Here is a 226789-nt window from a genome sequence, read left to right on the forward strand (position 1 = left end):
TCCCAGGCCAAGGCGCCTTTGCAGGCTGATCGGCGACTTCATACGGTCATCAACCGATAGCCCATGCCGCGCACGGTTTCCACCAGCTCACGCCCCAGTTTTTTACGCAGGCGGCTGATGTAGACCTCGATGGTGTTGCTCTCGATTTCGGCGCCAAAGGCATACAAGCGCTCTTCGAGCTGCGACTTCGACAGCAACGCCGTAGGGCGCTGCACAAACGCCTCGAACAGCGCCCACTCGCGTGCCGTGAGGTCAATGGTGACGCCGGCGCGCTGCACGGTGCGCGCGTTCATGTCGACCTGTAATTCACCGAGCCTGATCAGCGGGTTCGGGTTGCCGCTGTAGCGGCGGGCCACCGCGGCCACACGGGCCGAGAGTTCAAACAGGTCGAACGGTTTGACCAAGTAGTCGTCGGCGCCGGCATTCAGGCCGGCGATGCGGTCGGAAATCTGGTCCTGGGCGGTGAGGATGATCACCGGGGTCACGTTGCCAGCCGAACGCTGCTGGCGCAAAAAGTCCAGCCCGCGACCGTCAGGCAACATCAGGTCCAACAGAATCAGGTCATACGGCGTGGTGCGCACACTGGCGCTCGCATGCTCCAGTCGCTGCACCCAATCGACGGCGTGGCCGTCATCGGCAATCTGTTCGCGCACCGCCTCGCCCAGCCCAGGTGCGTCCTCGACCAATAAAACGCGCATCTGGCACCTCCTCTGATGGTTGTCGTGCAGCACCCTAGCGGCCTTACCTGACGTGAATCTGAAGATTCAGCCGGTTGTCAGGAATGCCCCCTAGGGTATGCCGCACAGGCCCATCGAATCGGAGATAGATCATGAAACCCGCTTTTATTGCCAGCACCGCCCTGCTGAGCGTCCTGCTCGGCGGGTACGCCCTGGCCGATGATGACTGCCGCGAGCCGGTCAACGACTGGCAACCGCGCGAAACCTTGCGCCAGCAGGTCGAGCAGCAATACGGCTGGAGCGTGCAGCGCATCAAGGTCGACGACGGTTGCTACACGCTCAAGGCCACCGACCGCAAGGGCAATGCGATCGAAGCCAGCTACGCACCCGCCTCGCTTCGCCTGCGCAAACTGGAAATCCATTTCGGCGACAACGGCGACGCACGGGATTACCTCGACCGCCCTGGCGCTCAATGAGCCTGACGCGTTCCAAGGCTTTCAGGTTGCTGTCAGCCAGCAGGTCCAGGCTTTCGCCACAACGCTCAACCAGGACATCCCCATGAAAACACTCTTCGCTGCAACCTGCCTCGCCGGCGCCCTTGCTCTCCCGAGCCTGGCCCAGGCCCGAGAAGTCACCCTGACCACCCAGCTCAAGCCCTACAGCGGCAACGGTGCGTACCTGGCGATCTATGTCACTGACGCCAACGGCCAGTACCAGAAAACCCTTTGGGTGGCCGGCAAGAAAGCCAAGTACTACCGCCACCTGAGCGACTGGGCCCGTGGCAGCGGCATGAACCCAAGCGAGTTTGACGGGCTCAGCGGCGCCAGCGTCGGCAGCGGCGACACCCTCACCGTCAGCGTTGAACTGGCCGACACCTTGATCGATGCCGGGTATCAGATCCGTATCGACAGCGCCGTGGAAGACAAACGCGACAGCCGCGCCGACGTCAGCGTTGCCCTGACATCGAGCGGGTCGAGCAAGCCGGTCAGCGGCAACACTTACGTCGAGTCGTTTACCTACGCCCTGTAGTACTCGCCACTTCTGGAGGCTGAACATGCTTCGCCAGTTCCACTCACTGCCCGGACTGATCGCCGCCCTGCTGGTCATGATCATGGCCATCAGCGGCGCAGTGTTGTCCGTCAACCCAGCGCTGGAACGCCTGCACAGCACGTCAATCGAGGCCGGGCAGCTCAATGTCGGCCAGTTGGCCGGGCGCATCGCCCAGCATTTTCCGGGGGTGGAGCAGATTCAGCGCACCGCGTCCGGGACGTTGATCATCTACTACACCCAGGACGGCCAGGCCGCTGCGCAAACGGTCGATCCACTGACGGGCGAGGGCCTTGGCCCCTACGAACCGTCGGCCGTTTCGCGCTGGGTCAAAGACCTGCATCGCTCGCTGTTCATGGGCATCGCAGGGCATGGGGTCGCGGGTATCGGCGCGTTTTTCATGCTGATTCTTTGCGTGTCTGGCGCGCTGTTGCTGGCGCGCCGCCTGGGCGGCCTGCGCAACCTGTTGCGACCGCTGCGGGGCACGTTCAGCCAACGCTGGCATGCCGAAGTCGGGCGCCTGGCCGTGCTTGGCCTGTTGCTCTCGGCCCTGACGGGGCTCTACCTGTGCGCCACCACCTTTGGCCTGATCGCCGACGGCAGCCAGAGCGAGCCGGCCTTCCCGACCGCCATCAGCGCCGGCGTGGCGCAACCGGTGGCCAACCTGCAAGCCTTGCAGGCCACCGACCTGAATGACCTGCGCGAACTGGTGTACCCGAGCCCCGGTCACCCGCAGGACGTGTTTTCCCTGCGTACCGCTCAGGGCGATGGCTACGTGGACCCGGTCAGCGGCGCGTTGGTGTCTTATCAGGCCCATGATTCGCTGCATGACCTTTACCAATTGATCTATCAATTGCACACCGGTGAAGGCCTCTGGTGGCTGGGCTTGTTCCTTGGCCTCTGCGCCCTCAGCGTGCCCCTGATGAGCGTGACCGGCATGCTGCTCTGGTGGCGCCGCCGCAAGGCCGGCCCGCGTATTCGTCATAACAGCCCTGCCCACGCCGCCGACAGCGTGATTCTGGTGGGCAGTGAAAACAACACCACCTGGGGCTTTGCCAGCACCTTGCATGACGCGCTGCACCAGGCCGGCCATCGGGTGCATAGCGCAGCGATGAATGAATGGACAGGGGATTACCGCAGCGCGCAGCGGGTATTGATCCTGACGGCCACTCATGGCGACGGCGACGCGCCCGCCTCGGCCACACAGTTCCTCAAACGGCTGGAGCAATGCGCGATCAAACCCGGCCTGCCTTTTGCCGTACTGGGTTTTGGCGATCGACAGTTTGCGCAGTTCTGCCAATACGCCCACGTCGTGCAGGCCGCCATGGAGCAGGCCGGCGGCGTGGCGTTATTGCCACTGGAGAGCATCAACCGCCAGTCCTCCCAGGAGTTCATGCGCTGGGGCCTGGACCTGGGTGAAGTCCTCGGGCAGGCGTTGAAACTGGTCCACAACCCCGAGCGACCACGTACCCATCAACTGGTACTGGCCGAATGCACTGTCTATGGCGAGCAAGTACAGGCACCGACCCACGTCCTGCGGTTCAAGGCACCCGGCGGGCTGCCGCGTTTCCAGGCCGGCGATCTGGTCGGCATCTACCCGCCGGGCAGCCCGTTGCCACGTTTTTATTCGCTGGCCAGCAGCCGTGACGATGGCGTACTGGAGATTTGCGTGCGCAAACACGAAGGTGGGCTGTGCTCAGGTTTCCTGCATGGCCTGGCAATCGGCGCGTCGATCGAAGCCTTTATCCAACCCAACCCGCAATTTCGCCCGGCGTCGGGTGCACACCCGGTGATCCTGATTGGCGCGGGTACCGGCATTGGCCCCCTGGCCGGTTTTATTCGCAACAACAAGGCCAGGCACCCGATGCACCTGTATTGGGGCGGGCGTAACCCGGCGTCGGATTTCCTCTATGAACCGGAGCTCAACCGTTACCTGGCCGACCACCGCCTGACCACGTTACGCGCCGCGTTTTCCCAAGTGCAGGACCGCAGCTATGTGCAAGACCGGTTGATCAACGATGCCCTGGCGTTGCGGCGGCTGATTGAAAAAGGCGCCCAGGTGCTGGTGTGTGGCAGTCGCGAGATGGCCAAAGGCGTGATGCAGGCCCTGGATGAAGTACTGGTGCCACTCAACTTGAGTGTGCAAGCCCTCAAGGCACAAGGACGCTACCGTGAAGATGTCTACTGATAGCCAACGCTACAGCCTCAATGGCGAGACCATGGGCACGCGCTACAGCGCCGTGTTCTATGCCGAGGCGGGCCTCGACATCGAGGCGATCAGCCGCAGCCTGGCCCAGGCCGTGGAGCGGGTGGACCAGCAAATGTCCCTCTGGAAAGCCGATTCCGACCTCAATCGCCTCAACGCCGCCCCCGAGCAGACCTGGCTGCCGGTGCCCAAGGAACTGGCCAGCGTGTTGGCGACAGCACTGCGGGTCAGCCAGCAATCCGCCGGCGCCTTCGACATCGCGGTCGGTGACCGGGTCGAGGCCTGGGGCTTTGGCCCTGGCGCCCCCACGATCACCGCACACAACGTCGACACCCTGGCGCCACGCCCCCGCCTGAGCGCCCACGCGGGGTTGACGGTGGACCTGCAACGACATCAAGTGCGCAAACACGCGCCGCTGCACCTGAACCTCAACGCGATCGCCAAAGGCTTTGGCGTCGATGAACTGGCACGCTGCCTGGACGGTTTCGGGCTGACCCGCTACCTGGTCGGTATCGACGGCGAAATGCGGGCCCGAGGCGTCAAGCCGGATGCCCAACCTTGGGTCGTGGCCATTGAAAAGCCGTGCCGGGGCCGGCGGGAAGTCATGGGCGTGATGGAGCTCTGCGATGCGGCCATCGCCACCTCTGGCGACTACCGGCACTGGGTTGACCTCGAGGGGCGACAGTGTGCCCACACCCTTGACCCGGCCACTGGCGCGCCCTTGTGCAATACGATCGCCGCCGTCACGGTGGTAGCCGCCTCGTGCATGCTTGCCGATGCCTGGGCCACGGCGTTGATGGTGCTCGGCGAGATCGAAGGCCCACGCCTGGCGCAGGCGCGCGGCATGGACGCGCTGTTCGTGCTGCGCGAGGGTGACCAACTCAAGGAAATATCGATTGTCGACGGCATTCTGCAGGCGCAGATTGAGAACCGTCCGATCCAAACACCGCCCACGAACACGAGTCCCGCTCAACCATGAAATTCATGCACCGGCACACCGAGTCCCATCGCAGTGATCGTATCGGCTGGCTGCGCGCCGCAGTCCTGGGGGCCAACGACGGTATCGTCTCCACCGCCAGCCTGCTGATCGGCGTCGCTGCCGCCAACGCTACCCACGCTTCGCTGCTCGTCACCGGCATGGCCGGGTTGGTGGCGGGCGCAATGTCCATGGCGGCCGGCGAATACGTTTCCGTGCATTCCCAAGCCGATACCGAGCGGGCCGACCTGTCACGGGAACGGGCGGAGCTGGCGAGCAACCCGAAGGCCGAACATAGCGAGCTTGCCCACATCTACATGCACCGCGGGGTGTCACCCGAACTGGCCCACCAGGTCGCCGATCAGTTAATGGCACACGACGCCCTGGGCGCACATGCCCGTGACGAGTTGGGCATCAGCGAGGCACTCACGGCCAAACCGCTGCAAGCGGCACTCGCCTCGGCCGCCAGTTTTGTGGTCGGTGCCGCATTGCCACTCGCGGTAACGGTGATCGCGCCGCCCCACAGCGTGGTGCCGTGGATATCCGGCATGTCCCTGCTGTTTCTGGCCAGCCTGGGCGGCGTCGCGGCCAAGGCCGGCGGAGCAAGCATCATCACCGGCGCTTGGCGAGTGACCCTGTGGGGGGCACTCGCCATGGGCGTTACGGCGACCGTAGGAGCGCTGTTTGGCGCGGTGGTGTAGGTGGCGCTTACTTTTTCTCAGCCAACACCTTGAGCGCCTGCGCCGCTGCCTGCTCCTGCCCGGCCTGGGCAGTGGCGTTGGCGGCTTCACGCCAGCGTTGTGCGTCCACGTTGGCCGGCAACTGGCTCGGGCGCTGGGTCAGGATGGCCCAGTGTCCGGCGCTCTTCCACGCCGATTCAAAATCACTGAAGCCCATCAACAGTCGCCGGTCCATGCCTGAACGCAACAACACGGTGCTCTTCTGCTGGTTAAAGCCGACGACCACCACGTAGCGAGGTTCAGACCAGAACCGGCCACTGATGCGCGCCATCACCGGGTAGCCCGCCGCCACCTGCGCCAGCACCGCGGTCAGCTTGGCATCCAGCGGGTACACCATCAGCCCGTACTCACGCGCCAGCACCTGCATGTTGCGCTCCAGATCAGCCTGCGCAGCGGGCAAGCGCAGCGGTTTATCAAGCAAGCCCGGTGTCATCACAATGCCTTGTTGCGACAGCATGCTGGCTAATGCCGTAGGACCGCTCTGATAGGCATCGCTGCGAAACGTCGGGACGCCATTGAGTTCAACGCGCTCCGGCAAGCCCGCAAGCTTCGACGGATGACCGGAACAGGCCGCCAGCCCGAGGGCACAGGCCAGCAACCAGGATGTTTTAACGTTCGACCGTAACCGCAATTTTTTACTCTCTTGATCAACTGTCGGTGAGGGGCCTGATCATAGCCCAATCGCGCCGACAGTAAACCGCGGGCAATGGCGTTCTCTATAGCCGAGAACCCCAGTAAACACGCGGTGATAGAGCAAACAAGTTGGATGGACACGACCATTGGTCAATAGCAGGCAACCGCCGGGTAGCTAGACTGTCCATTGAGAAGACTGTGTGTGCCCCCTACGGGGCGAAGGAGGCCCGAATGAGCCTTGCAACAACGATTGTCCTGTTGATCTGCGGTTGGCTGGCGGTAGCCGGCGCCATGTTGTGGGGGGTGTTGCGCATTACCCGCCGGCACCATCACCCCCACGCCAGACCCACTGCGCCCGCCAAGCCGCATAAGCGCGCGGTGCACCACGCCTAGCCAGGCATGCAATTGAAGTCCTGCGTCGCGGCGACTTCCTTACCGTGACCATCCATCAGGGATGCGCGCACAGTGGTGCCCAGGCTGGATTCCACCAGGGTGTAGTGTTCACCCGCCTTGAAGTGCTTGTACTCCACGCGGCCCTGGCAATCCTGCTGGTTATCGTCGCCCGGTTCCTCCTCATAGAGCGTCACATCCAGGCGGTGGTCCCCCGGTGGCACTTCAAAAAAGCGCCCGTCATCCACGCGTTTGCCATCCACGCGCTCGGCCATCAAGTCATTCGGGGCTTCTTCCTTCAAGCCGATCCAGGCTTCGCTCGGGTCAGCCTTGGGAATCGGGCCGGCACAGGCCGACAACAACAAGACCGCGCCCAGGGCGGGAATCAGCAGGAGTGGTTTAAGTGACAGGTTTTTCAAGTTCATGGCAGGGCTCCAAAGGACATCGATCAAGGCGCTGGACGCAGAAAAGTGACTCGCGTCCGATGGGGTACAAGCTTGAGGAGCTCGCCTTTGTAGAACAAATGAATACACATGAAACGATCTTCAGCGCATAACTAAAACTTCCTTCACCTGGCTGAAAGGTGCGTGTTAGGTGGGTCGGTCAAGACTGCCGGGGTTTGCAATCCTGCTCCCTCCGGAGGTTCACGCATGCTCGGGCTGGTAAAGACCGCACTGCAAAAGCCATACACGTTTATCGTGCTGGCCATATTTATCTGCATCGTCGGGCCCATGGCGGCCCTGCGCACCCCCACCGATGTTTTTCCCGATATTGGCATCCCCGTCGTCGCCGTGGTGTGGCAATACAACGGCCTGTCGCCGGACGCCATGGCCGGTCGGGTGATCTACACCTATGAACGCTCCTTGAGCACCACCGTCAACGACATCGAACATATCGAATCGCAATCGCTGCCCGGCATGGGCATCGTCAAGATCTTCTTCCAACCCGGCGTGGATATCCGCACCGCCAATGCCCAAGTCACGGCGGTGTCACAAACCGTACTCAAGCAAATGCCGCCGGGCATCACGCCGCCGCTGATCCTCAACTACAGCGCCTCGACGGTGCCGATCCTGCAAATGGCGTTCTCCAGCCCGACGCTGTCTGAAGCCAGGATCCGCGACCTGGTGCAGAACAATATCCGCCTGCCCTTGAGCGCCCTGCCCGGCCTGGCCATGCCCACGCCGATGGGCGGCAAACAGCGCCAGATCACCCTCGACCTCGACCCGCAGGCGCTGGCCGCCAAGGGCTTGTCGGCACAGGACGTGGGCAACGCCCTGGCGCTGCAAAACCAGATCATCCCGGTGGGCACCGCCAAGCTCGGCCCCAACGAATACACGATCCTGCTCAACAACAGCCCGAAGGCCATCGATGAGCTCAACGACCTGCCGATCAAAACGGTTGATGGCGCACTGATCACCATCGGCCAGGTGGCCCACGTGCGCGACGGCTCGCCGCCGCAGACCAATATCGTGCGCGTCGACGGCCATCGCGCGGTGCTGATGCCGGCCTTGAAAAACGGCAGCATCTCGACCCTGTCGATCATCGACGGCATCCGCCAGATGCTGCCGCGCATCAACGAAACCCTGCCGCCGTCGCTGAAGACTTCGCTGCTGGGCGACGCCTCGGTATTCGTCAAGCAATCGGTGGGCAGCGTGGCCCAGGAAGGCATCATCGCCGCGCTGCTGACCAGCGCAATGATCCTGTTGTTCCTCGGCAGCTGGCGCTCCACGCTGATCATCGCCGCATCGATTCCCCTGGCCGTGCTGTCGGCCATCGCGTTGCTGGCGGTCAGCGGGCAAACCCTTAACGTGATGACCCTCGGCGGGCTGGCGCTGGCGGTGGGGATCCTGGTGGACGACGCCACGGTGACCATCGAAAACATCAACTGGCACCTGGAACAAGGCAAGGCGGTGAAGACCGCGATCCTCGACGGCGCCGCGCAGATCGTCGGCCCGGCATTCGTCTCCCTGCTGTGCATCTGCATCGTGTTTGTGCCGATGTTTTTGCTGCAAGGCATCGCCGGTTACCTGTTCCGGCCGATGGCCCTGGCGGTGATCTTCGCCATGGCCAGTTCGTTCATCCTTTCGCGCACCCTGGTGCCCACGCTGGCAATGTTCCTGCTCAAGCCGCACACGCCGGAGCCCGGTGCGGGGCATCATCCGGAAGATGACTTCATCAACCACCACGAAGGCGAGCAGCACCGCCAACCGCGCAATGCCCTGCTGCAATCGGTGCTGAATTTCCAGCAGGGGTTCGAGCGTCACTTCTCGAATATCCGCGACACCTACCATGGCCTGCTGACCCTCGCGCTGGGCACCCGCAAGGGCTTTATCGTCGGCTTCCTGGCTTGTGTGCTGGCGTCGTTCCTGCTGCTGCCGAGCCTCGGCCAGGACTTCTTTCCCGCCACCGATGCCGGCGCATTGGCGCTGCATGTGCGCCTGCCGCTGGGCACGCGTATCGAAGAAAGCGCGGCGGCCTTCGACCGGATTGAAGCGCGGATTCGCGAAGTGATCCCCGCCGAAGAGCTGGACACCATCGTCGACAATATCGGCATTCCGCTGAGCGGCATCGACATGGCCTACAGCAGCAGCGGCACCATCGGTCCGCAGGACGGTGATATCCAGGTCAGCCTGAAAAAGGGCCACGCGCCCACCGCCGACTACGTGAAAAAACTGCGTGAGGCGCTGCCCCAGAGTTTCCCCGGCAGCCACTTCGCCTTCCTGCCGGCGGACATCAGCAGCCAGATCCTCAACTTCGGCGCGCCGGCTCCGCTGGACGTGAAAATCTCCGGGCGCAGCGATGAAGAAAACCGTGCCTATGCCGTGGAGCTTGAGCGTCGACTGCAACACGTACCCGGCATCGCCGACCTGCGTATCCAGCAGTCCACCGGCTACCCGTCGCTGCAAGTGAATGTCGACCGTATGCGCGCCAACGGCCTGGGCATTACCGAACGGGACGTGACCAACAGCATGGTCGCCTCCCTCGCCGGCAGCTCGCAAACCGCACCGACCTTCTGGCTTAACCCGGCCAATGGCGTGTCCTATTCCATCGTCGCCGCCACCCCGCAATATCGTCTCGACAGCCTGCCATCGCTGGAAGCGCTGCCGGTGACCGGTGCCGACGGCCAGTCGCAGATCCTCGGCGGCGTGGCGACCATCTCCCGCGTGCAAAGCCCGGCAGTGGTCACGCACTACAACATCGAACCGACCCTGGACCTGTACGCCAACGTGCAAGGCCGTGACCTCGGCGGCGTGGCCCGCGACGTGCAAAAAGTGCTGGACGACACCGCATCGATGCGTCCCAAGGGCGCGGTGATCAGCCTGCATGGCCAGATCGATGCGCTGCACGAAGCCTTCAGCGGCTTGAGCTTTGGCCTGCTCGGCGCAGTGGTGCTGATCTACCTGCTGATCGTGGTCAACTTCCAGTCGTGGGTCGATCCGTTCGTGATCATCACCGCATTGCCGGCGGCGCTCGCAGGGATCGTGTGGATGCTGTTCCTCACCGGGACGTCGTTGTCGGTGCCGGCATTGACCGGCGCGATCCTGTGCATGGGCGTGGCCACCGCCAACTCGATCCTGGTGGTGAGCTTCTGCCGCGAACGCCTGGCCGAGCATGGCGATGCTCTGAAGGCCGCGCTGGAAGCCGGCTATACGCGCTTTCGCCCGGTGTGCATGACGGCCCTGGCGATGATCATCGGCATGTTGCCCCTGGCCCTTTCCGAAGAACAGAACGCGCCCCTTGGCCGAGCGGTGATCGGCGGCTTGATCTGCGCCACCGTCGCCACCCTGTTATTTGTTCCCGTGGTCTTCAGCCTGGTCCACGGTCGTCACTCTACTCGCGCAGTTGCTGGAGAAAACCCACATGTCGTCTGATCACAACCCCTCGCGCAAGCGTCTGATGCTCATGGGTGTCGGCGGCCTGACCCTGGCCGCCCTGTTGGTCGCCAACGGCCTGCATGCCCGCACGATGCACGAACAATCGGTCACCGCCTGGACCGAAACCGCCGCCATCCCCCAAGTCATGGTGTTCCAGCCACAACAGAACGTGGCCGGCGACACCCTGCGCCTGCCCGCGCACCTCGAGGCCTGGAGCAAGGCGCCGATCCATGCGCGGGTCAGCGGTTACCTGAAGGACTGGAAAGTTGATATCGGCAGCCAGGTCAAGGCCGGGCAAATCCTCGCCGAGATCGACAGCCCCGACCTCGACCAGCAACTGGCACAAACCCACGCGCGCCTGGTGCAGCAACAGGCCAATGCACGCTTGGCCGAAACCACCGCCACACGCTGGCAAAACCTGCTGGGCAGCCACTCGGTGTCGCGCCAGGAAGCCGATGAAAAAACCTCCAACGCCGCGGCCGCAAAGGCCAACGCCGAGGCGGCCGCGGCCGACTATGCACGGCTATCGGCGCTGGAAAGCTACAAGACCATCCGGGCCCCCTTCGCCGGCACCATCACCGCGCGCAACACCGATATCGGCCAGTTGATCAAGGCCGATACCGACAGCGATCCGGAACTGTTCAACATCGCCGACACCCACCAATTGCGCCTCTATGTGCCGGTACCGCAGAACTATGCGGCGGTGATTCACCCAGGGCTGGAAGCCGAACTGACGGTGCCCGAGCATCCCGGCAAACACTTCAAGGCGCGCCTGATCGGCGACTCCACCGCCATCGACCGTCGCTCCGGCACCCTGCTCGCGCAGTTCGTCGCCGACAACCCCCACGGCGAACTGCTGCCCGGTGATTACGCCGAAGCCACCCTGCCGATTCCGGCGGATACCCATGGCGTCAGCATCCCGGCCAGTGCGCTGATCTTCCGTGCCCAAGGCACTCAGGTCGCGGTGCTCGATGCGCGGAACCATGTGCACCTGCAAGACATCCATATCGGCCTCGACCTCGGCGAACGCCTGGTCATCGACCAGGGCCTGAAACCCGCTGACCGCATCGTCGACAACCCGCCCGACGCCCTGCGCGAAGGCGACCCGGTGCAACTGGCCGACGCCTCCGGAGGTGCGCATGCGCCCAAGGCTTAAGCCCCTCGCGGCGTTGATGCTGCTGGCATTGCAAGGCTGCTCGATGGCGCCGACCTACCACGTGCCGTCGATCGACCTGCCGGCGAACTACCGCGAACAGACCAGCGACGGTCCATGGCACAGCGCGCAGCCGTCCGACCAACTGGCGCCGCAGTGGTGGACGCTCTACCACGAGCCGCGCCTGAATCAGCTGCAACAGCAACTGATCGAGGCCAACCCGGACCTGGCGGCAGCGCTGGCGCACTTCGATGCGTCCCAGGCGTATGCCAGCCAATTGCATGCCGGGCTGTTCCCGCAAATCACCGCCAGCGCGCAGCCGTTGCGCCAGCGCCAATCGGATTCACGGCCGCTGCGCGGGGATACGCAGCCATCGGTATACAACAGCAACACCGCCGGCTTTTCCCTGAGCTACGACCTGGACCTGTGGGGCAAAATCCGCAACCAGGTCGCGGCCGGTGATGCCCAGGCGCAAGCGTCCGGCGATGACTTGGCCGTGGCGCGCCTGAGCCTGCAACGTCAGCTGGCGACGCTGTATGTGCAGCTCAATGGGCTGGATGCACAGCGTCGGATTCTCAACCGTTCGCTGGAGGATTACAGCCAGGCCCTGCAACTGACGCGCAGCCGTTATGAAGGCCAGATCGCCTCCGAACTGGACCTGACTCGCGCGCAAAATCAACTGGCCGAAGCCAAGGCACAACTGGATGAAGTCACCGGCCAGCGCAACCTCACCGAACATGCGATCGGTGAACTGGTGGGCGTGGCGGCCAGTGACTTTACGCTGCCGCAGAGCCAACACCTGATGACCCTGCCCGGGATTCCCTCGCAGTTGCCAAGCCACCTGCTGCAACGCCGCCCGGATATTGCCGCGGCGGAACGCCGGGTGTTTGCCGCCAATGCGAATATCGGCGTGGCCAAGGCGGCGTGGTATCCGGATTTCAGTTTGACCGGGTTGATCGGGGGGCAGACGCAAGGGGTGGGCAACCTGCTGTCTGCGGGGAATCGATATTGGGCGCTGGGGCCGTTGGTGAATTTGCCGATCTTTGATGGCGGGCGCTTGAGCGCCAATGAACGCCAGGCCAAGGCCGAGTTTGAAGAGGCGTCGGCGCAGTATCGCAGCCGGGTGCTGAAGGCCGTGCGTGAGGTGGAAGATAACCTGGCGCAGCTCAGGGATTTGCAGCAGGAGGCACAGGATGAGCAAGCGGCGGCAGATGCGGCGCAGCACACCCAGTCCCTGGCGATGAACAGCTATCAGGCGGGCGCGGTGAGTTACCTGGATGTGGTGACGGCGCAGACGGCGGCATTGCAAGCCCAGCGGACATTGCAGGCGGTGCAGACGCGGCAGTTGCAGGCGAGTATCGGCTTGGTCACAGCCCTGGGCGGCGGTTGGCAGCCTGAGGCCTGACAACGCCCTCAGGCACCGTTCAGGCTAAATGCAGGAGGACAGCCAGTTCATCCGTAGCTGACCCACCGCTATCGGGGGCAAGCCCCCTCCCACACTGATGCTGTGTCAGACACATAATGTATAAACGCCGCTGAGCCCCTGTGGGAGGGGGCTTGCCCCCGATAGCGCCCTTCCAGACACATCCTGCCAAAAGCCTGCCCATCAGCCTCTTGCCCTCCGATCTAGCCTCTCCAGGCACATCTTGAGAGGGCCAGGGAATGGCAGATTTACCCGCTTCACACCGCCTGCGCATCGGCCGCGTCAGCGAACCCAACCGCATCTACCTCATCACCACCAACACCCACGAACGCATACCGATATTCAACAATTTCCATCTCGGTCGCTTGGTGGTCTGGCAATTTCGGTTAGCCCAGTATCAAGGGCTGGCGAACTCCCTGGCTTGGGTGGTCATGCCGGACCACTTTCATTGGATTATCGAGCTACAGAAAGGCTCGCTGGCGGATTTGATGCGGCAGGTGAAATCCAAGAGCACGCGATCCGTCAATGGCGTAAGTGGTCGCAAGGGGCGGCTCTGGCAAGAGAGCTTCCATGACCGGGCACTGCGCAAGGAAGATGACCTGGTAAAAATGGCCAGGTATGTGGTGGCGAATCCATTGCGGGCGGGGTTGGTGGAACGGATTGGCGACTACCCATTGTGGGATGCCATCTGGGTCTAACGTCAAACGCAGTTCAAAATGTGGGAGGGGGCTTGCCCCCGATAGCAGGGTGTCAGTCAACGCATGCAGTGACTGACCCACAGCTATCGGGGGCAAGCCCCCTCCCACATTTTTTTGTGCCTTTCAGGCGGCGAGTTTGCCGCTGGCGATGGCGGCTGAAGCGGCCACCATCGCGCGCAACAGCACTGCACAGCCTGCCGCCAGGTCATCCGGTGCCGCATTCTCGATTTCGTTATGGCTGATGCCGCCTTCGCACGGCACGAAGATCATCCCCGCCGGGCCCAGTTCGGCGACGAAAATCGCGTCGTGCCCTGCCCCGCTGACGATGTCCATGTTCGACAGGCCCAGGCCATTCGCCGCATCGCGCACAGCGTCCACGCAACCTTTATCGAAGTACAGCGGCGGGAAGTCGGCGGTGGGTTCCATCTCAAAGCTCAGGCCGTGTTTGGCGCTGGTGTCCTCAATCACCTTGCGCACCTGGGCAATCATCGAATCCAACCGCGCCGGTTCCAGATGACGGAAATCCAGGGTCATGCGCACTTCACCGGGAATCACGTTGCGTGAGCCAGGATAGGCCTGCAGGCAACCGACGGTCCCGCAAGCATGCGGCTGATGCCCCAGCGCCGCCGCATTGACCGCAGCCACCACCGCCGCCGCGCCTACCAGGGCGTCCTTGCGCAGGTGCATCGGCGTCGGCCCCGCATGCGCTTCAACGCCGCGCAGTTTCAGGTCGAACCACTTCTGCCCGAGGGCGCCGAGCACCACGCCGATGGTTTTTTTCTCATCCTCAAGAATCGGCCCCCTGTTCGATATGGGCTTCGAAATACGCACCGACCTTGTGCCCGCTGACGGGACGCGTACCTGCGTAGCCAATCGCATTCAGCGCATCGCCCACGCTGACGCCGTCCACATCGACCTTGGCCAAGGTATCGGCCAGGGTGAATTTTTCGGCAAACACCCCAGACCCCATCATGCACGGCGGGAAGCGCGAGCCTTCCTCGTTGGTCCACACCACCACTTCCAAGGGCGCTTCGGTTTCGAGCTTGAGGTCATTGAGCGTGCGCAGCACCTCCACCCCCGCCAGCACGCCAAAGCAGCCATCGAACTTGCCGCCTGTAGGCTGGGTGTCGATATGGCTGCCGGTCATCACCGGCGGCAAGTTGGGATTGCGCCCAGGGCGGCGCGCGAAAATATTGCCGATGCCATCAATGGTCACGGTACAGCCGGCGTCTTCGCACCATTGCACGAACAGATCGCGGGCCTTGCGATCGAGGTCGGTGAGGGCCAGGCGGCACACGCCGCCCTTGGGCGTGGCGCCGAGTTTGGCCAGGTCCATCAGCGACTGCCACAAACGGTCGCGGTTGATGTGCTGATGGGTCGATTGCAGAACGTCGAGGGCAGCGTTCATGGGGATCTCCTCAGGCTGTATTTCTTATGAATTGACTTTGACGACTACCTGGCTGATTCCGCGCTTGGCATTCAAGCCGTAATACAACAACCCGCCCAACGCCGAACCGGTAAACCAGCCGTAGCTGTAGAACCAGCTGAACGCATCGCTGCCCAACGACAGCAAGGTCAACACCACCGGCACGCCAAAGGCGACAAAGCCGCTCCAGTTCCACGCCGGGTACACGTCGTCGCGGTACAAACCGGCCAGGTCCAGTTGCTGTTTGCGAGTGATGAAGTAGTCCACCACCATGATCCCGGCGATTGGCCCCAGCAAGCTCGAATAGCCCAGCAACCAGTTGGAATACACCGTCTCCAGGCTCACATCCGAGACGATCAGCCCGAGCTTTTTCAGCAGCTCATGGGCCATCAACGCCAGCCCGACCAGGCCGGTGAGGATCACCGCCGTGGTGCGGTTGATCAGCTTGGGCGCGATGTTCTGGAAGTCGTTGGTGGGCGAGACGATGTTCGCCGCCGTGTTGGTGGACAAGGTGGCGACGATGATCAACGCCATGGCCACGGCGACCCACACCGGGCTCTGGATATGGCCGATCAAGGTGACGGGGTCGGACACGCTGACGCCCACTAATTTCACCGAGGCGGCGGTCATGATCACGCCCAGGGCCGCGAACAGGAACATGGTCAGCGGCAGGCCGAAAATCTGCCCGAGGATCTGGTCCTTCTGGCTTTTGGCATAACGACTGAAGTCAGGAATGTTCAACGACAAAGTGGCCCAGAAGCCCACCATCGCGGTAAGGCCGGCCATGAAGTAACCGGTGAGGCTGGCACCTTCGGGGCGTTTCGGTGGAATGGCCATGAGCTCGCTAAGGGAGACATTGGGCATCGCCCACACCAGCAAACCAATGCCCACCGCCACCAGCAGCGGCGCCGACAGGGTTTCCAGGCGCTTGATCGACTCGGCGCCGCGCAGCACCACCCACAAATTCAGGGTCCAGAAAATCATGAAGCCGATCACTTCACCGGTGCCGCCGAGGGACTTCCAACCGTCGAAAATCGAGCCCAGGAACAGGTGAATCGCCAACCCGCCGAACATCGTCTGGATACCGAACCAGCCACAGGCTACCAGCGCGCGTATCAGACACGGCACGTTGGAGCCGAGGATGCCGAACGACGAGCGCAGCAACACCGGGAACGGAATCCCGTACTTCGTGCCGGGGAAGGCGTTGAGGGTCAGCGGAATCAGCACCACGATATTGGCCAGCAGGATCGCCATCAGCGCCTCGCCCACCGACAAACCGAAGTACGCCGTGAGTACCCCGCCCAGGGTGTACGTGGGCACACAGATCGACATACCGACCCACAGCGCGGTGATGTGCCACTTGTTCCAAGTGCGTTCATGCACCTTGGTCGGTGCCATGTCGTGGTTGTAGCGAGGGCTGTCGAGGACGTCGGGGCCGGCGTCGAGTTCGTACAGGCCGTTGCGTTCTATGACTTGCGATCTGTTCTGTTGCATGGCCGCTCCACGGTTTTTTCGAATTATTGTTGCTCATCCCACGCTTTACGCAGGATGGCCGGAGTACCTCGTTGACAACACGACATCACGGGCCCGGCCAGCCGCCACTGCACTCAATAATCGTGCCGACCACTGACCTTCAACCCGCACCGCTTATATAACGTGCTGATGTTAATCAGCTTTCCAATTGAGCCTGCGGTACTTGCCGCGCTACTCAGGCTAAATAACGCGAAAGTTGTCCGAACCCTCAGGGCTCAATCTGGTGCACCACAATTATTTTTATTTACCGCGCCCGTCAAGCGGCATATCTCAAGCGTCTGATTTGCAATAAGAAATGTTGCTCATATTGAGAACCTGTCAAGTGCGTCAAAATGGTGATCGCTCGCTACATTTTGGTGATTTTCAATTTTTACCCATATAAATCAACAAGTTAATATCGATATAAGCTTATAAAAAATATTCTTGCTCATTCTAAAAACTCGGGCTAGTTTCTATTCCTGTCACCGATGACAGGTTTATGCACCCCACGGTGAACAGCATGACAACACTTAGAACTGGCACAAGCCGGTCAAGCCTTGTGAGGAACTCGACATGTCGCTGTTGATCCGTGGCGCCACCGTTATTACCCATGATGAAAGTTACCGCGCCGATGTTTTATGCGCAGGCGGTCTAATTCGCGCCATTGGCACGGACCTGGATATTCCCGCCGGCACTGAGATACTCGACGGCAGCGGCCAATACCTGATGCCCGGCGGCATTGACCCGCATACCCACATGCAATTGCCCTTCATGGGCACCGTGGCCAGTGAAGACTTTTTCAGTGGCACCGCAGCAGGCCTGGCGGGGGGCACCACCTCGATCATCGACTTTGTGATCCCCAACCCGCAGCAGTCCTTGCTGGAAGCCTTCCACCAGTGGCGCGGCTGGGCAGAAAAATCCGCATCCGACTACGGCTTTCACGTGGCGATCACCTGGTGGAGCGAGCAGGTGCGCGAAGAAATGGCCGAGCTGGTCAGCCACCACGGCATCAATAGTTTCAAGCACTTCATGGCCTACAAGAACGCGATCATGGCCGCCGATGACACCCTGGTCGCCAGCTTCGAACGCTGCCTGGAACTCGGCGCGGTGCCCACCGTGCATGCGGAGAACGGCGAGCTGGTGTATCACCTGCAACGCAAGCTGATGGCCCAGGGCATCACCGGGCCGGAGGCCCATCCACTGTCGCGTCCCTCCCAGGTGGAAGGCGAAGCGGCCAGCCGCGCGATTCGTATCGCCGAGACCCTCGGCACGCCGTTGTACCTGGTGCACGTTTCAACCCGGGAAGCCCTGGACGAAATCACTTACGCCCGGGGCAAGGGCCAGGCGGTGTACGGCGAAGTGCTCGCCGGCCACCTGTTACTGGATGACAGCGTCTACCAGCATCCCGACTGGCACACCGCGGCCGGCTATGTGATGAGCCCGCCGTTCCGCCCACGCGGGCACCAGGAAGCGCTGTGGCATGGCCTGCAATCGGGCAACCTGCATACCACCGCCACCGACCATTGCTGCTTCTGCGCCGAACAGAAAGCCGCCGGCCGCGACGACTTCAGCAAGATCCCCAACGGCACCGCGGGGATCGAAGACCGCATGGCGCTGCTTTGGCACGAAGGGGTCAACACCGGGCGCCTGTCGATGCAGGAGTACGTCGCGCTGACCTCCACCAACACCGCGAAGATCTTCAACCTCTACCCACGCAAAGGCGCGATCCGCGTCGGCGCCGATGCCGACCTGGTGCTGTGGGACCCCGAGGGCACCCGCACCCTTTCAGCCAAGACCCACCACCAGCAAGTGGACTTCAACATCTTCGAAGGCAAGACCGTGCGCGGCGTGCCGAGCCACACCATCAGCCAGGGCAAGCTGGTCTGGGCCGATGGCGACCTGCGCGCCGAGCGCGGTGCCGGGCGCTATGTGGAACGGCCGGCGTATCCGTCGGTGTTTGAGCAGTTGAGCAAGCGGGCGGAGCATTCCAGGCCGGTGGCTGTGAAACGCTGAGCCCCCCATGTAGGAGCGAGCTTGCTCGCGAAAAACGTTAACGAAAACGCGGGAAGCCTGATACTCAACGGCGCTCTCAGGTTTTTCGCGAGCAAGCTCGCTCCTACACATTGCGTCAGCAAATGCCCGTCAGAGGCAAAATAACCGTGAGGCCAACACCGTGATCCAGACCCTGAGCCACCTCCCCCATCCCCCTGAAGACGGGGCCACCCTCGCCAGCCATTTCACCGACCTGGCACCGCCCCTCACCGCCCGGCAAGCGCAACTGGAAGCCTCGCGCTGCCTGTATTGCTACGACGCGCCGTGCGTGAATGCGTGCCCCAGCGAGATCGATATCCCCTCGTTCATCCGCAATATCCACACCGACAACGTCCAAGGCGCAGCGCAGAAAATCCTCTCGGCCAACATCCTTGGCGGCAGTTGCGCACGCGTCTGCCCCACCGAGATCCTGTGCCAGCAAGCCTGCGTGCGTAACAACGCCGAAGAGTGCGCGCCGGTGCTGATCGGCCTGTTGCAGCGCTACGCCATCGACAACGCGCACTTCAGCGAACACCCGTTCCAGCGCGCCGCGCCCACCGGCAAGCGCATCGCCGTGGTCGGCGCAGGTCCCGCAGGGCTGGCCTGCGCCCATCGCGCCGCCCTGCACGGGCATGACGTGGTGATTTTCGAAGCGCGGGAAAAGGCCGGCGGCCTGAATGAATACGGGATCGCCAAGTACAAGTTGGTGGATGACTTCGCCCAGAAGGAACTGGAGTTCCTCCTGCAAATCGGCGGCATCGAGATTCGCCACGGCCAGCGCCTGGGCGACAACCTCTCCTTGAGCGAACTGCACCAGCAATTCGATGCGGTGTTCCTTGGCCTGGGCCTGGCCGCCAGCAAACACCTCGGCCTGCCCCACGAAGACGCCCCCGGCCTGCTCGCTGCCACCGACTACATCCGCGAGTTGCGCCAGGCTGACGACTTGACCCAACTGCCCCTGGCCGACCGTTGCATCGTGCTCGGCGCCGGCAATACCGCCATCGACATGGCCGTGCAAATGGCCCGCCTCGGCGCGCGCGACGTCAACCTGGTCTACCGCCGAGGCCTGGCGGACATGGGCGCGACCCAGCATGAGCAGGACATCGCCAAGGCCAATCAGGTGCGCCTGCTGACCTGGGCCCAACCCGAAAAAGTGCTGCTGGATGACCAGGGCCACGTCCGCGGCATGCGCTTCGCCCGCACCCGTCTGGAAAACGGCTGCCTGCAACCCACCGGAGAGACCTTCGAATTGGCCGCCGATGCGATCTTCAAGGCCATTGGCCAGGGCTTCGATAACGAGGCGCTGCACGACCCCCTGGCCCAACAACTGCAGCGCGTCGGCGCGCGTATCTTCGTCGATGAACAGCTGCGCACCAGCATCCCCGGCGTATATGCCGGTGGCGACTGCGTCAGCCTCGGCCAGGACCTCACCGTGCAAGCGGTACAACACGGCAAGCTGGCCGCCGAAGCCATGCACGCCCAACTCATGCTTAACGTGGAGGCTGCGTAATGGCCGATCTCTCGATTGTATTCGCCGGAATCAAGGCCCCCAACCCGTTCTGGCTGGCCTCCGCGCCGCCCACCGACAAAGCCTATAACGTGGTCCGCGCGTTTGAAGCGGGCTGGGGTGGCGTGGTCTGGAAAACCCTGGGTGAAGACCCGGCGGCGGTCAACGTGTCGTCGCGTTACTCGGCGCACTACGGCGCCAACCGCGAAGTGCTGGGCATCAACAATATCGAGCTGATCACCGACCGCTCCCTGGAGATCAACCTCAGGGAAATCACCCAGGTGAAAAAGGATTGGCCGGACCGCGCGCTGATCGTGTCGCTGATGGTGCCGTGCGTTGAAGCATCCTGGAAAAACATCCTGCCCCTGGTAGAAGCCACCGGCTGCGACGGCATCGAGCTGAACTTCGGTTGCCCCCACGGCATGCCCGAGCGCGGCATGGGCGCGGCGGTGGGCCAGGTGCCAGAGTATGTGGAACAGGTGACGCGCTGGTGCAAGACCTATTGCTCACTGCCGGTGATCGTCAAGCTCACGCCGAATATCACCGACATCCGTGTGGCGGCGCGGGCGGCCTATCGCGGCGGTGCGGACGCGGTGTCGCTGATCAACACCATCAACTCCATCACCAGCGTGGACCTGGAACGCATGGTCGCCCTGCCGATGGTCGGCACCCAGAGCACCCACGGCGGTTACTGCGGCTCGGCGGTCAAGCCGATTGCCCTGAACATGGTCGCCGAAATCGCCCGCGACCCGCAGACCCAAGGCCTGCCGATCTGCGGCATTGGTGGCATCGGCAACTGGCGCGACGCGGCGGAATTCGTCGCCCTCGGCTGCGGCGCGGTGCAGGTGTGCACGGCGGCGATGCTGCATGGGTTTCGCATTGTGGAAGAGATGAAGGATGGATTGTCACGCTGGATGGACAGTCAGGGTTACACCAGCCTGCAAGAATTTTCCGGGCGGGCGGTGGGCAACACCACGGATTGGAAGTACCTGGACATCAACTATCAGGTCATTGCCAAGATCGATCAGGAGACGTGCATTGGCTGCGGGCGTTGCCATATTGCCTGTGAAGATACGTCGCACCAGGCCATCGCCAGTTTGAAACAGGCGGACGGCACCCATCAGTACGAGGTGATCGACGACGAGTGCGTGGGTTGCAACCTGTGCCAGATCACCTGCCCGGTGGCGGATTGCATCGAGATGGTACCGGTGGACACCGGTAAGCCGTTCTTGAATTGGACGCAGGATCCGCGTAATCCCTACCGGGAGGCGGTGTAGTCCTGTAGACCGCTATCGGGGGCAAGCCCCCTCCCACATTGAGCGCATTATGTCTGAAAGAATGCGATCCACTGCGGGAGGGGGCTTGCCCCCGATGAGGCCCTCAGCCTCACCACAAGACTCAAGGCTCCAACCCAATCCCGCGCAAAATCACACTGGTCACCGTCTGGATCGCCTTCTCGAACTGCATATCCGACAACGGCTGGTGATCATTCAAAATCTTCACCTGGTGATCAAAGTCGGCATAGTGCTGGGTCGATGCCCAGATCATATACAGCAGGCTCGACGGCTCCACCGGCAGGATGCGTTTGTCTTCCACCCACTGGCGAATCTTCGCCTCCTTCATCTTGGCCCAGTCGTACAGGCTTTCATCCAGCGCCTCACCGAGGGTCGGCGCGCCGTGGATGATCTCGTTGGCCCAGACTTTCGAGCCATAGGGCCGCGTGCGCGAGCGCTGCATCTTGGCGCGGATGTAGCTGCTGAGCACCACCCTCGGGTCATCGAAGGTCTCGAAGCTCAAGGCGTCCTGCTTCCACACCTCCAGCAGATCGAACAGCACGGCGCTGTACAGCTCGCTCTTGGTGGTGAAGTAATAATGCAGGTTGGAACGTGGCAGCTGCACTTCTTCAGCGATATCGGCCATGGCGGTGCTGCCATAGCCCTTTTCGGCGAAGACCTTCTCCGCCGCCAGCAGGATTTTTTCGACGTTGACCCGGCGAATTCCGATCTTGTGATTGCCCATAAGGGCTCCCTGACAACAACATGGGCTAAAGACTACCATCGGCTCTAGACCGCGGCGACAGGCCGCAATGAAAGTTCTTACCTTCACCTTCCCCACGGATATTGGATTGGTTAGGATCGCGGTCCCTATCCAGGATCATTCCCATGCCTATTCGACCTCGCGTACCCGCCGACGACCCGTTGCTGGGCGCCCTGTGGGAGCGCTCGGTACGCGCCACCCATGACTTCCTCCCCGAGGACGATATCCAGCGTTTACTGCCCCTGGTACGCGACACTTACCTGCCGATGCCTGCCCTTGACGTCTGGGTGTATGAAGATGAACAGGGTATTGCCGGTTACATCGCCACCGGCAGGAACAATGTGGAAATGCTGTTTATCGACCCCACGCGCCGGGGCCAGGGGATCGGCCGCCAGTTGCTGGACCACGCCCGTGCGCGCCACGACACCTTGACCGTCGACGTCAACGAGCAGAACCCCCAGGCTGTGGGTTTCTACCTGCACTACGGTTTTGTCCAGGTCGCGCGCTCGCCGCTGGATGGCGAAGGCAAACCGTTTCCCTTGCTGCACATGGCTTTACCGACTCCTCCCACTGAAGGTACGGAACAATGCTGATCAAGAAAACCCTAACCGCCGTCGCCCTGCTCGCCTCCCTGCTCGGCGCCTCGGCGGCGTTTGCCCACGCCCACCTCAAAAGCTCGGAGCCGGCCGCCGACAGCACCGTCGCCGCACCGAAGGACTTGCGCCTGACCTTCAGCGAAGGCGTCGAAGCCACCTTCACCAAGGTGTCCCTGAGCAAGGACGGCACCGAAGTGGCAATCAAGGGCCTGGCAACGCCAGACGCCGACAAGAAAACCCTGGTGGTGACGCCCGCCGCCCCGCTGGCGGACGGTCACTACAAAGTGGTGTGGAACGCAGTCTCGGTCGATACCCACAAGAGCAATGGCGAATACAGCTTCCAGGTCGGCCAATAACCCATGGCAACCCTGCTGGTGCTGTGCCGCTTTGTGCATTTCATCGTCGTGCTGCTGATGTTCGGGGCCTGTGTATTCAGGCCCTGGCTCCTGGGCGCTGAACCGCAGGCGGTGCTGGACCGACAAGTGTTGCGCATCACCCGTGGGCTGGCCTGGACGGCCCTCGCGTCGGGGGTGATCTGGTTACTGTTGATTACCGCCAGCATGGCCGGTTCATGGCCGGCGGCGCTGGAACTGTCGACCGTGCAGTTGGTGCTGGGCAAGACCTTTTTTGGCCAGGTGTGGACCTGGCACCTGCTGTTGAATGGGCTGCTGGTCATCGCCCTGATGACCGCGTGGAAGGCCCCGCGCCTGCCGTTGATCACGCTGCTGCTGATGACCCTGGCCCCGGTCGGCCACGGCGCCATGCTCGATGGGCTGAGCGGGCAGCTGTTGATCCTCAACCAGGTGGTGCACCTGATGTGCGTCGGCGCATGGTTGGGGGGGTTATTGCTGCTGGTATTGATCCTCAGGCAGCCACACGGTGTTGAGCTGGCGCCGGTCCTGCGTCGTTTCAGCGGCGTCGGTTATGGCCTGGTCGCGGGCTTGCTGGTGACCGGCCTGATCAATGTGCGCGTCCTCACCGGGCAGCTGTGGCCCACGCCGTTGTTCAGTGGTTTTGCGTTGATTCTATTGATCAAGGTGATGCTGGTGCTGGGCATGTTGGCGCTGGCGCTGCTGAACCGGCTGCGCCTTGATCGCTGCGAACAGCGGCTGGGCAGCTTGAAGGCCAGCGTGATGCTGGAATGGCTGCTCGGTGTTTGCGCCGTCGCCGCCGTTTCACTCCTTGGCACCCTGCCTCCCATGGTCCTGGCGGGCTGAATGTGGGAGGGGCGGTGCGACGATTCGACTTGCCCCCCCCCACATTGACACTGCCCGCTCTGGATCAACCCACACGCAGTCATCGTATAACTTCTGCTTGACACCCCGCAAAAACCCCGCAAATATCCGCCCCAATGTTGTACGACGACGTATAACAAATAATAAAAACAACAAATGAAAGGGAGCATCACTGTGAGTCAATTCGCCCGCTATTCTTCCGCGCGTCTCAGTGTTATCGGTCTCGGCAGCCTGGCCTTCACCCTGCCCCTCATCGCCCACGCCGAAGGTTTTGTCGACGACGCCAAGGCCACGCTCAACCTGCGTAACGCCTACTTCAACCGCAATTTCACCAACCCGAGCAACCCTCAGGGCAAGGCCGAAGAGTGGACGCAGAGCTTTATCCTCGACGCCAAGTCCGGCTTCACCCAAGGCACTGTCGGCTTCGGGATCGATGTGCTGGGCCTGTACTCACAAAAGCTCGACGGCGGCAAAGGTACCGGCGGCACCCAGTTGCTGCCGATCCACGATGACGGCCGCCCCGCCGACAACTTCGGGCGCCTGGGCGTGGCGTTGAAGACCAAGCTGTCGAAGACCGAATTGAAGGTGGGCGAATGGATGCCGGTGCTGCCGATCCTGCGTTCCGACGACGGCCGTTCGCTGCCACAGACCTTCCGCGGCGGTCAGGTGACGTCCAGCGAAATCGCCGGCCTGACCCTCTACGGCGGGCAGTTTCGCGGCAATAGCCCGCGCAACGACGCGAGCATGGAAGACATGTTCATGAACGGCAAAGCCGCATTCACCTCCGACCGCTTCAACTTCGGTGGCGGTGAATACAGCTTCAATGACAAGCGCACCCAGATCGGCCTGTGGTACGCCGAACTGAGCGATATCTACCAGCAGCAATACCTCAACCTGACCCACAGCCAACCGCTGGGCGACTGGACCCTGGGCGCCAACCTCGGCTTCTTCAACGGCAAGGAAGACGGCAGCGCCCTGGCCGGCGACCTGGACAACAAGACCGTGTTCGCCCTGCTTTCGGCCAAGTACCAGGGCAACACCTTCTATGTCGGCCTGCAAAAGCTCACCGGCGACAGCGTGTGGATGCGGGTCAACGGCACCAGCGGCGGCACCCTGGCCAACGACAGCTACAACTCCAGCTACGACAACGCCAAGGAAAAATCCTGGCAGGTGCGCCATGACTTCAATTTCGTGGTGCTTGGCATTCCCGGGCTGACCATGATGAACCGCTATATCAGCGGCAGTAACGTACACACCGGGGCGATCACCGACGGCAAGGAATGGGGGCGTGAATCGGAACTGGCCTACACCGTGCAGAGCGGTGCGCTGAAGGATTTGAACGTCAAATGGCGTAACTCGACCCTGCGTCGGGATTTCAGCAATAACGAGTTCGATGAGAACCGGATCTTTATCAGCTATCCGATCTCGTTGCTGTAACCCCTGTGGCAAGCGGGCTTGCCCTAATGCCGTTCAGTTAAGGCTTTTTTGTAGGAGCGAGCTTGCTCGCGAAGAACTTACAGGCGCCGCGTTCATTCAGGAAACACGCGTTATCGTTGACGTTTTTCGCGAGCAAGAGGCTTGTCCCGCGTTGGGCTGCGTAGCAGCCCCAAGCCATTCACCGCGTTTTTACAGACACGACGCGGCGTTTTTATTGGGGCTGCTGCGCAGCCCAACGCGGGGCAAGCCCGCTCGCCACAGAGAATGCTTCATGGTGGTGCGTTTTTTGTGTCGTTTACCCCCGGCTCAAAGCGCAAATTGCGCTGTTAAAACAAGCAATGCAGCGGAATCGGCTGTAGCACCCTATGAATCGGCTTTTCAGTCCTGGAAATCCGGCCTGCCCTGGGCGCAAAGCGGCAGGCCAGAGCGGTCTCAGGCGCGCTTTTTGTGCTGTGCACGAGGTTGTTGGGCCAGGCGCGCGAACAGGTCTTTCGGGTCGGCCAGGTCGGGTACCAGTTCCAGCTCGCTGCCGACATCCAGCGCCTTGGCGACGTCGAGCACGTAGCGCAGGGCGGAGTAGTCTTCGATGGCAAACCCCACCGAGTCGAACAGGGTGACCTGGCGCGCATTTTCGCGGCCGGGCTGCTGGCCGTTGATCACCTGCCACAACTCGGTCACCGGCGAGTCTTCCGGCATGTGCTGGATTTCACCTTCGATGCGGCTTTGCGGTTCGTATTCGACGATCACCCGGGCGCGCTCGACGATGCGTCGGTCCAGCTCAGTCTTGCCTGGGCAGTCGCCGCCCACGGCATTAAGGTGCATGCCGGGTTCGATCATCTCGTCGGTGAGGATGGTGGCGTAGGCTTTGTCGGCGGTGACGGTGGTGACGATATCCGCACCTTTGACGGCCTCGGCCACGCTGCCGGCCAGGATCACCTTGATTGCCGGGAATGCCTTGAGGTTGGTGGCCAGCTTGGCGGTGGCCCTGGCGTCGATGTCGAACAGGCGGATCTCGTTGATGCCGAGCATCGCGTGGAAGGCCAGTGCCTGGAATTCGCTCTGGGAGCCGTTGCCGATCAACGCCATGCTGCGGCTGTTGTCGCGGGCCAGGTAGCGGGCCACCAGGGCTGAGGTGGCGGCGGTACGAATCGCGGTGGTCAGGGTCATCTCCGCCAGCAGCACCGGTTTACCGGTGTCCACGTCGCCCAGGGCTCCAAAGGCCATCACGGTAAGCATGCCGGCCAGGGTGTTTTTCGGGTGGCCGTTGACGTATTTGAAGGCGTACAGCGAGGCGTCGGACACCGGCATCAACTCGATCACGCCATCCGGCGAGTGGTTGGCCAGGCGTGCGCATTTCTCGAAGTCCTGCCAGCGCAGGTAGTCGGCGCGGATGTACTCGGCCATCTCGGTGATGCAGGTTTGCAGGCCTTTTTGCGAAACCAGGTAGCTGAGGTCGTTGACGTCGATATAACGGGTCATGGCAAGACTCCTTATTGAAATGAGGGACGGGCGGGCAGATGCACTTCTGCCAGCATGCAGCGGGCACTGCCGCCGCCGATGCGTTCGATGTTGTCGATGTTCACCACCACCGGCCGTGTGTGGCGCTCCACATGCTGGCGCTGGGCCGGTTGCAGCGCGCTCCAGGCACTGGCAGACATCACCAGCAGCGGCTGGCCGTCGCGGTCGTGGACTTCGAGCATGTTGCCGGCGAAGGCTTCGAGCTGGTCGAAGTCGAGGCCGAGGATGTCTTTGCCGGTGTCGCGCAGCGAGCGCTCCAGGGCCTGGCGTTCGTTGGCATCGGGCAGCGCTTGCAGGCACACCACCGCGAGGTCGCGGCCGACACTCATCATCACGTTGCTGTGGTAGATCGGCGCATGGTGCCGGTCGACGGCGTGGAACACGCAGAGTTGGTAGTCGAGACGTTCGGCGAACTGGCGCAGGGCGGCGTGGTGGGTGCGCCCGGAATGGCAGGCGTAGCTGATACGGTGCTGACGGTCGAGCACCATGCTGCCGGTGCCTTCGAGGAAGATGTTTTGTTGTTCGAGGTGGCTGAGGTCGATGGTGTCCTTGATCGCAAAGCGCTGCTCCAGCACTTGCAGCACACCCTTGTTGCGCTCCAGTCGGCGGTTCTGGCCTTCCATCGGGTACAGCACCAGGCTGCCATCGGCGTGGCTGCTCCACCAGTTATTGGGAAAGATCGAGTCGGGGGTGTGGGGCGCCGGGGTGTCCTGCACCACCAGTACTTCCACGCCGTGCTGGCGCAGGGTGTCGACGTAGCCGTCGAACTCTTCCAGCGCTTTCTGCTGTGCACCGAGCGGGTCGAGGGGCGCACGTTGGAAGCGGTTGTTGATCGCGGTGTCCGGGTTGAAGGCAAAGCGCGCCGGGCGAATCATCAGGACGGTGTTGGTGGTTTGCATGGGTGCACGAATCCATGGGGTGAGCTGTGGGGCTATTTTGTGGCTTGTGCGGTATGAATCCCGGCTGAAACAACGGGGCGGCTCAGCCGGGAAAGCTGAAAAGGGGGGTAGGGCAGCCGAATCGGCTGCCGGGGGGTGGAATGCGGTCAAAATGTGGGAGTGGGCGGTGCGACGATTCGACTGGCCCCCGATAGCAATCTTTCGGTTACAGGTTATCTGACTGGCACACCGCTATCAGGGGCAAGGCCCCTCCCACATTGGTACAGTGGCGACTGTTATAGCGCCGTCAGCCAGGAGGAACCATGTCTACCGTCGTTCGTCTCGCCCAATCCGCCGATGCCGAAGGGATCAGCCAGGTCATCCTCGCGGCTTTGCACAGCAGCAATGCGCGGGATTATCCGGCGGAGGTGATTGCGCGGGTGGCCAGCAACTTCACGCCGGACGCGGTGCTGGACCTGCTCAAGCGCCGTGTGGTGCTGGTGGCGATGCAGGACTCGGTGATCGTCGCCACGGCGGCCTTGGATGGAAATGTGGTGCGCTCGGTGTTCGTCAACCCGGCGCTGCACGGGCAGGGCATTGGTCGGCTGCTGATGATTGAAATCGAACTGCGCGCGCGGGACGCGGGGGTGACGACCCTGAGTGTGCCATCCTCGCTGACCGCCGAGCCGTTCTACACCAAGCTGGGCTTTCACACGGTACGCGATGTCTACCACGGCAATGAGCGCACGTTGGTGATGGAAAAGGCGCTGTTGTCGCGCCATCCCATCGGGCCGTATCGCGACCGCCAGCATCGGGCGCAGGTGGTGGCGTTATGGCAGGAGGCGTTTGGTTATGACACGGCGCATAACCTGCCGACCTTGGCGATCGATAAGAAACAGGCGGTCAATGACGGGCTGTTTTTCGTGGCGACGGACAAAAAAACCGTGATCGGGACGATTCTTGCCGGCTACGACGGCCATCGCGGCTGGCTGTACTCGGTGGCCGTGCACGCCGACTATCGGCGTCATGGCCTGGGCTCCTCGCTGGTGCGGCATGCGGAACAGGCACTGACGGCCCTGGGCTGCATGAAGATCAACCTGCAGATCACCAGTGGCAATGATGCGGTGGCGGGGTTTTACGAGGCGCTGGGGTATGGGGTGGAGCCGAGGATCAGCATGGGCAAGAAGATTGTCGAGAATATCCCGAAGGATTCTTGAATACACTGGAGAGCAAATGTGGGAGGGGGCTTGCCCCCGATGGCGGAGTATCAGTCAACAGATTCATTGACTGACCCACTGCCATCGGGGGCAAGTCGAATCGTCGCACCGCCCCTCCCACAAGGTTTTGCAGTGTTGCTGGCTTAGACTTTTACGATCCAACCCTCTGGCGCTTCGACGTCACCGGTCTGCACACCGGTCAGCTCTTTGTAGAGCTTCTGGGTGATCGGGCCGACTTCGGTCTCGCTGTAGAACACGTGCAGCTTGCCGTTGTACTGGATACCGCCGATCGGCGAGATCACGGCGGCAGTCCCGCAGGCGCCGGCTTCCTTGAAGTCCGACAGTTTGTCGATGAACACTTCGCCCTCGATCACTTCCAGGCCCAGGCGGGTCTTGGCCAGTTCGATCAGCGACAGGCGGGTGATGCCTGGCAGCACCGAAGGCGACTTCGGTGTGATGAACTTGTTGTCGTGGGTGATCCCGAAGAAGTTGGCCGAGCCGACTTCCTCGATTTTCGAGTGGGTCATCGGGTCCAGGTAGATCGCGTCGGCAAAACCGGATTTCTTCGCTTCCGAGCCCGGCATCAGGCTGGCGGCGTAGTTGCCACCGACCTTGGCGGCGCCGGTGCCCTGTGGCGCGGCGCGGTCGAAGGTGGAGATCTGGAAGTTGTGCGGCACCAGGCCGCCCTTGAAGTAGGCACCGACCGGGATGCAGAACACCGAGAAGATGAACTCCGGCGCGGTACGCACGCCGATGTTGTCACCGGTACCGATCACGAACGGGCGCAGGTACAGCGCGCCGCCGCTGCCGTACGGCGGGATGAACCGCTCGTTGGCCTTGACCACTTGTTTGCACGCGTCGATGAACGCGTCGGTCGGGACGTGCGGCATCAGCAGGCGCGCGCAACTGCGCTGCATGCGTGCGGCGTTCTGGTCCGGACGGAACAGGTTGATCGAGCCGTCCTTGCAGCGGTAGGCCTTGAGGCCTTCGAAGCACTGCTGACCGTAGTGCAGGGCAGTGGAGCCCTCGCTGATGTGCAGCACGTTGTCGTCGGTCAGGGTGCCGGCTTGCCATTCGCCGTTTTTCCAGACCTGGAGAAACCGCTTGTCGGTCTTGATGTAGTCAAAACCCAGCTTGTCCCAATTGATGCTTTCGTTACCCATGACACCCTCTATCTTTGGTCAAGTCGGTTTTTTTCTGAATGGGCGCAACAATACTGCATTCGCAGGTCCGTTCGCATCCCCCGCGTCCCTTGTAGGAGCGAGCTTGCTCGCGAAAAACTCAAGGGCGCCGCGTTCATTCTGGTTTCACGCGTTATCGTTGACGATTTTCGCGAGCAAGCTCGCTCCTACAGACGGCGTTGTGAGCCCGGTTAAAGGTGCAAGGCATGCCCGAGCGCACGCAGTGCCGCTTCCTGCACCGCCTCACCGAGCGTCGGATGGGCATGGATAGTGCCCGCCACGTCTTCCAGGCGCGCGCCCATTTCCAGGCTCAGGCCGAACGCGGTAGACAGCTCGGACACGCCGGCACCGACGGCTTGCCAGCCGACAATCAGATGATTGTCCCGTCGTGCCACCACCCGTACGAAACCGGTTTTCGACTCCAGGGTCATCGCGCGGCCGTTGGCGGCAAACGGGAAACTCGACACGATGCAGTCCAGGCCGGCGGCCTTGGCTTCATCGGGCGTCTTGCCGACCACCACCAGTTCCGGGTCGGTAAAGCACACCGCCGGGATCGCCGCCGGGTTGAATTCGCGGTGTTGACCGCTGATCAGTTCCGCGACCATCTCGCCCTGGGCCATGGCCCGGTGCGCCAGCATCGGCTCGCCGCTCAGGTCGCCGATCGCCCACACATTGTGCATGCTGGTCTGGCAACGGTTGTTGATCCTGATTGCAGCGCCATTCATCTCCAGGTCCAGCGCCTCGAGGTTCCAACCCTGGGTATTGGGTTTGCGACCGACGGCCACCAATACCTGGTCGGTCACCAGTGACAAGGTGTCGCCATTCGGGTCGCGCACTTGCAGGTGGTTGTGTTCGAAGCCGGTGACGCTGTGCTTGAGGTAAAGCTTCACTCCCAGTTGCTTGAGGGACTCAGCCACCGGTTGGGTCAGTTCGGCGTCATAGGCGGGCAGGATGCGCTCCTGCGCCTCCACCACGCTGACTTCGGCGCCGAGCTTGCGGTAGGCAATGCCCAGCTCCAGGCCGATATAGCCACCGCCCACCACAATCAGGCGCTTGGGCACGCGGGTCGGCGCCAGGGCTTCGGTGGAGGAGATGATCGGCCCGCCAATCGGCAGCATCGGCAGGTTGACGCTTTTCGAGCCGGTGGCCAGCAACAGGTGTTCGCACTGGATGCGCTGGTCGCCGACGTCGACGGTCTTGCCGTCCACCACGTTGGCCCAGCCGTGGATCACCTGCACCTTGTGTTTCTTCAGCAGCGCGGCAACGCCAGTGGTCAGGCGATCGACAATGCCGTCTTTCCATTCCACGCTTTTGCGGATGTCCAGGGTCGGCACATCCACTTCGATGCCCAGCTGGGAACCCTGGCTGTGGTGGATGGTTTGCTGGAACTGTTCGGCCACATGGATCAGGGCCTTGGACGGAATGCAGCCGATATTCAGGCAGGTACCGCCCAATGCCTGGCCTTCGACCAGAATGGTCGGGATGCCCAACTGGCCGGCGCGAATGGCGGCCACATAACCGCCGGGGCCGCCGCCGATAATCAGTAGGGTGGTATGCAGTGTTTGAGTCATGCCCTTACTCCAGGAACAGGCTGGCGGGTTGTTCGAGCAAGCCGCGAATGGCCTGGATGAATTGTGCCGCGTCCATGCCATCGACCACTCGGTGATCGAAGGAACTGGAGAGGTTCATCATCTTGCGGATCACGATCTGGCCCTTGATCACCATCGGCCGTTCGACGATGCGGTTGACGCCGACGATGGCCACTTCCGGCAGGTTCAGCACCGGGGTGCTGACGATACCGCCCAAGGCACCCAGGCTGGTCAGGGTAATGGTCGACCCCGACAGTTCGTCGCGGCTGGCCTTGCCATTGCGCGCGGCGGTGGCCAGGCGCGCGATTTCCTCGGCATTGCCCCACAGGCTGCGCGCCTCGGCGTGACGCACCACCGGCACCATCAGCCCCACATCGCTCTGCGTCGCGACGCCCACGTGGACGGCGCCAAGGCGGGTGATGACCTGGGCTTCGTCGTCGTACCGCGCATTGATCTGCGGGAACTCCCGCAACGCCACGACCATGGCGCGCACGATGAATGGCAGCAGGGTCAGCTTGCCGCGTGTGGCACCGTGCTTTTCATTGAGGTGCACACGCAATTCGTCCAGGGCGGTGACGTCGATCTCCTCCACATAGCTGAAATGCGCGGCGCGGCGGGTGGCGTCCTGCATGCGCTGGGCGATCTTGCGGCGCATGCCGATCACCGGGATCTGTTCTTCGTCGTTGCGTTCGGCGTAGGGGTTGGCGGCAGCGGACGTTTTCAGCGAACCCTGCAGCAAGTAGGCGTCCAGGTCTTCGTGCAGGATCCGGCCGGCAGGGCCCGTGCCCTGGACCAGGCGCAGTTGGATACCCGCATCCAACGCATGCTTGCGCACCGCGGGGGAGGCCAGTGGACGTTCATTGGCATCGCGAGCCACGGGGGCGTGTGGCGCCACGGCCGGCTTGGCTGCCGGCTTGCTTTCCACCACCGGGGCCGCCTTGGCTTCAACCACCGGCGCGGCTTTCACCGGTGCCGCGGTGACCGGCGCATCCTTGGTATTGCCTGCGCCTTCCACTTCAATGCTGATCAAGACACTGCCCACGGCCATGACTTCACCCGGCTCGCCGCCGAGGGCAATCACCCTGCCATGGACCGGCGAGGGAATATCCACCATCGCCTTGTCGGTCATCACATCCGCCAGCACCTGGTCTTCGACCACCATATCGCCGACCTTCACATGCCAGGCCGACAGTTCAACTTCCGCAATGCCTTCGCCAATGTCCGGCATCTTGATAACGTGCGTGCCCATTCAGACCTCCATGACCCGTTTCAACGCCGCGCCCACTCGGGACGGACCTGGGAAATACGCCCATTCCTGCGCGTGTGGGTAGGGGGTGTCCCAACCGGTGACGCGTTCGATTGGCGCTTCCAGGTGGTGGAAGCAATGTTCCTGCACCAGCGCCACCAGTTCGGCGCCGAAGCCGCAGGTACGGGTGGCTTCATGCACCACCACGCAACGGCCGGTCTTTTTCACCGACTTGACGATGGTTTCCAGGTCCAGCGGCCACAGGCTGCGCAGGTCGATGACCTCGGCGTCGATGCCGGTCTCCTCGGCGGCGACTTGCGACACATACACGGTGGTGCCGTAGGTCAGCACGGTCACGGCCGAGCCTGGGCGCACGATGGCGGCCACATCCAGTGGCACGGTGTAGTAACCGTCCGGCACTTGTGCCTGCGGGTGTTTCGACCACGGCGTGACCGGGCGGTCGTGGTGGCCATCGAACGGGCCGTTGTACAGGCGCTTGGGCTCCAGGAAGATCACCGGGTCATCGTTTTCGATCGAGGCAATCAGCAGGCCCTTGGCGTCATACGGGTTGGACGGCATCACCGTGCGCAGGCCGCAGACCTGGGTGAACACCGCTTCGATGCTCTGGCTGTGGGTCTGGCCGCCGTAGATGCCGCCGCCGCAGGGCATGCGCATGGTCAGCGGTGCGGTGAACTGGCCGGCCGAGCGATAACGCAGGCGCGCGGCTTCCGAGATGATCTGGTCGGTGGCGGGGTAGACGTAGTCGGCGAACTGGATTTCTGCCACCGGGCGCAGGCCGTAGGCACCCATGCCCACCGCCACGCCGATAATGCCGCTTTCCGAGATCGGTGCGTCGAACACCCGCGAACTGCCGTATTTGCTCTGCAAGCCTTCGGTGCAACGGAACACGCCGCCGAAATAACCGACGTCCTGGCCGAATACCACCACGTTATCGTCACGCTCAAGCATCACATCCATGGCCGAGCGCAGGGCCTGGATCATGGTCATGGTGGTGGTGGTCATGGCGGTTTCCAATTCGATGCTGTTGTTGTGATCGTTCATGTCAGACCCCCAACTCTTGACGCTGGCGCTTCAAGTGCTCCGGCATCTCTTTATAGACGTCTTCGAACATGGTCGCGGCGCTCGGAATCTGGCCACCGGCCAGGGTGCCGTACTGTTCGGCTTCTTTCTGCGCGGCGATCACCTCGGCTTCAAGTTCGGCACTGACCGCCGCGTGTTCCTCTTCGGACCACTGGCCAATCTTGATCAGGTGCTGCTTGAGGCGGGCAATCGGGTCACCCAGGGGGAAGTGGCTCCAGTCGTCGGCAGGGCGGTACTTGGACGGATCATCCGACGTGGAATGCGGGCCGGCGCGATAGGTGACCCATTCGATCAGGGTTGGCCCGAGGTTGCGGCGCGCACGCTCGGCAGCCCAGGCGGAGGCGGCATACACCGCGATAAAGTCGTTGCCATCCACGCGCAGGGAGGCGATGCCGCAACCGACGCCGCGTCCGGCGAAGGTGGTGGCCTCACCGCCGGCAATCGCCTGGAAGGTGGAGATCGCCCACTGGTTGTTGACCACGTTGAGAATCACCGGCGCGCGGTACACGTGGGCGAAGGTGAGCGCGGTGTGGAAGTCCGATTCGGCGGTGGCGCCGTCGCCGATCCAGGCGGAGGCGATCTTGGTATCGCCCTTGATTGCCGAGGCCATGCCCCAGCCCACGCCTTGTACGAATTGGGTGGCGAGGTTACCGGAAATAGTGAAGAAACCTGCGTCCTTGACCGAGTACATGATCGGCAGTTGGCGACCCTTGAGCGGATCGCGCTCGTTGGACAGCAGTTGGCAGATCAGGTCCACCAGCGGTACGTCGCGGGCCATCAGGATGCTTTGCTGGCGGTAGGTGGGGAAGCACATGTCGTCGATGTTCAAGGCCAGGGCCTGGGCGCTGCCGATGGCTTCTTCGCCGAGGCTCTGCATGTAGAACGACATTTTCTTCTGACGCTGGGCGACCACCATGCGGTTGTCGAAGATCCGCGTCTTGAGCATGGCGCGCATGCCGCGCCGAAGGACCTCGACAGGCACCCCTTCGGCCCATGGGCCCAGGGCCTGGCCCTGGTCGTCGAGCACGCGGATCAGGCCCTTGGCCAGATCGGCGGTGTCGGCGGGTTCTACGTCGATGGCGGGTTTGCGCACCAGGCCGGCGTCGGTCAGGCGCAGGTAGGTAAAGTCGGTCTTGCAGCCTGGGCGGCCCGAGGGTTCGGGAACGTGCAGGCGCAGTGGTGCATACGGCTGGTTCATGGCTTTCTACGCTCGATCTTGTGAATTTCTTGTAGTGGGCGCGCTAGCTGACAGTCAGTCTTCGGGTAGAAGAAATCTTGTCCTACAACAATCATAGGCTCGGCGTAGAAGAATATTTATCTCTGTTTCGTTGCGCTCCGGCTCATTTGCGGATAAAAAAACTGCATAAACATAATAAACAGGTGATTTTGTCTCATGCGCAAACTGGACCGTACCGATATCGGCATTCTCAACGCCCTGCAGGAGAATGCGCGCATCACCAACGCCGACCTCGCCCGTTCGGTCAACCTCTCCCCCACGCCGTGCTTCAACCGGGTCAAGGCGATGGAGGAACTGGGCCTGATCCGTGACCAGGTCACCCTGCTGGATGCCGATTTGCTGGGGCTGCACGTGAACGTGTTTATCCACGTCAGCCTGGAAAAACAGAACGAACTGGCCTTGCAGCAATTCGAAGGCGCGATTTCCGACCGGCCCGAGGTGATGGAGTGCTATTTGATGGCCGGCGACCCCGACTATTTGATCCGCGTACTGGTGCCAACGATCCAGTCACTGGAGCGCTTCATGATGGACTTCCTGACCAAAGTGCCGGGGGTGGCGAATATTCGCTCAAGCTTTGCGCTCAAACAGGTGCGTTACAAGACCGCGTTGCCACTGCCACCGGATGGCTTGATGGTCTGATACCAACAGGTGATAAGACTCACCACTTTGATAGTTAGCTAGATAACTAAAGTAGTTGTTTTATTATTTCCACCTATAAATAAAAAATTGCTTAATCAGTCACGTATTTTTCACATCCGTTTCAACACATTAACACCCATAAGGCCGTGAAGTTCGCGGCCCAGGAAAGGGGTGAGCCGCGATGTCCATGAGAGCCTTGAAGTTGAACTTTCGTACCACGCTATGTTTTGGCGTGGTGTGCCTTCTACTGTTGATACAAGGGGCCATGACGCTGATAAAAGTCGACAAAGTTTATTCGTCGACTGTCGATATAGAAACTAACTGGCTGCCCAGTATTCGCCTGGGCGGTGAGATAGATGCGGCGTTTTACAAGCTGCGTCTTGATCTGCGTCGTTTTGCCATGGAAAGCGACCACCAGGACCCCGCGTCCCTTGAGAAACTCAAAAGCATTCGTGCTGCCGCGCTTGAAGTTGCCGAGCGCTATGCACCGTTAGTGTCGAGCCCCGAGGAACAGGCCAAGTACAACCAGGCAATGAGCGGGATCAAGAACTACGTCCAGAAAACCGATGAGTTTCTTGCGCAAGTCTCCACCCTGTCCCCTGAGCAGATGTCGACTTACTTGCGTGACGTCAACGGGCCTATTGCGCTTGAAGTGCAACGCTCCATCAGCGAACTGATCGAGTTGAATGCCCGCGGCTCCAGCCAGGCGGTGCAAGTTGCCTCCGGTGAGTATCAAGCCGCGCGTCTGTTTACCTGGCTACTGATGATCGGTTCAGTGCTGGTCACCCTCGTGGTTGCGCGTTTGTTTACCCGCAGCATTATCAAGCCGGTACGTGAATTGTTGGTGTCGACCGGCAAAATTGCCGACGGCGATTTGCGTGTCGCCATCGCCGTCAACGGCAATGACGAGTTGACCGAATTACAACGGTCGACCGCGTCCATGCAAATGAACCTGAAAAGCACCTTGCAGCATATTTCTGAGGCGTCCGGGCAGTTGGCCTCGGCTGCGGAAGAGATGAGCGCCATTACCCGCGAGTCCAGTGCAGGGATTGAACGCCAAAGCATGGAGACGGATCAGGCGGCCACGGCGGTTAACGAGATGACGGCGGCGGTGGAAGAAGTGGCGCGCAATGCGGTTTCGGCTTCCCAGTCGACGCAAGACTCCCAGCGCTCGGCCAAAGTTGGCCATGAGCGGGTGACGCAAACCATCGCCTCGATCGAGAAACTCAGCGCCACGGTGCAGCAGACCGGTATCGAAGTCGAAGGGTTGGCCAAGCAGGCACAGGACATCGCCCGGGTGGTTGAAGTCATTCGCTCGATTGCCGAGCAAACCAACCTGCTGGCCTTGAACGCGGCCATTGAAGCCGCCAGGGCAGGGGAGCAGGGGCGGGGCTTTGCGGTGGTGGCCGACGAAGTGCGGGCACTGGCCCATAGAACGCAAACCTCGACCCAGGAAATCGAGCAGATGATTGCGAAAATCCAGACGTGCTCCAGTGACGCGGTGTCTTCCATGGCCCTCAACCGCAACGAAGCGCTGGACTCGTTGAAGATCGCCCATGAAGCGGGCCTGGCCATTACTCAGATCACCGAGGCCATCACGGATATCAATGACCGTAACCTGTTGATTGCGACCGCCTCCGAGGAGCAGGCCCACGTGGCCCGGTCCGTGGACCAGAACCTGATCAGTATTCGCGATCTTTCCATCCAGAGTTCGTCGGCGGCCGGTCAGACCTCGATCGCCAGCCAAGAGCTGTCGAGGCTGGCGGTGGACCTCAAGCAGATCGTGTCGAAATTTGCCGTAGCCTGATCACACCTGCGAAATACCCCCGGAGCATGCAACGGCATGGACGCCACGCAGGATGGCTTTAGAGCTGATTCAACGGAATCTTCAGGTACACCACCCCATTCCCCTCCGCGGGCGGCATATTGCCCGCTCGCACATTCACCTGGATCGCCGGCAACAACAGCGTGGGCATCCCAAGGCCCGCATCGCGCTGGGTACGCATCGCCACAAACGCCGCTTCGTCCACCCCGTCATGCACATGAATATTCCCCGCGCGCTGCTCGGCCACGGTGGTCAGGCATTGGGCCGCGCGGCCCTCGGGTGGGTAGTCATGGCACACGTACAGCCGGGTCTGGGGTGGGAAGGCCAGGAGTTTGCGCATCGACGCATACAACTGGCGCGCATCGCCGCCGGGGAAGTCACAGCGGGCGGTGCCGACATCCGGCATGAACAGGGTGTCGCCCACCAGGATCAACTGGTCGTCGATCAGGTAGGCCATGTCCGCTGGCGTATGCCCGGGGACGTGCAGGGCCTGGGCCTTCAGAGAGCCGATGTGGAACACCTCATCCGGTGCAAACAGGTGATCGAACTGCGAACCGTCGACGCGAAATTCCGGCTCCAGATTGAACAGGTTCTTGAACACGTCCTGCACCTTGCTGATGCACTGGCCAATGGCGATCTTGCCGCCCAGTATCCGCCGCAAGTACGGCGCGGCAGACAGATGGTCCGCATGGGCGTGGGTCTCCAGCAGCCACTGCACCTGCAGGTGATGTTCGCGCACAAAAGCAATCACCTTATCGGCCTGGGCGGTGTCGGTGCGTCCGGACGCCGGGTCGTAGTTGAGCACCGAGTCGACGATGGCGCAGGCGCTGCCATCGGTTTCATAGACGACGTAGGTGTAGGTCGACGATGCCTCGTCCAGAAAGGCTTGAATCAACGCTGGCATGGCGGCTGTCCCCGGTGAGGAAAAAAGTGATTACAATCAGTTTACATTTACACATAATGTTTTGAGCTTAAGTGAGAGAAAGGACCCGCGGCAAATGGAATCTACTCTGAGTGAAGGCGAAGTCGCCCAGTTGCGCGCGTCGGCGTCCAAGGCGTGTTCCTTGCTCAAGGCCCTGGCCAACGAGGATCGCTTGTTGATCCTGTGCCAGTTGACCCAGGGGGAGCGCAATGTCGGCGAGCTGGAAACCATGACCGGTGTGCGCCAGCCCACGCTGTCACAACAGTTGGGCATCCTGCGCGACGAAGGGCTGGTGTCGACCCGCCGCGAAGGTAAATACATCTTCTACGGCCTGGCCAGCCACGAAGTGATCCAAGTGATGAAGACCTTGTCCGGTCTTTACTGCGGCGCGGTCATGAAAAGCTGGGCGTGAGGCCATACGGCAGCGACCCTTGTGTGCATGACGATAAGAAAGGCGATCGACCATGAATGACCAACACTGGGGACCGACCATCAGTGGCGATATCGTTGTCACCGGCGGTTCGGCAGGCATTGGCCTGCTCAAGGGCCGTGAGTGGCAGACCCGTCTGACCAAGGTGGATTGAATGCTGCTGGCCAGTCTTTTGGGGATGTTGATGGGCCTGGTCATGGGCCTGACCGGTGCCGGTGGTGGCATCCTCGGGGTGCCGGCGTTGGTACTGGGCCTGGGGTTGAGCATGACCCAGGCCGCGCCGGTGTCGTTGCTTGCCGTGGGCGCGGCGGCGGCGGTCGGGGCGATCGATGGGTTGCGCCACGGCCTGGTCCGTTATCGCGCCGCGTTGTTGATCGCCTTGCTCGGTGCGCTGTTTTCACCCTTGGGCGTATTTCTCGCCCACCAAATGCCCGAGCCACTGCTGATGGGCCTGTTCAGTGCGCTGATGGTGCTGGTGGCCTGGCGCATGCTGCAGCGCGAAAAGGTCGAGACCGGGCCGAGTGACCATGGCGCCGCGTCCTGGGGCCAGAAAAACTGCATGCTCGACCAGCAGACCGGGCGCCTGGCCTGGACCGCCAAATGCAGCGCGACCTTGGCCGCGTTGGGCGCGGTGACCGGTGCCGTGTCGGGCCTGCTTGGGGTCGGCGGTGGCTTTCTGATCGTGCCGGCGTTCAAGCAACTGACCGATGTGCAGATGCGTGGCATCGTCGCCACCTCGTTGATGGTGATCAGCCTGATCTCGTTGATCGGTGTGGCGGGCGCCATGCAGGCCGGTGTGAGCATCGAAGCGGTGGGCTGGGTGTTTATCGGCGCGAGCATCGTCGGCATGCTCATCGGCCGGCGCCTGTGTGCGCATAGCCCTGCGCGCACCTTGCAAGTGGGGTTCGCCAGCCTGTGTGTCCTGGTGGCCCTCGGCATGTTGGTCAAGGCCGGTCTTACGTCCTAAGTGCCGGGCCTGTCTCCGGGCCCGTCTTACGCCCCATTTGCCGGGCTCCCCCGGCCCGCCCAAAGCACCCTCAAATCACGGCCAAGGCAGCGTAGGCCGGGGCCTGGCATCTTTCGATAATCGCCTCCGACATCACGTCCCTGTTGCGGAGCGCACCATGCATAACAATAAGAACCTCCCCCTGCGTCTGTTACCTGCTTTTATTCTCAGCCTCGGGCTCAGCCCGTTCGCCGATGCGGAAATCATGCTGTATGACAAAGACGACACGACCTTTTCCACCGATGGCTACATCAACGCCTTCTACGTCAACAGCAAGGTGGACCGCGCCGGAGACCAATACGATCGGCGCCAGGCGCGGGTGAAGATGGGCTTCTTGCCCAACTACCTGGGCTTCAACATGAGCAAGCAGGCTGACGACCTCAAGCTCGGCGCCCGCGCATCGTTCTGGGTGACCATCAACGACAGCGAAACCAATGGCACCGACACCGCCATCGACGTGCGCCAGTTCTACGGCACCGTGGCCAACCCGGAGTGGGGCGAGGTGCTGATCGGCAAGGATTTCGGCCTGTTCGCGCGCTCCAATATCCTGCTCGATGAGCTGCTCGCGGGCTACGGTCAGGTCAGCGACAGCCTCGGCCTGGTGGATGGCGGCGGGGTGTCGTTCGGCAATATCGGCAGCGGTTACCCGTACCCGTTCCCCACCTCGCAGATCACCTACCGCACCCCGGTGATGGATGGCCTACGCATTGCCGTGGGCATCCTCGACCCGGTGGATACCAACGACAGCAGCCCCCAAGGCAAGGCCTACCAGAAGAACCCGCGCACCGAGAGCGAGGTCACCTACCAGTTCGACCTCGGCGGGGCGAAAATCTACAGCTGGCTCAACGGCAGCTACCAGACCTCCGACAACACCGACTCGACCGTGGCGTCCGTCACCTCCAAGGGCCTGGGCTATGGCGTGCAGGCGAAAATGGGCGGCCTGTCCTTGACCGGCTCGGGCTTCCAGGCCAAGGGCATCAACCCGTTCTTCACCAACAATGCCGGCGAGGCGACCCTGCGTAATGTCGACAGCAACGGCTACCTGCTCCAGGGCTCGTACAAGCTGGGCAAGAACCGCCTGGCGTTGTCCTATGGCAAGACCCAGGACGACGGCAACGGCGTGGTGGGCAGCGGCGCGGATTATGAGACCCGGGGCATTGCACTGTTCCACGACGTGAATGCCAACCTGAAGCTGGTGGCCGAGTACAACCAGTTCCAGATCAAGGGGCATGACACCCGCGCGCAGAATGAAGACACCGATACCTTCGCCGTCGGAGCCGTGCTCACCTGGTAACCCCTGCACTGCAATCCAACTGGAGGGGCGGTGCGATACCGTGAAACTTCATCCCATCGCATCCCCCCACCCAGTACCCAAGTAGCATAGGTCCCGCCCCCCGCCCTTCGTACACTCATGCCTCAGAGGGGGAACCAACGATGCACAACAGTGAAGGCGTAGTCAGTGCCATGTCCCAGGCGATCGATGCCAGGCAGGCCGCCGAGGAATTGGCCGAGCAACTGCTGCATCCATACCTGGGCTTCGTGCTGTTTTTCTGCTCAGCCTCCTACGATCTACAGGCCCTGGGCCAGGCCCTGCAACAGTGCTTCGGCAGCGTACGGGTGGTGGGCTGTACCAGTGCCGGCGAGATCACGCCTGAAGGCTATGGCCGTAATTGCGTCACGGCAATGGGCTTTAACCACGCGCACTTTTCCATCGCCACCGAATTGATCGACCAGGTGGAACACTTCAGCCTGATCGACGCCCAGCAGATGGTCGAACGTCTCGTGGGCGGCTGTCGCAGCAACACCCTGGCGCCGATCAAGGGCAATACCTTCGCCCTGACCTTGCTCGATGGTTTGTCCAGTCGTGAAGAAATGGTGCTCGCCGCCCTCAGTGCCGCGCTTGGCGACATTCCGCACTTCGGCGGTTCGGCCGGTGACGACAACTTCCTCACCCACACTCACGTGTACTTCAACGGCGCCTTCCACAGCGGTGCGGCGGTGGTGGTGCTGGTCAATACCTGGTTGGATTTCGAGGTCTTCACCACTCACCACATTCTGCCGCGCAGCGAAAAGCTGGTGGTGACCGGCGCCGACAGCCCGTCGCGCCGGGTCTTTGAACTCAACGCCGAACCCGCCGCCGAAGAATACGCGCGGCATATCGGCGTGGCCGTGGCTGACCTTGACCACCGTATCTTCGCCGCCCACCCGCTGGCGGTGCGTATCCATGACCAGTACTACGTGCGGGCGATCCAGCAGGTGCATGACGACCTGAGCCTGAGTTTCTACTGTGCGGTGGAAAACGGCATCGTGCTCACCGTGATGAAGCCGGGGCCGATCCTGCCGAACCTGGAAAACCTGTTCGACGGCCTGCAATCGCGTCTTGGCGACTTGCTGCTGACCATTGGTTGCGACTGCTTCCTGCGGCGCCTGGAGCTGGAAGACAGCGACAACCTCGAACAAATCGGCTGCTTTCTGCGTGACCATCGGGTGATGGGGTTCAACACCTACGGAGAACAGTTCAATGGCATGCATATCAACCAAACCTTCACCGGCGTCGCCATTGCCCGAGGTCGAGCTCCTGGATCGCACTGAACTGTTGGCCGAGGTGGCGCGACTGCGCCAGGACAACCACAAGCTGGCGCGGATCAATGCGGCGTTGATCGAGCGTATCGAGTCCGGCGTGACCCAGGGCAATGACCCGTACACCACCTTCCAGCATTCGGTGGTGCTGGCCGAACAAGTGCGCGAGCGCACCGACGCACTCAACCAGGCGATGGCCGAACTGCGCGCCAGCAACCATTTGTTGATCAACGCCCGGCTGCGCGCCGAAACGCTGCGGCGGGAACAGGCCGCCGCGCAAAAAGCCCAGGAAAGCGAGCGCTGGATTCGCCTGATCACCGACCATGTGCCGGCCCTGATCGGCTACCTGAATGCCGACCTGGTGTATGAGTTCACCAACAAAGTCTACGAAGAATGGTACTGCTGGCCACGGGGCATGATGCTCGGGCAGAGCCTGCGCGAAGTGCACAGTGAACAGCACTGCCAGCGCCTGGATGCGTATGTCGCTCGCGCGCTGGCGGGGGAGAGCGTGACCTTCGAATTCGCCGAAACCAATATCAAGAACCAGGAGCGCTACATGCTGCGCTCCTACGTGCCCAACCGCCTGGCCAATGGCGAAGTGGTGGGGATTTTCGTGCTGATCCGCGACATCACCGAACGCCGCCGCACCGCCGAAGCCTTGCATCAGGCTTACCTGCATCTGGAGCAGCGCGTCGCCCAGCGCACCTCGGAGCTGACCTCGCTCAACGACCAACTGCTGCGCGAGATCGACGAGCGCCGCCGGGTGGAGTCACGCCTGCGTGAAGCCAAGCTGGAGGCGGAACAGGCCAACCTGTCGAAAACCAAATTCCTCGCCGCCGTCAGCCACGACCTGCTGCAACCGCTGAACGCCGCGCGGCTGTTCACCGGTGCCTTGCTCGAACGCCGCGAGCCCCAGGCCAATGAAACCCTGGTGCGCAACGTGAGCAATTCCCTGGAAGACGTGGAAAACCTGCTGGGTACCCTGGTGGATATCTCCAAGCTGGACGCCGGGGTGATCAAGGCCGATATCGCCCCCTTTGCCTTGAGCGAGTTGCTCGACAACCTGGCTGTGGAATACACCGAACTGGCCCGCAGCGAAGGTTTGGCGTTGCACTTTATCGGCTGTTCGGCGCTGGTGCGCAGCGATATCCAGCTGCTTGCGCGTATCCTGCGCAACCTGTTGAGCAATGCGATTCGCTACACCTATCAGGGGCGCATCGTGCTCGGTTGCCGGCGTCAGCACCAGCGTTTGTCGATCCAGGTGTGGGACAGCGGCATGGGCATTGCCGAGGAGCGCCTGGAGGAGATTTTCCAGGAGTTCAAGCGCGGTGATGTGCAGCGGCGCGATCAGGACCGCGGGTTGGGCCTGGGGCTGGCGATCGTGGAGAAGATCGCCGGGATACTCGGCCATCGCATCACCGTCAAATCATGGCCGGGCAAGGGCTCGATGTTCTCGGTGGAGGTGCCGTTAAGCGCCACTGCTCCGCGTTCATTGCCCATGCCGGCGATGACCGAGCCGATGCTCGAACGCCTGCAAGGCGCGCGGGTGTGGGTGCTGGATAACGACGCAGCCATTTGCGCGGGCATGCGCACCTTGCTCGAAGGCTGGGGGTGCAGCGTGATCACCGCACTGTCGGAGCAGGACCTGGCGCGCCAGGTGGACAACTACCATGCCGAGGCGGACCTGTTGATCGCCGACTACCACCTGGACGATGAGCAGAACGGTGTCGACGCCGTGGCACGCATCAACGCCCGGCGCGCCAGCCCGATCCCGGCGATGATGATCACCGCCAACTACAACAACGAGCTGAAGCTACAGATCCGCGAACTGGGGCACACCTTGATGCATAAGCCAGTGCGGCCGATGAAGCTCAAGACTGCCATGAGCCACCTGCTCGGCAAGTGAACCCCGAAACCCCATCAAATGCAGATCAACCTGTGGGAGGGGGCTTGCCCCCGATAGCGGTGTGTCAGTCAACTTTTATGTCACTGACCCACTGCCATCGGGGGCAAGCCCCCTCCCACCTTTGATTGGTGTTGTGTCAGGAAACTCAGCGGCGCAGGTACGAGCCGAAATCTATATCTCCGGCACTGAGTATCGCCTGCACCCGGTTGTGCACATTCAATTTACGCAGGATCGCCGACACGTGGGCCTTCACGGTGGTCTCGGCAATTTCCAGGGTGTAGGCAATCTGTTTGTTCGACTCACCCTTGGTCATGCGTTCCAGGACCAGCAACTGCTTGCGGGTCAATGCCTGCAGTAGTTCGGGGGCGAAGCCGGGGTTTTCGTTGAGGCGGCGGTGGGTACCGGTTTTCTGGGTGCGGATGATGTCCGGCGGCAGGTACACGTTGCCGTTGAGAATCTGCTGGATCGCCTCGGTCATCTGCTGGCGTGGCGAGGACTTGGTGATAAAACCAACGGCACCGTAGGTGATGGCTTGCAGCACGATCTGCTTGTCCTGCTCGGCCGACACGATCACCACCGGAATGGTCGGCGACTCGTTGCGCAGGTTGATCAGGCCATTGAGGCCGTGCATGCCGGGCATGTTCAGGTCGAGCAGGATCAGGTCCAGGTCGTCGTGTTCCTGGGTCAGCGCCAGGGCACTGTCCAGGTCGGCGGTCTCCATCACTTCGCTGCCGGGGAAACCGTCGCTGATGACGTTATGGATCGCTTCGCGAAACAGCGGGTGATCATCGGCAATCAGGATTTTGTACATGGCCGTTCACCTTTCTTATTGTGGTTATTCAAATGGCTCGGGTTGCGCAACCGACACCGGCAGCTTCGCCGCTTCCCAGGCATCCAGGCCATCGCGATACCAGTACACAGAGGTATAGCCCAGGTTGGCGGCACGTTTTACCGCGTTCCAACTCAACCAGCAATCGGAGCGGCAATAGAAGACCAGCGGTCGTGTCGGGTCGCCGCCGCTGTAGGTGTACAGGTGGCGCACGAAGTAGCTTTGCCATTCCGGCGTGAGGTCGCCATCGCCGGTATTGGCCAGCCAGTGGCTGCCGGGCAGGTTGGCGTGAGGCTGGTCTTCGATGAAGCGACCTTGCAGCCATTGACGGCGATACACGTCGATCAGAACCGGTGCCGGGGTCTGCGCCAGCAGGGCTTGCAGGGCCGGGGTGTCGATGATCGTGGCGCCCGGCAAGTGATCGGGCGTGGGGCTGCGGTACAGGCTGATGCGGTAGCCGTCGGCGGAAAACAGTGGGGTGTCGGCATGCGCGTAAGCGATGAACAGACACAGCAGTGCCAACAGAGGCAGTCGGGCAGGCAGCATGGCGGGGCAATCCTTATCGTTATGCGGCCATTACACGTGAGTCCCGAGCCCTTGGGAATGCGACGATAGACAGGAAAACCAGTACTAAAGTAGTAGTTTTTGCCAGCCTCAGCCCTTTTTGCGCAACGCCGCATGCTGAGGGTTGAAGGTCAGTACCGCCAACACCGCGAACAGCACGGTCAAGCCCAGGCACACCGCCAGGGCCAGGCCGGCGAAGCGTTCATACAGGGCAAAGCGCACCAGCTCCACGGCGTGGGTAAACGGGTTGATCGCGCACAACCAGTACAGCCATTCACTGGAGTCGCGCATCTTCCACAGCGGGTACAGCGCCGATGACAGGAAAAACAGCGGGAAGATCACGAAATTCATCACCCCGGCAAAGTTTTCCAACTGACGAATGGCATTCGACAGCAGCAGGCCCAGGGCACTCAGCATCAAGGCCACCAGCAGCAAGGCGGGCAGGGCGATCAGCAGCCCCATGGCCGGCGGTTGCACACCGTATACCCAGGCAATCGCCAGGAACCCGTACACCTGCAACAGCGAAATCAACGCAGTGGCGAGCAGCTTGCTGCACAGCAAAAATGTGCGCGGCAGCGGGCTGGTCAGCAGCACGCGCATGCTGCCCATCTCGCGGTCGTAGACCATCGACAACGAACCCTGCATGCCGTTGAACAGCAGGATCATGCAGGCCAGCCCCGGGATGATGTAGACCTCGTAGGGGATGTAAGTGTCGTAGGGTTCGATCACCGAAATGCCCAGCGCAGCGCGGAACCCGGCGGCAAACACCAGCAGCCACAACAGCGGGCGCACCAGGGCGCTGAGAAACCGGGTGCGCTGCAACACAAAGCGCAGCCACTCGCGCAGCACGATGCCGCGCAAGCATTGCCAGTAAGCGTTCATGCCACGGCTCCTGTGGGGGCGGGGCGGGTCAGGCGCGCGAACACGCTGCCCAGGTCGCCGCCCTGGGCCTGGATCAACGCATCGACTTGCCCGCTGGCCACCAAGCGGCCCTGGTGCAGAATCATCAGCGCATCGTCGGGCTGCACTTCATCGAGCAGGTGGGTGGTCCACAGCACGCTGATGCCTTGCTCCAGGCACAGCCTGCGCACGTGCTGGTTCAGGGCCAGGCGGCTGGCGGGGTCGAGGCCGACACTGGCTTCATCCAACAGCAGCAAGCGGGGTTCGTGCAGCAACGCCCGGGCGATTTCGACGCGGCGCCGGTGACCGCCGTTGAGTTCGCGGACTTTTTCGCGGCGCCGTTCCGTCAGGGCCTGGCGCGCCAGCTCGGCGGCAACGCGCAGGTCGGTCTGGCGCCGCGATAAGCCGTGCAGCGCGGCGTGGTAGCGCAGGTTCTGCTCCACGCTCAAATCCAGGTCCAAGGTGCTTTGCTGGAACACCACCCCCAGTTGCGTGAGTGCTGCGCGTGGCGCATCGCGCAGGGAGTGGCCGCCCACGCGGATATCGCCGCTTTGCAAGTCGTACAACCGCGTGAGCAGCGCGATTAGGGTGGATTTGCCCGCGCCATTGGGCCCCAGCAACGCGGCAAACCCTCCGGGCGCCAGGCTGAAACTCACCTCGTGCAGGGCCTGGCGTGCGCCATAGGCGAAGCTCAGGTCGCGCACCTCCAGGGCGTTCATGGCGTCACCACCACGCCCCACGGATAACGTCCGACCTTGACCGATTTGATCACCTTGAGGCTGTCCACATCGATCACCGATACATCGCCGCTCACGCCATTGGTGGCCAGCAACTGTTTTTCATCCGGGGTGAATGCCATCTGCCAGACGCGGCGGCCCACCAGCAGGTAGTCGAGGATTTCGAAGGTCTTGGCATCGATCACCGCCACATGGTTGGCCGGGCCGAGGGCGACAAAGCCGTACTTGCCGTCGGCGCTGAGCTTGATCCCGACCGGCTGCACCTTGTCCGGGTGCACGCCCTTGATCTTGAAGGTCAGGGTCTTGAGGATCGTGCGGCTGGCCACGTCGAGGATGGTCACGGTGCCGCCGATTTCCGCCGAAGCCCACAACTGCGAGCCATCGTGGTTGAACTCGACGAAGCGCGGGCGCTGGTCCACCAGGGTGCTGTCGGCCAGGGTCTGGGTACTGGTGTCGATCCAATGCAGCATGTTCGTGGTTTCGCTGGTGTTCACCGCCCACTTGCCGTCCGGGCTCACGGCCATGCCTTCAGGTTCCACGCCGACGTTGATCTGGCCGAGCACCTTGGAGGTCTCGGTGTCGATCACCGTCACCAGCGCATCGTCTTCGTTGGACACGTACAACCAGCGGTTATTGGGGTGCAAGGCGAACTGCTCGGGGTCTTTGCCGGAGGGCAGTTCCTTGATGATCTTGCGCGTCGCCACGTCCATCACCTGTACCCGGTCCGAGTCGCTGGCGCAGATGTACAGCAACGTGTTGTCGTGGGACAGCAACAAGCCCCTTGGGCGCTGGCCGACCTTGAGGGTGTCGGTGACTTGCAGGGTCTGCATGTCGATCAGGCTCAGGCTGTTGTCTTTCTCGTTGGAGACCCAGGCGGTGCTGGCCATGGCGTGCCCGGCGGCAAGCAGCAGGGCGCATGAGAGCAGGGTGCGGCGCATGGCGGATTCCTTATTATTGTGAGTAGGGGAGCGATCAGGGGAAGCGGCAGGTCACCTCGGGCTTGTCGTAGCCCAGGCTGTCCATTTCGTTGAAGGGGTGCAGGAAACCGTCCTGGGGCGAGGTGCTGACCAGGGCGCGGGGCTGCACGATCGGGATCGGTTGGCGCAACTCGCCGTTCCACGGGCGGTAGCTGAGCTTGCGGCCCTTGAAACCGTCCAGTGGCAATTGTTCGCTGATCTCCAGTTGGCGGATGGCCATGGGCTCGACCTGGCGCAACTTGTTGACCGCACTGGCGACGCTGCGCACGGCCATCCAGGCGGCGAAGTCGCGGTCGTTCATCCAGCGCCCGGCCAGGGCCTCGAAGCGTTTTTGCAATTGCGCGGCGCCGTAGGTCTCGACGGTTTTGTGCCAGCCGGTGGGCGTCAGGCCCTGAGTGCCGGCGACGGGGCGCGGGTACCAGGTCTGGTAGGGCACGTACTCGCCGAAGTCGCCGCGCTCATCGGCCACCAGTACCACGTCGTATTCGGCGGTCTGGGTGAACAGCGGCATATCCGCCTGGGCACTGCGGCGTTGGTCGTTATCGAAACGCCAGGCTTTTTCCGCCACCAGCTGCACGCCGAAACGCTTGGCAGCGCGGCGCAGGGCGGCGGCGTAGGCTTGGTCATCCTCGGTGGGGCCGACGATCAGCAGCGCCTTTTGCCATTTGCGCACCACCATGTACTGCGCCAGGGCATCGGCGAGCATGGCCCGGCTCGGCAGGGTGTGCAGCACGTTACCCAGGCAGTCGGTGCTGCGCAGGCTGTCATCCGGGCTGCCTGCGTTGAATAGCAGGCTGTCGGGCAGTGCCGCGCTGAGTTGGCGCAGGCTGGCGGCGGGGGCGTTGACCACGAACAGGCGCAGGCCCTGGGCGTGCTGGGCCTGGGCGGCGGCGAGCAGGGCCTCGGGGGTGTCCACCGTAGCGCTGGTCAGGCTGTAGCGCTGGTTGAGAAAGGCGCCGGTGCTGTTGCTGTCGATGATCGCCAGCTCGGCGCCGCGTTGCCCGGCATCGCTCGGCTCGGGGATCACATTCGACAGCAGCGGCCCCGGATCCGGCCGGTAGCCCAGGTAGCCGATCTGTACCGCCAGCGGCGCCTCGGCGGCCTGGCTGGCGCTGGCCACCCCGGCGGCGCAAGCGATCGCCAGCAGGTACAGCACGGCGTAGGGGGCGAGCTGGCGCATAAGGCACTCCATGACAGGTAGCGCCAGCATAGGAATCCTTGGGGGCGCTGCAAATATGCAGAAAGTACCGCTGGGGCAGTACCAAGGTAGTAGCCCCGCGCGCGTGGCGCGGTCTTAGCATGGGGCATCCGCGTCGCGCTCACTCGGGAGATGAACGCTCATGCACATCCTCAAGGTCCTGCTCCTACCGTTCCTGCTGATCGTCAGCCTGATCGGCGTCGACAAGCTGCACGCACCACGCCCGGCGTCGAGCGTGCCCGCCAGCGTGGCGCGCTAGGCATGTCGGCGCTGTGGCGCATCAACCTGTGGGTGTGCGGCTTTTTCGCCCTGGTCACCTGCGCCTGCACTGGCCTGTTGATGCACCAGGCCTTGGCGGATGTGGAGCGCGAGCTGCAATCGGCCGAAGCGGTGGTGCACTACCTCAGCGAAACCGCCGAGCGCGACCCCGCCAGCCTGCAGCCACACCTCACCGCCAGCCTGCGTCATGTGCGCGTGCATTGGCTGGGGCCTGGCGAAACCTTGCAGGCACCGGCGGCAGACGGCCTGGATGCCTGGCTCGGCCGCCTGCTGTTTGCCCAGGCGCGGCGCAGTCCCCAGGTACTGGACTTGCCGGACGGCCGGCGCGTGTCGATCGCGGTCGACCCACGGGATGAAATCGACGAAGTCTGGGACTCTCTGCAACAACTGTTGGGCCTGTGCGCGTTGGCGCTGGCCTTGAGCCTGTTGACCATCCGTTGGGCGGTGCGCCGTGGCATGGGCGTGCTCGATGAGTTGCTGCGGGCCCTGCAGCAGGTGTGCGCCGGCCAGCTCAATGTCCGTCTGCACAGCGCGGGGTCGCCGGAAGCGCGGCAACTGGCGCTGCATTTCAACCGCATGACCCACGCCCTGGAGCAGGCGCGCACCGACAACACCCAACTGACCCAGACCCTGATGGCGGTGCAGGAGCAGGAGCGCAATCACCTGGCCCAGACCCTGCACGATGACCTGGGCCAATACCTGGCCGGCATTCGCGCCCAGGCCTGCCTGTTACGCCTGGTCACCGACCAGCCACCATTGCTGGCGCGCACGGTGGCGCAACTGGAAGATCACTGCGACCACTTGCAGCAAGGTTTCCGCGCGCTGGTCCACGACCTGTACCCGGTGGCCCTGCAACACCTGCCGATGGCCGAGGCTTTTTCGATGCTGGTCACGCAGTGGCAGGCCAGCCATGGCATCGATTGCCGGCTACGGGTCAGCACCGATTTGCCGGCATTGTCCGGAGCGAGCAAGACCCACCTCTACCGCCTGCTCCAGGAGGCCCTGACCAATGTCGTGCGGCATGCCGACGCCAGCCATGTCTGCGTGCGCCTGCACCATCGCGGTTCGCGCCTGCGCCTGTGGGTGCGCGACAACGGGCGCGGTGCATACACGCCGCAGCGCCCGGGTGTCGGCCTGTATTCGATGGCCGAACGCGCGCGCTGCCTGGGCGGCGAACTGAAAATCCTCAGCCATCCCGGCGCCGGTTGGGCGCTGGCGTTGAACATGCCATTGGAGGCTTCATGAATATTCTGTTGGTGGATGACCACGCGGTGGTGCGCCAGGGCTATGCCAGCCTGTTGCGGGCGCTGCTGCCGGCCATTGAGGTGCGCGAGGCGGCCAGTGGTGAAGAAGCCCTCAGCCGCGTGCAGGAAGCGGTGCCGAACCTGGTGATCATGGATTTCGGCCTGCCCGGTATCAGTGGTCTGGAAACCACGCGCCGCCTGCGCCAGCGCCTGCCGCAGTTGCGCGTGCTGTTCTTCAGCATGCACGACGAATTACCACTGGTGCGCCAGGCCCTGGAGGCGGGTGCCTCAGGCTACCTGACCAAAAGCTCGGCGCCCGAGGTGTTGATCGAAGCGGTGCGGCGCATCCTCGACGGCCACGCCTATATCGAACAGGCCCTGGCCACCGAGCTGGCCTACACCCCCAGCGATCAACGCCTGCAGGGCATGACCCCGCGCGAGCTGGAGATTTTCCTGATGCTGGCCAAGGGCACGCCTACCCGGGCGATTGCCGACCAGCTGAATATCAGCAGCAAGACCGTGTCCAACCACCTGACCTTGCTCAAGAGCAAGTTGCAGGTCAGTTCCCATGCCGAACTGGTGCATCTGGGGATCGACATGGGCGTGGTGCGCGTAGCGGGCTGACAGTTTTCTCTCTGTTTTACACCCTTCAAATGTGGGAGGGGGCTTGCCCCCGATATCGGTGCTTCAGTCACTCAGGCATTGACTGATCCACCGCCATCGGGGGCAAGCCCCCTCCCACATTTTGAATCGTGGTGGTCTAGCGATTCCAGGTGGTAGGACAGTCTTTGCAGCCTTCCATATTGGCATCCTGAAAGTTCGCATAGTGCTGGCGACTGCCGGTGAGCGTGGCCTGTTCCAGGTTGCTTTCGCCGAACTTGGCTTCCTGTAGATTCGCATCGCTCAGGTCCGCTCCTTGCAGGTCGGCCTTGCTCAGCCAGGTCATTTCCAGGTCGGCGGCACGCAGGTTGGCCTTGTGCATTTTTGCCCCCGACAGCCGTGCGAATTGCAGGTAGGCCGCGCTGAGGTTGGCGTTTTCGAACTGTGCGCCCTGGGCAAACAGACCCCAACCCTGGATCGCCATCAGCGTCGCGCCGGTGAAGTCGGCCAGGCGCAGGTTGCTTTGCTGCAAGCTGGCGCGGGTCAGGTTGGCGCCCTGCAACCGGGCTTTTTCCAGGTTGGCCAGGTCGAGGTTGGCATGGCGCAAATCGGCGTCGCGCAGGTCGGCACCGGCCAGGTTCATTCTGCTCAGGTCCTGGTTGCTGAGGTTGGCGCCCTTGAGGTTGGCGCCGGGGCATTGGCTGTGTTCGGCGATCGTACAGCCGTTGACGACCAGTGGGGCGTCGTCGCCGTCGTCGGCGTGCGCCAGGGGCAGGGAGAGCAGGAGTAACAAGGGCAGGTAGTTCATCGTGCAACCTCTAGGGATCCTGTGGGGAGCGGGTTTACTGTGGCAAGCGGGCTTACTGTGGCGAGCGGGCTTGCCCCGCGTTCGGCTGCGCAGCAGTCGTAGAGCCTGAGCGCACGGTGCTGCTGGAGAAATGCCGGGGCCGCTTCGCAGCCCAACGCGGGGCAAGCCCGCTCGCCACAGGAGCCTGCTTACTGCAAAAGGCGGCCCGGCATTCTCGCAGGGGTTATTTTTGCGCGGTTTTCTGATCCCAGCTCGGGATCTTGAACACCCAGAACGACCCGCCTTGCGCCACCGGCTTGGTCAGCTCGGCCATGTCGCCGCCCCACAACGGCACCGCGCCGCCATAACCGACGGTGACGCCAATGTACTGCTCACCATCCTGTTCCCAGGTGATCGGCGGCGAGACGATGCCGCTGCCGGTCTGGAACTTCCACAGCTCCTTGCCGGTTTTCGCGTCGAAGGCCTTGAAGAAACCATCGCCGGTCCCGGTGAACACCAGGTTGCCCTTGGTCGCCAGCACGCCGGCCCACAACGGCAGGTGTTCCTTGTGTTCCCACACCACCTTGCCGGTAGTGGGGTTCATCGCGCGCAGGGTGCCGACGTGGTCCTCATACATGCGCTTGATACGAAAGCCCATGCCCAGGTAGGCCGAGCCCTTCTTGTAGTTAACCTCTTCGGTCCAGTATTCCTCTTTCCACTGGTTGCCCGGGATGTAGAACAGGCCGGTGTCCTGGCTGTAGGCCATGGGGTTCCAGTTCTTGCCGCCCAGGAACGGCGGAGAGACCTCCACGGGTTTGCCCTTGGTTTCACCCGGCAATGGCTTGGCCGGGCGCTGGCCTGGGTTTTCCACGGGGCGGCCGGTCTTCAGGTCGATATGGCTGGCCCAGGTAATGTTGTCGACAAACGGGAAGGCGTTCTGCAGCTTGCCGTTGTTGCGGTCGACCACGTAGAAGAAGCCGTTGCGGTCGGCGTGGCCGGTAGCCTTGACCACTTTGCCGTCCTTGTCCTTGTAGTCGAACAGCACCAGTTCGTTGTTGCCGGAGAAGTCCCAGGCATCGTTCGGCGTGTGCTGGTAGAACCATTTCACTTCACCGGTGCTCGGGTCGACGCCGACCTGGCCGGAGGTGTAGAGGCTGTCGAAATCGTGGGGGTTGCCGTCCTTGGAGGTGCGCGCCCAGGTGTTCCACGGGCCGGGGTTGCCGGCGCCGACGATGATGGTGTTGGTCTCGGCATCGAAGCTCGCGCTCTGCCAAGGTGCGCCGCCGCCGTGGCTCCAGGCCTCGACCTTGCCGGTTTCGGTGGTCGGGTCATCCGGCCACGACGGGGCTTTCACGTCGCCGGTCGGCGTGCTGTCCTTGCCGTTGAGGCGGCCCATATGGCCCTCCACGAACGGACGCATCCAGACCTCTTCGCCGGTGTCCGGGTCACGCGCAAACAGCTGGCCGACCACGCCGAACTCGTCGCCGGAGCTGCCGTGGATCAGCAGCACCTTGCCGCTGACCTTATCCTTGATCAGCACCGGGGCGCCGGTCATGGTGTAGCCAGCGGCGTGGTCGCCGAACTTCTTGTTCCACACCACTTTGCCGGTGTTCTTGTCGAGGGCGATCAGGCGCGCGTCGAGGGTACCGAAGTAGATCTTGTCGCCGAAGATCGCCGCTCCCCGGTTGACCACGTCACAGCAGGGGCGAATGTTGTCGGGCAGGCGGTGATTGTAGGTCCACAGGCGCTTGCCGGTCTTGGCGTCGAGGGCGAATACGCGGGAGTAGGAACCGGTCACGTAGACCACGCCGTCGCTGACGATGGCCTGGGATTCCTGGCCGCGTTGTTTCTCATCGCCGAACGAGTAGGACCAGGCCGGGGTGAGCTTGAACACGTTCTTGTCGTTGACCTGGGCCAACGGGCTCCAGCGCTGGGCGTTGGTGCCCATGCCGTATTGCAGCACGTCCTGGGTGGTCAGGTGGTCGTTGGCGATGTCTTCCCAGGTGACGTTGCGGGTTTGCTTGGCCGCAGGCTCGGCGGCGGCATAGCCCGCGGCACTGAGGGACAGGCTGCCCACCAGCACGAAGGCTTGCACGGCAAGGCTTAAAGGTGAGAGGGCGGGTAGCGATCTTATTGTCATGGTTGCAGTTCCCAGTGGAGGTTTTGGCCTGCACAGGGTGGCGCGTCAGGGGGCCGGACGGATACGGAAAAACGCCCGCCGTGGCCGGGAAGACTTCCCGTGGCGCCGCTGTTTTAGGCGTGCCCCACAAGCCCTACTACCAAGGGAGGATAAGCCGGCCACCAAAGCAGCATACGGCCCATGCCCCGGGGTTTCTAAGATGGTTGCCATAGCCTCTGCAATGAGGTTTTGCGTGCAATCCTGAGGGCAAAAATAATGACAACAAAACACAACGCCTTGCTTGTCGCCGGGCTGTTGGCCAGTGTGATCGCTGCGGGCTCCGCCTGGGCCCATGGCAACGTGGTCCCGCAAGCCGTGGAAACCAAGGGCCTGACCTCGATCAAGGACGCCGGCGTGCCGGTCAACGAAGACGGCTGGGCGGCGGTCAATCCGTACCGCACCTCCCCTGAACACGACCGGGCCGTGGAAATCGGCTCGTCCGCCTATAACCAGAACTGCGCCGCCTGCCACGGCCTGGAAGCCAAGTCCGGCGGCATCGCCCCCGACCTGCGCATGCTCGACGTGGGCGAAGCCGGTGATGAGTGGTTCGTCGAGCGCGTGCGTCATGGCGCGGTACGCGACGGCCGGGTGTATATGCCGAAGATGGCCGACTACCTGAGCCAGGAAGCCTTGTGGGCCGTGCGCACCTACCTGGACACCGTGCACGTCGAGGAGTAAGCCATGCGCCTGTTCGCTTATGTGCTTGGCCTGGCCCTGCTGTGTTGCCAGACGGCACAGGCACAGGTGCGCAGCTATGACCAGATGATCGCCGACGGCGAACTGAAAGTGGCGGTGTACAAGGACTTTGCCCCCTACAGCTTTGAAGACGGCGCCACCCCGCGTGGGGTCGACGTGGAGCTGGCCCAGGCCCTGGCCAAGGCGCTGGGGGTGCAACTCACGTTGATCTGGGCGCCGGCCGGCGAGAAGCTTGACGACGACCTGCGCGACTACATCTGGCGCGGCAGCCCGTTGCACAACCAGCAATTGGCCGACCTGATGATGCGCGCGCCCTACGACCGCGATTACGCGCAAAAGCGCAATGACCAGGGCGAGCTGGAAAACGGCCATGTGGTGATGTTCGGGCCTTACCAGAACGAACAATGGCAGGTGGCCTACGATCGCCGGCGCCTGGACAAGGTCGCCAGCGTGGCGGTGTTCGAGCAGCACCCGGTCGGCGTCGAAGTCGACAGCGTGCCGTCGTTCTACCTGACCTCGGTGTTCAACGGCATGCTTGCCGGCAAGACCCATCACTACCCCGGCGTGCCCCAGGCCTTTGCGGCGATGAAGGCCGGCGAGGTCGATGCGGTGATGGCCATGCGTGGCGAAATCGACTGGCAGGTGCATGAGGCCCACGACCCGCAACTGGCCCTGGCCGAGAACGCCTACCCGAACATGGGCAGGCAACGCTGGGAAATCGGCATGGCGGTGCATGAAAGCAATCGCCAGTTGGCCTACGCGGTGGAAGAGGCCCTTGAAGGCCTGATCCGCGACGGTTCGCTGCAAGCCATCTACAGCCATTACGGCCTGCAATACGAAGTGCCCGAGATGTACCAATAGGAGCAGGCGATGATCTGGCGACTGAACGTGCGACTGAGCTGCCTGCTGGCCTGCTGGTTACCGCTGGCGGCCCACGCCGTGGACGTCGAGCCAGGCAAGGACCCGGTGCCGTCGGTGATGTGGGCGTTCTACCACAAGCAGTTCCTGGCCGAAGCGCCGTTTGTGTTCGACGAACGGGTCAAGCTGCTGGCGCCGCCGTTTGCCGAAGATGCGCGCCAGGTGCCGCTGGAGATCGACGCCCGGGCGTTCAAGGGCCATGTGCTGAAAATCCTCGCCTGGGCCGAGCTCAACCCATTGCCGAAGATCGTCGACTTCCAGCCCAAGGCCGGGGTGCTGCCGTGGCTATCGCTGCGGATTCGTATCGAACAGGCCACGCCGTTGCGCGCGGCAGTGCTCACCGACGACGGGCTGTGGCACGTCGGCTCGACCCTGATCGATGCGGCCGGCGGCGGCTGCACCGCGCCCAGCGTGGTACGCACCCAGCCCGGCTGGGAAGAACACATCGGTGAAGTGCTCGGCGGGCGTTACCCGCGTGGCGAGTTCAGCCGGGTGCGCGTGCAGGTGGCGCATCCGATGGACAACGGCATGGTCAGCGGCATCCCCGAGTTCTACCTCAACCATGCGCAACTGCGGGGTCAGGACGGTCAGGTGCTGGCCGAGCTGGAGCTGTTCCCGGCGGTCAGCGAAAACCCCAACCTGGCCTTTGATATCGACGCGCCAGGGCCGACCCGCCTGGTGTTGCGCGACAACAGTGGCAATGAATTCGACGCCGCCATTCCCTGACCAGAAGGAGCGCGGCATGCGCTGGATTCTATTGCTGTGCCTGAGTTTGAGCCTGCCCGCGCTGGCGGACCTGGACTACGCCCTCAAGCCACGGTTGATCGCCGATGACACCTGGCTGCTCGAAGGCAGTACCGACAACTTCGCCAAGGCCAATGGCGGCAATATCGTCAACACCGCTTTTATCGTCACCGAGGCGGGCGTGGTGGTGATCGACACCGGCCCGTCGCGGCGCTACGGCGAAGCCATGCGCGAGGCCATCGCCCGCGTCACCCCCAAGCCGGTGATCCAGGTGCTGATTACCCATCATCACCCCGACCATGCGCTGGGCAACCAGGCGTTCAAGGACGTGCCCATCGGCGCCCTGGCCGACACCACGCGCCTGCTGCATGAGCAAGGCGACGGCATGGCGGAAAACCTCTACCGCATGGTCGGCGACTGGATGCGCGGCACCGAGGTGGTGTTGCCCACCCAGGTGTTGGAACCCGGTGTGCTGAGCGTTGGCCGCCACGACTTGCGCCTGCTCGCATTGACCGGCCACACCGGCGCCGACCTGGCCATTCTCGACCAGAGCACTGGCGTACTGTTTACCGGCGACCTGGTGTTCTACCAACGCGCGCTTACCACGCCCAACAGCCCTGGGTTGACGGCGTGGCTGGCCGACCTCGACACCCTGCAAGCTTTGCCCTGGACGTTGATCGTGCCCGGCCACGGCCCGGTCGCCAGTGACGCGCAGCCCTTCGCCCAGATGCGCGACTACCTCACCTGGCTCGACCAACTGCTGCGCGGCGGTGCCGCCCAGGGCAGCGACATGGCCGAGATGATCCGCAGCCCCATTCCCGAGCGTTTCGCCGCCATCAGCCTGAGCCGCTACGAACTGATCCGCAGCGTCAGCCACTTGTATCCGCGTTATGAGCGCGAGCAGATGCAACGCGTCGACTCGGCGCGCTGAGCGGCCAGACCCGCTACTAAGGAACTAGCAATCTCGATACTGCGGTCAATTGTGACAACTGCCCCTGCGCCCAAGAATCGCTACCAGACCGGGAAAATTTCCCGGGTATAACAAAAAACCGCAGAGGTAGCCGTCATGACCCAACCCGCACGCCGCCAACCCTTCGCCTTGAGTGTGTTGCTCGGTGCCATTCTGTTATCCGGCCAAGCCATGGCCGCCGTGACCGACCAGGACATCCTCCAGGACCCGAAAAACCCTGGGCAGATCGTCACCAACGGCCTGGGCGTGCAGGGCCAGCGCTACAGCCCGCTCGACACCCTCAATGTGGACAACGTCAAGGACCTGCGCCCGGTCTGGGCCTTCTCCTTTGGCGGCGAGAAACAGCGCGGCCAGCAGGCGCAGCCGATGATCAAGGACGGGGTGATGTACCTCACCGGTTCCTACTCCCGGGTGTTCGCGGTGGATGCGCGCACCGGCAAGAAACTCTGGCAGTACGATGCGCGCCTGCCCGATGACATCCGCCCCTGCTGCGACGTGATCAACCGTGGTGTGGCGCTGTACGGCGACCTGGTGTTCTTCGGCACCCTCGATGCCAAGCTGGTAGCGCTGAATAAAGACACCGGCAAAGTGGTGTGGAGCAAGCAGGTTGCCGACCACAAGGAAGGTTATTCGATCAGCGCCGCGCCCCTGGTGGTCAACGGCAAGCTGATTACCGGCGTGGCCGGTGGCGAATTCGGCGTGGTGGGCAAGATCCAGGCCTACGACCCGAAAAACGGCGACCTGCTGTGGATGCGTCCAACCGTCGAAGGCCATATGGGCTATGTCTACAAGGACGGCAAGGCCGTGGAGAACGGCATTTCCGGCGGCGAGGCGGGCAAGACCTGGCCTGGCGACCTGTGGAAGACCGGCGGCGCGGCGCCATGGCTGGGCGGCTATTACGACCCGGAAACCAACCTGCTGCTGTTCGGCACCGGCAACCCGGCGCCGTGGAACTCGCACCTGCGCCCCGGCGACAACCTCTATTCATCCTCGCGCCTGGCGCTGAACCCGGATGACGGCACCATCAAGTGGCACTTCCAGAGCACGCCCCACGACGGCTGGGACTATGACGGCGTGAACGAGCTGGTCTCCTTCAACTACACCGAAGGCGGCAAGGAAATCAAAGCGGCGGCCACCGCCGACCGTAACGGCTTCTTCTACGTGCTCGATCGCACCAACGGCAAGTTCATCCGTGGCTTCCCGTTTGTCGACAAGATCACCTGGGCCAGCGGCCTGGATAAGGACGGCCGGCCGATCTACAACGAAGCCAGTCGCCCAGGCGCACCGGGCGGTGAAACCAAAGGCACCTCGGTGTTCGTCGCGCCGGCGTTCCTCGGCGCGAAAAACTGGATGCCGATGGCCTACAACCGTGACACCGGGCTGTTCTATGTGCCGTCCAACGAATGGGGCATGGACATCTGGAACGAAGACATCGCCTACAAAAAAGGCGCGGCGTTCCTCGGGGCGGGCTTCACCATCAAGCCGTTGAACGAAGACTACATCGGCGTACTGCGTGCCATCGACCCGAAGACCGGCAAGGAAGTCTGGCGCCACAAGAACTTCGCGCCGCTGTGGGGCGGGGTGCTGACCACCAAGGGCAACCTGGTGTTCACCGGCACGCCGGAAGGTTTCCTGCAGGCGTTCAACGCCAAGACCGGCGAGAAGGTCTGGGAATTCCAGACCGGTTCCGGCGTACTCGGCTCGCCTGTGACCTGGGAAATGGACGGCGAACAGTACGTCTCGGTGCTCTCCGGCTGGGGCGGCGCGGTGCCGTTGTGGGGCGGTGAAGTGGCCAAGCGCATCAAGGACTTCAACCAGGGCGGCATGCTCTGGACCTTCAAGCTGCCCAAAGAACTGGTCGCCAAACACTGAATCTACGACCAAATGACAAGAGCCCCCCTGCCAACGGCGCATTCGCCCGGCAGCGGGGGCTCTCTACTATCGGGTCATCGCCTGTTGACCGACAGGCCCGGACCCAGACAGAGGCCTTAACATGATCTACGCACAACCTGGCACCCCTGGCGCCATCGTCAGCTTCAAGTCGCGCTACGGTAACTACATCGGCGGCGAATTCGTCGCGCCGCAGAGCGGCCAGTACTTCACCAACACCTCGCCGGTGACCGGTGAGCAGATCGCCGAATTCCCGCGCTCCAACGCCGCCGACATCGACAAGGCCCTCGACGCCGCCCACGCCGCCGCCGACGCCTGGGGCAAGACCTCGGCCCAGGATCGCGCCCTGGTGCTGCTGAAAATCGCCGACCGCATCGAACAGAACCTCGAAGTGCTGGCCGTGACCGAAAGCTGGGACAACGGCAAGGCCGTGCGAGAGACGCTCAACGCCGACGTGCCCCTGGCCGCTGACCACTTCCGCTATTTCGCCGGGTGCATCCGTGCCCAGGAAGGCGGCGCCGCCGAGATCAACGAACACACCGCTGCCTATCACTTCCATGAGCCATTGGGTGTGGTCGGGCAGATCATTCCGTGGAACTTCCCGCTGCTGATGGCGGCCTGGAAACTCGCCCCGGCCCTGGCCGCCGGTAACTGCATCGTGCTCAAGCCGGCCGAGCAGACGCCGCTGTCGATCATGGTGTTTGCCGAGTTGATCAATGACCTGCTGCCACCGGGCGTGCTGAATATCGTCCAGGGCTTTGGCCGCGAAGCCGGCGAAGCGCTGGCCACCAGCAAGCGCATCGCCAAGATCGCCTTTACCGGCTCGACGCCCATCGGCGCGCACATCATGCATGCGGCCGCCGAGAACATCATCCCGTCGACCGTGGAACTGGGCGGCAAGTCGCCGAACATCTTCTTCGAAGACATCATGAACGCCGAGCCACAGTTCATCGAAAAGGCCGCCGAAGGCCTGGTGCTGGCGTTCTTCAACCAAGGTGAAGTGTGCACCTGCCCGTCGCGGGCGCTGGTGCAGGAGTCGATCTACGACGACTTCATGAAAGTGGTGATGAAGAAGATCGTCAAGATCAAGCGCGGCAACCCGCTGGACACCGAAACCATGGTCGGCGCCCAGGCGTCCGAGCAGCAATACGACAAGATCCTGTCCTACCTGAAAATCGCCCAGGAAGAGGGCGCCGAGTTGCTCACCGGCGGCGCGGCCGAGCGCCTGGAGGGGGACCTGTCCAGCGGTTACTACATCCAGCCGACCCTGCTCAAGGGCCACAACAAGATGCGCGTGTTCCAGGAAGAAATCTTCGGCCCGGTGGTGGGCATCACCACCTTCAAGGACGAAGCCGAAGCCCTGGCGATCGCCAACGACAGCGAATTCGGCCTGGGTGCCGGGCTGTGGACCCGTGATATCAACCGTGCCTACCGCATGGGCCGGGCGATCAAGGCCGGCCGCGTGTGGACCAACTGCTACCACCTGTACCCGGCGCATGCCGCGTTTGGCGGCTACAAGAAGTCCGGCGTGGGGCGTGAGAACCACAAGATGATGTTGGATCACTACCAGCAGACCAAGAACCTGCTGGTGAGCTACGACATCAATCCGTTGGGGTTCTTCTAACCCTCCGATGCAACGCGGTCCCCTGTGGGAGGGGGCTTGCCCCCGATAGCGGTGTGTCAGTCACAGCTGTTTCAGCTGACACGCCCTCATCGGGGGCAAGCCCCCTCCCACATGTTGCTCCCCGTACGTTCGCGACCAATGCAGTGCCCGCACTCGTTCGAAAGCAGCATTCGTACCCCGCCCCTCCCACATGTTGCTCCCTGTACGTTCGCGACTAATGCAGTGCCCTCACTCGTTCGAAAGTAGCATTCGCACCCCCATCCCCCCATGCATTAATGCCTTCACCGGAATCTTCCGGCACAACAAGAGGATCGCCCCATGTGGACTAAACCCGCGTTTACCGACCTGCGTATCGGCTTTGAAGTGACCATGTACTTCGCCAGCCGCTGATCCACCCCCGGCCAGCCACGCGCTGGCCGGGCTCGTTTTGGGAATGACCCTTTGGTCTGATTGCATTCGTCCGCGAATGGGTTAGTGTGAAGTGCATCTCCCAAAAATAATAACAACAGGCTTTCCAATGAGCCCAAATCTGAGCCTCCTGCGTAAATTCGTCTCGCCTGAAATCATCTTTGGTGCCGGCTGCCGGCACAACGTCGGTAATTACGCCAAGACCTTTGGTGCGCGCAAGGTCCTGGTGGTCAGCGACCCTGGTGTGATCGCCGCGGGTTGGGTGGCCGATGTGGAAGCCAGCCTGCAAGCCATCGGCATCGACTATTGCCTGTACAGCGACGTATCACCCAACCCGCGCGTCGAAGAAGTGATGCTGGGCGCCGAGGTGTACCGCGACAACCATTGCGACGTGATCGTTGCCATCGGTGGCGGCAGCCCCATGGACTGCGGCAAGGCCATCGGCATTGTGGTCGCCCATGGGCGCAACATCCTCGAATTCGAAGGGGTGGACACCCTTCGCGTGCCCAGCCCGCCGTTGATCCTGATCCCCACCACCGCCGGCACGTCGGCGGATGTCTCGCAGTTCGTGATCATTTCCAACCAACAGGAACGCATGAAGTTCTCCATCGTCAGCAAGGCGGTGGTGCCGGATGTGTCGCTGATCGACCCGGAAACCACGGCCAGCATGGACCCGTTCCTGTCCGCCTGTACCGGTATCGACGCGCTGGTGCATGCCATCGAAGCGTTCGTGTCCACCGGCCACGGCCCGCTCACCGATCCCCATGCGTTGGAAGCCATGCGCTTGATCAACGGCAATCTGGTGCAGATGATCGCCAACCCCGGTGACATTGCCCTGCGCGAGAAGATCATGCTCGGCAGCATGCAGGCCGGCTTGGCGTTCTCCAATGCGATCCTCGGCGCGGTGCATGCCATGTCCCACAGCCTCGGCGGGTTTCTCGACCTGCCCCATGGCTTGTGCAACGCGGTGCTGGTGGAACACGTGGTGGCGTTCAACTACAACTCGGCGCCGGAGCGTTTCAAGGTGATTGCCGAGACGTTCGGCATCGACTGCCGGGGCCTCAACCATCGGCAGATTCGTGGGCGGTTGGTGGAGCATCTGATTGCCCTGAAACACGCGATCGGCTTTCACGAAACCCTCGGTTTGCACGGGGTGCGCGTGGCGGATATTCCGTTCCTGTCCCAGCATGCCATGCACGACCCGTGCATCCTCACCAACCCCCGTGAGTCGAGCCAGCGTGACGTCGAGGTCGTCTATGGCGAAGCTCTCTGACGACCAGCAGCGCGCCCTGGCCGGGTTGCTGGGGCTGGGCGACCAGTCGGCGCGCAAGAGCCATTACCCGGAACTGACCGCGCGGCTCGATGAGCTGGAGGCCGAGCGCAAGCGCTACATCCGCCTTAACGATGAGCTGGAGCAACGGGTGGCGGCGCGCACCGATGAGTTGCTGGAAGCCAACCGCAACCTGCAACAGCAGATCGCCCAGCGCGAACAGGTCGAACAGGAACTGCGCGATGCCCGCGATGCCGCCGAGGCCGCCAACCGCAGCAAGGACAAATACCTCGCCGCCGCCAGCCATGACCTGTTGCAACCGCTCAACGCCGCGCGCCTGTTGATCGCCACCCTGCGCGAACGCAACTTGCCCAGCGTCGAGCAGGTGCTGGTCGAGCGCACCCACCAGGCCCTGGAAGGCGCCGAGGATTTGCTCACCGACCTGCTGGATATCTCGCGGCTCGACCAGGCCGCGGTCAAGCCGGATGTGGCGGTGTATCGCCTGGATGAACTGTTTGCGCCGCTGGTCTCGGAATTCCAGTCAGTGGCCTTGGCCGCCGGGCTCAATCTGCGCGCGCATACCGGCCACTACGCGATTTGCACCGACTTGCGCCTGGTCACGCGCATCCTGCGCAATTTCCTCAGCAACGCCTGCCGTTACACCGACGACGGCTGCATCCTGCTCGGCGCGCGCCGCCGTGGCGACCGCCTGCGCCTGGAAGTGTGGGACACCGGGCGCGGCATCCCGGCCGATCGGCTCGACGCGATCTTCCTCGAATTCAACCAGCTGGACGTCGGCCGTGCCTCGGACCGCAAGGGCGTGGGCCTGGGCTTGGCGATTGTCGAGCGCATCGCCGAGATCCTCGGCTACCCGGTGGCGGTGCGCTCGTGGCCGGGGCGCGGGTCGATGTTCAGCATCGAAGTGCCCATCAGCGAGGACATGCCGTTGGCCATCAGCCAGTTGCCGGTGCAAGCGACGACGGGCAACCCCTTGCCGGGGCGGCGTTTGCTGGTGCTGGATAACGAACTCAGCATCCTGGAAAGCATGAGCGCGCTGCTCGGCCAGTGGGGCTGCGAGGTGGTTACCGCCACCGACCAGGCCGGCGCCTTGCTGGCGTTGCAGGGCAGGGCGCCGGAGTTGATCCTGGCGGACTACCATCTCGACCACGGCGTGGTGGGTTGCGAGGTGGTCAAGTACCTGCGCGAGCACTTCGACCAGCCGATTCCCGCGGTGATCATCACGGCTGACCGCACCGACCAATGCCGGCGCATGCTGCGGCGGCTGGACGCGCCATTGTTGAACAAACCGGTCAAGCCCGGGAAGTTGCGGGCGGTATTGAGCCAGTTATTGGCCTAGGGTCTTGATACCTGTCAACACCGCCTGCGGCATTTTGCGCCATGCTCCCTGCCTGATTTGACGGCCGACGGAGAACCCCATGAGCGCCCCCGTAACAACCGCTGCATCCTTCAAGTTGCCCCTGGGCCTGGTCGTCGCCGTGCTGGTGATGGTCGGGGTGCTGCTGTTGCCGATGCCCGCCGACTTGCCGGTGGCGGGGCATCGCATGCTGGCGATCCTCGCGTTTGCCGTGGTGGTGTGGATCACCGAGGCGGTGTCGTATGAAGCCAGCGCGATCATGATCACTTCGCTGATGGCGTTCCTGCTCGGCACCGCGCCGTCGCTGCAGGACCCCACGCACCTGATCGGTTCCAGCCCGGCCATCAGCATGGCGCTTACCGGCTTTTCCAACCCCGCGCTCGCGCTGGTGGCGGGCGCGTTGTTCATCGCCGCCGCCATGACTCACACCGGTCTGGACCGGCGTATCGCCCTGGTCACCCTGACGCGGGTGGGCACCAGCACGCGCGGCATTCTGCTGGGGGCGATCGCGGTGACTATCCTGCTCAGCCTTGTCGTCCCCAGCGCCACCGCGCGCAGTGCCTGTGTGGTGCCGATCATGATGGGCGTGGTCGCTGCGTTTGGCGTCGACAAACGCTCCAACATCGCTGCGGGCTTGATGATCGTGGTGGCCCAGGGCACCAGCATCTGGAACGTCGGCATCCAGACCGCCGCCGCACAAAACCTGCTGACCGTGGGCTTTATGGACAAGATGCTCGGCCAGCGCGTGTCGTGGATCGACTGGCTTATCGCAGGTGCGCCATGGGCGCTGATCATGTCGGCGGTGCTGTTGTTCCTGGTGATCAAGCTGCTGCCGCCGGAAAGCGACAGCATCCCTGGCGGCAAAGAGGCGGTGGCGCAGTCGCTGGTGGATATCGGCCCGATGACCGGGCCGCAGAAGCGCCTGCTGGCTGTGTCGGTGCTGCTTCTGCTGGCCTGGGCCACGGAAGGGCGCCTGCACAACTTCGACACCACCTCGACGACCTATGCCGGCCTGGTGTTCCTGTTGTTGCCGGGCATTGGCGTGATGACCTGGAAGGACGTGCAATCGCGTATCCCGTGGGGCACGGTGATCGTGTTTGGCGTGGGCATCAGCCTGGGCACGGCGCTGCTGACCACCCAGGCCGGGCAGTGGCTGGGTTCCCAGGTGGTGGCGCACACCGGCTTGGACCACGTGGGGCCGCTGGGGGTGTTTGCGATTCTTGGGGCATTCTTGATCGTGATCCACTTGGGGTTTGCCAGCCCCACGGCATTGACCTCGGCGTTGCTGCCGATCCTGATTGCGGTGTTGCAGACCCTGCCGGGGGAATTCAACCGGTTGGGGGTGACGATGCTGTTGGGGTTTGTCGTCAGCTACGGGTTTATCCTGCCGATCAACGCGCCGCAGAACATGGTGTGTTTGGGGACTGGGACGTTTACGGCACGGCAGTTTGCCAAGGTGGGGATTTTGGTCACGTTGATCGGCTACCTGCTGATGCTGGTGTTTGCGGCGACTTACTGGAGCTGGCTCGGCTGGATCTGATAGGGCGTGTGGTCTCCAATACAAAGGAGATCCAATGTGGGAGGGGGCAAGCCCCTCCCACATTTTGATCTCCATGGACCAGATAGACCTTGCTCTGTACCCAACCCAGAAAGCTGGTCAGCCCAGACGCCGCCATCACCGCCAACCCCCATACTTGACCTTGCCCACGCCAGGCATCAATTGCCCCTTCAACATGGCAAGATGAACTCCTCTCAGGTTTACTACTCCCTGAGTAATGGAGTCACCGACCTTGCGTGTCGGCTCATCAAGGTCACCGAATGGACAAATACACCCCCCGCACCTGGCAGCCTCACGAGCGCCCGAGCCTGCCGGGCTCGCCGTCGACGCCGTTGCACCCCACCCACAAGCGCTGGCTGTATGCCTTGGTCGGCGTACTCGTAGCCATCACCGGCGGCCTGGGCAACTCGCTGGTGATCGCCAACCTGCAATACCTGCAAGGCGCCTTGGGCGCGACCACCGCGGAAATGGCCTGGTTGCCCGCCGCCTATGTGATGACCAACGTGTGCATGAACCTGCTGCTGGTGAAGTTTCGCCAGCAATTCGGCCTGCGTGCGTTTACCGAGGTGTTCCTGGTGCTCTATGCACTGGTGACCTTCGGCCACTTGTTCGTCAACGACCTCAACTCGGCCATCGCCGTGCGGGCAGCCCACGGGATGGTGGGGGCGGCGCTCAGTTCCCTGGGTTTGTACTACATGATCCAGGCGTTCCCCGCCAAATGGCGCTTGAAGGCGCTGGTGCTGGGGTTGGGGACCGCGCAGCTGGCCTTGCCCCTGGCGCGGTTGTTCTCCGAAGACCTGCTGCAAATCGCCGAATGGCGCGGCTTGTACCTGTTCGAACTGGGCATGGCGCTGATCTGCCTGGGCTGCGTGTTCCTGCTCAAGTTGCCGCCCGGCGACCGTTTCAAGACCTTTGAAAAACTCGACTTCCTCACCTTCGCCATTCTCGCCAGCGGTGTGGCGCTGCTCTGCGCGGTGCTGTCCTTGGGGCGCATCGACTGGTGGCTGGAAGCGCCGTGGATCGGCGTGGCCTCGGCCTGTTCCCTGGTGTTGATCATGACTGGCCTGGCCATTGAGCATAATCGTGCCAACCCGCTGCTGATGACCCGTTGGCTGGGCAGCGGCACCATGATTCGCCTGGCGCTGGCGGTGATCCTGATTCGCATGGTGTTGTCCGAGCAGTCCACCGGCGCGGTGGGGTTCATGCAGATGTTGAACATGAGCTACGAGCAGATGCACACGCTGTACGTGGTGATGCTGGCCGGGGCGATCAGCGGGCTGGTGGTCAGTGCGCTGACGATCAACCCGGCGCACTTGCTGATGCCGCTGGTGATTGCCCTGGCGCTGATGGCCACCGGCTCGGTGATGGACAGTTTCTCCAGTAACCTGACCCGCCCGCAGAACCTGTATATCAGCCAGTTCCTGCTAGGCTTTGGCGGCACCTTCTTTTTGGGGCCGACCATGGTGCTGGGGACTAAAAACGTGCTGACCAACCCACGCAACCTGGTGAGTTTCTCGGTGATGTTCGGGATCTGCCAAAACCTCGGCGGCCTGATCGGCGCGGCGTTGCTCGGCACGTTCCAGGTGGTGCGCGAGAAGTTTCACTCCAGCATGATCGTCGAACACCTGACCTTGCTCGACCCTCGCGTGGCCGCCCGCGTGCAGGGCGGCGGCTCGGCCTATGGCGGCATCGTCGCTGACCCGGAGTTGCGCAACCTCATGGGGATTCGCAGCCTGGCCACCGCGGCAACCCGTGAGGCCAATGTCATGGCCTACAACGATGTGTTCATGCTGATCGCGATCATCGCGATCCTGACCATGATCTGGATCTTTATCCGCAGTCTGTGGCTGATGAGCACCACTAAAGCAGCCACTCCCGTTCAACCCAGCGGCGCCTCTTCATGACCGAACCGACCACGACCACTACCAATGCCATCGCCGCCACCCCGGAAGGCACCACACCACCGGGGGCCACCGTCACCGAACCGCGCTCCCTGTGGGTACGCATCCTTTCGTCCCTGGGCTTTGCCGCGATTGCCCTGGTGGGCGTGCTGGTCGTGCTGTACGCCTGGCAGCTGCCGCCGTTCAGCAGCGCGGTGGAAACCACCGAGAACGCCCTGGTGCGCGGCCAGGTGACCATTATCGGCCCGCAGCTCAGCGGCTATGTGTTCGAGGTGCCGGTGCAGGACTTCCAGTACGTCAAGGCCGGCGACTTGCTGGTGCGCCTGGATGACCGCATCTACCAGCAGCGCCTCGACCAGGCCCTGGCCCAACTGGCGGTGCAGAAGGCTTCACTGGCCAATGTGGTGCAGCAACGCAACAGTGCCGAAGCAACGATCAAACTGCGCCAGGCCGCATTGGTGGACAGCCAGGCGCAGGCGCGCAAAAGCACCGCCGACTTGCGGCGCAATGAAGCGTTGATCAGCGACGGTTCGGTGTCCAAGCGCGAGCTGGACGTAACCCGCGCCGCCCATGCACAGACTATTGCGGCGGTCGCGCAAGCCCAGGCCAGCCTGGAAATCGCGCGGCAGGATTTGCAGACGGTCATCGTCAATCGCGGTTCCCTGGAAGCGGCCGTGGCCAGTGCCGAAGCGGCGTTGGAGTTGGCGCGTATCGACCTGTCCAACACCCGCATTACTGCACCCCGTGACGGTCAACTGGGGCAGATTGGCGTGAGGCTGGGTGCCTACGTCAACTCTGGCGCGCAGTTGATGGCGCTGGTGCCGAAGCACCTGTGGGTGATCGCGAATATGAAGGAAACCCAGATGAACAACGTGCAGGTGGGCCAACCGGTGACCTTCACCGTGGATGCGCTGAACCACCGCAAGTTTCGCGGCACAGTGCAGCATATATCCCCAGCCACCGGCTCGGAGTTCAGCCTGTTGCAGGCGGATAACGCCACGGGCAACTTTGTGAAGATTGCCCAGCGCGTGCCGGTAAGGATTACCGTGGACCCGGATCAGGCTGAGAGTGAACGGCTGCGGCCGGGGTTGTCGGTGGTGGTGAGTATCGACACGGCTGGGCGCCTGAAAAACTCCCCACCTTGAGCATGGCGTTGATCCCTGTAGGAGCGAGCTAGCTCGCGAAGATCGTCAACGATAACGCGGGGGGCCTGATGCCCCGCGTTGCCCTGAGGTTTTTCGCGAGCAAGCTCGCTCCTACAGGGGGGTGTATTTCAGGTTGAAATTGAGTTGGACCGACTGGTTGTGTTCCAGCAGTGTCAGGCCCGGCCGCCCTGGCAGGTGATGAGCATTCACCGGATGGCTCACCGGCTCGATGCAAAAGAACCCCAACCCCGGCGGGCAGTACAGCAGGAAGTAATCGGCCCCGCTGGCCTGGCATTCCAGCGCATAGCCCAGTTCCGGCTGTTCGATCCGGCAATACCCGTCCCACTGGCAAAAGCCGTTGTCCACCGCGCCTTCGGGCAGGTTTTTCAATGCCTGGAAATCCCACTCTCCCGGCACCGCTGCCAACCCGGTCGGCAGCTTGGACGCATCACTCATCCACACCTGTGCGGCCTTGGCCTGCAACCGGGTGCCCGGTCGGCGTGGAAAATACGGATGCAGGCCCACGCCATGCCACGCCGCTGTTGCAGCCAGGTGCGTCACCCGCAGTTCGATACCTAGAACCCCGTCGCTCAAGCGAATACGCTGCTCGGCGCGGTAGGCAAACGGCGTGGCGCATTCGAGCGCCAGCACCACCTCATCCGCCGCCTGGCTGACCACTTGCCACCCGTGCTGCCAGGCAGAGCCATGAATCGGCAGCGGATCGGTCAGGCTGTTGGGCGTGAGTGCCAGCCAACAGTCGGGGTTGTCGAAACCGCCATGGGCAATGCGGTTGGACCAGGGTACCAACGGATAGCACCCCAGCTTGCCCGGCAAACCGGTATGGATCGCCTGCTCATCGTTGTGTCGCAGCAACGGCTGCCCAGTGGCACGCACTGTCCAGTTGACGATGCTGCCGCCCACGGCCGGGTTCAAGGTCAGGTGGGTGAGGTTATCTTCAAGTTCAATCATCATCACAGCACCACACTGGGCAGCCACAACGACAGCGCCGGAACGTAGGTCACCGCCATCAACACCAGGAACAGCACCGCATAGAACGGCAGCAACGCCTTCACGGTCCGCTCGATACTGACCTTGCCCACGGCCGCCCCCACAAACAGCACCGCGCCCACCGGCGGCGTAATCAAACCGATGCCCAGGTTCACCAGCATGATCATGCCGAAGTGCACCGGGTCGACGCCGATGCCGAGCACCACGGGCAGCAAAATCGGGGTAAGGATCAGGATCAGCGGCGCCATGTCCATCACCGTGCCGAGCAACAGCAGCATGGCGTTGATGCACATCAGGATCACGTAGCGGTTGTCCGACAGGGTCAGGAACAGCGTGGTGATCTTCGCCGGGATCTGCATCAGGGTCATGATGTAGCCGAAGCTGGCGGCGAAGGCGATCAGGATCATCACGATGGAAATGGTGCGTACCGTGCGGTGCATCAGCTTGGGCAGTTCGCTCCATTTGTAGTCGCGGTAGATGAACATGGTCACGAAGAACGCCCACAGCACCGCGATCGCGGCGGATTCGGTGGCGGTAAAGATGCCGGAGAGGATGCCGCCGAGGATGATCACCATGGCCATCAGGCCCCACAGCGCGTCGGCGCAGATTTTCAGCGCTTGCTTCAAGGGAATGACTTCGCCCTTGGGGTAATTGCGCTTTTTGGCGAAGATCAGGCACAGCACCATCAGGCACGCGCTCATCAACAGGCCGGGGACCACACCGGCCATGAACAACGAGGCGATCGACACCGTGCCGCCCGCTGCCAGGGAGTAGAGCACCGAGTTATGGCTGGGTGGCGTCAACAGTGCCTGCACCGAACCGCTGATGGTCACCGCGGTGGCGAATTCTCGGGGATAGCCACGGCGTTCCATCTCCGGGATCAGCACCGAGCCGACCGAGGCCGTGTCGGCCACCGACGAACCGGAGATCGCGCCGAAAAACGTCGAGGCCATGATGTTGACCAAGGACAGGCCGCCGCGCACAAAGCCCACCAGCACGCCGGCAAACGCCACCAGGCGGCGCGACATGCCGCCCTCGGCCATGATCGCCCCGGCCAGCACGAAGAACGGAATCGCCATCAGCGAAAATTTATTTACCCCGCCGGCCACCTGGATCATCAGGGCCTGGAACGGGATGTCGATCCACCACGCGCCAATCAATGCCGACAAACCCAGGGCGTAGGCCACCGGCATGCCGATCAGGATCAAGGCAATAAAGCTGCCCAACAGAATCAATGCGTCCATATCAGGCGGCCCCTTCGCTTTCTTCCACCAGGTCGAGGCGCACCACGCGCCGGTTGCTCTGGTCACCGAGCAGGAGTTTTTCCACCACAAAGACCAGGGTCAGCAGCCCGCCAATCGGGATCGGCATATAGGTGATGCCCACGCGCAGGGTCGGGATGGCGCTCATGAACTGGTTCCAGGTGGACAGGCACAGCTTGGTGCCCCAAATGGCCATGAACAGGCAGATGGTGCCCATCAGCAGCTGCGAGACGATGCCGATGACCCGGCGTTGGCGGGGCGGCAGGCGGTCGGTGATCATCGCCACCGACATGTGTGCGCCAGCGCGATAGCTGGCGGCGGCGCCGATAAAGGTGAACACCAGCATCAGCAGGATGGCGGTAGGCTCCGGCCAGCTGGAGCCGGTGCCGAGGATGTAGCGGGCGAAGATGCCCCAGGGAATGATCAGTGCCACCCCGAGAACCGAGAGGCCGGCGACCCAGACGCAGGTCATGTAGAGGCGGTCGTTGATGCGCAGCAGTAGATTCTTCATGGCGTTCACCGTAACCGGGCGCGTCGATGCCGACCGCGCCGGGCCTTTTGCGAGAGGCAGGGAAGGTTATTGAACGGCGTCGATGCGCGCGATGATGTCGGCGTAGGGCGCGCCGTACTTGGCGCGAACCGCTGCGGTGGCGTCGTAGAAGGGTTTTTTGTCGACGCTGATGAACTCGACACCGGCGGCCTTGAGCTTGGTTTCGCTGCTGGCGGACTTGGCATCCCACAGCGCGCGCTCATCGGCCTGGGCGGCCTTGGCGGCGTTTTTCACCATGACTTGCTGCGCCGGGGTGAGCTTGTTCCAGGTGATCTTCGACATCACGATGGGCTCGGGCAGGATCAAGTGTTCGGTGAGGGTGTAGTACTTGGCGTTCTGGAAGTGGTTGTGTTCCAGCAGGGTGGGCGGGTTGTTTTCCGCGCCGTCGATCACCCCGGTCTGCAAGGCACTGAAGATCTCGCCGGTGTCCATGGCGATGCCGTTGGCGCCCATGGCATTAAAGGCGTCGATGAACAGCGGGTTGCCTTGCACGCGGATCTTCATGCCCTTGAGGTCTTCGATCTTGCGCACCGGTTTCTTGGTGTAGAGGTTGCGCGTGCCGCCGTCCATCCAGGCCAGGGCCACCAGGCCGAACTCGGAGTCGGTGATCTTGGCCAGGATCTCATCGCCGATCTCGCCGTCGATGACCTTGCGCATATGCGCCTGGTCACGAAACACGAACGGCAGGTTGAATACGTTCACGTCCGGCACCACGGGCCCGACGATGCCAAGGCTGACGCGGGTCATCTGCACCGCGCCGACCTGGGCCTGCTCGACCACTTCTTTCTCGGAGCCCAAGACCCCGCCGGGGAAGTACTTGAAGGTCAGTTCGCCGTTGCTTTGTTTGGTCAGGGCCTTGCCCATGTTCTCTTCGGCTACGACAGTGGGATAGCCGGCGGGGTGAACGTCGGCGAATTTTATTTCCAGCGCGTGGGCGGCGCCGGTGAACAGGACACTCAGGGGAAGTGCAGCGGCCAGCAAGGTGCGTTTGAAGTCCATGGGAGGTCACTCCTGTGTTGTTATTGTTGTATTCAAGGCACAGCGATGCAGCTAGAGGGTAAACGTTGGCTCAGGCAGTCCTTGGACGCCGGGGTTGAGGGCGAACACGCCGCCGGACAGTGACTGCTCGCTCTGGTCGTCTCGTATCGAGGTGACGAACAGCGTGTCCAGGCGACTGCCGCCAAAGGCGCACATCGTGGGTTTTTTCACCGGTACGCTCAGGGAGCGGTCCAGGCGGCCATCGGGGGTAAAGCGGTGGATCAGGCCGGCGTCGTTGGCGCAGATCCAGTAGCCGCCATCGGCGTCCACGGCGGCGCCGTCGGGACGACCTGGGTACTGGTGCATGTCGACGAACACGCGACGGTTGGACGGCGTGCCGGTCTCGGTGTCGTAGTCGAAGGCCCAGATCTGCTGGACCAGCGGGTGTGAATCCGAGGCGTACATCGTGCGGCCATCGGGGCTGAAGGCCAGGCCGTTGAGGGTGATAAAACCGTCCAGCTGGGCATGGGGCGCTGAACCCGATGCATAGCGATAGAGGATGCCTTCGGCCGCATTCGCGCCCATGTTCAGCACCATGCTGCCGGCCCAGAAACGGCCCTGGCGATCACAGCGGCCGTCGTTCAGACGCATGTCCGGGCGAGGGTGCTCGACGCTGGCCAATGGCGTGGTGTCGAGGCTGCCGTCGTTATGCGGCGTGAGTTGGAAGAAGCCGGTTTGCATCCCCGCAACCCAGTTGCCGGCGTCGGTGCGAGCGATGCAGGCCAGCATCTGCGGGGCTTTCCACGCAGCGAGATGGCCGGTGGCGGCGCTCCAGCGTTGCAGGCCACCGTTGGGGATGTCCACCCAGTACAGGGCGTTTTCCTCGGGCACCCATACCGGGCACTCGCCCACGGCATTGCGGGCGTCGACAATCAATTCTGCAGTCATGGCCACTCATTCCCTTGGGTTGGTCTGGCGTCAGTCACCGAACGGTCCAGCGGCGCAGAATGCCCCGCCTTGATACACCTTGGCCGGGTCATCGGCCGCTACGGGGGGCTGGGTTTCGACCTGGGCGCGGAAGACTTCGGAGCTGTCTTTCGGGGCATAGCCCAGGTGCGCGGCGTAGCGGTTGTCCCACCAGGTGTCGAGGTTAGCCGACATGCCGTAGACCACGGTGTGGCCGACGTTCGGCGTATACAGCGCGCGTTCGAGCAGTTGGGTCAGGTCATCGAAGCTCAGCCAGGTGTGCATCATCCGGCGGTTCTGCGGTTCCGGGAACGAGGAGCCGATACGGATACTGACGGTCTCGATGCCGTAGCGGTCGAAGTAGAAACTGGCCATGTCTTCGCCATAGGACTTGGACAAGCCGTAGTAGCTGTCTGGGCGGCGTGGGGAGTGGGCGTCGAGCTTCTCGCCCTGCTTGTAGAAGCCGATCACATGATTGGAGCTGGCGAAGACCACGCGCTTGACGCCATGGCGGCGCGCGGCTTCGTAGATGTGGAAGATGCCGCTGATATTGGCGCCTAGCACTTCTTCGAAGGAGCGTTCGACCGAGACACCGCCAAAATGCAGGATGGCGTCGACGCCTTCCACCAGGTGGTGCACGGCTTGTTTGTCGGCGAGGTCGCAGGGTTGCACTTCTTCGCTGGCGTCGGCCGCCGGGGCCATGTTGGCAATGTCCGACAGGCGCAGTACTTGGGCGTAAGGGCGCAGGCGTTCGCGCAGGACTTTACCGAGGCCGCCGGCGGCACCGGTGAGCAGCAGGCGGTTGAAGGGAGTGGGGGTAGTCGTGGTCATGGAGATTCCAAATTTTTGTTGTAGGTTGTCGTATGACTATGCCGAAGTATTGTTAGGGATCCCCTGGGTTGTCAACGCGCCATTGGACAAAAGGTGTAACGAGGCTGTGGCGAGCGGGCTTGCCCTAATGTCGTTCAGTTAAGCGTACATCGCCTTCTGTAGGAGCGAGGGGGACGCCTAGTTCTTGCTCGCGAAAAACGTCAACGATAACGCGTGTTTCCTGAATCGTTTTTCGCGAGCAAGAACTAGGCGTCCCCCTCGCTCCTACAGAAGGCGATGTACGCTTAACTGAACGGCATTAGGGCAAGCCTGCTCGCCACATACAACTGGGCTTGATCCTTATGCCAGTTCAGTGGCGGTGTTCTTGACGATTGCGAGTTCGGGATGTGCCACGAGTTTGTCGATGTGCAACTCATCATTGTTCAACCAGGTCTCGGTCAGCACCCGGTAATGCTCCATATCCCGGCAGCGCATGCGCAGGCTGTAGTCGAACGGCCCGCTGATCAGCTGGCATTCGAACACCTGCGGGCAGGCCTTGACGCAGGCTTCGAAAGCCTTTTGCGCCGAGCGCCCGCTCTGGTTGGACAAGGCCACGAGCACCAGCAGAGACAGCCCTGGCGAGACCATCTGCACATCGATGATCGCCCCATACCCGCGGATCACCCCACGTCGCTCCAGCTTGCGCACCCGCTCCAGGCAGGGCCGGGGAGTGAGGTGGACCAGTGACGAGAGCTTTTCGTAGGTGATACGCCCCTGATGCCGCAGCACGTCGATGATTGCCTCATCGATGCGATCCAGCGCAGGGGAAGAATGGGGTCCGTTGGCCTTGGTATCCATGGGTTTCACTTCAAACGATTGGAAAGAAATTGCTGCAAGCGTTCGCTGTTGGGGTGGTCGAGGATCTCGGCGCCGCCTTGTTCTTCGACCCGGCCCTGATGCAAGAACAGCACTTGGCTGGACACCTGGCGGGCAAAGCCCATTTCGTGGGTGACCATCAACATGGTACGACCTTCCTCAGCCAACGTCTGTATGACTTTGAGGACCTCTCCTACAAGTTCAGGGTCGAGGGCCGAGGTCGGTTCATCGAACAGGATGATTTCCGGCTCCATCGCCAGGGCCCGGGCGATGGCCACGCGCTGCTGTTGACCGCCAGACAGGAACGCCGGGTATTGATCCGCCACCCGGCCAGGCAGGCCGACCTTGTCCAGGTACAGGCGCGCGCGTTTTTCCGCCTCGGCGGCGCTCACGCCCAGCACCCGGCGCGGGGCCATGGTGATGTTCTCCAGCACGGTCATGTGGCTCCACAGGTTGAAATGCTGGAACACCATGGCCAGGCGCGTGCGCAGGTTCTGCAATTGCTCCTGGTGCGGTGCGCGGGTACCGGCGCGGCCCTGGCGCATTTCGATGCTGATGCCGTCCAGGGTGATGACCCCGGCGTCCGGTTGTTCGAGGAAATTGATGCAACGCAGCATGGTGCTTTTGCCCGAGCCGCTGGCGCCGATCAGGCTGATCACATCGCCGTTGCGTGCGTTGAGGGACACGCCCTTGAGCACTTCGTGTTCGCCGTAGCGTTTATGGATGCCTTCGACCTGCAGCTTGACGGCAGCCGTGGCCGTTCGTGTAGCGGGGACATCGACAGGATAAGTGGCCAGGGCCTGCGCGGACTGATTCATGGGTTAGCCTCGGGTAGGAACAAGAAAACGCATCCAGCGACGTTCGGCCAGTCGAAACAGGCCCACCAGTGCAAAGGACAGCAGCATGTAGAGCAGGGCAGCGATACCGAAGGCCTGGAACGTCAGGAACGTTTCGGCATTCGCATCGCGGGCCACCTTGAGGATATCGGCGACGGTGGCGGTAAACGCCAGCGATGTGGCGTGCAGCATCAGGATCATTTCATTGCTGTAGGCCGGCAACGCCCGGCGCAACGCGGCCGGTACCACCACAAACAGGTTCAGGCGCCAGCCATGCAGGCCATAGGCGCGTGCCGCTTCGAGTTCGCCGTGGGGAATATTACGGATCGCCCCGGCGAAGATTTCCACGGTGTAGGCGCAGGTGTTGAGCACGAAGGCCAGCAGGGTGCAGTTCAAGGCATTGCGGAAAAACTGGTTGAGCAGGGCGTTGTCCTGCACCACCTCCAGGCTGTACAGCCCGGTGTAGCAAATCAACAGTTGGATATACAGCGGCGTGCCCCGGAACAGGTAGGTGTACACCTCCACTGGCCAGCGCAGCCAGACGTGTTCCGAGACGCGGGCCAGTGCCAGGGGGATCGACAGGACAAAGCCGAACACCACCGAGATAATGAACAGCCACAGGGTCATGGCGACGCCGGACAAACCCGCGCCATCGCTGAACAGGTAGGCCAGGCCGTATTGCTGGAACAGTTCGATCATCGCGCCATCCCCTTGATGCCGAGGTTGTAGCGCCGCTCGAGGCGCTTGAAGATGCGGTTGGAGAGGGTGGTGATCACCAGGTAGACCAGGCCGGCGAGGATCAGGAAGTACAACGGCTCATTGGTGGTCTTGCCGGCGTTTTTCGCGGCCTTGACCAGGTCCGACAGGCCGATGATCGACACCAGCGCCGTGGACTTGAGCAGCACCAGCCAGTTATTGCCCAGGCCCGGCAGGGCGAAGCGCATCAACTGCGGGAACAGCACCAGGCGAAACCGCTGCCAGCGGCTCAGGCCATAGGCGGTCGCGGCTTCCAGTTGGCCGACCGGCACGCTGAGGATCGCGCCACGGAAGTTTTCGGTGAAATACGCGCCATAAGTAAACCCCAGGGTGATCACCCCAGCGGTGAACGGGTCGATTTCGAAGTAGTTCCAGCCGAATACTTCGCTCAGGTCGTTGAGCCACAGTTGCAAGCTGTAGAAGATCAGCAGGATCAGCACCAGGTCCGGCACGCTGCGGATCAGCGTGGTGTAGAGCGTCGCCGGCACGCGCAGCCAGTTGGCGCTGGAGAGCTTGGCACCGGCGGCGACCAGGCCCAGGGTGAGGCTCAGGGCCAGCGCCAGGAGCGCCAGCTTGAGCGTCATCCAGGCACCCTGGGCCAGCATCGGGCCGTAGCCTTGCAAGTTGAGGAGTTCGTTCATGGGGGATCTCTAAAGGAACGACGCCCTTTTGTAGGAGCGAGCTTGCTCGCGAAGAACTCAAGGGCACCGCGTTAAACCGGATTCGCTGCGTTACCGTTTACGACCTTCGCGAGCAAGCTCGCTCCTACAAGGGCTTTGGCCGGTGGGGCTTACTCGTTGTAGATGTCTTGATCACCGAAGTATTTCTTCTGGATCTGCGCGTAGGTGCCGTCTGCCTGTACAGCGGCGATGCCCTTGTTGATCAGCGCACGCAAGTCCTGGTCGTTCTTGCGCAGGCCCATGGCGATGTCCAGGGGCAGGGTCGGGTCCTTGAAGGCCGGGCCGGTCTTGAAGTCGGCGCCTTCAGGCTTGGACAGGAAGTTGAGCTGGGCTTCGAGCTTGTCGGTCAGGGTGGCGTCGAGGCGGCCGTTCTGCAGGTCGGCGTAGTTCTGTTCCTGGGACTGGTATGCCTTGATCTGCGCGCCGAGCTTGGCCAGTTGGGCACGGGCATAGGCTTCTTGCAGCGAGCCTTGCAGCACACCGACTTGCTTGCCTTTCAACGATTCCGGCGTATCGCCGAACTCGGCGCTTTTACGGGTGATGACCGAGGTCGGGCTGAGGAACAGGCGGTCGGTGAAGTCGATGACTTTCTCGCGCGCCGAGGTCACCGCCATGGACGACATGATCGCGTCGAACTTGCGCGCACGCAGGGCCGGGATCATGCCGTCGAATTCGTTGTGCACCCAGGTGCATTTGACTTCGAGCTTGGCGCAGATGGCGTTGCCCAACTCGATATCGAAACCTTGCAGGCTGCCATCGGCGGCCACGGATTCAAACGGGGGATACTCGGGGAATACGCCAAAGCGGATTTCTTTCCAATCCTGGGCGTGGGCGGTGGTGGCGCACAGTGGCAACAGCAACGCAGCGAAGAGTGATCGCAGTGGAGTCATGTGTAAGTCCCTATATTTTGTAATTGATGTCAGGGCAGTCAAAAGGTGAATCGAGTCTTTATTGTTTAGTGCAGCTTTGTGGTCGTTCGGCTTCTTGTGGGGAGCCCACTTGTTGTGGCGAGCGGGCTTGTCCCGCGTTGGGCTGCGTAGCAGCTGTCTCTTACGAGCAAGCTCGCTCCTACAAAAAAGCCTTAACTGAACGGCATTAGGGCAAGCCCGCTCGCCACAACAAGCCCGCTCATTACCACAGGCAAGCCCGCTCGCCACAAAAATAGCCCGCCTGCCACAAAAATGCGGTCATCCAGCTGGAGTTTTAATCCTTAACAATCAATAAGTTATTTTGTTTTTTATATGAGGGGCTTGCCCCCTCCCACAGCGGATCTTCATTGTTTTTGGGAATTTCATTCATGCAAGCCACCTTCGACTTCACCCACCAGCGCATCCTCGTCACCGGCGCCAGCAGCGGTATCGGCCGCGAAATCGCCCTGCAACTCATCAACAGCGGCGCCGAAGTGATTGCCCTTGGCCGCGACGCCCAAGCCCTGTCTCAACTCGGCTGCCAAACCCTGTGCCTGGACATCGCCGACAGCGCCGCCCTGGATACCGCGCTGCAAGACCTGCCGCCCCTGCACGGCCTGGTCAACTGTGCCGGTATTTCACGCCTGGAACCCGCCGCGGCTATCAGCGCCGACGCCTTCGACCAGGTGATGCAGGTCAACGCCCGTGCCGCGGCCCAGGTCGCCAGCCGCGTGGCGGCGAAGATGATCGCGGCGAAGATCGCCGGCAGTATCGTCAATGTGTCCAGCCAGGCGTCGCTGGTGGCGCTGGACGACCACCTCGGCTACTGCGCCTCCAAGGCCGCACTGGATGCGATCACCCGCGTGCAGTGCGCCGAATGGGGCCGCTTCGGTATTCGCGTCAACAGCGTCAACCCCACGGTGACGCTCACGCCAATGGCGACCATGGCCTGGTCCGAGCCGGCCAAGCGCGACCCGGCGCTGGCGGCGATCCCCTTGGGGCGGTTTGCGCAAACCGTGGAAGTGGCGTTGCCGGTGCTGTTCCTGTTGAGCCGCGCGGCCAGCATGATCAGCGGTGTCAGCCTGCCGATCGACGGTGGCTACACCAGCCGCTAGCCGTTCTCCAGCCGGCCGGCGATAACCACCTTGTCCCGTGGCTTGTATGGGTCTTCCAGGCGGTCGAGCAGCAGGCGTACCGCGCTGCTGCCGGCCAGGGAGGCGTCGTGGGCGACGCAGGCGATCGGCACGCCGAAGATATCGGCGAAGGGCAGCCGGTCGATGCCGCAGATGGTCAGGCTGTCATGGGGGATGTTGTGCATGCGCAGCGCGCGCAGGGCACCGAGGGTGATCAATTGGTTGAAGCCCATGATCGCGTCCGGCGCCGAATGTTCGGCAAGGTAGTCAAGGGTGTGCAGGTAGGAGGGCATCAGCGTGTAGTCGCCGGCCTGCACCTCGACCTGCACCTGCGGGTGTTCGGCCAGCACTTCGCGCAGGCCCTTGAGGCGCTCGACGGTGATGCGTGAATGCTCGGGGCCGGTCAGCACCAGCAGGCGCTTGAGGTCAGGGGTCTGGCGCAACAGGTAATGCGCGGCCTGGATGCCGCTGTGGTAGTTGTCGAGCACCACACGGCTGAACGGGCTGTCATGGATCGTGCGATCGAGCAGCACCACCGGGGTCTTGCCGTTGCCCAGGCGCTCCAGGTAGTCGGGTTGGTAGCTCGGCTCATCGGACACCGGCGACAGGATAATCCCCGCCACGCGGTAGCCGAGCAGGGTGTCCACCGCCTTGCTTTCCAGCTCTGCCAGCTCATCGGTGTCCACCAGCATGATCGTATAGCCGTGCTGTTTGGCCTCGCGGGAAATCGCCTTGATCATCTCGCTGTAGAACGGGTTGTCGACCGACGCCGTGATCACGCCGATGATCAGGCTTTCACTGCGCTTGAGCCCGCGGGCGAAGGCGTTGGGCACGTAGTCCAGCTCCCGCGCCACTTCGAGAATGCGCGCCAGGGTCGCGGGCTTGACCTGGTCGGGTTTGTTCAGCGCCCGAGACACCGTGATGGTCGTCATGTTGACCCGTTTGGCGATGTCGCTGATGGTGACGGACTTTTTCTTGTTCATCGGTAAGGCTGCAAAAGGAAACACCCGCAGGCTAGCATGCACGGCGGTGGTTGGTGACTCAAATCAACGGGTCCCAGCGTTGCGACCAGTCGCTTTCGGCCTTGACCACCTCACGCAGCAACCCCAGCGCCTGCTGCAATACGGCCGAATCCCGCGCTCGCGAGTACACCAGGAATGTCGGGAAGCTGAACTCCGGCGCCTTCGGCACGCGTTGCATCACGCCGCTGTCGAGGTAGCTCTGCACCACCCGCGTGCGGAAGTACCCCGCGCCGCCGTGCTCCAGGATGTACTGCAACGCCAGCGGCCCCAAGTTGAAACTCAAGGCGGCGCGGGCCTTGTCGGGCAGGGCGGCGTCATGCTGCTGGCGAAAACCCGGGCCCCAGTCGATATACACATACGGGTCCGGCTGACTCACCCGTTGCACCAGGATCAGTTTTTCCTCCAGCACCTGCTCCACCTGCAACCCCGGCCAGTATTGCGGCTGGAACACCAGCGCGGCGTCGAGTACGCCCAGCTCCAGCTGGCGCAACAGGTACTCGCCTTCGCGGATTTCGGTGCGCAGGGCATACCCGGGGATGTGTTCGCGCAGGGCCTGGGCCCAGCCGAGCATCAATGGGTTGCACAGGCTGACTTCGCCACCGATATGCAACACATTGCGGTAGCCATCCGGCAACGGCAGATCGCGCCGCGCGGCTTCCCAGGTTTGCAGCAACTGGTTGGCATACACCACAAACGCCTCGCCATCGGCGGTCAGGCGCGCGCCGGCGCGGTTGCGTACAAACAGCGTACTGCCCAGCTGGCTTTCCAGGTTTTTCACGCGGGCGGTGATGGCGGTCTGGGTGACGTGCAGTTTCTCGGCGGCGGCGGCGAGGCTGCCGCAGCGGGAGATTTCGAGGAAGGTGCGTGCCAGTTCGATGTCCATGAAGCCCCCAGGGATGAATGGGGGCCTATTGTAGTGGAATGCGATCAAGAACTGTGGGAGGGGGCTTGCTCCCGATTGCAGTGTGTCAGTTGACCGATCGGCTTCTGGCACACCCTCATCGGGAGCAAGCCTCCTCCCACAGTTGGATCTACGCTACTCCGGTGATCGGGGCTGGCAGATGATCGGTAGGGAATGCCTTGGCATATGCCTGGCAAACCCGCAACACCGTCTCATCGGCAAACCGCGCCGCCACCACGTGCAACCCCACCGGCAGGCCATTCGCCGCCAGCCCGCACGGCACCGACGCGGTTGGTTGCTGCGTCAGGTTGAAGGGGTAGGTGAAGGGCGTCCACTGCGTCCATGCCTGCATCCCGGAGCCTGGCGGTACGTCGTGCCCGGCCTCGAACGCGGTGATCGGCATCATCGGCGACACCAGCACATCGTAGTGCTCGTGGAACGCTGCCATCCTTGCCACCAGCGCCGCCCGGGCTTCGAGCGCGGCGTTGAAGTCCTCCAGGCTCAACTGCGCGCCGCGTTGCGCGATACGCAGCAGGCCGGGGTCCAGCAGCTGTTTTTGCGCATCGCTCATCGAGCCGGTCAGGCGGGCGGCGCCAGCCGCCCATAAAGTGCTGAACACCTCCAGCGGGTCACTGAAGCCTGGATCGATCTGCTCGACATGGGCGCCCAATTGCTCCAGGCCTCGAACCGCCTGGGCCACCACGCTGGCCACCTGGGGATCGACGTTCACATAGCCGAACGTGGGGCTGTAGGCCACGCGCAGGCCCTTCAAGTCCATCGCCCCCGCCAACCATGGCGTGGTCCTCGGCGCGCCGATCAGGCCATCCCGCGCATCCGGCTGCGCCACGGTTTGCAGCATCAGTACGCTGTCTTCCACGGTGCGGGTCATCGGCCCCAGGTGGGACAAGATCGTCATGGAACTGGCCGGCCACTGCGGCACGTAGCCGAAGGTCGGCTTGATCCCGAACGTCCCGGTAAATGCACAGGGAATGCGGATCGAACCGCCCGCATCGCTGCCCTGGTGCAGCACGCCCAGGTTCAACGCCGCCGCCGCGCCCGCGCCGCCGGAAGACCCGCCCGCCGTGGTGCGCGTGTCCCACGGGTTGCGTGTGATGCCGTACAGCGGGTTGTCGGTGACGCCTTTCCAGCCGAATTCCGGGGTGGTGGTCTTGCCCAGCAGCACCGCGCCGGCCTTGCGCATAAAGGCCGGGAAGGGCGCGTCGACGTCCCACGGTCCCTCGGCGCTAGACGTACGCGAGCCCTTGCGGGTGGGCATGCCGATCGTCAGCGTGAGGTCCTTGATCGACGCCGGTACGCCGTCCAGCGCGCCGCAGGGTTCGCCCTTGAACCAACGTTCTTCCGAAGCCCGCGCTGCATGCAGCGCGCCCTCGGGGTCGACATGGCAGTAGGCGTTCACCACCGGGTTGTAGCGCTCGATGCGCAGCAGCGCGTCTTCGGTCACTTCAACCGGTGACAGGCTCTTATCGCGAAAATGCGCCAGCAGTTGCACCGCCGTCAGTTGGCCCATCTCACTCATGGCTGATCCCCTTGTGCCGCATTGACCATGGCGCGTAGCAACACCGCGCAGCCCGCTGCCAGGTCATCCGGCGCGGCGTTTTCGATTTCGTTGTGGCTGATGCCGCCTTCGCACGGCACGAAAATCATCCCGGCCGGGCCGAGTTCGGCGACAAAGATCGCGTCATGCCCGGCACCGCTGACGATGTCCATATGGCTCAGGCCCAAGGCGCTGGCGGCGTCGCGCACGGCGTTGACGCAGGCCGGGTGGAAGTCCAGGGGTGGGAAGTCGGCGGTGGGGGTCAACTCGTAGCTCAGGCCGTGTGTGGCGGCGGTGGTTTCGATCACGCCACGCACTTCATCGACCATGGCTTGCAGCTTGTCGGCATGCAGGTGGCGCAGGTCGATGGTCATCTGCACCTGGCCGGGAATCACATTACGCGAACCGGGGTGCAGGCTCAGGCAACCGACCGTGCCGCAGGCGTGGGGTTGTTGTTGATGGGCGATGCGGTTGACTGCGCTGACGACCTCGGCGGCGCCCACCAGGGCGTCCTTGCGCAGGTGCATGGGCGTCGGGCCCGCGTGGGCTTCGACGCCGGTGAGGGTCAGGTCGAACCACTTCTGGCCCAGGCAACCCATCACCACGCCAAGGGTAATGGCCTGGTCTTCCAGCACCGGGCCCTGTTCGATATGCGCTTCGAAATACGCACCGACCGGGTGACCCGACACCGCGCGGGCACCGGCATAGCCGATGCGCTGCAACTCGGCGCCCACCGACAGGCCTTGCTCGTCCTGCTTGTCGAGGGTGTCCTGCAAGTCGAACTTACCGGCAAATACCCCGGAGCCCATCATGCACGGCGGAAAGCGCGAGCCTTCTTCGTTGGTCCACACCACCACTTCAATCGGCGCTTGGGTCTCGATCTTCAGGTCATTCAGGGTGCGGATCACTTCAAGGCCCGCCATCACCCCGTAGCAACCATCAAACTTGCCACCGGTGGGCTGGGTGTCGATATGGCTGCCGGTCATCACTGGCGGCAGGGCGGGATTGCGGCCAGGGCGACGCGCGAAAATATTGCCGATGGCGTCGACACTGACGCTGCACCCGGCCGCCTCGCACCATTGCACGAACAGGTCACGGGCCTGGCGATCCAGGTCGGTGAGGGCCAGGCGGCAGACGCCGCCCTTGACGGTGGCGCCGAGCTGGGCCAGGTCCATCAGCGATTGCCACAGGCGGTCGCGGTTGATCAGCGGGGCATTGCTCTGGAGCGGTTGGGCAAAGCTATTCATCTTCGTACTCCGGTCAGGCGCTCAGGGCCAGGTAGCGATTCTTGATTGTCGGGTCGGCGCGGAAGTCTGCAGCGCTGCCTTCGTACACCACGCGGCCTTGTTCGAGCACGTAATGGCGGTCGGCGAGCTTGTCGCAGACCATCAGGTTCTGTTCCACCAGCAGCACCGGCAGGCCGTCGTCCTTGACCTTGCGCAGGATCTTCACCAGCTCGTCGACGATCACCGGGGCCAGGCCTTCGGTGGGCTCGTCGAGGATCAGCAGCTTGGGGTCGTTAAGCAGGGCGCGGGCGATGGCGAGCATTTGTTGCTCGCCGCCGGACAAGGCGTGGCCGGCGTTTTTGCGCCGTTCCTTGAGGCGCGGGAACATGCCGTACACATCTTCCAGCTGCCAGCGGCTGGTCTTGCGCGCGGCGATGCGCAGGTTTTCCTCAACGCTGAGCAGGCGAAAGATCCCGCGGTCTTCCGGCACCAGCGCCAAGCCCTGGCGCGCGATTTCAAAGATCTTCTGCCCCACCAGCGCCTGGCCATTGAAGTGGATCTGGCCCTGTCGCGGGCAAATGATGCCGAGGATGCTGCGCAAGGTGGTGGTCTTGCCGGCGCCGTTGCGGCCCAGCAGGGTCACCAGTTCGCCGGGGTTGACCCTCAGCGACACGCCTTCGAGCACGTGGCTTTTGTCGTAGTAGGAATGGATATTCTCGACGATCAGCATCAGGCAGCCTCCCCAAGGTAAGCGGTGCGTACACGTTCATCGGCGCGCACGAACTCCGGCGTGCCTTCCACCAGGATCTGGCCGTGGCTCATCACGGTGATGCGTTGGCTGATGGACATGACGATGCTCATGTTGTGTTCGATCAACAGCACCGTATGGTCGCGGCCCAGGTCGCTGATCAGTTGGGTCATGATCGGGATATCGTCGATGCCCATGCCCGAAGTGGGTTCGTCGAGCATCAACAGTTTGGGTTTGGAGCAGATCGACATGCCCACTTCCAGCACCCGTTGCTGGCCGTGGGACAACTCGCCGGCCAAGGTCTCGGCGCGCGCGGTGAGTTGCAGGCGTTCGAGCACCTGGTCGGCCATCTCCCGGTGTTCGCGCTGGTTGTCGACGTGGCGCCAGAAGTTCAAGGCGCGCGCACCGTCGCGGCCTTGGGCGGCCAGGCGCAGGTTTTCGCGCACGCTGAGGTTCTGGAACAGGCTGGTGAGCTGGAACGAGCGCGCCATGCCCAGGCCGACACGGGCGTGGGCCGGTTTGCGCATCAGGGGGTGGCCGTCGAAGTGGATGGCCCCGGCGGTGGCCTGGCGTTCGCCGGTCAGGCAGTGGAACAGGCTGGTCTTGCCCGCGCCATTGGGGCCGATGATGGTATGGATGGTGCCGGCTTCGACCTTGAGGTTGACGCCGTTGACCGCATGGAACGCGCCGTAGGCCAGCTCCAGGTCCTTGGTTTCCAACAGGATGCTCATAGCCCTTGCTCCTTGGCGACGATGGCCGCTTTGCGACGGCCGCGCACTTTCTCGAACAGCGACGCCAGGCCGCCCCACAACCCCCCGCGCATGAAGATCACCACCAGGATCAGGATCACCCCCAGCAGCATCAGCCAGCGCGGCCACAGGTCGGAAAGGAAGTCCCCCAGCAGCACGATGGAGCCGGCACCCAGCAATGAACCGAACAGCGAGCCGGTACCGCCGACGATGGTCATGATCAGGATGTTCTCGGACATCGCCAGGTCGATGTTCGACAGCGGCACAAAGTGCAGCAACATGGCGTACAGCGCCCCGGCAATCCCGGTGACCGCGCCGGACAGCACGAACACCAGGATCTTGAAGTGGCGGGTGTCGTAGCCGATGGCCGAGGCACGGGTTTCGTTTTCGCGGATCGCCATCAGCGTGCTGCCGAACGGTGAGGCGATCACTCGGCGCGCGCCGATAAAGATCAGCAGGAACAGCACCGCGACGAAGGCGTAGAACGCTCGCGCGTCAGCCAATGACAGCAGCACGGTGTCACCGATACGGATCTCCGGGCGCGGCACGCTGAGCAGGCCGTTGTCGCCGCCGGTCCAGTCGCTCAAGGTGTAGGCAACGAAGTAGGCCATCTGGCTGAAGGCCAACGTCAGCATCACGAAGTAGATCCCGGTGCGCCGGATCGCCAGGGCGCCCACCAGCAACGCGAGGAAACCACCGGCGATGGCAGCCCCCAGCAGGGCGACGAACAGGCCCAGGTGCAAGTGGATCATCAGCAGCGCCGCGCAATAGGCGCCGGCCCCGAAGAAGATGCCTTGGCCAAACGACAACAGGCCGGTGTAGCCGAGCAACAGGTTGCAGGCCAGGGCTGCCATGGCAAAGATCAGGATCTCGGTGGCCAGGGTCGCCGAAGGTAGGATCAGCGGCAGGCCGATCAACACCGCCAGCACCCACAGCAGCATGGCGCGTGACTGGGTCTTGGCAAACGGCAGGGGGTTTTTCTCGCTCATGTCAGGCTCTCCCGAACAGGCCGTAGGGGCGCACCAGAATCACCGCGGCCATGGCGCCGTAGATCATCAGGCTCGCACCCTGGGGCCAGAGTGTGGTCATCAGGCTTTGCACCACGCCCACCAGCAAACCGCCCACCAGCGCACCGCTGAAGGAACCCATGCCGCCGATGACCACCACCACAAAGGCGATCCCGAGAATTTCCGGCCCGACAAAGGGTTGGGCACCGCGCAACGGTGCGAACAGGACGCCCGCCATGCCCGCCAGGCCTACGCCGAGGGCAAAGGTCATGGAGAACAGCCGGAAGATATTGGTGCCCAGCAGCGACACGGTTTCGGTGCTCTCGCTGCCGGCGCGCACCAGGGCGCCAAAGCGCGTGCGTTCCAGCAGCAGCCACAGGCCCAGGCCGACCAGCCCGGAAAACAGGATGAGGAACAGGCGGTAGTAGGGGTAGACGAAATCACCCACCACCAGCACCCCGCGCAGCAGTTCCGGCACGGCCACGCTCTTGCCCACCGGGCCCCAGATCATCACGCTGGCCTCCTGGATGATCAGCGCAATCCCTAGGGTCACCAGGATCTGGAACATGTGCGGCAGGTGATAAATCCGCTGGATCAATAATCGCTCGATCACCCACGCCAGCGCGGCCACCACCAGCGGCGCGAGCAGCAGCGCCAGCCAGAAGTTGCCGGTGAGGCTCACGGCGGTGTAGCAGATGTACGCGCCCAGCAGGAAGAACGCGCCGTGGGCGAAGTTGACGAAGTTGAGCAAGCCGAAAATGATCGTCAGCCCGACCGCGATCAGGAAGTAGATCATCCCCAGGCCAAGGCCATTGAGTATCTGGAACAGGTAAAGATTAAGCATGCACAAACCCTCGAACAGGTGGCCGCGCGAGCGGCCCTGCCGTGTACAACCGGTGATGTTTTAGCGGATCAGGCGAGCGTGCAGCCCGTGGCGTCCACCGGCGGGAACGACTGGCCGGCGCTGAGTACCTTGGCCAGGTCATCCTTGTCGGCCATCTCGCCAGCGGCCTTGCCAACCAGCAGGTAGTAATCCTTGATCACCTGGTGGTCGCCGGCGCGGATCGACTCCTTGCCGGTCGGGCCTTCGAAGCTCAGGCCCTGCATGGCCTTGGCCACGGTCGGCCCGTCGAAGCTGCCGGTGGAAACAATGGTGTCGAGCATGACCTTGGTGCTGATGTAGTCGGCGGCCAGCGGGTAGGTGGGGTTGATGCCGTACTTGGCCTGGGTCAGCTTGACCAGTTCGCGGTTGAGCGGGGTATCGACCTGGTGCCAGTACTGCGCGCCGAGGTACACGCCTTCCAGCACGTCGCTGCCCAGCTCCTGGAACTGGTCGAGGCCGGCGGACCACACCAGCAGGATTTTCATGCGTTCCTTGATGCCGAAGTTCACCGCCTGGCGCAGGGTGTTGGACGACTGGCTGCCGAAGTTGAGCAGCACCAGCACGTCGGGCTTGGTCGAGATGGCGTTGGTCAGGTAGCCGGAGAATTCCTGCTCCTGCAACGAGTGATAGCTGTTGCCGACATGTTCCAGGCCGTGCTCCTTGAGCACGTTTTTGGCGCCTTCGAGCAACGCTTCACCGAACACGTACTGTGGGGTGATGGTGTACCAGCGCTTGGCGTCCGGCAGCAACTTGATCAACGGCACCAGGGTTTCGCGGATCGCGCCGTAGGTGGGCGCCGACCAGCGGAACGTGGCGGCGTTGCAGTCCTTGCCGGTGACCTCATCGGCGCCCACCGGTGTCATGAACACGCCGCCGGCCTTGTCGACTTCCTTGGCCACCGCCAGGGCCGACGATGACAGCGTACAGCCCTGGAAGAACCGCGCGCCGTCCTGCTGGATGGCTTCCTGGACCTTGCGCACGGCCTTGCCGGCGTTGCCTTCGGTATCGATGACTTTGTAGTTCAGCGGGCGGCCGAGGATTTCGCGATGTTGTTCCACCGCCAGGCGCGAACCCATGTCGGCAAATTTGCCATAGCTGGCAAAGGCGCCAGACATGGACTTGAGGCCGTAAAAGGTAAAGGGCTCGGCGGCAAATGCCGAACGCACACTCAGCGGGAGGCTGAGGGCGGCGGCTGCGGTGAGGCTGGCTTTCAATAACGTACGACGCTGCATGGGGTGACTCCCTGGTTTAGTTATTGGCAGGAGTAGCAATGGCGATACGGTGGAGCAGGGCCTGTGGGCAGGCCTGTTATTGGGGCGACGCGGTAGCTGGGTTGGAACAGGGTCAAACGCTGGGAGGAGGGTCTTAAGAGTGATCGAACTCCAGTAGAAAATGCGGGCTGACCTGGCCTTCGAGGGCGGTCATATGGTGTTCGGCGTCGCACATGTGTTCATGCATCAGGCTGCGTACCGCGCCTTCGTCGCCGGCACGAAAGGCGCTCAGCAGCTGCTTGTGATAGTCGAGGTTGGCCGCGTCGAACTGTTTGCGCTTGGGCTTGTAGGCTTTTTTCAGCACCACCAGGTCGCGCAGCAGGTCGTTGAGAAACTGCGCCATGAAGCTCAGCAACGGGTTAGGGCAGGCCTTGGCCAGCAGGTTATGGAACTCCAGTTCCGCCAGGCGCTGTTCGCGCTGGCCGGCTTCGCTGTCTTCCGGAGCGCTGCAAAAATCCACGTTGTCCTGCAGGGCCTGGTAATCGGCTTCACTCAGGCGCCCGAGTACCGACACTGCCAGTTCCACCTCGATCACCTTGCGCAGTTGATACACCTGCTCGCCGTCCAGGTGCTGGAAGTGCAGGTAATTGCGCAAGGCGCGGCTGGCCGGTTCAGTGCCGGCCTGGTTCAGATACGCCCCGCCACTGGGGCCGGTGCGCGTACTCACCAGGCCCTCGACCTCCAGCGCCTTGAGCGCCTCACGGGCCGAGCCCTTGGAGCATTGGAAGCTTTCCATCAGCTCGCGCTCGGTGGGCAGGCGGTCGCCGGGCTTCAGCGCATCGGTGACGATGGAGCGCTTGACCGACTCGACAATCACATCGGACAGCTTCTGGCGTTTGCGGCGTAGCGGGCGAGTCAGCATGGGTTCGATTTATCGTATTAATGCGGATAAATAGCACTTAATAACGATTGGGCCGGGGCGTCAACGCGAGGTGTCGTTTCTGGTGCGAAGGGGTCGCAAACGGGTGCGGGGAAGCTCACTGCAAGGTGGCATCGGTGCACACCGTCGAACGGGGTGGCTTGGTGCCGTGCATCAGGTAGTCCCCGACCCAGCGGTTCACGCAGGCACTCACGCCGCTGAACGAAACCCCGTGGACATAGGCGTCCTTGAGCTGCACGCGACTGGCCGGGAAGGTGCGTTCAAAGGCCCAGGCGGCACCAGTGGACGGGGCATGGTCGTCGAATTCGGCTTGCACCATCAGCAGGCTGTCGAGCTGTGCCAGTGCCTTGTGCGGCAGCGGGGCGGCGGTTTTGCGTGGCCAGGTCGTGCATTGGCGAGCTTCGAGGGCACTGCCGGCGACGGGGTGCTTGGCGAGGGATTCGGACTCTTTCTGCTGCCACTGTTCTTCGCTGGAGTAGACCGAGTCATTGCACAGGATGGCGGTTTTTACCGAGTCGGCAGCCGACATGCGCAGCGGCCCCGGCTTCGGCACATTGGCCTGCAGCGGTTCGCGCACGCGCTGCAGCAGCAGGCTGAACATTGCCTTGGCCCGCTGTTCGATCTCGGCGTCGGGGCTGAATAGATACGCGCGTGCCCGAGCCTCCAGCGTCAGGTCATCGCTGTCGGGGGCTTCCCGCAGCCAGCGGCTGAGCACGTGGGCCCCCATCAAACCGGCGGGGTCGCTGTAGTAGCGGTTGTTGGAGCGCAGGGCCGTGCGCACACTGGGCAGCAGTTCCATGAAGACCCTGCGCACCGCCACCGGTGAATCGCCCAATTGGTAGAGCCCTGGGTAAAGGGCGGCGGGGGTGGCGACGAAGCGATCGAAGATTTTTTCCTTTTCGCTGGCCACGATAAAACTGGCGTGCTCGAAGGTGGACGTCCAGTTCAGGTTCGAGTCGAGCACCATGCGCCCGACATGGGCCGGGAACAGGCCGCCGTACCAGGCGCCGAGCCAGGTGCCGTAGGCGTTACCCAGGTAGTTGAAGCGCAGTTCGCCCAGTTGCTTGCGTACAAACTCCAGGTCGCGGGCCGTCTGCTCGGTGGTGATGTAGGGCGTCAGCGGATGGCTGGCGCAGGCTTGGGCGATCAACCGCGCGTTGTGGCGCACAGCGGCCAGGTTGGCCTCGCTGCGGTCTTCGCTGATGTCCCCTTGCGGCACGATCTTGCGCTCGGACTGACACTCCAGGCGCGACCCTGGCAGGCTGCCCAGGCCCCGAGGGGTGACTTCGACCACATCATAGGTGTCGGCCAGCTCGCGGTAGGTATCGCCCCAGTCGGGTTGCCGGGCGTAATGCTTCCACACCGTCGCCAGGTGCACGGCGAAGGCGCCGCCCGCATCGAGCCCCGGCCCGCCAGGGTTGGCAAACAGCGCGCCCTGGCGAGACAGCGGTTGCTTGGCGCCGACGCGCGTGATGTCAAAACTGATGCTGCCGCGCTCAGGGGCGGCGTGGTCGAGGGGCGCGGTGACGATGCCGCATTGGGTGCGTTCGATGACCTCCGGGTCCAGGCGCTCAAGCGCGGGCTGCGGGCAGTCGAGAAACCATTCGATACCGAAGGCGGAGGGCTGCGCCTGGGTGTGGCCGACGGAGGGTATGAGGGTGGCCATCAGGACCAGGCAACGGAAGGTGATGGCGCTGGCAGTGGTCAGGGATTTCATCTGCGGTCCTGGTCAGTCGGGAGAGTGACTTTTTTACCAAGGACCGCACGCTTAAAAATGTAGGAGGAAAAAACAGCGCGTGTATGAAATGCGAATTTTGTTTATCGGATGTCGGAGTGCCAGCCGCCCCCCAACGCTTTGTACAGCGCAATACTGGCCTGCAGGCGTGACAGCCGCAGTTGTACGTCCAGGTCCTGGGCCGTGTACAGGGTGCGCTGGGTTTCCAGCACCGTGAGCAGGTCTTCGGCGCCCGCCTGGTAACGGCTTTCGGCGATCTGGAAGGCGGTCTGCGCCTGTTGCAGCTCTTCGCGTTGCCATTGGCGTTGCTGGTCCAGGCGCGTGATGCTGCTGAGGGTTTTTTCCACATCGGCAAAGCCGTTGATGATTGCGCCGCGATAGGTTTGCAGCAGTTCATCCTGGCGCGCGCGGGCCTTGTCGCGTTCAGCCCTTAAACGGCCGTGGTTGAAAATCGGCCCGACCAGCCCGGCGGTCAGCGTGTAGTACGGGCTGCGCAGCATATCCGCGGCCTTGTAGGCGTCTGAGCCGAGCGTAGCGCCAAGGGTCACCTTGGGCAGCAAGGCCGCGCGGGCGATGGCCACATTGGCTTGCGCGGCGGCCAATTCGGCCTCGGCCTTGGCCAGGTCGGGGCGACGGCTCAGCAATTGGCTGGGCACACCCGCACCGATACTCGGCCAGGTCAGCGTCGCGAAAGACTCTGTGCCCAGGTCCAGGGCTTGCACGGGTTGGCCAAGCAGGGTCGCGAGGGTGATGCGCGACTCTTCGGCGACTTGCTGGATCAGCGGCAGTTGCCGTTGCTGGCTGGCGACCAGGCTTTTCTGTTGCGCCAGCTCCAGGGCGGTGGCAGAGCCGGCGTCGTAGCGAGTCTGCACCAGGGCCAGCACGTTGCGCGCATTGGCCAGGTTCAGCTCGGCGATCTGCTCGCGTTGGCGGGCGGCGAGGGTCTGGGCATAACGGTCGGCGACGTTGCCGAGCAGGGTCAATTCCACTGTGGCCTGGTCCGACTCGCTCGCGCGCAGGCTGTACAGCGCGCTGTCCCGGGCGGCGGCGCGGCCTCCCCAGAAGTCCACTTCATAACTGGCGGTGAAATTGGCGCCGAAGTTCTCCACGGTATCGTCGCTTTGCGAGGCATCCAGGTCCGGCCCACCCTGGCCGCGCAACAATTTCTGGCGGCTGGTGGTGAGGTTCAGATTCACCTCGGGCAGCAGCGGCGCACCGGCAATCACCGCCGTCGCCTGGGCCTGGCGCACCCGTGCCATGGCGGCGGCGACGTCGAAACTGTCACGCCGGGCCTGGTCGATCAGGCGGTTGAGTTGCGGGCTGCCAAACTGGGTCCACCAGCGTTGGTCGATGGCCTGGGCGGCGTTTCGCTCGGCGTATTGCCAGGCAGCCGGTGCTGCGATACCGCTGTCCACGGCGGGGGCAGGGCCGGTGCAGGCGTTGAGCAACAGGCACAGGCTGATGACTGACACGTGCGGCAGGGGGGAGGGTTTATTCACTGGTCAATGCCTTAACCGGATCGAGCCGGGCAGCTTTACGGGCCGGCATAAAGCCGAAGACGACGCCGGTGACCAGCGCACAGCCAAATGCGCCGAGCACCGCCACCAGGGAAAACTGCACCGCGACCTGGGCCAGCAGCAACAGGCCGCCCACCAGCAGTGCCAGGGCGATACCACATAAGCCGCCGACCACCGAGAGCATCACCGCTTCGGTGAGGAACTGACGCAGGATGTCGCGCTGGCGTGCGCCGGTGGCCATGCGGATGCCGATTTCGCGGGTGCGCTCGCGCACCGTCATCAACATGATGTTCATCACGCCGATGCCGCCCACCAACAGGGAAATCGCCGCAATCGAACCGAGCATCAGCGACAGGGTGTTCTGGGTGTGGGCTTCGGCCTGGATCATCGCGGCGTTGTTGGTCAGTTCATAGTCGCGCTTGCCGTTGTGCAGTTTCTGCATCAATTGGTCGATGGCCACTTCGGCGTCATGCACCTTGCGCGCATCGGCGGCGGCAATCACCACGTATTCGGGGTTGTAGCTGCCGAACAGGCGCACGCTGGCGGCGCTATAGGGAATCGCGATGCGGTCGTCACTGTCCTTGTTTCCGGAGGTGGCGCCTTTTTCCGCCAGCACGCCGACCACCTGGAATGGCACGTTTTCGATCAGGATGTACTGCCCGATCGGATTGACCTGGCCCTTGAACAGCTTTTCGCGGATGCGATGGCCGATCACCGCCACGGTGGCGGCGGCCTGTTCGTCGGCGGCGGTGAAGTAGCTGCCCTCGACCACGGGCCAGTTGAAGATCTCCGGGAAATTGGTGTCGTTGCCGCCCACATAAGCCATGTAGTCGACGTTGCCGTAACGCACCCCAGCCTCGGTGCCGTTGACCGGCATGATGCGCTTGACCTGGGGCAGGCTGGCCAGGGCCGCGACGTCGTTGAGGGTCACGATCCCCAGCGGTGTGCGTGGGTTGGGTGACGAGCCGCTCAGATACAGAATGTTGGAACCGAACGCGCCCATCTGCGCCATGACCTGGCGCTTGCTGCCTTCGCCGACCGCCAGCATCACCACCACCGAGGCCACGCCGATGATGATGCCGAGCAACGTCAGCGCGGTGCGGAAGCGGTTGATCCACATCACCCGCCATGCGGCTTGCACCGCGTCCAACAGTTCGGCCTTCCACGCGCCGTTGTGTTCGGCACCGTCGATCAAGCGTTGGCGCAGGTCCACGGCTTGCAATGCGTCGCGGCTGGCGGTGGCCGCGACGTAATGTTCATCGGCGGCAGAGTCGCTGATGATCAGGCCGTCGCGAATCTCGATGATGCGGTTGGCGCGCGCGGCCACTTCGCGATCGTGGGTGATCAGGATCACCACGTGGCCCTGGCTCGCCAGTTCGTCGAGCAAGGCCATGACCTCGGCGCCGCTGTGGCTGTCGAGGGCGCCGGTGGGTTCGTCGGCGAGGATGATATGCCCGCCGTTCATCAGTGCGCGGGCAATCGAGACGCGCTGTTGCTGGCCGCCGGACAGCTGGTGCGGACGGTTGCCGGTGCGCTCGGCCAGGCCCAGGCGCGTGAGCAGGGCGTTGGCGCGGGCGTGGCGTTCGGCGGCGCTGAGGCCGGCATAGATCGCCGGCATCTCGACGTTTTCCTGGGCCGTGCCCGACGGGATCAGGTGGTAGCCCTGGAACACAAAGCCGAACGCCTCGCGACGCAGCCAGGCCAGTTCGTCGCTGCCCAGGTGCGCGACGTTTTCCCCGGCGAACAGGTAGTCGCCTGTGCTGGGGCGGTCGAGGCAGCCGAGGATATTCATCAGCGTGGACTTGCCGGAACCGGAGGCGCCGACGATGGCGACGAACTCCCCGGCATGGATCGACAGGTCGATCCCGCGCAGCACGTCGACCTGCGGGCTATCGCCGCCGCCGTAGGATTTGCGGATGTGCTTGAGTTCGATCAGGGGCGTGGTCACGTCAACCCCCACTGCCGTCGAGCGGGCCGATCAGCAGGTGATCGCCTTCGTTGAGGCCGTCGAGCACCTCGACCCGCAAGCGATCGCTGAGGCCCAGGCGCACTTCGCGCTCCTCGATACGCCCCTTTTTCGTGACCACGCGCGCGATCTGCCTGTCGGCGCGCGACGTTCCCTGCAATGCCGCGACGGGCACGGTCAGCGCATCCCGTGCCTGGCCGGCGACAAAGAACACCTGGGTGGTCATTTCAGCCATCAGCGCGTTGTCGGGGTTATCCACATCCAGCAGCACCGTGTACAGCACAACGCGGCCGGTCCCGTTTTTGCTGGAGCTGGTCGGGCTGCCACTGCCATGGGTCTCATTCAGCGGTTTGGGTGGAATCGGCAGGATTTGCCGCACGGTGCTGGTCCAGCGGCGGTTGCCGCCGCTCAGGGTGGTGAAATAGGCCGTCATGCCGGGTTTGACATGGCCGATATCGGCTTCCGAGACTTCAGCCCACACCGTCATCGGCGACAACTTGGCGATGCGCAGGATCAACGGCGTCTGCTGCTGCGCGTTGAGGGTCTGGCCGACGCGCGCATCCACGGCGACCACGGTGCCGGTCATCGGCGCATAGATGCGCGTATAACCCAACTCGGCTTCGTCACTGCGCAGGCTGGCCTGGGCCTGGAGAATCTGCGCCTGGAACATCGCGACCCGGGCCTGGGTGGCGCTCAGTTCGGCCTTGGCGGTTTGCACGTCTTCTTCGCGGGTGGCATTGCCGGCGGCCAGGCGCTGCTGGCGCTGGTACTTCTGCTGCGCCAGTGCGTGCTGGGCCTTCTGCTCCTGCAATTGGGCCTTGAGGTTTTCGATGGCGTAGCGGCTGGCGTCGAGCTTGGCCTTTTGCGTCGAAGGGTCGATCTCCACCAGCAACTGGCCTTCCTGGACCTGGTCGCCGGCCTCGACATGGATCTTGCGGATCTGCCCGGACGCCTGGGCGCCCACATCCACGTAGCGCCGCGGTTGCAGGGTGCCCAGGGCGGTGACGCTGTTTTCGATATTGCCGCGCGTGACGGTGACGGTCGTCAGATTGTCGGCGCCCTGGGGCAGCACCTGCCAGGCGGCCACGGCGATGATGGGAAGCAGGCACGCGGCAGCGAGCAGGGCGCGTCGGGCGGGGCGAGGGCGTTTCATGCTTTGGTTCCAGCCAGGGAAGTTCGGGCCGCGATTGCGGGGAGCTGACAGTTAAACGAGGGAATTGCCCGAAGATTTAGGCGGTTACACACGCAAATAGCGCTGTGGCGAGTAAAAAAATCGCCGATGGGTGCAAGACTTCTTTAAAAGTAGATGAGAATTACTATAAATTGCACGCAGCCAAACTGCCATTACTGAATGGCCTGTATTTGTGTAGGAGCGAGCGTGCTCGCGAAGAGCTCAAGGACGCCGCGTTCACTCTGGTTTCCCGCGTTATCGTTGACGTACTTCGCGAGCGCGCTCGCTCCTACAGCACCTAATGCCGCCGCCCGTAGGCCGGGAGTCATGTTGGAAAACTACTATCGTGAGCTGGTGTGTTTCCTCAACGCCAAGCTGGGCAACCGCCAGGTGGCCGAAGATGTGGTGCATGACGCTTATGTGCGGGTGTTGGAGCGCACCAGCGAGACGCCCATCGACCAGCCTCGAGCCTTCCTGTACCGCACGGCGTTGAACCTGGTCATCGACGGGCACCGGCGCAATGCGCTGCGCCAGGTCGAGCCGCTGGACGTGCTGGACCATGAAGAACGGTTTTCCAGCTACGCGCCCCACACCAGCCATGATCAGGCCCAGCGCCTGGAGTTGCTCGAACGGGCGCTGGCCGAATTACCCGCGCCGTGCCGCCACAGCTTCCTGCTGCGCAAACTCGAGGGTTTGTCCCATTCGCAAATCGCCGAACGCCTGGGTATTTCACGCAGCCTGGTGGAAAAACACATCGTCAATGCCATGAAGCACTGCCGGGTCCGGATGCGCGAGTGGGACGCGCACTGATCGGCGATCGGTTAAATTTTATTTCATTGTCCTCGTTTCCTATCAACACATGACCTGTTGTGCAGGTCTTGAAGGTATTCCCGCCCCACCGCCACGGGGCTTATCCAGAGGACACTGGAATGACACAGGCAATTGCTTCGCCCGCGGTTCACGACCTGATCGGTATCGGTTTCGGCCCTTCGAACCTGGCGCTGGCCATCGCCCTGCAGGAGCGTGAAAAGACGCAGGGCAAACTGGACGTGCTGTTTCTCGACAAACAGGCTGATTACCGCTGGCACGGCAATACCCTGGTGACCCAGAGCGAACTGCAGATTTCGTTCCTCAAGGACCTGGTGACCCTGCGCAACCCCACCAGCCCGTACTCCTTCGTCAACTACCTCAAGGCCCATGACCGCCTGGTGGACTTCATCAACCTGGGCACCTTCTACCCGTGCCGCATGGAGTTCAACGACTACCTGCGCTGGGTCGCCGGGCAGTTCCAGGCCGTGGGCCGCTACGGAGAGGAAGTGCTGGCCATCGAGCCGATCCTGCATCAACAACAGGTCGAGGCGCTGCGGGTGATTTCCCGCGATGCCCAGGGTGAGCAGCATGTGCGTACCACCCGTGCGGTCGTGGTCAGCGCCGGTGGCACGCCGCGGGTGCCGGAGGTGTTCAAGGCCCTGAAGGATGATGGCCGGGTGTTCCACCATTCCCAGTATTTGTCGCGCTTGGCCCAGCAGCCCTGTGTCGACGGCAAGGCGATGCGGATCGCGGTGATCGGCGGCGGCCAGAGTGCGGCCGAAGCCTTCATCGACTTGAATGACAGCTTCCCGTCGGTGCAGGTCGACATGATCCTGCGCGGCTCGGCACTCAAGCCGGCCGATGACAGCCCGTTCGTCAACGAAGTGTTCTCGCCGGCCTTCACCGACCTGGTGTTCCAGCAGGCCGGCACCGAGCGTGAACGCCTGCTCGCCGAGTACCAGAACACCAACTATTCGGTGGTGGACCTGGACCTGATCGAACGCATCTACGGCATCTTCTACCGCCAGAAAGTCTCCGGCATTGCGCGCCATGCGTTCCGCACCATGACCGTGGTCGAGAAGGCCACCCCCGGTCCGTTGGGCATCGAACTGGCCCTGCGCAACAACGCCACTGGCGAAACCAGCGTCAGCCACTACGACGCGGTGATCCTGGCCACCGGCTACGAGCGCCAGATGCATCGCGAATTGCTGGCGCCGCTGGAGGAGTATCTGGGTGACTTTGAAGTGGCGCGCGACTACCGCCTCGTCACCGATGAGCGCTGCAAGGCCGGCATCTACATCCAGGGCTTCAGCCAGGCCAGCCATGGCTTGAGCGATACGTTGCTGTCGGTGCTGCCGATTCGTGCGGATGAGATTGCGGCGTCGCTGTTCGAGCATGATCGTCATCGTGGCCAGGGCCGCTCGGTGCAGGACCGGCTGCTCGCCGCCGCCAGCTGACCCCCTTGCAGGAGCGAGCTTGCCGCGAAAACCGTCGACGATAACGCGGGCATTCTGGGTTGACGCGGTGGTCTTGCGTTCTTCGCGAGCAAGCTCGCTCCTACAGGTGGTACTGGCAACACTGTGGGGCGACTGATACTGTATAAAAAACCAGTATCGGTAGCCCTCCATGCAATTGATCGAAAAACTCAGCATCCTCGCCGACGCCGCCAAGTACGATGCCTCGTGCGCCAGCAGTGGCGCGCCCAAGCGTAGCTCGGAGGGCAAGGCGGGGCTGGGTTCCACCGATGGCATGGGCATCTGCCACAGCTACACGCCGGACGGGCGCTGTGTGTCGCTGCTCAAGGTGTTGCTCACCAACTTCTGCCTCTACGACTGCCAATACTGCGTCAATCGCCGCTCCAGCGACGTGCCGCGGGCACGCTTCAGCCCGGAGGAGGTGGTCACGCTCACGTTGGATTTCTATCGGCGCAATTGCGTCAGCGGGCTGTTCCTCAGCTCGGGCATCATCCGCTCGGCGGACTACACCATGGAGCAGCTCGTGCGGGTGGCCAAGCTGCTGCGCGAAGAACATGACTTTCGCGGCTATATCCACCTCAAGACCATCCCCGAAGCCGACCCGGCGTTGATCGCCGAGGCCGGGCGGTATGCTGATCGCCTCAGTGTGAATATCGAACTGCCCACGGATGCCAGCCTGCAAACCCTGGCGCCGGAGAAGCAGATCGTCTCGATCAAGCAGGCCATGCAGACCATCTACACTGGCGAACAGACCGTGCTCAACGAACCCCGTGCCCCGCGTTTCGCGCCGGCCGGGCAGAGCACGCAGATGATCGTCGGCGCCGACGACACCGACGACAGCACCATCCTCCACGGGGCCGAGGCGTTGTATGGCAATTTCAAGCTGCGCCGCGTGTATTACTCGGCGTTCAGCCCCATCCCCAACAGCCCGAAAAGCGTGCCCCTGGCCGCGCCGCCATTGATGCGCGAGCACCGTTTGTACCAGGCGGATTTCCTGCTGCGCAGCTACGGCTTCAGCGCCAATGAACTGTTCGAAGGCCCTGGCCACCTGGCCCTGGATATCGACCCCAAGCTGGCCTGGGCCCTGGAACACCGCGACGTCTTCCCCCTGGACCTGAACCGTGCCGAAGCGACCCTGATCGCCCGTATCCCCGGTATCGGCCTGCGCACCACCCAGCGCCTGGTGGACCTGCGCCGTGAACGCAAGATCCGTTTCGAAGACCTGGCCCGCATGCGCTGCGTGCTGGCCAAGGCCAAGCCATTTTTCATCACCAGCGACTACCACCCGCAACAGGCTGAAAGCACCAGCGTGCTGCTGCGTGAACAACTGCGTGACCGTCCGCAGCCGCAACAAATGGGGTTGTGGGGATGATCAGCCTGGAATGCGACAACCTGTTCAGTACCTGGCGCGAACAGGCGCGTTGGCTGCTCAGCCATCAGGTCGATCCCAGCCAGGTGAGTTGGGGCGAGGCTGAAGTGGCGGACCTGTTCGCCACCGACGAACCGATCCCCGAGGGGCTGGGGTCGTTCCAGGCGCGGATTCCCAAGGCGTTGCTCGAACTGCTGGAAGCCGCCGCCTGTTACCACGGCGAGCAGCGCTGGAGCCTGTTGTATGAGGTGCTGTGGCGGGTCAGCCATGGCGACCGCACGGCAATGCTCGCGGGGGACAAACTGGGCAGCGAACTGCAACGGCGAATCAAGCAGGTCAGCCGCGAGGCTCATCACCTGCATGCGTTCGTGCGGTTTATCGCGGTACCCCAGGAGGCCGGGCCCGAGCTGCCGGAGTACGTGGCCTGGCATGAGCCGGCCCATGACATTCTCCGCAGCGCCAGCCAGCACTTTATCGGGCGCATGGGCCGCCATCGCTGGATGATCGCGACACCGTTGGATGGGGTTTACTACGATGGCGAGCAACTGATCCATCAACGCCAGTGCCCAGAGGCGTGGCAGCAGTTGGCGCAGAATGTCGAGGACCCCCACAGTGCCATGTGGTTGACCTATTACAGCCACATCTTCAACCCGGCGCGGTTGAACCCCAAGGTGATGGAAGGGCATTTGCCAAGCCGGTTCTGGAAGAACTTGCCGGAGGGCAAGTTGATCCCGGGGTTGATCAGCGAGGCGCGGACGGGGAAGCAGAAGGATGGGCAGGCGAGCCTGATTGGGGCAAAGCCGGGTAAGCGCATCTCCAGCGGGCACGCTTAAAAAATGTGGCAGGGAGCTTGTTGTGGCGAGCAGGCTTGCCCTGCGTTGGGCTGCGCAGCAGCCCCATTAAAAACACCGCGTAGTTTCATCGTTTCAGATAAAACTTCCTGGGGCTGCTGCGCAGCCCAACGCAGGGCAAGCCTTAATGCCGTTCAGTTAAGGCTTTTTTGTAGGAGCGAGGGGGACGCCTAGTTCTTGCTCGCGAAAAACTCACAGGCGCCGCGTTCATTCAGGAAACACGCGTTATCGTTGACGTTTTTCGCGAGCAAGAACTAGGCGTCCCCCTCGCTCCTAGTTAGCCGTCCTGGGCCAGGGATGGCCCATGACGGCGGCCCACGGATTCAAGCCGGAGTGAGGGCACACCGAGCCTAGGCGAGGTGCCGAGTGGTGGGGCAAGAGCCCTTTGGTTACGTTGGGGCTCTTTTCCAAAAGTGACCCGCCGTAAGGGCGGAACCGCCAGTGGCCGTTACCGCAGAAACGGATATGTACACGAAACCCCGGGACTGTCAGATATTTTGTGTGCGGGCCGGTAACGGCCTGCCGTCAGGCAGGCCATGCTTTACCAGGTTGGCCTGATAAATCGATCTCCGTACAGAATCGCAAATTGATTCATCGCACTTTTCCAGTCATGGGCCGCGGAGCCCCAGTTTGCGGTGATATTGCGCAGTCCAAGCCAGATCAGTTTTGTCGCCGCATCGTCGGTCGGGAAGTGACCTCGGGTCTTGATGATCTTGCGCAACTGAGCGTTGATGCTCTCAATGGCGTTGGTCGTGTAGATCACTTTTCGAATCGCCGGCGGGAACACGAAAAATGGGATCACACGATCCCAAGCGCGGCGCCAGGCAGCCACTACCGTCGGATACTGCTTGCCCCATGGCCCGCTTTCAAACGCATCCAGCGCCTGCTCGGCCGCTTCGGCGGTCACCGCCTGATAGATCGGTTTGAGCGCCTTGGCCAGTTCGCGACGCTTGTCCCAGGCCGCGTAATCAAGACTGTTGCGGATCAGATGAACAATGCATGTTTGCAGTGTCGTGTCTGGAAATACGGCGTTGAGAGCCTCTGGCATGCCTTTCAGTCCATCGGTCACAGCAATCAACACGTCTTCGACGCCGCGTGTCTTGAGGTCGTTGAAAACTTTCATCCAGAACTTGGCGCCCTCGGTATTTTCTACCCAGATGCCGAGAATATCGCGTGTTCCGTCAGGCAAAACGCCCAGGGCCAAGTAAATCGCCTTGTTGCGAACCAGCCCCTCTTCGCGAATTTTGACCCGTAGAGCATCGAAGAAAATAACCGGATACATCGGCTCCAAAGGCCGCTGTTGCCATGCACCGATCTCTGCCATGACCTCGTCGGTTACAGAGCTGATGAAGTCGGGAGAAACGTCAGTACCGTACTGCTCGGAAAGAAACGCTCGGATCTCTCTGACCGTCATTCCACGGGCATACATGGCGATGATCTTGTCGTCGAAACCGGTGTAGCGGCGTTCGTGCTTGGGGATCAAAATGGGCGAAAAACTGCCGTCCCGGTCGCGGGGAATATCCAGTCGGAGCGGACCGTCGCCGGTTAGAACCGTCTTGCCGCTTTTGCCATTGCGCTGGTTGGTTTCATCCTCTGGGCGCTGCGCGCCCGGCGGATAGCCCAAGTGGTGACCTAGCTCTGCACTCAGCGCTCGCTCGATCAAAGCCTTCTTGAACGCCGCAGACGCGTCCTCGATAGCTTCAGCGGTCATCGGTCCATCGGTGAATTGCTCGAGCAGCTCTTTCGGGATTTTCGGCAGCTCTCGCAACGCGGGTTTCTTTTTGGTTGGCATACATGCACCTCTTACTCATGTTATGCCCGAACACAAAATTTCTGACACCCCCAGGACGGCTAACCCGGCGTCCTGCCGGGTTACCCACGGATTCAAGCCTGCGTTCGGCCAGCGTGGTTTAACGGGGCGTCTAAGATCAAGATCAAAAGCCAGAGCAAAGCCAGAGCAAAGCCAGAGCAAAGCCAGAGCAAAAGCAAAGCCAGAGCAAAACCAAAGCCAGAGCAAAACCAAAGCAAAGGAAAGGCAGAGCCAGAGCAACCGCAACAATACGATCAGCTGTAGAACCCCATGCCCAAGTAACCGCATGCGGCGTCATGCCACGGGTGAATGTTGATCGTGGTCAAGGGATAAATGCGCGGTAGTTCTCACACTGTGGCGAACTTTCTGGAGGACTGCGCCATGCCTTTGTCTCTTGCGCAATTGCGCCGCAACTACACCCTTTATGGCTTGCGTGATGACTTGGCGCAGGACGATCCCTTGGTGCTGTTTGGCCAGTGGTTGGATCAGGCGCGTAAAACCGAAGTGCCTCCGGTCGAGGCCAATAGTATGGCGTTGGCCACCGTGGACAGTCAGGGCCATGCCCATTGCCGCATTCTGTTGCTCAAGGGTTTCAGCGCTGAGGGTTTTTTCTTTTTCGGCCATTACCAGAGTGCCAAGGGTGAGGAGTTGGCGAGTAATCCCCATGCGGCCATGACGTTTTTCTGGCCGGGGCTGGAGCGGCAGGTGCGTATCGAAGGCCCGGTGGTGCGGGCGGATGCGCAGCTGTCGGACGATTATTTTGACGCGCGTCCGGCCGCCAGTCAGTTGGGGGCCTGGGCTTCGCCGCAAAGCCAGCCCCTTAGCCATCGCAGCGAGCTGGAAAGCCGCTTGCGTGACGTCACCGAGCGTTTCGCCGGGCAGCAACCGCCGCGCCCTGAGCATTGGGGCGGCTACCGCCTGCAACCGCAGCGCATCGAGTTCTGGCAAGGCCGCCCTGACCGCCTGCACGACCGCCTCGATTACCGCTTGCACGCCGGGACGTGGCAGCGCACGCGCCTGGCCCCCTGAACGAGATACCTCCTTGGAGGAATAGGCCCTGCGCCCATTGCGGCGCAGGCTGACAGCCACTTTCTTTACGCCTGGAGCCTTGATCATGGCCCATTTGAAACAACGTCATTTCATCCCCCTGAACATCGCCGTGCTGACCATCAGCGACACCCGCACCCTCGACACCGACACCTCCGGGCAGACCCTGGTGGACCGCCTGCAAGGTGCCGGGCATGTGCTGGTCGACCGTGGCCTGGTGATCGACGATATCTACCAGATTCGTGCGCAGGTCTCCCTGTGGATCGCCGACCCTGATGTGCAAGTGGTGCTGATGACCGGCGGCACCGGCTTCACCGCCCGTGACAACACGCCCCAAGCGGTGCTGCCGCTGCTGGACAAACACGTGGAGGGCTTCGGCGAATTGTTCCGCCAGGTGTCCCTGGTCGAAATCGGCACCTCCACCTTGCAATCCCGTGCGTTGGCCGGCATCAGCAACGGCGTGCTGGTGTGCTGCATGCCGGGTTCGCCGGGCGCGTGCCGTACCGCCTGGGATCAGATCCTCGCGGGCCAGTTGGACAGCCGTACCGGCCCGTGCAACTTCGTGCCGCACCTCAAGCCCCAGCCCGAGCAGATCCTGCAAGCCTGCGAGTCGCGTTCGTGAGCGTCTCGGTGTGCGACAGCGGCCACCTGATGCCGGTGGACGAGGCCATCGCCACGCTGCTGGCCCAGGCACCGCCGCCGCCGGGCACGCAGGTAATCGACCTGGAGCACGCGCTGGGGCGGGTGGTCGCCGAGGAACTGTTCTCGCCCCTGGACCTGCCGGGGTTCGACAACAGCGCCATGGATGGCTACGCCCTGCGCGCCGAGGACGTACCGGCAGAGGGGGGCTACCTGATGCTCGCCGGGCGCATTGCCGCTGGCCAGCACAGCACGGCGAAGGTGCAGGCCGGGCAGGCGGTGCGCATCTTTACCGGTGCGCCGGTACCGGCCGGTGCCGACACGGTGGTGCCCCAGGAACGCTGCCGCCTTTACGGCCAGCGTATTTGGTGCCCACCGGTGCGCCTGGGTGAGCATGTGCGCAAGCAGGGCGAAGAGTTGCGACGCGGCCAGACCCTGGTCGCCGTGGGCAAGCGCCTGCGTGCCCAGGACATCGGCTTGCTCGCATCGGCCGGCATCCCGCGCCTGAAAGTCTACCGCCCGCTGCGGGTGTGCCTGCTCAGCAGCGGCAATGAACTGCGCGAGCCGGGTGAGGCACTGGTGCCTGGGCAGATCTACAACAGCAACCGATATGCCCTGGCCGCGTTGCTGCGCGGCTGGGGCGTGGACGTGCTCGACTATGGCGTGATGGCCGACGAACTGGCCGCCAGCCGCGATGCACTGGCCCTGGCGTCCTCCGAATGCGACGTGCTGTTGACGTCTGCCGGTGTGTCGGTGGGGGAGGAGGACCACCTCAAGCAGGCCATCGAAGAACTCGGCCGCGTGGACTTCTGGCGCCTGGCGATCCAGCCCGGCAAGCCCCTGGCGTTTGGCGAGGTGGCGGGCAAGCCATGGCTGGGTTTGCCCGGCAACCCGTCGGCGGCGTTGATCACCGCGTTGGTGGTGGTGCGTCCGTTCCTGTTGCGCGCCCAAGGTGTGGCGCGGGTGCTGCCGGTACCGATCCAGGTGCCGGCCGATTTTGAATGGCTCCAGCCCAACAAGCGCCGCCAATACCTGCGCGCGCGCCTGAGCCCCGGCGAGGATGGGCAATTGCGCGCGGTGCTGCACCCCCAGCAAAGCTCGGCGATGCTCACCGCCGCCTGTTGGGCCGATGGCCTGGTGATCATCGAGCGCGAGCATCAGGTGCCCAGGGATGCACCGGTGCCATTTCTGTCTTTCGCTGAATTTTTGTGAGGAACCCCCATGCAACTGGTCTGCCCCGCAGGCAACCTGCCTGCGCTCAAAGCCGCGGTGCGCCAAGGCGCCGATGCGGTGTATGTCGGTTTTCGCGATGACACCAATGCCCGGCACTTCGCCGGGCTGAACATGGACGACAAACAATTCGACGGTGCCGTCGCCTTTATTCGCCAGCACCAGCGCAAGCTGTACGTGGCGGTCAATACGTACCCACAACCGAAGATCTGGGCGCGTTGGCAGCGCGCTGTCGACCGCGCGGCAGACCACGGCGTGGATGCGCTGATCGCCGCCGACCCCGGGGTACTCGACTACGCCAGCCGGCACCATCCGCAGATGGCCTTGCACCTGTCGGTACAGGGCTCGGCCACCCATGCGGCGGCGCTGAAATTCTATGCCGAACGCTACGGCATTCGTCGCGCGGTGTTGCCCCGCGTGCTGTCCCTGGCCCAGGTCAAGCAAGTGGCCGCGAGCAGCCCGGTGCCGATCGAAGTGTTCGGTTTCGGCAGCCTGTGCATCATGGCCGAGGGGCGTTGCCACCTGTCTTCCTACATCACCGGCGAGTCGCCCAACCTCTGCGGCGTGTGTTCGCCGGCCAAGGCCGTGCGCTGGAGCGAGGACGCCGACGGCTTGAGTGCGCGCCTGAGCGAAGTGCTGATCGACCGCTACACCCGGGACGAACCCGCCGGCTACCCGACCCTGTGCAAGGGCCGCTTCCTGGTGGGCGGCAAGCGCTTCCATGCCCTCGAAGAACCCACCAGCCTCGACACCCTAGACCTGGTACCGGAGCTCACCGCCATCGGCGTCGAAGCGGTCAAGATCGAAGGCCGGCAACGCAGCCCGGCCTATGTGGAACAAGTCACCCGGGTCTGGCGCGCCGCGCTGGACGCCCACCGCAATGCGCCTGCCAGTTTTGTGGTCAAGGACCAGTGGCGCCAGGTGCTGGCCGGGTTATCCGAAGGCAGCCAGACCACGCTCGGCGCCTACCATCGTGCGTGGCAGTGAGGAGACACAGATGAAACTCAGCCTGGGACCGGTGCTGTTTTATTGGGATAAGGAACACCTGGGGCGCTTCTATTCAGACATGGCCGGCTTGCCCCTGGACGTGATTTACCTGGGCGAAACCGTGTGCGCCAAACGCCGCGCGTTCTCCCTGGACCATTGGTTGGGCCTGGGCCGGGAACTGCAAACGTACAGCTCGGCGCAGATCGTGTTATCGAGCCTGACCTTGATCGAAGCCGCCTCCGAACTGTCGAGCCTGCGCCGCCTGTGCGACAACGGCGAACTGTTGGTGGAAGCCAACGACATGGGGGCGGTGCAGATGTTGATCGAGCGCAAATTGCCCTTTGTCGGCGGCCCGGCGCTCAACCTCTACAACGGCCACGCCCTGGTGCAACTGCTCGATGCGGGCATGCAACGCTGGGTGCCGCCGGTGGAATGCTCCCAGGGCTTGATCGCCGATGTGCTGGAGCAGGTACGCGAATTGGGCCGGCCGTTGCCCGAAGTGGAAATCTTCGCCTACGGCCACTTGCCCCTGGCGTATTCGGCGCGCTGCTTCACCGCCCGTGCCGAAAACCGGCCCAAGGATGACTGCCAGTTCTGCTGCATCAACTACCCCGACGGCATGGCGCTGACCAGCCAGGAAGGGCAGGCGCTGTTCACCTTGAACGGTATCCAGACCATGTCGGCCGACGTGACCAACCTGCTGGCCGATTACCCCGGCCTGGTGTCCAGTGGTGCCGATCTGTTGCGCCTGAGCCCGCGAGCCGAGGGCATGGTCGAGGTGGTGCGAGCCTTCGACCAGGTGCGCCAGGGCGCTACGCCGCCGCTGTATGTCGATGGTTGCAACGGCTACTGGCACGGCCAGGCGGGCATGTTGCGGGTTGAGGAGGTGGGGCTGTGCTGAGTCGTAAACAATGGCTGCTCAAAGGCGCCGACCAATTGTTTCCATTGATCCGTCGCGTACCGTTTGGCGTGCAGCGCCTGGTCTTGCAGCAAGCCCTTAACCGCTGCCTGGCCGAGCCTTTGCGCGACGGTGGGTTTGACCTGCTGCGCGGACGCTGGATGTGTCTGCGTATACCTGACCTGGGGTTGTGCTGGTACCTGACCTTGGGGCGCGATGGATTGCGTATTGCGCAAAAGGCCGAGGCGCAGGTGAGCATCAGCGGTAACTGGCGCGAGTTCTTGTTGCTCGCCAGCCGGCAGGAAGATCCGGATACGTTGTTTTTTCGGCGCAGGTTGGTGATTGAGGGGGATACGGAGTTGGGGTTGGGGTTGAAGAATTTGATCGACAGCCTGGATCCGGATGTGTTGCCGCCTTGGTTGTGGCGGAATCTTGAGCGGGCGGGGCGGGGGGTTGTGGTTTGAGGGGGGTGGGGTTTGGGGACATATCCGTTGCTGCGGTAACGGCTACTTGCGGTTCCGCTCTTACAGCGGGTCACTTTTGGCAAACGCCCGGGATGCCGGCCCAGCCAAAAGTAACCAAAAGGTCTGTGCCCCACCACTCGGCACCTCGCCTAGGCTCGGTGTGCCCGGGGGTGTCAGAAATTTTGTGTTCGGGCATAACATGAGTAAGAGGTGCATGTATGCCAACCAAAAAGAAACCCGCGTTGCGAGAGCTGCCGAAAATCCCGAAAGAGCTGCTCGAGCAATTCACCGATGGACCGATGACCGCTGAAGCTATCGAGGACGCGTCTGCGGCGTTCAAGAAGGCTTTGATCGAGCGAGCGCTGAGTGCAGAGCTAGGTCACCACTTGGGCTATCCGCCGGGCGCGCAGCGCCCAGAGGATGAAACCAACCAGCGCAATGGCAAAAGCGGCAAGACGGTTCTAACCGGCGACGGTCCGCTCCGACTGGATATTCCCCGCGACCGGGACGGCAGTTTTTCGCCCATTTTGATCCCCAAGCACGAACGCCGCTACACCGGTTTCGACGACAAGATCATCGCCATGTATGCCCGTGGAATGACGGTCAGAGAGATCCGAGCGTTTCTTTCCGAGCAGTACGGTACTGACGTTTCTCCCGACTTCATCAGCTCTGTAACCGACGAGGTCATGGCAGAGATCGGTGCATGGCAACAGCGGCCTTTGGAGCCGATGTATCCGGTTATTTTCTTCGATGCTCTACGGGTCAAAATTCGCGAAGAGGGGCTGGTTCGCAACAAGGCGATTTACTTGGCCCTGGGCGTTTTGCCTGACGGAACACGCGATATTCTCGGCATCTGGGTAGAAAATACCGAGGGCGCCAAGTTCTGGATGAAAGTTTTCAACGACCTCAAGACACGCGGCGTCGAAGACGTGTTGATTGCTGTGACCGATGGACTGAAAGGCATGCCAGAGGCTCTCAACGCCGTATTTCCAGACACGACACTGCAAACATGCATTGTTCATCTGATCCGCAACAGTCTTGATTACGCGGCCTGGGACAAGCGTCGCGAACTGGCCAAGGCGCTCAAACCGATCTATCAGGCGGTGACCGCCGAAGCGGCCGAGCAGGCGCTGGATGCGTTTGAAAGCGGGCCATGGGGCAAGCAGTATCCGACGGTAGTGGCTGCCTGGCGCCGCGCTTGGGATCGTGTGATCCCATTTTTCGTGTTCCCGCCGGCGATTCGAAAAGTGATCTACACGACCAACGCCATTGAGAGCATCAACGCTCAGTTGCGCAAGATCATCAAGACCCGAGGTCACTTCCCGACCGACGATGCGGCGACAAAACTGATCTGGCTTGGACTGCGCAATATCACCGCAAACTGGGGCTCCGCGGCCCATGACTGGAAAAGTGCGATGAATCAATTTGCGATTCTGTACGGAGATCGATTTATCAGGCCAACCTGGTAAAGCATGGCCTGCCTGACGGCAGGCCGTTACCGGCCCGCACACAAAATATCTGACAGTCCCGGCGACTGGCGGTTCCGCTCTTACAGCGGGTCACTTTTGGCAAACGCCCGGGATGCCGGCCCAGCCAAAAGTAACCAAAAGGTCTGTGCCCCACCACTCGGCACCTCGCCTAGGCTCGGTGTGCCCCCCTGCCGGTTTACCCCCCAAATCACTATCGAATTGCGGCCAGCGTGGTTTAACGGGGCGCCTGAGATCAAGATCAAGATCTAAAGCAAGATCAAGGGCGGCTCGCTTCGCATCGTGGTTACCGTTGGCTAATACAACGTTGTGTAGATACCCATGCTCATCGGGGGCAAGTCGAATCGTCGCACCGCCCCTCCCACAGAGGTCAGTTACCGGTGGCACTGCCCTGGCTGCTGTCATCGCTCATGTCATAGCCATCACCGTCGCTGGTGCCGCTATCACCTTCATTTTGATGCAGCACACCGCCGGTCTTCACCGTCGATTCACGCAGCGTCGAGTTGAGCGCCGAGCGCGGCAGTGGGTTGCTGGTGGTGGTCGACAGGTCCTGGCGGAACGGGTTGACCAGCTTGGCGTTCAGGCGAATGTCCTGGGACGACGCGCCCACCGACAGGTTGAAGCTGTCGGCATCCACGACCCATTGCTTGCTCGCCACGTCGTAGTAGGCCAGCGAGCGATCGTTGAGCTCGATGGTCACGCGCTTGCTCTCGCCCGGCTTCAAGAACACTTTCTTGTAGCCCTTGAGTTCCTTGATCGCGCGTTCGACTTTCGGGTTGTTCTGGCCCACGTACAACTCGGCCACTTCGGCGCCCGCGACCTTGCCGGTGTTGGCCAGGTCGAACGACACCTTGATCGGCGCACCGGCCACCGCCACCCCAGGGGTCACGCTGATGTTGCTGTAGCCGAAGGTGGTGTACGACAAGCCGTAGCCGAACGGGTAGAGCGGCTTGATGCCCTTTTTCTCGTAGCCGCGATAGCCCAGGAACAGGTCGTCCTTGTAGCTCATCTCGGCCAGGGTTTCCTGGTTGTCGAACTTGGGGAAGGTCGCGTAGATCGGGTTGTCTTCGATGTTGCGCTCGATGCTGATCGGCAGCTTGGCCGACGGGTTGACCTTGCCCAGCAGGATCTCCGCCAACGCCTGGCCGCCGTTCTGCCCAGGGTAGAACGCATGCAGCGCGGCCGGTACCTGGTCGATCCAGTCGCTCATCTTCAAGCCGGTACCGCCGTGCAGGGTGACCACGGTATTCGGGTTGACCTTGGCGATGCTCTGGATCAGCAGGTTCTGGTACTCGGGCAGGTCGAAACTGTGGTCGAAGCCTTCGCCTTCGTATTCATTGCTGTTACCGGCCGCGACCAATACCGCGTCGTACTGGGCCAGGTCCTGCGGTGCCACCAGCGAGGCCCAGCTCATCTGCACGCCCACCAGGCCGCCCATGGTCGACAGGTAGCCGTTGCGGCGTGAATATTCCAGCTTGATGTCGACCGGTTTGCCGGCTTCCAGGTTGACCTTGGCAAACACCGGAATGGTCGGCGGAATACTGTTGTTCGGCAGCGGTTTGCCGTCGCCGTTGTCGAGGACTTTCTGGCCGTTGACGTAGAGGCGCACGGCGCCGTCGGCACGCACCTTGAACACCTGCTCGCCGCTGACCGTCGGGGTGATCTGGCCGCTGTAGCGAATCGAGGTGGCGGCGGTATCGCCGTTCACTGGGAGGCTGTCGGTGGACCAGTCCAGGTCGACATGGGCGTCGGTGCGGCTGGCGGCCGGGTCGCCGGACCAGTTGGTGTTGCTGAAGAACTCGGTCTTCAAGCCTTTGACGCGGTTGCCATGGCTGTCGGTATGGGTCCAGGTCGAGGTGGCGGGGTCCAGGGACAGCCCGTCGATGAACTCGACCTTGGCGCCCGGCGCCAGTTGCTGCAAGCCGCTCAGCTCACTGATGTAGTTGGCGGCCATGACGTTGGCGCTGCCAAAACCGGTAGGTGGCGCGTACTTGGCCAGGGTGCCGACCACGGCGATGCGCTTGACCTTTTTGGCGTCCAGCGGCAGCAGGCTGTGCTGGTTTTTCAGCAGCACGATGCCTTCGCGGGCAGCGTTCAGGGCCACGCGGTTGCTGGTGGCGCTGTTCATGTTGTGGCTGGTCAGCGGCGCCTTGCTGTCGAACTTGTACAGGTAGATCTGCTTGAGGATGCGGCGCACCTTGTCATCGATGGTCGCGCTGCTCAGCTCGCCGCTGTCCAGGTACGGCTTGAGGATGGTGCTGTTCATCTGGTAGCCCATCATGTCCAGGTCGGTACCCGCCTGTGCCGCCGGCAAGCCCTTGACCACTGCGTTGTAGTCGCTCTGCACGAACCCCGGGTAGCCCCATTCGGTCTTGAGGATGTCACGCATCAGGTGCTTGTTCTGGCAGGCGAACTCGCCGTTCACCTGCTGGAAGGCGCACATCATCATCGCGACCTTGCTGTTCTTCGAGGCGGACTCGAACGGCGGCAGGGTCATCTCGCGCAGCACGCGCTCGCTGATGATTTCATTGAGGTGGAAGCGGTTGCTTTCCTGGTCGTTGGCGGCGAAATGCTTGGCGTTGGCCCACACACCACGCGACTGAATGCCGTTGATCACCGCCGGCCCCAGGCTGGCGCCCAGGAACGGATCTTCACCGGACAAGTACTCGAACGCCCGGCCGCTGTACGGCATGCGGTAGAGGTTCACGCCTGGGCCGGTGACGAACTGATAGCCGCCACTGGCGGTGTCATAGCCCAGGGCACGGCCCAGGTCGATGGCGCGACGTGGGTTCCAGCTGGCGGCCAGGTTCGGCCCCGACGGGTAGACCACGCCCTGCGCGTTGCCTTCGCTGGTGTAGCGCACGCCCACGCCGCCATCGGCGCCGTGAATCTGCGGGATGCCGTACTGGGTCAGTGGCTTGACGTCCCAGCCTCCGGTGCCGCCGATGTAGGCGAGTTTTTCTTCCATCGTCATCTTCGCCAGGGTCTTGTCCGCGGCTTTTTCCGCGCGGCTTACCCGGCCTTCATCCAGGGCGGGGCTGGTGGCTGCATGCACCTGGGACACGGCCAGTGCCAGCAGGGCGAATGCCGACTGTGCACCGATCATTTTGCGTTTATTCATGGGACTCTCCGACAACAGTTCAGTAAACATGGCGCGCCGAGAAGTGCGTATTGCACTGCACCTCGTCACTTTTTTCTGGGCAAAAGTTGCCCGTGATCGCAATTTTTAACCGATGGCTAATTGCAACTATTTGGCGAAATTCGCAGTTTTATAAGTTTAATAATTGTATTGGTTATTGTTGTGGGTAGTGTCTAAGCGATATCACGGGATGGCATTTTGAACCGCGAAAACGGCATAATTAAGGCAATTCTTGCGCTTGTAAGTCAAACGAAAGCTAATTTTTGCGTGAAATAAGAAATAATTTCTTACGTTCTGGAACTAAGACTAAACCTACCAGTCGATTGGTTTAACAAAAAACATCCTGGCATGGCTAACTAGTGGCATTGCTCGATGGTTCTAAAGTGCCATGTTTACACAAGCTGTCATACACAACGCTTTGGTGTAGGGTCTTGATCGAGTTCAAGGCGCCACTTGGGCTATTTGCTGTTTTTGATCTGGAGAAAGTTGATGAAGATTTCCCTGTTGGGTGCCGGTGTTGTATTGGGCGTTGCGCTAAGTGGTGCGGTGATGGCGGCTGATGCCACCGACGCGGATGCCAAGTCAGGCGCCGCCGATTCCACCGTGCTGACCCAGAGCCACGATGCCAAGGCGGCCAAGAAGCAGAAGACCGAAACCACCAAAGGCGGGCGGCCGCTGAACAGCAGCCAGGCCGCGCCGAAGACCTCGAACTAATCGGGGAAACGCGGTCCCCTGTGGGAGGGGGCTTGCCCCCGATAACGGTGTATCAGCCGGCGCATACGGCAGCTGGCCCACCGCTATCGGGGGCAAGCCCCCTCCCACAAGGGTTTCCCAACGCCCTTTAGAACATCGCCCTTCAGATAGTCACCCATGCCCAGTTCCTCAACGCCCATCGATGCCTGCCAACTGCACATCCCGCACACCGAACAGGTCTGCGCGTGGCTGATGCAACACGCTGGGTTGAAAACCGTTGACCTGGAGCGCGCCCGGCGCCTGTCCCAGGAGGGCGGCGATGCCGAGTTGCTCGGCCTGCTCACACGTTTAGGGCTGGTCTCGGAAGTGGAACTGGCCCGTGCCTGGGCGGACCTGCTCGGCGCACCGCTGCTGCTGGCCGATGCGGCGCCGCCGCTGCTTGATCCGTTGCCGGTATTGACCGAACGCTTCATGCACCACTACCAGGTGGTGCCCGTGGGCTGGAGCCAGGGCGGCCTGCGGGTACTGGCGGCCAACCCGTCGCTGGTCTACCCGTTCCAGGCCATCGCCTATGCCTGCGGCGTACCCGTGTGGCTGGCCGTGGGCCCGCGCAACGAAGTCGAAACCCTGATCGAGCGCTACTACGGCCAGGGCCGTTCGGCCATGGGCACCCTGATCGAAAACCTCGACGAGCAGGGCAGTGCCCTGGAAGACATCGAACACCTCAAGGACATGGCCTCCGAAGCGCCGGTGATTCGCCTGGTCAACCTGATCCTGCAGCGCGCGGTGGAACATCGTGCCTCGGATATTCATATCGAACCCTTCGAAAACCAGCTCAAGGTGCGCTACCGCATCGACGGCGTGCTGCACGAAGCCGAAGCCCCGCCGTCCAGTTCTTCGGCGGCGGTGATTTCGCGGGTGAAGATCATGGCGCGCCTGGACATCGCCGAGCGGCGCCTGCCCCAGGACGGGCGCATCATGCTGCGCATCCAGGGCAAGGAGCTGGACTTGCGGGTGTCCACGGTGCCCACCAGTTTTGGCGAATCGGTGGTCATGCGTTTGCTCGACCGCCAGACCGTGCAATTCGATTTCCAGAGCCTGGGCTTTGATGGCCAGCGCCTGGAAACCTTCCTCGAAGTGCTCGAGCGGCCCCACGGCATCCTGCTGGTCACCGGGCCCACCGGCTCGGGCAAGACCACCACCCTGTACACCGCGCTGTCGCGGCTCAATACCGCCGAGCGCAAGATCATCACCGTCGAAGACCCGGTGGAATACCAGCTTGAAGGCATCAACCAGATCCAGGTCAAGCCGGCCATCGGCCTGGACTTCGCCGGTGCGCTGCGCTCCATCGTGCGCCAGGACCCGGACGTGATCATGATCGGCGAAATCCGCGACCTGGAAACCTGCCGCATCGCCATCCAGTCGTCCCTCACCGGCCACCTGGTGCTATCGACCCTGCACACCAACAGCGCGGCCGCGAGTATCACGCGCTTGCTCGACATGGGCGTCGAAAGCTACCTGATTGCCTCGACCGTCAACGGCATCCTCGCCCAGCGCCTGGTGCGACGCCTGGACCCGGCCACCCGCGAAGCCTTCGAAGCCCCTGCGGAATTGATCGCCGAGCACGGCCTGGATCGGTTTACCGAGCAGCGCCCGATCCTGCTCTATCGCCCCCGCGCCGATGCGCCGGGCGGTGGCTACCACGGCCGCAGTGCGATCACCGAACTGCTGGTGATGAACGACGAACTGCGCAGCCTGCTGATGCGCCAGGCCGACGCCGCCACCCTCGAACAGGCCGCCCGCCGTGGCGGCCTGCGCACCTTGCATGAAGAAGGCCTGCGCCAGGCCGTGGCGGGTGTCACCTCCCTTGAAGAAGTGCTGCGCGTCACCCGTGGAGAGGGCGCATGAGCCTGTTCAAATACCGTGCCCTCGACGGCCAGGGCCAGGCGCAAAACGGCACCCTCGAAGCCAAGGACCAGGACGCCGCCGTCGCCGCGCTGCACAAGCGTGGCTTGTTGCTGTTGCAGATCGAGGTGGCGGGCGCCCAGGGCCTGCGCAAGGCCTTCGGCCGGGGTCAGTTGAACGGCGCGGCGCTGGTCAGTTTCACGCAACAGTTGGCCACCCTATTGGGCGCCGGTCAGCCGCTGGAGCGTTCCCTGGGCATCCTGCTCAAGCAGCCCGGCCAGCCGCAGACCCGCGCGTTGATCGAGCGCATCCGCGAACAGGTCAAGGCCGGCCAGCCGTTATCCAAGGCGCTGGAGGCGGAGGGCAGTCAATTCTCGCCGCTGTACTTGAGTATGGTCCGTGCCGGTGAGGCGGGCGGCGCCCTCGAAGACACCCTGCGCCAGCTCAGCGATTACCTGGAACGCAGCCAGTTACTCAGGGGCGAAGTGATCAACGCGTTGATCTACCCGGCCTTTCTGGTGGTCGGCGTGCTCGGTTCGCTGGCCTTGCTGCTGGCCTACGTGGTGCCACAGTTCGTGCCGATCTTCAAGGACCTGGGCGTGCCGATTCCGCTGATCACCGAGGTGATCCTGGGCCTTGGCCAATTCCTCGGGGCCTACGGCCTGGTGGTGCTGGCCGGGTTGATTGTCGGCGCATGGGCGCTGGCCGCACGTCTACGCGACCCCCAGCGCCGCGAACGCTATGACCGCCGCGTGCTGGGCATCCGCATCATCGGCCCGCTGCTGCAACGGGTCGAAGCCGCCCGCTTGGCCCGCACCCTCGGCACGCTGCTCAGCAACGGTGTGGCGCTGCTGCAAGCGCTGGTGATTGCCCGCCAGGTCTGCACCAACCGCGCCCTGCAAGCCCAGGTCGCCCAGGCCGCCGAGTCGGTCAAAGGCGGCGGCACCCTGGCCAGCGCTTTCGGCAGCGAGCCGCTGTTGCCCGATCTGGCGTTGCAAATGATTGAAGTCGGCGAACAGGCCGGCGAACTCGACAGCATGCTGCTCAAGGTCGCCGAGGTGTTCGACGTCGAAGCCAAACGCGGCATCGACCGCCTGCTCGCCGCGCTGGTGCCGTCCCTGACCGTGGTCATGGCGGTGCTGGTGGCGGTGATCATGCTGGCGATCATGCTGCCGCTGATGAGCCTGACCAGCAATATATGAACCCTTAAGGAAACACGCTGATGCGCCATACCCGATTCAAGTCCGCCCGCCGCCAGGGCGGTTTTACCTTGCTGGAAATGCTCGCGGTGATCGTGCTGCTGGGCATCGTCGCGACCATCGTGGTCCGCCAGGTCGGCGGCAACGTGGACAAGGGCAAGTACGGCGCGGGCAAGGCCCAACTGGCCAGCTTGAGCATGAAGATCGAAAGCTACGGCCTGGACGTTGGCTCGCCACCCAAGACCCTGCAGCAACTGGTCGACAAGCCGGGCAACAGCGCCGGTTGGGCCGGGCCGTACGCCAAGCCGTCAGACCTCAAGGACCCGTTCGGTCATGCCTTCGGCTACCGCTTCCCGGGTGAGCACGGTGCGTTCGACCTGATTTTCTACGGCCAGGACGGCCAGCCCGGCGGCGAAGGCTACAGCGCCGACCTGGGCAACTGGGAATAACCCACGACCATGGCCAACGCCCAACGCGGCTTTACCCTGCTGGAAATGCTGGTGGTGATCGTCTTGATCAGCATCGCGGCCGGTTTGGTCGGGTTTGGCCTGCAACAAGGCCTGCGCGCCGCCAAAGAACGCCAGGCCGTCGGGCAGGTGGTCGAGGCATTGCGCAGCACGCGGGCGCGGGCGATTGTCAGCGGCACCACCGAAAGCACCGTGTTCGATTTGCGCAACCTCAGCGTGCAGGCGCCGGGCCGTCCGAAAAAGTATTGGCCGGCCGGGCTGCAAGTGACCCTGCACACCGCCGAGCAAGCCGGCGCGGCAGTGGATTTCTATCCCGATGGCAGTTCCACGGGGGGCCATGTGTTGCTGGCCAACGGCAGTCGGCGTTGGCGCATCGACATCGGCTGGCTGACCGGCAGCGTGCAGTCCAAGGCGCTGCCATGAAGCGCCAGGCGGGTTTTACCTTGCTGGAAATGCTCGCCGCGCTGACGCTGATGGCGATCTGTAGCACGGTGCTGCTGGTCGCCTTCGGCCAGAGCGCGCGCTCGTTGTTGCAGGTGTCCCACAGCGACCGCCTGACTCATGCGGCCTTGAGTGTGATGGATCAGGAAGGCACCGGGCCTTTGGCCAGCGGCATACGCCAGGGCGAGTTGGACGGTATCGCCTGGCAACTGCGCATCGCCCAACAGCCCAGCCGCGTTGGCCAGGCGCATCTGTTTCGCCTGGATCTCACCGTCAGCGAAGGCCCGCGCCGTGCCAGTTTCAGCACCTTGAAACTGCGCGCTGCCGGCCTCGGTGCTGGCTTGTGAAGGCGCGTCAGCAGGGCTTCACCTTGCTTGAGATCATGATCGTTCTCAGCCTGCTCGGGGTGTTGCTGACCCTGGTCGGCGGCGCCTTGCTGGGCGCCAATCGCGCCGTGCTCAAGGCCCAGCGCTACACGGTCAGCCTGGATGAAATGCGCGCCGCGCAACAGTTTTTACGCACCGCCATCAGCGAGGCGTTGCCGTTGGATGTGACCGAGGACGACAGCCAGACCGATGGCTTTTTTGCCGGTGGCCCCCAGCGCATGCAATTTGTCGCGACCTTGCCGGGTGTGCTCGGTGGCGGGATTCAGCGCTTCACCTTGCAGTTGGTGGGGCCTGAATCGCAGCGCGACTTGCAGGTGGCGTTCGCACGGTTTGAGTCCGCGGCGCAAGTCAGCGTCCCGGCCTCGCGCAGTGAGCCGCAAGTGTTGTTGAAGGATGTCGAGGATCTGCAATTCAGCTATCGCGGCGTGTCGCCCAAGGGCCAGGCCACCGGCTGGATCAGTACGTGGCCGTGGACCAAGCGCCTGCCTTACGCGGTGCGGATTGACGCGCGGGTGAATGGGCCGGTGCCATGGGTGACCCAGGTGGTTGCCTTGCGCCTGAACCTGTCCGGCGGGGCGCCCGAATGATCAAGCATCAACGCGGTGTGGCCCTGCTGCTGGTGCTGTGGTTGCTGGCCTTGCTCAGCCTGTTGTTGGGCGGCCTGGCCGGCTGGGTGCAATTGGAAACGCGCCAGGCCGCCTGGCACCGTCAACACACCCAGGCGGTGCTGGCCGCCGAGGCCGGGGTGGCGCTGGCGATGCAGGCCGTCGCGGACCCGTTGCAGCGCAAGCAGTGGATTGCCGACGGGCGTGAAATCGCGCTGGTGTTCGACGATGCGCAGCTGCGCGTCAGCCTGCACAGCGAGCGCGGCAAGTTGTATTTGAACAGCGCCGAAGTGGGCGATTTCGCCCGCCTGGCCCTGGCCTGCGGTGCGACCCAGGCCCAGGCCAAGCAGCTTGCCAGGGCCTTGGAAGTACGCCGCAACCAGGGCCTGGCGCCGTTTCGGGTGGTGGAAGAAGTGCGCCAGCTGCCGGGCATGACCCAGGCGCTGTACAGCGAACTGGTGCCCGAGATCAGCCTGTGGAGTGGCCTGGACCGGCCTGATCCGGCATTCGCCAGTGCCGTGATGCGCCGCGCGCTGAACCTGCCGCACCCGAGTGCGGTGGGTGCCGATCCCGGCGACGTGCTGGTGGTCAGCAGTCGCGCACAACGCCCCGGCGGTTACCACGCCCAGGTGCAAGCCACCGTGTTATTGAGCCCCGCGCAAGGCAGCGCACAACCTTATCGAGTCCTACGTTGGCAAGAATGAACGAACAGCTAACCGCGCGGCTTCAGGCGCTGGCACAGCCCATCACCCAGCGCTGGCGCGGCAGCCTGCTGCAACTGGGCTGGCGCCTGTGGCTCAAGGAGCTGCGTGGCTGCCTGCCGGCGTGGTTGTCGTTCGCCGATATCCCCGAGCGTGTCTACGCCTGGCCGTTGACCGCGGCGGTCGAAAAGCGCCCTGGCGAAGCGCGTCAGGTGCTGGTGCTGCCGCCGGAAACAGTGCTGGTGCAAACCCTGCAATTGCCTCCGGCGGCGGCGCGCAACCTGTCGACGGTGGTCGGCTATGAACTGGACCGCTTCACGCCGTTCGACGCCGCCCAGTTGTACTTTGTCGCGCGCCAGGAACGCCGCACCCCCAGCCACCTGCATGTCACGCTGGTAGCGATCCTGCGTGAGCGCCTCGACCAGATCCTTATCGACTGCAGCGCCCTCGGCTTGCAGCCCCATGCCGTGGATGTCGCCGATAGCGCAGGCAACCCCATGGGCATCGACTTGCTGCCGGCGCCATTGCGCCCGCGCCAGCGCCCCCAGGGCAAGGGCCTGCAACGCAGCCTGCCGTGGTTGTGCGGCGCCTTGGTGATTGCGGCGATGCTGCTGTGGCTCAACGACCGCCAGCGCGTGCTCGATGCCATGCAGCACAGTGTGCGCGAGAAGAGAGCCCAGGTCGCCGAGATCCAGGCCCTGCGCCAGCAACTGCTCAATACCCGTGGCGCCGCCCAGTACCTGATTCGCCGCAAGGCCGCTCAACCGCCGTTGGCGGCGCTGCTCAACGAGTTGACCGCGTGCCTGCCGTCGGACACCTGGCTCGACCAGTTGGAAGTCAACGACGGCGCCGATGTGTCCTTCTCCGGGCAAAGCGCCAAGGCCAGTGCGCTGATCACCCGGATCAAGGCCTGCCACAGCCTGGAAAACGCCCAGTTCGAAGGGGTGATTCAACCCGATGCGCAAACCGGCAAGGATCAGTTTTCCTTGCGCGCCCACCTGCACCAGGAGGCCGCCGATGCGCCGACCACTGACACCCCGTGAACGCCGTGGCGCGGCCCTGATCGCCCTGGCCCTGGTGCTCGGCGCCGGTTACTGGCTGTTGATCGACAGCTGGTTCGCCGGCCCCCTGCGCAGCATGGGCGAGCAGGCCGAGCAGTTGCGTGAACAGCAGCAACGCTACGCCGGTGTGTTGCGCCAGGGCGACAGCCTGCGCCAACAGCTGGAGCAAGCGCGGCAGGACCCGGCCAGCAGCACCAGCCTGTTGCCCGGCGACGACCCCAGTGCGGTGGCGGCGGACCTGATGCAGCGCATCGCCGACCTGATCAACAGCCGCGCCGGCCTCGGTGGCGGTTGCAGCCTGACCCAGCGCATGCCCATCACCCCGGAGCAGGACGACGCCGAGCCCTATCGCCAGGTCAAGGTCAGCCTGACCCTCAACTGCGCCATCGAGCCGTTGACCGCGATCCTGCATGAACTGGAGTACCAGCGGCCATTTCTGTTTGTCGACGAGATGAGCATCCGCCGCCCGCCGAACGCGCCGGCCAGCGGCGGCGCCGGACAATTGGTGGTGCACCTGTTGGTGCGCGGTTACCTGCAACCGGCCGCCGCCCGGCAGGTGCAGCGATGATCAATGCATTGCGTCCCCTGGAATGGCTGTTGCTCGGCGTGGCCGGGCTGCTGGGCCTGCTGATGGTCGGCATCCTCAGCAGCATCGGCGATGCGCCGCAGTGGTTGCCGGCGCCGGCCCCCGACGCGCGCGCCAATACCGCCGCCAAGGTACTGGTGGCACCGAGCGCGACCCTCGAAAGCCTGGCCGGCACCTGGCAAGCACCGCTGTTCAGCCCCGACCGCAGCCCTGACCGTGCGGTGGGCCAGGCGGCCGTCTCCAGCCTGTCGAGCCTGGTGCTGACCGGTATCGTCCTCGACGGCGACCTGCGCGTGGCGCTGCTCAAGCGTGTCGATGGCCCACCGCTCAAGGTCCACCAGGGCCAGACCCTGCCCAATGGCTGGCGCCTGGAACACCTCACGCCCCGCGATGCGCGCTTTGTACTCGACGGTCGCACGCAAACCCTGAGCCTGCGTGCCCTGCGTTTGCCGCCGCCGTCCACCACCGCCCCGATTACCCTTCCTCACGAGTCCACCCCTTGATCGATACCTTCCCTGGCGCCTTGCGCACCACCGTGTTCTGCCTGGCCACCGCCGTTTCCCTCGGTGGCTGCGGCACATTCCCTGAGCATCTCGACCCGGACGAGGCCCTGTTGCATGAGGCGATGCAGGGCACCGGTTCGCAGCGCCCGCCCGTGGACCCGGCCAGCGAACAGGCCCCGGTCGACAGCGGCCAACCCCAGGCGAAAACCCCGCCCCAGCGCCAGTTGATACGTGGCAACCAGCAGTTCGTGCGCCAACCGGCCGCGGTCTCGGTCGCCAAGGAGGAGGGCAGCGGCGACATCGTCTTCAACTTCGCTGACCAGCCGATCGAAGCCGTGATCAACAGCGTGATGGGCGACCTGCTGCACGAGAACTACAGCATCGCCCAGGGTGTGAAGGGCAATGTCAGCTTTTCCACCTCCAAGCCGGTGAACAAGCAGCAGGCCTTGTCGATTCTGGAGACCCTGCTGTCGTGGACCGACAACGCGATGATCAAGCAGGGCAACCGCTATGTGATCCTGCCGGCCAACCAGGCGGTAGCGGGCAAGCTGGTGCCGGAGATGCGCGTGTCACAACCCTCCAGCGGCCTGTCGGCGCGCCTGTTTCCGCTGCGCTATATCTCGGCCACCGAGATGCAGAAACTGCTCAAGCCGTTCGCTCGCGAGAACGCCTTCCTGCTGGTGGACCCGGCGCGCAATGTGCTGAGCCTGGCCGGCACTCCCGAGGAACTGGCCAACTACCAGGACACCATCGACACCTTCGACGTGGATTGGCTCAAGGGCATGTCGGTGGGCGTGTTCGGCCTGCAACGCGCGTCGGTGGCCGAGCTGATGCCCGAGCTGCAAAAAATGTTCGGCCCCGACAGCGGCATGCCCCTGGCGGGCATGGTGCGCTTTTTGCCCATCGAGCGGACCAACTCGGTGGTGGCGATCTCATCGCAGCCGCAGTACCTCAGCGAAGTCGGCGACTGGATTCACACCATCGACGAGGGCGGCGGCAACGAGCCGCAGATGTATGTCTACGACGTGCGCAACATGAAGGCCACCGACCTGGCCAAGTACCTGCGGCAGATCTACGGCACGGGCGCGATCAAGGACGACACGCCGGCCAAGGTCGCCCCTGGTTTGCGCACCGCGACCTTGTCCTCGGCGGGCACCAACAGCACCTCCGGCAGCACGCCGGGTGGCCTGAGCAACAACCTCAATAGCAACCAGCCGCCTGCGGAGGATGACGAGCAGGCACCCGAAGCCGAGCAGGACAACGCCGAGCAGGGCGCGAGCGAAGACGCCCCGGCCAAAAGCCTCGACGCCGGCACCCGCATCACCGCGCAAAAAAGCAGTAACCAACTGCTGGTGCGCACGCGCCCGGTGCAGTGGAAAGAGATCGAATCGGCGATCAAGCGCCTCGACAACCCTCCGCTGCAAGTGCAGATCGAAACGCGCATCCTCGAGGTCAAGCTCACGGGTGAACTGGACCTTGGCGTGCAGTGGTACCTCGGTCGCCTGGCGGGCAATTCCACCAGCACCACCGTGGGCAACGCCGCCGGCAGCCAAGGCGCCTTGGGCGGCGGCGGGGCAGGGTTGGGGGCGACGGATTCGTTGTTCTATTCCTTCGTCAGCTCCAACCTGCAAGTGGCCCTGCACGCCCTCGAAACCAACGGCCGCACCCAGGTGCTGTCGGCGCCGTCGCTGGTGGTGATGAACAACCAGCCGGCGCAGATCCAGGTGGGCGACAACATCCCGATCAGCCAGACCACGGTCAACACCGGCACCTCCGACACCACGTTGAGCAGTGTTGAATATGTGCAGACTGGGGTGATCCTCGACGTCGTGCCACGGATTAATCCGGGTGGTTTGGTGTACATGGATATTCAGCAGCAGGTCAGCGATGCCCAGGACCAGCAGGCGTCCAGCAACGACACCCAGGCCAACCCGCGTATCTCCACACGCTCGGTATCGACCCAGGTCGCGGTGCAGAGTGGGCAAACGGTGTTGCTGGGCGGTTTGATCAAGCAGGACAACGCGGAGAGCGTCAGTGCGGTGCCTTACCTTGGGAAGATTCCGGGGTTGCGCTGGTTGTTTGGCAATACCAGCAAGTCCAAGGACCGCACGGAGTTGATTGTGCTGATTACGCCCAGGGTGATTACCAGCAGCAGCCAGGCGCGGCAGGTGACGGATGATTATCGCCAGCAGATGCAGTTGTTAAAGCCGGCTAACTGAAATGTGGGAGGGGGCTTGCCGTAATGCCAGTCAGTTAAGGCTTTTTGTAGGAGCGAGCTTGCTCGCGAAAAACTCACAGGCGCCACGTTCATTCAGGAGGCACGCGTTATCGTTGACGTTTTTCGCGAGCAAGCTCGCTCCTACAGGAGGCGATGTACGCGAGCCCCCTCCCACAGTTTGATATCCCGATATCAGATAGATCTGGGCCTGAGATAAAGACCAACCTCAAAAAGACATTATTTATATGAATAAAAAAACTAAAAAATAATAAAATTAGAGAATATTAGCTTATACCAAAACAGCATTATATTTTCAAAACCCATTCCGTTATGTTTGATCGCAACAGCCTACCCCTGACCTCGGATGGTACCCAGCGTGATTCAGATTCTGCGCGCCATAACCGGGTGATAGCCCCGCGGCAGAATCGTTGGAAGGGAGCTCAACGTATGTTGCCGATTCAAACCCCTCGACTGCCCCACACCTAGTCCCCAATCGCCGCAACACCCCTGAAAAAATCGAGCACCGCGCCCGCCCGCGTGACTGCCCGACTTCGCGATTTGGAATGTCTGGAGTGGCTATGAAGCAAGTCTTACAACCGACCGTCTTACTGGCGCTGGCCGTGCTGGCCGCAGCGGCACAGGCCCAGGACGACAGCACCCTGTCCACCGTGGTGGTCACCGGTAACCGTGGCGCCGAGCAGCGCACGGTCACCAGCAGCCCGGTGCCGATCGATGTGGTCAGCGCCAAGCAATTGCAGAACACCGGCAAGCCCGGCTTGATGGAAGCGCTGAGCGCGGTGATCCCGTCGCTGACCCTGCCGGAAAAAACCGGCTGGGACGCCAGCGGTATGGCCCGTGCCCCGAACCTGCGTGGCCTGAGCGCCGCCGAGGTGCTGGTGCTGGTCAACGGCAAGCGCCGCCACACCAGCGCGACCCTGAACATCAACGGGATCAACACCGGCGCCGCGCCGGCAGACCTGGACCTGATCCCCATCAGCGCCATCGACCATGTGGAAGTGCTGCGCGATGGCGCCGCCGCCCAGTACGGCTCCGATGCAATCGCCGGGGTGATCAACGTGATCCTCAAGGCTGATACCAGCGGCACCTCGGTGACCAACGCCGGCCTGGGTTACGACGGCAAGAAACAGACCGTGCAGCAAAGCCTCAACAAGGGGTTTGAAATCGGCAACGGCGGCATCGTGCAACTGGCCCTGGACGCGCGCAGCCAGAATGATGACAACAAGGCCAGCGCCAACGGCTACACCTATGAGCAAGCCTATGGCCTGGCCGGCAAGTCGACCTACGGCGGCTACGGCACGCCCAAGACCAACCTGCTGACCCTGGGCTACAACGCCGAGCTGCCGATCGATGACCGCTTGAGCCTGTACTCCTTCACTACCTACTCGCGGCGCAAGGCCGAGCAGGGCCAGAACTTCCGCCTGCCGACCATCACCAACACCATCACCACCGGACCCAATGGCTACCCGTCCGGCTACACGCCGACCTGGTACATCGACGAGGACGACTTCCAGGCCGCATTCGGCGGCAAAGGTAGCGTGGGCGCGTGGGACTGGGATTTGTCCACCACCTATGGGCGCAACGAGGCGGAGCAGGGCACCACCCATAACCAGAACCCCTCCTTAGGCGAGGCCACGCCGAACAGCTTCACCTCCGGCACGTGGATTTCCACCGAGCTGACCACCAACCTCGACTTCAAGCGCGGCTTCGATATCGGCCTGCAAAAGCCGCTGGACCTGTCCTATGGCTTTGAGCATCGACGTGACACCTATGAGGTGCAGGCCGGAGACTACGCGTCCTACGCCAATGGCGGCTACTGTGTGGCGCCGGGCAACTGCGCCTCGTCCGGGGCCCAGGTCACCAACGGCATTTCACCAGACGAAGAAAGCAGCGCCTCGCGCAACAGCCTGGCCAGTTACGTTGACGTGGGCTTCAACCCGCTGCCCGACTGGTATATCGGCACCGCCTTTCGCTACGAGCATTACAACGAAGGCGTGGGCGCCACCCGCAGCGGCAAGTTGACCACGCGTTATGACTTCACCCCACAATTTGCCGTGCGCGCCACGGTCAGCAATGGCTTTCGCGCACCGTCCCTGGCCAACAGCTTGTTCAGTGCGCGCTCGACCACCTATGGCGTGGTCGACGGCGTGTACCAGTCGATCAACTACGGTGTCCTGCCAGTCGGTTCGGCCGCCGCCAAGGCCCTGGGCGCAGAGGACTTGAAGCCCGAGCGCTCCACCAACTTCAGCCTCGGCTTTACCCTGACCCCCACCGATCGCCTGAGCTTCACCGCCGACGCCTACGTGATCAACCTGCGCGATCGCATCACCCTCACCGGCACCTTGCTGGGCCCGGAAGTCACCCAGGTATTGCAGAACAACGGCATCAACTCCACCTCCGGCGGCCAGTACTTCATCAACGGCGCCGATACCCGCACCAAGGGCCTGGACCTGGTCAGCAGCTACAACCAGGACCTTGGCCCATACGGCTCGCTGAAGTGGACGGCGGCGTTCAACTGGAACCAGACCAAGATCCTCAACTACAAGGAGTCCACCAACATCCTGGGCACCTCCTATGACTTGATGGATCGCCAGGCGCGCAACCTGATCACCGGAGTGCAGCCCAACACCAAGTTGATCCTCGGCGGCGACTGGAGCATCGATCGCTTCAACCTCAACCTGGCCCTGACCCGCTACGGCACCTACAAGGAAGTCAATTCATCGGCCAACCGCGACCTGGACCGCGTCTACAGCGCCAAGTGGATCACTGACCTGGACCTTGGCTACCACCTCACCAAGGACCTGAACATCGCCGTCGGCGCCAAGAACCTGTTCGACCTCTATCCCAAGAAACAAGGCGTGCCCAGCAGCACCATGCTTGCCAGCTACGGCACCTATTCGCCCTACGGTTTTACCGGCGGGTATTACTACACCCGCTTGACCTATGCCTTCTAAGGCCGAGGAGTCACACATGCCCATCGTCGCCAAATCCTATGACCTGATTGACTCGCCCAGCACGGTGCGCCAGGCCCGTGTGTCCACACCGATCAAAGCCCTGCAGGTGGTGCCCGCGCGCCATCCCTGGCGCTGGGCCGGGTCGATCTTTGCCGCGCTGGTGCTGATCGCCATCGTGCATTCCCTGGCCACCAACCCGCGCTGGGAGTGGGGCGTGTTCGGCCAGTGGTTCTTCTCGCCGTCGGTGTTGCGCGGCCTTGGCCAGACGTTGTTGCTGACGCTGCTGAGCACGCTGTTCAGCGTCATCCTCGGCACCGCGCTGGCGTTGGCGCGGCTGTCGGGCTCGCCACTGCTGGCGGCCCTGGCCTGGGGCTATATCTGGTTTTTTCGCTCGATGCCGGCGCTGCTGGTGTTGATCATCCTCTACAACTTCGCCTACCTGTACGACCACATCGTGCTCGGCGTACCGTTCACCGGCGTGGTGTTCGCCGAGTGGTCGACAGTCGACGTGCTCAGCCAATTCACCGTGGCCGTGCTGGGCTTGAGCCTGATGCAGGCGGCGTACGCGGCGGAGATCATCCGCGGTGGCCTGATCGGTGTAGATGCCGGCCAGCATGAAGCGGCAGCGGCCCTCGGTTTGCCTGCGTCGCGGCGTATCTTCCGGATCATCCTGCCCCAGGCGCTGCGTTCGATCCTGCCGTCGGGGTTCAACGAAATCATCGGCCTGGTCAAAGGCACCTCCATCGTCTACGTGCTGGCTTTGCCGGAGCTGTTCTACACCGTGCAGGTCATCTACAACCGCACCCAGGCGGTGATCCCGCTGCTGATCGTCGCCACCGTCTGGTACCTGATCATCACCACCGTGCTCACCAGCGCGCAGTACTACGTCGAGCGGTATTTCGCCCGTGGCACTGCGCGTGTACTGCCGCCGACCCCGCTGCAGCGCATCCGTCGCTGGCTCAAGGAGAAATCCCATGAGTGACGCCCGCGCCGGCCGTATCCAGATCCAGGGCGTGGGCAAGCGCTTTGGCAATCAACAGGTGTTGAAAGACATCGACCTGACCATCGATCCAGGCAAGGTCACGGTGATTCTCGGGCCATCCGGCTCGGGCAAGTCCACCTTGCTGCGCACCATCAACCACCTGGAAAAGATCGACAGCGGGCACATCACCATCGACGGTGAATACGTCGGCTATCGACGCAAGGGCGACCTGCTTTACGAACTCAAGGAGCGCGAGATTCTCAAGCGCCGCATCGACGTGGGTTTCGTGTTCCAGAACTTCAACCTGTTCCCGCACTTGACCGCCTGGGAGAACGTCGCCGAGGCGCCGCTGGCGCACAAGCGCTGGAGCAAGGCCGACGCCCAGGCCAAGGCCACGGCGCTGCTGGCCAAGGTCGGCCTGGCGGACAAGGTCGATGCCTACCCCCGCCAGCTTTCCGGCGGCCAGCAACAGCGCGTGGCGATTGCCCGTGCGCTGGCGCTGGACCCCAAGGTGCTGCTGTTCGATGAGCCCACTTCAGCCCTCGACCCGGAACTGGTGGGCGAAGTACTCGACGTGATCAAGGGCCTCACCCGATTGGGCGTGACCCTGGTGATCGTCACCCACGAAATGGGCTTTGCCCGCGAAGTGGCCGACCACGTGGTGTTCCTCTGCGACGGCGAGTTGATCGAAGAGGGCCCGCCCGAACAGATTTTCCGTCAACCCCGACATCCCCGCACCGCGGCCTTTCTCGGCAAGGTGCTTTAGTTCACGGAGTGACTGCCCATGTTTATCAATACTGCCCGCGTGGCCCTGCTGGCGCTGGCCGTCAGCACCGCGCAACACGCATTTGCCGTGCAACAGGTCGACCTCAGCCCCGACCGCCCGCGCATCCATGCGCCGCGCAATGAAGCGGCCATCGCGCAGATCCCGCCGGGCTTCAAGTTCGCCCAGCCGGGCAAGTTCACCGTGGCCGTGTCCGGCGTGGCCGGGCCGCCCCTGGCGCTGTTGGCCAGCGATGACAAGACCACCATCGGCAGCGAAGCCGACACCGCGCAACTGGTGGCCGACAGCCTCGGCCTGCAACTCAATGTGGTGCAGACCAGTTGGGAAGACTGGCCCCTGGGCGTCAGCTCGGGCAAGTACGACGCGGTGATCAGCAACGTCACCGTGACCGAGGCGCGCAAGAAGCGCTTTGACTTCGCCACGTATCGCCAGGATGTGCTCGGGTTTTATGTGAAGAGCACCAGCAAGATCAGCGAGATCAAACAGGCGGCCGATATCGCCGGGCTGAAGATCATCGTGGGTTCCGGCACCAACCAGGAAAAGGTCCTGCTGGCCTGGAACGAGGCCAATGAAAAGGCTGGCCTCAAGCCCGCGCTGTTGCAGTACTTCGACGACCAGGCCGCCGCGCAACTGGCGGTGCAATCCGGGCGCAGCGATGCGTTGTTCGGGCCTAACTCGGTGTACGCCTATTCGGCGGCGATCACCGGCGGCATCAAGCGCGTCGGCACGGTGAACGGTGGCTGGCCGTTGCAGGCGGACATTGCCGTGACCACCCGCAAGGACAACGGCCTGGTCAAGCCAATCCACACGGCCCTGGAAGGCGCGATTGCCGGCGGCCAATACGAACAGGTGCTGCAACGCTGGGGCCTGGACGTGGAGCGGGTCGACAAGTCGCTGATCAACCCACCGGGCTTGCCGGATTAAGGAGTATCGACCATGGGACTGACACGACGTGAAGCCTTATCCAGCATCGCTGCGGTAGGCGGCGAAAAGGCCGTGAAGGATGCACTGGCGGTATTGGGCCTGGGGCCGTCGTCGCACCGCCGGCCGCAACCGCTGAAACTCAAGGACGGCCTGGGGCAGGGCACCCGCGTGCTGGTGCTCGGTGCTGGGATTGCCGGGCTGGTCACCGCCTTGGAACTGACCCGCGCCGGCTTCGCCGTGCAGGTGCTGGAAGCCCGCGACCGCGTAGGCGGGCGCACTTGGACCCTGCGCCATGGCGACCGTGTGGACTACAAGGATGGCCGTACACAGACCGCAGCGTTTGACCCGGGGCATTACTTCAATGCCGGGCCTGCGCGTATTCCCAGCCAGCACCGCACGATCCTCGACTATTGCAGTGAACTGGGCGTGCCGCTGGAAGTGCTGGTCAACAGCAGCCATGGCGCCCAGGTACGGCCGGATGTGAAGCAGCCGGCGTTTACGGTTGGCCAGGCGATCAACGATGCTCGCGGGCACTTGTCCGGGTTGCTGGCCAAAGCGGTGCAGCGCGATGCGCTTGACGATGTGCTGAGCGCCGAGGAACGCACGCGCTTGCTGGCATTCCTGCAGGTGTATGGCGACCTGTCCCAGGAGCTGGCCTTTGAGGGCACGATCCGTTCGGGGCACCTGGAATCCCCCGCCCACCCTGGCGCCTTGCCTGCCAGCCGCCGCCCGTTGGCGCTGGACCAACTGCTGCATCCCGAGCTGTGGGGCGCCTTGCTGCACACCGAGTTTCCGGAGTTCTCGGCGACCATGTTCCAGCCGGTGGGCGGCATGGACCGCATCACCGATGCCTTCTACCAGCGCGTCAGCGATCACGTGCAGTTGGGCGCCCAGGTCCGCCAGATCCGCCAGTTGGACGACGGTGTCGCGGTGACCTATCACGACCAGCGCAGCGGCCGCGAACAGGTGGTGCGCGCCGATTACCTGGTCTCGACGCTACCGCTGCCGCTGGTGGCCAGGCTCGACACCGACTTCAGCGAGCCGATCAAAGCCGCGCTGCTCAGCACCCGCAGCGACCAGGCGACGAAAGTGGCGTGGCAATCGCCGCGCTTCTGGGAAACCGACTACCGCACCTACGGCGGCCTGTCCTGGATCGAACACCCGGCGCGCCTGCTCTGGTACCCCAGCAACGACCTCAACACCCGGGAGGGCTTGTTGGTGGCCGGCTATGTGACCGGGGAGGGCGCCGATGTGTTTGGCGCGCAACCGTTCGACCAGCAGTACGCCACCTCCAAGGAGGCGGTGGAGTTGTTGCATCCTGGGTATTCCAGGTACCTGCGCCACCCACTGGCGGTGTCCTGGGAACAGATCCCTTTCAGCGAAGGCCCGTGGCTGCAGCGTGAGCACTTCCCGGCCGCTGCCAGCGCCTTGCTCGAAGCAGGCCACGGCCGCGTGTACTTCGCTGGCGACGGCCTGGTGCAAAGCGGCGTGGGCATCTGGCAGGAATCGGCGGCCAACTCGGCGCGGCATGTGGTGGCGCAACTGGCTGAGCGCGTTACCCGACAAACCCACCTTGCGGCAGTGGCCGCCTCCTGAGGAACCCCACCATGAGCGACAGCATTCAACGCACCAGCGTCGGCGATTTCCCGATCTCGCAAACCGTCACCGTACCCGCGTCCGCCAGCCTGGTTTTCGTCAGCGGGACCTTGCCGGACCTGGCTGATCCGAACGCCCCGGCCGGCACGCCGGCGGCCTATGGCAGTACCGAAGTACAGACCGTGTCGGTGTTCGACAAACTACGCAAGATCCTGCGCCAGCAAGACCTGGACCTGGGCGATATCGTGCAACTGCGCGTGTTCCTGGTGGGCGCCGAAGAAACCGGCGGCAAGCTGGATTTTGCCGGATTGCAGCGCGGTTATACGCAGTTCTTCGGCACCCCTGAACAGCCGAATAAACCTGCACGCACCGCGCTGCAAGTCGTCGCGCTGCCCTTGCCCGGAGCGCTGGTTGAAGTCGAAGCCATCGCCGCCAGAACAGCCTGATTCGAGCGGGAAAGACGGTGGGAGGGGGCTTGCTCCCACCTTTTATCCGGTTCAGCCAGATGATCCTTATGTCCACCTTGGAGAATCCCTATGTCTACAGCACCCCGGCAACTCAAATTCGGCGCCATCCTCACTGGGGTCGGCACCGCGCAAAACGAATGGCTGCACCCGCAAATCCCGGGCAATGCCAGTGTCGATATCGACTGGTACCGTGCCCAGGCACAGCAGGCGGAAGCGGCCAAGTTCGACCTGGTGTTCATCGTCGACAGCCCCTACATCACCCCCGATTCGGCACCGCACTTCCTCAACCGCCTGGAGCCGCTGACCCTGCTCTCGGCCATTGCCGGCGCGACGTCGAAGATCGGCCTGGTCGCCACCTTGACCACGTCCTATACCGAACCTTTCAACGTCGCCCGCCAGTTCGCCTCCCTGGACCTGATCAGTGGCGGCCGCGCCGGCTGGAATGTGGTCACCACCGGCCTGGAAGGCGCGGCCGGTAACTTCGGCCGTGAGCAGCATATCGACCATACCGAGCGCTATCGTCGGGCAGCCGAGCACCTGGAGGTAGTGCAAGGCCTTTGGGATTCCTACGAGGACGACGCCTTTGTGCGCGACAAGGCGAGCAAGGTGTTCCTCGACCCGCAGCGCCAGCACCGCCTCGACCATCACGGCGAGTTCTTCTCGGTGACCGGGCCGCTGAATATCGCGCGCTCAGTCCAAGGCCAACCGGTGATTTTCCAGGCGGGCATTTCCGAATCCGGGCGCAGCTTGGCGGCCAACTATGCCGAGGGCATTTTTGCTGGGGTGGGTAATTTCGAGGACGCCCAGGCCTATTACAGCGATATCAAACAACGTACCGCCGCTGCCGGGCGCAACCCCGATCACGTGACCATCCTGCCGGGTATTTCGCCGATCATTGCCGACACCGATGAGCAGGCCCAGGCCATCGACCGCGAACGCAATGGCGAGCTGGATTTGAACAAGGCACTGGTGCAGTTGGGGCGGCCGTTCAACTACCACGACTTCAGCCAGTACCCGTTGGACGAACCCTTCCCCGACCTGGGCGACCTGGGCAGCAATGGCTATCGCGGGCATGCCGAAAACATCAAGCAAGTCGCCCGCGAACAGGGCCTGACTCTGCGTGAGGCGGCGTTGCGCTTTGCCAAGCCGTTCTCCAGCTTCGTCGGCTCGCCCAAGACCGTGGCAGATGAGATCGAGCGTTGGTTTGTGGACGGGGCGGTGGATGGCTTCAACATCCATGTAGGGGCGCCGGATGACTTTGCGCGGTTTACCGACCAGGTGCTGCCGCTGCTGCGTGAGCGTGGGTTGTTTCGTCGTGAGTACAGCCACAGCACGCTGCGTGGGCACCTGGGGTTGCCGGTGCCGGTGAATCGGCATACGGCGGCAAGGAGCTAGGCGGCCTGAGGGTCATCACCACTTCCAGCCGCCCTGTTGTTTCAGGGGCGCGATAACGCCGTTGCGTTTATGCCTGATTTCCAACATCTCTCGGCGCATTTGTCGTTGGCGTTTGCTGTTCAGGCATAGAAGCCCGATCAGCGGGCTTAGTAAGGCAAGGGTAAATAGGAGGTAATGGGCCTGGGGGTTGTCGCAGACAGGGTCGATGCATTCGGGCACCGGAGGTGGCGCGGGCAAGGTCAATATCGCCAACCTGAACCTGAAGAAGCCGCTGGATAAATCCAGCCCCAACCTGATGATGGCCTGCGCCAGTGGCAAGCATTACCCCGAAGCCAGACTCGTGGTGCGCAAGGCGGGCGGTTCAAGCCCGGTGGAGTACCTGGTGATCACCTTGAAGGAGGTGATGGTGGTGTCGTATGGCACCGGTGCGCAAAGTCAGGATGATGTGCTCTACGACAACATCGCCTTGAACTTCGCCACCGTCGAGGTCAGTTACCAGCCGCAGAAAGCCGATGGTGCCAAGGACGGTGGGGCGGTGAAGTTTGGCTGGAATATTCGGCAGAACGTGAAAGCCTGAGCCACGGCCAATCAATCACTATTACCGCAACAACAAGGCTCGTTGCTTGACTTGCCGCTTTTGTTCAAACGGCAACTCCCCATCATCCCCATACGGCGCGCTGTACCGGTTGCAGGCGCCGGCGCTGGGGGCTACTGGTATCCCATCAAGGCGGTCGACAGCAGGCAGGTGACAATCAGGTCACTCTCAGGTGAGTCAAGGCCGCCATACGGGCGACAGATGTTTATCAAGGGTCCAATGGCATTGGCCGGGCTTCAGGCTCACACCGCCGACCCACCGTTCATGGCTGGCGTGGTCCAGCCAGTAAGCGTCGCCGTTCAGTACTTGATGCCCCAGTGCCGTCAGCGCCAGCACCCGCCGAGGCCATTCGAGGTGGGGCTCGGTTTCTGTCAGCAACGGCTGCTCACCATCGATCAACGGCCGCAACAGCGCGTGAAACATCATGTCTCCCAGGAACGGCAGCGGTTCGCGCTTGGCCGTCAATTCGGCAAACACGCGCCCGAACGTCACCGGGCCGGCTTCGGCGAGGTACGCCAGGGACAGGCGTTCGGTCAGCGATAACCCATCCCTCGCGCCTGGCAATTCCTGCAGTTGTCGAAGCAAGGCGGGTGCCAGCAAGGGCAGGGCGGGATGCGGGTGCTGGGCCAGGGCGGCCAACTTGAGTGGAGCGCTGTCGCAGTAGGCTGCCCAAGCCTCACGGGCCAGTTGCAGCGCAGCCTCATCGATCAACCGCCGTTGCGGCCAGAGCCAGGCGAGGACATCGGGGGCCAGTTGGCCTATGCCGATAAAGCGTTCGACGCCGGGGATGCGGTCGACCTCGATCAGCTCCAGCTTACGGGGTACACGTTCAAGGCTGGCCAAGGCGCGGATCAGGAACAACTGGTCATAGGCATCCGCCTCGCACCAGAGCACGCTGTGCTCGGCGTCGGCCAGGGTTTCAAGCTGGTTGTACTCACCATTGACGCGACGCGTGACATCGGCCAGGTCCAAGGTGAATGCCTGGCTGATAAACGCACTGCGCATCGCGCGGAATGCGTCGCGGGGCAGGTCGCGAACCGGGCCCATGCACAACGGGTCGGTGAGCATCTGGAACTGGCCCTTGAACCCGGCCAGCTGCAGGCTGTGGGCAATGTCACTACCGCAGCGCCAATGGGTGGTGCGGGCTTCATCGCTGGCGTCGAAGTCGGGATGGCGGGCGGCGAAATCGAGGGCGTCGACGTGGGCCTTGAGCTTGGGCCAACTGCTGAAACCCAGTTGTCTGGCGACCTGCCATTGGGCCTGGGACAACGTGGCGCCGGGGTTTTCGGCTTTCAGGCGCGGTAGCAGTTCCTTGGCGCGCTTGCGCTGTTGCTCAAGGTTGATACGGCCATCGGTGGTGGAGGTCAGGGGGCGTTGTGACATACGAGCTCCTTGCACAAACCTTTTCCGCTTTAAGGTTGGGAGTCGTAGAAATGAGGGGGTGCTTCACTGTCTTGGGCGCAGCCCTTTCCGCGGAAGGTGGCGTAGAGAGCGCCAGGCGGCGAATATAGGCAGGGCAGGTGTCGATTGCAAGGCACCGCTATGGGACGGGGCGCCATCGTTTGATTTTTTGCTATGAAAAGCCTGCTCGTCTGCTTCACCATTGTGTCCGACCGACAGACGAGGAACACCGCGTTCATGAGCGCACTGATCGAAACCCGCGCCCTGACGCGCATGGACGAGCGCCGCCAGGTGCCCTTGCTCCAACCGACGGATTTCTCCTTGAAACGCGCCGACCGCGTGTCGATCACCGGCACGTCCGGTTCCGGTAAAAGCGTGTTCCTGCGGGCCTTGGCGCTGCTCGATGCCCCCTCTTCGGGGCAGGTCCTGTGGAACGGCCAGCCGATCAGCAACGCCCAGATTCCCCACTACCGCAGCCATATCAGCTACCTGTCCCAACGCCCGGCGCTGATCGACGGTACGGTGGAAGACAACCTGCGGTTTCCCTTCAGCCTCAAGACCCTGCGTCAACGCCATTTCGAGCCGGCGGCTGTCATCGCGCTGCTGGGCCACGCCGGCAAGTCGCCCGACTTCCTGGCGAAGAATGCCGGTGACCTATCGGGCGGGGAGGCCCAGGTGATGTCGTTGATCCGCACGTTGCAGCTCAACCCCGAGGTGCTGTTGCTGGACGAACCCACCGCTGCCCTCGACCCCGCGTCATCCCGCGAGGTGGAAGCGTTGATCGATGCCTGGTTCGCCGCTGACAACGCGCGTGCCTATATCTGGGTGTCCCATGACCTCGACCAGGCCCGGCGCATGAGCGATATCCACCTGCACATGAGTGCCGGGGTATTGAACGGAGCCGCCCAGCCATGAATTATCAAAACCTCACGGCCCTGGACATGGCCATTGCCGCTTCGCTGATCCTGATCAACGGCGCGTTGTCGCTGGCGTTGCGCCTGGGCCTGGAGCGCCAGTTGCTGTGGGCCGCCGTGCGCACCGTGGTGCAACTGCTGGCGATCGGTTACCTGCTGGGCTGGGTGTTCGAATTCGCCTACTGGTACGTGGTACTGCCGCTGATGTGCGCGATGACGCTGATCGCCGGGCTGTCGGCTGCCGGGCGCGGGCGGCGCACTTACCGTGGGCAACGGGTCGACAGCATCGTGTCGGTATGGGGCAGTTCGTGGCTGGTGACGGCGGTGGGTTTGTTTGCGGTGATTCGCATCCACCCCTGGTACGAGCCGCAGTACGCGATCCCGATCCTCGGCATGATCCTCGGCAATACCCTGACGGGTGTGTCCCTGGGCATCGAGCGCATGACCCAGGAACTCACATCGGGCCGCAACACCATCGAGATGATCCTGGCCCTCGGCGGTTCGCGCTGGGAAGCGGCGCAGGAAGCGATTCGCCAGGCAGTGCGCGCCGGGATGATCCCGACGCTGAACCAGATGACCGTGGTCGGTATCGTCAGCCTGCCCGGCATGATGACCGGCCAGGTGCTGGCGGGGGAGAGCCCGGTGGATGCGGTGCGCTACCAGATCGTGATCATGTTCTTGATCGCGGCGTCGTCGGCGTTGGGCACGGTCGGCGCGGTGCTGTTGACCTACCGGCGGTTGTTTTCCAAGAGCCATCGATTCTTGCGCGATCGCTTGGAAGAACGCTGAAGGACTCTCCCGCGCCGAGTTGGCGTACGTTGCAGCGACGGGAAAAAACTTCGGCGGGTGATTGTTTCACTGGATGAAATGCTGGATTGTCAATCCTGGTCATTCCATTGATCGAGGCCGCGGAGGACCCTGCGAGGCGTCGAACCCCTACCTTTGGAGCCTTTCATGTCCCAGCCTGCGATCAAACTTTATGGTTTCCCATTGTCCGGCCACTCCCATCGGGTCGAGTTGATGCTGTCCCTGTTGGGGCTGCCCAGTGAATTCATCCTGGTCGACCTCAAGCAAGGCGCGCATAAAACCCCCGAATTCCTGGCCACTCTCAACAGCTTCGGCCAGGTACCGGCGATTGACGATAACGGCACGATACTGGCCGATTCCAACGCCATCCTGGTCTACCTGGCCAACCGATATGGCGACGGTCAATGGCTGCCCAGCGACCCAGTCGGCCAGGCGCGTGTACAGCGCTGGCTTTCGGCCGCTGCCGGTCAATTGCATGCAGGGCCTGCGAGCGCGCGGTTGGCGGTGGTGTTTGGCGCCGATGTCGATACCGTCACCGCCATCAGCCGCTCCCATGCCTTGCTGGCGTTGGTGGAGCAGCAACTGAGCCAAAGCCGCTTCCTGGCTGGCGAGCAGCCGAGCATCGCGGATATCGCTTTCTACACCTATGTGGCTCATGCACCGGAAGGCAATGTATCGTTGGCCGACTACCCTCAGGTACGTGCCTGGCTCGCCAGCATCGAGGCTTTGCCAGGCTTTGTGGGCATGCCGCGTACGGCGGTGGGTTTGCAATCACAGTAACCCTCACGAGGCGCGCGGATGGATCGATTTCATGAAATGCAGGTGTTCCTCGCGGTGGCCGAGGAGGCGGGCTTTGCCGCCGCCGCGCGCCGCCTTAAGACCTCGCCGCCCAGCGTGACGCGGGCCATCGCCGCCATGGAACAGCGCATCGGCACGCAACTGCTGGCGCGCACCACCCGCAGCCTGCACTTGACCGAAGCCGGCCAGCGTTACCTGGAAGATTGCCGGCGCATTCTCGCCGAACTCAATGAGGCCGAGGAGGCGGCGGCGGGCAGTTATTCCGTCCCCTGCGGCCATCTGGCGGTGACCGCGCCGGTGCTGTTTGGCGAGCTGTATGTGGCGCCGGTGCTGGGGGATTACCTGGATCGTTTCCCCCTGGTGAATATCAATGCCTTGCTGGTCGACCGCGTGGTGAACATGACCGACGAAGGCGTCGACGTGGCCGTGCGGATCGGCCATCTGCACGAGCCTGGCCAGCAGGCGATCCAGGTCGGTGAAGTGCGCCGCGTGGTGTGCGCCGCGCCCGGTTATCTGGATCAGTGGGGGCGGCCGCAACGCCCCGAACACTTGCGTGAGGCCAAGGTGGTGACCTCGTCCGCCAGCCAGCGGGTGGGTGAATGGCAGTTTGTCGATGCTGGCCAGCCGTTGACGGTGCCTATTGAGCCGCGCCTAGTGGTCACGGCGAATAATGCGGCGATCAACCTGGCGCGGCTGGGCTGGGGCTTGACCCGGGTGCTGTCTTACCAGGTCGCGGCGGCGGTGGCGGCGGGTGAATTGGAGATTGTCCTGGAAGCGTTCGAGCCGGCACCACTGCCGATCCAGGTGGTGTTCCAGCAGAGCAACCGGGTGCCGGCCAAGGTGCAGACTTTCGTGGACTTCCTCGCCCATCGCCTCGGCCAGGATGCAGCCCTGAACCCGCCGATGCGGCGCGGCTGATGGAGCGCTATCACGACATGCAGCTGTTCGTGGCGTTGGCCGGGCAGCCGAGCCTGGCCGCGGCTGCGCGCAGCGCCCAGGTGTCCGGGCCGACGCTGATGCGTGCGATTGCCCGTTTGGAGGCGCGCCTGCGCGTGCCGTTGCTGCAACGCAGTACGCAGGGTGCCAGCCTCACCGACGTGGGCAGCGCCTACATGGCCGACTGCGTGCGCCTGCTGGCCGCCGTGGAGGCCGCGCAAGCCTCGGCCAAAGGCTTGCATGTGCAGGCCCAGGGCAATTTGCGGGTGTTCTTGCCGTTCCTGTTCAGTTGCCACGTGATGGCGCCGGTGTTGGCCAGCTACATGGACCGCTATCCCGATGTACACCTGTCGGCGCATTACCACGACTACTACCCGAACCTGCATGAAGAGGGGCTGGATGTGGCGATCCTGGTGGGTGAACTGCCCAGTTCGGCGCTGATCGCACGGCCAGTCGGGCACGTGCGGCATATCCTCTGCGCCAGCCCCGCTTACCTCCAAGCCCACGGTGCGCCAGCGCATCCCGCCGACCTCAAGCGCCATCATCTGATCGCCAGCGTCGATCAAGTGTCCTGGGCGTTTCGGGGCTATCAGCTCAAGGCCCGTGCGCGCCTGGGGTGTGCCACGGTACAAGGGGCGATCAGTGCCGCGGTGCAGGGCGCGGGCCTGGTGCGTTGCTTGAGCTATCCCGTGCATGAGCATCTGCTCAGTGGGCAGTTGCTTCGCGTCTTGCCAGGCTATGAGCCGCCAGCCATGCCCGTGCACGTGGTGTATCGCGAAGGCCGCAATGCGCCGATGCGCGTGCGCAGCTTTGTCGACCACTGCGTGGCAGCCCTGCGCGAACACCCGGCATTTCAGTTGGTGTAACAGTGGATTGCCGGCGGTGGGCATTCTCTCGGTGCTCGCCGGGGTGCAGCATGGGGCTGTCCAAACTTGAGGTGATTGCCATGAACCCGAACGAACAGTCCCCCTGGCATGCCGGTGAACGGCAGATACAGGCAAGTGCCGGCGCCGCCGAACGCATGGCCGTGATCGGGCCGAAGGTGATTCGCGATCATTTGCCGGAGCAGCATCGGGATTTCTATCCCTTGCTGCCGTACCTGATACTCGGTGTGGTGGATGAGCACGGCATTCCCTGGGCGACGATGCTCGAAGGCGCTCCGGGGTTTGCCCATTCACCCGACCCCCACACCTTGCAGATCGATAGCCTGCCCAGTGCAAGCGACCCCGCCAGGGCCGCTTTGCACAGCGATGCTGCTGTGGGCTTGCTGGGCATCGACCTCAATACCCGTCGACGCAATCGCATGAACGGGCGAATCGGTGCCCTGGATCACGACGGTTTCTCCGTCAACGTGGTGCACACCTTCGGCAACTGCCCCAAGTACATCCAGCTGCGGCCCGTCGATTCAATCGCGCGTAAACCCGGTTGCATGGCCGAGCACGCCAACCACCTGGATGATGCCGCCCGCGTGATGATCCGCAACGCCGACACCTTCTTCGTTGCCAGCTACGTGGATGCGGACGGCGAACGCTCGGTGGACGTTTCCCATCGTGGCGGCAACACCGGGTTCGTGCGGGTCGAAGGCAATGTGCTGACCATCCCCGACTTTGCCGGCAATCTGTTCTTCAATACCTTGGGCAACCTTGCGGCCAACCCCGTGGCGGGCCTGTTGTTCATCGATTTTGCATCAGGTGATGTGATGCAACTGGCCGGTCGCACTTCGCTGATACTCGGCGGCCCGGAAGTCGACGAGTTCGACGGTGCACAGCGGTTGTGGACGGTGACCGTGGAGCATGTCATTCGCCGCCCGGCGGCGTTGGCATTGAGGTGGCGGTTTGCGGAGTTTTCACCGTTCAGCCTGGCGATGGGCCGTCGGTAGATGGGGGAGAGGGGGCGGGGGCGGGAGCGGCTGCGACCGCCACCCGAGGCCAGCGCGCAAGGCTTCAGGCCATGCCGCTTGTGGTAAGCATCGGCTTGCGCATCAGGCGCCGATCATCCATTTCGCCAACCCGTGCCGGCCACTGACGCCCAGCTTGGCGGCGGCGCGCTTGAGGTAGGTTTCGACCGAGCTGTTTTTCACGCTGAGCTGTTCTGCCATTTGCGGCACGGTGCCGCCGGTCAACAGGCCGAGACACACCTGCTGCTCACGGGCCGATAGGGTGATATCGCTGAGGGAAAGGCGCTTGTCGAACTCGCGCTGCAACTGCGAGTGTTCCAGCAGGGTGTGCGCCGGTTCGCGCTCGGGGGGCGCAGCCTGGCGCAGCAATTGTGCATGCCGCTCCATCAGCGGTAACAGGGTGTCTGACAGGCACTTGAGAAACGACAGCTCGGCCAGGGAAAATCCGCGCTGGGCCGGTGGACGGTACAACGAAATCACATAGCGTCGATCACCCTGGCGCGACACCAGGCTGCACTGGTGCGAGCGGTCGGCGCGGGCCCTTATCTGGATCAGCAATGGGTCCTGCATGTCGAGCATGTCCCGCAGCAGCGGATGCTCGTTCAGTGGGGGCAGGGTGTGGGCGGGAGAAAGCTCATTTCTCTGCCCGGCGCGGCCCAATCGCTGGATGTCGAGCACGCGGCCGTGCTGTTCGTCGAGGGTCCATTCATTGAGCTCGGCACCGTGGATCGGTACCCACTGGTCCACCAACTGCCACAGATGGGCGGCGAATGCGGCGTGGCCGCTGGTTGCGATCAACTCGCCCAATTCGGCGTAAAAAACCGGGTTCTCCATGGTGTTGATACGGCGCGGCAGACTCATAGCCATTTTTCATCCTTGATGTCGAAAACCTCAACGGGCGCCCTGGCGTGGGCGCCGGGGCCCAGGTGTGCGGCGGAAACAAGGGACACAATCTGCCATATAAATAACGCCATTAATTCGACGCTCCTCAGGGCCATTTGCGCTGTAGAAGAAACCGCAGTGCTCAATACGATGCGTAACTATTTGATATTAAGCATAATTATTGTTTATTGATGGAGTGTTTGTCACTCGGCAGCGGACAGATATAGCTGATGTCCTACATCGATTTCATCGTTTCACAGTGGGACGCGGGGCTTCGCGGACGCTGGCTTTTGCCTCGTCGAGCAGGAGGCATTGTTCTTAGGCGAAGGCAGGCCGAGCTTGAACTCCACGTACTCAGTTGATGCCGGAGAAGCAGGCTGGGGGGCTGAGGGCGTTTAATCGGTTGCTGGTAAAACGTCTATAGCTCAAACCTTTCGCAACGCGGCGAAGTGGCTATTGCCAGACCTGCTTGGACCTGCCGTTGAAGCAACCGGTGAAGCGCAAATACCAGGCGGACTAGCAGTAACGGGGGCCGACGCCGGTATGTGTCCTGCCGCCGAATAGCAAGTCCGGGAAAAATTCGGCAGCCCAGCCAGCCCCCCCCAACTGACCGCCGACAAGCCCCAGCTTGTACACTTTCTTGAGCGTTTCTTCCGTGCGGAAAAGCGAAAAATGCAGGAGTTGGTGAGGTTGTAGACCAATGCGGGTGAGTCCTGTGTGCAGCGGCAAAGGGCGGTCGACCTATTTCTTGCCGGATACTTGAAGTAAGACCGTATGTCGGATTTTCTTGTGAGGTTCGTTTGATTTGTTCTGTGTTCTACAAATTTTCTTGGCTTTAAAAGATTTATAGGTGTCGATTGAGATTTGGTAAGTTATTAATTTTATGTGGGTTAAATATTTATATCTAGTATGGGTAGCACATCTTTATTTCGTGCGTGCTTGTTGGCGTTCTGATTATCGTGAAAGAAAATTCCTAAGATATGTGGTTCCTTTTCCTACAAGGCGAACTTGGGAAAGTTGCGCTTTTTTTAAGCTGGGTCTAGATTGCTATCGTCACTTGTTAATAAGTGATTGAAAATAATGTTTGTGTGATATCAGGAGAGTTGAGATGAAAGATGAAGAGTTTGGAATGATGTTTTTTAGTTTCGATAATGAGTATGGGTTCAATCCGTATGTAGGTAACGCTGGCGCATCAGGAAGCCAAGGCGGGTGTGGTGGAAGTGGAGGATGTGGTGGTGGGGGGGGATGTAACGGCGGCAGTGGGGGGTGCCACAATTCAATAGTCGAGCAACCACCTGCGAATGAGTAAATCTAACAGTTACCCACTTAACGAGGTTTTCCAGCGGATGCTAGAAAACCTCTATAGGGGATTGCGCGATGAATATAAGTATACCTAACTATGAAATCTTGAATTTCGAAACGGAAAGCTTAGTCATATCTGACATGGGCGTCTCAAAGGTACATTCGCAGCCACTGCTGAAAGCACTTCGGCAGCTTAAGTTGTCGAGTTGGATGACGAAGGATGAAGTTGACGAGGTGCTATCTGAAAATGGTTTGGAGGCTGACAGTGCATTTGAGTTTTTGAAGGGGATTATTCCATTTAGATCGGTTGAGGAAATATATTTCGAAAAGACGGTAATCGTGCATTCTCTGAGGAAGAGGAGGTGCTTTGAAAAGATTTTCAGGCAGCAGTTGTCTGGGATTTTAGAGTTTAAAGAGTTTTCAGGTGACGTAGTTGAATCCGTTAGGGGAAGCCGATGCTTTGTGGTGTTGGTGTGTCAATTTTATGACTATAACTCTATTAAGAAGCTGCATTTTGAGCTGGCGAAAGCTTCACCGCAAAGTGCTATTAGCGTTTGTTGGCCGATGGGCGGTTTTTTTTGTATAGGGCAGCCTTATATCGCAGAAATAGGAAATCCTTGCCATTTTTGCACCGTTGACAGACTGGCCAATGATCAGTCTGTTAAGCATTCTAAGAATAATTGGGCGAGCGTTCTGGCATTTTGTAAGGATAAACATGTAAGTATCCCTTTCAAGGCGCTAAGTCTTTATCAAGAAATGATTGTAATCGGCGCTATAATTAGGAAGGTTAAGTTTTTCACTGAGATTGGTGTGGCGCGTAAATATCAGGATGATATTTTATATGTAACATATCTCCAGTTAAGCGATGGGAGGATTTTCGAGGAGTCGAACTCGCACTGGTATATGTGTGATTGCTTGGGGGCGGCAGTATGAAAAATGTTCCGCATGATTATTATCTCAGGTTTATAGAAATGTCAGTCTATGATGAAGTGCTCGAATTTCATAGTAAGGGAAATTTTACGATTCATAAAGCATTTCAAGAACATACCAGTTTGCATTTTTTAGATGAGAGATGCCTTGCACAATTAACAGGGAATGAACTGGTTCTCTATCCTGATATGGATTTGACAGTTGAATTAAAAATCTCCGCTGAAAATAGAGAAGGGTTGCTACGTCGAAATGAATCTTGTGATCGATTTGTATCGGGGGCGTTAGAGTTTGCACAGGTCGAAAAATTAATTAGTCCGTTGCTGTCAATGAATGCGCATACTTACAAGAGAGGCTATCCAAGTGGTGGGGCACTTTACCCCGCCGAAGTTTTCCTTTGTTCGCTTTCTGAGGAGCCTAGTACTTGGCCAGGTGCGGGAAAGATTTTGCATCTACTCCCAAAGTCTAGAAAGTTTGAAGTGATGCAGGTTGAGACCGATCTTGAAGAACTCAAAGCCGCCATACTAGCTCCCCCCAATAATATTGGTAGTCCCAGCTTGGCACTGATTTATGTTGTCTATATGCCGAAGAGCGTGTTCAAGTATCGGTATCGTGGCTACCGAATGGCGCTCATGGAAATTGGTTCGATCTACATGTTGGTGGAACTCCAAGCTAAATCTATGGGGTTGGCATGCCGACTTTGGTCGGCGTATACGGACTCTATGCTTTGTAAGATTTTGGGTTTAAATCCCGCCTTGTTCTTTCCTATGTGTGTTCACTTTATAGGTGTGCAGCATGAAAGTTATTAATTCTATGCAGAAGCCAGATCTGCCTGGATCATTGCTGTTTCAGCCCGCAGGATTGCTAGCGTTACCAAATTCTGTAGAGGTGTCCGACGCCCTGTCGGTCAATGGGTCAGGCGTGGGAGAAGGTTCGAACTCAATCAAAACGGCGTTAGGTGAGTATTTTGAACGTCGTCATTTTTACAGAGAGATTCTTTCGAGTAAGCAGGGGTTTCTCAATGAGTCGTTGAGGGATGCGGAAGTTGATAGCTTTGTCGGTGCTTTTATCCAGACAGCGTCTAAAAGCGTATCTATTCGAGAGGTTGAAAATCATAAATTTACTTTGAGTAAGGTGGTGAGAGCTCTAGATTTTTCTACATGCTTCATTCCTACTATTTGTATTTCTCTTTCTTCGCATAGACTCGAGGATGATAACTTCATTTATCCTCTAAGGGATACCTGTGGATGTAGTTTTCATTGGTGTCCAAACTTTGCATTTCTAGGTGCGGTAAAGGAGTACCTTGAACGGCAATTCCTTGTCAAGTTTTGGTTGACAAAAAAATGTCACTCCATAGTGCCCCCAGGTCGAGCGTTCGAACTATTGTCGCAAAAAAAAATCAGGCATTTATACAACGCTCTCATCTCTGCTGGAGAGCTCTCGATTTTTGATATTTCTGACATTCGGTTTCCGGGTGTTTGTATATTGGTTGTCTATGGCCGAAACAAGGGGGGGCATCATGTGAACTATTGTGCAGGGATGTCCTATGCAGCGATGGCTGGCGATGCACTGGAAAAATCAATACTTGAACTATGGCAAACTTATCGATTTATGGATTTGTTTAAGGCTATCGGTTCTGATGAAGAGAAGGTTGAGGATTATTATCTGCGATATTTTCTGAGTTGCAATGTGTATGAGACGTATCGGGATATCACTGATGTACAGGTTGTTGCTGAGGAAAAGAGAGATGCCTCACGAGCAGGTTTTACGTTGTCCGGCTTTTTGTCCGTTTTAAATGATCAGGGTATTTTAGGTTATTTTTATGCAAGACATTCTATGGTTAATGGTGTTGGTTGTGTTTTCAGTAAGTATGTTTCGCCCGATCTTTTCCTTCATATGAATAATTCGAAGAATATAAATTTTTCCAATAAATACTCCAAGGAGTTTGCGGGCGCGATACTGCAGTCTCGCTTGGAAAAAATGGTGCCGTTTCCATGAGGTGAGTGATGAGATATTACCCCTTGCTTAAGCCATTATTGTTGGCGGGTCTATTTATTAAAGAACAGTTAAAAGAGCCCGTGGCTTTATTTTGGATCGTTATATCCCCGGCGGTTACGTTCTATTTGATCGCCTATGCCAGGGTGGGGGAGGGTACGCTGTCTCAGCGTTATCTGGATAATACCTCGTGGTTTTATGCGTTCGTATCGTCGAGTGTTGCTCTGTTTGGCTTGGCATTTTATATAGTGGGGAGAAGGGAGAGTGGGTTTCTACGATCCTTTGTCTATACGCGGCGCACAAAAACAATCTTTCTTTTGGGGCAGTTTTTTGCCTATTCTGTAATGTCGGTTATCTATTGTTCTGTTTTTTATGTGTTCACGAGAAACTATTTTGGCGTAATGGACGTTACAGAGTTTTTTGTTGTGCTTGGGCGGTTTTATATCTGCTTTCTCTTGTTTTCCGTACCTTCGCTTCTGCTGACGTTGATTCCAATGGGGTTTCAAAATACAAATACGGTTTTTTCTATATTTTCATTCCTGATGCTGGTGCTGGGAGTTGTCAGCGCGAACGCCTCTCATCGCGTGTTTGAAGTGATCCGCTATTTTAATCCGATGTGGTGGGCAAACCAGATAATGTCACTGGGGGTCGCTGAATGCGCATTCCTCGTTAGGGTGGTTGTTTGCCTTTTTGTTATTTCGTTTTTGATGTTGATCCGTTTTTTACTTATTAACCCAGTGTGGAGTCGCTATTGATGAGACGGCTTATCGTAAAATCACTGGGTATCGGATATGCGCAGCATGTGGTGCTTGAAGACGCCTCGTTGACGGTCGGTCCCGGTTCAATTTCAGGCTTGTTGGGACCTAATGGTTCTGGAAAAACGACTTTTTTTGACGCGGTGTGTTGTCTGAAAAAAGCCAATTCCGGTGAGATATCCAATTCGTTCTCGAAGTTGCTTTATCTATCACAAATCATTACGACGCCGCCGGTGCTGCGAATGTTTGATGTTTTTAAAATGATGATGCTTTTTTGTTCTGATACACAGGTCACACAAAAGCACGCGCTGGAAAAAATTGAAAAATGGAGCCCGGGGATAGCTGAACGCTATTGTGAAATATGGGAAAAGAAATCGTCTCTTTGCAGTTACGGAGAAAAGCGATGGTTTTTTACCTTGTCCCTGCTCTCCGTTAACGCTGATCTGGTGATACTGGATGAGCCCACGGCAGGTGTGGATCCCGAGTTTCGTTATCACATCTGGAAATGCCTGGAAGGGGCTGCCGCGGAAGGTGTCGCGATTCTGGTTTCATCGCATAACGTCGATGAGATCGTTGCCCACTGCGATGACTTCTACATGCTGAGTCAGCGGCGTTTCAACCGCTTCACTGATGCTGAGGGCTTCATGAACGCCTATGACGCTGCAAGCCTGGATGAGGCGTTTATTCATGCTGCGAGCCTGCCAAAAGGTTAAAGGCAGGCGCGCACCAGGTTCGGTTATTGCCCCTGTGGGATAAACGCTACGCTGCCACCCGAACGCGTGTGAAACAAGCGCTCGCCATTGTCCGGCTGGGTGGTGATCACCTGGTGATCCGCGCCCAGGTAAGCCAGCGGTGTGGGATCTTCCTTGGAGAACTGCGCGATGATGATCGTATGCTGCGCGTCGAAGCCCTGGCCGCTGGTTTTTTCCAGCCAGGCCATGAACTCGGCGCTGGTGCCCTGGCGCGGGAAGTCCTGGGTCTCGGCTACGTAGTAGAACGGTTTGCCGTGGTTTTGCAGGTACATCGGCAGTTTGTTGTCGACCTCCACCAATACCATTTGCCATTGGTTCCAGGGGGCGCTCTTGATGGCCTGGGCCTGAACGTCCTTGACGAAACGGGTCACGCCGCCGTTGCCGTTGGTCCAGGGATACGCCACGCCCAATACCAGCAGCATCAACAGGGCCGCAGCGGCAAACCCTTTTTGCCAACGCGGCCAGCTCGCCGGTTTTTTCGCCAGCCGCTCACTCACCCACCAGGCCGCCAGTAACTGCGCGAAGGGCACCAGGGGCAACACGTAGTAGCTGCGTCGGCTACCGCTGGCGGTGAAGAACACAAACAACAGGCCCAGGCCCCAGACCAGCCAGCGCACATTGGGGGGAGTCTGGCGCCAGTGCCGCACGGCCAGCCACAGGCCGAGCAGCCAGCATGGGGCCCAAGGCAGGGTGTAGGCGGGCAGGTAGATCAGGTAGGTGTAGATCGGCCCCATATGGTCGAACGGGTCGAAGAAGCGCACCACGTTTTCGCGGAACACCAACGCCAGGCCGCTTTCACCGTAAGTCGGCGCACCGTAGAGGTGGGACAGCACGAACGGGATGGCGTAGAACGCCGCAGCGATCAGCAGCGCCAGCACCAGGCGCAGGTTGAGGTGGCGTTTGTAGCGCTGTTCGCTGAGCAAGTGCGGCAGCAGTACCAGGCCCGGCAGTACAAAACCGATCAAGCCTTTGAACAGCGACGTCGCCGCCAGCAACAGGAAAAATACCGTGTAGCGCCCCAGGCGTGTGTCGTCCGGCCCGCGCCAGTACCACCACACCGCTGCCAGTACGCCACACACGGTGAGCACATCCGCCGTGGCCACGCGTGCCCAGAACAGAAAGTAGAAGGTGGTGGCGAGCATCCAGCCGGCAATCAGCCCGGTGCCCTTGCGGAACAGGCGCTCGCCGATCAGGTAGACCAGCCAGATGCTCAGCCATGCCGCGATCACCGAGGACAGGCGCAGCGACCACGGGCCCAGGCCACCCATCAGGTTGGCAAACGCGGTGATCAGCCAGTAGGAGGGCAGGGGCTTGTCGTAGTACGGCGCTCCCTTGAGGTAGGGGTCGAAGTAGTCGCCGCTTTGCAGCATCTGCAATGCGATATTGGCCCAACGGGTTTCCGGTCCCCACAGATCGCGACTGCCCAGGCCCAGCAGCAGGAGCAAGGCCGACACGCCCAGCAATAGCAACAGGGCGCCGCGCTCGGTTTTCCAGAAAGTCATGGTGGGTTCCTAGGGGGATTGCGGATAGAGGGTGAGTACCAGGTCGCCCTTGCGATAGCGTTTGCCACCGGGCGGCAGTTGCCCCTCTTCAATGTGTTCGCTGGTGCTCCGGACACGCATCAGGACCCCCACCGAACCCTGTTTACGGGCATCGGCCAGCCAGGCCTGGACATCGTCCAGCCCGACCTTGCGGTGCACCGAGTCGGGGTATTGCAGGCCATAGCGCAGCTCGCCTTCGGTGTTATAGAGCGTCACCTGTGTGCGGTTCAGGCGCCAGGCCAGGGCCGAGGCCGATTCCAGTTCATTGCTCAGCAATGCCTGGGTTTGCTGCAAGTCGTCCAGGTGTTCCAACACGAACTGGTCGGGCATTTCGTTATCCGCCACGAACTCGGGCATGCCCACCGGCAGCAGTACCACCAGCAAGCCGATACCCAGGGCCGGCATTGCCCATAGCGTGAGCGGGCGCACGGCTTGCAGCAGGTTGGAGAGAATCCAGCCCAGCAGCACGATAAAGGTCAGCGACAGGCTGAACATCTCCGCGTGGCTATTGCCGTACAGCGGCCTGGTGAGTTGCAGATAAATCAGTGCCACCATCGCGACCATGCCGATCACGAAGTTGAGCACGCCGTTGAGGCAGAGGGCGCGTGCTTTGCGTTGTTGAATCAGGTCGATCAGGGCATGCCCCATCAACAAGGCCAGCGGCAGCAGGCACGGCATGATGTAGGTCGGCAACTTGCCGTTGCTCAGGCTGAAAAAGCCCAGCGGCAGCAGCATCCACAGGGCGAGGAAGACCATCGCCGGTTGACGTTTTTCTTTCCAGGCCTTGAGCAGGGTATTGGGTAACAGCGCCGACCACGGCAGGCAGGCCACCACCATGATCGGCAGGAAGAACCACCACGGTCGCGCATGCTGGGCATTGTCGGAGGCAAAGCGGCGGATGTGTTCATGCCAGAAGAAGAAGCGCCAGTAGTCCGGTTCCTGCACGTGGATCGCCCACACCCAGGGCAGGCAGATCAGCAGCGCGACGCCAATCGCCAGCGGGCCATAACGCAGCAATTCACCCAGGCGGCGCTGCCAGAGCATGTACGGCACGGCAATCAGCACCGGCAGCAGCCACGCCAGGAAGCCCTTGGTCATGAAGCCCATGGCGCAGGCCACGCCCAGCACCGCCCAGGCTCCCAGCCGGGCCCGCACGGTGCGGCTGTCGAGGGCAAACCACAGCGCTACCAGGCTGAGGTTGACCCAGAACGTGAACTGCGGATCGAGGTTGGAGTAGCTGGCTTGCCCGGCTACGAGGCCAAAGCTCAGGTAGAGCAGGGCGCAGGCGAAGCTTTTGCGTGGGTCGTTCCACAGGCGGCGGGCGATCAGGTAGGCCAGCAGCACGCTCAACCCGCTGGTCAGCGCTGAGGCGATCCGCACCCCGAACAGGTTCTGCCCAAACACCGCTTGGCCGAGCGCGATCAGCCAATAGCCGGCGGCGGGTTTTTCAAAGTAGCGCAGGCCCATGAAATGCGGGGCCACCCAGTTGCCGCTGGTGAGCATTTCCTGGCTGATCTGGGCGTAGCGGGTTTCGTCGGGTACCCATAAACCGTGCAGGCCAAGAGGCAGGAGATAAAACGCGGCAATCGCCAGCAGCAGTAAGGGCAGAGGTTTTATTCGGGTCATGCGAACGTCGCTCCTTGACGTCTAAGGGAGGGAAATGGATGTAGGAAAGTTGTAGTACAAAGACTCACAATGTTCACTAAGTCGCTGAAAATAGTCATGACGTCCTTAACTAACAGGCGCGACTAAACATGCCAGAAGTTGGCTGTCGTTTGGCTGAACACCTGCGCCTTGTATATGTAAAAAATTGTCTAGAGTTGCTTGATTGCCGCTGGCCAGTCCACGCTGTTCATGATGCCCAGGGTCTTGAAGTGACCGTTGCCCAGCACCTCCACGAACAGCGCGCTACCGTACTCGGCGGTCACCGCATGGGGGTACCCGAGTGCTTGTTCGAAGTCATTGATGCAGGCACTGTGGGTGATCAGCACCAGGTTGCGCCCGGGTTGTTTGTGGCTGAGGATTTCTTCGCCCATGGCGTCGCCGCAGATCGCCAGCGGGCCTGGGGAGAGCAGGGTCTTGCCGAACATGAACTGCGAGGTCTGGGCGGTGCGGGTGGTGGGGCTGCTGAGGATGTCAGCGCTCTCCATGCCCAGGGTTTTAAACGCTTTGCCGATTTCCTTGGCCTGCTGGGTGCCGTGGATGGTCAGGCCATCAGCGGGGCCGAAGCAGGGGTTTGACGAGCGGTCGCAGCGCTCTTCATGGCGCACAAGCACAACCACATTGCCGTCGCGCCAGCTGGCGAGCAAGCCTGAGGTGAGCAGGCGATTGCCTACGCCCAGGTCCGTCGGTGACAGCGGCCAGGCCAGGTAGCCGACCAGTAAGGTCCCGAAGAAGGCAGCCACTGCCATGCCCAGCCAGAGCTTCTTCAAGCGTTTGGCCCGGGCTTGGTATGAGCGCGATTTGGTCAGGGTCAGGTTAACCACGTTGTTCACCATCGACACGTTAGGCAGCGTTTTTTATCAAACAGGTGCAACTCTCTGAGTGCGCCCGTAGTGGTGCAGGAGCCTGTCATACAGTTGCTGTCTTTTTGCTGAAAATCGGTGTGTTAAAAGTTGCCAGTGCCGGCAACTAAAAAGTTGATCGTTATTGGCAGTTGGTCGGCACTTTATGCGCGGGTCGGTAGTTAACCGGTGAAATGCATGTGAAAAATTTGCGTGGCGAGGGCGGTCAGCCGTTATCCTCGATGGCAGTCCATTGAGGAGCGAGCATTCCATGTTGCAGGTGCAAGGTGTCCATAAAAGCTACGTCACTGCGCAGGGCCCGCTGGCCGTCCTGGCCGGCGTTGATCTGCACCTGGCTGAGCGTAGCAGCCTGGCGTTGATGGGCGAGTCGGGTAGCGGGAAAAGTACGCTTTTGCACCTGGTGGCCGGTCTCGATCGTGTCGACAGCGGCAGCATCCGCATGGGGCAGCAGCGTCTCGACCAAATGAGCGAAATGCAACTGGCCCACTGGCGCCGCACGGAAATCGGCCTGGTATTCCAGCAGTTCAACCTCATCGGCAGTTTGCGCGTGGACGACAACCTGGCCTTCCAGGCGCGGCTGGCAGGACGCTTCGATCCGCAGTGGCAGGCGCAGTTGGTGGAGCGCCTGGGCCTTGGCGACTTGCTCAAGCGCTATCCCGAACAACTGTCGGGTGGCCAGCAGCAACGGGTGGCGGTGGGGCGGGCGTTGGCGTCGCGACCGGGCCTGCTGCTGGCCGATGAGCCCACCGGCAATCTGGATGAAGCCACCAGTGATGACGTGCTGCAATTGCTGCTGGACCTGTTGCGCGACACCCCCACCAGCCTGTTGATGGTCACCCACAGCGCGCGGATTGCCGCACGGCTTGATCGCCAGATGGTGCTGCAGCGCGGGCATGTGCAAGCCCCGGATGCGGGTTGATGGCGGTATTCCAGTGGACCTTGCGCGCGTTGCTCAGCCATTGGCGGCGCCATCCCGTACAGTTTTTCAGCGTGCTGACCGGACTATGGCTGGCGACCGCCCTGCTGACCGGCGTACAGGCCCTGAACAGCCAGGCGCGTGACAGCTACGCCAGGGCCAGCCAATTGATCGGCGGCGAACCCCAGGCCAGCCTGAGTGCGCCGGACGGCGCCAGTTTCCCCCAGGCGCTGTTTGCCCAATTGCGCCGCGCCGGGTGGCCGGTGTCGCCGGTGGTGCAGGGGCGGGTGGTGCTCAAGGGGCATGAAGACCAGCGCCTGCAATTGATGGGCATCGACCCGCTGTCGTTGCCCGGCAGTGGCGTGGTCGCGGGGCAGCGCTTGAGCCAGGCACAGATGCTCGTCTTCTTCGAGCCGCCCGGGCGCACCTGGATCGCTCCGCAGACCTTGCAGGCGCTGGAGCTGCACGCCGGTGAGCAGCCGCTGACGACGAGCGGGCGCACCTTGCCGCCGTTGCAGGTACAGCCGGACATGGCGCCCGGCATGCTGTTGACCGATATTGGATTCGCCCAACCATTGCTGGACATGCCCGCGCGCCTGTCGCGCTTGCTGGTGGACAAGGCTTACGCCGCCAGCCAGCCCACGCCGCCGGCCGAGCTGCAACTCAAGCAGGGCGAAGACAACAACCTGTCGCGGCTCACCGAAAGCTTTCACCTGAACCTTGATGCGCTGGGCTTCCTGTCCTTTGTGGTGGGGCTGTTTATTGTGCACGCGGCCATCGGCCTGGCCCTGGAGCAGCGACGCGGGCTGTTGCGCACATTGCGCGCCTGCGGCGTGAGTGCGCGGATGTTGATCCTCGGCCTGGGGGTGGAGCTGGGTGCCTTGTCGATAGTGGGGGGCGTGCTCGGCGTCGCCAGCGGTTACCTATTGGCCAGCCTGCTGCTGCCGGATGTGGCTGCCAGCCTGCGTGGCTTGTATGGCGCCGAGGTGCCGGGCCAATTGAGCTTGAGCCCAGGGTGGTGGGTGGCAGGGTTGGGCTTGAGCTTGCTCGGCGCCTTGCTTGCCGGCGCCAGCAGCCTATGGCGCGCGGCCCGCCTGCCATTGCTGGCGCTGGCCAATGCCCAGGCCTGGCACGAGGCCCATGGGCGCTGGTTGCGCCGCCAGGGCTGGGTGGCGGCGACGGCCTTACTGATCGCGCTGCTGGCGTTATGGCTGGGCGACAGCCTGGCTGCCGGTTTTGTGTTGATGGCGGCCTTGCTGCTCGGCGCCGCCCTGGGTTTGCCGGTGTTGCTCAACGGTTTGCTGGAGGCGCTGCTGGGGCGCAGCCGTTCGGTACTCGGCCAGTGGTTTCTGGCTGACTGCCGCCAACAATTACCGGCCTTGAGCCTGGCATTGATGGCGCTGCTGTTGGCCCTGGCCGCGAATATCGGCGCGGGCTCCATGACCTCGGGCTTTCGCCACACCTTCAATAACTGGCTGGAGCAACGCCTCACCGCCGAGCTGTACCTCAACCCGCAAAACCCGGCCCAGGCCGAGCAACTCAGCACCTGGCTGGCGCAGCAACCGCTGGTGCAAACCGTGCTGCCTACCTGGCAGGTTGCGGTGCAATTACAGGGCTGGCCGGCGGATCTGTTTGGCGTGGTCGACGACCCTACCTATCGCCAGCACTGGCCGTTGCTGGAAGCGGCGAGCGCGCCGTGGGACCAGTTGCAGCAAGGCGAGACCCTGATGCTCAGCGAACAACTGGCGCGGCGGCTCGGCGTGACGCTGGGTGACACGGTCAGTATTCCCACGCCGCACGGTGTGTGGTCGCCCACCGTGGTGGGGGTGTACGCCGATTACGGCAACCCCAAGGGCCACGTGCTGGTCAACGCCCGGCACCTGCTGGCCCACTGGTCGAGACTGACGCCGGCGCGTTTCAACCTGCGGGTGTTGCCGGAAAACGTGGCGCCGCTGGTGGGCGAAGTGCAGCGCGCCTTTGCCTTGGAAGACAGCCGTATCGTCGATCAACAGCAACTCAAGGGGTGGTCGAGCCAGGTGTTCGAACGCACCTTCGCCGCCACCGCCGCGCTCAACAGCCTGACCTTGGGCGTGGCCGGCGTGGCGCTGTTCATCAGCCTGCTGACCCAGAGCCAAAGCCGCCTCGGCCAACTCGCTCCGCTGTGGGCGCTGGGGGTGACGCGGCGGCAATTGATGCTGCTGAACCTGGCGCAAACCTGGCTGCTGGCGGTGCTCACGCTGCTGCTGGCGTTGCCGCTGGGCCTGTTGCTGGCGTGGTGCCTGGATGCGGTGATCAACGTGCAGGCGTTTGGCTGGCGCCTGCCGTTGCAAGTGTTCCCGTGGCAGCTCGCACAATTGCTCGGGCTGGCGCTGCTGGCCACGCTGTTGGCGTCGGCCTGGCCGCTGTGGCAGCTGTATCGCAGCCGTCCGGCGGACTTGTTGAGGACGTTTGCCCATGAAGATTAGGTCGTTGATGTGCGCGTTATTGCTGCTGGCGGCCTGTGACAAAGTCCCCGCGCCACAGGAAAGCTTTGCCGGCCTGGGCAGCGACGCGGCCGACTTTGCCCAGGTGCTGCCCGGCAAGGTCTTCAGCTTTCCCGAGGATCACGGCCCCCACGATGGCTTTCGTATCGAGTGGTGGTACGTCACCGCCAACCTCAAGGACGCCCAGGGCAATGTGTTCGGCGTGCAATGGACGCTGTTTCGCAACGCCCTCAAGGCCGGGCCGACGCAAGCCGGCTGGCACGATTCAAACGTATGGTTCGGCCACGCGGCGGTCACCTCCGCCACTCGCCATTACGCCGCCGAACGCTTCGCCCGCGGCGGCGTCGGCCAGGCCGGGGCGCAGGCAGTGCCGTTCAACGCCTGGATCGACGACTGGAATTTCGCCAGCGAGCCCGGCGCCGCGAGCGCATTGGCGGCGATGCAACTCAAGGCCAGCGGTGCGCAATTTGCCTACGACCTGCGCCTGACCTCCAGCCGGCCATTGGTGTTGCAAGGCGACAACGGCTACAGCCGCAAATCCGACCAGGGCCAGGCGTCGTACTACTACAGCCAGCCGTTCTTTACTGCCGAAGGCAGCGTCAGCATCGACGGCAAGACGTATCAGGTCAGCGGCCCGGCCTGGCTCGACCGCGAATGGAGCAGCCAACCGTTGACCGCCAGCCAGACCGGTTGGGACTGGTTCTCCCTGCACCTGGACCGTGGCGAGCAGTTGATGCTGTTTCGCGTGCGGCAAACCGACGGCGCGGCCTACCTGACCGGCACCTGGATCGACCGCGAAGGCCACACCCAGACCCTGCACAACGCCGACATCCAACTGGCACCGCTGGACACCACGGTGATCGACGGACGCCACATTCCCACACGCTGGTCGCTGAAGATTCCCGGTAAACAGCTGGATATCACCACCCAGGCCGTCAACCCGAACGCCTGGATGAACCTGAGTATTCCGTACTGGGAAGGGCCGGTGCAGTTTGACGGCGGGGTGGGTTACCTGGAGATGACCGGATATTAGGGTTGTTTCTGTAGGCGCTGTTTCTTCGTGAAGTAGGCAACTTCCCAAATGCATTTCAGCCCACCCGCGCTTGTGTCCGGGGCGTAGGTGCTTGCTTATATTTCGACGCCATCTTCTTTGCATCTCGGATGCAGGGCATGGCGCAGAGCTATATCAACGACCGCACAACGGACTACAGCAGTTTGAAATCCCGCCTCATGGGCAGCGCCCCGAGCCAGCAGCGCTCCGATCATTTTGATGTGCTCAACCGGCACCTGCGGCCAGAGGGGGCTTAATCGTGTCGTTTTTTCTTGCCTTCACCATTGTGCATTTTGGTGGGGCGTTTGTCGTTTTGGGGCTGGCGTTGTTTGCCGAATATACAAAACTCGACGAGGTGGAAGGTTATTTCAGTCATAACGAAAGGGTCCGCGCCAATAAGCGATTCTGGAGACGAAACCGGTGGATCGACAGGCAATACCGCATGCTGTTGATGTTTGATTTCCTGTCTGACTCAGCACGCTATGTGAAAGCAGGTGTTGTGACCGAGGCCGAGCTGGCGTCGGTTCCCTTAGGACTGAAGCGTTGGGTGTTGTGGCCTTATTACGTAGGTTTCATTTGGGTTATTGCAACAGTCGTTTGGACCGTTTGGCGTAGATGGGCCGATATCACCTGACCGGCACCTGGATCGACCGCGAAGGCTGCCCCCAGACCCTGTACAACGCCGACATCCAACTGGCACCGCTGGACACAGCGGTGATCGACGGACGTCACATTCCTACACGCTGGTCGCTGAAGATTTGGGCTGTCAGCTGGGGCTATTGGGGCACTCGGCTCCAGAGGGGGTCCGTTTTTTCCTACGCGAATTTCTCCTTAAAACCACATTTCTCTCAAAAAAATACTGTACATCCATCCAGTCTTATCCTACATTCCATCCCAGGTGACCGGATGTCACCTGACCTTCAGTTTTTAACTATGGATGGATAAAAAATGAAATCGAAAAAAGCCTTTATGCTGGGCGCGGCCATGGCTGCCACCTGCTTTGTCTCGGCCTTTGCCCTCGCTGAACAATACCCTCACCTGGCTGCGCAAGCGGCGCCTCCCGCGGTCAAGCAAGGGTTGAAAAACGCTGCGAAGATCAAGGCCAACAAGGCGCCGGCTGCCCTCAAGCAGCAACTGCAGGCGGGTGCCCAGTTGAAGAAACCGCTGTTTGCCGCCAAGGCGCAAGCCGACTCGGTGGTGGAAGACAACACCGCGCCGGCCCGGGTGACCAAGGTACAAAAAGCCACGGCCCAGTCGGCGCCCGCCGTGCAGGCTGCGCTGGTCCAGGGCTGTGAGCAGACGCTGGATGTCAACGCGCTCTACACGATTAATGGTGTGCAAACCGGCGACCTGCTGTGCTACCACTTCAACCTGCCGCAGAAAGCGCGAATCAACGTCCTGCTGGTCAACCAGACCGCGGGCACCGACATGTCGTTGTCGCTGTTCCAGGATGACGGCCAGGGCAATCCGCTGCCTTTGGGCACCTCGAACAACCCTGGTACTGGCGATGAAAGCCTCGGCGGCGTGGTGCCGGCCGGCGATTACTACTGGTTCATGGAAGCCAACGCGGCGGTCCAAGGGTCGAGCTTTCAGTTCGGTGTTGCGGTCGATACCAACCTCGACGCCTTTGAACCCAATGACACCCCGGACACGGCCTTCCAACTGCCGGACACCCTCAACTACATCAGCGGCAATGCCGACAGCCTGGATGATGTCGATTACTTCGACTTCACCGCTGTCCGTGGCCAGAGTGTCGGTATTGCGCTGACGGCCGATGCGGCCAGTGGCAGCACGCGTAACAAGTGGATCCTTGAGCGTTTCGATGGTGCCCAGTGGGTCACCGTGGGGGCCAACGTCCTGTCGACATCGATCCCGAGCCCGGGCGTCGGCGGCGTGGTCAAGGTGCGTGTGCGGCCGAACCAGCACCCGAATGAGCCGTGGAGCGCGACGGGTAAATACAACCTGTCGTTTGGCTCCAATCCACGGGTGAACAACCCGGATGTGAAGGGCGAGGCGAACGTGTTGCGCATCCCGTACTCGGCTTCCGATGTGGGCTACGGCTACATGACCACCCAAGCCTATCGGGACCTGACCTGGACCATGGGCCTGTCGGACAGTACCGGTGCGCCACTGGTAGGGCTGCACCCGGTCGTCTACCTCGACCAGCACATCAATCCGGACACCGGCAATATCGTCTACAAGGCGTATTCGGCGGCGACCGGCAGTTCGGGGCTAGCGTCGGGCACGATCAACGTGGGCACCTGCTTCGGTGATTTCCAGACCACCTTTGTCGATTACGCCCAGGGCTACAAGAACACCTGGCGTACCGACTTCAACTACGGCGTGTGGCGCATGGAAGTGCTGGAATACCCAGGCATTGGTGTCGGTGGCGATAACACCGAGTTCGTCAGCTTCGGCCACCTGTGCAAACAGACCTTGCTGAGCAGCACCAAGAGCTGAACATGATTGACCCGTAGTCCCCAGGGCATACAGGCCAGGCGCCTGTATGCCCTGTTTGCGTTATGGCGCCAACGCCAGTTTCAACGGCAAGCGCGCCATGCTCGTATTCTTCAACGAGCCCAGGTACAACCAGTCGCCATACTCCCGCGCGGTGGTGATCGGTGAGTAGTTGCCCGCGCTGCCATCCTGCAAATTAGCGATGACCTTGCCCTCGGTATCCAGCCCCAGCACAAAGGCTTTGCGCTCGATGGGCTTGGGCACCACCATCAGCGCGCGCACCATCACCTTGCGCAGCAGCGGGTAGCCGGCAAAGCTGTCCAGCAACGGATTGCGCGGCGAATACAGCGCGACCCAGAAGCGGTCCTGGCCATTGAAACTGAGGTTGTCCGGCAGGCCGGGCAGGTTGTCGATAAACAGGTCATGGCTGCCGGCGCGGTCGCCCTTGAGCCAGTAACGGCTGATGCGGTAGGCACCGGTCTCATTCACCAGCACGTAGCGTTCATCCGGCCCCAGGGCCACGCCGTTGGCGAATTGCAGTTGGTCGAGCAACACCTCGGTGCGGGCGTTGCTGAAGTCGTAACGCAGCAACCGCCCGTCGCCGCCATGCTCGATCACGGCTTCACCGTCCTGCCCGTAGCCCCAGCGGCTCGAAGCATCGCTGAAGTACGCGTAGCGCCCGCTGGCGTCCACGCTCACGTCATCGGTAAACCCGAACGGCACGCCATTGGCCGCAGTGCTCAGGGTGGTGAGCTGGCGATTGCGGTCCAATGCCAGCAGGCCCTTGACCCCATCGGCGATGATCAAGCGCCCATCCGGGTGCAGCGCCATGCCCAGTGGGCGCCCGCCGGTATTGGCCAGCACTTCCAGGCTGCGGCTGTCGGGCGAGGTGCGGATGATGCGCCCGTCATGCAACCCGCTGATCAGATAGCCCTGGGCATCCAGCAGCAGGGCCTCGGGCCCGTCGATGTCCTGGGCACCGATTTTTTGTACGCCCTTGAGGCGCTGGTTTTCGGCGTAGGGGCCGTCTTTCAGCGAGGGCGCCTTGGGGGGGACCCAGTTCACCGGTTGTACTGGGGTGGGCATCAACAGCAGAAAGGCGATCACTGCCAGGAGCAGCACAAACAACAGGTGGCGCAGTTTTTTGGGGCGGGTACTCATGACGGTTCCTGGTTGTCGTGGGGGTTCGGTTCCCAATGCAGGGTGCCGAACAGGTAATCCATCAGCGGCAAGACAATATTGAAGTTGCGCCCCTGCATCAGCTCGCGACGGTGGTGCAGGGCGTGCAACCGGTGCATCTGGCGAATCCACGGCAGGCGTGCCAATGGATGTGCGACGGGCAAGTGCTCACAGGCGTGAAACACTTCGTAAAGCAAATAACCGAGGATCATGCAGCCAGCAAACAATCCGGCGACATTGGGGCTCAACTGCTTGAGCAGCCACCAGGCGGGCAGGGTGATCGCCAGGCTGTGCAGCACGATCAGCCAGGCGGGGAACAGGATCACCCGCCAGTCGCGAGGGCTGTCGTAGGTCATGTGGCCGGGGGTGAAGAAACTGTGGTGATCGCCGGTGTGGCGCGCGTAGAACAGGCGTGACAAGGCATGTTTGTGATGGCCGAGGTGACGGTGCACCAGGTAGATACACAGGTTGAAGAACACCAGGGTCGCGGGCACGGTCAGCCATTGCAGCGGGGTGATTCGATGCGTCGATGACCAGGCCAGGAGGATGCCGGCGATGCCGTAGCCGAACACGAAACCGGCATGCAGCCAGGGGTTGTAATGGGGCGCGACATTGGCGCGGTAGCGGGCGCGAAAGGTCTCGGTAGGGTGGGCCATGGCGGGGTGCTCGGATTTTTTTTGTTGGAGGCTGAGCTTAGTTGGTGCTCAAGATTGTGCGAGCTTTTGCGGCGTACCTCCAACAAGCCGCCTCCCATATTTCGACCGCGCCCGACCAGTGGCCCCTTGCGCCTGCCGGATTTCCTTGCTAGCTTCTCGCAAAATGTTAACGATAACATTTGCTCTAACAATAAAAACAAAACAGAGACCCACGCCATGAAAATGCTTCCGAAAACCCTGTGTTTATTGGCTGTAAGCATCACCCTCGGTACCGTTTCTCCGGCCTTTGCCGACGCCGCCAAACCGCTGCGCATCGGCGCGTCCTTCCAGGAAATCAACAACCCCTATTTCGTCACCATGAAAAACGCCCTGGAAGAGGCGGGTGCCACCATCGGCGCGAAACTGATCATCACCGACGCCCGCCACGACGTGTCCAAGCAGGTCAGTGACGTGGAAGACATGCTGCAAAAGGGCATCGATATCCTGCTGATCAACCCTACGGATTCGGTCGGCGTGCAATCGGCGGTCAAGTCCGCCCACGCTGCCGGCGTGGTGGTCGTGGCGGTCGACGCACAGGCCGAAGGCCCACTGGATTCCTTCGTCGGTTCGAAGAACTTCGACGCCGGCTTCCAGGCCTGTGAATATCTGGCTAAGAACATCGGCGACAAAGGCAATATCGCGATCCTCGACGGCATCGCCGTGGTGCCGATCCTCGAGCGTGTGCGCGGCTGCAAAGAGGCCGTGGCCAAGCACCCGGACATCAAGATTGTCAGCATCCAGAACGGCAAGCAGGAACGTGACCAGGCGCTGACCGTCACCGAGAACATGCTCCAGGCGCAACCGACGCTCAAAGGCATTTTCAGCGTGAATGACAACGGCTCCCTCGGCGCACTCTCGGCCATCGAAGCCAGTGGCCTGGACGTGAAACTGGTCAGCGTCGACGGTGCGCCGGAAGCGATCAAGGCGATCCAGAAACCCGGCAGCAAGTTCATCGCCACCTCCGCCCAATACCCCCGCGATCAGATCCGCCTGGCCCTGGGCATCGCCCTGGCGAAGAAGTGGGGCGCTCAGGTACCCGCCACCATTCCAGTGGACATCACCCTGATCGACCAGGCCAAGGCCAAGGACTTCAGCTGGTAAATCACCCAGGCCCCACGTGCGTCGTGGGGCTTGAGGCCATCCTTCTGAATACGAGGTCGGCGGTATGAGCAGTCTTCTGAAGCTGGAAAATATCTGTAAGCGTTACCCCGGTGTGCAGGCCCTCAAGTCCATCGACCTGCAGGTGGAGCGTGGCGAGATTCACGCGTTGCTGGGGGAAAATGGCGCCGGCAAATCGACCCTGATGAAAATCCTCGGCGGCGTCGAACATCAGGACGAAGGGCACATCCTGATCGATGGCCAACCCCGGCACTTCGCGACCTACCGCGATGCGATTGCCGCGGGCATCGGCATCGTGTTCCAGGAATTCAGCCTGATCCCCTACCTCACGGCGGTGGAAAATATCTTCCTCGGCCATGAGCTGAGCAACCGCTTCGGGCTGCTGCGCAAGCGCGAAATGGTCGAGGCGTGCGAAGCGTTGTTCAAGCGCCTCGGTGTGACGATTGACCTGAAGTGCGCGGTCAAGCACCTGAGCGTGGCCGAGCAGCAGTTTGTCGAAATCGCCAAGGCCCTCGCCCTGGATGCGCGCCTGCTGGTGCTGGATGAACCGACCGCGACGTTGACCCCCAGCGAAGCCGAGCTGCTGTTCGACATCATGCGCGAGCTCAAGCGCCAGGGCGTCGCGGTGATCTTTATCTCTCACCACCTGGAGGAAATCTTTCAGGTGTGCGACCGCATCAGCGTGCTGCGTGACGGCGCCAATGTGGGCGTCACCGAAGTGGCCGACAGCGATATCGACCGCCTGGTGGAAATGATGGTGGGCCGCCGCCTGGAATGCAGTTTCCCTTCCAAGCCGAGCAGCGAGCGTGGCCCGGTGTTGCTGGAGGTCAAGGACATCCAGCTGGTGCGCAACGGCCCGCGTAATCGCTTCAACCTGCACAAGGGCGAGATCCTCGGCTTTGCCGGCCTGGTGGGCTCGGGCCGCACCGAACTGGCCCTGGGCATGATGGGCGCGCTGCCATCGGTGAGCAAAGACGTGTGGCTGCGAGGCGAGAAAATCACCCTCGACGACCCGGCCCAGGCGCTGGCCCACGGTATCGGCCTGCTCCCTGAGAGCCGCAAGAGCGAAGGGCTGATCACCGATTTCAGCATTCGCGAAAATATCTCCTTGAACAACCTGCCCAAGTACCAGGGCGCCTCGGGCCTGATCGACAAGGCCAAGGAGTGCGCCAGTGTCGAAGACCTGATGCGCCAGCTGTCGATCAAGGCGCCCAGCGGCGAAAGCCGGGTGTTCAACCTCAGCGGCGGCAACCAGCAAAAGGTGGTGATCGCGCGTTGGATCAACCACCACTGCGACGTGCTGGTATTCGATGAGCCCACCCGTGGCATCGATGTCGGCGCCAAGGCCCAGATCTACGCGCTGATGCGCAGCCTGACCGAGCAGGGCTACGCGATCATCATGATTTCCTCCGAACTGCCCGAAATCATTGGCATGTGCGACCGCGTCGCCGTGTTCCACAAAGGCGCCATCGTCAAGCTGCTCGAAGGCTGCGCCGTCAATCCTCAAGAGGTCATGCGCCATGCAACAGGGGGCTCAAGTGAATACGTCCATTAACAGCGTCGACACCCGCCGACTGCGCCTGAACCTGGCGCAGCTGGTGCGCTCGCCGGCGTTCTATCCCTTCGTGGGGCTGGTGGTGGTGACCCTGGTGATGATCCTGGCCAGCGACACCTTCCTCACGGCCAGCAACCTGTCGAATATCGCTCGCCAGGTGTCGATCAACGCGATTATCGCGGTGGGCATGACCTGCGTGATCCTCACTGGCGGTATCGATTTGTCGGTGGGGCCGGTGATGGCCTTGTCCGGCACCCTGACCGCCGGCCTGATGGTCGCGGGGCTGCCGCCGGGCCTGGCGATTGGCGCCGGCATGCTGGTCGGCGTGGCCTTCGGTATCGGCAACGGACTGTTCGTGGCCTACCTGCACATGCCGCCGATCATCGTGACCCTGGCGACCATGGGCATCGCCCGTGGCCTGGGCCTGATGTACACCGATGGCTACCCGATTTCCGGGCTGCCGGAGTGGTTCGGCTTCTTCGGTCGCCAGAGCCTGTTCGGCATCGAAGTGCCGATCCTGATCATGCTGATCACCTACTTTGCCGCCTATGTGCTGCTGCAACACACGCGCATCGGCCGCTACATCTACGCCATCGGTGGCAATGAAGAAGCCGTGCGCTTGTCCGGGGTGCGCGCGGCGCGCTTCAAGTTGCTGGTGTACGCCATCAGCGGGCTGACGGCCGCGATTGCCGGGCTGGTGCTTACCTCGCGCCTGATGAGCGGCCAGCCGAATGCGGGGGTCTCGTTCGAGCTGGATGCGATCGCCGCCGTGGTGCTGGGCGGTGCGTCGATTGCCGGTGGGCGCGGGGTGATCGTCGGCACGTTGCTCGGCGCGATGCTGCTCGGCGTACTGAATAACGGACTGAACATGCTTGGCGTCTCGCCTTACGTCCAGAGCGTGATCAAGGGCGGGATCATTTTGCTGGCGATCTTTATCAGCCGTCAGCGCCATCGATAAACCTCTATCCACACAGGACCCAATACCATGGAAAAGCACACTCATATGCAAGCCGTCGTCTGCCACGGCCCGAAAGACTATCGCCTGGAACGCATCGGCAAACCCCAGGCGCGCCCCAATGAACTGGTGATTCGCATCGCCGCCTGCGGCATCTGCGCCAGTGACTGCAAGTGCCACTCCGGCGCGGCCATGTTCTGGGGCGGCGACAACCCTTGGGTCAAGGCGCCGGTGGTGCCGGGCCATGAATTTTTTGGCTATGTGGTCGAGGTGGGCGAGGGTGCCGAGGAGCACTTCGAGGTCTCCGTCGGCGACAAGGTGATCGCCGAGCAGATCGTGCCCTGTGGCAAGTGCCGCTTCTGCAAGTCGGGCAAGTACTGGATGTGCGAAGTGCATAACATCTTCGGCTTCCAGCGCGAAGTGGCCGAAGGCGGCATGGCCCAGTACATGCGCATCCCCAAGACCGCCATCGTGCACAAGATTCCCGAGTCGGTGTCCCTGGAGGATTCCGCGCTGGTGGAACCGATGGCCTGCTCGATCCACACCGTGAACCGTGGGGACCTCCAGCTTGATGACGTGGTGGTGATCGCCGGCGCCGGTACCCTGGGCCTGTGCATGGTCCAGGTCGCCGCGTTGAAAACCCCGAAGAAACTGGTGGTGATCGACATGGTCGACGAGCGCCTGGAACTGGCGAAAACATTCGGTGCTGATGTGGTGATCAACCCGTCCCGTGACAACGCCCGCGAGATCATCAACAGCCTGACCGACAACTACGGCTGCGACGTGTACATCGAGACCACCGGCGTCCCGGCCGGCGTGACCCAGGGCCTGGACCTGATCCGCAAGCTCGGGCGGTTTGTCGAGTTCAGCGTGTTTGGTGCCGAGACCAGCGTCGATTGGTCGATCATCGGTGACCGCAAGGAGCTGGACGTACGCGGCGCCCACCTGGGGCCGTATTGCTACCCGATCGCCATCGACCTGTTCGAGCGTGGCCTGGTCACCTCCCAAGGCATCGTCACCCACGACTTCCCGCTGGACGATTTTGCCGAAGCCTTCGAATTGGCCAACTCGACCAAGTCGATCAAGGTGCTGTTGAAGCCGGTGGTTTGACATGAACTACGTGATGGGCGTCGACATTGGAACCCAGAGTACCAAGGCGCTGCTGGTGGATGCTCAAGGCACGATCATCGCCCAGCACAGCCAGGGGTATCGCGTGGATACCCCGAAAGTGCGCTGGGCCGAGCAGTGGCCACAGGTGTGGTTGGACGCGGTCGAGGCCTGCGTTGCGCAGTGCATGGCCAAGGCCGGGGTTGCGAAAGAACAGGTCAAGGCCCTGTGTATCAGCAGCCTGTACGGTGGTTCGGGGATTGCGGTGGATGCGCAGATCACGCCGCTGCACCCCTGCCTGATCTGGATGGACCGGCGTGCCGGCGAGCAGGTGGCGTGGGTGCGTGAGCACGTTGATTTGGAGCGTCTGTACGCGGTCACCGGCAATTCGGTAGACAGCTACTACGGCTTCACCAAGATGCTCTGGCTCAAGCAGCACCAGCCCGAAGTGTGGGCTGACACCCGTTACTTGCTGCCGCCCAACAGCTATATCAACTGGTGCCTGACCGGTGAACTGGCGGTGGACCATAGCAGCGCCGGCAACATGGGCGGGGTGTACGACGTGGCGCAGCGGGGCTGGTCGCAGGAGATGCTTGCCGCGCTGGGTATCCCCCTGGCGATGATGCCCGAACGGTTGGTGTATTCCGGCGAAGTGGTCGGCGAACTGCGGGACGCCTGGGCCACGCGATTGGGCTTGGCGGCCGGCATGCCGGTCCTCGCCGGCGGGGTGGATGCGGCCATGGCAACCCTGGCCGCTGGGGTGACACAGCCGGGCAACCACGTGGCGATGATCGGCACCAGCATGTGCTGGGGCTATCTGAACCAGCAGGTGGATGCGCACCACGGCCTGGTGAGTTTTCCCCATGTCTACAACGGCCAACGCGACCTGTACATCTTCGGCGGCGCAATCACCGCCGGGGCGTCGGTCAGCTGGTTTCGCGAGCAGTTCTGCCAGGCCGAGGAGCAACAGGCCCGGGCCACCGGCCAGGACAGCCTGGTATTGCTGGAAGAACGCGCGATGAAGATCCCGGCGGGCAGTGAAGGCTTGCTGTTTTTGCCCTACCTGATGGGCGAACGCAGCCCGGTCTGGGACGACCGCGCCAGTGGCAGTTTTGTCGGGCTCAACCTGTACCACAGCCGCATTCACCTGTACCGCGCGGTCCTGGAAGGGGTGAGTTTCGCCCTACGCCACAACATCGAGGCCGGCACCCGTGGCGCGCATTCCCTGGACCCGCGCTTGATTGTGGTGGGTGGGGCGAGCCATTCGGATTTGTGGATGCAGATCATCGCGGACGTCACGCGCTACCCGGTGTACACCATCGTCCAGGAAGTGGAAGCGGCCCTCGGCGCGGCGTTGCTGGCGGCGCATACGGTGGGGTTGGTGAGTGATGGGGAGATGGCGAAGGGGTGGGTGCAACTGCAATTGCGGGCGGAGCCGAAGGTGGAAAACGTCGAGGCCTATGACCGCGCGTTCGCCGAGTACCTGAAGCTGTATCCCGCCTTGAAGCCCGTCATGCACTGCCTGCAAGCCCACTGAACATCCGACCACCCCTGTGGCGAGCGGGCTTGCTGTGGTGAGCGGGGCAAGCCCTAATGCCGTTCAGTTAAGCGTACATCGCCTTCTGTAGGAGCGAGCTTGCTCGCGAAAAACGTCATCGTTGACGTTTTTCGCGAGCAAGAACTAGGCGTCCCCCTCGCTCCTACAGAAGGCGATGTACGCTTAACTGAATGGTATTAGGGCAAGCCCGCTCGCCACAGTTACTGTGTTCTTCCTTTACTGACAGGCATCAGGGCTTGCCCCGGGCGGTCGGAAGCCTTGGAGGATGAGGTACAGCGTTTGAACCGGTTGGACTGCCGCCTGATCGAACGGGAAAGCGCCTGAGCTTTATTTGCGGCCCAGGGGCAATTTGGATACGGTGCAAGCCTGCCCACAAGGACCTCCCCATGACCGAGCCTGCCCCCAAGACCCGCCGCGCGCCCAAAGGTGAAAAACGCCGCGAAGAGCTGTTGGACGCGGCCTTGCAGGTGTTTTCCCTGGAGGGTTACAGCGGCGCTTCGGTGGCCAAGGTGGCGGCCATCGTCGGTATTTCCGTGGCCGGTGTGCTGCATCACTTCCCCAGCAAAATTTCATTATTGATGGGCGTGTTGCAACGTCGCGACGAGGTCAATCAACGGATTGCCGATGAAGTGCGCGCGGAAAAGTCGTTGACCGGGTTGCTCGGCAGCCTGCGCGCGATCAACCGTTCGAACGCCACCGCGCCGGGCGTGGTGCGCGCGTTTACCATCTTGAATGCCGAAAGCCTGCTCGACACCCAACCGGCCTGGGCCTGGTTCCAGGCGCGCTATGCGGCGATTCAGCAACGTATGCAGGGGCAGTTTGCCGACCTGGTCGCAGCGGGGGAGGTGCGCAGCGATGTGGACATCGCCGGGCTGGTGGAAGAAATCCTGGCCATGATGGACGGCTTGCAGATCCAGTGGCTGCGCTTTCCGGAGCAGGTGGACCTGGTGGCGCGGTTTGACAGCTACATCGCGCGGGTCGAGGCAGCCATCAGAACTTGAGTCGAACACAGTCAAATGTGGGAGGGGCGGTGCGACGATTCGACTTGCCCCCGATGGCGGCCTCTGGGCCGACTATTTTTTTGGATTGGACCGGGTACATATCCGTTGCTGCGGTAACGGCGACTTAGGGTTCCGCCCTTACGGCGGCTCACTTTGGAAAAGCCCCAAAGTAAGCAAAGGGCTCTTGCCCCACCACTCGGCACCTCGCCCAGGCTCGGTGTGCCCGCAATCCGACATTGATTTGGGGGGCCGCCGCCACGCGCCATCCATGGCGCGGGGCGGCTAAACCGGCATCCCTGCCGGTTTACCCCCCAAATCACTATCGAATTGCGGCCAGCGTGGTTTAACGGGGCGCCTGAGATCAAGATCAACGATGTGTTTTTAACTGACACACCGCGGTGCCTGGTTTTGGGGCTGCTGCGCAGCCCAACGCGGGGCAAGCCCGCTCGCCACAACAAGCCCGCTTGCCACAACAGCGTCCTCACTTCGCAAACGCATACGCTCCGCCCTGTTCCAACGCCTGGCGATACGCGGGGCGCGCCTGGAACCGCTGCACCCAGGCGGCCAGGTTCGGGTAGGCCTGCAACTTGCCCTGGGCCTTGGCAATCTCGCCGATAAAGCTCATCTGGATATCCGCGCCGCTCAACGTGTCACCCACCAGATATGGAGAGTTGCCCAGGGCGTCGTTCAGATAACCCAGGTAATTGGCCACCTCGGACTCGATACGCGGATGCAACGGCGCACCGGCTTCCCCCAGGCGCCCGACGTACAGGTTGAGCATCAACGGCAACATGGCCGAACCTTCGGCGAAGTGCAGCCACTGCACGTACTCGTCATAGGTGGCGGTCGCCGGGTCTGGCTGCAGGCGGCCTTCGCCATGGCGGCGGATCAGGTAGTCGATGATCGCGGCGGACTCGATCACCACGCGGGAGCCGTCTTCAATCACCGGGGATTTGCCCAGCGGATGAATGGCCTTGAGCTCCGGTGGCGCAAGATTGGTTTTCGGGTCGCGCTGGTAGCGCTTGATCTCGTAGGGCAGGCCGAGCTCTTCGAGCAGCCATAGAATGCGCTGCGAGCGCGAGTTGTTGAGGTGGTGGACAATGATCATGTGAGGCTCCGCTGGGCAAAAGTGGGTGTTCAGGTAGAGACTGCGCTGCTGCGAAGGAGTGCCCTAATTGACCGGTTCGTCGGCAAACGCTGCGTCGATAAAGGCCTTCAGCCCCTTCTCCTCCAGAATCTCGATGGAGAAGTGCCCGAAGCGTTTGGGCAACCCGATAATGCGCCCACCGCTCGCCACAACAACCCTATCTCGAGATGCTCGACCAATATATAGACGTGACTGAATTTCAGATCCATTGCATGCCGCCTTTCGAGCCGGCCTGCAGGGTACCCAAGGCACCTGGGGGTGTTTACAACTGTTAACGGATTCAACAGCCCATTCGATTTAGGCTGTGCGCTGGATCACCCATGCCCTACCTGCCAAGAGCCCACTGCCATGAAGTCGTACGCTATCGCCGCCGCGTTACTGGCGTTTGCCACAGTGTCGGCGCACGCCGCCACACCCCTCACCCATGTGGCGATCTACCGCGGCCCGGCGGGCTGCGAGGACTGTTCGGAAAGCGTGAAAAGGGCACTGCTGCGTCTCGACCCGACTTACCAGATCGACTTCGTCGGCGCCGACGAACCGATCGACATCACCGCGCAAACCCTCGCCCGCTACGATCTCTATGTGCAACCCGGCGGCGGCCAGGACATTCCCGCCGCCCTCGACAGCCTGGGCGATGCTCGCGTCGAGGCCATTCGCAATTATGTCGCCCAGGGTGGTCGTTACCTGGGCTTGTGCATGGGCGCCTACCTGGCGGACGAAAACAACTTAGGCCTGATCCCTCAGGCCCTCGACAGCGAAGTCGGCCGCCCAGGCTTTGAAGTGACCACCCTCGACGACGCGGCGGTTCGCGTCACCTGGGCGGGCAAGCCGGACCACGTCTTCTATCAGGATGGCCCTTACTTCCCCACACCCCGCACGACCACACGCTATAAAACCCTCGCGACCTACCATAACGGCGACGTCGCCGCGGCGCGTTATGCCTATGAAAAAGGCGTGGTGGTACTGAGCGGCCCCCATCCGGAAGCCGGGCAGGCGTGGTTTGAAAGTGCCGATATCCCGTGGAACAAGAGGCCGCGTGGCGAGCTGTTTGCGGCGTTGATACACAGTGTTGAAGAGTAGGGGAGGCTGATTAACCCATCACGACCGACGCCGTCTATTGGTGGGCGCAGTGGTTTTTACCGGTGCATCAGGCGGCTTGCACCGCCTCACCCGTTGGCCGTACTCGCTATCCTCGCCCTCGGCGCCAAGTTCAAAAGCGGGGCGACGAGCCCCAGCCGTTCAGATCCACAGATCATTCGTGGCAGTACGCTCTCCGCCTTCATGGCCAGTGTTCAGAATGCCGCGCGGTTCGATCATCATCAGCTTGGCTTCACCTTCGGCGGCCGTCCGATGCTCGACGCCACGGGGGACCACATACAGTTCACCCGGCGCCACGTACACGGGGCCTTCCGGAAGGTCGATACGCAGCGTCCCTTCAAGCACAAGAAACGCCTCGTCGGTTTCCGGATGCGAGTGCCAGATGAATTCTCCTTCGATACGCACCACCTTGAACTGGTAGTCGTTCATCTCGGCGACGACCCTCGGGCTCCATTGCTCGTTGATGAGCGAAGCTTTTTGCGTGAGGTTTACAGGTTGTGTTGGGTGCTGTGACTGGGCCATGACCGATACTCGGGTAGTTGAGAGGTGTCAGGATATCGAGGGGGTGGTTAGCTGGCTTGTACGATCCTGCATGTTGAAATAGTTGAGCTACGACTCACCCAATCCTCTTCAGTCAAGCGCCTCGGTTTCTAAAACTACGCAGATACAGTGTGGAAACCGTCGAGCGTCTGGCCGAAAGCAACCCCTTTCTCCGCTAACCGGTCTACCATGCCACCCCGGCAGTGGTTCCACGCGCTACCGATCTCCATCCTTGAAGGTACCGTAATGACCATCGACCAAATCTCCCTGCCCAAAGGTGTAGGCCCTCACGCCGCCAAGCTTCTCGACGCCATCACGGGCGCGGCCACTCACGAAGAGCTCAACCGTGCCGGCGGCAAGGCGGAAGGTTTTGTGCTGGGGCTGGAATCCACCAAAGCCATCAAAAGCCAAATCGCCGAGTCGTTGTACGTGGCTTATGATGACGCGGCGAGTCATCGGTTGGGCGAGTTGAAGGGCTAGGGATTAACTCGGCAGGGCGATGCGCGTGGGCTGCGAGCCTCACACCGTAAGACTCAATAACCATCCCGCCGCGCCGCTTCCTACCACCACCAGCCACGGTGGCAGCTTCCACACCATCAACGCCACCACGCCAATCAGCGCCAGGCCGAAGTCCTGGGCGGTAAAGATCGCGCTGGTCCACACCGGCTGATACAACGCCGCCAGCAACAGGCCGACCACCGCGGCGTTCACGCCTGCCAGCGCGGCCTGGGTGCGAGGGCTGCGGCGCGGGCTTTCCCAGAAGGGCAGTGCGCCCATCACCAGCAAAAACGACGGTGCGAAGATCGCCAGCAGGCAGAGCAGGCCGCCGAGCCAGCCGGTCGGGGCTTGGGTCATGGAGGCCCCGAGGAAAGCCGCGAAGGTGAACAAGGGGCCGGGCATGGCTTGGGCGGCACCGTAGCCGGCCAGGAACACGTCGTTGCTGACCCAGCCGGTGGGCACGACTTCGGCTTGCAGCAGGGGCAGCACCACGTGGCCGCCGCCAAATACCAGCGCGCCGGTGCGGTAGAAGGCGTCGGTTAACGCCAGGCCTGGGTTGGGGAGCCAGTGGGCCAGGATCGGCAGACCGGCCAGCACCAGCACAAACAGCGATAACCACATTGCCCCTGCACGACGGCTGATGGTCACGGGCAACGCATCGTGCGCGGCGGGCGGTGTGGGCTTGAACAGCAGCAGGCCAGCCACCGCCGCTGCGCTGATCACCCCGACCTGGCCCCACGCAGAGCTTTGCAGCAGGGCCACGCAGGCGGCGAGTAGCATCAGGGTGATGCGCGGTGCGTCGGTACACAGGTTGCGCGCCATGCCCCATACGGCCTGGGCGACCACCGCGACAGCCACCACCTTGAGGCCGTGCAGCGCGCCGGGCGGGATGGCGGTGCTGTGTTGGGCAATGCCCAGGGCAAACAGGATCAGCACGACGGCGGACGGCAGCGTAAACCCCAGCCACGCCGCCAGCGCTCCGCCGTAGCCGGCCCGCGACAGGCCGAGCGCGATGCCCACCTGGCTGCTGGCCGGGCCGGGCAGGAACTGGCACAGCGCGACCAAATCCCCATAGCTGCGCTCGCTCAGCCAGCCGCGCCGGGTCACGAATTCGTGCCTGAAATAGCCCAGATGCGCGACGGGACCGCCGAAGGAGGTCAGGCCCAGACGCAGGAAGATCAGGAACACTCCCCAGATGCGGGTGGGGCGATCAGTGGGGGAGTGGGCCAAGGTGCAGGGTCTCGATAAGGGCAAAATAGGCTAGGGTATCGAGGCACCTTAGCGAATTTTGATGACGCACAGAAGAGGCGCCCGCTCGCGCAAATCGCCACGCCGGATGGAATTTTTGCGCGCGTGCTGGAGTCATTGAAGATGCATGCAGAAAGACTTCCCCGTTGCACGCCACTGAACTCAGCCAAGGACAGACGATGACCTTCTTTATATTCCTCCTGGCTTGCGCCGCTGCCGCCAGCACCGGTGTCATTTTCAAGCCCGGTGCCTGGTACGAATCCCTGGTCAAGCCCGGCTTCACCCCGCCCAACTGGCTGTTCCCGGTGGCCTGGAGCATTATCTACCTGCTGTTGGCCTGGGCCGGTTACCGCTTGAGCCTGATCCCCGACAGCCAGCCGGTGCTGGCATTGTGGGCGGCGCAGATTGCGTTGAACACGCTGTGGACACCGGTATTTTTCGGTGCGCATCAGTTGCTCGCCGGTATGCTGATCATCGTGTTGTTGTGGCTCACCGTCGCCGCAATGGTGGTATTGGCCGTGCGCCTGGACCTGATTACCGGGCTGATCCTGTTCCCGTACCTGGCGTGGCTGTGCGTGGCGGCGGCGTTGAATTTCTCGATTTTGCGCAATAACCGCTGATGGCCCATAAACCCTGGCCCGCCAGTGCGCCTGAACTGGCTCAAATGCGCCGCTTCAACCAAAAGCTCACTTGGCTGCCGCGCTTCAAAATCCGCAATCGCGTGACACCGCGTTTGATTCAGGCGCTGTTGCGGGTCAGTCAAACGCTCAAGCGGGCGCCGCTGGCTGAGACTCAATGGGTGGGCGCAGTCCCCGTGCGTATCCTGCGGCCGAGCGGCAGGCCCAAGGGCGTGGTGCTGGATATCCATGGCGGCGGTTGGGTGATCGGCAATGCGCAGATGGATGATGACCTCAACCTGGGCCTGGTGAACGCGTGCGAGGTGGCGGTGGTGTCGGTGGATTATCGGCTGGCGGTCGATACACCGATAGAAGGGCTGATGGAGGATTGTTTGAGCGCCGCGCGCTGGCTGTTGGGTGACTGCGCGGAATTTGCCGGGTTGCCGGTGATTGTCGTGGGGGAATCGGCCGGTGCGCACTTGGCGGCGGCGACGTTGCTGGCATTGAAGCAGTGGCCGGATTTGCTCCAGCGCGTGAGCGGTGCGGTGTTGTATTACGGCGTCTATGATTTGACCGGCACTCCCAGCGTACGCGCGGCGGGCCCGCAGACGTTGTTGCTGGATGGGCCTGGCATGGTGGACGCGTTGCGCAGGCTGACCCCAGGCTTGAGCGATGAGCAGCGGCGACAGCCACCGTTGTCGCCGTTGTATGGCGACTTCAGCGGGTTGCCGCCGGCGTTGATGTTTGTGGGGGCATTGGACCCGCTCAAGGATGACACCCTGCTCATTGCTGAGCGCTGGGGGACGGTGGAAGCCCATCTGCTGCCGGAGGCGGCCCATGGGTTTATCCATTTTCCGTTGGCGATCGCCGAGAACGTACTGGCCTATAGCCGGGCGTGGGTCGCGCGCCGGATCGCTGTAGCACCGTAAACCTGCCGCGGTTCTTGCCTGATGGGCCCTTGCTTCAAGAGGTACCCATCATGGGCTTTCGTATGACGGGCCTTGCCCTAATGCCAGTCAGTCAAGGAGGAAAACGAAGCGGGCTCGCCACAACAAGCCCGCTTTCCACAATTAGCCCGCTCTCCAGAGTTACCGTTTTCCTCCTTGACTGACTGGCATTAGGGCTCGCCCCCGATGACACTGTTGGGCCGCGTTGTTAAATCTCAGTTCGAGCGCAACCGCAGTATCTGCGCGCCGTCGAATGGGTCTGTCAGGTAATGCGCCTGCACGCCGAAGGTTTCCTGCAAGCGTTGCGGCGTCAGCACCTCCAGCGGTTTGCCCAGTGCCACCAATCGCCCATGATCCAGCACGGCCAGGCGGTCACAGGTCAGTGCCTGGTTGAGGTCGTGCAGGGCGATCAAGGTGGTGACGGGTAACGCCTGCACGCCTTTCAAGATCGTCAGTTGATGCTGGATGTCCAGGTGATTGGTCGGCTCATCCAGCAACAGGATCTGTGGCCGTTGCGCCAGGGCGCGGGCGATGTGCACGCGTTGGCGCTCACCGCCGGAGAGGCTGCGCCAGGCGCGTTGGCTCAGGTGGGTGGCGTCGACGTCGTGCAGGGCCTGGCGCACGATGCGATCGTCTTCGCTGGACCACGGGCTCAGCGCCGACAACCACGGTGTGCGGCCCAGTGCCACGGCGTCGAATACGCGGATGGCATCGTCGGTGTCGGCCTGTTGTTCCACCACCGCCAGGCGCTGCGCGATGGCGCGGCGGGACAGCGCGCCCAAACGCTCACCGCCCAGGTGCACCTCGCCGCTGGCCGGTGCGCGCAAGCCGGCGAGCAGTTTGAGCAGGGTCGATTTGCCGGAGCCGTTCGGCCCGACGATACCCAAGGTTTCCCCCGACTGGACTTGCAGGTGAATATCGCGCAGCAACTGGGCCTCTCGCACCTTGAAGCCCAGGGCCGTGCAGCTCAGCACTGTCATCGCGCATTCCTCCGGCCGATCAGGATCAGCGCAAATACCGGCGCGCCGACGAGTGCGGTGACCACGCCCACCGGAATGACCTGGCCCTTGATCAAGGTGCGTGACAGCACATCGGCTGTAATCAAAAACAATGCGCCTCCCAAGGCGCTGGCCGGCAGCAGGCGTGAGTGCCCGGTACCGAGCAACAGGCGTGCGGCGTGGGGGATGACCAGGCCGACAAAACCAATGGAGCCGACAATCGACACCATCACCGCGGTGACCAACGCCGCGCAGCCCACCAGCACAAATTGCACGCGGCGCACCGGGATGCCGAGGGACGCCGCCGAGTCGCTGCCGAAGGTGAATGCATCCAGTGCGCGGCGGTGCCACAGGCACACCGCCAACCCCGCGACGGCCACCGGTACCGCCAGCCACACCGACGACCAACGCACGCCGCTGAGATTACCCAGCAACCAGAACAGGATGCCGCGCGCCTGTTCGGAGCTGGCGGACTTGGTGATCAGGAACGCGGTCAGCGCGTTGAACAGCTGCGAACCGGCGATGCCTGCCAGGATGATCTGGCCGGTGCCGCTCGACGACCCGCTGGCCCGGGCGAGCAAAATCACCAGTGCAAACGCCGCCATCGCCCCGGCAAAGGCGCCGGCGGACAGCGAGATCAAGCCACCGCCGACCCCCATCAGCACCACCAGCACCGCGCCGGTCGAGGCACCGGCGCTGATGCCAAGCAGGTAAGGGTCGGCCAAGGGGTTGCGCAACAACGACTGCAGAATCACCCCGCATGTGGCCAGCCCCGCACCGCAGGCGGCGGCGACCAGCGTGCGAGTGAGGCGATAGTTCCACACCACGCCTTCGTCGATAGGGTCCAGCGCGTAGCCGGCGGCCCACAGTTTATTGGCCAACACCTGGAGCACTACCTGCGGCTCGATGGCGGTTTCGCCGATGGCTACGCCGGCCAGTATGGCGATCAACAGCAGCGCCAGGGCGAGGAGCGTTCTGCTCATTTGGGCAGGTCGTAGCTGTCGATGGCGCTCGCCAGTTGGTCGAGCCCATCGAAAGTACGCACGCTGGCCTGTAGGGCCATGGCGTCAAGGATGATGATGCGGTTGTGTTTCACCGCGTCCATGTTGCGTGTCACCGGGTCGCTGCGCAGGAAGGCCAGTTTCTGTTCGTAGTCGTCGGCCGGGTAGCGGCGGCGGTCCATGCGCGCGATCACCAGGAAGGTGGGGTTGGCTTTGGCGAGGGTTTCCCAGCCGACGGCGGGCCACTCTTCATCGGACTGCACCACGTTGTGCAGGCCGAGGGTTTGCAGCATGAATTCGGGGACACCCTTGTGGCCGGCCACATAGGGATCGCTGGCCATTTCGGCGCTGGAGAACCACACCAGCGCACTGGCCTGTTTGAGGCCCTTGTTGCGGGCGGTGGCGACGGACTTGGCCAGGCGCGCCTTGAGCGCCTCGTTCAGTTGCTGGCCGCGGTCCGGCACGTCGAAAATCTCGGCCAGTTGGCTGATGCTTTTATAAATGGTGTCGATGCGGAACGGCTCCAGGCGTGTGCCGTCGGCGCCCACCAGGTTGTTCTTGCCTTCGCAGTCGGACGGCAGCAGGTAGGTGGGGATCTTCAATTCATGAAACTGCTCGCGGGTGCCGACCACGCCTTGTGGGCCAACCACCCATTCCAACTCGGCGGCCACCAGTTGCGGGCGCTTGGCAATGACCGCTTCGAAGCTTGGCTCATTGTTGGCCAGGCGCTCGATGGTGTCGTTCTGTGCCTTGAACTGCGGCAACACGTTGTTGAACCACAACGCCGTGCCGACCACTGTGTTGCCCACACCCAGGGCGTAGAGTATTTCGGTCGCCGCCTGGCCAATGGTTACGCTGCGGGTGGGCGCTTGCTGAAAGGTCAGGGTGCTGCCGCAGTTCTCCAGCGTCAGCGGGTAGTGGGTGGGCGTCGCCTGGGCCAGGGCACAGAAGCCCAGTCCGGTGAGCAAGGCGGTAACGCGTGGCAGCATGGGGCAATCTCCTGGGAGCCGTACGTGGAACTGGGGAGGTACGGTTCGGAAATACGCCCTCGGACGCTGCGGTGGAGGCAGCCAAGGATGTCCTTCCCGGACACCCCGCCGGTTAGTGGTTTTACTGGGCCGGCAGGTCTCCTGACTGATGCGTCGTCACCCGGCTCCAGCCTTCCCGGAGGGTATCCAGTGGCGTTGAGGAGCAGGCTCGGCATCTACAGTTGCGGGGGCAGTTCCGATTGACGCGGGGGTACCGCGCTTCGGATTCCCTATTAGTCCCGTTTGGGAACCGGCGCGGTATGGTAGTCGATTGGGCTGGGGAGGGGGAACCGAATGGCGGCTTTCTGTAGGCGCGTGCAGGCTCGCGCCCACATAAAGCCGCGGTAGCCGGTCAGAGGCGTATATCTTCAGGGCCGCGGATCAGTGCTTCAATTCGCGTCCCCGTGGCGCGCTCTTCATTGCTGAAACCGTCGTAGTCGGCCAGGTTGGCGAAACGGATGCCGGTCAATTGCTCGATCTGGATCACACTGCGCCGGTAGGTCCGCAGTTGGCCAAATACCAGATCAAGCTGACCGAGTTCACGGCTCTGGTCGATCATGTAGGCGCTGGCAGAGGGCTTGCCGTCGTCGCCGAGGTAGGCCACCACTTTCCAGAATGCCTTGGGGATTTTCACGCCGCGGTAGACACGGTCGTCATCGGCCAACACCGGGCCGGTAAACACCGTGGCCCGGGCCTTCCAGCGTTGTGTGTTGTCGAGAATGTAGTCTTCGAGCTCCAGCCAGGTCTTCTGGTTGAACCCGCTCATCTGCGGCGAGCAATTGGTGAAATGGAACGTATCGAGGTTGGCGGTGTTGGCCTCGTCGCCCCAGTTGGGATCCTGTCGTCGCACCAGGTGGCCGCGATCCAGGCCGTTGTTGGTGTAGAGCTCGTCGCCGATCTGCGCGCTGATGGGCAGGCGGCCGTCGTAGGCCCAGGTGTCGTTGCTGCGAACGATATCCACCGCCTGTCCGCCGTCGATATTCACGCCCACATAGAGCGCCATCCGTCGGGAACGTGACAGGGTCACCGAGAAATGCGTGTAGTCCAGGCGCAGCGGCTGGACGTCAGTTGCCAATGCCTCATCCACCGTGGGCCACGGCACGGCGAAGCCGCTGAGAAAGTCGGGTGCGTAGCCACGCCGGTCCTGCAAATCCTTGGCGGGCGTCACACGGGGCGTCGCCGCCCTGGCTTCCATCAGGCTAGGAGTGGCCGGGATCAACGGGCGTAGATCGACGAGCCGGGGGCGGTGGGTCAGGTCAATTTTGGCTTTGCGTGCTGGCATCGCGAGTTCCTCGCAGTCTTGGGTAAACACGACTGCAACACAGGTTCATGACAATTAGGGCCAGGTACCCGCAGCAGGGCTATCCTGAACCGGTGACCCGGACGTTCATTACCCGCCAAAAGGAGCCAGCCCATGTGTGTTCGCCACCCGCGCCAGGCGATTTTCTGCCTGATCCCGCCTTACATCCTCGACCAGATCGCGCGTAACGGTAATAAAACGCAACGGGACGTCGCGCTACGTACCCGCGCCAAGGACAGCACGTTCCGCTCGTTGCGCATGGTCGCCGAGCCCGCTCATGGCCCGGCCCGTATGGCCTTGGCCATGGGCGCCGGCAAACGGCGTTCGATCTACGGCGCCGAGGGCACGGATAGCCTGCCAGGCAAGCTGATCCGCGGCGAAGGGCAGCCCGCCAGCGGCGATGCGGCGGTAGACGAAGCTTATGACGGTTTGGGCGCCACGTTCGATTTTTTTGACCAGGTCTTCGACCGCAACTCCATCGACGATGCCGGTATGGCGCTGGACGCGACCGTGCATTTTGGCCAGAACTACAACAATGCGTTCTGGAACTCGACCCAGATGGTGTTTGGTGATGGCGATCAGCAATTATTCAACCGGTTCACGATCGCGCTTGATGTGATTGGCCATGAATTGGCCCACGGCGTGACCGAGGATGAAGCCAAGCTGATGTATTTCAATCAATCCGGCGCCTTGAACGAGTCGTTGTCGGATGTGTTTGGCTCGCTGATCAAACAGTACTCGTTGCAGCAGAAGGCGCAAGATGCCGATTGGTTGATCGGCAAAGGGTTGTTTACCGACAAGATCAAAGGCATTGCGCTGCGCTCGATGAAAGCACCCGGTACTGCCTTTGACGACAAGTTGCTGGGCAAGGACCCACAACCGGGGCATATGGATGATTTCGTACAGACTTACGAGGACAATGGCGGGGTGCATATCAATTCTGGCATTCCCAACCATGCGTTCTATCAGGTGGCCACGAAGCTGGGTGGGTTTGCCTGGGAACGTGCGGGGCGGATCTGGTATGACGCATTGCGCGATGCGCGCTTGCGGCCGAACTCAGGGTTCCTGCGCTTCGCGCGGATTACCTACGATATCGCCGGTCGACTGTATGGCGCGAACAAGGATGAGCAGAAGGCGGTCAAGGAGGGCTGGAAAGCAGTTGGCATTCATGTGTGACAAACCGCCTGTGCGGTGAGGAGCAGCCATGCAAATTTCGATCAAGGAAAACGGCGGGCCGGCGTTTTTTCCGGGGCTGGCCAAACCTCGTACGGTGCAGCTGGACACGCTGCCCGAGCCGGACCAGCAGGAATTGCGGCAACTGATCGAGGCGTCAAACTTCTTTGAGTTGCCGCAAAGCACCGCGCCAGAACCCGGCAACCCAAGCCAGGTGCATTACACGTTGACCGTGACGGAAGGCGAGCGTGAGCACACGGTCTGCGTGCTGGCGCCGGTGAAGTCGCAGGCGCTGGATGGGCTGGTGCAGTGTGTGCGGCGGCATATTCGCTGTTGAGGCAGGTTCAGGGCCTGCCCGAACTTACTTTCGATCCAGCCAAACGGTCTGCGCGTTGCAGAACTCGCGCACGCCAAAGTGCGACAACTCGCGACCGAAGCCGCTCTTCTTCACGCCACCAAACGCCACCCGAGGGTCGGAGACGCTGAAAGCATTCACGAAGATCCCGCCGGTTTCCAGCTGGTTCGCAATGTCGCGGGCCTTGGCTGAATCCCTGGTGAAGATGCTCGCGGTGAGGCCGAACTCGCTGTCATTGGCCAGGGCCACGGCATGGTCGGCGTCGCGGGCGGTGATGATCGAGGCCACGGGGCCGAACAGTTCCTCTTTGAACGAGGTCATCTGGTCGGTGACGTCGGCCAGTACGGTCGGCGCATAGTAGTTGCCGGCGCCGGCTACTTTGTCGCCGCCCAGCAGCAGGGTCGCGCCTTGCGCCAGGGTCGCCTGGACCTGGGCGTGCAGTTCGTCGCGCAGGTCGAAGCGGGCCATGGGGCCGACGTAGGTGGCGGTCGAGGTCGGGTCGCCCGTCACCAGGGCACGGCTGGCTTCGACAAACTTGGCGGTGAAGGCCTCCACCACACCCGCTTCGACGATCAGGCGCTTGGCCGCGGCGCAGACTTGGCCGCTGTTCTGGAAGCGGCCGATCACGGCGGCCTGGACGGCGGCATCGAGGTCGGCATCGTTGAGCACGATGAACGGGTCGGAACCGCCCAATTCCAGTACGCATTTCTTCAGCGCGGCACCGGCCTGGGAGCCGATGGCCATGCCGGCACGCACGCTGCCGGTGAGGGTGATGGCGGCGATGCGCGGGTCGGCGATGGCTTTTGACACGCCTTCCTGGGTCACATTGAGCACTTCGAACAAGCCTTCGGCGAAGCCGGCTTTGTCGAACGCGGCTTTCATCAGGTAGGCGCTGCCCATGACATTCGGCGCGTGTTTGAGCACGTAGGTGTTGCCGGCGAGCAGCGTCGGCACCGCGCCGCGCAGGACTTGCCACACCGGGAAGTTCCACGGCATCACGGCCAGGATCGGGCCCAGCGGGCGGTATTCGATATGGGCGGTGCCGTTGTCTACCAGGGTCGGTTCCGGGGCGAGCATGGCCGGGCCGTGGGCGGCGTACCACTCGCTGAGCTGGGCGCATTTCTCGATTTCGGCACGGGCCTGGACGATGGGTTTGCCCATTTCCAAGGTGATCATCTGTGCCATCTCTTCGGCTTGATCACGCAGGGCAGCGGCCAGGGCCAGCAACAGGGCCGAGCGCTCGCTGACCGGCTGGCGGCGCCAGGTGCGGAAGGCGTGGGTGGCACGGTTGAGGGCGGCGTCCAACTGGGCTTCGGTTTCGTAGGGGTAGCTGCCGACCGTCGCCCCGGTAGTGGGGCTGATCGACAGGGCGTGGGTCTGGTGGGTGATAGCGTTCATGGCACCGTCCGGCTGAATGAGTGGATTGGGGTCAGCCTACGGGGCTGCATCTTTTCTGGAAACTGAATAATATTGAGCAATACATTCACGATTGGAGAATGATTTGGATCTGGTGCAGCTGGAAATCTTCAAGGCCGTTGCCGAGCAAGGCAGCATCAGTGCCGCGGCGCAGTTGATTCATCGGGTGCCGTCGAACCTGACCACGCGCATCAAGCAACTGGAGCAGGATCTGGGCGTGGAATTATTCATCCGCGAGAAAAGCCGCCTGCGCCTGTCGCCAGCCGGGTGGAACTTCCTTGGCTATGCGCGGCGCATTCTTGACCTGGTGCAGGAAGCCCGCGCGACGGTGGCGGGGGAGGAGCCCCAGGGGGCATTTGCCCTCGGTTCGCTGGAGAGCACGGCCGCGGTGCGCATTCCGGCGTTACTGGCGGCGTACAACCAGAAGCACGCCAAGGTCGAGCTGGACCTGAGCACCGGGCCGTCCGGGACGATGATCGAAGGCGTGTTGTCGGGACGCCTGGCGGCGGCGTTTGTGGATGGGCCGGTATTGCATGCCACCCTGGAAGGCGTGGCGGTGTTCGAGGAAGAGATGGTGGTGATTGCGCCGTTGCAGCATGCGCCGATCACCCGCGGGCAGGATGTGAACGGGGAAAGTATCTATACCTTTCGCTCCAACTGTTCCTACCGGCACCATTTCGAGCGGTGGTTCTCACAGGATGGCGCGGTGCCGGGCCGCATCTTCGAGATGGAGTCCTACCACGGCATGCTCGCCTGCGTCAGTGCCGGGGCCGGCCTGGCGCTGATGCCGCGCAGCATGCTGGAAAGCATGCCGGGGTTTACCACGGTGAGCGTGTGGCCGCTGACGGACAGTTTCCGCCTGTTGCACACCTGGCTGATCTGGCGACGGGGCACGGTGTCGCAGAGTTTGAACAGTTTTGTGAAGTTGCTGGAGGAGCGCGGCCACTGTAGGCGCGAGCTTGCTCGCGAAGGTCGTTAACGATAACGCGGGCATTCTGGATAAACGCGGTGTCCCTGCGTTTTTCGCGAGCAAGCTCGCTCCTACCACTGCGGGTCGTGTTCAGCCGCCGAATTGCAGGGTGCCCATGGCCAGTTTCGCCATGAGTGCCGTCGCGCCCAACTGCACCAGCCACAACGCCAGGCCACCCAGGAACACTCCCAGCGCCACTTGCAGCACCAGGCTTTTCTGGCGATTGGCTTGCGGCGCGCGCGGAGCGAAGTACTCCTGGTCGTCGGGATCGGCGTGCAGGTTCAGGTCGTCGTTTTTCATAGGGCTCTCACAGCAAAAGGGCAATCGGTGCTCAGTCTAGGGGAGCAGGGTATTTTCCGACAGGCATTAAAAAGGGAAGCCACGGCTTCCCTTCGTATAACGCCGTCAGGCTTATAGAACCTGAACAATCGCCTTTGTTACCGCACCGATGTTCGACTGGTTCAACGCCGCCACACAGATACGCCCGGTGTCCAGCGCGTAAATACCAAACTCGGTGCGCAAGCGGGTGACTTGCTCCACGGTCAGGCCCGAGTAGGAGAACATCCCACGCTGGCGGCCGACGAAGCTGAAGTCGTGGCCCGGAGCAGCCTTGGCCAGCTCGGCCACCATTTGCTCACGCATGCCACGGATGCGCAGGCGCATTTCGGCCAGCTCGGCTTCCCACTGGGCACGCAGTTCAGGGTTGTTCAGCACCGCCGCCACGATCGCTGCGCCGTGGGTCGGCGGGTTGGAGTAGTTGGTGCGGATCACGCGCTTGACCTGGGACAGGATGCGCGCGCTTTCTTCCTTGGACTCGCTGACGATCGACAGTGCGCCCACGCGTTCGCCATACAGGGAGAACGACTTGGAGAACGAGCTGGAGACAAAGAAGGTCAGGCCGGATTCCGCGAACAGGCGCACGGCAGCGGCGTCTTCGTGGATGCCGTCGCCAAAGCCCTGGTAAGCCATATCGAGGAACGGCACCAGGTTCTTGGCCTTGACCACGTCCAGCACTTGCTGCCAGTCAGCCGGGCTCAGGTCGACGCCGGTCGGGTTGTGGCAGCAGGCGTGCAGCACCACGATGGACTGCGGCGGCAGGGCGTTGAGGTCTTCGAGCAGGCCGGCACGGTTCACGTCGTGGGTGGCGGCGTCGTAGTAGCGGTAGGTCTGCACCGGGAAACCGGCTTTTTCGAACAGTGCCTGGTGGTTTTCCCAGCTGGGGTCGCTGATGGCAACCACGGCATTGGGCAGCAGTTGCTTGAGGAAGTCGGCGCCGATTCTCAGGGCACCGGTACCGCCGACGGCTTGCGCGGTGATGACGCGGCCGGCGCCCAGCAGTGGCGAATCAGCGCCAAACAGCAGTTTTTGCACGGCCTGGTCGTAGGCCACGATGCCGTCGATCGGCAAGTAGCCACGGGCAGCGTGTTGCGCCACGCGAATGGCTTCCGCTTCGGCAACGGCACGCAGGAGTGGAATCTTCCCCTCCTCGTTGCAGTAAACGCCCACGCCAAGGTTGACCTTGGTGGTTCGTGTATCGGCGTTGAATGCTTCGTTGAGGCCCAGGATAGGATCGCGTGGTGCCATTTCGACAGCGGAGAACAGGCTCATTTTTGCGGCAGCTCTATGGGGGAAAGGAGGGACGTGTCGCGCTCCAGCCGAATGCACTAGAGCGGTGCACAAACGGGGAGCTAGTATAGAGGCCATCACGCCTGAGGGCGACAGCCGAAACGGCTTTTCGGCCAAGTTTTTCGGTTTATTTGCCGACCGTTAGTCTTATTGCAACATTGGGGGGAAGGGCCATGTAGGAGGATTACCTTGAAACCCATCACATTCGCCACCACTTCTACAGCTATCATGGTTTTTTCCTGCAACCTGCGATGAGAATTCGCGGGTTGCTGAGCTATTTCGTCCTCGGCGGTTGTCAGCCTGGGGTGACTTGAAAGAGGTACGTTATGTCGGATTTCCAGCTCGTCACCCGCTTTGAACCCGCCGGCGACCAGCCCGAAGCGATTCGCTTGATGGTCGAAGGCATCGAGGCCGGCCTGGCGCACCAGACGCTGCTCGGGGTGACCGGTTCGGGCAAGACCTTCAGCATTGCCAACGTGATCGCGCAGGTGAACCGCCCGACCTTGGTGCTGGCGCCGAACAAGACCCTGGCCGCGCAATTGTATGGCGAGTTCAAGGCGTTCTTCCCGAACAACGCGGTGGAGTACTTCGTTTCCTATTACGACTACTACCAGCCCGAAGCCTACGTGCCGTCCTCCGATACCTTTATCGAGAAGGATGCGTCGATCAACGACCATATCGAGCAGATGCGGTTGTCGGCGACCAAGGCGCTGCTGGAGCGCAAGGACGCGATCATCGTTACCACGGTGTCGTGCATCTACGGCCTGGGCAGCCCGGAAACCTACTTGAAGATGGTGCTGCACGTCGATCGCGGTGACAAACTTGACCAGCGTGAACTGCTGCGTCGCCTGACGAGCCTGCAATACACACGCAACGACATGGACTTTGCCCGCGCCACCTTTCGCGTGCGCGGCGATGTGATCGACATCTACCCGGCCGAATCTGACCTGGAAGCGATCCGCATCGAGCTGTTTGACGATGAAGTCGAGAGCCTGTCGGCGTTCGACCCGTTGACCGGCGAGGTGATCCGCAAACTGCCGCGCTTCACCTTTTATCCGAAAAGCCACTATGTGACCCCGCGCGAGACGTTGATGGGCGCCATCGAGGGCATCAAGGTCGAGTTGGCCGAGCGCCTTGAGTACCTGCGCGCCAACAATAAGCTGGTGGAAGCCCAGCGCCTTGAACAGCGCACCCGCTTCGACCTGGAGATGATCCTCGAGTTGGGCTACTGCAACGGCATCGAAAACTACTCGCGCTACCTCTCGGGCCGCGAATCCGGGGCGCCGCCGCCGACCCTCTACGACTACCTGCCGCCCGATGCGCTGCTGGTGATCGACGAATCCCACGTCAGCGTGCCGCAAGTGGGCGCCATGTATAAGGGCGACCGCTCGCGCAAGGAAACCTTGGTGGAATACGGTTTCCGCCTGCCGTCGGCGCTGGATAACCGGCCGATGCGCTTCGATGAGTGGGAAAGTATCAGCCCCCAGACCATTTTCGTGTCGGCGACACCGGGGAACTACGAGGCCGAGCATGCCGGCCGCGTGATCGAGCAACTGGTGCGCCCGACAGGCCTGGTGGACCCACAGATCGAAATCCGCCCGGCGTTGACCCAGGTTGACGATCTGCTCTCGGAAATCACCAAGCGCGTGGCCCTGGAAGAGCGGGTGCTGGTCACCACGCTGACCAAGCGCATGTCCGAAGACTTGACCGACTACCTGGCCGACCACGGCGTACGGGTGCGTTACCTGCACTCGGACATCGACACCGTGGAGCGCGTGGAGATCATCCGCGACCTGCGCCTGGGCACCTTCGATGTATTGGTGGGGATCAACCTGCTGCGTGAGGGCCTGGATATGCCCGAGGTGTCGCTGGTGGCGATCCTGGATGCGGACAAGGAGGGCTTCCTGCGCTCCGAGCGTTCGCTGATCCAGACCATCGGCCGTGCGGCGCGTAACCTCAATGGTCGGGCGATTCTCTATGCCGATCGTATTACCGGCTCCATGGAGCGGGCGATCGGCGAGACCGAGCGCCGCCGCGACAAGCAGATCGCCTTTAACCTGGCCAACGGCATTACGCCCAAGGGCGTGTTCAAGGACGTCGCCGACATCATGGAAGGTGCCACCGTGCCTGGCTCGCGCAGCAAAAAGCGCAAGGGCATGGCCAAGGCTGCCGAGGAAAGCGCCAAGTACGAAAACGAACTGCGCTCGCCGAGCGAGATCACCAAGCGGATTCGCCAGCTGGAAGAGAAGATGTACCAGCTGGCGCGGGATCTGGAGTTCGAGGCAGCGGCGCAGACGCGCGATGAGATCGGCAAGTTGCGTGAGCGGTTACTGACGGTCTGATTTGCGCTGACTCAACCGGCCTCATCGGGGCAAGCCCCCTCCCACATTTGACTGCATTCTCATGCTGAGAACCTGTCCGGTGTGGGAGGGGGCTTGCCCCCGATGGCCGCGCCTCGGTTTTCCAGAAATCACCCAGGCTGTTACCATTCGCCCCTTGTTTCAATTTTCAGTTATATCGCCCATTCGAGACCTGCCATGACCACCGTCCGCACGCGCATCGCGCCATCGCCTACTGGGGATCCCCACGTCGGTACTGCCTACATCGCCTTGTTCAACTACTGCTTTGCCAAGCAGCACGGCGGTGAATTCATCCTGCGGATCGAAGACACCGATCAACTGCGTTCGACCCGTGAGTCGGAACAGCAGATTTTCGATGCCCTGCGCTGGTTGGGCATTACCTGGTCAGAAGGCCCGGACGTCGGCGGCCCGCATGGCCCGTACCGTCAGAGCGAGCGCAGCGACATCTACAAGCAGTACACCCAGCAATTGGTCGACATGGGCCATGCGTTCCCTTGTTTCTGCACCGCCGAAGAGCTCGATCAGATGCGCGCCGAGCAGCAGGCGCGCGGTGAAACGCCACGTTACGACGGCCGTGCGCTGTTGTTGTCGAAAGAAGAAGTGGCCCGGCGCCTGGCGGCTGGCGAGCCCCATGTGATTCGCATGAAGGTGCCGAGCGAAGGCGTGTGCGTGGTGCCGGACATGTTGCGCGGTGACGTCGAGATCCCGTGGGACCGCATGGACATGCAAGTGCTGATGAAGACCGACGGCTTGCCGACGTACTTCCTGGCCAACGTTGTCGATGACCACCTGATGGGTATCACCCACGTGCTGCGCGGTGAGGAATGGCTGCCGTCGGCGCCGAAGTTGATCCTGCTCTACGAATACTTCGGCTGGGAACAACCGCAGCTGTGCTACATGCCGCTGCTGCGTAACCCGGACAAGAGCAAGCTGTCCAAGCGCAAGAACCCCACCTCGGTGACGTTCTACGAGCGCATGGGCTTTATGCCCGAAGCCATGCTCAACTACCTGGGCCGCATGGGTTGGTCGATGCCGGACGAGCGCGAGAAGTTCTCGTTGCAGGAAATGGTCGACAACTTCGACCTGTCCCGCGTTTCGCTGGGCGGGCCGATCTTCGATATCGAGAAATTGTCGTGGCTCAATGGCCAGTGGCTGCGTGACCTGCCGGTGGAAGAGTTCGCCAGCCGCGTGCAGCAGTGGGCGTTGAACCCCGAATACATGATGAAGATCGCACCGCTGGTGCAGGGCAGGGTGGAGACGTTCAGCCAGGTCGCACCGTTGGCCAGCTTCTTCTTTGCCGGTGGCGTGAGCCCGGATGCCAAGCTGTTTGAATCCAAGAAGCTTTCCGGTGACCAGGTTCGCCAGTTGATGCAGTTGATCCTGTGGAAGCTCGAAAGCCTGCGCCAGTGGGAGAAGGAGGCGATTACCGCGACGATTCAGGCGGTGGTTGAATCCCTCGAACTGAAATTGCGCGACGCCATGCCGCTGATGTTCGCCGCGATCACCGGCCAGGCCAGTTCGGTGTCGGTGCTTGATGCGATGGAAATTCTTGGCCCGGACCTGACGCGTTTCCGTCTACGCCAAGCCCTTGATTTGCTTGGTGGTGTGTCGAAGAAAGAAAACAAGGAATGGGAAAAGCTGCTGGGCGCTATCGCCTGAGTCAGCTGCTGTAGCGGCCAAACCCCGGTTTTCCGGGGTTTGTCTGGTAAGTGATTGTTATCCCGGCAAAAATTTTTAGAAATTGTTGAAAATAAATTTGACACCTTTCTAAAGCGCCATTAAGATTCGCCCCGTCCTCACCGATGAGGGGCTATAGCTCAGCTGGGAGAGCGCTTGCATGGCATGCAAGAGGTCAACGGTTCGATCCCGTTTAGCTCCACCAATTTACAGGTCCAAGGTTCCGGCCACACCGTCCTTGGATCGATCAGGTCTGGTTTCAAGATCAGCCTGGTCAGTTGTACAGAAGGTTTGTGTCCCCTTCGTCTAGTGGCCTAGGACACCGCCCTTTCACGGCGGTAACAGGGGTTCGAGTCCCCTAGGGGACGCCAGTTTCAACAAGCAGTTCGAAAGGTCTGCTGCGCCGCCAGGCGAAAAATCGGGGCTATAGCTCAGCTGGGAGAGCGCTTGCATGGCATGCAAGAGGTCAACGGTTCGATCCCGTTTAGCTCCACCAATTTACAGGTCCAAGGTTCCGGCCACACCGTCCTTGGATCGATCAGGTCTGGTTTCAAGATCAGCCTGGTCAGTTGTACAGAAGGTTTGTGTCCCCTTCGTCTAGTGGCCTAGGACACCGCCCTTTCACGGCGGTAACAGGGGTTCGAGTCCCCTAGGGGACGCCACGATTACCCGCTTTGCGGGATTTTTAAGGGTCATTCAATTATTGAATGGCCCTTTTGTTTGTCTGGCGTTTGGGTTTCTGCCCTCTGGCCTGTTCTATTTGCCCTGACTCTTATTCCAACGTTTTGCAGGCGGCCGGTTCGGACGGGCGGTCATGCTTCTCGCTTGCGAAATATTATTATGGTAATAATATTCAACCCATGAACGACGGAGGCACACGATGAGCGATAAAAAAGCGCAAACCCGCGAACGCATTCTGCAGGCCGCCAGTGCCGCGTTGGTCCAGCGTGGCCCGGCCGAGCCGAGCGTGGGGGAAGTCATGGGCGCGGCGGGGCTGACGGTGGGTGGGTTTTACGCGCATTTTGAAAGCAAGGATGCGCTGATGCTGGAGGCCTTCAGTCAACTGCTGGCCCAGCGTCGAGCTTCGATCGACGACATGGACGAGCAACTGACCGGTGAAGAGCGTCGTGCGCTGGTGGCCGCGTTCTACCTGTCGCGCAAACACCGCGACTCTACGGCCAAAGCCTGCCCCATCCCGGCGACGGTGGGCGAGATGAGCCGCCTGCCGGACGAATTTCGCCAGGTGCTCAATGAGCATGTGGAGTTGATGGCTGCACAGTTGGCCGCCAGCCCGGAAGATACCGACAAAGCCTTGGCAGACATGGCCTTGATGATTGGTGGCCTGGCCCTGGCTCGTGCGCTTGGGCCGGGTGAATTGTCGGATCGTGTATTGCGTGCTGCCAAGTCGGCAGTGCGCTGAAAAGGGGGTTGCATAATGGGCGCATTCACATGGATTCGTAGCGTCAACGGCACCTTGGGGCGCCTGGCGCCGCACACGGTGGCCAGTAAAATGCGTCGGGTCTTCATGACCCCGCGAGACCTGCCGCCGCGTGATTGGGAATTGCCGCTGCTGGCCCAGTCGGAGCGCATCACCTTGCGTTTCGGCCTGTCGGCGCTGCGTTGGGGCCAAGGGCCGGCGGTGTTGCTGATGCACGGTTGGGAAGGGCGGCCGACGCAATTCGCCAGCTTGATCACGGCGTTGGTGGGCAACGGCTATTCGGTGATTGCCCTCGATGGCCCGGCCCATGGTCGTTCGCCGGGGCGTGAGGCCCATGTGCTGTTGTTCGCCCGCGCCATGCTGGAGGCGGCGGCCGAGTTGCCGCCCTTGCACGCGGTGGTCGGCCATTCCATGGGCGGCGCCAGTGCGATGCTGGCGGTGCAGTTGGGGTTGCGCACTGAAGCGCTGGTGAGCATTGCGGCGCCGTCGCGCTTCCTGGATGTGCTGCGCGGCTTTGCCGGAATGGTCGGTTTGCCGTCGCGGGCCCGCTCGGCGTTTATCCAGGAAGTGGAACTGACGTTCGGCATGCCGCTCAAGCACTTGGATGTCGCCCACTACCAGATGAATATCCCTGGCCTGATCGTTCACGCCGAAGACGATACCTTCGTTCCGGTCAACGCCTCGCAAGCTATCCATGACGCCTGGTTCGACAGCCGCCTGCTGCGCCTGGAACACGGCGGGCACCAGAAAGTTCTGGCTGATCCGCGTGTGATCGAAGGCGTGCTGGATCTGTTGGCAGGCCGTCGTTTACAGGAGCGCCAGACCGCCTGATACACTGCCGTGCCGACATCAATCGACTGGAGCAAGGCATGGGCTGGGATTTGGCAACGCCGTTTATCATCGACCTGCAGGTGGCCCCTGAGGACATTGACGGCCTGGGGCACGCCAACAACGCGGTGTACGTCGCCTGGCTGGAACGCTGCGCCTGGCGCCACTCCCAGCGCCTGGGGCTGGACCTGACCGAGTATCGTCGCCTGGACCGTGCCATGGCCGTGGTGCGCCATGAGATCGATTACCTGGCGGCCGGCTATGAGGGCGACGAGCTGCAACTGGCGACCTGGATCGTCGATTGGGACCAGCGCCTGAAAATGACCCGGCGCTTCCAGCTCGTCCGGCCCCGTGACGGCGCGACCTTGCTGCGCGCGCAAACCACCTTCGTCTGCATTGAACTGTCCACGGGCAAGCCCAAGCGTATGCCGACAGAGTTTCTCGACGGTTATGGCCCCGCCCTGACAGGGGGTTAACGGTTGCGCTGGGAAACCCAGTAAACTGCGCCACGATTTTTGTTGAGTGTTTTCCATGCAAATTGCCTTGGCGCCCATGGAGGGGTTGGTCGACAACATCCTGCGGGACGTGTTGACCCGCGTGGGCGGTATCGACTGGTGCGTGACCGAATTCATCCGCGTCAACGACCGCCTGCTCACCCCCGCCTATTTCCATAAGCTCGCTCCGGAACTGCTGCAAGGCGCCCATACGGCTGCCGGTGTGCCGCTGCGTGTGCAATTGCTTGGCTCCGACCCGGTGTGCCTGGCCGAAAACGCAGCCCTGGCCTGCGAGCTCGGTTCGCAAGTGATCGACCTGAACTTCGGCTGTCCGGCCAAGACCGTCAATAAGTCGCGCGGCGGTGCGGTGCTGCTCAAGGAGCCGGAGCTGCTCAATCAGATCGTCGAGCACGTACGCCGAGCAGTTCCTGCTCATATCCCGGTGACCGCCAAGATGCGTCTGGGCTTCGACAGCCCGGACGGCGCGTTGGTGTGCGCCACTGCCCTGGCCGAAGGTGGCGCGGCGCATATCGTGGTGCATGCGCGCACCAAGACCGATGGCTACAAGCCCCCGGCCCATTGGGAGTGGATCCCGCGGGTGCAGGACGTGGTCAAGGTGCCGGTGTTCGCCAACGGGGATATCTGGAGCGTCGAAGACTGGAAGCGTTGCCGCGAAGTCAGCGGCGCTGAAGACATCATGCTCGGTCGTGGCCTGGTAGCGCGCCCTGACCTGGCTCGGCAGATTGCCGCGGCGCGGGCGGGCGAAGACGTGGTGGAAATGACTTGGGCGCAGTTGCAGCCCTTGCTTCAGGACTTCTGGGTCCAGTCGGTCGCCCAGTTGACCGAACGCCAGGCGCCGGGCCGTTTGAAGCAGTGGCTGGCGATGCTGACGCGTAATTACCCCGAAGCTGTCGAGCTGTTTACGGCCCTGCGCCGCGAGACCGGGTTGGAGCAGGTGAGTCGCCTGCTGAATATGCCCCATCCTGAGTCATGCAGTAACGCTTGAGTGTTTGTTGAGGACCGCTGGGGCCACGCGTCAGCGTTTATTGTATTTCAACGTAAATGCTCCGTACCGAAAAGTACGGGGCATTTTGTGTTTGTGGGCGGTAGGGATTCACTCGGTACCCCCAGCGGTAGTGGGGTATTTGGGTGAGGGAGAGGGTGTTTCAATATTAGGCGGTAACATTGAGTAAAGTGCACGGTATTCCAGATTCAAAATAAAATGGCATGTAAGGTTTTTTGTGTTTTTCATTTTTTTAATGTGAATGAATGATTGGGTTGCTTGATGTTATTCCCGTGGACGCGGAATAACACAATAGACGGTGTTGTGGTCTCTGGAATTATGTCGGTGATTGACGTGTTGCGCGGTTTATTAGCGTGTGTGTCCTGTAAGGGCATGTCGGGCCCGTTTGATACGCGGCATTCCTCTGGAAGTCATGGGGAAAAGTCTGAAGATTCAGTTTGGTTTCCTTATATGAAGCGCGATTTCAGGAACTCGATGGCGTGATGTTCCACGAATGTAATGACTGTGAAGCAACGCCGTTGTTCGCAGCCCCTACAGACTATCGCTTCCCTGGCCAATTAACGTACGTCAGGCCGCGCTGAATAAGGAACTTGCTAATGTCGCTATCGATCAATAACTCCCCCTTTGTCAATGTTGATAAGTCGGTCTATGACCGTAGCCCAGCTTCAGCCGATGTCAATAAAAGTGCGCTGCCTGCCAAGGCAGATACTCGGGCGCCGGTTCGCAGTGACTGTTTCCAAGTTGCGCCCAATAACGTGATAGTCAATGGCGGTGCACTCACCAAGTTGTTTGACATGTTTGATATGGTCTTCAGGGCCATGCGCGAGGTGCTTTCCGGAAGAAACATAGCCGCTGATGTACTGCCCCAGTCGGGGCAATTGCCGGGCGTTAAGCCGGACGCGCGCCAGCTGCCTGTGACCCCTGACAAGGGCAACCTGCCGTTGAAACCACAGCAGCGCGACTTGCCAGGCGTGAAGCTGCCGATGGAGCCTCGGTACGTTGATCCGGCATGGGTGCGGCCTGACGAGCACGAGCACGAGCCGCATGAGGAACTGGTTTTACCTCCCCACATCAGCGTGAACAACGATGCCAAGGCCAATGTGCATGTGAACGTGAACGTCGGCCATTGCCATTGCCCGGATACGCAGTCGTTACCGGACGGCGGGTTGAAGCCGCGGGTGCTGCCGGACGTGCCCAAGCCCGTCGTGGAGCCCAGGCTGAATGTGAAACCCTGGGTAACGCCCCGCCCCAAGCCCGAGGTCAAGCCAGGCGTAACGCCAAGCCCACGGCCTGAGGTCGAGCTGAATGTGAAACCCTGGGTAACGCCCCGCCCCAAGCCCGAGGTCAAGCCAGGCGTAACGCCAAGCCCACGGCCTGAGGTCGAGCTGAATGTGAAACCCTGGGTAACGCCCCGCCCCAAGCCCGAGGTCAAGCCAGGCGTAACGCCAAGCCCACGGTCTGAGGTCAAGCTGAACATGAACCCCGACACAACACCCAGCCCGAAGCCTGAAGTCCAGTCGGATGTAAAACCCAACGTAACGCCGACGCCTGAGGTCACGCCACAGCCGGCACCTCCTGTTACCCCGGACTTAACCAGCCCAGCCCCTACGGATAATCGATTCGACCCAAGGAGTTGGCGGTTCGCGCCGCGTCCGAAGTTCATGTCCTGACCTGACTTACTTGATCTCGATACTTTGAATAGAGCGCGTACTTCCTGAACTTAACCGTTTAGCGAAGTACCTGCTCGTGGAGGGCTGCATGTCGTGTTGTTCAATTAATAATATTGCGCGTGTCGGGGATATGCGCCAGGTACTGCCTACGGATTCTCTGAGTGTCAGTAATGACTCAACCCCGCCATCCACTAGTGCCGGGCAGGGTGTTCGTTTCGCGCCCACTGCGCAGGGAAGTACGATGGGAGTGGGTGATAATTCAGACGCTATCCAGACTATGGTGGCGCTGTTTTCCTCATTTTTTACTCAACTGATTAACCTGCTATCGGATAGAAAAGACAAAACAGTCCCCGATATACCGCCTCCGCGCCCCGAGGTGGCACCGCGAGTGGTACCAGAACCTGTGGCGCCACGGCCGGCGCCAGCGGTGTATATCCCAGGCCTTTCGAATAAGCGAAACGGCGCCAAGCCGGACAATATCTGGAGCGGATTTCGCCAGGGGCCCGACGGCAACTGTGTGACGGTATCGGCCATCAAGGCGGCGATGTATCGATTCGGCCAAAGCCCCACGGATATTTTCAAAGAGGTGCAAAAAACGGGCGATGGTTATCACGTGGTCATGCGTGATGACTTCCGGCTTACCCTGAGTGATCGTGAATTGATTGAAGGTGCGCGGGGCGCGAAGTTTGCCGGTACCGACAGAGGCATGCTTCAGGATGCGCAGTTTCTCTTCGCCGTCAGTGCCAAGCGGGCACAGATGGAAAACAACGATCGCACGGCGGGCCGCAGTTATCAGGCTGCGATCCGCAGTTTGAATGATGGCGAGGATGAGACCGGGCCTGGGGAGGGGTTTTTGCGACTGGGATTAAGGAAACACATGAAGCGCGTCCACGTCAGTGAACTCGCTCGCGGCCAACTGGGGATGTGCAATCGAACCGGGCATTCGGTGGCGGTCATCAATGGGCGGGAGGAGTTATGGGGCAGCCCGGGCTGGGCGCCAACCCACGGTGATGCTGTAGCGCTTATGTGACTGACGTGAATGGAAGAACGCAGCAGCCCTCTGGGGCGTACTCGATCAACGCTGGGGTGGTGTGCGTGCGTCCTGGCTGCGCGTTCTGCGGTTTAGATAAACATCAGGAATCCAGTGGATGAATATCTCGGTATTGGCTCGTCCGGTGACCCCGATGGGTGTGCAAGGCCAGGGCTTGTCGGAATCTTCTTCGAAGCATGCAGGGGAAAAGCCCGCCGACATCGCCCGGGCATTTAACGCGACGCAACGTCGGTTCGGTGAGCATTTTGATTGCAGCAGCCATGCGGCGGTCATCAAGTTGATGATGATGACCTTCGGACAACATCCTGCCGGGATGTTCAACGAGGTCAAGCGTTCAGGTGATGGCTATGAAGTCACGATGAAGGATGAATTCAAGGTTCGTCTTTCGCGCCAGGAAATGGAACAGGCGGCGCAGGCCTCACGCTTTGCCGGTGAGGACGACGGTGCGGTCAGGGATGCCAACTTTGTGTTCGCCGCCTTTGTGAAACGCAAGCAGATGACCCAAGGCTACTCGACGTTTGGCGCGGCCTTGTCAACGACCGTCGAGGGCGAGACGCTCAAGCGGTGTTTGCAGGGCATGGGGGTGTACGGCCTTTCGCAGTTTGTCTCGTCGAACGACATGAAGCTCAACGGGGCGGTGGGCGTCATGCAGACGCATGACTTTGGTGCCGTGTTAGTCAAAGAGGGGGGCAGGCATCAGGACTACGGGTATGTATTGTTTGACGATAGGAAACCGCTGCGCAGCGATGCCCAGGCGGTGTCCCATGAGGGCGAAAACCCGTCGCCTGGGCAAATCTGGGAGGGGTTCTATCAAGGTGCGGAAGGTAATTGCGTCACCGTTTCAGCGATCAAGGCGGCCCTGATGCGCTTCGGGCAGGACTCCCAGGGTATCTATAAGCACATTCACCTCACCCCGGATGGCTTTGACGTGACCATGCGGGATTCCTTCAGGCTGCAATTGAGCCATGATGAAGTCAGCCAGGCGACACAAGCCTCGAACTTTCGTGGCGCCCACCCGCAATTGCTGAGCTATGCGAACTTTTTGTACGCCGTCAGCGCCAAGCGCGCGCAATTGGAGAATAACGATTCGCGCGCCGGGCAGGGTTATGCGGTGGCTTTGGAAACCCTCAACGACGGGGAAACACCAGGGGAGGCGCTGCGGCGTCTCGGGCTGTTTGGCTATATGCGCGAAAGTACTGTTGAGGAGCTGGCGAACGGTGCGATCGGTACCCTGGCGGACCGTTTCCATTCGGTCGCGGTGGTCAACGGTGCGGTTGACTACTATGGGCAAAAACACCGCCTGGCGTCATCGCGATGGATGAATACCGGGTTGCGGGCCTTGAAGCTGGCGTGAGGGCTATTCCAGCAACCGTCTGAACGCTTCGATCGGCAATGGCCGGCTGTGCAAATACCCTTGGAACAAATGGCACCCCAGCTTTTGCAGGAACGCCAGTTGCTCCGCGGTCTCCACCCCTTCGGCGATGACTTCCAGGTTCAGGCTGCGGGCCATGGCCACGATGGCACGGATGATTTCCGCGTCGTTGGGGTCGTGGGTGGCATCGCGGACAAAGGACTGATCGATCTTCAGCGCATCCACCGGCAGGCGCTTGAGGTAGGTCAGGGAGGAATAGCCGGTGCCGAAATCGTCCATGGCAAAGCTGACGCCGAGTTTTTTCAGGCGGCGCATCTTGGCCACGGTGTCTTCCAGGTTCTGGATCACGATGCCTTCGGTGATTTCCAGTTTCAGCAGGCTGTGGGGCAGTTGATGTTGCTTGAGGCTGTGCTCCACCCGTTCGACAAAATCGGCCTGGCGAAACTGCCGGGGGCTGATGTTCACGCACAGGCTGAAGTTCAGCGGGTCTACCAGACCTTCGGTAATCAGTTGCTGAAACGCGGCGCAGGCTTCATCGAGGATCCAGGTGCCCACTTCGAGGATCAGGCCACTGTCTTCCAGGACCTTGATAAATTCCGATGGCGACTGTGCGCCCAGCTGCGGATGCTGCCAGCGCACCAGGGCCTCGGCACCGACAATCTTGTTGCCGCGCGCATCCACCTGGGGCTGGTAATGCACGCTGAATTCGCCGCGTGACAGGGCCAGGCGCAGGTCGGTTTCCATGCGCAGCCGCTCGCTGGCGGTCTTCTGCATGCTGTTGTGGAACATCTGCGTGGTGTTGCGCCCGGAATCCTTGGCGCGATACAGGGCGATGTCGGCACGCTTGAGCAGGTCCGCCGGGGTCGAGCCATGGTCGGGAATCAGCGCTACGCCAATGCTTGGCGTGACTTGCAGCCGATGGCCGTCGAGGAACATCGGTTCCGAGAGCAGTTCGCGCAGGGTATCGGCCAGTTCCTGTACCTGGGCGCTGACTGCCGTGCGGGTGCCGTCCAGGCCGCTGAGCAGCACCACGAATTCATCGCCTCCCAGGCGCGCCACGGTGTCTTCCATGCGCACGCTGGCTTCCAGGCGGGCAGTGACGATTTTCAACACGGTGTCGCCCACCGGATGGCCGAGGGAGTCGTTGATGTGCTTGAAGTGATCGAGATCGAGAAACAGCAGGGCGCCGCGCAAATTATGGCGCTTGAGCAAGGCAATCTGTTGGCTCAGCCGGTCCATCAGCAAGGCGCGGTTGGGCAGGTTGGTCAGCGGGTCGTGATAGGCCAGGTGGCGAATCTGAGCCTGCGCATTTTTCAGCAGGCTCACGTCCCGAGCGGTCAGCAGCAGGCACGGGGTTTCATTGAGGGTGATCGGTTCGACCGACACTTCCACCGCCAATACCTCGCCGCGCTTGTTGTGCCAGAGCATTTCCAGGTGATGGATGCGGCCCTTGAGCTGCAATTCGGCCAGCAGCGCGGCGCGTTGTTTTTCATCGGCCCAGATGCCGATCTGGTAGAGCGTCAGGCCGATGGCTTCTTCGGCGCGAAAACCGGTCAGGCGGCAGAAGCCATCGTTGACTTCCACATAGCGGCCGGTGTCGCGCTCGGTGATGGAAATCGCGTCGGGGCTGGAGTGGAATGCCTTGGCGAATTTTTCTTCGCTGGCCTTCAGCGCGGCTTCCGAGCGTTGCTGCTGGGTGATGTCCCGCAGCGTCGTGACGATGCACGGCTGGTCGCCGACCTTGATCAGTCGGCTGGAAATCACGCACGTCAGGCTTTGGCCGTCCTTGTGGTGCACCACGATGGCGACATTGTTCAGCGCCTGATCGCGTATGACTTGTTCGATTCGTTGCAGGCGCTTGCTCGACTCATCCCACAGGCCGATTTGTTCGGCGCTCTTGTCGATCACCTCGGCGGCCGTGAAGCCAAAGGTCTGGGTGAAGGCCGGGTTGATTTCGATAAACGCGCCACTTTCCAGGCACGTGACGCAAATCGGGTCGGGGCTGGCCTGGAACAGGCTGGCGAATTTTTCTTCGGAGGCGGTCAGCCGTTGTTCGCGCTCGACCTGGTCGGTGATATCCAGCAGGGTGCCGGCCATGCGCAGCGGAGCGCCTTTTTCGTCGCGGTACAGGCGTGCGCGGCTTTCCAGGTAGCGTGAGCTGCCGTCTTCCAGTTGCACGCGGTAAGTCAGTTGATAATTGCCGGCCGGGCCTTCGCGCAGGGTGCGGTAGGCGTTGCGCATGTTCTCGCGCTCTTCCTTGGGCATGCCCTCGAAAAATGCCTCGAAGGATTCATGGAAGGGCTCGGCCGGCAGGCCATGCAGCTGGGCGGCACGGGCTGAGCCGTAGAGCATGCCGCTGGGGATATGCCAATCCCAGGTGCCCAACTGGGCCGAGTCCAGCGCCAGGTCGAGGCGTTCCTGGCTGTCCTTGAGGGCCTGCTCGGCGTTTTTGCGTTCGGTGGTGTCGAGGAAGGTGCTGAGCAAATAGGCCTCGCCCTCCAGCTCGACCTTTTGCGCGCTGAGGGTGCCATCGTGGATCTGTCCACTGCTGGCGCAGAACTGTACTTCCATGGTGATGGGTTCACCTTTGCGCTGGGTCGCCTTGACCAGTTGCGCGCGTTGCTCGGGATGGCGCCACAGGCCCAGTTCCAGGGTGGTGCGGCCTATCGCTTCGGCCAATGGCCAGCCGAACAGCATCTGGAAATACTGGTTGGCCTCGCTGATCAGGCCATCCGACTGGCGGGTCAGCAGGACCATGTTCGGGCACAGGTGAAACAGCGTCGCGAAGCGTTTTTCGGAGTGGCTGAGGGCGTGTTCCCGTTCGCGTTGGCGGGTGGTCTCGCGGATCACCCCGATCATGCGGCGCCGGCCGGCCTTGTCCGGTGCCAGGCTGCCGTTGATCTCCAGCCAGTGGTGGCTGCCATCCGGCCATTGGATGTGGTGGTGCATGGCCTGTTCGAACGGCTCGCCGGCCAGCACCGCGTGGAAGGCCCGAACGACCCGGGCGCGATCCTGCGGTGCCAGCAGGTCAAGGTAATCCACGTCCCTGGGCAGCGGCTGGTGGGGGTCGAAGCCAAACAGCGCCTGGGTGCCTCGGGACCAACTGATCCGGCCGGTTTCGATTTCCCAGCACCACGCTCCCAGCCGTGCGGCGTTCAGAGCTGCCAGCAACTGCGGAGCGCTGTCCCAGCTTCGTTCCGCTTCTTGAGGGTCAAGGGCGTAGATGCGGGGGAGGGGTGGCACGGAATCGATGGGGTTGCGCATTATCAAAGGGCCTTGGCTCGATGGGCAAACAGCGCGGGTTTAGTCAGGCCTTGAGGCCGCACAGTGTCATGCCGATGCTCCTGGCAGATCGACTTGTGCATCCAGCAGGCTCATGAACGCCCGCGCAGCGTTCGACAGCGTCCTTTCAGTGTGCACGATATAGCCTAGCTGGCGACTGAGTTGTATGCCCGGCAAAGCGATACTTGCCACCTGGTCATCGAGCATTGTACGCGGCAGCACGCTCCAGGCCAGGCCAATGGAAACCATCATCTTGATGGTTTCCAGGTAGTTAGTGCTCATGGCGATGTTTGGCGTCAGGCCCTGGGCCTCGAACAAACGGCTGACAATATGATGGGTAAAGGTATTGCCGCCGGGAAAGACCGCCGGGTGCCCGGCGATATCGGCCAGGTTGACCGGGCCGTTGCTGATCAGGCTGTGCTCCGGTGCCACCACGAAATCCAGCGGGTCGTCCCACACAGGAGTGGCGCGCACCAGGTTGTGGGGGGCGGGCGCCAGGGTGATCACCGCCACTTCGGCGCGACCGTGCAGAATTTCATCGTAAGCGACCTCCGAATCGAGAAACTGGATGTCCAGTGCCACGTTCGGGTACGTGCGGGTGAACGTGCGCAATACCGGCGGCAGGCGGTGCAGGCCGATATGGTGGCTGGTGGCCAAGGTGAGGCGCCCGCTGACTTCGCCGGTGAGGTTGGTGAGGGCGCGGCGGGTGTCGTCCAGCACGTTGAGAATCTGATAAGCGCGCGGCAGCAGGGCGCGGCCGGCCTCGGTCAGGCCGACTTCACGGCCCAGGCGATCGAATAAACGCACCTTCAATTGCTGTTCCAGGCCGGCGATGCGCTTGCTGATGGCCGGTTGGGTCAGGTGCAGGCGTTCACCAGCGCCGGAGAAGCTGCCGGTCTCGGCGATGGCAATAAAGGCATTGAGGTTGGCCAGGTCCATTGTTGTATTCCAGTTGGTAATCCAAAGCATAAAAAATATGAATTTGAGTTATTTAATGTAGCGCCATACCATCAGCCTCACAAGCCAAAGGGTTATTGAATGTCTCAAGACCCGGGGCATAGAAATACCGCTGATGAGGACCGACTGATGGCCGGCAAAACGCTTTACGACAAGCTTTGGGATTCCCATGAAGTGAAACGGCGCGACGATGGCTCGTCGCTGATCTATATCGACCGTCACATCATCCATGAAGTGACCTCGCCCCAAGCGTTCGAAGGCCTGCGGCTGGCCGGGCGCAAGCCCTGGCGCGTCGACTCCATCATCGCCACCCCGGACCACAACGTGCCGACCACCCCGGAACGCAAGGGCGGGATCGACGCCATTGTCGACACGGTGTCGCGTTTGCAGGTACAGACCCTCGACGATTACTGCGACGAATATGGCATCACCGAATTCAAGATGAATGACGTGCGTCAAGGGATCGTTCACGTGATTGGCCCGGAGCAGGGCGCCACCTTGCCGGGCATGACCGTGGTCTGCGGCGACTCCCACACCTCGACCCACGGTGCGTTCGGCGCCTTGGCCCATGGCATCGGCACCTCCGAGGTGGAACATGTGTTCGCCACCCAGTGCCTGGTCGCCAAAAAAATGAAGAACATGTTGGTGAAGGTCGAAGGCAAGTTGCCGTTCGGCGTCACCGCCAAGGACATCGTGCTCGCGGTGATCGGCAAGATCGGCACCGCCGGCGGTAACGGCCATGCCATCGAGTTCGCCGGCAGCGCCATTCGCGACCTGTCCATCGAAGGCCGCATGACCATCTGCAATATGTCCATCGAAGCCGGTGCCCGTGTGGGGATGGTGGCGGCGGACGAAAAAACCATCGAATACGTCAAAGGTCGTCCATTCGCCCCGAAAGGCGCTGATTGGGACGCGGCTGTCGAAGCCTGGAAAGACCTGGTCTCCGATGCCGATGCGGTGTTCGACACCGTGGTCGAGTTGGACGCTGCCCAGATCAAGCCGCAAGTCAGCTGGGGCACCTCGCCGGAAATGGTCCTGGCCGTCGACCAGAACGTGCCGGACCCGGCGCAGGAAGCCGACCTGGTCAAGCGTGGCTCCATCGAGCGTGCATTGAAGTACATGGGCTTGAAAGCCAACCAGGCGATCACCGACATCCAGTTGGATCGCGTGTTTATCGGCTCCTGCACCAACTCGCGGATCGAAGACCTGCGCGCTGCGGCGGTGATCGCCAAGGGCCGTAAAGTCGCCTCGACCATCAAGCAAGCCATCGTGGTGCCGGGGTCGGGCCTGGTCAAGGCGCAAGCCGAAGCGGAAGGCTTGGACAAGATCTTCCTCGACGCCGGTTTTGAATGGCGTGAGCCGGGCTGCTCGATGTGCCTGGCGATGAACCCGGACCGCCTGGAGTCCGGCGAGCATTGCGCGTCCACCTCCAACCGTAACTTTGAAGGGCGCCAGGGCGCCGGTGGTCGTACCCACCTGGTCAGCCCGGCCATGGCCGCCGCGGCTGCCGTCAACGGTCGTTTCATCGACGTTCGCGAATTGATCTGAGGAATACCCGATGAGAGCTTTTACCCAACACACAGGCCTTGTCGCGCCGTTGGACCGTGCCAACGTGGACACCGACCAGATCATCCCCAAGCAGTTCTTGAAGTCGATCAAGCGCACCGGTTTCGGCCCTAACCTGTTCGACGAGTGGCGCTACCTGGACGTGGGCTACGCCTACCAGGACAACTCCAAGCGCCCGTTGAACAAGGACTTCGTGCTCAACGCCGAGCGCTACCAGGGCGCCAGCGTGCTGCTGGCCCGCGAGAACTTCGGCTGCGGCTCCAGCCGTGAGCACGCGCCGTGGGCCCTGGAAGAATATGGCTTTCGCAGCATCATCGCGCCGAGCTATGCCGACATCTTCTTCAACAACAGCTTCAAGAACGGCCTGTTGCCGATCATCTTGAGCGATGCGGAAGTGGATGAGCTGTTCAAAGCGGTGGAAGCCGATGTGGGTTATCAGTTGACCATTGACCTGGCCGCGCAAACCGTGACCCGCCCGGACGGCAAGGTGTATCACTTTGAAGTCGATGCGTTCCGCAAGCACTGCCTGCTCAACGGCCTGGACGATATCGGCCTGACCTTGCAGGACGGCGATGCGATTGCGGCGTTTGAAGCCAAGCACCGGGCGAGCCAGCCATGGTTGTTTCGTGACGCCTGAATTGATGTAGGCAGGACCGGCCTCATCGGGGGCAAGCCCTCTCCCACATTTGGAATGCGTTCCCCTGTGGGAGGGGGCTTGCCCCCGATAGGGCCGGTACTAGCAACACAACCCTTGAAGGATGCCACCATGACCAACACCGCCCACACCCAAGTCGTGCAAAAACAATTCGGCGAACAAGCCTCTGCCTACCTGAGCAGTGCCGTGCACGCCCAAGGCACCGAATTCGCGTTGCTCCAGGCCGAACTGGCCGGGCAGGGCGCTGCGCGACTGCTGGACCTGGGTTGCGGTGCCGGTCACGTGAGTTTCCATGTGGCCCAGCTGGTCAAGGAAGTGGTGGCCTACGACCTGTCCCAGCAGATGCTCGACGTGGTGGCAGCCGCTGCCAAGGATCGCGGCCTGGGCAACATCAGCACCGTGCACGGCGCTGTCGAGCGCCTGCCGTTTGCCGATGGCGAATTCGACTTCGTGTTCAGCCGCTATTCGGCGCACCATTGGAGTGACCTCGGCCTGGCCCTGCGCGAAGTCCGCCGGGTGCTCAAACCGGGCGGCGTGGCGGCGTTTGTCGACGTCTTGTCACCGGGCAGCCCGCTGTTGGACACTTACCTGCAAACCGTCGAAGTGCTGCGCGATACCAGCCACGTGCGCGATTATTCCGCCGCCGAGTGGATGCGCCAGCTCAGCGAAGCCGGCTTGCATGTGCGCAACAGCAGTCGCCAGCGCCTGCGCCTGGAATACAGCTCATGGGTCGAGCGCATGCGCACGCCACCGGCCTTGCGTGCTGCGATCCTGCAACTGCAGCAGGCAATGGGCCAGGAAGTGCGCGATTACTACGAAATTCAGGCCGACGGCACCTTCAGCACCGACGTACTGGTGGTCTGGGCCGAACGCTGATTATTTTTCCCGACCTGCCCACGGGCGGGTCGCTTGATGAAATGAGGAACGCATGAGCAAGCAGATTCTGATTCTCCCTGGCGACGGTATTGGCCCGGAAATCATGGCCGAAGCGGTCAAGGTCCTGGAACTGGCCAACACCAAGTACAGCCTGGGCTTCGAATTGAGCCACGACGTGATCGGCGGCGCGGCCATCGACAAGCACGGCGTGCCTCTGGCCGATGAAACCCTGGACCGCGCCCGTGCGGCCGACGCTGTGCTGCTCGGCGCCGTGGGTGGCCCGAAATGGGACAAGATCGAGCGTGATATCCGCCCTGAGCGCGGCCTGCTGAAGATCCGTGCGCAACTGGGCCTGTTCGGCAACCTGCGCCCGGCGATTCTCTACCCGCAACTGGCCGACGCTTCCAGCCTCAAGCCGGAAGTGGTGGCGGGCCTGGATATCCTGATCGTGCGTGAGCTGACCGGCGGTATCTACTTCGGCTCGCCACGTGGCGTGCGTGAGTTGGAAAATGGTGAGCGTCAGGCCTACGACACCCTGCCGTACAGCGAGAGTGAAATCCGCCGTATCGCCCGTGTCGGTTTCGACATGGCCCGTGTGCGCGGCAAGAAAATTTGCTCGGTGGACAAGGCCAACGTCCTGGCGTCCAGCCAACTGTGGCGCGAAATCGTTGAAGAAGTGGCCAAGGACTACCCGGACGTTGAACTGAGCCACATGTACGTCGACAACGCCGCCATGCAACTGGTGCGCGCGCCGAAGCAGTTTGACGTGATCGTTACCGACAACCTGTTCGGCGACATCCTGTCCGACCAGGCCTCGATGCTCACCGGTTCCATCGGCATGCTGCCGTCGGCGTCCCTGGACACCCACAACAAGGGCATGTACGAGCCATGCCACGGGTCGGCACCGGACATCGCCGGCCAGGGTATCGCCAACCCGTTGGCGACCATTTTGTCGGTGTCGATGATGCTGCGCTACAGCTTCAACCAGGGCATTGCGGCGGACGCGATCGAGAAGGCGGTGAGCCTGGTGCTGGACCAAGGCCTGCGCACGGGCGACATCTGGTCGCAGGGTTGCACCAAAGTCGGTACGCAAGAAATGGGCGACGCAGTAGTCGCCGCGTTGCGGAATCTGTAATCTCTCGGGCCCGCTTGCAGTTGTTGCTGCAAGGCGGCCCACTTTTTAACAAGGTGTAGTTGCGATGAAACGTGTAGGTCTGATCGGTTGGCGCGGTATGGTCGGTTCCGTGCTCATGCAGCGGATGCTGGAAGAGCAGGATTTCGATCTTATCGAGCCGGTGTTTTTCACCACCTCGAACGTGGGTGGCCAAGGGCCGTCCGTGGGCAAGGATATTGCCCCGCTCAAGGACGCCTACAGCATTGACGAGCTCAAAACCCTCGACGTGATCCTGACCTGCCAGGGTGGCGACTACACCAGCGAAGTCTTCCCCAAGCTGCGCGACGCCGGCTGGCAGGGTTATTGGATCGACGCCGCGTCGAGCCTGCGCATGCAGGACGACGCCGTGATCATCCTTGACCCGGTCAACCGCAAGGTCATCGACCAGCAGCTGGACGCAGGTACCAAGAACTACGTCGGTGGCAACTGCACTGTCAGCCTGATGCTGATGGGCCTGGGCGGCTTGTTCGAAGCCGGCCTGGTCGAGTGGATGAGCGCCATGACGTATCAGGCAGCCTCCGGTGCCGGCGCGCAGAACATGCGTGAGCTGATCAAGCAGATGGGCGCGACCCACGCGGCGGTCGCCGATCAACTGGCCGATCCGGCCAGCGCGATCCTCGACATCGACCGCCGCGTGGCCGAAGCCATGCGCAGCGACGCGTACCCGACCGAGAACTTCGGCGTGCCGTTGGCTGGCAGCCTGATCCCGTGGATCGACAAAGAGCTGCCGAACGGCCAGAGCCGTGAAGAGTGGAAGGCCCAGGCCGAAACCAACAAGATCCTCGGCCGCTTCAAGAGCCCGATCCCGGTGGATGGCATCTGCGTACGCATCGGCGCCATGCGCTGCCACAGCCAGGCGCTGACCATCAAGCTGAACAAAGACGTGCCGATCGCCGATATCGAAGGGCTGATCAGCCAGCACAACCCTTGGGTCAAGCTGGTGCCGAACAACCGCGACATCAGCATGCAGGAGCTGAGCCCGACCAAGGTCACCGGCACCCTGAATGTACCGGTGGGCCGTCTGCGCAAGTTGAACATGGGCACCCAGTACCTGGGCGCGTTTACCGTCGGCGACCAACTGCTGTGGGGCGCGGCCGAGCCGCTGCGTCGCATGCTGCGGATCCTGCTGGAGCGTTGATCGCCTGAGGCAATACAAGAAACCCGCGACTGGTGACAGGCGCGGGTTTTTTGTTGTTCTTTCGGGCGCTATCGGGGGCAAGCCCCCTCCCACATTCGACCGAATTCCAACGTTGAAATGCTGTTCACTGTGGGAGGGGGGCTTGCCCCCGATAGCATCATCAGCCCACCACCAGCCCCAGCTTAATTGCCTGCCCCCCCAAGCACCCGGTAAAGTGCCGCTCCCCCCGCAATGCCCGAGGCAGCCTCCATGACCCAGACCTTTGATATCGCCGTGATCGGCGCCACCGGCACCGTTGGCGAAACCCTGGTACAGATTCTCGAAGAGCTGAATTTCCCGGTCGGCGTCCTGCATCTGTTAGCGGGCAGCAATTCTGCCGGTGCGTCGGTGCCGTTTCGTGGCAAGAACGTGCGCGTGCGCGAAGTCGATGAGTTCGATTTCAGCAAGGCGCAACTGGCCTTCTTCGCGGCCGGTCCGGCGGCGACACTGAGCTTTGCGCCGCGTGCCACGGCGGCCGGATGTTCGGTGATCGACCTGTCGGGAGCCTTGCCCGCCGATCAGGCACCCCAGGTGGTGCCGGAGGCCAATGCCCACGTGCTCGAGGGTCTGAAAGCGCCATTCCAGCTGAGCAGCCCGAGCCCGTCCGCGACCAACCTCGCCGTCGTCCTGGCGCCGTTGCGCGGTTTGCTGGATATCCAGCGGGTCGCCGTCACCGCCAACCTGGCGGTCTCGGCCCAAGGCCGTGAAGCGGTCAGCGAACTGGCCCGGCAAACCGCCGAGCTGTTGAATGTGCGCCCGCTGGAGCCGCAGTTCTTTGATCGGCAGATGGCCTTCAACCTGCTGGCACAAGTCGGCAAGCCAGACGCCCAAGGTCATACGGCCTTGGAGAAACGTCTCGTACACGAACTGCGTGCCGTGCTGGAAACTCCTTTGCTAAAGATTTCCGCAACTTGCGTTCAAGCCCCGGTGTTTTTTGGCGATAGCCTGACTGTGTCCTTGCAATTGGGCGCGCCGGTCGATCTTGCCGCCGTTAACCGTGTGCTTGAAGCGGCACCGGGCATCGAGCTGGTGGAAGAGGGTGATTACCCGACTGCCGTGGGCGATGCGGTGGGTCAGGATGTGGTGTATGTAGGACGGGTTCGCGCCGGTGTGGACGATCCGGCGGAACTTAATTTGTGGCTGACGTCAGATAACGTACGCAAAGGCGCCGCCCTGAATGCCGTGCAACTGGCGCAGTTGTTGATAAAAGGCCTTGTGTAAAAGATACTTGGCGGCAATTTGTAGATTGATTCTAACCAGGCGCTATGCTTGGCCCCAAGCAGGAACAGAAGCGCGTCGGTGACCTATCGGCTCGCCATGCCTTATGGCAGCGGTTACCAACCTTCTCGCAGGCCGGGGAGTGTTCAAACAAAGGATGAGGCTATGGTTCAAGTTCGCAAACTGGTGTTAGCAATAGCGGCCGCCTCGGCGCTGTCCTCCGGTATGGCGCAGGCGCTGCAGCTGGGGGAGATGACCCTCAAGTCGAAGTTGAACCAGCCATTGTCGGTGGAAATCGAATTGCTCGATGTCGGCGGCCTCACAGCCTCCGAGATCACGCCGAGCCTGGCTTCATCCCAGGCGTTCGTGGATGCCGGCGTCGATCGCCAGGCATTCCTCAACGACCTGACGTTCACGCCGGTGATCAATCCCAACGGCCGCAGTGTGGTGCGTGTCACCTCCAGCAAGCCGCTGCCGGACTCCTATGTGCGCTTCCTGTTGCAGGTGCAATGGCCCAATGGTCGCCTCATGCGCGACTACAGCGTGCTGCTCGACCCGGCCAAGTTCGACCAGCAGGCGCCAGCCGCCGCAGCCCCTACAGCTCCAGCAGCCCCCGCGCCGCGCCTGAGTGCGCCGGCCAATACGGCGCCCGCCGTGAGCAAGCCCGCCCAGCATACGACTACCTCCCACGACACCCTGTGGGAAATTGCCGAGAAGTACCACAATGGCGGTTCGGTACAGCAGACGATGCTGGCCATCCAGGCACTGAACCCCGACGCCTTTATCGACGGCAATATCAACCGCTTGAAAACCGGCAAGGTACTGCGCCTGCCGGACACGGTACAAAGCACGGCACTCGCGCAACCCAAGGCGATCGCCGAAGTGTCGGCGCAGAACCTCGCCTGGCGCCAGGGGCGCCGTACGGCGAGCAATCAAGCCGCGGGCAAGCAGCAACTGGATGCCACCAGGCGCACCCAGGCAGGCAATGCGCCGTCGAGCACCAATGCCAAGGACAACTTGAGCCTGGTCTCGGCCGATGCGAAGAAGGGCGTCAAGGGCAAGGCGGGCGATAGCCAGGCCCTGAGCGACAAACTGGCGATGACCCAGGAACAACTGGACACCACCCGTCGCGACAACGAAGAACTGAAAAGCCGTGCTGCCGACCTGCAGAGCCAGTTGGACAAGCTGCAAAAGCTGATCCAGCTGAAAAATGATCAATTGGCCAGGCTGCAGGCGGATAAATCGGCTGCCCCGGCGACGGCGGCGATGCCTGCTCAGTTGGCGGTTGACCCGGCCGCCGCGGCGGCAGCACCGGCTGCAACGCCGGCCGCTCCGGCCCCTGCCGAGCCTTCGCCCGCCCCCATCAAGGCGGATGCCGCCCCGACCACTGCCGAAGGCAAATTCAACGACCTGCTGACCAACCCGATAGTCCTGGGGGTGGTCGGCGGTGCCGCTGGCTTGTTGGTGTTGTTGCTCCTGTTACTGTGGGCGCGCCATCGCAACGCGCGCCGCGAAGAGGAAAAGCACCTGCGCATGGCGCGGGCCCTGGCCGAAGAGCCGGAATTCACCTCGAATATCGATCAAGACCTGCCGCCGGACAGCTTCGAAGGCCTTGAGGTCACGCCGCCGAGCGTCAAGCTGGCAGCGGCTCCTGCGCCGGCTCCCGCTCCCGCTGCGGTCGTGGTGCCGAGCGTGGCGTCAGTGCTGTCGCCGCTGGCGGTCGCGGTCGCACCCGAGCACTCGTCCGATGCCTTGGCTCAGGCCCAGTCCCATATCGACCGTGGCCACCTGAATCAGGCCGCCGATGTTCTGGAGCAGGCGATCAAGCATGAACCCAAGCGCAGCGACCTGCGTTTGAAGCTGATGGAAGTCTACGGCCTGCAAAGTGACAAGGACGGCTTCGTGACCCAGGAGCGCCAGCTGGTGGCCAATGGTGAAAACCATGCCCAGGTCGAGCAGCTCAAGTCGCGCTTCCCGGCCATGGCCGTGTTGGCGGCGGGTGTAAGCGCTGCGGTAGCCGCTGCCGCGCTGGACGCTCAATACGTCAAGGACCTGCTGGAAGACAAGCCAGCGCCAACGCCCGCGCCAGCGCCGGTAGCTGAAGCCGATGCGCTCGACACTGACTTCGACCTCAGCCTGGATGACCTGGAAGCGGCCTCGCCAGCGAACCTGGAAGACGAATTGAGTTTCGAGTCGGTCCTGCAGCAGCAGACAGAAGCCAAGGCAAGCCAGGACGACTTGTCGGATTTTGACCTGGACCTGCAACTCGATGCGCCGTCTGCGCTGTCTGATGATGACTTCCTCTCCGGTCTTGAGGAGCAGATGAAGGATGCGCCGGCGGTCGAACCGCCGACACTGACGCCGGCCGCGTTGGACGACTTCGATCTGCCGGAAGACTTTGACCTGTCCCTGGCCGATGAGCCAGAGGCTCCGGCGACGGCCAAGCCTGATGGCTTCGCTTCCGAACTGAATGATGTCAACGCCGAGCTCGACCGCCTGTCCCAGAGCTTGGAGAACCCGCCGATCGAGCCTTCCTTCACGGCTGAAGATGCAGCGTTGGGTGACGATGAGCCGGAGTTCGATTTCCTTTCCGGGACCAATGAGGTCGCCACCAAGCTCGACCTGGCCCAGGCTTATATCGACATGGGGGATGCTGATGGCGCGCGGGATATCCTCTCCGAAGTGCTGACCGAAGGCGATGATGTCCAGCGCAGCGAAGCCAAGGAAATGCTCGGCAAAATCTGAAGTTCGACGCACGTCCAGTGTGGGAGGGGTCAATCCCTAACAAAAGCGCACGCCATGCAGCCGCCGCATTTATAATGGCCGCCTTTGCGCAACTCATCAGGCTCTCAGTTCTTGGCAAATATAGATAACGCGGCCGCCGAAATGGCGGCCGCAGGCTTTTACCGGATCGCCCTGGGCGTGGAATACAAAGGTTCGCGCTACCGCGGCTGGCAGCGCCAGGCCTCGGGTGTGCTGACGGTGCAGGAAACCTTGGAGAACGCGCTGTCGAAAGTCGCCGACTCACCGGTCTCGCTGATGTGCGCCGGGCGCACCGATGCGGGCGTACACGCGTGTGGCCAGGTGGTGCACTTCGACACTCAGGCTGAGCGTTCGATGAAGGCGTGGGTCATGGGCGCCAATATCAATTTGCCCCATGATGTCAGCGTCAGCTGGGCCAAGGTCATGCCCGCGCATTTTCATGCGCGCTTCAAGGCCATCGCCCGGCGCTATCGCTATGTGATCTACAACGACCAGATCCGTCCGGCGCACCTCAACGAAGAAATTACCTGGAACCACCGTCCGCTGGATGCCGAGCGCATGGCCGAAGCAGCGCAGCACTTGGTCGGTGTCCACGATTTCAGTGCGTTCCGCGCCGGTCAGTGCCAGGCCAAGTCGCCGATCAAGGAAGTCCACCACCTGCGGGTAACCCGCCATGGCAAGATGATTGTGCTGGATATCCGCGCGGGGGCGTTCCTGCACCATATGGTGCGCAATATCGCCGGCGTACTGATGACCATCGGCACCGGCGAGCGGCCGGTTGAGTGGGCCAAGGAAGTGCTGGAAAGCCGCATTCGCCGTACCGGCGGCGTCACGGCCCATCCGTTCGGCCTGTACCTGGTGGATGTGGAGTACCGCGACGAGTTCGAGCTGCCGCAGCGTTTCATCGGACCACACTTCCTCACAGGTTTCAGCGAACTTGGCGGCTGACGCCCGGAAAAGCTTTTGTTACCATCCGGGACTTTCTCGGTTTCCCCCTGAGGTTTCTACAATATGTCTGCCGTTCGCAGCAAGATTTGCGGGATTACCCGCATAGAAGACGCGCTGGCGGCCGTCGAGGCGGGGGCGGATGCCATTGGCTTGGTGTTTTATGCCAGGAGCCCACGGGCGGTGAATGTGTTGCAGGCGCGGGCTATCATCGCCGCGTTGCCGCCGTTCGTGACCACTGTCGGCTTGTTCGTCAACGCCAGCCGCTGCGAACTCAACGAAACCCTGGATGCCGTACCGCTGGACATGCTGCAGTTCCACGGCGACGAAACCCCTGATGAATGCGAAAGCTATCAACGCCCATATATCAAGGCGTTGCGGGTCAAGGCCGGTGACGATATCGCAGGTGCCTGTGCTGCTTATACTGGTGCACGCGGGATTTTGCTGGACACCTATGTCGAGGGGGTACCTGGCGGCACGGGCGAAGCGTTCGACTGGACGCTGATTCCCGAGGGGCTGAGCAAGCCGATCATCCTGGCGGGTGGGCTCAATTCCGCGAATGTCGGGGCGGCGATCGCGCAGGTTCGCCCGTATGCCGTGGATGTCAGCGGTGGCGTAGAGCAGGGCAAGGGCATCAAGGACCACAGCAAGATTCGCGCATTCATGCAGGCCGTGCGCAACAGCAGGGAGGCGATGTGACGGCGGGCAGTCTGCCGCCGTCCATAGTGACCACTGTGTAAAACAGCCCGGTGCCGCCTGCGGGAGGCCCGGAAATGAAGTGGCGACCGTGCATTGGCCGGTTGTCTGGAAGGCTGAGGATGCATGCGGGAAATGGCTGGTCGAACGCCTGACCCCGTCCAGCATGTGTCATCGCCACATATGAATTTAGCTCAAGGGCATACGCGGGGCTGTGTTCAAGCCACCGGTACTGGAGAAAGAAAGCATGAGCAACTGGTTAGTAGACAAACTGATCCCTTCGATCATGCGTTCCGAGGTGAAAAAAAGCTCGGTTCCTGAAGGTCTGTGGCACAAGTGCCCATCCTGCGACGCGGTGCTGTACCGCCCGGAACTGGAAAAGACCCTGGACGTTTGCCCTAAGTGCAACCATCACATGCGTATTGGCGCCCGCGCCCGCATCGACATCTTCCTCGACGCCGATGGCCGTAACGAGCTGGGTGCTGACCTTGAACCGGTTGACCGCCTCAAGTTCCGCGACGGCAAGAAGTACAAGGACCGTTTGACCGCTGCGCAGAAGCAGACCGGTGAGAAGGATGCGCTGATTTCCGTCAGCGGCAAGCTGCTGGGCATGCCGGTGGTGGTGTCTGCGTTTGAATTTTCCTTCATGGGCGGCTCCATGGGTGCCATCGTCGGTGAGCGTTTTGTACGTGCCGCCAACTACGCCCTGGAAAACCGTTGCCCGATGATCTGCTTCGCCGCCTCCGGTGGTGCGCGTATGCAGGAAGCGTTGATCTCCTTGATGCAAATGGCCAAGACCTCCGCGGTATTGGCGCGTCTGCGCGAAGAAGGTATTCCGTTCATCTCCGTACTGACTGATCCGGTCTACGGCGGCGTTTCCGCCAGCCTGGCGATGCTGGGGGATGTGATCGTTGGCGAGCCAAAAGCCCTGATCGGCTTTGCCGGGCCGCGAGTGATCGAGCAGACCGTTCGCGAAAAACTGCCCGAAGGCTTCCAGCGCAGCGAGTTCTTGCTGGAGCACGGCGCGATCGACCTGATCATCCCGCGCGGTGAGCTGCGTCCACGCCTGGGTAGCCTGCTGGCGCAGATGATGGGCCTGCCGACGCCGGTCTACGTTGCTCCGAAGGTTGAGCCGATGGTCGTGCCGCCGGTGCCAGCAAACCTATGACCCAACGTACCCTGGGCGAATGGCTCGCCTACCTGGAGCAGTTGCATCCGTCCGCCATCGACATGGGCCTGGAGCGCTCGCAACAGGTAGCGGCCCGCCTTGGGTTGGGCCGCCCGGCACCGCGCGTGATCACGGTGACCGGCACCAACGGCAAGGGCTCTACTTGTGCCTTTGTCGCGGCGCTGCTGCAAGCTCAAGGGCTGAAAGTGGGCGTCTATAATTCCCCGCACCTGCTGCGTTACAACGAGCGGGTGCAACTCAATGGCGTCGAAGCCACTGACCAGCAACTCTGCGAAGCCTTCGCGGCCCTCGATGCAGGGCGTGGCGAGATCTCCCTGACCTACTTCGAAATGGGCACCCTGGCGGCGTTCTGGCTGTTCGAGCGTGCGCAACTGGACGTGGTTGTGCTGGAAGTCGGGCTGGGCGGGCGTCTGGACACGGTCAACGTGGTGGATGCCGACTTGGCGCTGGTCACCAGCATCGGTGTCGATCATGCCGATTACCTGGGTAATACCCGCGAGTCCGTGGCCTATGAAAAGGCCGGGATCTTTCGCCGGGGCAAGCCAGCGCTGTGCGGCGACCTGGATCCGCCTCATACCTTGCTCGACAAGGTGCGCGAGCTGGATTGTCCGTTCTTCCTGCGCGGGCATGAATTCAATCTTGAGATTGGCGCTGAGCATTGGCAGTGGCGCGGGCGTGATGCGCGTGGCCAAGTGGTCGAACTGCATGATTTGCCGCTGCTGAACCTGCCGATGGAAAATGCGGCGCTCGCGCTGCAAGCCTACCTGCTGCTGGACTTGCCATGGGACGCCGAGCAGATTGCCGCGACGTTGTTGGCGACCCGGGTGGTCGGGCGCCTGGACCGCCGGGTGTTCAACTGGGCAGGCAAGCGCTTGAACCTGCTGCTGGACGTGGGTCATAACCCGCATGCGGCCCAATACCTGGCGCAGCGCCTGTCGCGCACGCCGCCGGTGGGTCGTCGTCTGGCAGTCTTCGGTTTGTTGGCCGACAAGGACCTGGATGGCGTGGTTTCACCCTTGTTGGGCAGTGTCCAGGCATGGGCGGTGGCGCCGCTGGATACGCCGCGCAGCCGTCCGGCCGCCGAACTGGTAGTGGCCTTGCAGAACCTTGGCGCGTCCGTGACGTCTTATGCAAGCGTTACCGCTGCCCTTGAGGCTCAGTGTGCGGTAGCAACGGCCGAGGATGAAATTCTGTTGTTCGGATCATTTTATTGTGTTGCCGAGGCGCTTGAGTGGTTGGCCCGGCGCTCCACGGAGGAAGCTGCACATGGCATTACTGGATAGCGCATACAAGCAGCGAATGGTCGGAGCCTTGGTGCTGGTGGCATTGGCGGTGATTTTCCTGCCGATGCTCTTCTCTCGCCAGGATGAACAGCGCCAGGTTGTCGTGGACGTGCCCGCAGCGCCCCAGGCTTCGGCCGTGCCGCAGGTGCAGGTTGAGCCGGTGGTGGTGCCGGAGCCGCAGGCATTGCCTGAGGAGGAGCCGGTGCCGACCGATGATGAAGTGGCCGCCCAGCAAGCGCCTTCGATGCCGGTGCAGCCAAGTGTGCCGGTGGTCAAACCGACACCGGCTCCGGCTGTCGCCGCGAAGCCTGTTACGCCAGCCGCGGCGCCCAAGCCGGTCGCAACGCAACCGGCTGCACCGGGCAAGCCGGATGTGGGCCAGAGCCGTATCGACCCTAATGGCCTGCCGATCAGTTGGTCGATTCAGGTCGCTAGCCTTGGCAGTCGCGACGGCGCCGACGTCTTGCAGAAAAAACTGCGTAGCCAGGGGTATAACGCCTATATCCGCAGTGCCGATGGCAAGAATCGGGTGTTTATCGGGCCGCTGATCGAGCGCGCCGAGGCGGACCGCCTGCGGGATTTGCTGGATCGCCAGCAGAACCTGAAGGGTTTCGTCACCCGTTTCCAGCCAGAGCGCGGCTAAGTTCGCCTCGCGTTCAGCCTGGAATGCAGTCAAATGTGGGAGGGGGCTTGCTCCCGATAGCGATGGGTCAGTATCCGATGTGCTGACTGACCCACCGCCATCGGGAGCAAGCCCCCTCCCGCTTTGCTTTTGTGCGGGACTTGAAATGCGCTCAACTCGCCACAAACTATTGATTTGCAAAGCACCCGCAATCACAGCTTACCGATAGCCCGGAGCTCTGCTAAAATGCGCCGCCTCATCCGTCCGTAGGCTCAAACGTGCCATTTACCTGGGTTGATTGGGCGATTGTTGCAATCGTCGCCATCTCCGCTTTGATCAGTCTAAGCCGCGGCTTCGTCAAAGAAGCACTGTCGCTGCTGACCTGGATCATCGCAGGAGTCGTCGCCTGGATGTTCGGCGGTTCGCTGTCGGTCTACCTGAGCGGATACATCGAGACACCCTCGGCTCGCGTCATCGCGGGCTGCGCCATCATGTTCATCGCCACGCTGCTGGTGGGGGCAATGGTCAATTATCTTATTGGCGAGTTGATACGTGTCACCGGCCTCTCCGGGACCGATCGATTTCTCGGCATGGCCTTTGGCGCCGCGCGTGGCGCGTTGCTGGTGGTCGTGGCGGTCGGGCTGTTGAGCCTGGGGCCGGTACAGCAGGATGCATGGTGGCAGGAGTCGGTACTCGTGCCAAAATTTCTATTGGTTGCAGATTGGTCCAAGAACCTCATTCTGGGGTGGAGCAGTCAGTGGCTGGCCAGCGGAATCAGCGTACCCGCTGATCTTCCGTTCAAGGAACACCTCTTGCCGGCCAAAACGCCTCAGTAAGCAGTGTTCAGTCAAGATTCATTAAGTAGGGGTTGCGTCGCATGTGTGGCATCGTCGGTATCGTCGGTAAGTCGAACGTCAATCAGGCGCTGTATGACGCGCTAACCGTCCTCCAGCACCGCGGCCAGGACGCTGCCGGTATTGTGACCAGCCACGACGGCCGGTTATTCCTGCGCAAGGACAATGGGTTGGTACGTGACGTGTTCCATCAGCGTCACATGCAGCGCCTCGTCGGGCACATGGGCATTGGCCATGTGCGTTACCCGACTGCCGGTAGCTCGACCTCGGCCGAAGCTCAACCGTTCTACGTCAACTCGCCTTACGGCATCACCCTGGCGCACAACGGTAACCTGACCAACGTTGAACAACTGGCCAAGGAGATTTACGAATCTGACCTGCGCCACGTCAACACCAGTTCCGACTCGGAAGTGCTGCTCAACGTGTTCGCCCACGAGCTGGCCCAGCGCGGCAAGCTGCAACCGACCGAAGAAGATGTGTTCGCCGCCGTGACCGACGTGCACAACCGTTGCGTCGGTGGTTACGCGGTGGTGGCCATGGTCACCGGCTATGGCATCGTGGGTTTCCGCGACCCGCATGGCATCCGCCCGATCGTGTTCGGCCAGCGTCACACCGACGAAGGCGTCGAGTACATGATTGCCTCCGAAAGCGTGTCCCTGGACGTGCTGGGCTTCACCCTGATCCGTGACCTGGCGCCGGGCGAAGCGGTGTACATCACCGAAGATGGCAAGCTGCATACCCGTCAGTGCGCTGTCGCGCCGAAACTCACCCCGTGCATCTTCGAACACGTCTACCTGGCGCGTCCGGATTCGATCATCGACGGCGTCTCGGTCTACAAGGCGCGCCTGCGCATGGGCGAGAAGCTGGCCGAGAAGATCCTGCGCGAGCGTCCTGAGCACGATATCGACGTGGTGATCCCTATTCCGGACACCAGTCGTACCGCCGCGCTGGAGCTGGCCAACCACCTGGGCGTCAAGTTCCGCGAAGGCTTCGTCAAGAACCGCTACATCGGCCGCACCTTCATCATGCCTGGCCAGGCGGCGCGCAAGAAGTCGGTACGCCAGAAGCTCAACGCCATTGAGCTGGAGTTTCGCGGCAAGAACGTGATGCTGGTGGACGACTCCATCGTGCGGGGTACCACGTGCAAGCAGATCATCCAGATGGCCCGTGAAGCCGGTGCGAAGAACGTGTACTTCTGTTCCGCAGCGCCTGCCGTGCGCTACCCGAACGTATACGGCATCGACATGCCGAGCGCTCACGAACTGATCGCCCACAACCGTACGACCCAGGACGTCGCTGACCTGATTGGCGCCGACTGGTTGATCTACCAGGACCTGTCGGACCTGATCGAAGCGGTTGGCGGTGGCAAGATCAAGATCGACCAGTTCGACTGCGCCGTGTTCGACGGCAAGTACGTGACCGGGGATGTTGACGAGGCCTATCTGAACAAGATCGAGCAGGCGCGTAACGACTCGTCGAAGATCAAGACCCAGGCGGTCAGCGCGATCATCGACCTGTACAACAACTGAGTAGACACCGGCCCTGAGGGGCCGGTTTTGTATCTTAAATAAAGAATTGAGTAAGGAGTCGCAGCATGAGTCAGGAATGGGATGCCGGTCGGTTGGACAGCGACCTCGATGGCGTAGCTTTCGATACCCTGGCAGTGCGCGCTGGCCAGCACCGCACCCCCGAAGGTGAGCACGGTGACCCGATGTTCTTCACTTCCAGCTACGTGTTCCGCACTGCTGCCGACGCCGCCGCGCGTTTTGCCGGTGAAGTACCGGGCAATGTCTATTCGCGTTATACCAATCCGACTGTGCGAGCGTTCGAAGAGCGTATTGCTGCGCTGGAAGGTGCTGAGCAGGCGGTAGCCACGGCTACCGGCATGGCGGCGATCCTGGCGGTGGTGATGAGCCTGTGCAGCGCCGGCGACCACGTGTTGGTGTCGCGCAGCGTGTTCGGTTCGACCATCAGCCTGTTCGAGAAGTATTTCAAGCGCTTCGGTATCGAAGTGGACTACGTGCCCCTGGCGGACCTCTCGGGCTGGGATGCGGCGATCAAGGCCAACACCAAGTTGCTGTTCGTCGAGTCGCCGTCCAATCCGTTGGCCGAGTTGGTGGATATCGCCGCGCTGTCCGAAGTGGCCCACGCCAAAGGCGCGATGCTGGTGGTCGACAACTGCTTCTGCACGCCTGCCTTGCAGCAGCCGCTGAAGTTGGGCGCGGACATTGTGGTGCACTCGGCGACCAAGTTTATCGACGGCCAGGGTCGTTGCATGGGCGGTGTTGTTGCCGGTCGCAGCGAGCAGATGAAGGAAGTGGTGGGTTTCTTGCGCACTGCCGGTCCGACCCTGAGCCCGTTCAACGCCTGGATCTTCCTCAAGGGGTTGGAAACCCTCAGCCTGCGGATGAAGGCCCATTGTGCCAACGCCCAGGCCCTGGCCGAATGGCTGGAGCAGCAGGATGGTATCGAGAAGGTTCACTACGCCGGTCTCAAGAGCCATCCACAACATGAGTTGGCCCAGCGCCAGCAGCGCGGTTTTGGCGCCGTGGTGAGTTTTGAAGTGAAGGGCGGCAAAGAGGGCGCCTGGCGCTTTATCGATGCGACGCGCCTGATCTCCATCACCGCCAACCTCGGTGATAGCAAGACCACGATTACCCACCCGAGCACCACCTCCCACGGCCGTCTTGCGCCACAAGAGCGTGAAGCGGCGGGTATTCGTGACAGCCTGATCCGCATTGCGGTGGGCCTGGAAGACGTGGCTGACTTGCAGGCTGACCTGGCTCGTGGGCTGGCGGCCTTGTGATCGAGTGGTCCATGGAGGCTGCAACAGCCAGTAACGGGCGTGTCGCCTTGGTGACGGGCGCTGCACGGGGCATTGGCCTGGGGATTGCGGCGTGGTTGATCAGCGAAGGCTGGCAGGTGGTATTGACCGACCTGGACCGCGAGCGCGGGTCCAAGGTGTCCGGGGTGCTGGGCGACAACGCCTGGTTTATTACCATGGACGTGGCTGACGAAAAGCAGGTCGCCCAGGGCGTGGCCGAAGTGCTCGGGCAATTCGGGCGCCTGGACGCGCTGGTCTGCAACGCAGCAGTGGCCGACCCGCGCAATATCACCTTGGAAAGCCTCGACCTGGCCTACTGGAATCGCGTGCTGGCGGTGAACCTCAGCGGGCCGATGCTGCTGGCCAAGCACTGTGCGCCTTACCTGCGTGCCCATGGGGGAGCCATCGTCAACCTGGCGTCGACCCGCGCTCGTCAGTCGGAGCCAGACACCGAAGCCTACGCCGCGAGCAAGGGCGGCCTGTTGGCGCTCACGCACGCCCTGGCGATGAGCCTTGGGCCGGAAGTGCGGGTCAATGCGGTCAGCCCTGGCTGGATCGATGCGCGTGACCCCGCTGCGCGACGTGCAGAACCACTGACCGAAGCCGATCATGCCCAGCATCCGGCGGGGAGGGTTGGCACGGTGGAGGATGTGGCTGCGATGGTGGCATGGCTGCTGTCGCGTCAGGCCGGGTTTGTCACGGGGCAAGAGTTTGTGGTGGACGGTGGCATGAGCAAGAAGATGATTTACAGCGAGTAGGGCGGTTAGCGCTCTTGAAGCAATTTTGTCTTTTTCAGAAAAACTTCAAGCGGGCTATTGACTTAGGTCCTCTACCTGCGTAAATTTCGCGGCCTCAACGAAGCAAAGGGTGATTAGCTCAGCTGGGAGAGCATCTGCCTTACAAGCAGAGGGTCGGCGGTTCGATCCCGTCATCACCCACCATTCGCTTCAAGTGTTACGCGCAGCGGTAGTTCAGTCGGTTAGAATACCGGCCTGTCACGCCGGGGGTCGCGGGTTCGAGTCCCGTCCGCTGCGCCATATTTTCCAGGCCTGACTTGTCGGGCTTGAGATTGAACAGCCAAGGCTGATTGATCAGATGTTTAAAGACGGTTGAGGCATCACGCGCAGCCGGTCAAGCGATACGCAGCGGTAGTTCAGTCGGTTAGAATACCGGCCTGTCACGCCGGGGGTCGCGGGTTCGAGTCCCGTCCGCTGCGCCATATCTGCATCAAGGCCCACTGAACGCCTTGAAGCACAAAGAAAGCCACTGGCTACTTTGATCCGATAGCAAAGACCCTGGTCGAAAGACCGGGTTTTTTTGTGTCTGCAATTTGGTGCTGGTCAATGCGCCCGCGCAAGCCATCGCAACGCGATGGCGGCTGGCTTGCCTGCGATAGCAACGACTGGGTCTCAATGAGCCCGCATTGTCACATCCCAGGCAAACTTTCCAATCAGAACCCCAGCTTGTCTCGCAGCCCGTAATACCAGGCCCCCATCGCCGCAAACGGCGTGCGCAGCAGTTGCCCGCCCGGGAACGGGTAGTGCGGCAGGTCGGCAAACGCATCAAAGCGCTCGGCCTGGCCTCTCAGTGCCTCGGCCAATACCTTGCCCGCCAGGTGTGTGTACGTCACGCCGTGGCCACTGCAACCCTGGGAGTAATAGATGTTGTCGCCCAGGCGGCCGACTTGCGGCAAGCGCGACAGGGTCAGCAGGAAGTTGCCGGTCCAGGCGTAGTCGATCTTCACGTCCTTGAGCTGAGGGAAGGCTTTGAGCATTTTCGGGCGGATGATCGCTTCGATATTTGCCGGGTCGCGCGCGCCATACACTACGCCACCGCCGAAGATCAGTCGCTTGTCCCGGGTGAGTCGGTAGTAGTCGAGCAGGTAGTTGCAGTCCTCGACGCAGTAATCCTGCGGCAATAGCGACTGGGCCAGTTCATCCCCGAGTGGTGCGGTTGTGATCACCTGAGTGCCGCAGGGCATCGACTTGGCTGCTAACTCCGGCACCAGGTTGCCCAGGTAGGCATTGCCCGCCACGATGATGAACTTGGCCCTGACCTTGCCTTCGGTCGTGTGCACCACCGGGTTGGCGCCGCGCTCAATGCGCACGGCTGCTGACTGCTCATAGATCGTGCCACCGAGAGACTCCACGGCCGCCGCTTCACCCAGCGCCAGGTTGAGTGGGTGGATATGCCCGCCGCTCATGTCCAACAGGCCGCCGACATAGTTGTCACAGGCTACTACTTCGCGGATACGGCGCTCGTCGAGCAGCTCCAGTTGTGTGTGGCCATAACGTTCCCAGAGGCGCTTCTGCGATTCCAAGTGGCCCATGTGCTTGCTGTTGAGTGCGGCGAAGACACCGCCGTCCTTCAAGTCGCACTGGATCTGATACTTGGCCACCCGCTCGCGAATGATCCGGCCGCCTTCAAACGCCATGTCCCCCAGCAATTGCGCCTGCTTGGGCCCGACGCTGCGTTCGATCACATCGATATCGCGGCTGTAGCTGTTGACGATCTGCCCGCCATTGCGGCCCGACGCGCCAAAGCCGACCTTGGCGGCTTCCAGCACCGTCACGCGAAAACCGTTTTCCAGTAGAAACAGTGCGCTGGACAAGCCGGTATAGCCGGCACCAATCACGCACACATCGGTTTCCACTTCGCCTTGCAGTACCGGACGCGGAGGGACCGCGTTGGCGGACGCAGCGTAATACGACTGGGGGTAGGGGGTGTTCGCCATCCTGGAACCTCTGTTTTATATTTTTTACGAGTGCCCCGATCCTACCTGAGTTGAAAATTGCCTGCCAGCCACCCGAAAAATGCAAATGCACCAGCCGCAAATAAAAAATTCGCATATTCATAGGGTTAGCTGCAAAAAAGATGTTGACACCCCTCCGAAATTCCGTAGAATGCCGCCTCACAGCAGGCACGTAGCTCAGTTGGTTAGAGCACCACCTTGACATGGTGGGGGTCGTTGGTTCGAGTCCAATCGCGCCTACCAAACAAAATCCGCTCTGCTGGGCGGTCTAGAAGGGCTCACCGAAAGGTGGGCCCTTTTTTGTTGTCTGGAATTTGGGCACGGCGTCGCCTGGCCACTGACGCGGCTCGCTTTGAAAAGTGAGGGCGGATCGATCAGCAGAAAAGCTGAGCCACCGCGAGCAGGCAGATGATCTGGGCTATCATCTGGCAGCGTATTTCACCATTCGTTGTCGCCATACCCATTTGCCCGGCGTACATGTTGGCTACCTCTTTGTCGGCAATCATGCCGTAAACGATGCGCAGGAATGCGCACCGTATTGGTTGAGTATAGTTTCGGATTGGGATTCTTCACTGTCTAGCCTCAGGCCAGCTCTGATACAGGGCTGTCTTGAGGGCGCGCGATCGCAGGGCCAACCGAGAGGTTGGCCCTTTTTTGCAGGGTTGACGCCATACTGGGCACTGTTTGAATTCAACCGGGGAGGCAGCGATGGAGCAGTTAATGGAAGTGTCGTTCGACGTGACGGCACAGGAGCGTGAGGCAATCCTCAAACCGTTGAGGGCGTATAACCTCAGTCATACCGGCGATATGGCGTTCGAAACCGTAGGGATTTTGCTGCGGGATCCTGTCACTGAAGAGGTGGTCGGTGGGCTGTATGGGAAGATTTCATACGGATGGTTGTTCATTGAGTTGTTGAGTGTTCCCGATCAGTTACGCACCCAAGGTACTGGCTCCCGCCTGATGCGCGCCGCTGAAGAGTTGGCCAGGCAGCATGGCTGCACCGGGATCTGGCTGGATACCTTCAGTTTCCAGGCGCCCGGGTTTTATCGAAAGCTGGGGTTCACTGAGTTCGGGCATATTGCCGATTATCCACCGGGACACCAACGCCACTTTTTCCAGAAACGTTTGGCCTGAATCCTCCCAGGGCGCCGGTTTACCTGGCGCCCATTACCCACAAAATTTATTGGTTTACAGCAACAACTTTTCTTGTTGGACACCCCCCGCCCCAAGCGGCAAAGATGCCGCCACCGACGCTCGACCTTCCAGGTCAACAATAAAAAACCGAGCCGACTGCACGCCACTTTCTTGCTGTGAACCCTTTGTTCACATCCTGCTGTAATGGCGCCGCAGCGCGCACTTAAGGACCTCACCGCCATGCAAACTGTTGTGAATCTATGGCCGTTGATCGGCGTACTCGTCATCGTGGTTGGCTTTGTCTTGCGCTTCAATCCCCTGTTGGTGGTCACCGCCGCCGCTATCGCCACCGGGCTCGCTGCCCATTTCCCGCTGGAGAAAATCCTCGCCACCATGGGCGATGGTTTCCTTCAGACCCGCGCCCTGCAATTGATTCTGTTGCTGCCATTGGCTGTCATCGGGCTGTTGGAGCGCCATGGCTTGCGCCTGCATGCACAGAACTGGATCGCTCGTTTCGAACGCGCCACGGTCGGGCGTTTGTTGATCATCTACCTGTTTGTGCGTGAGTCGACCGCTGCCATGGGGCTGACCAGCCTTGGTGGGCATCCGCAGATGGTGCGCCCGCTGCTCGCGCCGATGGCCGAAGGTGCGGCGGAAAAGCGCTTTGGCAAATTGCCGGACAAACTGCGTCACAAGGTGCTGGCCATGTGCGCGGCGACCGATAACGTCGGACTGTTTTTCGGTGAGGACATCTTTGTCGCCTTTGGCGCAATCGCGCTGATGCACACCTTCTTGCTTGGTTCGGGGATAGATGTGGAACCGTTGCACATCGCGGTATGGGGCATTCCCACGGCGATTTGCGCCTTTATCATCCACGCGATTCGGTTGCATCGATTTGATCGACGGTTGACGCGGGAAATGACCGCCGTCGCCACGCCAGTGGAGGCCGCCCAATGATCATTTCCATTCAATACCTGTATTGGCTCGCCGGTGTGTTGCTGTTGATCACTGCCGGCATGATCCTGCTGGATCGTAGCCACCCGAAGCGCTGGTCCAGCACCCTGTTTTGGTTGCTGTTCGCTATTCCGTTTCTGGTGGGCGAGCGCCTGCCGTCGGTGGTGATCGGGGCGGGTGTGGTGGTGATGGCGTTGATCGCAGGGTTGGGCGGGGTTGGCCGTGGCGCCCATGCCGAATTGCACGACAAGGCTTCCCGCGCGAGTGCCGGCCGACTGGGCCACAAGTTGTTTATCCCGGCGCTGGCCATTCCGCTGACGACGGTGATTGGTTCGGTGTTGCTCAAGCACACCGAGATCGGCGGCGTACCGCTGCTGGACCCGAAGAACACCACCTTTGTGTCCCTCGGTATCGGCTGCCTGATCGCCCTCGGCCTGGCCTGCTGGTTGACTCGCGACACCCCGGTGCAAGCCTTGCGCGAATCCCGCCGCCTGACCGAAGCCCTTGGCTGGGCGATGGTGCTCCCGCAAATGTTGGCGATGCTCGGGCTGCTGTTCAATGAAGCCGGAGTGGGCACGGCCGTCGCCCACGTCACCACCACCTACATCAACCTGGATTACAAGTTGGTGGCAGTGATGGTTTATGTGCTGGGCATGGCCTTGTTTACGGTGATCATGGGCAACGGCTTTGCGGCTTTCCCGGTGATGACGGGTGGCGTCGGTGTGCCAGTGCTGGTGGGTATCTACGGTGGCAACCCGGCGGTGATGGCGGCGATCGGCATGTTTTCCGGCTACTGCGGTACGCTGATGACGCCGATGGCGGCCAACTTCAATATCGTCCCGGCCGCCTTGTTGGAGCTGCCGGACAAAAACGCGGTGATCAAGGCGCAGTTGCCGACCGCGTTGATGATGCTGGTGGTCAATATTGTCCTGCTTTACCTGTTGATGTGAGGCCAGGATGCGAATCGTTCTGCTGACGGGCTTCGAGCCCTTTGATCAAGACGCGATCAATCCATCCTGGGAGGCCGTGCGTCAGTTGGATGGCATGCCGTTGGGTGAAGATGTGCAAATTGTTGCGCGTCGTTTGCCCTGCGCCTTTGCCACTGCCGGCGAGTGCCTGGCCCAACTGATAGATGAGTTGCACCCGGCCCTGATCATCGCGACGGGCCTGGGGCCTGGGCGTGGCGAGATATCCATAGAGCGGGTGGCGATCAACCTGAATGACGCCCGTATTCCCGACAACCTGGGGGAGCAACCGATTGACACGGCTGTAGTGGTCGATGGGCCCGCAGCCTACTTCTCCACGTTGCCGATCAAGGCCATGGTCAAGGCCGTGCGCGAGGCGGGTATAGCAGCCTCAGTCTCGCAGACAGCGGGGACGTTCGTTTGCAACCAAGTGTTCTACCGTTTGCAGCACTCACTCGCAGGAACGGGTGTACGCAGTGGTTTCATTCACGTGCCGTACCTGCCGGAGCAGGTGGTTGTCTCGGGGCAGCCTTCAATGGCGTTGACCACGCTGGTCAAAGGGTTGCAGGTGGCTGTGCTGACGGCGTGGCAAACATCCGTGGATGTAACGGAAGCGGGCGGGCAGGTCAGCTGATCTGTCGGGTTGACTTCAGGTGGCAAGCAGTCGGGTAAGCCCGAAGGTGATCGCACAGGCCAGGCCTGTCATGGCGAACGCCGTTGCGACATACCATTTGATGAGATTCAGTTCAGTGGTTGCGAGGTCCGCCTTGGTAGCGAAATGCTTTTCCATGGAGTCTGCCCTGTTTGAAACGGTGAATAGCTTCTCTTTCATTTCAGCCAGCCTCTTTTCCAGTGAGCTCAATCGTTTTTCCACACCGGGACCTCCGTCATTTCCTCCGCCCGCTCTGCCTTGAGTCGGGGTATTCAGCGTATTCGTCGAGCCAAATCGATACTGTTTTTTCTGCAAAGCCTGACACCTGTTTTAAATCGTGTGAGAGAGCGCTTGGGAGAAAAGAATAGTGGGAGTCAGAGCAGAGGGTGACCGACAAATTTTTGCAAAATACCACCGAAGTTCTGGCCCGCGGCGCTCAGTGACCCCGTTGCGGAAAGAACAACTCAAAACACGTCACGCCGTCCTGGCTGCTGACGCTGTACCGGCCGTTATGCAACTGCATGATGGTGGCCACGATCGACAACCCTAGCCCATTGGACTGTGCCGACCGCTCCCGTGACTCATCCACCCGGTAGAACCGCTCGAACAGTCGCGGCAAATGTTCGGCAGCAATGGTGTCGCCCTGGTTGCTGACCCTCAGGTGGATGCCTTCTGCATTGGGAAGCGCCTGGATCAACAGATCGGAATCAGGAGCGCCATACTTGATGGCATTGGCGCACAGGTTGGCCAATGCGCGGCGCAGCAGCATCGGCTCGGCCCAGATCACGCCCGCGCCCTCGGCGATGATGTGCATATTTGCATCACTCGCCAATCCTTCGAAGTAATCAGCCATGCGTTCCACTTCGTCTGCTGCACTTAATTCCTGGCGCTGGCGCAATGCACTTGCCGGGTCGGTGCGGGCGAGGAATAACATGTTATCGAGCATGCGGGCCAGGCGTTCAAGCTCTTCTACATTAGACGCGAGCAACTGCTGGTAGCTTTCGACGTTGCGGCTCTGTTGCAAGGCGACCTGGGTTTCCCCCAGCAAGTTGTTGATCGGTGTACGTAGTTCGTGGGCCATGTCGGTGGATACCTGGCCCAGTTGCGTAAAGCCCTTGGCCAGGCGTTCAAGCATGGTATTGAACGAGTCGATCATCGGCAGCAACTCCTTGGGCGTGCCACGACTGTCGAGGCGTTCAGCCAGGTTGCCGACACCGATGCCCCGGGCATGCCGCGCCAGGCGTCGCAAGGGCAGCAGGCCACGGTGTACCAGCAGGTAGCCCACCAGGGCGAGGAAGATTGCCGCGATGCTGGCTAGGATATACACACTCAATCGGTAGCTGGCGAGCACGGCGGTGCGTTCAGTCATCAGGCGGCCGGTGGTGACTTGCAGGCTGCCCAGGTCGCCAGAGTCGATGGAGGCCGCAACGATGGCGAACGGTACGCCATTCACGCCGGGAAAATGGTGTACGTCAGTCAACGCCAGGGTATGGTTTTTCGGCACGGGGGGGACGGATGGCACCTCGATGTTGCCGGGGTTGACGACCAGCAGGGGGGGCTGGCCAGGCGCTGTGATGCTCAGCACCGACTCGCGATTGCCCAGCATGTTCTGGAACAGCTCCGGCTTGGTCTTGATCAGGTCCAGGGTGTTGCTGTCGTTGAGCAGGTTGCGCAACTGGTCGATACGGTAGATCAATGCGGCGTCGTCGCGCATGATCAGCTCACGCTCCAGCTCACGGTACAGCGCCACGCCCAGGGTGGCCAGCAGCACAAAGGCCAGCAAGGCGAAGATCAACGCCAGGCGCAAGGTCAAGGAGTAATGTCGATTTGGGCTCATGGCTGGGTATCGAAACGGTAGCCGATGCCCCGCACACTGTGGATCAGCTTGAGCTGGAACGGGTCATCGATTTTCAGGCGCAGGCGCCGCACGGCTACGTCCACCACATTGGTGTCGCTGTCGAAATTCATGTCCCAGACCCGCGAGGCAATCAACGAGCGGGACAACGGCTGGTCCTGATGCGTGGCAAACAGGTGCAGCAGGGCGAACTCTTTATTGGTCAGGGTGATGCGCGTACCGGCACGGGTGACACGGCGCTTGAGCACGTCGATGTGCAGGTCGGCGATGTTCAGGTGTTCTTCTTCGCGGCTCGGGCCGCGTCGGGTCAAGGTGCGCAGGCGCGCGACCAGTTCGGCAAAGGAGAAAGGTTTGATCAGGTAGTCATCAGCCCCCAGTTCCAAGCCCTTGATGCGATCGGCAATGTCATCGCGGGCGGTGAGGAACAGCACCGGCGTGTCGGCCTCCTTGCGCAAGCGCCGCAGCACTTCCCAGCCGTCCATTTTCGGCATCATCACGTCGAGTACGATCACATCGAATGGCGTTTCCAAGGCCTGGTGCAAGCCATCTACCCCGTCACGGGCGAGGCTTACGGAGTAGCCCAGCTCCTGCAGGCCGTTGAGCAGGTAATTGCCGGCCTTGGGCTCGTCTTCAACGACAAGGATGTTCATGGGAAGTGCCCTGGTTCAGTGCGTGGCGCAAGTGTAGCCCGATCAATTGTCATTGGCGCAGCCGATGCCTTGGACCTGATAGTCCAGCACATGTTCGCGGTCCTGGTGGTCCAGGTATTTGAGTTGTGCCGGGACGATTCCACATTGGCCGTAAGTGTCGGTACTCGACAGAACTTTGGCGACGTCCAGGTGTACGAAGAAGCCGGTTTTGTCGTGGATCACGTCCGTGGCAGCTGGAGTGTCGGCCGCGAATACCGAACCGGTGGCCAGTAAAGCGGCAAAACCAAGGGCAAACAGTTTCATGGAGGTATCTCTCGTTAAGGGCGGGTTGCCCGGTCGTTGGCAGTGAGTTCACAGTAACCAGGCGACACAAACAGCCAACCAACAGGATCATGACAAGTTCGTAATAAGAGGAAGGCGTCCTGGCTCAGGGTGAGGTAGCCGTCGTGCTTTTCCACTCCATTGCGCACGGGCAGCCACATACACCAATGCGCTGACCTTCGGGTTTACTCCCGAGTCGCTGACCACGCTGCCGGCGTAGGAATGGCCGACCAGTACGGTAGGGGCGGCTTGGAGTCGGGTGATCACTTCGGACCAGCTGGAGCCGTCAGCCCA

At 62.0% G+C, this 226789-nt stretch carries 203 protein-coding genes, 8 tRNA genes, 3 pseudogenes and 1 riboswitch (2 of these 215 running past the window's edge); of the genes and pseudogenes, 139 read left to right on the forward strand and 75 right to left on the reverse strand.

Annotated features, from left to right (window positions below; all coding sequences use genetic code 11):
- Positions 1-42 carry the 5' portion of a sensor histidine kinase gene (locus A7317_RS18670; protein ID WP_069076555.1) on the reverse strand. The gene continues 1293 nt to the left of window position 1, outside the view, so only the first 42 of its 1335 coding nucleotides appear in the window; its start codon is at positions 40-42; its stop codon lies beyond the left edge, outside the window.
- The gene (locus tag A7317_RS18675) at positions 39-698 is read right to left on the reverse strand and encodes a response regulator transcription factor (RefSeq protein WP_024076279.1); all 660 of its coding nucleotides are present in this window, start codon (positions 696-698) and stop codon (positions 39-41) included. Before A7317_RS18675 ends, A7317_RS18670 begins: the two co-directional genes overlap by 4 nt.
- 131 nt (positions 699-829) lie before the next feature.
- Here A7317_RS18675 and A7317_RS18680 point away from each other — a divergent pair, with 131 nt between their 5' ends.
- The 5 genes from A7317_RS18680 to A7317_RS18700 all read left to right on the forward strand — a co-directional run bounded on the left by A7317_RS18680 (position 830) and on the right by A7317_RS18700 (position 5607).
- Positions 830-1153 (forward strand): PepSY domain-containing protein, encoded by a 324-nt coding sequence (locus A7317_RS18680; RefSeq protein WP_069076556.1) that lies wholly within the window; start codon positions 830-832, stop codon positions 1151-1153.
- Between the two features lie 82 nt (positions 1154-1235).
- Positions 1236-1706, forward strand: coding sequence for a DUF2271 domain-containing protein (locus A7317_RS18685; protein ID WP_024076281.1), 471 nt, complete (start codon positions 1236-1238; stop codon positions 1704-1706).
- A gap of 25 nt (positions 1707-1731) precedes the next feature.
- On the forward strand, positions 1732-3912 hold the full coding sequence (locus tag A7317_RS18690) for a PepSY domain-containing protein (RefSeq protein WP_069076557.1): 2181 nt from the start codon (positions 1732-1734) through the stop codon (positions 3910-3912).
- Complete coding sequence (locus tag A7317_RS18695) at positions 3902-4909, forward strand: FAD:protein FMN transferase (protein ID WP_069076558.1); 1008 nt, start codon at positions 3902-3904, stop codon at positions 4907-4909. The genes A7317_RS18690 and A7317_RS18695 overlap by 11 nt, the downstream gene beginning before the upstream one ends.
- On the forward strand, positions 4906-5607 hold the full coding sequence (locus tag A7317_RS18700; RefSeq protein WP_024076284.1) for a VIT1/CCC1 transporter family protein: 702 nt from the start codon (positions 4906-4908) through the stop codon (positions 5605-5607). Before A7317_RS18695 ends, A7317_RS18700 begins: the two co-directional genes overlap by 4 nt.
- A 7-nt stretch (positions 5608-5614) precedes the next feature.
- Here the strand turns inward: A7317_RS18700 and A7317_RS18705 are convergent, their stop codons facing one another.
- A complete protein-coding gene (locus tag A7317_RS18705; RefSeq protein ID WP_069076559.1) occupies positions 5615-6277 on the reverse strand; it encodes a peptidase C39 family protein in 663 nt (220 codons plus the stop codon).
- A 233-nt stretch (positions 6278-6510) separates the two neighbouring features.
- On the opposite strand from A7317_RS18705, the gene A7317_RS30895 reads away from it, so the two are divergent.
- The gene (locus tag A7317_RS30895; RefSeq protein WP_168232119.1) at positions 6511-6672 is read left to right on the forward strand and encodes a hypothetical protein; all 162 of its coding nucleotides are present in this window, start codon (positions 6511-6513) and stop codon (positions 6670-6672) included.
- On the opposite strand, the gene A7317_RS18710 is transcribed toward A7317_RS30895, so the two are convergent.
- Positions 6669-7079, reverse strand: coding sequence for a hypothetical protein (locus tag A7317_RS18710; RefSeq protein WP_041161254.1), 411 nt, complete (start codon positions 7077-7079; stop codon positions 6669-6671). The genes A7317_RS30895 and A7317_RS18710 overlap by 4 nt on opposite strands.
- A gap of 240 nt (positions 7080-7319) precedes the next feature.
- On the opposite strand from A7317_RS18710, the gene A7317_RS18715 reads away from it, so the two are divergent.
- From A7317_RS18715 to A7317_RS18730, 4 genes are all read left to right on the forward strand, one after another.
- Positions 7320-10541, forward strand: coding sequence for an efflux RND transporter permease subunit (locus A7317_RS18715; protein ID WP_024076287.1), 3222 nt, complete (start codon positions 7320-7322; stop codon positions 10539-10541).
- Positions 10531-11700 carry an efflux RND transporter periplasmic adaptor subunit gene (locus A7317_RS18720; RefSeq protein WP_024076288.1) on the forward strand — a complete coding sequence of 390 codons (1170 nt, stop codon included), beginning with the start codon at positions 10531-10533 and terminating at the stop codon, positions 11698-11700. Before A7317_RS18715 ends, A7317_RS18720 begins: the two co-directional genes overlap by 11 nt.
- Positions 11684-13102, forward strand: a complete 1419-nt coding sequence (locus tag A7317_RS18725; RefSeq protein WP_069076560.1) for an efflux transporter outer membrane subunit — start codon at positions 11684-11686, stop codon at positions 13100-13102. Before A7317_RS18720 ends, A7317_RS18725 begins: the two co-directional genes overlap by 17 nt.
- 257 nt (positions 13103-13359) lie before the next feature.
- Positions 13360-13818, forward strand: a complete 459-nt coding sequence (locus tag A7317_RS18730; protein WP_069076561.1) for an REP-associated tyrosine transposase — start codon at positions 13360-13362, stop codon at positions 13816-13818.
- Positions 13819-13941: 123 nt separating this feature from the next.
- Here the strand turns inward: A7317_RS18730 and A7317_RS18735 are convergent.
- Both A7317_RS18735 and A7317_RS18740 read right to left on the reverse strand, forming a co-directional pair.
- Positions 13942-15226 (reverse strand): annotated as a pseudogene (locus tag A7317_RS18735) (Zn-dependent hydrolase).
- A 24-nt stretch (positions 15227-15250) separates the two neighbouring features.
- On the reverse strand, positions 15251-16738 hold the full coding sequence (locus A7317_RS18740; RefSeq protein ID WP_069076562.1) for an NCS1 family nucleobase:cation symporter-1: 1488 nt from the start codon (positions 16736-16738) through the stop codon (positions 15251-15253).
- A gap of 591 nt (positions 16739-17329) precedes the next feature.
- On the opposite strand from A7317_RS18740, the gene hydA reads away from it, so the two are divergent.
- The 3 genes from hydA (at position 17330) to preA (ending at position 21571) form a co-directional block, all read left to right on the forward strand.
- Entirely contained in the window at positions 17330-18769 is a 1440-nt protein-coding gene (gene hydA, locus A7317_RS18745) for a dihydropyrimidinase (protein ID WP_069076563.1), read from the forward strand.
- Positions 18770-18929: 160 nt separating this feature from the next.
- On the forward strand, positions 18930-20297 hold the full coding sequence (locus A7317_RS18750; protein ID WP_069076564.1) for an NAD(P)-dependent oxidoreductase: 1368 nt from the start codon (positions 18930-18932) through the stop codon (positions 20295-20297).
- Positions 20297-21571 (forward strand): NAD-dependent dihydropyrimidine dehydrogenase subunit PreA, encoded by a 1275-nt coding sequence (preA, locus tag A7317_RS18755; protein ID WP_024076294.1) that lies wholly within the window; start codon positions 20297-20299, stop codon positions 21569-21571. The genes A7317_RS18750 and preA overlap by 1 nt, the downstream gene beginning before the upstream one ends.
- A 121-nt stretch (positions 21572-21692) precedes the next feature.
- Here the strand turns inward: preA and A7317_RS18760 are convergent, their stop codons facing one another.
- Positions 21693-22313: a TetR/AcrR family transcriptional regulator gene (locus A7317_RS18760; RefSeq protein WP_069076565.1), complete on the reverse strand. Its 621-nt coding sequence runs from the start codon at positions 22311-22313 to the stop codon at positions 21693-21695.
- A gap of 143 nt (positions 22314-22456) precedes the next feature.
- Between A7317_RS18760 and A7317_RS18765 the strand changes: the two genes are divergently transcribed.
- From A7317_RS18765 to A7317_RS18780, 4 genes are all read left to right on the forward strand, one after another.
- A complete protein-coding gene (locus tag A7317_RS18765; RefSeq protein ID WP_069076566.1) occupies positions 22457-22924 on the forward strand; it encodes a GNAT family N-acetyltransferase in 468 nt (155 codons plus the stop codon).
- Entirely contained in the window at positions 22918-23283 is a 366-nt protein-coding gene (copC, locus tag A7317_RS18770) for a copper homeostasis periplasmic binding protein CopC (RefSeq protein ID WP_069076567.1), read from the forward strand. Before A7317_RS18765 ends, copC begins: the two co-directional genes overlap by 7 nt.
- A gap of 3 nt (positions 23284-23286) precedes the next feature.
- Positions 23287-24144: a copper homeostasis membrane protein CopD gene (copD, locus tag A7317_RS18775; protein WP_069076568.1), complete on the forward strand. Its 858-nt coding sequence runs from the start codon at positions 23287-23289 to the stop codon at positions 24142-24144.
- A 192-nt stretch (positions 24145-24336) separates the two neighbouring features.
- Positions 24337-25599 (forward strand): OprD family porin, encoded by a 1263-nt coding sequence (locus A7317_RS18780; protein WP_069077431.1) that lies wholly within the window; start codon positions 24337-24339, stop codon positions 25597-25599.
- A gap of 432 nt (positions 25600-26031) precedes the next feature.
- On the opposite strand, the gene A7317_RS18785 is transcribed toward A7317_RS18780, so the two are convergent.
- Both A7317_RS18785 and ctlX read right to left on the reverse strand, forming a co-directional pair.
- A complete protein-coding gene (locus tag A7317_RS18785) occupies positions 26032-27078 on the reverse strand; it encodes an ornithine cyclodeaminase (RefSeq protein ID WP_069076569.1) in 1047 nt (348 codons plus the stop codon).
- Between the two features lie 11 nt (positions 27079-27089).
- The gene (gene ctlX, locus A7317_RS18790; RefSeq protein WP_024076341.1) at positions 27090-28016 is read right to left on the reverse strand and encodes a citrulline utilization hydrolase CtlX; all 927 of its coding nucleotides are present in this window, start codon (positions 28014-28016) and stop codon (positions 27090-27092) included.
- Between the two features lie 302 nt (positions 28017-28318).
- Here ctlX and A7317_RS30150 point away from each other — a divergent pair, with 302 nt between their 5' ends.
- A complete protein-coding gene (locus tag A7317_RS30150) occupies positions 28319-29212 on the forward strand; it encodes a GNAT family acetyltransferase (RefSeq protein ID WP_081329229.1) in 894 nt (297 codons plus the stop codon).
- A gap of 143 nt (positions 29213-29355) precedes the next feature.
- Here the strand turns inward: A7317_RS30150 and A7317_RS18800 are convergent, their stop codons facing one another.
- The 5 genes from A7317_RS18800 to A7317_RS18820 form a co-directional block, all read right to left on the reverse strand.
- Positions 29356-30375 carry a branched-chain amino acid aminotransferase gene (locus A7317_RS18800; protein WP_024076339.1) on the reverse strand — a complete coding sequence of 340 codons (1020 nt, stop codon included), beginning with the start codon at positions 30373-30375 and terminating at the stop codon, positions 29356-29358.
- Positions 30376-30584: 209 nt separating this feature from the next.
- Positions 30585-31964 carry a dihydrolipoyl dehydrogenase gene (gene lpdA / locus A7317_RS18805; protein WP_024076338.1) on the reverse strand — a complete coding sequence of 460 codons (1380 nt, stop codon included), beginning with the start codon at positions 31962-31964 and terminating at the stop codon, positions 30585-30587.
- Between the two features lie 4 nt (positions 31965-31968).
- Positions 31969-33231: a dihydrolipoamide acetyltransferase family protein gene (locus tag A7317_RS18810; RefSeq protein WP_069076570.1), complete on the reverse strand. Its 1263-nt coding sequence runs from the start codon at positions 33229-33231 to the stop codon at positions 31969-31971.
- Entirely contained in the window at positions 33232-34290 is a 1059-nt protein-coding gene (locus A7317_RS18815) for an alpha-ketoacid dehydrogenase subunit beta (RefSeq protein ID WP_024076336.1), read from the reverse strand.
- A gap of 1 nt (position 34291) precedes the next feature.
- Positions 34292-35527, reverse strand: a complete 1236-nt coding sequence (locus tag A7317_RS18820; protein ID WP_069076571.1) for a 3-methyl-2-oxobutanoate dehydrogenase (2-methylpropanoyl-transferring) subunit alpha — start codon at positions 35525-35527, stop codon at positions 34292-34294.
- Positions 35528-35722: 195 nt separating this feature from the next.
- Here A7317_RS18820 and A7317_RS18825 point away from each other — a divergent pair, with 195 nt between their 5' ends.
- Together A7317_RS18825 and A7317_RS18830 are read left to right on the forward strand one after the other, a co-directional pair.
- Positions 35723-36205: an Lrp/AsnC family transcriptional regulator gene (locus tag A7317_RS18825; RefSeq protein WP_017847498.1), complete on the forward strand. Its 483-nt coding sequence runs from the start codon at positions 35723-35725 to the stop codon at positions 36203-36205.
- Positions 36206-36392: 187 nt separating this feature from the next.
- Positions 36393-38012, forward strand: coding sequence for a methyl-accepting chemotaxis protein (locus A7317_RS18830; RefSeq protein WP_371128899.1), 1620 nt, complete (start codon positions 36393-36395; stop codon positions 38010-38012).
- 58 nt (positions 38013-38070) lie between these two features.
- On the opposite strand, the gene A7317_RS18835 is transcribed toward A7317_RS18830, so the two are convergent.
- A complete protein-coding gene (locus A7317_RS18835; RefSeq protein WP_024076333.1) occupies positions 38071-38934 on the reverse strand; it encodes an MBL fold metallo-hydrolase in 864 nt (287 codons plus the stop codon).
- 94 nt (positions 38935-39028) lie between these two features.
- On the opposite strand from A7317_RS18835, the gene A7317_RS18840 reads away from it, so the two are divergent.
- The 5 genes from A7317_RS18840 (at position 39029) to A7317_RS18860 (ending at position 44874) form a co-directional block, all read left to right on the forward strand.
- A complete protein-coding gene (locus A7317_RS18840; RefSeq protein ID WP_024076332.1) occupies positions 39029-39364 on the forward strand; it encodes an ArsR/SmtB family transcription factor in 336 nt (111 codons plus the stop codon).
- 172 nt (positions 39365-39536) lie between these two features.
- A complete protein-coding gene (locus A7317_RS18845) occupies positions 39537-40349 on the forward strand; it encodes a sulfite exporter TauE/SafE family protein (protein ID WP_069076572.1) in 813 nt (270 codons plus the stop codon).
- 157 nt (positions 40350-40506) lie between these two features.
- Positions 40507-41682, forward strand: a complete 1176-nt coding sequence (locus A7317_RS18850; protein ID WP_069076573.1) for a porin — start codon at positions 40507-40509, stop codon at positions 41680-41682.
- A gap of 140 nt (positions 41683-41822) precedes the next feature.
- Positions 41823-42980 (forward strand): nitric oxide-sensing protein NosP, encoded by a 1158-nt coding sequence (gene nosP, locus A7317_RS18855; protein WP_069076574.1) that lies wholly within the window; start codon positions 41823-41825, stop codon positions 42978-42980.
- Positions 42910-44874 carry a PAS domain-containing hybrid sensor histidine kinase/response regulator gene (locus A7317_RS18860; protein WP_024076327.1) on the forward strand — a complete coding sequence of 655 codons (1965 nt, stop codon included), beginning with the start codon at positions 42910-42912 and terminating at the stop codon, positions 44872-44874. Before nosP ends, A7317_RS18860 begins: the two co-directional genes overlap by 71 nt.
- Before the next feature lie 145 nt (positions 44875-45019).
- On the opposite strand, the gene A7317_RS18865 is transcribed toward A7317_RS18860, so the two are convergent.
- The 6 genes from A7317_RS18865 to A7317_RS18890 form a co-directional block, all read right to left on the reverse strand.
- Positions 45020-45685 (reverse strand): response regulator transcription factor, encoded by a 666-nt coding sequence (locus A7317_RS18865; protein ID WP_024076326.1) that lies wholly within the window; start codon positions 45683-45685, stop codon positions 45020-45022.
- Positions 45686-45709: 24 nt separating this feature from the next.
- Positions 45710-46249 carry a PQQ-dependent catabolism-associated CXXCW motif protein gene (locus A7317_RS18870; protein ID WP_024076325.1) on the reverse strand — a complete coding sequence of 180 codons (540 nt, stop codon included), beginning with the start codon at positions 46247-46249 and terminating at the stop codon, positions 45710-45712.
- Positions 46250-46357: 108 nt separating this feature from the next.
- A complete protein-coding gene (locus tag A7317_RS18875; RefSeq protein WP_021492851.1) occupies positions 46358-47149 on the reverse strand; it encodes an ABC transporter permease in 792 nt (263 codons plus the stop codon).
- Positions 47146-47886: an ABC transporter ATP-binding protein gene (locus tag A7317_RS18880; protein WP_024076324.1), complete on the reverse strand. Its 741-nt coding sequence runs from the start codon at positions 47884-47886 to the stop codon at positions 47146-47148. The genes A7317_RS18875 and A7317_RS18880 overlap by 4 nt, the downstream gene beginning before the upstream one ends.
- A complete protein-coding gene (locus A7317_RS18885) occupies positions 47883-48842 on the reverse strand; it encodes a YVTN family beta-propeller repeat protein (RefSeq protein WP_024076323.1) in 960 nt (319 codons plus the stop codon). The genes A7317_RS18880 and A7317_RS18885 overlap by 4 nt, the downstream gene beginning before the upstream one ends.
- A gap of 34 nt (positions 48843-48876) precedes the next feature.
- Positions 48877-50061 carry an ABC transporter substrate-binding protein gene (locus tag A7317_RS18890; protein WP_069076575.1) on the reverse strand — a complete coding sequence of 395 codons (1185 nt, stop codon included), beginning with the start codon at positions 50059-50061 and terminating at the stop codon, positions 48877-48879.
- A 279-nt stretch (positions 50062-50340) separates the two neighbouring features.
- On the opposite strand from A7317_RS18890, the gene A7317_RS18895 reads away from it, so the two are divergent.
- Positions 50341-51603, forward strand: coding sequence for a histidine kinase (locus tag A7317_RS18895; RefSeq protein WP_069076576.1), 1263 nt, complete (start codon positions 50341-50343; stop codon positions 51601-51603).
- Positions 51600-52226 (forward strand): response regulator transcription factor, encoded by a 627-nt coding sequence (locus A7317_RS18900; protein WP_024076319.1) that lies wholly within the window; start codon positions 51600-51602, stop codon positions 52224-52226. Before A7317_RS18895 ends, A7317_RS18900 begins: the two co-directional genes overlap by 4 nt.
- A 136-nt stretch (positions 52227-52362) precedes the next feature.
- Here A7317_RS18900 and A7317_RS18905 read toward each other — a convergent pair whose 3' ends face one another.
- Both A7317_RS18905 and exaA read right to left on the reverse strand, forming a co-directional pair.
- Positions 52363-53010: a pentapeptide repeat-containing protein gene (locus A7317_RS18905; protein WP_024076318.1), complete on the reverse strand. Its 648-nt coding sequence runs from the start codon at positions 53008-53010 to the stop codon at positions 52363-52365.
- Positions 53011-53233: 223 nt separating this feature from the next.
- Positions 53234-55129 (reverse strand): quinoprotein ethanol dehydrogenase, encoded by a 1896-nt coding sequence (gene exaA, locus A7317_RS18910; protein WP_024076317.1) that lies wholly within the window; start codon positions 55127-55129, stop codon positions 53234-53236.
- Positions 55130-55384: 255 nt separating this feature from the next.
- Between exaA and pedF the strand changes: the two genes are divergently transcribed.
- From pedF to A7317_RS18965, 12 genes are all read left to right on the forward strand, one after another.
- Complete coding sequence (gene pedF, locus A7317_RS18915; RefSeq protein ID WP_069076577.1) at positions 55385-55846, forward strand: cytochrome c-550 PedF; 462 nt, start codon at positions 55385-55387, stop codon at positions 55844-55846.
- 3 nt (positions 55847-55849) lie between these two features.
- Positions 55850-56725, forward strand: a complete 876-nt coding sequence (locus tag A7317_RS18920; protein WP_024076315.1) for a substrate-binding periplasmic protein — start codon at positions 55850-55852, stop codon at positions 56723-56725.
- A 21-nt stretch (positions 56726-56746) separates the two neighbouring features.
- Positions 56747-57508 (forward strand): quinoprotein dehydrogenase-associated SoxYZ-like carrier, encoded by a 762-nt coding sequence (locus A7317_RS18925; RefSeq protein WP_069077433.1) that lies wholly within the window; start codon positions 56747-56749, stop codon positions 57506-57508.
- A gap of 16 nt (positions 57509-57524) precedes the next feature.
- On the forward strand, positions 57525-58457 hold the full coding sequence (locus A7317_RS18930) for a quinoprotein relay system zinc metallohydrolase 1 (protein WP_069076578.1): 933 nt from the start codon (positions 57525-57527) through the stop codon (positions 58455-58457).
- A gap of 135 nt (positions 58458-58592) precedes the next feature.
- A complete protein-coding gene (locus A7317_RS18935; protein ID WP_024076312.1) occupies positions 58593-60368 on the forward strand; it encodes a PQQ-dependent methanol/ethanol family dehydrogenase in 1776 nt (591 codons plus the stop codon).
- Between the two features lie 121 nt (positions 60369-60489).
- On the forward strand, positions 60490-62010 hold the full coding sequence (locus A7317_RS18940; protein ID WP_024076311.1) for an aldehyde dehydrogenase family protein: 1521 nt from the start codon (positions 60490-60492) through the stop codon (positions 62008-62010).
- Between the two features lie 318 nt (positions 62011-62328).
- Entirely contained in the window at positions 62329-62400 is a 72-nt protein-coding gene (gene pqqA, locus A7317_RS30155) for a pyrroloquinoline quinone precursor peptide PqqA (protein WP_010209364.1), read from the forward strand.
- 127 nt (positions 62401-62527) lie between these two features.
- Positions 62528-63691, forward strand: coding sequence for an alcohol dehydrogenase-like regulatory protein ErcA (gene ercA, locus A7317_RS18945; protein ID WP_024076310.1), 1164 nt, complete (start codon positions 62528-62530; stop codon positions 63689-63691).
- Positions 63675-65045 carry a hybrid sensor histidine kinase/response regulator gene (locus A7317_RS18950; protein ID WP_024076309.1) on the forward strand — a complete coding sequence of 457 codons (1371 nt, stop codon included), beginning with the start codon at positions 63675-63677 and terminating at the stop codon, positions 65043-65045. Before ercA ends, A7317_RS18950 begins: the two co-directional genes overlap by 17 nt.
- Positions 65046-65124: 79 nt before the next feature.
- Positions 65125-66603, forward strand: coding sequence for a DASS family sodium-coupled anion symporter (locus A7317_RS18955; protein ID WP_069076579.1), 1479 nt, complete (start codon positions 65125-65127; stop codon positions 66601-66603).
- 278 nt (positions 66604-66881) lie between these two features.
- Entirely contained in the window at positions 66882-68525 is a 1644-nt protein-coding gene (locus tag A7317_RS18960) for an MFS transporter (RefSeq protein WP_024076307.1), read from the forward strand.
- Entirely contained in the window at positions 68522-69667 is a 1146-nt protein-coding gene (locus tag A7317_RS18965) for an HlyD family secretion protein (protein ID WP_024076306.1), read from the forward strand. The genes A7317_RS18960 and A7317_RS18965 overlap by 4 nt, the downstream gene beginning before the upstream one ends.
- Positions 69668-69778: 111 nt before the next feature.
- On the opposite strand, the gene A7317_RS18970 is transcribed toward A7317_RS18965, so the two are convergent.
- The 11 genes from A7317_RS18970 to A7317_RS19020 form a co-directional block, all read right to left on the reverse strand.
- Positions 69779-70636, reverse strand: a complete 858-nt coding sequence (locus A7317_RS18970) for an aldose 1-epimerase (protein ID WP_069077434.1) — start codon at positions 70634-70636, stop codon at positions 69779-69781.
- A gap of 2 nt (positions 70637-70638) precedes the next feature.
- A complete protein-coding gene (locus tag A7317_RS18975) occupies positions 70639-71919 on the reverse strand; it encodes a TRAP transporter large permease (RefSeq protein WP_069076580.1) in 1281 nt (426 codons plus the stop codon).
- Between the two features lies 1 nt (position 71920).
- On the reverse strand, positions 71921-72448 hold the full coding sequence (locus A7317_RS18980) for a TRAP transporter small permease (RefSeq protein ID WP_069076581.1): 528 nt from the start codon (positions 72446-72448) through the stop codon (positions 71921-71923).
- A 66-nt stretch (positions 72449-72514) separates the two neighbouring features.
- Positions 72515-73486, reverse strand: a complete 972-nt coding sequence (locus tag A7317_RS18985; protein ID WP_069076582.1) for a TRAP transporter substrate-binding protein — start codon at positions 73484-73486, stop codon at positions 72515-72517.
- Positions 73487-73537: 51 nt separating this feature from the next.
- On the reverse strand, positions 73538-74413 hold the full coding sequence (locus tag A7317_RS18990; RefSeq protein ID WP_069076583.1) for an SMP-30/gluconolactonase/LRE family protein: 876 nt from the start codon (positions 74411-74413) through the stop codon (positions 73538-73540).
- Positions 74414-74443: 30 nt separating this feature from the next.
- Positions 74444-75262 carry an NAD-dependent epimerase/dehydratase family protein gene (locus A7317_RS18995; protein WP_069076584.1) on the reverse strand — a complete coding sequence of 273 codons (819 nt, stop codon included), beginning with the start codon at positions 75260-75262 and terminating at the stop codon, positions 74444-74446.
- A 339-nt stretch (positions 75263-75601) separates the two neighbouring features.
- On the reverse strand, positions 75602-76099 hold the full coding sequence (locus A7317_RS19000; RefSeq protein ID WP_041160970.1) for an Lrp/AsnC family transcriptional regulator: 498 nt from the start codon (positions 76097-76099) through the stop codon (positions 75602-75604).
- Positions 76100-76104: 5 nt separating this feature from the next.
- The gene (locus A7317_RS19005) at positions 76105-76935 is read right to left on the reverse strand and encodes an ABC transporter ATP-binding protein (protein ID WP_024076346.1); all 831 of its coding nucleotides are present in this window, start codon (positions 76933-76935) and stop codon (positions 76105-76107) included.
- A gap of 3 nt (positions 76936-76938) precedes the next feature.
- Positions 76939-77652 (reverse strand): ABC transporter permease, encoded by a 714-nt coding sequence (locus tag A7317_RS19010; RefSeq protein WP_024076345.1) that lies wholly within the window; start codon positions 77650-77652, stop codon positions 76939-76941.
- Positions 77649-78350, reverse strand: a complete 702-nt coding sequence (locus A7317_RS19015; protein ID WP_069076585.1) for an ABC transporter permease — start codon at positions 78348-78350, stop codon at positions 77649-77651. The genes A7317_RS19010 and A7317_RS19015 overlap by 4 nt, the downstream gene beginning before the upstream one ends.
- Before the next feature lie 149 nt (positions 78351-78499).
- A complete protein-coding gene (locus tag A7317_RS19020; protein ID WP_069076586.1) occupies positions 78500-79279 on the reverse strand; it encodes an ABC transporter substrate-binding protein in 780 nt (259 codons plus the stop codon).
- Between the two features lie 407 nt (positions 79280-79686).
- On the opposite strand from A7317_RS19020, the gene A7317_RS19025 reads away from it, so the two are divergent.
- The gene (locus A7317_RS19025; RefSeq protein WP_069076587.1) at positions 79687-80412 is read left to right on the forward strand and encodes an SDR family oxidoreductase; all 726 of its coding nucleotides are present in this window, start codon (positions 79687-79689) and stop codon (positions 80410-80412) included.
- Here A7317_RS19025 and A7317_RS19030 read toward each other — a convergent pair.
- The 14 genes from A7317_RS19030 to A7317_RS19095 all read right to left on the reverse strand — a co-directional run bounded on the left by A7317_RS19030 (position 80409) and on the right by A7317_RS19095 (position 97043).
- Positions 80409-81413 carry a LacI family DNA-binding transcriptional regulator gene (locus A7317_RS19030; protein ID WP_024076366.1) on the reverse strand — a complete coding sequence of 335 codons (1005 nt, stop codon included), beginning with the start codon at positions 81411-81413 and terminating at the stop codon, positions 80409-80411. The genes A7317_RS19025 and A7317_RS19030 overlap by 4 nt on opposite strands.
- 58 nt (positions 81414-81471) lie before the next feature.
- Positions 81472-82335 (reverse strand): LysR family transcriptional regulator, encoded by an 864-nt coding sequence (locus A7317_RS19035; protein WP_024076365.1) that lies wholly within the window; start codon positions 82333-82335, stop codon positions 81472-81474.
- Between the two features lie 148 nt (positions 82336-82483).
- Positions 82484-83890: an amidase gene (locus A7317_RS19040; RefSeq protein ID WP_069076588.1), complete on the reverse strand. Its 1407-nt coding sequence runs from the start codon at positions 83888-83890 to the stop codon at positions 82484-82486.
- A complete protein-coding gene (locus tag A7317_RS19045; RefSeq protein WP_024076363.1) occupies positions 83887-85155 on the reverse strand; it encodes a Zn-dependent hydrolase in 1269 nt (422 codons plus the stop codon). Before A7317_RS19045 ends, A7317_RS19040 begins: the two co-directional genes overlap by 4 nt.
- Before the next feature lie 13 nt (positions 85156-85168).
- The gene (locus A7317_RS19050; protein ID WP_069076589.1) at positions 85169-85864 is read right to left on the reverse strand and encodes an ABC transporter ATP-binding protein; all 696 of its coding nucleotides are present in this window, start codon (positions 85862-85864) and stop codon (positions 85169-85171) included.
- Complete coding sequence (locus A7317_RS19055; RefSeq protein ID WP_024076361.1) at positions 85864-86613, reverse strand: ABC transporter ATP-binding protein; 750 nt, start codon at positions 86611-86613, stop codon at positions 85864-85866. Before A7317_RS19055 ends, A7317_RS19050 begins: the two co-directional genes overlap by 1 nt.
- The gene (locus A7317_RS19060) at positions 86610-87620 is read right to left on the reverse strand and encodes a branched-chain amino acid ABC transporter permease (RefSeq protein ID WP_024076360.1); all 1011 of its coding nucleotides are present in this window, start codon (positions 87618-87620) and stop codon (positions 86610-86612) included. Before A7317_RS19060 ends, A7317_RS19055 begins: the two co-directional genes overlap by 4 nt.
- 1 nt (position 87621) lies before the next feature.
- Positions 87622-88482, reverse strand: a complete 861-nt coding sequence (locus tag A7317_RS19065) for a branched-chain amino acid ABC transporter permease (RefSeq protein WP_024076359.1) — start codon at positions 88480-88482, stop codon at positions 87622-87624.
- 68 nt (positions 88483-88550) lie between these two features.
- A complete protein-coding gene (locus tag A7317_RS19070) occupies positions 88551-89753 on the reverse strand; it encodes an ABC transporter substrate-binding protein (protein ID WP_069076590.1) in 1203 nt (400 codons plus the stop codon).
- Between the two features lie 133 nt (positions 89754-89886).
- Positions 89887-90654: a FadR/GntR family transcriptional regulator gene (locus tag A7317_RS19075; RefSeq protein ID WP_024076357.1), complete on the reverse strand. Its 768-nt coding sequence runs from the start codon at positions 90652-90654 to the stop codon at positions 89887-89889.
- Positions 90655-90769: 115 nt separating this feature from the next.
- Entirely contained in the window at positions 90770-92389 is a 1620-nt protein-coding gene (locus tag A7317_RS19080) for an alpha/beta fold hydrolase (protein WP_081329230.1), read from the reverse strand.
- Between the two features lie 101 nt (positions 92390-92490).
- Positions 92491-93906 carry an efflux transporter outer membrane subunit gene (locus A7317_RS19085; protein ID WP_024076355.1) on the reverse strand — a complete coding sequence of 472 codons (1416 nt, stop codon included), beginning with the start codon at positions 93904-93906 and terminating at the stop codon, positions 92491-92493.
- Positions 93899-95872 (reverse strand): MacB family efflux pump subunit, encoded by a 1974-nt coding sequence (locus tag A7317_RS19090; RefSeq protein ID WP_024076354.1) that lies wholly within the window; start codon positions 95870-95872, stop codon positions 93899-93901. Before A7317_RS19090 ends, A7317_RS19085 begins: the two co-directional genes overlap by 8 nt.
- A gap of 1 nt (position 95873) precedes the next feature.
- The gene (locus tag A7317_RS19095) at positions 95874-97043 is read right to left on the reverse strand and encodes an efflux RND transporter periplasmic adaptor subunit (protein ID WP_069076591.1); all 1170 of its coding nucleotides are present in this window, start codon (positions 97041-97043) and stop codon (positions 95874-95876) included.
- 345 nt (positions 97044-97388) lie between these two features.
- Between A7317_RS19095 and A7317_RS19100 the strand changes: the two genes are divergently transcribed.
- From A7317_RS19100 to A7317_RS19115, 4 genes are all read left to right on the forward strand, one after another.
- Positions 97389-97871 carry a sigma-70 family RNA polymerase sigma factor gene (locus A7317_RS19100; protein WP_024076351.1) on the forward strand — a complete coding sequence of 161 codons (483 nt, stop codon included), beginning with the start codon at positions 97389-97391 and terminating at the stop codon, positions 97869-97871.
- Between the two features lie 119 nt (positions 97872-97990).
- The gene (locus A7317_RS19105; protein ID WP_069076592.1) at positions 97991-99328 is read left to right on the forward strand and encodes a lysine N(6)-hydroxylase/L-ornithine N(5)-oxygenase family protein; all 1338 of its coding nucleotides are present in this window, start codon (positions 97991-97993) and stop codon (positions 99326-99328) included.
- A gap of 169 nt (positions 99329-99497) precedes the next feature.
- Positions 99498-100718, forward strand: a complete 1221-nt coding sequence (locus A7317_RS19110) for a putative DNA modification/repair radical SAM protein (RefSeq protein WP_024076349.1) — start codon at positions 99498-99500, stop codon at positions 100716-100718.
- The gene (locus tag A7317_RS19115; RefSeq protein WP_069076593.1) at positions 100715-101548 is read left to right on the forward strand and encodes a TIGR03915 family putative DNA repair protein; all 834 of its coding nucleotides are present in this window, start codon (positions 100715-100717) and stop codon (positions 101546-101548) included. The genes A7317_RS19110 and A7317_RS19115 overlap by 4 nt, the downstream gene beginning before the upstream one ends.
- A 559-nt stretch (positions 101549-102107) precedes the next feature.
- Here the strand turns inward: A7317_RS19115 and A7317_RS19120 are convergent.
- Positions 102108-103358, reverse strand: a complete 1251-nt coding sequence (locus A7317_RS19120; protein ID WP_069074985.1) for an IS256 family transposase — start codon at positions 103356-103358, stop codon at positions 102108-102110.
- A gap of 399 nt (positions 103359-103757) precedes the next feature.
- Here A7317_RS19120 and pdxH point away from each other — a divergent pair, with 399 nt between their 5' ends.
- The 7 genes from pdxH to A7317_RS19155 all read left to right on the forward strand — a co-directional run bounded on the left by pdxH (position 103758) and on the right by A7317_RS19155 (position 110110).
- Positions 103758-104405, forward strand: a complete 648-nt coding sequence (gene pdxH, locus A7317_RS19125; protein WP_024075013.1) for a pyridoxamine 5'-phosphate oxidase — start codon at positions 103758-103760, stop codon at positions 104403-104405.
- 85 nt (positions 104406-104490) lie between these two features.
- On the forward strand, positions 104491-105045 hold the full coding sequence (moaB, locus tag A7317_RS19130) for a molybdenum cofactor biosynthesis protein B (RefSeq protein ID WP_069076594.1): 555 nt from the start codon (positions 104491-104493) through the stop codon (positions 105043-105045).
- On the forward strand, positions 105042-106274 hold the full coding sequence (gene glp, locus A7317_RS19135; RefSeq protein WP_069076595.1) for a gephyrin-like molybdotransferase Glp: 1233 nt from the start codon (positions 105042-105044) through the stop codon (positions 106272-106274). Before moaB ends, glp begins: the two co-directional genes overlap by 4 nt.
- A gap of 9 nt (positions 106275-106283) precedes the next feature.
- Entirely contained in the window at positions 106284-107279 is a 996-nt protein-coding gene (gene ubiU / locus A7317_RS19140; protein ID WP_069076596.1) for a ubiquinone anaerobic biosynthesis protein UbiU, read from the forward strand.
- Between the two features lie 10 nt (positions 107280-107289).
- The gene (locus A7317_RS19145) at positions 107290-108180 is read left to right on the forward strand and encodes a U32 family peptidase (RefSeq protein ID WP_069076597.1); all 891 of its coding nucleotides are present in this window, start codon (positions 107290-107292) and stop codon (positions 108178-108180) included.
- Complete coding sequence (ubiT, locus tag A7317_RS19150) at positions 108174-108641, forward strand: ubiquinone anaerobic biosynthesis accessory factor UbiT (RefSeq protein WP_024075018.1); 468 nt, start codon at positions 108174-108176, stop codon at positions 108639-108641. Before A7317_RS19145 ends, ubiT begins: the two co-directional genes overlap by 7 nt.
- A 218-nt stretch (positions 108642-108859) precedes the next feature.
- Positions 108860-110110, forward strand: a complete 1251-nt coding sequence (locus tag A7317_RS19155) for an IS256 family transposase (RefSeq protein ID WP_069074985.1) — start codon at positions 108860-108862, stop codon at positions 110108-110110.
- 388 nt (positions 110111-110498) lie between these two features.
- Here the strand turns inward: A7317_RS19155 and A7317_RS19160 are convergent, their stop codons facing one another.
- A complete protein-coding gene (locus tag A7317_RS19160) occupies positions 110499-113249 on the reverse strand; it encodes a beta-glucosidase (protein WP_069076598.1) in 2751 nt (916 codons plus the stop codon).
- A 507-nt stretch (positions 113250-113756) separates the two neighbouring features.
- Between A7317_RS19160 and A7317_RS19165 the strand changes: the two genes are divergently transcribed.
- The 20 genes and pseudogenes from A7317_RS19165 to A7317_RS19260 all read left to right on the forward strand — a co-directional run.
- Positions 113757-113981 (forward strand): hypothetical protein, encoded by a 225-nt coding sequence (locus tag A7317_RS19165; RefSeq protein ID WP_041160973.1) that lies wholly within the window; start codon positions 113757-113759, stop codon positions 113979-113981.
- 156 nt (positions 113982-114137) lie between these two features.
- A complete protein-coding gene (gene gspE / locus A7317_RS19170) occupies positions 114138-115868 on the forward strand; it encodes a type II secretion system ATPase GspE (protein ID WP_024076414.1) in 1731 nt (576 codons plus the stop codon).
- Entirely contained in the window at positions 115865-117067 is a 1203-nt protein-coding gene (gspF, locus tag A7317_RS19175) for a type II secretion system inner membrane protein GspF (protein ID WP_069076599.1), read from the forward strand. Before gspE ends, gspF begins: the two co-directional genes overlap by 4 nt.
- Positions 117068-117087: 20 nt before the next feature.
- On the forward strand, positions 117088-117513 hold the full coding sequence (gene gspG, locus A7317_RS19180) for a type II secretion system major pseudopilin GspG (RefSeq protein ID WP_069076600.1): 426 nt from the start codon (positions 117088-117090) through the stop codon (positions 117511-117513).
- A gap of 9 nt (positions 117514-117522) precedes the next feature.
- Complete coding sequence (locus A7317_RS19185) at positions 117523-117954, forward strand: type II secretion system protein (protein ID WP_069076601.1); 432 nt, start codon at positions 117523-117525, stop codon at positions 117952-117954.
- Positions 117951-118319: a type II secretion system protein gene (locus A7317_RS19190; protein ID WP_069076602.1), complete on the forward strand. Its 369-nt coding sequence runs from the start codon at positions 117951-117953 to the stop codon at positions 118317-118319. Before A7317_RS19185 ends, A7317_RS19190 begins: the two co-directional genes overlap by 4 nt.
- A complete protein-coding gene (locus tag A7317_RS19195; protein WP_069076603.1) occupies positions 118316-118945 on the forward strand; it encodes a prepilin-type N-terminal cleavage/methylation domain-containing protein in 630 nt (209 codons plus the stop codon). The genes A7317_RS19190 and A7317_RS19195 overlap by 4 nt, the downstream gene beginning before the upstream one ends.
- Positions 118942-119667 (forward strand): general secretion pathway protein GspK, encoded by a 726-nt coding sequence (locus A7317_RS19200; protein ID WP_069076604.1) that lies wholly within the window; start codon positions 118942-118944, stop codon positions 119665-119667. The genes A7317_RS19195 and A7317_RS19200 overlap by 4 nt, the downstream gene beginning before the upstream one ends.
- The gene (locus A7317_RS19205; protein ID WP_069076605.1) at positions 119664-120707 is read left to right on the forward strand and encodes a PilN domain-containing protein; all 1044 of its coding nucleotides are present in this window, start codon (positions 119664-119666) and stop codon (positions 120705-120707) included. The genes A7317_RS19200 and A7317_RS19205 overlap by 4 nt, the downstream gene beginning before the upstream one ends.
- On the forward strand, positions 120682-121293 hold the full coding sequence (gene gspM, locus A7317_RS19210; RefSeq protein WP_024076406.1) for a type II secretion system protein GspM: 612 nt from the start codon (positions 120682-120684) through the stop codon (positions 121291-121293). Before A7317_RS19205 ends, gspM begins: the two co-directional genes overlap by 26 nt.
- Positions 121290-121814 carry a general secretion pathway protein GspN gene (locus tag A7317_RS19215; RefSeq protein ID WP_069076606.1) on the forward strand — a complete coding sequence of 175 codons (525 nt, stop codon included), beginning with the start codon at positions 121290-121292 and terminating at the stop codon, positions 121812-121814. The genes gspM and A7317_RS19215 overlap by 4 nt, the downstream gene beginning before the upstream one ends.
- The gene (gene gspD / locus A7317_RS19220; RefSeq protein WP_069076607.1) at positions 121811-124033 is read left to right on the forward strand and encodes a type II secretion system secretin GspD; all 2223 of its coding nucleotides are present in this window, start codon (positions 121811-121813) and stop codon (positions 124031-124033) included. The genes A7317_RS19215 and gspD overlap by 4 nt, the downstream gene beginning before the upstream one ends.
- Before the next feature lie 577 nt (positions 124034-124610).
- On the forward strand, positions 124611-127004 hold the full coding sequence (locus A7317_RS19225) for a TonB-dependent receptor plug domain-containing protein (RefSeq protein ID WP_069076608.1): 2394 nt from the start codon (positions 124611-124613) through the stop codon (positions 127002-127004).
- Positions 127005-127020: 16 nt separating this feature from the next.
- Positions 127021-127986 (forward strand): amino acid ABC transporter permease, encoded by a 966-nt coding sequence (locus tag A7317_RS19230; protein ID WP_069076609.1) that lies wholly within the window; start codon positions 127021-127023, stop codon positions 127984-127986.
- Positions 127979-128752: an amino acid ABC transporter ATP-binding protein gene (locus tag A7317_RS19235; protein ID WP_069076610.1), complete on the forward strand. Its 774-nt coding sequence runs from the start codon at positions 127979-127981 to the stop codon at positions 128750-128752. The genes A7317_RS19230 and A7317_RS19235 overlap by 8 nt, the downstream gene beginning before the upstream one ends.
- Positions 128753-128770: 18 nt before the next feature.
- On the forward strand, positions 128771-129694 hold the full coding sequence (locus A7317_RS19240) for an ABC transporter substrate-binding protein (RefSeq protein WP_024076400.1): 924 nt from the start codon (positions 128771-128773) through the stop codon (positions 129692-129694).
- A 12-nt stretch (positions 129695-129706) separates the two neighbouring features.
- Complete coding sequence (locus A7317_RS19245; RefSeq protein ID WP_069076611.1) at positions 129707-131290, forward strand: flavin monoamine oxidase family protein; 1584 nt, start codon at positions 129707-129709, stop codon at positions 131288-131290.
- A gap of 11 nt (positions 131291-131301) precedes the next feature.
- Positions 131302-131736: a RidA family protein gene (locus A7317_RS19250; protein ID WP_069076612.1), complete on the forward strand. Its 435-nt coding sequence runs from the start codon at positions 131302-131304 to the stop codon at positions 131734-131736.
- 90 nt (positions 131737-131826) lie between these two features.
- Positions 131827-133152: an LLM class flavin-dependent oxidoreductase gene (locus tag A7317_RS19255; protein ID WP_024076397.1), complete on the forward strand. Its 1326-nt coding sequence runs from the start codon at positions 131827-131829 to the stop codon at positions 133150-133152.
- A gap of 175 nt (positions 133153-133327) precedes the next feature.
- Positions 133328-133729: pseudogene (locus tag A7317_RS19260) on the forward strand (Hcp family type VI secretion system effector); the annotation flags it as partial.
- Between the two features lie 195 nt (positions 133730-133924).
- Here A7317_RS19260 and A7317_RS19265 read toward each other — a convergent pair.
- Positions 133925-135130, reverse strand: a complete 1206-nt coding sequence (locus A7317_RS19265; RefSeq protein ID WP_069076613.1) for a DUF1835 domain-containing protein — start codon at positions 135128-135130, stop codon at positions 133925-133927.
- 255 nt (positions 135131-135385) lie between these two features.
- On the opposite strand from A7317_RS19265, the gene A7317_RS19270 reads away from it, so the two are divergent.
- The 6 genes from A7317_RS19270 (at position 135386) to A7317_RS19295 (ending at position 140482) form a co-directional block, all read left to right on the forward strand.
- Positions 135386-136063 (forward strand): ABC transporter ATP-binding protein, encoded by a 678-nt coding sequence (locus A7317_RS19270; RefSeq protein WP_069077435.1) that lies wholly within the window; start codon positions 135386-135388, stop codon positions 136061-136063.
- Positions 136060-136851 (forward strand): ABC transporter permease, encoded by a 792-nt coding sequence (locus tag A7317_RS19275; protein ID WP_024076393.1) that lies wholly within the window; start codon positions 136060-136062, stop codon positions 136849-136851. Before A7317_RS19270 ends, A7317_RS19275 begins: the two co-directional genes overlap by 4 nt.
- Positions 136852-137016: 165 nt before the next feature.
- Positions 137017-137649 (forward strand): glutathione S-transferase family protein, encoded by a 633-nt coding sequence (locus A7317_RS19280; protein WP_024076392.1) that lies wholly within the window; start codon positions 137017-137019, stop codon positions 137647-137649.
- A gap of 18 nt (positions 137650-137667) precedes the next feature.
- Positions 137668-138585, forward strand: a complete 918-nt coding sequence (locus A7317_RS19285; protein ID WP_024076391.1) for a LysR family transcriptional regulator — start codon at positions 137668-137670, stop codon at positions 138583-138585.
- Positions 138585-139469: a LysR family transcriptional regulator gene (locus A7317_RS19290; protein WP_069076614.1), complete on the forward strand. Its 885-nt coding sequence runs from the start codon at positions 138585-138587 to the stop codon at positions 139467-139469. The genes A7317_RS19285 and A7317_RS19290 overlap by 1 nt, the downstream gene beginning before the upstream one ends.
- Before the next feature lie 80 nt (positions 139470-139549).
- A complete protein-coding gene (locus A7317_RS19295; RefSeq protein WP_041161260.1) occupies positions 139550-140482 on the forward strand; it encodes a pyridoxamine 5'-phosphate oxidase family protein in 933 nt (310 codons plus the stop codon).
- 102 nt (positions 140483-140584) lie between these two features.
- Here A7317_RS19295 and A7317_RS19300 read toward each other — a convergent pair whose 3' ends face one another.
- The gene (locus A7317_RS19300) at positions 140585-141361 is read right to left on the reverse strand and encodes a helix-turn-helix transcriptional regulator (protein WP_069076615.1); all 777 of its coding nucleotides are present in this window, start codon (positions 141359-141361) and stop codon (positions 140585-140587) included.
- A gap of 1398 nt (positions 141362-142759) precedes the next feature.
- Between A7317_RS19300 and A7317_RS19305 the strand changes: the two genes are divergently transcribed.
- The 5 genes from A7317_RS19305 to A7317_RS19325 are packed head-to-tail and all read left to right on the forward strand — an operon-like array spanning position 142760 to position 147074.
- Positions 142760-143617: an McbB family protein gene (locus A7317_RS19305; protein WP_069076616.1), complete on the forward strand. Its 858-nt coding sequence runs from the start codon at positions 142760-142762 to the stop codon at positions 143615-143617.
- A gap of 38 nt (positions 143618-143655) precedes the next feature.
- Positions 143656-144420, forward strand: coding sequence for a SagB/ThcOx family dehydrogenase (locus A7317_RS19310; RefSeq protein WP_335716474.1), 765 nt, complete (start codon positions 143656-143658; stop codon positions 144418-144420).
- On the forward strand, positions 144407-145609 hold the full coding sequence (locus tag A7317_RS19315) for a YcaO-like family protein (protein ID WP_069076618.1): 1203 nt from the start codon (positions 144407-144409) through the stop codon (positions 145607-145609). Before A7317_RS19310 ends, A7317_RS19315 begins: the two co-directional genes overlap by 14 nt.
- 8 nt (positions 145610-145617) lie before the next feature.
- The gene (locus A7317_RS19320; protein ID WP_069076619.1) at positions 145618-146361 is read left to right on the forward strand and encodes an ABC transporter permease; all 744 of its coding nucleotides are present in this window, start codon (positions 145618-145620) and stop codon (positions 146359-146361) included.
- Positions 146361-147074, forward strand: a complete 714-nt coding sequence (locus A7317_RS19325; RefSeq protein ID WP_024076384.1) for an AAA family ATPase — start codon at positions 146361-146363, stop codon at positions 147072-147074. Before A7317_RS19320 ends, A7317_RS19325 begins: the two co-directional genes overlap by 1 nt.
- Positions 147075-147097: 23 nt before the next feature.
- On the opposite strand, the gene A7317_RS19330 is transcribed toward A7317_RS19325, so the two are convergent.
- The 3 genes from A7317_RS19330 to A7317_RS19340 all read right to left on the reverse strand — a co-directional run bounded on the left by A7317_RS19330 (position 147098) and on the right by A7317_RS19340 (position 151152).
- Positions 147098-148615, reverse strand: a complete 1518-nt coding sequence (locus A7317_RS19330; RefSeq protein WP_024076383.1) for an ArnT family glycosyltransferase — start codon at positions 148613-148615, stop codon at positions 147098-147100.
- Positions 148616-148624: 9 nt separating this feature from the next.
- Positions 148625-150280, reverse strand: coding sequence for a lipid IV(A) 4-amino-4-deoxy-L-arabinosyltransferase (gene arnT, locus A7317_RS19335; RefSeq protein WP_069076620.1), 1656 nt, complete (start codon positions 150278-150280; stop codon positions 148625-148627).
- A 188-nt stretch (positions 150281-150468) separates the two neighbouring features.
- The gene (locus tag A7317_RS19340) at positions 150469-151152 is read right to left on the reverse strand and encodes a histidine phosphatase family protein (protein ID WP_069076621.1); all 684 of its coding nucleotides are present in this window, start codon (positions 151150-151152) and stop codon (positions 150469-150471) included.
- 277 nt (positions 151153-151429) lie between these two features.
- Here A7317_RS19340 and A7317_RS19345 point away from each other — a divergent pair, with 277 nt between their 5' ends.
- The 7 genes and pseudogenes from A7317_RS19345 (at position 151430) to A7317_RS19365 (ending at position 158089) form a co-directional block, all read left to right on the forward strand.
- Positions 151430-152098, forward strand: a complete 669-nt coding sequence (locus tag A7317_RS19345) for an ABC transporter ATP-binding protein (RefSeq protein WP_069076622.1) — start codon at positions 151430-151432, stop codon at positions 152096-152098.
- Positions 152098-154560 carry an ABC transporter permease gene (locus A7317_RS19350; RefSeq protein WP_069076623.1) on the forward strand — a complete coding sequence of 821 codons (2463 nt, stop codon included), beginning with the start codon at positions 152098-152100 and terminating at the stop codon, positions 154558-154560. Before A7317_RS19345 ends, A7317_RS19350 begins: the two co-directional genes overlap by 1 nt.
- A complete protein-coding gene (locus tag A7317_RS19355; RefSeq protein ID WP_069076624.1) occupies positions 154550-155611 on the forward strand; it encodes a lipocalin-like domain-containing protein in 1062 nt (353 codons plus the stop codon). The genes A7317_RS19350 and A7317_RS19355 overlap by 11 nt, the downstream gene beginning before the upstream one ends.
- Positions 155612-155748: 137 nt before the next feature.
- Entirely contained in the window at positions 155749-155886 is a 138-nt protein-coding gene (locus tag A7317_RS30710) for a hypothetical protein (protein WP_024076377.1), read from the forward strand.
- A 2-nt stretch (positions 155887-155888) separates the two neighbouring features.
- The gene (locus A7317_RS19360) at positions 155889-156263 is read left to right on the forward strand and encodes a hypothetical protein (RefSeq protein ID WP_024076376.1); all 375 of its coding nucleotides are present in this window, start codon (positions 155889-155891) and stop codon (positions 156261-156263) included.
- Positions 156248-156388, forward strand: a pseudogene (locus A7317_RS31665) (iron ABC transporter permease); the annotation flags it as partial. The gene A7317_RS19360 and the pseudogene A7317_RS31665, both read left to right, overlap by 16 nt.
- Before the next feature lie 189 nt (positions 156389-156577).
- A complete protein-coding gene (locus A7317_RS19365) occupies positions 156578-158089 on the forward strand; it encodes a hypothetical protein (RefSeq protein WP_069076625.1) in 1512 nt (503 codons plus the stop codon).
- A gap of 60 nt (positions 158090-158149) precedes the next feature.
- On the opposite strand, the gene A7317_RS19370 is transcribed toward A7317_RS19365, so the two are convergent.
- A complete protein-coding gene (locus tag A7317_RS19370; protein ID WP_024076374.1) occupies positions 158150-159247 on the reverse strand; it encodes an SMP-30/gluconolactonase/LRE family protein in 1098 nt (365 codons plus the stop codon).
- Complete coding sequence (locus A7317_RS19375; RefSeq protein WP_069076626.1) at positions 159244-159921, reverse strand: sterol desaturase family protein; 678 nt, start codon at positions 159919-159921, stop codon at positions 159244-159246. The genes A7317_RS19370 and A7317_RS19375 overlap by 4 nt, the downstream gene beginning before the upstream one ends.
- 216 nt (positions 159922-160137) lie before the next feature.
- Between A7317_RS19375 and A7317_RS19380 the strand changes: the two genes are divergently transcribed.
- From A7317_RS19380 to A7317_RS19405, 6 genes are all read left to right on the forward strand, one after another.
- Complete coding sequence (locus A7317_RS19380; protein ID WP_024076372.1) at positions 160138-161061, forward strand: substrate-binding domain-containing protein; 924 nt, start codon at positions 160138-160140, stop codon at positions 161059-161061.
- Positions 161062-161125: 64 nt separating this feature from the next.
- Positions 161126-162634 carry a sugar ABC transporter ATP-binding protein gene (locus tag A7317_RS19385; RefSeq protein WP_024076371.1) on the forward strand — a complete coding sequence of 503 codons (1509 nt, stop codon included), beginning with the start codon at positions 161126-161128 and terminating at the stop codon, positions 162632-162634.
- Entirely contained in the window at positions 162600-163592 is a 993-nt protein-coding gene (locus A7317_RS19390; protein ID WP_024076370.1) for an ABC transporter permease, read from the forward strand. Before A7317_RS19385 ends, A7317_RS19390 begins: the two co-directional genes overlap by 35 nt.
- A 27-nt stretch (positions 163593-163619) precedes the next feature.
- Positions 163620-164699, forward strand: coding sequence for an alcohol dehydrogenase catalytic domain-containing protein (locus A7317_RS19395; RefSeq protein WP_069076627.1), 1080 nt, complete (start codon positions 163620-163622; stop codon positions 164697-164699).
- A 1-nt stretch (position 164700) separates the two neighbouring features.
- Positions 164701-166233 (forward strand): FGGY-family carbohydrate kinase, encoded by a 1533-nt coding sequence (locus A7317_RS19400; RefSeq protein ID WP_069076628.1) that lies wholly within the window; start codon positions 164701-164703, stop codon positions 166231-166233.
- Between the two features lie 407 nt (positions 166234-166640).
- Positions 166641-167255: a TetR/AcrR family transcriptional regulator gene (locus A7317_RS19405; RefSeq protein WP_024076417.1), complete on the forward strand. Its 615-nt coding sequence runs from the start codon at positions 166641-166643 to the stop codon at positions 167253-167255.
- 481 nt (positions 167256-167736) lie between these two features.
- On the opposite strand, the gene A7317_RS19410 is transcribed toward A7317_RS19405, so the two are convergent.
- A complete protein-coding gene (locus A7317_RS19410) occupies positions 167737-168363 on the reverse strand; it encodes a glutathione S-transferase family protein (RefSeq protein WP_069076629.1) in 627 nt (208 codons plus the stop codon).
- A 387-nt stretch (positions 168364-168750) separates the two neighbouring features.
- Between A7317_RS19410 and A7317_RS19415 the strand changes: the two genes are divergently transcribed.
- Positions 168751-169482, forward strand: a complete 732-nt coding sequence (locus tag A7317_RS19415) for a BPL-N domain-containing protein (RefSeq protein WP_069076630.1) — start codon at positions 168751-168753, stop codon at positions 169480-169482.
- Between the two features lie 159 nt (positions 169483-169641).
- Here A7317_RS19415 and A7317_RS19420 read toward each other — a convergent pair whose 3' ends face one another.
- Entirely contained in the window at positions 169642-170022 is a 381-nt protein-coding gene (locus tag A7317_RS19420) for a cupin domain-containing protein (RefSeq protein WP_024076537.1), read from the reverse strand.
- A gap of 264 nt (positions 170023-170286) precedes the next feature.
- On the opposite strand from A7317_RS19420, the gene A7317_RS19425 reads away from it, so the two are divergent.
- Positions 170287-170520: a hypothetical protein gene (locus tag A7317_RS19425; RefSeq protein WP_024076534.1), complete on the forward strand. Its 234-nt coding sequence runs from the start codon at positions 170287-170289 to the stop codon at positions 170518-170520.
- 39 nt (positions 170521-170559) lie between these two features.
- On the opposite strand, the gene chrA is transcribed toward A7317_RS19425, so the two are convergent.
- Positions 170560-171768 carry a chromate efflux transporter gene (gene chrA / locus A7317_RS19430; RefSeq protein WP_069076631.1) on the reverse strand — a complete coding sequence of 403 codons (1209 nt, stop codon included), beginning with the start codon at positions 171766-171768 and terminating at the stop codon, positions 170560-170562.
- Between the two features lie 197 nt (positions 171769-171965).
- Between chrA and tspO the strand changes: the two genes are divergently transcribed.
- Positions 171966-172406, forward strand: coding sequence for a tryptophan-rich sensory protein TspO (gene tspO / locus A7317_RS19435; RefSeq protein ID WP_069076632.1), 441 nt, complete (start codon positions 171966-171968; stop codon positions 172404-172406).
- A complete protein-coding gene (locus tag A7317_RS19440) occupies positions 172406-173332 on the forward strand; it encodes an alpha/beta hydrolase fold domain-containing protein (protein ID WP_069076633.1) in 927 nt (308 codons plus the stop codon). Before tspO ends, A7317_RS19440 begins: the two co-directional genes overlap by 1 nt.
- 233 nt (positions 173333-173565) lie before the next feature.
- Here A7317_RS19440 and A7317_RS19445 read toward each other — a convergent pair whose 3' ends face one another.
- From A7317_RS19445 to A7317_RS19460, 4 genes are all read right to left on the reverse strand, one after another.
- Positions 173566-174330, reverse strand: a complete 765-nt coding sequence (locus A7317_RS19445) for an ABC transporter ATP-binding protein (RefSeq protein WP_069076634.1) — start codon at positions 174328-174330, stop codon at positions 173566-173568.
- Positions 174327-175331, reverse strand: coding sequence for a FecCD family ABC transporter permease (locus A7317_RS19450; protein ID WP_024076529.1), 1005 nt, complete (start codon positions 175329-175331; stop codon positions 174327-174329). The genes A7317_RS19445 and A7317_RS19450 overlap by 4 nt, the downstream gene beginning before the upstream one ends.
- On the reverse strand, positions 175328-176338 hold the full coding sequence (locus A7317_RS19455; RefSeq protein WP_069076635.1) for an ABC transporter substrate-binding protein: 1011 nt from the start codon (positions 176336-176338) through the stop codon (positions 175328-175330). Before A7317_RS19455 ends, A7317_RS19450 begins: the two co-directional genes overlap by 4 nt.
- Positions 176339-176451: 113 nt before the next feature.
- Positions 176452-176647, reverse strand: a riboswitch (cobalamin riboswitch).
- A gap of 82 nt (positions 176648-176729) precedes the next feature.
- On the reverse strand, positions 176730-177659 hold the full coding sequence (locus A7317_RS19460; protein WP_024076527.1) for a DNA/RNA non-specific endonuclease: 930 nt from the start codon (positions 177657-177659) through the stop codon (positions 176730-176732).
- A gap of 132 nt (positions 177660-177791) precedes the next feature.
- On the opposite strand from A7317_RS19460, the gene A7317_RS19465 reads away from it, so the two are divergent.
- Together A7317_RS19465 and A7317_RS19470 are read left to right on the forward strand one after the other, a co-directional pair.
- Positions 177792-178853 (forward strand): M4 family metallopeptidase, encoded by a 1062-nt coding sequence (locus A7317_RS19465; RefSeq protein WP_024076526.1) that lies wholly within the window; start codon positions 177792-177794, stop codon positions 178851-178853.
- Positions 178854-178881: 28 nt separating this feature from the next.
- Positions 178882-179187: a protealysin inhibitor emfourin gene (locus tag A7317_RS19470; protein ID WP_024076525.1), complete on the forward strand. Its 306-nt coding sequence runs from the start codon at positions 178882-178884 to the stop codon at positions 179185-179187.
- Positions 179188-179211: 24 nt separating this feature from the next.
- On the opposite strand, the gene A7317_RS19475 is transcribed toward A7317_RS19470, so the two are convergent.
- Positions 179212-180603, reverse strand: coding sequence for an aldehyde dehydrogenase family protein (locus A7317_RS19475; RefSeq protein WP_069076636.1), 1392 nt, complete (start codon positions 180601-180603; stop codon positions 179212-179214).
- A gap of 103 nt (positions 180604-180706) precedes the next feature.
- On the opposite strand from A7317_RS19475, the gene ptrR reads away from it, so the two are divergent.
- The gene (gene ptrR, locus A7317_RS19480) at positions 180707-181600 is read left to right on the forward strand and encodes a putrescine utilization regulator PtrR (protein WP_069076637.1); all 894 of its coding nucleotides are present in this window, start codon (positions 180707-180709) and stop codon (positions 181598-181600) included.
- Between the two features lie 81 nt (positions 181601-181681).
- On the opposite strand, the gene A7317_RS19485 is transcribed toward ptrR, so the two are convergent.
- Both A7317_RS19485 and A7317_RS19490 read right to left on the reverse strand, forming a co-directional pair.
- Positions 181682-181891 (reverse strand): hypothetical protein, encoded by a 210-nt coding sequence (locus A7317_RS19485; RefSeq protein WP_069076638.1) that lies wholly within the window; start codon positions 181889-181891, stop codon positions 181682-181684.
- 111 nt (positions 181892-182002) lie between these two features.
- Positions 182003-183199, reverse strand: a complete 1197-nt coding sequence (locus A7317_RS19490; RefSeq protein WP_069076639.1) for an amino acid aminotransferase — start codon at positions 183197-183199, stop codon at positions 182003-182005.
- A 344-nt stretch (positions 183200-183543) separates the two neighbouring features.
- Between A7317_RS19490 and uvrB the strand changes: the two genes are divergently transcribed.
- The 13 genes from uvrB (at position 183544) to A7317_RS19555 (ending at position 195113) form a co-directional block, all read left to right on the forward strand.
- The gene (uvrB, locus tag A7317_RS19495) at positions 183544-185559 is read left to right on the forward strand and encodes an excinuclease ABC subunit UvrB (protein WP_024076520.1); all 2016 of its coding nucleotides are present in this window, start codon (positions 183544-183546) and stop codon (positions 185557-185559) included.
- A gap of 195 nt (positions 185560-185754) precedes the next feature.
- Complete coding sequence (gltX, locus tag A7317_RS19500) at positions 185755-187236, forward strand: glutamate--tRNA ligase (RefSeq protein WP_024076519.1); 1482 nt, start codon at positions 185755-185757, stop codon at positions 187234-187236.
- Positions 187237-187383: 147 nt separating this feature from the next.
- Positions 187384-187459, forward strand: a tRNA-Ala gene (locus A7317_RS19505).
- A gap of 90 nt (positions 187460-187549) precedes the next feature.
- Positions 187550-187625: transfer RNA gene (locus tag A7317_RS19510), tRNA-Glu, on the forward strand.
- Positions 187626-187674: 49 nt separating this feature from the next.
- A tRNA-Ala gene (locus A7317_RS19515) sits at positions 187675-187750 on the forward strand.
- 90 nt (positions 187751-187840) lie between these two features.
- A tRNA-Glu gene (locus A7317_RS19520) sits at positions 187841-187916 on the forward strand.
- 218 nt (positions 187917-188134) lie between these two features.
- Positions 188135-188674: a TetR/AcrR family transcriptional regulator gene (locus tag A7317_RS19525; protein WP_069076640.1), complete on the forward strand. Its 540-nt coding sequence runs from the start codon at positions 188135-188137 to the stop codon at positions 188672-188674.
- Positions 188675-188689: 15 nt separating this feature from the next.
- Positions 188690-189523: an alpha/beta hydrolase gene (locus A7317_RS19530; protein ID WP_024076517.1), complete on the forward strand. Its 834-nt coding sequence runs from the start codon at positions 188690-188692 to the stop codon at positions 189521-189523.
- Between the two features lie 38 nt (positions 189524-189561).
- A complete protein-coding gene (locus A7317_RS19535; RefSeq protein WP_024076516.1) occupies positions 189562-189996 on the forward strand; it encodes an acyl-CoA thioesterase in 435 nt (144 codons plus the stop codon).
- Between the two features lie 55 nt (positions 189997-190051).
- A complete protein-coding gene (locus A7317_RS19540; protein ID WP_024076515.1) occupies positions 190052-191020 on the forward strand; it encodes a tRNA dihydrouridine synthase in 969 nt (322 codons plus the stop codon).
- A 614-nt stretch (positions 191021-191634) separates the two neighbouring features.
- Positions 191635-192708: a hypothetical protein gene (locus A7317_RS19545; protein WP_069076641.1), complete on the forward strand. Its 1074-nt coding sequence runs from the start codon at positions 191635-191637 to the stop codon at positions 192706-192708.
- Positions 192709-192949: 241 nt separating this feature from the next.
- Entirely contained in the window at positions 192950-193738 is a 789-nt protein-coding gene (locus tag A7317_RS30175) for a hypothetical protein (protein WP_227496816.1), read from the forward strand.
- A gap of 118 nt (positions 193739-193856) precedes the next feature.
- A complete protein-coding gene (locus A7317_RS19555; protein WP_069076643.1) occupies positions 193857-195113 on the forward strand; it encodes a hypothetical protein in 1257 nt (418 codons plus the stop codon).
- Positions 195114-195116: 3 nt separating this feature from the next.
- Here A7317_RS19555 and A7317_RS19560 read toward each other — a convergent pair whose 3' ends face one another.
- Positions 195117-198395, reverse strand: coding sequence for an EAL domain-containing protein (locus tag A7317_RS19560; RefSeq protein ID WP_069076644.1), 3279 nt, complete (start codon positions 198393-198395; stop codon positions 195117-195119).
- Positions 198396-198461: 66 nt separating this feature from the next.
- On the reverse strand, positions 198462-199352 hold the full coding sequence (locus A7317_RS19565; protein WP_024076510.1) for a LysR family transcriptional regulator: 891 nt from the start codon (positions 199350-199352) through the stop codon (positions 198462-198464).
- A 147-nt stretch (positions 199353-199499) separates the two neighbouring features.
- Here A7317_RS19565 and leuC point away from each other — a divergent pair, with 147 nt between their 5' ends.
- From leuC to A7317_RS19660, 19 genes are all read left to right on the forward strand, one after another.
- Positions 199500-200918: a 3-isopropylmalate dehydratase large subunit gene (gene leuC / locus A7317_RS19570; RefSeq protein ID WP_024076509.1), complete on the forward strand. Its 1419-nt coding sequence runs from the start codon at positions 199500-199502 to the stop codon at positions 200916-200918.
- 10 nt (positions 200919-200928) lie between these two features.
- On the forward strand, positions 200929-201573 hold the full coding sequence (gene leuD / locus A7317_RS19575) for a 3-isopropylmalate dehydratase small subunit (protein WP_024076508.1): 645 nt from the start codon (positions 200929-200931) through the stop codon (positions 201571-201573).
- A 129-nt stretch (positions 201574-201702) separates the two neighbouring features.
- Complete coding sequence (locus tag A7317_RS19580; RefSeq protein ID WP_069076645.1) at positions 201703-202467, forward strand: class I SAM-dependent methyltransferase; 765 nt, start codon at positions 201703-201705, stop codon at positions 202465-202467.
- 52 nt (positions 202468-202519) lie between these two features.
- A complete protein-coding gene (leuB, locus tag A7317_RS19585) occupies positions 202520-203602 on the forward strand; it encodes a 3-isopropylmalate dehydrogenase (protein WP_024076506.1) in 1083 nt (360 codons plus the stop codon).
- A gap of 64 nt (positions 203603-203666) precedes the next feature.
- Positions 203667-204779: an aspartate-semialdehyde dehydrogenase gene (gene asd / locus A7317_RS19590; RefSeq protein ID WP_024076505.1), complete on the forward strand. Its 1113-nt coding sequence runs from the start codon at positions 203667-203669 to the stop codon at positions 204777-204779.
- A gap of 249 nt (positions 204780-205028) precedes the next feature.
- Positions 205029-206039: an aspartate-semialdehyde dehydrogenase gene (locus A7317_RS19595; protein ID WP_024076504.1), complete on the forward strand. Its 1011-nt coding sequence runs from the start codon at positions 205029-205031 to the stop codon at positions 206037-206039.
- A 162-nt stretch (positions 206040-206201) separates the two neighbouring features.
- Entirely contained in the window at positions 206202-208781 is a 2580-nt protein-coding gene (locus A7317_RS19600) for a FimV/HubP family polar landmark protein (RefSeq protein WP_069076646.1), read from the forward strand.
- Between the two features lie 141 nt (positions 208782-208922).
- Positions 208923-209747 carry a tRNA pseudouridine(38-40) synthase TruA gene (gene truA, locus A7317_RS19605; RefSeq protein WP_041160982.1) on the forward strand — a complete coding sequence of 275 codons (825 nt, stop codon included), beginning with the start codon at positions 208923-208925 and terminating at the stop codon, positions 209745-209747.
- A 63-nt stretch (positions 209748-209810) separates the two neighbouring features.
- The gene (locus A7317_RS19610) at positions 209811-210443 is read left to right on the forward strand and encodes a phosphoribosylanthranilate isomerase (protein ID WP_069076647.1); all 633 of its coding nucleotides are present in this window, start codon (positions 209811-209813) and stop codon (positions 210441-210443) included.
- A gap of 244 nt (positions 210444-210687) precedes the next feature.
- A complete protein-coding gene (accD, locus tag A7317_RS19615; RefSeq protein ID WP_024076500.1) occupies positions 210688-211608 on the forward strand; it encodes an acetyl-CoA carboxylase, carboxyltransferase subunit beta in 921 nt (306 codons plus the stop codon).
- Entirely contained in the window at positions 211605-212912 is a 1308-nt protein-coding gene (gene folC, locus A7317_RS19620) for a bifunctional tetrahydrofolate synthase/dihydrofolate synthase (protein WP_024076499.1), read from the forward strand. Before accD ends, folC begins: the two co-directional genes overlap by 4 nt.
- Positions 212896-213555, forward strand: a complete 660-nt coding sequence (locus A7317_RS19625; protein ID WP_024076498.1) for an SPOR domain-containing protein — start codon at positions 212896-212898, stop codon at positions 213553-213555. Before folC ends, A7317_RS19625 begins: the two co-directional genes overlap by 17 nt.
- Before the next feature lie 257 nt (positions 213556-213812).
- On the forward strand, positions 213813-214370 hold the full coding sequence (locus tag A7317_RS19630; protein WP_024076497.1) for a CvpA family protein: 558 nt from the start codon (positions 213813-213815) through the stop codon (positions 214368-214370).
- Between the two features lie 41 nt (positions 214371-214411).
- Positions 214412-215917 (forward strand): amidophosphoribosyltransferase, encoded by a 1506-nt coding sequence (gene purF / locus A7317_RS19635; protein ID WP_024076496.1) that lies wholly within the window; start codon positions 214412-214414, stop codon positions 215915-215917.
- Positions 215918-215982: 65 nt separating this feature from the next.
- A complete protein-coding gene (locus A7317_RS19640) occupies positions 215983-217194 on the forward strand; it encodes an O-succinylhomoserine sulfhydrylase (RefSeq protein WP_010566994.1) in 1212 nt (403 codons plus the stop codon).
- A gap of 11 nt (positions 217195-217205) precedes the next feature.
- Complete coding sequence (locus tag A7317_RS19645; RefSeq protein ID WP_051448900.1) at positions 217206-217970, forward strand: SDR family oxidoreductase; 765 nt, start codon at positions 217206-217208, stop codon at positions 217968-217970.
- Positions 217971-218077: 107 nt separating this feature from the next.
- Positions 218078-218153: transfer RNA gene (locus A7317_RS19650), tRNA-Val, on the forward strand.
- Between the two features lie 19 nt (positions 218154-218172).
- A tRNA-Asp gene (locus tag A7317_RS19655) sits at positions 218173-218249 on the forward strand.
- A 105-nt stretch (positions 218250-218354) separates the two neighbouring features.
- Positions 218355-218431: transfer RNA gene (locus A7317_RS19660), tRNA-Asp, on the forward strand.
- Positions 218432-218662: 231 nt separating this feature from the next.
- Here the strand turns inward: A7317_RS19660 and A7317_RS19665 are convergent.
- Positions 218663-219946 (reverse strand): NAD(P)/FAD-dependent oxidoreductase, encoded by a 1284-nt coding sequence (locus tag A7317_RS19665; RefSeq protein WP_024076494.1) that lies wholly within the window; start codon positions 219944-219946, stop codon positions 218663-218665.
- A 184-nt stretch (positions 219947-220130) separates the two neighbouring features.
- Between A7317_RS19665 and A7317_RS19670 the strand changes: the two genes are divergently transcribed.
- From A7317_RS19670 to pcp, 5 genes are all read left to right on the forward strand, one after another.
- Positions 220131-220207, forward strand: a tRNA-Val gene (locus A7317_RS19670).
- 465 nt (positions 220208-220672) lie between these two features.
- Positions 220673-221098 (forward strand): GNAT family N-acetyltransferase, encoded by a 426-nt coding sequence (locus A7317_RS19675; RefSeq protein WP_024076492.1) that lies wholly within the window; start codon positions 220673-220675, stop codon positions 221096-221098.
- 240 nt (positions 221099-221338) lie between these two features.
- The gene (locus A7317_RS19680; RefSeq protein WP_024076491.1) at positions 221339-222055 is read left to right on the forward strand and encodes a DUF969 domain-containing protein; all 717 of its coding nucleotides are present in this window, start codon (positions 221339-221341) and stop codon (positions 222053-222055) included.
- Entirely contained in the window at positions 222052-223002 is a 951-nt protein-coding gene (locus A7317_RS19685; RefSeq protein WP_069076648.1) for a DUF979 domain-containing protein, read from the forward strand. Before A7317_RS19680 ends, A7317_RS19685 begins: the two co-directional genes overlap by 4 nt.
- 7 nt (positions 223003-223009) lie before the next feature.
- Entirely contained in the window at positions 223010-223651 is a 642-nt protein-coding gene (gene pcp / locus A7317_RS19690) for a pyroglutamyl-peptidase I (protein ID WP_024076490.1), read from the forward strand.
- 15 nt (positions 223652-223666) lie between these two features.
- On the opposite strand, the gene A7317_RS19695 is transcribed toward pcp, so the two are convergent.
- The 5 genes from A7317_RS19695 to A7317_RS31385 all read right to left on the reverse strand — a co-directional run.
- A complete protein-coding gene (locus A7317_RS19695; RefSeq protein WP_223817811.1) occupies positions 223667-223984 on the reverse strand; it encodes a hypothetical protein in 318 nt (105 codons plus the stop codon).
- A 121-nt stretch (positions 223985-224105) separates the two neighbouring features.
- Positions 224106-225506 carry a heavy metal sensor histidine kinase gene (locus tag A7317_RS19700; protein WP_069076649.1) on the reverse strand — a complete coding sequence of 467 codons (1401 nt, stop codon included), beginning with the start codon at positions 225504-225506 and terminating at the stop codon, positions 224106-224108.
- Entirely contained in the window at positions 225503-226174 is a 672-nt protein-coding gene (locus A7317_RS19705; RefSeq protein WP_024076487.1) for a heavy metal response regulator transcription factor, read from the reverse strand. Before A7317_RS19705 ends, A7317_RS19700 begins: the two co-directional genes overlap by 4 nt.
- 42 nt (positions 226175-226216) lie before the next feature.
- Positions 226217-226477, reverse strand: coding sequence for a DUF2790 domain-containing protein (locus A7317_RS19710; RefSeq protein ID WP_041160981.1), 261 nt, complete (start codon positions 226475-226477; stop codon positions 226217-226219).
- A gap of 87 nt (positions 226478-226564) precedes the next feature.
- Positions 226565-226789, reverse strand: partial view of an alpha/beta hydrolase gene (locus A7317_RS31385; RefSeq protein ID WP_420492574.1) — the 3' portion only. It continues 81 nt past the right edge of the window; 225 of the gene's 306 nt are visible here — the last part of the coding sequence; its start codon lies beyond the right edge, outside the window — the gene reads right to left on this strand; the stop codon is at positions 226565-226567.

Source organism: Pseudomonas fluorescens, assembly GCF_001708445.1.
GTDB classification, from domain to species: Bacteria; Pseudomonadota; Gammaproteobacteria; order Pseudomonadales; family Pseudomonadaceae; genus Aquipseudomonas; species Aquipseudomonas gorinensis.

What these genes read in the sequence shown, in the direction of transcription:
- A7317_RS18675 (WP_024076279.1), bottom strand. Translation starts at nt 698, where the DNA reads ATGCGCGTTTTATTGGTCGAGGACGCACCTGGGCTGGGCGAGGCGGTG.
- A7317_RS18680 (WP_069076556.1), top strand. Translation starts at nt 830, where the DNA reads ATGAAACCCGCTTTTATTGCCAGCACCGCCCTGCTGAGCGTCCTGCTC.
- A7317_RS18685 (WP_024076281.1), top strand. Translation starts at nt 1,236, where the DNA reads ATGAAAACACTCTTCGCTGCAACCTGCCTCGCCGGCGCCCTTGCTCTC.
- A7317_RS18690 (WP_069076557.1), top strand. Translation starts at nt 1,732, where the DNA reads ATGCTTCGCCAGTTCCACTCACTGCCCGGACTGATCGCCGCCCTGCTG.
- A7317_RS18695 (WP_069076558.1), top strand. Translation starts at nt 3,902, where the DNA reads ATGTCTACTGATAGCCAACGCTACAGCCTCAATGGCGAGACCATGGGC.
- A7317_RS18700 (WP_024076284.1), top strand. Translation starts at nt 4,906, where the DNA reads ATGAAATTCATGCACCGGCACACCGAGTCCCATCGCAGTGATCGTATC.
- A7317_RS30895 (WP_168232119.1), top strand. Translation starts at nt 6,511, where the DNA reads ATGAGCCTTGCAACAACGATTGTCCTGTTGATCTGCGGTTGGCTGGCG.
- A7317_RS18715 (WP_024076287.1), top strand. Translation starts at nt 7,320, where the DNA reads ATGCTCGGGCTGGTAAAGACCGCACTGCAAAAGCCATACACGTTTATC.
- A7317_RS18720 (WP_024076288.1), top strand. Translation starts at nt 10,531, where the DNA reads ATGTCGTCTGATCACAACCCCTCGCGCAAGCGTCTGATGCTCATGGGT.
- A7317_RS18725 (WP_069076560.1), top strand. Translation starts at nt 11,684, where the DNA reads ATGCGCCCAAGGCTTAAGCCCCTCGCGGCGTTGATGCTGCTGGCATTG.
- A7317_RS18730 (WP_069076561.1), top strand. Translation starts at nt 13,360, where the DNA reads ATGGCAGATTTACCCGCTTCACACCGCCTGCGCATCGGCCGCGTCAGC.
- A7317_RS18740 (WP_069076562.1), bottom strand. Translation starts at nt 16,738, where the DNA reads ATGCAACAGAACAGATCGCAAGTCATAGAACGCAACGGCCTGTACGAA.
- hydA (WP_069076563.1), top strand. Translation starts at nt 17,330, where the DNA reads ATGTCGCTGTTGATCCGTGGCGCCACCGTTATTACCCATGATGAAAGT.
- preA (WP_024076294.1), top strand. Translation starts at nt 20,297, where the DNA reads ATGGCCGATCTCTCGATTGTATTCGCCGGAATCAAGGCCCCCAACCCG.
- A7317_RS18760 (WP_069076565.1), bottom strand. Translation starts at nt 22,313, where the DNA reads ATGGGCAATCACAAGATCGGAATTCGCCGGGTCAACGTCGAAAAAATC.
- A7317_RS18765 (WP_069076566.1), top strand. Translation starts at nt 22,457, where the DNA reads ATGCCTATTCGACCTCGCGTACCCGCCGACGACCCGTTGCTGGGCGCC.
- copC (WP_069076567.1), top strand. Translation starts at nt 22,918, where the DNA reads ATGCTGATCAAGAAAACCCTAACCGCCGTCGCCCTGCTCGCCTCCCTG.
- copD (WP_069076568.1), top strand. Translation starts at nt 23,287, where the DNA reads ATGGCAACCCTGCTGGTGCTGTGCCGCTTTGTGCATTTCATCGTCGTG.
- A7317_RS18785 (WP_069076569.1), bottom strand. Translation starts at nt 27,078, where the DNA reads ATGACCCGTTATATCGACGTCAACGACCTCAGCTACCTGGTTTCGCAA.
- ctlX (WP_024076341.1), bottom strand. Translation starts at nt 28,016, where the DNA reads ATGCAAACCACCAACACCGTCCTGATGATTCGCCCGGCGCGCTTTGCC.
- A7317_RS30150 (WP_081329229.1), top strand. Translation starts at nt 28,319, where the DNA reads ATGTCTACCGTCGTTCGTCTCGCCCAATCCGCCGATGCCGAAGGGATC.
- A7317_RS18800 (WP_024076339.1), bottom strand. Translation starts at nt 30,375, where the DNA reads ATGGGTAACGAAAGCATCAATTGGGACAAGCTGGGTTTTGACTACATC.
- lpdA (WP_024076338.1), bottom strand. Translation starts at nt 31,964, where the DNA reads ATGACTCAAACACTGCATACCACCCTACTGATTATCGGCGGCGGCCCC.
- A7317_RS18810 (WP_069076570.1), bottom strand. Translation starts at nt 33,231, where the DNA reads ATGGGCACGCACGTTATCAAGATGCCGGACATTGGCGAAGGCATTGCG.
- A7317_RS18815 (WP_024076336.1), bottom strand. Translation starts at nt 34,290, where the DNA reads ATGAACGATCACAACAACAGCATCGAATTGGAAACCGCCATGACCACC.
- A7317_RS18820 (WP_069076571.1), bottom strand. Translation starts at nt 35,527, where the DNA reads ATGAACCAGCCGTATGCACCACTGCGCCTGCACGTTCCCGAACCCTCG.
- A7317_RS18825 (WP_017847498.1), top strand. Translation starts at nt 35,723, where the DNA reads ATGCGCAAACTGGACCGTACCGATATCGGCATTCTCAACGCCCTGCAG.
- A7317_RS18830 (WP_371128899.1), top strand. Translation starts at nt 36,393, where the DNA reads ATGAGAGCCTTGAAGTTGAACTTTCGTACCACGCTATGTTTTGGCGTG.
- A7317_RS18835 (WP_024076333.1), bottom strand. Translation starts at nt 38,934, where the DNA reads ATGCCAGCGTTGATTCAAGCCTTTCTGGACGAGGCATCGTCGACCTAC.
- A7317_RS18840 (WP_024076332.1), top strand. Translation starts at nt 39,029, where the DNA reads ATGGAATCTACTCTGAGTGAAGGCGAAGTCGCCCAGTTGCGCGCGTCG.
- A7317_RS18845 (WP_069076572.1), top strand. Translation starts at nt 39,537, where the DNA reads ATGCTGCTGGCCAGTCTTTTGGGGATGTTGATGGGCCTGGTCATGGGC.
- A7317_RS18850 (WP_069076573.1), top strand. Translation starts at nt 40,507, where the DNA reads ATGCATAACAATAAGAACCTCCCCCTGCGTCTGTTACCTGCTTTTATT.
- nosP (WP_069076574.1), top strand. Translation starts at nt 41,823, where the DNA reads ATGCACAACAGTGAAGGCGTAGTCAGTGCCATGTCCCAGGCGATCGAT.
- A7317_RS18860 (WP_024076327.1), top strand. Translation starts at nt 42,910, where the DNA reads ATGGCATGCATATCAACCAAACCTTCACCGGCGTCGCCATTGCCCGAG.
- A7317_RS18865 (WP_024076326.1), bottom strand. Translation starts at nt 45,685, where the DNA reads ATGTACAAAATCCTGATTGCCGATGATCACCCGCTGTTTCGCGAAGCG.
- A7317_RS18870 (WP_024076325.1), bottom strand. Translation starts at nt 46,249, where the DNA reads ATGCTGCCTGCCCGACTGCCTCTGTTGGCACTGCTGTGTCTGTTCATC.
- A7317_RS18875 (WP_021492851.1), bottom strand. Translation starts at nt 47,149, where the DNA reads ATGAACGCTTACTGGCAATGCTTGCGCGGCATCGTGCTGCGCGAGTGG.
- A7317_RS18880 (WP_024076324.1), bottom strand. Translation starts at nt 47,886, where the DNA reads ATGAACGCCCTGGAGGTGCGCGACCTGAGCTTCGCCTATGGCGCACGC.
- A7317_RS18885 (WP_024076323.1), bottom strand. Translation starts at nt 48,842, where the DNA reads ATGCGCCGCACCCTGCTCTCATGCGCCCTGCTGCTTGCCGCCGGGCAC.
- A7317_RS18890 (WP_069076575.1), bottom strand. Translation starts at nt 50,061, where the DNA reads ATGCGCCAGCTCGCCCCCTACGCCGTGCTGTACCTGCTGGCGATCGCT.
- A7317_RS18895 (WP_069076576.1), top strand. Translation starts at nt 50,341, where the DNA reads ATGTCGGCGCTGTGGCGCATCAACCTGTGGGTGTGCGGCTTTTTCGCC.
- A7317_RS18900 (WP_024076319.1), top strand. Translation starts at nt 51,600, where the DNA reads ATGAATATTCTGTTGGTGGATGACCACGCGGTGGTGCGCCAGGGCTAT.
- A7317_RS18905 (WP_024076318.1), bottom strand. Translation starts at nt 53,010, where the DNA reads ATGAACTACCTGCCCTTGTTACTCCTGCTCTCCCTGCCCCTGGCGCAC.
- exaA (WP_024076317.1), bottom strand. Translation starts at nt 55,129, where the DNA reads ATGACAATAAGATCGCTACCCGCCCTCTCACCTTTAAGCCTTGCCGTG.
- pedF (WP_069076577.1), top strand. Translation starts at nt 55,385, where the DNA reads ATGACAACAAAACACAACGCCTTGCTTGTCGCCGGGCTGTTGGCCAGT.
- A7317_RS18920 (WP_024076315.1), top strand. Translation starts at nt 55,850, where the DNA reads ATGCGCCTGTTCGCTTATGTGCTTGGCCTGGCCCTGCTGTGTTGCCAG.
- A7317_RS18930 (WP_069076578.1), top strand. Translation starts at nt 57,525, where the DNA reads ATGCGCTGGATTCTATTGCTGTGCCTGAGTTTGAGCCTGCCCGCGCTG.
- A7317_RS18935 (WP_024076312.1), top strand. Translation starts at nt 58,593, where the DNA reads ATGACCCAACCCGCACGCCGCCAACCCTTCGCCTTGAGTGTGTTGCTC.
- A7317_RS18940 (WP_024076311.1), top strand. Translation starts at nt 60,490, where the DNA reads ATGATCTACGCACAACCTGGCACCCCTGGCGCCATCGTCAGCTTCAAG.
- ercA (WP_024076310.1), top strand. Translation starts at nt 62,528, where the DNA reads ATGAGCCCAAATCTGAGCCTCCTGCGTAAATTCGTCTCGCCTGAAATC.
- A7317_RS18950 (WP_024076309.1), top strand. Translation starts at nt 63,675, where the DNA reads ATGGCGAAGCTCTCTGACGACCAGCAGCGCGCCCTGGCCGGGTTGCTG.
- A7317_RS18955 (WP_069076579.1), top strand. Translation starts at nt 65,125, where the DNA reads ATGAGCGCCCCCGTAACAACCGCTGCATCCTTCAAGTTGCCCCTGGGC.
- A7317_RS18960 (WP_024076307.1), top strand. Translation starts at nt 66,882, where the DNA reads ATGGACAAATACACCCCCCGCACCTGGCAGCCTCACGAGCGCCCGAGC.
- A7317_RS18965 (WP_024076306.1), top strand. Translation starts at nt 68,522, where the DNA reads ATGACCGAACCGACCACGACCACTACCAATGCCATCGCCGCCACCCCG.
- A7317_RS18970 (WP_069077434.1), bottom strand. Translation starts at nt 70,636, where the DNA reads ATGATTGAACTTGAAGATAACCTCACCCACCTGACCTTGAACCCGGCC.
- A7317_RS18975 (WP_069076580.1), bottom strand. Translation starts at nt 71,919, where the DNA reads ATGGACGCATTGATTCTGTTGGGCAGCTTTATTGCCTTGATCCTGATC.
- A7317_RS18980 (WP_069076581.1), bottom strand. Translation starts at nt 72,448, where the DNA reads ATGAAGAATCTACTGCTGCGCATCAACGACCGCCTCTACATGACCTGC.
- A7317_RS18985 (WP_069076582.1), bottom strand. Translation starts at nt 73,486, where the DNA reads ATGGACTTCAAACGCACCTTGCTGGCCGCTGCACTTCCCCTGAGTGTC.
- A7317_RS18990 (WP_069076583.1), bottom strand. Translation starts at nt 74,413, where the DNA reads ATGACTGCAGAATTGATTGTCGACGCCCGCAATGCCGTGGGCGAGTGC.
- A7317_RS18995 (WP_069076584.1), bottom strand. Translation starts at nt 75,262, where the DNA reads ATGACCACGACTACCCCCACTCCCTTCAACCGCCTGCTGCTCACCGGT.
- A7317_RS19000 (WP_041160970.1), bottom strand. Translation starts at nt 76,099, where the DNA reads ATGGATACCAAGGCCAACGGACCCCATTCTTCCCCTGCGCTGGATCGC.
- A7317_RS19005 (WP_024076346.1), bottom strand. Translation starts at nt 76,935, where the DNA reads ATGAATCAGTCCGCGCAGGCCCTGGCCACTTATCCTGTCGATGTCCCC.
- A7317_RS19010 (WP_024076345.1), bottom strand. Translation starts at nt 77,652, where the DNA reads ATGATCGAACTGTTCCAGCAATACGGCCTGGCCTACCTGTTCAGCGAT.
- A7317_RS19015 (WP_069076585.1), bottom strand. Translation starts at nt 78,350, where the DNA reads ATGAACGAACTCCTCAACTTGCAAGGCTACGGCCCGATGCTGGCCCAG.
- A7317_RS19020 (WP_069076586.1), bottom strand. Translation starts at nt 79,279, where the DNA reads ATGACTCCACTGCGATCACTCTTCGCTGCGTTGCTGTTGCCACTGTGC.
- A7317_RS19025 (WP_069076587.1), top strand. Translation starts at nt 79,687, where the DNA reads ATGCAAGCCACCTTCGACTTCACCCACCAGCGCATCCTCGTCACCGGC.
- A7317_RS19030 (WP_024076366.1), bottom strand. Translation starts at nt 81,413, where the DNA reads ATGAACAAGAAAAAGTCCGTCACCATCAGCGACATCGCCAAACGGGTC.
- A7317_RS19035 (WP_024076365.1), bottom strand. Translation starts at nt 82,335, where the DNA reads ATGGACATCGAACTGGCACGCACCTTCCTCGAAATCTCCCGCTGCGGC.
- A7317_RS19040 (WP_069076588.1), bottom strand. Translation starts at nt 83,890, where the DNA reads ATGAGTGAGATGGGCCAACTGACGGCGGTGCAACTGCTGGCGCATTTT.
- A7317_RS19045 (WP_024076363.1), bottom strand. Translation starts at nt 85,155, where the DNA reads ATGAATAGCTTTGCCCAACCGCTCCAGAGCAATGCCCCGCTGATCAAC.
- A7317_RS19050 (WP_069076589.1), bottom strand. Translation starts at nt 85,864, where the DNA reads ATGCTGATCGTCGAGAATATCCATTCCTACTACGACAAAAGCCACGTG.
- A7317_RS19055 (WP_024076361.1), bottom strand. Translation starts at nt 86,613, where the DNA reads ATGAGCATCCTGTTGGAAACCAAGGACCTGGAGCTGGCCTACGGCGCG.
- A7317_RS19060 (WP_024076360.1), bottom strand. Translation starts at nt 87,620, where the DNA reads ATGAGCGAGAAAAACCCCCTGCCGTTTGCCAAGACCCAGTCACGCGCC.
- A7317_RS19065 (WP_024076359.1), bottom strand. Translation starts at nt 88,482, where the DNA reads ATGCTTAATCTTTACCTGTTCCAGATACTCAATGGCCTTGGCCTGGGG.
- A7317_RS19070 (WP_069076590.1), bottom strand. Translation starts at nt 89,753, where the DNA reads ATGCAGCGTCGTACGTTATTGAAAGCCAGCCTCACCGCAGCCGCCGCC.
- A7317_RS19075 (WP_024076357.1), bottom strand. Translation starts at nt 90,654, where the DNA reads ATGCTGACTCGCCCGCTACGCCGCAAACGCCAGAAGCTGTCCGATGTG.
- A7317_RS19080 (WP_081329230.1), bottom strand. Translation starts at nt 92,389, where the DNA reads ATGAAATCCCTGACCACTGCCAGCGCCATCACCTTCCGTTGCCTGGTC.
- A7317_RS19095 (WP_069076591.1), bottom strand. Translation starts at nt 97,043, where the DNA reads ATGAAACGCCCTCGCCCCGCCCGACGCGCCCTGCTCGCTGCCGCGTGC.
- A7317_RS19100 (WP_024076351.1), top strand. Translation starts at nt 97,389, where the DNA reads ATGTTGGAAAACTACTATCGTGAGCTGGTGTGTTTCCTCAACGCCAAG.
- A7317_RS19105 (WP_069076592.1), top strand. Translation starts at nt 97,991, where the DNA reads ATGACACAGGCAATTGCTTCGCCCGCGGTTCACGACCTGATCGGTATC.
- A7317_RS19110 (WP_024076349.1), top strand. Translation starts at nt 99,498, where the DNA reads ATGCAATTGATCGAAAAACTCAGCATCCTCGCCGACGCCGCCAAGTAC.
- A7317_RS19115 (WP_069076593.1), top strand. Translation starts at nt 100,715, where the DNA reads ATGATCAGCCTGGAATGCGACAACCTGTTCAGTACCTGGCGCGAACAG.
- A7317_RS19120 (WP_069074985.1), bottom strand. Translation starts at nt 103,358, where the DNA reads ATGCCAACCAAAAAGAAACCCGCGTTGCGAGAGCTGCCGAAAATCCCG.
- pdxH (WP_024075013.1), top strand. Translation starts at nt 103,758, where the DNA reads ATGCCTTTGTCTCTTGCGCAATTGCGCCGCAACTACACCCTTTATGGC.
- moaB (WP_069076594.1), top strand. Translation starts at nt 104,491, where the DNA reads ATGGCCCATTTGAAACAACGTCATTTCATCCCCCTGAACATCGCCGTG.
- ubiU (WP_069076596.1), top strand. Translation starts at nt 106,284, where the DNA reads ATGCAACTGGTCTGCCCCGCAGGCAACCTGCCTGCGCTCAAAGCCGCG.
- A7317_RS19145 (WP_069076597.1), top strand. Translation starts at nt 107,290, where the DNA reads ATGAAACTCAGCCTGGGACCGGTGCTGTTTTATTGGGATAAGGAACAC.
- A7317_RS19155 (WP_069074985.1), top strand. Translation starts at nt 108,860, where the DNA reads ATGCCAACCAAAAAGAAACCCGCGTTGCGAGAGCTGCCGAAAATCCCG.
- A7317_RS19160 (WP_069076598.1), bottom strand. Translation starts at nt 113,249, where the DNA reads ATGAATAAACGCAAAATGATCGGTGCACAGTCGGCATTCGCCCTGCTG.
- A7317_RS19165 (WP_041160973.1), top strand. Translation starts at nt 113,757, where the DNA reads ATGAAGATTTCCCTGTTGGGTGCCGGTGTTGTATTGGGCGTTGCGCTA.
- gspE (WP_024076414.1), top strand. Translation starts at nt 114,138, where the DNA reads ATGCCCAGTTCCTCAACGCCCATCGATGCCTGCCAACTGCACATCCCG.
- gspF (WP_069076599.1), top strand. Translation starts at nt 115,865, where the DNA reads ATGAGCCTGTTCAAATACCGTGCCCTCGACGGCCAGGGCCAGGCGCAA.
- gspG (WP_069076600.1), top strand. Translation starts at nt 117,088, where the DNA reads ATGCGCCATACCCGATTCAAGTCCGCCCGCCGCCAGGGCGGTTTTACC.
- A7317_RS19185 (WP_069076601.1), top strand. Translation starts at nt 117,523, where the DNA reads ATGGCCAACGCCCAACGCGGCTTTACCCTGCTGGAAATGCTGGTGGTG.
- A7317_RS19190 (WP_069076602.1), top strand. Translation starts at nt 117,951, where the DNA reads ATGAAGCGCCAGGCGGGTTTTACCTTGCTGGAAATGCTCGCCGCGCTG.
- A7317_RS19200 (WP_069076604.1), top strand. Translation starts at nt 118,942, where the DNA reads ATGATCAAGCATCAACGCGGTGTGGCCCTGCTGCTGGTGCTGTGGTTG.
- A7317_RS19205 (WP_069076605.1), top strand. Translation starts at nt 119,664, where the DNA reads ATGAACGAACAGCTAACCGCGCGGCTTCAGGCGCTGGCACAGCCCATC.
- gspM (WP_024076406.1), top strand. Translation starts at nt 120,682, where the DNA reads ATGCGCCGACCACTGACACCCCGTGAACGCCGTGGCGCGGCCCTGATC.
- A7317_RS19215 (WP_069076606.1), top strand. Translation starts at nt 121,290, where the DNA reads ATGATCAATGCATTGCGTCCCCTGGAATGGCTGTTGCTCGGCGTGGCC.
- A7317_RS19225 (WP_069076608.1), top strand. Translation starts at nt 124,611, where the DNA reads ATGAAGCAAGTCTTACAACCGACCGTCTTACTGGCGCTGGCCGTGCTG.
- A7317_RS19230 (WP_069076609.1), top strand. Translation starts at nt 127,021, where the DNA reads ATGCCCATCGTCGCCAAATCCTATGACCTGATTGACTCGCCCAGCACG.
- A7317_RS19235 (WP_069076610.1), top strand. Translation starts at nt 127,979, where the DNA reads ATGAGTGACGCCCGCGCCGGCCGTATCCAGATCCAGGGCGTGGGCAAG.
- A7317_RS19240 (WP_024076400.1), top strand. Translation starts at nt 128,771, where the DNA reads ATGTTTATCAATACTGCCCGCGTGGCCCTGCTGGCGCTGGCCGTCAGC.
- A7317_RS19245 (WP_069076611.1), top strand. Translation starts at nt 129,707, where the DNA reads ATGGGACTGACACGACGTGAAGCCTTATCCAGCATCGCTGCGGTAGGC.
- A7317_RS19250 (WP_069076612.1), top strand. Translation starts at nt 131,302, where the DNA reads ATGAGCGACAGCATTCAACGCACCAGCGTCGGCGATTTCCCGATCTCG.
- A7317_RS19255 (WP_024076397.1), top strand. Translation starts at nt 131,827, where the DNA reads ATGTCTACAGCACCCCGGCAACTCAAATTCGGCGCCATCCTCACTGGG.
- A7317_RS19265 (WP_069076613.1), bottom strand. Translation starts at nt 135,130, where the DNA reads ATGTCACAACGCCCCCTGACCTCCACCACCGATGGCCGTATCAACCTT.
- A7317_RS19270 (WP_069077435.1), top strand. Translation starts at nt 135,386, where the DNA reads ATGAGCGCACTGATCGAAACCCGCGCCCTGACGCGCATGGACGAGCGC.
- A7317_RS19275 (WP_024076393.1), top strand. Translation starts at nt 136,060, where the DNA reads ATGAATTATCAAAACCTCACGGCCCTGGACATGGCCATTGCCGCTTCG.
- A7317_RS19280 (WP_024076392.1), top strand. Translation starts at nt 137,017, where the DNA reads ATGTCCCAGCCTGCGATCAAACTTTATGGTTTCCCATTGTCCGGCCAC.
- A7317_RS19285 (WP_024076391.1), top strand. Translation starts at nt 137,668, where the DNA reads ATGGATCGATTTCATGAAATGCAGGTGTTCCTCGCGGTGGCCGAGGAG.
- A7317_RS19290 (WP_069076614.1), top strand. Translation starts at nt 138,585, where the DNA reads ATGGAGCGCTATCACGACATGCAGCTGTTCGTGGCGTTGGCCGGGCAG.
- A7317_RS19295 (WP_041161260.1), top strand. Translation starts at nt 139,550, where the DNA reads ATGAACCCGAACGAACAGTCCCCCTGGCATGCCGGTGAACGGCAGATA.
- A7317_RS19300 (WP_069076615.1), bottom strand. Translation starts at nt 141,361, where the DNA reads ATGAGTCTGCCGCGCCGTATCAACACCATGGAGAACCCGGTTTTTTAC.
- A7317_RS19305 (WP_069076616.1), top strand. Translation starts at nt 142,760, where the DNA reads ATGAATATAAGTATACCTAACTATGAAATCTTGAATTTCGAAACGGAA.
- A7317_RS19310 (WP_335716474.1), top strand. Translation starts at nt 143,656, where the DNA reads ATGTCAGTCTATGATGAAGTGCTCGAATTTCATAGTAAGGGAAATTTT.
- A7317_RS19315 (WP_069076618.1), top strand. Translation starts at nt 144,407, where the DNA reads ATGAAAGTTATTAATTCTATGCAGAAGCCAGATCTGCCTGGATCATTG.
- A7317_RS19320 (WP_069076619.1), top strand. Translation starts at nt 145,618, where the DNA reads ATGAGATATTACCCCTTGCTTAAGCCATTATTGTTGGCGGGTCTATTT.
- A7317_RS19325 (WP_024076384.1), top strand. Translation starts at nt 146,361, where the DNA reads ATGAGACGGCTTATCGTAAAATCACTGGGTATCGGATATGCGCAGCAT.
- A7317_RS19330 (WP_024076383.1), bottom strand. Translation starts at nt 148,615, where the DNA reads ATGACTTTCTGGAAAACCGAGCGCGGCGCCCTGTTGCTATTGCTGGGC.
- arnT (WP_069076620.1), bottom strand. Translation starts at nt 150,280, where the DNA reads ATGACCCGAATAAAACCTCTGCCCTTACTGCTGCTGGCGATTGCCGCG.
- A7317_RS19340 (WP_069076621.1), bottom strand. Translation starts at nt 151,152, where the DNA reads ATGGTGAACAACGTGGTTAACCTGACCCTGACCAAATCGCGCTCATAC.
- A7317_RS19345 (WP_069076622.1), top strand. Translation starts at nt 151,430, where the DNA reads ATGTTGCAGGTGCAAGGTGTCCATAAAAGCTACGTCACTGCGCAGGGC.
- A7317_RS19350 (WP_069076623.1), top strand. Translation starts at nt 152,098, where the DNA reads ATGGCGGTATTCCAGTGGACCTTGCGCGCGTTGCTCAGCCATTGGCGG.
- A7317_RS19355 (WP_069076624.1), top strand. Translation starts at nt 154,550, where the DNA reads ATGAAGATTAGGTCGTTGATGTGCGCGTTATTGCTGCTGGCGGCCTGT.
- A7317_RS30710 (WP_024076377.1), top strand. Translation starts at nt 155,749, where the DNA reads ATGGCGCAGAGCTATATCAACGACCGCACAACGGACTACAGCAGTTTG.
- A7317_RS19365 (WP_069076625.1), top strand. Translation starts at nt 156,578, where the DNA reads ATGAAATCGAAAAAAGCCTTTATGCTGGGCGCGGCCATGGCTGCCACC.
- A7317_RS19370 (WP_024076374.1), bottom strand. Translation starts at nt 159,247, where the DNA reads ATGAGTACCCGCCCCAAAAAACTGCGCCACCTGTTGTTTGTGCTGCTC.
- A7317_RS19375 (WP_069076626.1), bottom strand. Translation starts at nt 159,921, where the DNA reads ATGGCCCACCCTACCGAGACCTTTCGCGCCCGCTACCGCGCCAATGTC.
- A7317_RS19380 (WP_024076372.1), top strand. Translation starts at nt 160,138, where the DNA reads ATGAAAATGCTTCCGAAAACCCTGTGTTTATTGGCTGTAAGCATCACC.
- A7317_RS19385 (WP_024076371.1), top strand. Translation starts at nt 161,126, where the DNA reads ATGAGCAGTCTTCTGAAGCTGGAAAATATCTGTAAGCGTTACCCCGGT.
- A7317_RS19390 (WP_024076370.1), top strand. Translation starts at nt 162,600, where the DNA reads ATGCAACAGGGGGCTCAAGTGAATACGTCCATTAACAGCGTCGACACC.
- A7317_RS19395 (WP_069076627.1), top strand. Translation starts at nt 163,620, where the DNA reads ATGGAAAAGCACACTCATATGCAAGCCGTCGTCTGCCACGGCCCGAAA.
- A7317_RS19400 (WP_069076628.1), top strand. Translation starts at nt 164,701, where the DNA reads ATGAACTACGTGATGGGCGTCGACATTGGAACCCAGAGTACCAAGGCG.
- A7317_RS19405 (WP_024076417.1), top strand. Translation starts at nt 166,641, where the DNA reads ATGACCGAGCCTGCCCCCAAGACCCGCCGCGCGCCCAAAGGTGAAAAA.
- A7317_RS19410 (WP_069076629.1), bottom strand. Translation starts at nt 168,363, where the DNA reads ATGATCATTGTCCACCACCTCAACAACTCGCGCTCGCAGCGCATTCTA.
- A7317_RS19415 (WP_069076630.1), top strand. Translation starts at nt 168,751, where the DNA reads ATGAAGTCGTACGCTATCGCCGCCGCGTTACTGGCGTTTGCCACAGTG.
- A7317_RS19420 (WP_024076537.1), bottom strand. Translation starts at nt 170,022, where the DNA reads ATGGCCCAGTCACAGCACCCAACACAACCTGTAAACCTCACGCAAAAA.
- A7317_RS19425 (WP_024076534.1), top strand. Translation starts at nt 170,287, where the DNA reads ATGACCATCGACCAAATCTCCCTGCCCAAAGGTGTAGGCCCTCACGCC.
- tspO (WP_069076632.1), top strand. Translation starts at nt 171,966, where the DNA reads ATGACCTTCTTTATATTCCTCCTGGCTTGCGCCGCTGCCGCCAGCACC.
- A7317_RS19440 (WP_069076633.1), top strand. Translation starts at nt 172,406, where the DNA reads ATGGCCCATAAACCCTGGCCCGCCAGTGCGCCTGAACTGGCTCAAATG.
- A7317_RS19445 (WP_069076634.1), bottom strand. Translation starts at nt 174,330, where the DNA reads ATGACAGTGCTGAGCTGCACGGCCCTGGGCTTCAAGGTGCGAGAGGCC.
- A7317_RS19450 (WP_024076529.1), bottom strand. Translation starts at nt 175,331, where the DNA reads ATGAGCAGAACGCTCCTCGCCCTGGCGCTGCTGTTGATCGCCATACTG.
- A7317_RS19455 (WP_069076635.1), bottom strand. Translation starts at nt 176,338, where the DNA reads ATGCTGCCACGCGTTACCGCCTTGCTCACCGGACTGGGCTTCTGTGCC.
- A7317_RS19460 (WP_024076527.1), bottom strand. Translation starts at nt 177,659, where the DNA reads ATGCCAGCACGCAAAGCCAAAATTGACCTGACCCACCGCCCCCGGCTC.
- A7317_RS19465 (WP_024076526.1), top strand. Translation starts at nt 177,792, where the DNA reads ATGTGTGTTCGCCACCCGCGCCAGGCGATTTTCTGCCTGATCCCGCCT.
- A7317_RS19470 (WP_024076525.1), top strand. Translation starts at nt 178,882, where the DNA reads ATGCAAATTTCGATCAAGGAAAACGGCGGGCCGGCGTTTTTTCCGGGG.
- A7317_RS19475 (WP_069076636.1), bottom strand. Translation starts at nt 180,603, where the DNA reads ATGAACGCTATCACCCACCAGACCCACGCCCTGTCGATCAGCCCCACT.
- A7317_RS19485 (WP_069076638.1), bottom strand. Translation starts at nt 181,891, where the DNA reads ATGAAAAACGACGACCTGAACCTGCACGCCGATCCCGACGACCAGGAG.
- A7317_RS19490 (WP_069076639.1), bottom strand. Translation starts at nt 183,199, where the DNA reads ATGAGCCTGTTCTCCGCTGTCGAAATGGCACCACGCGATCCTATCCTG.
- uvrB (WP_024076520.1), top strand. Translation starts at nt 183,544, where the DNA reads ATGTCGGATTTCCAGCTCGTCACCCGCTTTGAACCCGCCGGCGACCAG.
- gltX (WP_024076519.1), top strand. Translation starts at nt 185,755, where the DNA reads ATGACCACCGTCCGCACGCGCATCGCGCCATCGCCTACTGGGGATCCC.
- A7317_RS19525 (WP_069076640.1), top strand. Translation starts at nt 188,135, where the DNA reads ATGAGCGATAAAAAAGCGCAAACCCGCGAACGCATTCTGCAGGCCGCC.
- A7317_RS19530 (WP_024076517.1), top strand. Translation starts at nt 188,690, where the DNA reads ATGGGCGCATTCACATGGATTCGTAGCGTCAACGGCACCTTGGGGCGC.
- A7317_RS19535 (WP_024076516.1), top strand. Translation starts at nt 189,562, where the DNA reads ATGGGCTGGGATTTGGCAACGCCGTTTATCATCGACCTGCAGGTGGCC.
- A7317_RS19540 (WP_024076515.1), top strand. Translation starts at nt 190,052, where the DNA reads ATGCAAATTGCCTTGGCGCCCATGGAGGGGTTGGTCGACAACATCCTG.
- A7317_RS19545 (WP_069076641.1), top strand. Translation starts at nt 191,635, where the DNA reads ATGTCGCTATCGATCAATAACTCCCCCTTTGTCAATGTTGATAAGTCG.
- A7317_RS30175 (WP_227496816.1), top strand. Translation starts at nt 192,950, where the DNA reads ATGGGAGTGGGTGATAATTCAGACGCTATCCAGACTATGGTGGCGCTG.
- A7317_RS19555 (WP_069076643.1), top strand. Translation starts at nt 193,857, where the DNA reads ATGAATATCTCGGTATTGGCTCGTCCGGTGACCCCGATGGGTGTGCAA.
- A7317_RS19560 (WP_069076644.1), bottom strand. Translation starts at nt 198,395, where the DNA reads ATGCGCAACCCCATCGATTCCGTGCCACCCCTCCCCCGCATCTACGCC.
- A7317_RS19565 (WP_024076510.1), bottom strand. Translation starts at nt 199,352, where the DNA reads ATGGACCTGGCCAACCTCAATGCCTTTATTGCCATCGCCGAGACCGGC.
- leuC (WP_024076509.1), top strand. Translation starts at nt 199,500, where the DNA reads ATGGCCGGCAAAACGCTTTACGACAAGCTTTGGGATTCCCATGAAGTG.
- leuD (WP_024076508.1), top strand. Translation starts at nt 200,929, where the DNA reads ATGAGAGCTTTTACCCAACACACAGGCCTTGTCGCGCCGTTGGACCGT.
- A7317_RS19580 (WP_069076645.1), top strand. Translation starts at nt 201,703, where the DNA reads ATGACCAACACCGCCCACACCCAAGTCGTGCAAAAACAATTCGGCGAA.
- leuB (WP_024076506.1), top strand. Translation starts at nt 202,520, where the DNA reads ATGAGCAAGCAGATTCTGATTCTCCCTGGCGACGGTATTGGCCCGGAA.
- asd (WP_024076505.1), top strand. Translation starts at nt 203,667, where the DNA reads ATGAAACGTGTAGGTCTGATCGGTTGGCGCGGTATGGTCGGTTCCGTG.
- A7317_RS19595 (WP_024076504.1), top strand. Translation starts at nt 205,029, where the DNA reads ATGACCCAGACCTTTGATATCGCCGTGATCGGCGCCACCGGCACCGTT.
- A7317_RS19600 (WP_069076646.1), top strand. Translation starts at nt 206,202, where the DNA reads ATGGTTCAAGTTCGCAAACTGGTGTTAGCAATAGCGGCCGCCTCGGCG.
- truA (WP_041160982.1), top strand. Translation starts at nt 208,923, where the DNA reads ATGGCGGCCGCAGGCTTTTACCGGATCGCCCTGGGCGTGGAATACAAA.
- A7317_RS19610 (WP_069076647.1), top strand. Translation starts at nt 209,811, where the DNA reads ATGTCTGCCGTTCGCAGCAAGATTTGCGGGATTACCCGCATAGAAGAC.
- accD (WP_024076500.1), top strand. Translation starts at nt 210,688, where the DNA reads ATGAGCAACTGGTTAGTAGACAAACTGATCCCTTCGATCATGCGTTCC.
- folC (WP_024076499.1), top strand. Translation starts at nt 211,605, where the DNA reads ATGACCCAACGTACCCTGGGCGAATGGCTCGCCTACCTGGAGCAGTTG.
- A7317_RS19625 (WP_024076498.1), top strand. Translation starts at nt 212,896, where the DNA reads ATGGCATTACTGGATAGCGCATACAAGCAGCGAATGGTCGGAGCCTTG.
- purF (WP_024076496.1), top strand. Translation starts at nt 214,412, where the DNA reads ATGTGTGGCATCGTCGGTATCGTCGGTAAGTCGAACGTCAATCAGGCG.
- A7317_RS19640 (WP_010566994.1), top strand. Translation starts at nt 215,983, where the DNA reads ATGAGTCAGGAATGGGATGCCGGTCGGTTGGACAGCGACCTCGATGGC.
- A7317_RS19645 (WP_051448900.1), top strand. Translation starts at nt 217,206, where the DNA reads ATGGAGGCTGCAACAGCCAGTAACGGGCGTGTCGCCTTGGTGACGGGC.
- A7317_RS19665 (WP_024076494.1), bottom strand. Translation starts at nt 219,946, where the DNA reads ATGGCGAACACCCCCTACCCCCAGTCGTATTACGCTGCGTCCGCCAAC.
- A7317_RS19675 (WP_024076492.1), top strand. Translation starts at nt 220,673, where the DNA reads ATGGAGCAGTTAATGGAAGTGTCGTTCGACGTGACGGCACAGGAGCGT.
- A7317_RS19680 (WP_024076491.1), top strand. Translation starts at nt 221,339, where the DNA reads ATGCAAACTGTTGTGAATCTATGGCCGTTGATCGGCGTACTCGTCATC.
- A7317_RS19685 (WP_069076648.1), top strand. Translation starts at nt 222,052, where the DNA reads ATGATCATTTCCATTCAATACCTGTATTGGCTCGCCGGTGTGTTGCTG.
- pcp (WP_024076490.1), top strand. Translation starts at nt 223,010, where the DNA reads ATGCGAATCGTTCTGCTGACGGGCTTCGAGCCCTTTGATCAAGACGCG.
- A7317_RS19700 (WP_069076649.1), bottom strand. Translation starts at nt 225,506, where the DNA reads ATGAGCCCAAATCGACATTACTCCTTGACCTTGCGCCTGGCGTTGATC.
- A7317_RS19705 (WP_024076487.1), bottom strand. Translation starts at nt 226,174, where the DNA reads ATGAACATCCTTGTCGTTGAAGACGAGCCCAAGGCCGGCAATTACCTG.
- A7317_RS19710 (WP_041160981.1), bottom strand. Translation starts at nt 226,477, where the DNA reads ATGAAACTGTTTGCCCTTGGTTTTGCCGCTTTACTGGCCACCGGTTCG.